This is a genomic window from Pseudomonas sp. LABIM340 (genome assembly GCF_040017195.2).
GTDB lineage: Bacteria > Pseudomonadota > Gammaproteobacteria > Pseudomonadales > Pseudomonadaceae > Pseudomonas.
Genome location: NZ_CM200227.1, coordinates 6,370,621 through 6,598,545 on the forward strand (window position 1 = coordinate 6,370,621; position 227,925 = coordinate 6,598,545).

199 protein-coding genes, 2 tRNA genes, 3 rRNA genes and 1 pseudogene are annotated in these 227,925 nt (G+C 65.6%); 84 read left to right on the forward strand and 121 right to left on the reverse strand.

The genetic code is table 11. From position 1 onward, the window contains the following. Nucleotides 1–158 precede the first annotated feature (158 nt). On the forward strand, nt 159–734 hold the full coding sequence (locus ABKS89_RS29330; RefSeq protein ID WP_081515169.1) for a xanthine phosphoribosyltransferase: 576 nt from the start codon (nt 159–161) through the stop codon (nt 732–734). Nucleotides 735–796: 62 nt separating this feature from the next. On the opposite strand, the gene ABKS89_RS29335 is transcribed toward ABKS89_RS29330, so the two are convergent. From ABKS89_RS29335 to ABKS89_RS29375, 9 genes are all read right to left on the reverse strand, one after another. Continuing rightward, a complete protein-coding gene (locus ABKS89_RS29335) occupies nt 797–2,629 on the reverse strand; it encodes an acetyl-CoA hydrolase/transferase C-terminal domain-containing protein (RefSeq protein ID WP_348588592.1) in 1,833 nt (610 codons plus the stop codon). A 198-nt stretch (nt 2,630–2,827) separates the two neighbouring features. After that, nucleotides 2,828–3,256, reverse strand: coding sequence for a c-type cytochrome (locus ABKS89_RS29340; protein ID WP_045217660.1), 429 nt, complete (start codon nt 3,254–3,256; stop codon nt 2,828–2,830). Between the two features lie 172 nt (nt 3,257–3,428). Continuing rightward, a complete protein-coding gene (relB, locus tag ABKS89_RS29345) occupies nt 3,429–3,977 on the reverse strand; it encodes a type II toxin-antitoxin system RelB family anti-toxin (RefSeq protein ID WP_138217086.1) in 549 nt (182 codons plus the stop codon). Nucleotides 3,978–4,141: 164 nt separating this feature from the next. After that, nucleotides 4,142–5,221 (reverse strand): alanine racemase, encoded by a 1,080-nt coding sequence (alr, locus tag ABKS89_RS29350; RefSeq protein ID WP_348588537.1) that lies wholly within the window; start codon nt 5,219–5,221, stop codon nt 4,142–4,144. Between the two features lie 82 nt (nt 5,222–5,303). Beyond that, nucleotides 5,304–5,657, reverse strand: coding sequence for a RidA family protein (locus tag ABKS89_RS29355; protein ID WP_081515166.1), 354 nt, complete (start codon nt 5,655–5,657; stop codon nt 5,304–5,306). Then, complete coding sequence (dadA, locus tag ABKS89_RS29360) at nt 5,632–6,927, reverse strand: D-amino acid dehydrogenase (RefSeq protein ID WP_192293566.1); 1,296 nt, start codon at nt 6,925–6,927, stop codon at nt 5,632–5,634. The genes ABKS89_RS29355 and dadA overlap by 26 nt, the downstream gene beginning before the upstream one ends. Before the next feature lie 361 nt (nt 6,928–7,288). Next, complete coding sequence (locus tag ABKS89_RS29365) at nt 7,289–7,633, reverse strand: YdbL family probable chaperone protein (RefSeq protein ID WP_138217090.1); 345 nt, start codon at nt 7,631–7,633, stop codon at nt 7,289–7,291. Nucleotides 7,634–7,647: 14 nt separating this feature from the next. Continuing rightward, entirely contained in the window at nt 7,648–7,839 is a 192-nt protein-coding gene (locus ABKS89_RS29370; protein ID WP_081515164.1) for a YnbE family lipoprotein, read from the reverse strand. Nucleotides 7,840–7,857: 18 nt separating this feature from the next. Further along, nucleotides 7,858–10,422: an intermembrane phospholipid transport YdbH family protein gene (locus ABKS89_RS29375; protein WP_348588538.1), complete on the reverse strand. Its 2,565-nt coding sequence runs from the start codon at nt 10,420–10,422 to the stop codon at nt 7,858–7,860. 172 nt (nt 10,423–10,594) lie between these two features. On the opposite strand from ABKS89_RS29375, the gene dadR reads away from it, so the two are divergent. The 3 genes from dadR (at nt 10,595) to ABKS89_RS29390 (ending at nt 14,176) form a co-directional block, all read left to right on the forward strand. Continuing rightward, a complete protein-coding gene (gene dadR, locus ABKS89_RS29380) occupies nt 10,595–11,083 on the forward strand; it encodes a transcriptional regulator DadR (protein ID WP_015479539.1) in 489 nt (162 codons plus the stop codon). Between the two features lie 150 nt (nt 11,084–11,233). After that, nucleotides 11,234–12,553 (forward strand): NAD(P)/FAD-dependent oxidoreductase, encoded by a 1,320-nt coding sequence (locus tag ABKS89_RS29385; protein WP_348588539.1) that lies wholly within the window; start codon nt 11,234–11,236, stop codon nt 12,551–12,553. 69 nt (nt 12,554–12,622) lie between these two features. Continuing rightward, nucleotides 12,623–14,176: a phospholipase D family protein gene (locus ABKS89_RS29390; RefSeq protein WP_348588540.1), complete on the forward strand. Its 1,554-nt coding sequence runs from the start codon at nt 12,623–12,625 to the stop codon at nt 14,174–14,176. Here ABKS89_RS29390 and ABKS89_RS29395 read toward each other — a convergent pair. Both ABKS89_RS29395 and ABKS89_RS29400 read right to left on the reverse strand, forming a co-directional pair. Then, on the reverse strand, nt 14,173–15,342 hold the full coding sequence (locus tag ABKS89_RS29395) for an MFS transporter (protein WP_138217095.1): 1,170 nt from the start codon (nt 15,340–15,342) through the stop codon (nt 14,173–14,175). The genes ABKS89_RS29390 and ABKS89_RS29395 overlap by 4 nt on opposite strands. A gap of 158 nt (nt 15,343–15,500) precedes the next feature. Then, on the reverse strand, nt 15,501–16,994 hold the full coding sequence (locus ABKS89_RS29400) for an aldehyde dehydrogenase (RefSeq protein WP_348588541.1): 1,494 nt from the start codon (nt 16,992–16,994) through the stop codon (nt 15,501–15,503). A gap of 300 nt (nt 16,995–17,294) precedes the next feature. On the opposite strand from ABKS89_RS29400, the gene ABKS89_RS29405 reads away from it, so the two are divergent. Next, nucleotides 17,295–17,657, forward strand: coding sequence for a cupin domain-containing protein (locus ABKS89_RS29405; RefSeq protein WP_015479544.1), 363 nt, complete (start codon nt 17,295–17,297; stop codon nt 17,655–17,657). 126 nt (nt 17,658–17,783) lie between these two features. Here the strand turns inward: ABKS89_RS29405 and rpmG are convergent, their stop codons facing one another. Both rpmG and rpmB read right to left on the reverse strand, forming a co-directional pair. Continuing rightward, nucleotides 17,784–17,939 (reverse strand): 50S ribosomal protein L33, encoded by a 156-nt coding sequence (gene rpmG, locus ABKS89_RS29410; RefSeq protein ID WP_009614117.1) that lies wholly within the window; start codon nt 17,937–17,939, stop codon nt 17,784–17,786. A 12-nt stretch (nt 17,940–17,951) separates the two neighbouring features. After that, nucleotides 17,952–18,188: a 50S ribosomal protein L28 gene (gene rpmB, locus ABKS89_RS29415; protein ID WP_015479545.1), complete on the reverse strand. Its 237-nt coding sequence runs from the start codon at nt 18,186–18,188 to the stop codon at nt 17,952–17,954. A 365-nt stretch (nt 18,189–18,553) separates the two neighbouring features. Here rpmB and ABKS89_RS29420 point away from each other — a divergent pair, with 365 nt between their 5' ends. Beyond that, nucleotides 18,554–20,125 carry an ABC transporter substrate-binding protein gene (locus tag ABKS89_RS29420; RefSeq protein WP_348588543.1) on the forward strand — a complete coding sequence of 524 codons (1,572 nt, stop codon included), beginning with the start codon at nt 18,554–18,556 and terminating at the stop codon, nt 20,123–20,125. Nucleotides 20,126–20,135: 10 nt separating this feature from the next. Here the strand turns inward: ABKS89_RS29420 and radC are convergent, their stop codons facing one another. Further along, on the reverse strand, nt 20,136–20,810 hold the full coding sequence (gene radC / locus ABKS89_RS29425; protein WP_138217098.1) for a RadC family protein: 675 nt from the start codon (nt 20,808–20,810) through the stop codon (nt 20,136–20,138). Between the two features lie 142 nt (nt 20,811–20,952). Here radC and coaBC point away from each other — a divergent pair, with 142 nt between their 5' ends. Genes coaBC through ABKS89_RS29450 form a run of 5 tightly spaced genes read left to right on the forward strand, consistent with a single transcriptional unit; the run spans nt 20,953 to nt 26,728 of the window. Beyond that, entirely contained in the window at nt 20,953–22,161 is a 1,209-nt protein-coding gene (gene coaBC, locus ABKS89_RS29430) for a bifunctional phosphopantothenoylcysteine decarboxylase/phosphopantothenate--cysteine ligase CoaBC (RefSeq protein WP_348588545.1), read from the forward strand. 7 nt (nt 22,162–22,168) lie between these two features. Next, entirely contained in the window at nt 22,169–22,624 is a 456-nt protein-coding gene (gene dut, locus ABKS89_RS29435; protein WP_348588547.1) for a dUTP diphosphatase, read from the forward strand. Nucleotides 22,625–22,664: 40 nt separating this feature from the next. Further along, a complete protein-coding gene (locus ABKS89_RS29440) occupies nt 22,665–25,289 on the forward strand; it encodes a phosphomannomutase/phosphoglucomutase (protein WP_348588548.1) in 2,625 nt (874 codons plus the stop codon). A 27-nt stretch (nt 25,290–25,316) separates the two neighbouring features. Continuing rightward, the gene (gene argB / locus ABKS89_RS29445) at nt 25,317–26,222 is read left to right on the forward strand and encodes an acetylglutamate kinase (protein ID WP_138217101.1); all 906 of its coding nucleotides are present in this window, start codon (nt 25,317–25,319) and stop codon (nt 26,220–26,222) included. A 59-nt stretch (nt 26,223–26,281) separates the two neighbouring features. Continuing rightward, nucleotides 26,282–26,728, forward strand: a complete 447-nt coding sequence (locus ABKS89_RS29450; protein WP_138217102.1) for an acyl-CoA thioesterase — start codon at nt 26,282–26,284, stop codon at nt 26,726–26,728. A gap of 18 nt (nt 26,729–26,746) precedes the next feature. Here the strand turns inward: ABKS89_RS29450 and ABKS89_RS29455 are convergent, their stop codons facing one another. Then, complete coding sequence (locus ABKS89_RS29455) at nt 26,747–27,379, reverse strand: DUF4124 domain-containing protein (RefSeq protein ID WP_138217103.1); 633 nt, start codon at nt 27,377–27,379, stop codon at nt 26,747–26,749. A 20-nt stretch (nt 27,380–27,399) separates the two neighbouring features. Next, complete coding sequence (gene pyrE / locus ABKS89_RS29460) at nt 27,400–28,041, reverse strand: orotate phosphoribosyltransferase (protein WP_045217699.1); 642 nt, start codon at nt 28,039–28,041, stop codon at nt 27,400–27,402. Between the two features lie 81 nt (nt 28,042–28,122). On the opposite strand from pyrE, the gene crc reads away from it, so the two are divergent. Beyond that, nucleotides 28,123–28,902 carry a catabolite repression control protein Crc gene (crc, locus tag ABKS89_RS29465; protein ID WP_045217700.1) on the forward strand — a complete coding sequence of 260 codons (780 nt, stop codon included), beginning with the start codon at nt 28,123–28,125 and terminating at the stop codon, nt 28,900–28,902. 73 nt (nt 28,903–28,975) lie between these two features. Here crc and ABKS89_RS29470 read toward each other — a convergent pair whose 3' ends face one another. Continuing rightward, nucleotides 28,976–29,347, reverse strand: a complete 372-nt coding sequence (locus ABKS89_RS29470) for a DUF4870 domain-containing protein (RefSeq protein WP_088419871.1) — start codon at nt 29,345–29,347, stop codon at nt 28,976–28,978. Nucleotides 29,348–29,396: 49 nt separating this feature from the next. Next, nucleotides 29,397–30,116 (reverse strand): ribonuclease PH, encoded by a 720-nt coding sequence (gene rph, locus ABKS89_RS29475; protein ID WP_015479557.1) that lies wholly within the window; start codon nt 30,114–30,116, stop codon nt 29,397–29,399. Nucleotides 30,117–30,281: 165 nt separating this feature from the next. On the opposite strand from rph, the gene ABKS89_RS29480 reads away from it, so the two are divergent. The 6 genes from ABKS89_RS29480 to ABKS89_RS29505 all read left to right on the forward strand — a co-directional run bounded on the left by ABKS89_RS29480 (nt 30,282) and on the right by ABKS89_RS29505 (nt 35,536). Continuing rightward, nucleotides 30,282–31,145 (forward strand): YicC/YloC family endoribonuclease, encoded by an 864-nt coding sequence (locus ABKS89_RS29480; protein WP_348588550.1) that lies wholly within the window; start codon nt 30,282–30,284, stop codon nt 31,143–31,145. Nucleotides 31,146–31,191: 46 nt separating this feature from the next. Beyond that, nucleotides 31,192–31,803, forward strand: coding sequence for a guanylate kinase (gmk, locus tag ABKS89_RS29485; RefSeq protein ID WP_045217706.1), 612 nt, complete (start codon nt 31,192–31,194; stop codon nt 31,801–31,803). Between the two features lie 99 nt (nt 31,804–31,902). Next, complete coding sequence (gene rpoZ, locus ABKS89_RS29490) at nt 31,903–32,169, forward strand: DNA-directed RNA polymerase subunit omega (protein WP_045217709.1); 267 nt, start codon at nt 31,903–31,905, stop codon at nt 32,167–32,169. A gap of 60 nt (nt 32,170–32,229) precedes the next feature. Continuing rightward, nucleotides 32,230–34,338 carry a bifunctional GTP diphosphokinase/guanosine-3',5'-bis pyrophosphate 3'-pyrophosphohydrolase gene (gene spoT / locus ABKS89_RS29495; RefSeq protein ID WP_348588552.1) on the forward strand — a complete coding sequence of 703 codons (2,109 nt, stop codon included), beginning with the start codon at nt 32,230–32,232 and terminating at the stop codon, nt 34,336–34,338. Between the two features lie 22 nt (nt 34,339–34,360). After that, nucleotides 34,361–34,741 (forward strand): deaminase RidA, encoded by a 381-nt coding sequence (ridA, locus tag ABKS89_RS29500; protein ID WP_138217106.1) that lies wholly within the window; start codon nt 34,361–34,363, stop codon nt 34,739–34,741. A 60-nt stretch (nt 34,742–34,801) separates the two neighbouring features. Further along, nucleotides 34,802–35,536, forward strand: a complete 735-nt coding sequence (locus ABKS89_RS29505; protein WP_348588553.1) for a putative periplasmic lipoprotein — start codon at nt 34,802–34,804, stop codon at nt 35,534–35,536. Between the two features lie 37 nt (nt 35,537–35,573). Here ABKS89_RS29505 and ABKS89_RS29510 read toward each other — a convergent pair whose 3' ends face one another. The 3 genes from ABKS89_RS29510 to ABKS89_RS29520 form a co-directional block, all read right to left on the reverse strand. Then, nucleotides 35,574–36,197, reverse strand: a complete 624-nt coding sequence (locus tag ABKS89_RS29510; RefSeq protein WP_138217108.1) for a LysE family translocator — start codon at nt 36,195–36,197, stop codon at nt 35,574–35,576. A gap of 67 nt (nt 36,198–36,264) precedes the next feature. Beyond that, nucleotides 36,265–37,065 carry a helix-turn-helix transcriptional regulator gene (locus ABKS89_RS29515; protein ID WP_138217109.1) on the reverse strand — a complete coding sequence of 267 codons (801 nt, stop codon included), beginning with the start codon at nt 37,063–37,065 and terminating at the stop codon, nt 36,265–36,267. Continuing rightward, a complete protein-coding gene (locus ABKS89_RS29520; protein WP_348588555.1) occupies nt 37,065–37,934 on the reverse strand; it encodes an NAD-dependent epimerase/dehydratase family protein in 870 nt (289 codons plus the stop codon). The genes ABKS89_RS29515 and ABKS89_RS29520 overlap by 1 nt, the downstream gene beginning before the upstream one ends. A gap of 95 nt (nt 37,935–38,029) precedes the next feature. On the opposite strand from ABKS89_RS29520, the gene ABKS89_RS29525 reads away from it, so the two are divergent. The 3 genes from ABKS89_RS29525 to ABKS89_RS29535 all read left to right on the forward strand — a co-directional run bounded on the left by ABKS89_RS29525 (nt 38,030) and on the right by ABKS89_RS29535 (nt 42,532). Beyond that, entirely contained in the window at nt 38,030–38,962 is a 933-nt protein-coding gene (locus ABKS89_RS29525) for a hydrogen peroxide-inducible genes activator (RefSeq protein ID WP_138217111.1), read from the forward strand. Continuing rightward, a complete protein-coding gene (gene recG, locus ABKS89_RS29530; RefSeq protein ID WP_348588556.1) occupies nt 38,959–41,034 on the forward strand; it encodes an ATP-dependent DNA helicase RecG in 2,076 nt (691 codons plus the stop codon). Before ABKS89_RS29525 ends, recG begins: the two co-directional genes overlap by 4 nt. A 91-nt stretch (nt 41,035–41,125) precedes the next feature. Further along, entirely contained in the window at nt 41,126–42,532 is a 1,407-nt protein-coding gene (locus ABKS89_RS29535) for an aminoacyl-tRNA deacylase and HDOD domain-containing protein (RefSeq protein ID WP_081515144.1), read from the forward strand. 81 nt (nt 42,533–42,613) lie between these two features. Here ABKS89_RS29535 and ABKS89_RS29540 read toward each other — a convergent pair whose 3' ends face one another. The 5 genes from ABKS89_RS29540 to ABKS89_RS29560 all read right to left on the reverse strand — a co-directional run bounded on the left by ABKS89_RS29540 (nt 42,614) and on the right by ABKS89_RS29560 (nt 45,529). Further along, complete coding sequence (locus ABKS89_RS29540; RefSeq protein ID WP_081515143.1) at nt 42,614–43,015, reverse strand: helicase; 402 nt, start codon at nt 43,013–43,015, stop codon at nt 42,614–42,616. Between the two features lie 135 nt (nt 43,016–43,150). Continuing rightward, a complete protein-coding gene (locus tag ABKS89_RS29545; protein ID WP_017520695.1) occupies nt 43,151–43,423 on the reverse strand; it encodes an HU family DNA-binding protein in 273 nt (90 codons plus the stop codon). A gap of 196 nt (nt 43,424–43,619) precedes the next feature. Continuing rightward, entirely contained in the window at nt 43,620–44,774 is a 1,155-nt protein-coding gene (locus tag ABKS89_RS29550; RefSeq protein ID WP_348588558.1) for an NAD(P)/FAD-dependent oxidoreductase, read from the reverse strand. Between the two features lie 220 nt (nt 44,775–44,994). Further along, on the reverse strand, nt 44,995–45,162 hold the full coding sequence (locus ABKS89_RS29555) for a rubredoxin (protein ID WP_017520693.1): 168 nt from the start codon (nt 45,160–45,162) through the stop codon (nt 44,995–44,997). Nucleotides 45,163–45,361: 199 nt separating this feature from the next. Further along, nucleotides 45,362–45,529 carry a rubredoxin gene (locus ABKS89_RS29560; protein ID WP_015479573.1) on the reverse strand — a complete coding sequence of 56 codons (168 nt, stop codon included), beginning with the start codon at nt 45,527–45,529 and terminating at the stop codon, nt 45,362–45,364. A gap of 235 nt (nt 45,530–45,764) precedes the next feature. Here ABKS89_RS29560 and ABKS89_RS29565 point away from each other — a divergent pair, with 235 nt between their 5' ends. Together ABKS89_RS29565 and ubiA are read left to right on the forward strand one after the other, a co-directional pair. Further along, a complete protein-coding gene (locus ABKS89_RS29565; protein ID WP_348588594.1) occupies nt 45,765–46,304 on the forward strand; it encodes a chorismate lyase in 540 nt (179 codons plus the stop codon). A 27-nt stretch (nt 46,305–46,331) separates the two neighbouring features. Further along, the gene (gene ubiA / locus ABKS89_RS29570; RefSeq protein ID WP_348588560.1) at nt 46,332–47,222 is read left to right on the forward strand and encodes a 4-hydroxybenzoate octaprenyltransferase; all 891 of its coding nucleotides are present in this window, start codon (nt 46,332–46,334) and stop codon (nt 47,220–47,222) included. 76 nt (nt 47,223–47,298) lie between these two features. Here ubiA and ABKS89_RS29575 read toward each other — a convergent pair whose 3' ends face one another. Beyond that, nucleotides 47,299–47,664 (reverse strand): COG4315 family predicted lipoprotein, encoded by a 366-nt coding sequence (locus tag ABKS89_RS29575; RefSeq protein ID WP_138217116.1) that lies wholly within the window; start codon nt 47,662–47,664, stop codon nt 47,299–47,301. A 314-nt stretch (nt 47,665–47,978) separates the two neighbouring features. Between ABKS89_RS29575 and phoB the strand changes: the two genes are divergently transcribed. The 3 genes from phoB to ABKS89_RS29590 all read left to right on the forward strand — a co-directional run bounded on the left by phoB (nt 47,979) and on the right by ABKS89_RS29590 (nt 51,445). Continuing rightward, nucleotides 47,979–48,668 (forward strand): phosphate regulon transcriptional regulator PhoB, encoded by a 690-nt coding sequence (gene phoB / locus ABKS89_RS29580; RefSeq protein ID WP_138217117.1) that lies wholly within the window; start codon nt 47,979–47,981, stop codon nt 48,666–48,668. 39 nt (nt 48,669–48,707) lie between these two features. Continuing rightward, nucleotides 48,708–50,012, forward strand: a complete 1,305-nt coding sequence (phoR, locus tag ABKS89_RS29585) for a phosphate regulon sensor histidine kinase PhoR (RefSeq protein WP_348588562.1) — start codon at nt 48,708–48,710, stop codon at nt 50,010–50,012. 92 nt (nt 50,013–50,104) lie between these two features. Next, on the forward strand, nt 50,105–51,445 hold the full coding sequence (locus ABKS89_RS29590) for a hemolysin family protein (protein WP_348588564.1): 1,341 nt from the start codon (nt 50,105–50,107) through the stop codon (nt 51,443–51,445). Between the two features lie 98 nt (nt 51,446–51,543). Here the strand turns inward: ABKS89_RS29590 and ABKS89_RS29595 are convergent, their stop codons facing one another. The 13 genes from ABKS89_RS29595 to ABKS89_RS29655 all read right to left on the reverse strand — a co-directional run bounded on the left by ABKS89_RS29595 (nt 51,544) and on the right by ABKS89_RS29655 (nt 67,887). Next, nucleotides 51,544–52,443, reverse strand: a complete 900-nt coding sequence (locus tag ABKS89_RS29595) for a M23 family metallopeptidase (RefSeq protein ID WP_138217120.1) — start codon at nt 52,441–52,443, stop codon at nt 51,544–51,546. A 123-nt stretch (nt 52,444–52,566) separates the two neighbouring features. Next, nucleotides 52,567–53,460, reverse strand: coding sequence for a response regulator (locus tag ABKS89_RS29600; protein WP_348588566.1), 894 nt, complete (start codon nt 53,458–53,460; stop codon nt 52,567–52,569). Nucleotides 53,461–53,593: 133 nt separating this feature from the next. Next, nucleotides 53,594–54,337: a phosphate signaling complex protein PhoU gene (gene phoU / locus ABKS89_RS29605; RefSeq protein WP_138217122.1), complete on the reverse strand. Its 744-nt coding sequence runs from the start codon at nt 54,335–54,337 to the stop codon at nt 53,594–53,596. An 85-nt stretch (nt 54,338–54,422) separates the two neighbouring features. Next, on the reverse strand, nt 54,423–55,259 hold the full coding sequence (gene pstB, locus ABKS89_RS29610) for a phosphate ABC transporter ATP-binding protein PstB (RefSeq protein WP_138217123.1): 837 nt from the start codon (nt 55,257–55,259) through the stop codon (nt 54,423–54,425). 52 nt (nt 55,260–55,311) lie between these two features. Further along, nucleotides 55,312–56,988, reverse strand: coding sequence for a phosphate ABC transporter permease PstA (gene pstA, locus ABKS89_RS29615; RefSeq protein ID WP_348588568.1), 1,677 nt, complete (start codon nt 56,986–56,988; stop codon nt 55,312–55,314). A gap of 25 nt (nt 56,989–57,013) precedes the next feature. Continuing rightward, nucleotides 57,014–59,047: an ABC transporter permease subunit gene (locus tag ABKS89_RS29620; RefSeq protein ID WP_348588596.1), complete on the reverse strand. Its 2,034-nt coding sequence runs from the start codon at nt 59,045–59,047 to the stop codon at nt 57,014–57,016. 395 nt (nt 59,048–59,442) lie between these two features. Beyond that, nucleotides 59,443–60,414, reverse strand: coding sequence for a phosphate ABC transporter substrate-binding protein PstS (locus ABKS89_RS29625; RefSeq protein WP_138217125.1), 972 nt, complete (start codon nt 60,412–60,414; stop codon nt 59,443–59,445). A 436-nt stretch (nt 60,415–60,850) separates the two neighbouring features. After that, nucleotides 60,851–60,966 (reverse strand): 5S ribosomal RNA (rrf, locus tag ABKS89_RS29630). Between the two features lie 134 nt (nt 60,967–61,100). Further along, a 23S ribosomal RNA gene (locus ABKS89_RS29635) occupies nt 61,101–63,992 on the reverse strand. A gap of 229 nt (nt 63,993–64,221) precedes the next feature. Next, nucleotides 64,222–64,297 (reverse strand) — tRNA-Ala (locus ABKS89_RS29640). 27 nt (nt 64,298–64,324) lie between these two features. After that, nucleotides 64,325–64,401 (reverse strand) — tRNA-Ile (locus ABKS89_RS29645). A gap of 64 nt (nt 64,402–64,465) precedes the next feature. Next, a 16S ribosomal RNA gene (locus tag ABKS89_RS29650) occupies nt 64,466–66,002 on the reverse strand. The 16S, 23S and 5S rRNA genes sit together here with 2 tRNA genes alongside, the layout of an rRNA operon. A 565-nt stretch (nt 66,003–66,567) precedes the next feature. Further along, nucleotides 66,568–67,887, reverse strand: a complete 1,320-nt coding sequence (locus tag ABKS89_RS29655) for an MFS transporter (RefSeq protein ID WP_348590176.1) — start codon at nt 67,885–67,887, stop codon at nt 66,568–66,570. A 259-nt stretch (nt 67,888–68,146) separates the two neighbouring features. On the opposite strand from ABKS89_RS29655, the gene ABKS89_RS29660 reads away from it, so the two are divergent. Further along, a complete protein-coding gene (locus ABKS89_RS29660) occupies nt 68,147–68,551 on the forward strand; it encodes an acyl-CoA thioesterase (protein ID WP_017521585.1) in 405 nt (134 codons plus the stop codon). Between the two features lie 52 nt (nt 68,552–68,603). Here the strand turns inward: ABKS89_RS29660 and betA are convergent, their stop codons facing one another. From betA to betI, 3 genes are all read right to left on the reverse strand, one after another. Further along, nucleotides 68,604–70,286: a choline dehydrogenase gene (gene betA / locus ABKS89_RS29665; protein ID WP_348590174.1), complete on the reverse strand. Its 1,683-nt coding sequence runs from the start codon at nt 70,284–70,286 to the stop codon at nt 68,604–68,606. Nucleotides 70,287–70,414: 128 nt separating this feature from the next. Beyond that, entirely contained in the window at nt 70,415–71,887 is a 1,473-nt protein-coding gene (gene betB, locus ABKS89_RS29670; protein WP_138213658.1) for a betaine-aldehyde dehydrogenase, read from the reverse strand. A gap of 46 nt (nt 71,888–71,933) precedes the next feature. Next, nucleotides 71,934–72,527 carry a transcriptional regulator BetI gene (gene betI, locus ABKS89_RS29675; RefSeq protein ID WP_045214133.1) on the reverse strand — a complete coding sequence of 198 codons (594 nt, stop codon included), beginning with the start codon at nt 72,525–72,527 and terminating at the stop codon, nt 71,934–71,936. Nucleotides 72,528–72,885: 358 nt separating this feature from the next. Between betI and ABKS89_RS29680 the strand changes: the two genes are divergently transcribed. Further along, complete coding sequence (locus ABKS89_RS29680) at nt 72,886–73,446, forward strand: HdeD family acid-resistance protein (protein WP_081519150.1); 561 nt, start codon at nt 72,886–72,888, stop codon at nt 73,444–73,446. After that, entirely contained in the window at nt 73,439–73,609 is a 171-nt protein-coding gene (locus ABKS89_RS29685; protein ID WP_138213656.1) for a hypothetical protein, read from the forward strand. Before ABKS89_RS29680 ends, ABKS89_RS29685 begins: the two co-directional genes overlap by 8 nt. 1 nt (nt 73,610) lies before the next feature. Here ABKS89_RS29685 and ABKS89_RS29690 read toward each other — a convergent pair whose 3' ends face one another. Next, nucleotides 73,611–74,822 (reverse strand): YeeE/YedE family protein, encoded by a 1,212-nt coding sequence (locus ABKS89_RS29690; protein ID WP_348590173.1) that lies wholly within the window; start codon nt 74,820–74,822, stop codon nt 73,611–73,613. Between the two features lie 210 nt (nt 74,823–75,032). Continuing rightward, nucleotides 75,033–76,493 (reverse strand): MocR-like pyridoxine biosynthesis transcription factor PdxR, encoded by a 1,461-nt coding sequence (pdxR, locus tag ABKS89_RS29695; RefSeq protein WP_348590172.1) that lies wholly within the window; start codon nt 76,491–76,493, stop codon nt 75,033–75,035. 117 nt (nt 76,494–76,610) lie between these two features. On the opposite strand from pdxR, the gene ABKS89_RS29700 reads away from it, so the two are divergent. The 3 genes from ABKS89_RS29700 to ABKS89_RS29710 all read left to right on the forward strand — a co-directional run bounded on the left by ABKS89_RS29700 (nt 76,611) and on the right by ABKS89_RS29710 (nt 78,746). Further along, nucleotides 76,611–77,060, forward strand: coding sequence for a GNAT family N-acetyltransferase (locus ABKS89_RS29700; protein ID WP_138213653.1), 450 nt, complete (start codon nt 76,611–76,613; stop codon nt 77,058–77,060). A 12-nt stretch (nt 77,061–77,072) separates the two neighbouring features. Next, nucleotides 77,073–77,753: a GNAT family N-acetyltransferase gene (locus ABKS89_RS29705; protein WP_138213652.1), complete on the forward strand. Its 681-nt coding sequence runs from the start codon at nt 77,073–77,075 to the stop codon at nt 77,751–77,753. Nucleotides 77,754–77,834: 81 nt separating this feature from the next. After that, entirely contained in the window at nt 77,835–78,746 is a 912-nt protein-coding gene (locus tag ABKS89_RS29710; protein WP_348590171.1) for a D-hexose-6-phosphate mutarotase, read from the forward strand. A 127-nt stretch (nt 78,747–78,873) separates the two neighbouring features. Here the strand turns inward: ABKS89_RS29710 and ABKS89_RS29715 are convergent, their stop codons facing one another. From ABKS89_RS29715 to purE, 4 genes are all read right to left on the reverse strand, one after another. After that, nucleotides 78,874–79,416: a DUF3299 domain-containing protein gene (locus tag ABKS89_RS29715; RefSeq protein WP_138213650.1), complete on the reverse strand. Its 543-nt coding sequence runs from the start codon at nt 79,414–79,416 to the stop codon at nt 78,874–78,876. A gap of 85 nt (nt 79,417–79,501) precedes the next feature. Beyond that, entirely contained in the window at nt 79,502–79,747 is a 246-nt protein-coding gene (locus tag ABKS89_RS29720) for a GlsB/YeaQ/YmgE family stress response membrane protein (protein ID WP_081519143.1), read from the reverse strand. Nucleotides 79,748–79,950: 203 nt separating this feature from the next. Further along, on the reverse strand, nt 79,951–81,036 hold the full coding sequence (locus ABKS89_RS29725; protein WP_138213649.1) for a 5-(carboxyamino)imidazole ribonucleotide synthase: 1,086 nt from the start codon (nt 81,034–81,036) through the stop codon (nt 79,951–79,953). 8 nt (nt 81,037–81,044) lie between these two features. After that, the gene (gene purE, locus ABKS89_RS29730) at nt 81,045–81,536 is read right to left on the reverse strand and encodes a 5-(carboxyamino)imidazole ribonucleotide mutase (protein ID WP_024766741.1); all 492 of its coding nucleotides are present in this window, start codon (nt 81,534–81,536) and stop codon (nt 81,045–81,047) included. A gap of 317 nt (nt 81,537–81,853) precedes the next feature. On the opposite strand from purE, the gene adhP reads away from it, so the two are divergent. Continuing rightward, complete coding sequence (gene adhP / locus ABKS89_RS29735) at nt 81,854–82,888, forward strand: alcohol dehydrogenase AdhP (protein WP_348590170.1); 1,035 nt, start codon at nt 81,854–81,856, stop codon at nt 82,886–82,888. 239 nt (nt 82,889–83,127) lie between these two features. Here adhP and ABKS89_RS29740 read toward each other — a convergent pair whose 3' ends face one another. From ABKS89_RS29740 to ABKS89_RS29755, 4 genes are all read right to left on the reverse strand, one after another. Further along, entirely contained in the window at nt 83,128–85,554 is a 2,427-nt protein-coding gene (locus ABKS89_RS29740) for a TonB-dependent siderophore receptor (protein WP_348590169.1), read from the reverse strand. A gap of 115 nt (nt 85,555–85,669) precedes the next feature. After that, on the reverse strand, nt 85,670–86,674 hold the full coding sequence (locus ABKS89_RS29745) for a FecR family protein (RefSeq protein WP_348590167.1): 1,005 nt from the start codon (nt 86,672–86,674) through the stop codon (nt 85,670–85,672). Continuing rightward, nucleotides 86,671–87,258, reverse strand: a complete 588-nt coding sequence (locus ABKS89_RS29750; protein ID WP_348590166.1) for an RNA polymerase sigma factor — start codon at nt 87,256–87,258, stop codon at nt 86,671–86,673. The genes ABKS89_RS29745 and ABKS89_RS29750 overlap by 4 nt, the downstream gene beginning before the upstream one ends. A gap of 126 nt (nt 87,259–87,384) precedes the next feature. Beyond that, nucleotides 87,385–88,299, reverse strand: coding sequence for a LysR substrate-binding domain-containing protein (locus ABKS89_RS29755; protein WP_184597678.1), 915 nt, complete (start codon nt 88,297–88,299; stop codon nt 87,385–87,387). A 211-nt stretch (nt 88,300–88,510) separates the two neighbouring features. On the opposite strand from ABKS89_RS29755, the gene ABKS89_RS29760 reads away from it, so the two are divergent. After that, nucleotides 88,511–89,935, forward strand: coding sequence for an aspartate ammonia-lyase (locus tag ABKS89_RS29760; RefSeq protein WP_348590164.1), 1,425 nt, complete (start codon nt 88,511–88,513; stop codon nt 89,933–89,935). A gap of 284 nt (nt 89,936–90,219) precedes the next feature. Here ABKS89_RS29760 and ABKS89_RS29765 read toward each other — a convergent pair whose 3' ends face one another. The 9 genes from ABKS89_RS29765 to gbca all read right to left on the reverse strand — a co-directional run bounded on the left by ABKS89_RS29765 (nt 90,220) and on the right by gbca (nt 100,950). Further along, nucleotides 90,220–90,516 carry a cell division protein ZapA gene (locus ABKS89_RS29765; protein ID WP_081519136.1) on the reverse strand — a complete coding sequence of 99 codons (297 nt, stop codon included), beginning with the start codon at nt 90,514–90,516 and terminating at the stop codon, nt 90,220–90,222. Next, nucleotides 90,513–90,743, reverse strand: coding sequence for a hypothetical protein (locus ABKS89_RS29770; protein WP_138213642.1), 231 nt, complete (start codon nt 90,741–90,743; stop codon nt 90,513–90,515). The genes ABKS89_RS29765 and ABKS89_RS29770 overlap by 4 nt, the downstream gene beginning before the upstream one ends. 272 nt (nt 90,744–91,015) lie before the next feature. Then, on the reverse strand, nt 91,016–91,792 hold the full coding sequence (etfB, locus tag ABKS89_RS29775) for an electron transfer flavoprotein subunit beta (RefSeq protein WP_138213641.1): 777 nt from the start codon (nt 91,790–91,792) through the stop codon (nt 91,016–91,018). A gap of 120 nt (nt 91,793–91,912) precedes the next feature. Further along, nucleotides 91,913–93,145 (reverse strand): electron transfer flavoprotein subunit alpha, encoded by a 1,233-nt coding sequence (gene etfA, locus ABKS89_RS29780; protein ID WP_348590163.1) that lies wholly within the window; start codon nt 93,143–93,145, stop codon nt 91,913–91,915. A gap of 169 nt (nt 93,146–93,314) precedes the next feature. Then, nucleotides 93,315–95,282: a dimethylglycine demethylation protein DgcB gene (gene dgcB, locus ABKS89_RS29785; protein WP_348590162.1), complete on the reverse strand. Its 1,968-nt coding sequence runs from the start codon at nt 95,280–95,282 to the stop codon at nt 93,315–93,317. Between the two features lie 191 nt (nt 95,283–95,473). Next, complete coding sequence (gene dgcA / locus ABKS89_RS29790) at nt 95,474–97,534, reverse strand: dimethylglycine demethylation protein DgcA (protein ID WP_348590161.1); 2,061 nt, start codon at nt 97,532–97,534, stop codon at nt 95,474–95,476. 74 nt (nt 97,535–97,608) lie between these two features. Next, nucleotides 97,609–98,139 (reverse strand): 4-vinyl reductase, encoded by a 531-nt coding sequence (locus tag ABKS89_RS29795; protein WP_138213637.1) that lies wholly within the window; start codon nt 98,137–98,139, stop codon nt 97,609–97,611. A gap of 138 nt (nt 98,140–98,277) precedes the next feature. Then, on the reverse strand, nt 98,278–99,255 hold the full coding sequence (locus ABKS89_RS29800) for a dipeptidase (RefSeq protein WP_192294638.1): 978 nt from the start codon (nt 99,253–99,255) through the stop codon (nt 98,278–98,280). A gap of 405 nt (nt 99,256–99,660) precedes the next feature. Next, nucleotides 99,661–100,950, reverse strand: coding sequence for a glycine betaine monooxygenase oxygenase subunit (gene gbca / locus ABKS89_RS29805; protein WP_348590160.1), 1,290 nt, complete (start codon nt 100,948–100,950; stop codon nt 99,661–99,663). Nucleotides 100,951–101,379: 429 nt separating this feature from the next. Here gbca and gbcB point away from each other — a divergent pair, with 429 nt between their 5' ends. Then, complete coding sequence (gene gbcB / locus ABKS89_RS29810) at nt 101,380–102,483, forward strand: glycine betaine monooxygenase reductase subunit (RefSeq protein WP_348590158.1); 1,104 nt, start codon at nt 101,380–101,382, stop codon at nt 102,481–102,483. Between the two features lie 235 nt (nt 102,484–102,718). Here gbcB and fusA read toward each other — a convergent pair whose 3' ends face one another. Then, nucleotides 102,719–104,767, reverse strand: a complete 2,049-nt coding sequence (fusA, locus tag ABKS89_RS29815) for an elongation factor G (RefSeq protein ID WP_348590157.1) — start codon at nt 104,765–104,767, stop codon at nt 102,719–102,721. Nucleotides 104,768–105,679: 912 nt separating this feature from the next. Between fusA and ABKS89_RS29820 the strand changes: the two genes are divergently transcribed. Then, nucleotides 105,680–105,997 carry a heavy metal-binding domain-containing protein gene (locus tag ABKS89_RS29820; protein WP_017521552.1) on the forward strand — a complete coding sequence of 106 codons (318 nt, stop codon included), beginning with the start codon at nt 105,680–105,682 and terminating at the stop codon, nt 105,995–105,997. Nucleotides 105,998–106,182: 185 nt separating this feature from the next. Here the strand turns inward: ABKS89_RS29820 and ABKS89_RS29825 are convergent, their stop codons facing one another. From ABKS89_RS29825 to ABKS89_RS29835, 3 genes are all read right to left on the reverse strand, one after another. Then, nucleotides 106,183–107,226, reverse strand: a complete 1,044-nt coding sequence (locus ABKS89_RS29825; RefSeq protein WP_138213633.1) for a threonine aldolase family protein — start codon at nt 107,224–107,226, stop codon at nt 106,183–106,185. Between the two features lie 106 nt (nt 107,227–107,332). Beyond that, nucleotides 107,333–108,013: a hypothetical protein gene (locus ABKS89_RS29830; protein ID WP_138213632.1), complete on the reverse strand. Its 681-nt coding sequence runs from the start codon at nt 108,011–108,013 to the stop codon at nt 107,333–107,335. 65 nt (nt 108,014–108,078) lie between these two features. Beyond that, nucleotides 108,079–108,606, reverse strand: coding sequence for a hypothetical protein (locus ABKS89_RS29835; protein ID WP_138213631.1), 528 nt, complete (start codon nt 108,604–108,606; stop codon nt 108,079–108,081). A gap of 241 nt (nt 108,607–108,847) precedes the next feature. On the opposite strand from ABKS89_RS29835, the gene glyA reads away from it, so the two are divergent. From glyA to fdhA, 7 genes are all read left to right on the forward strand, one after another. After that, nucleotides 108,848–110,101, forward strand: a complete 1,254-nt coding sequence (gene glyA, locus ABKS89_RS29840) for a serine hydroxymethyltransferase (protein WP_081519121.1) — start codon at nt 108,848–108,850, stop codon at nt 110,099–110,101. Nucleotides 110,102–110,215: 114 nt separating this feature from the next. Beyond that, nucleotides 110,216–111,466 (forward strand): sarcosine oxidase subunit beta, encoded by a 1,251-nt coding sequence (locus tag ABKS89_RS29845; RefSeq protein ID WP_138213630.1) that lies wholly within the window; start codon nt 110,216–110,218, stop codon nt 111,464–111,466. 12 nt (nt 111,467–111,478) lie between these two features. Then, nucleotides 111,479–111,805 (forward strand): sarcosine oxidase subunit delta, encoded by a 327-nt coding sequence (locus ABKS89_RS29850; RefSeq protein ID WP_138213629.1) that lies wholly within the window; start codon nt 111,479–111,481, stop codon nt 111,803–111,805. Further along, entirely contained in the window at nt 111,805–114,825 is a 3,021-nt protein-coding gene (locus ABKS89_RS29855) for a sarcosine oxidase subunit alpha (protein ID WP_348590156.1), read from the forward strand. The genes ABKS89_RS29850 and ABKS89_RS29855 overlap by 1 nt, the downstream gene beginning before the upstream one ends. A gap of 73 nt (nt 114,826–114,898) precedes the next feature. Next, the gene (locus tag ABKS89_RS29860) at nt 114,899–115,534 is read left to right on the forward strand and encodes a sarcosine oxidase subunit gamma (RefSeq protein WP_138213627.1); all 636 of its coding nucleotides are present in this window, start codon (nt 114,899–114,901) and stop codon (nt 115,532–115,534) included. Nucleotides 115,535–115,629: 95 nt separating this feature from the next. After that, nucleotides 115,630–116,487, forward strand: coding sequence for a formyltetrahydrofolate deformylase (locus tag ABKS89_RS29865; RefSeq protein ID WP_348590154.1), 858 nt, complete (start codon nt 115,630–115,632; stop codon nt 116,485–116,487). A gap of 410 nt (nt 116,488–116,897) precedes the next feature. Beyond that, nucleotides 116,898–118,097, forward strand: coding sequence for a formaldehyde dehydrogenase, glutathione-independent (gene fdhA, locus ABKS89_RS29870; protein WP_081519115.1), 1,200 nt, complete (start codon nt 116,898–116,900; stop codon nt 118,095–118,097). 202 nt (nt 118,098–118,299) lie between these two features. Here the strand turns inward: fdhA and ABKS89_RS29875 are convergent, their stop codons facing one another. The 7 genes from ABKS89_RS29875 to ABKS89_RS29905 all read right to left on the reverse strand — a co-directional run bounded on the left by ABKS89_RS29875 (nt 118,300) and on the right by ABKS89_RS29905 (nt 126,614). Then, entirely contained in the window at nt 118,300–118,692 is a 393-nt protein-coding gene (locus tag ABKS89_RS29875) for a lysozyme inhibitor LprI family protein (RefSeq protein ID WP_138213625.1), read from the reverse strand. Nucleotides 118,693–118,734: 42 nt separating this feature from the next. Beyond that, on the reverse strand, nt 118,735–119,847 hold the full coding sequence (locus ABKS89_RS29880) for a histone deacetylase-like amidohydrolase (RefSeq protein WP_138213624.1): 1,113 nt from the start codon (nt 119,845–119,847) through the stop codon (nt 118,735–118,737). After that, a complete protein-coding gene (locus ABKS89_RS29885; protein WP_054909650.1) occupies nt 119,844–121,235 on the reverse strand; it encodes a purine-cytosine permease family protein in 1,392 nt (463 codons plus the stop codon). Before ABKS89_RS29885 ends, ABKS89_RS29880 begins: the two co-directional genes overlap by 4 nt. Before the next feature lie 66 nt (nt 121,236–121,301). Continuing rightward, nucleotides 121,302–122,348: a gamma-aminobutyric acid-binding protein gene (locus ABKS89_RS29890; protein WP_138213623.1), complete on the reverse strand. Its 1,047-nt coding sequence runs from the start codon at nt 122,346–122,348 to the stop codon at nt 121,302–121,304. A 224-nt stretch (nt 122,349–122,572) separates the two neighbouring features. After that, nucleotides 122,573–123,955, reverse strand: coding sequence for an aspartate aminotransferase family protein (locus ABKS89_RS29895; protein ID WP_138213622.1), 1,383 nt, complete (start codon nt 123,953–123,955; stop codon nt 122,573–122,575). Between the two features lie 172 nt (nt 123,956–124,127). Continuing rightward, entirely contained in the window at nt 124,128–125,621 is a 1,494-nt protein-coding gene (locus tag ABKS89_RS29900) for an aldehyde dehydrogenase (protein WP_138213621.1), read from the reverse strand. Between the two features lie 195 nt (nt 125,622–125,816). Continuing rightward, a complete protein-coding gene (locus ABKS89_RS29905) occupies nt 125,817–126,614 on the reverse strand; it encodes a carbon-nitrogen hydrolase family protein (RefSeq protein WP_348590152.1) in 798 nt (265 codons plus the stop codon). Nucleotides 126,615–126,818: 204 nt separating this feature from the next. On the opposite strand from ABKS89_RS29905, the gene ABKS89_RS29910 reads away from it, so the two are divergent. The 3 genes from ABKS89_RS29910 (at nt 126,819) to ABKS89_RS29920 (ending at nt 129,990) form a co-directional block, all read left to right on the forward strand. Next, nucleotides 126,819–127,727, forward strand: coding sequence for a LysR substrate-binding domain-containing protein (locus tag ABKS89_RS29910; RefSeq protein ID WP_081519107.1), 909 nt, complete (start codon nt 126,819–126,821; stop codon nt 127,725–127,727). A 316-nt stretch (nt 127,728–128,043) separates the two neighbouring features. Then, nucleotides 128,044–129,072 carry a DUF5924 family protein gene (locus tag ABKS89_RS29915; RefSeq protein ID WP_518300977.1) on the forward strand — a complete coding sequence of 343 codons (1,029 nt, stop codon included), beginning with the start codon at nt 128,044–128,046 and terminating at the stop codon, nt 129,070–129,072. A 78-nt stretch (nt 129,073–129,150) separates the two neighbouring features. Then, the gene (locus ABKS89_RS29920) at nt 129,151–129,990 is read left to right on the forward strand and encodes an acyl-CoA thioesterase (protein ID WP_348588873.1); all 840 of its coding nucleotides are present in this window, start codon (nt 129,151–129,153) and stop codon (nt 129,988–129,990) included. A gap of 116 nt (nt 129,991–130,106) precedes the next feature. Here ABKS89_RS29920 and ABKS89_RS29925 read toward each other — a convergent pair whose 3' ends face one another. Then, nucleotides 130,107–130,448, reverse strand: coding sequence for a zinc ribbon domain-containing protein YjdM (locus tag ABKS89_RS29925; protein WP_138213617.1), 342 nt, complete (start codon nt 130,446–130,448; stop codon nt 130,107–130,109). A 164-nt stretch (nt 130,449–130,612) separates the two neighbouring features. Between ABKS89_RS29925 and ABKS89_RS29930 the strand changes: the two genes are divergently transcribed. Both ABKS89_RS29930 and ABKS89_RS29935 read left to right on the forward strand, forming a co-directional pair. Further along, nucleotides 130,613–133,585: an autotransporter family protein gene (locus tag ABKS89_RS29930; protein WP_348588872.1), complete on the forward strand. Its 2,973-nt coding sequence runs from the start codon at nt 130,613–130,615 to the stop codon at nt 133,583–133,585. Between the two features lie 189 nt (nt 133,586–133,774). Then, the gene (locus ABKS89_RS29935) at nt 133,775–134,005 is read left to right on the forward strand and encodes a hypothetical protein (RefSeq protein ID WP_348588871.1); all 231 of its coding nucleotides are present in this window, start codon (nt 133,775–133,777) and stop codon (nt 134,003–134,005) included. A 51-nt stretch (nt 134,006–134,056) separates the two neighbouring features. Here the strand turns inward: ABKS89_RS29935 and ABKS89_RS29940 are convergent, their stop codons facing one another. The 3 genes from ABKS89_RS29940 to ABKS89_RS29950 form a co-directional block, all read right to left on the reverse strand. After that, nucleotides 134,057–134,680 (reverse strand): c-type cytochrome, encoded by a 624-nt coding sequence (locus ABKS89_RS29940; protein WP_348588870.1) that lies wholly within the window; start codon nt 134,678–134,680, stop codon nt 134,057–134,059. Between the two features lie 158 nt (nt 134,681–134,838). Continuing rightward, a complete protein-coding gene (gene oadA, locus ABKS89_RS29945; protein WP_138213614.1) occupies nt 134,839–136,653 on the reverse strand; it encodes a sodium-extruding oxaloacetate decarboxylase subunit alpha in 1,815 nt (604 codons plus the stop codon). Nucleotides 136,654–136,664: 11 nt separating this feature from the next. Beyond that, nucleotides 136,665–138,080 (reverse strand): acetyl-CoA carboxylase biotin carboxylase subunit, encoded by a 1,416-nt coding sequence (locus tag ABKS89_RS29950; protein WP_024766119.1) that lies wholly within the window; start codon nt 138,078–138,080, stop codon nt 136,665–136,667. 254 nt (nt 138,081–138,334) lie between these two features. Between ABKS89_RS29950 and ABKS89_RS29955 the strand changes: the two genes are divergently transcribed. Beyond that, complete coding sequence (locus ABKS89_RS29955) at nt 138,335–139,270, forward strand: LysR family transcriptional regulator (protein WP_138213613.1); 936 nt, start codon at nt 138,335–138,337, stop codon at nt 139,268–139,270. On the opposite strand, the gene ABKS89_RS29960 is transcribed toward ABKS89_RS29955, so the two are convergent. Next, entirely contained in the window at nt 139,224–139,439 is a 216-nt protein-coding gene (locus ABKS89_RS29960) for a PA3496 family putative envelope integrity protein (protein ID WP_081519099.1), read from the reverse strand. The genes ABKS89_RS29955 and ABKS89_RS29960 overlap by 47 nt on opposite strands. Nucleotides 139,440–139,563: 124 nt before the next feature. Then, nucleotides 139,564–140,448, reverse strand: coding sequence for a transcriptional regulator HexR (gene hexR / locus ABKS89_RS29965; RefSeq protein WP_138213612.1), 885 nt, complete (start codon nt 140,446–140,448; stop codon nt 139,564–139,566). 90 nt (nt 140,449–140,538) lie between these two features. Here hexR and zwf point away from each other — a divergent pair, with 90 nt between their 5' ends. Together zwf and trhP are read left to right on the forward strand one after the other, a co-directional pair. After that, the gene (zwf, locus tag ABKS89_RS29970; protein ID WP_348588868.1) at nt 140,539–142,014 is read left to right on the forward strand and encodes a glucose-6-phosphate dehydrogenase; all 1,476 of its coding nucleotides are present in this window, start codon (nt 140,539–140,541) and stop codon (nt 142,012–142,014) included. A gap of 220 nt (nt 142,015–142,234) precedes the next feature. Further along, nucleotides 142,235–143,638, forward strand: a complete 1,404-nt coding sequence (trhP, locus tag ABKS89_RS29975; protein ID WP_348588866.1) for a prephenate-dependent tRNA uridine(34) hydroxylase TrhP — start codon at nt 142,235–142,237, stop codon at nt 143,636–143,638. Nucleotides 143,639–143,847: 209 nt separating this feature from the next. Here trhP and ABKS89_RS29980 read toward each other — a convergent pair whose 3' ends face one another. Together ABKS89_RS29980 and ABKS89_RS29985 are read right to left on the reverse strand one after the other, a co-directional pair. Then, complete coding sequence (locus ABKS89_RS29980) at nt 143,848–144,555, reverse strand: DUF3142 domain-containing protein (protein WP_348588864.1); 708 nt, start codon at nt 144,553–144,555, stop codon at nt 143,848–143,850. A 5-nt stretch (nt 144,556–144,560) separates the two neighbouring features. Then, nucleotides 144,561–146,738, reverse strand: a complete 2,178-nt coding sequence (locus ABKS89_RS29985; protein WP_348588862.1) for a PA5441 family protein — start codon at nt 146,736–146,738, stop codon at nt 144,561–144,563. A gap of 243 nt (nt 146,739–146,981) precedes the next feature. Here ABKS89_RS29985 and nirK point away from each other — a divergent pair, with 243 nt between their 5' ends. The 6 genes from nirK to ABKS89_RS30015 all read left to right on the forward strand — a co-directional run bounded on the left by nirK (nt 146,982) and on the right by ABKS89_RS30015 (nt 151,551). After that, entirely contained in the window at nt 146,982–148,133 is a 1,152-nt protein-coding gene (gene nirK / locus ABKS89_RS29990; RefSeq protein ID WP_081519094.1) for a copper-containing nitrite reductase, read from the forward strand. Nucleotides 148,134–148,198: 65 nt separating this feature from the next. Next, entirely contained in the window at nt 148,199–149,011 is an 813-nt protein-coding gene (locus ABKS89_RS29995; RefSeq protein WP_348588861.1) for an SUMF1/EgtB/PvdO family nonheme iron enzyme, read from the forward strand. 65 nt (nt 149,012–149,076) lie between these two features. Further along, nucleotides 149,077–149,805 carry a Crp/Fnr family transcriptional regulator gene (locus tag ABKS89_RS30000; protein WP_348588859.1) on the forward strand — a complete coding sequence of 243 codons (729 nt, stop codon included), beginning with the start codon at nt 149,077–149,079 and terminating at the stop codon, nt 149,803–149,805. A gap of 96 nt (nt 149,806–149,901) precedes the next feature. Then, the gene (ytfE, locus tag ABKS89_RS30005; RefSeq protein WP_081519092.1) at nt 149,902–150,573 is read left to right on the forward strand and encodes an iron-sulfur cluster repair protein YtfE; all 672 of its coding nucleotides are present in this window, start codon (nt 149,902–149,904) and stop codon (nt 150,571–150,573) included. Between the two features lie 108 nt (nt 150,574–150,681). Then, a complete protein-coding gene (locus tag ABKS89_RS30010) occupies nt 150,682–151,365 on the forward strand; it encodes a Crp/Fnr family transcriptional regulator (RefSeq protein ID WP_348588858.1) in 684 nt (227 codons plus the stop codon). A gap of 3 nt (nt 151,366–151,368) precedes the next feature. After that, the gene (locus tag ABKS89_RS30015; protein WP_348588857.1) at nt 151,369–151,551 is read left to right on the forward strand and encodes a protein DnrP; all 183 of its coding nucleotides are present in this window, start codon (nt 151,369–151,371) and stop codon (nt 151,549–151,551) included. A gap of 181 nt (nt 151,552–151,732) precedes the next feature. Here ABKS89_RS30015 and ABKS89_RS30020 read toward each other — a convergent pair whose 3' ends face one another. The 6 genes from ABKS89_RS30020 to ABKS89_RS30045 form a co-directional block, all read right to left on the reverse strand. Next, a complete protein-coding gene (locus tag ABKS89_RS30020; protein WP_348588855.1) occupies nt 151,733–153,580 on the reverse strand; it encodes a nitric oxide reductase activation protein NorD in 1,848 nt (615 codons plus the stop codon). Between the two features lie 66 nt (nt 153,581–153,646). Then, nucleotides 153,647–155,071 (reverse strand): cbb3-type cytochrome c oxidase subunit I, encoded by a 1,425-nt coding sequence (locus ABKS89_RS30025; protein ID WP_138213601.1) that lies wholly within the window; start codon nt 155,069–155,071, stop codon nt 153,647–153,649. 2 nt (nt 155,072–155,073) lie between these two features. Further along, nucleotides 155,074–155,514 carry a c-type cytochrome gene (locus tag ABKS89_RS30030; RefSeq protein WP_045213987.1) on the reverse strand — a complete coding sequence of 147 codons (441 nt, stop codon included), beginning with the start codon at nt 155,512–155,514 and terminating at the stop codon, nt 155,074–155,076. 113 nt (nt 155,515–155,627) lie between these two features. After that, entirely contained in the window at nt 155,628–155,876 is a 249-nt protein-coding gene (locus ABKS89_RS30035) for a cytochrome C oxidase subunit IV family protein (protein ID WP_348588854.1), read from the reverse strand. Next, complete coding sequence (locus ABKS89_RS30040) at nt 155,873–156,466, reverse strand: cytochrome c oxidase subunit 3 (RefSeq protein WP_348588852.1); 594 nt, start codon at nt 156,464–156,466, stop codon at nt 155,873–155,875. The genes ABKS89_RS30035 and ABKS89_RS30040 overlap by 4 nt, the downstream gene beginning before the upstream one ends. Continuing rightward, the gene (locus ABKS89_RS30045) at nt 156,450–157,247 is read right to left on the reverse strand and encodes a CbbQ/NirQ/NorQ/GpvN family protein (RefSeq protein ID WP_348588851.1); all 798 of its coding nucleotides are present in this window, start codon (nt 157,245–157,247) and stop codon (nt 156,450–156,452) included. Before ABKS89_RS30045 ends, ABKS89_RS30040 begins: the two co-directional genes overlap by 17 nt. A gap of 200 nt (nt 157,248–157,447) precedes the next feature. On the opposite strand from ABKS89_RS30045, the gene ABKS89_RS30050 reads away from it, so the two are divergent. The 7 genes from ABKS89_RS30050 to ABKS89_RS30080 all read left to right on the forward strand — a co-directional run bounded on the left by ABKS89_RS30050 (nt 157,448) and on the right by ABKS89_RS30080 (nt 165,503). Continuing rightward, nucleotides 157,448–157,759 carry a c-type cytochrome gene (locus tag ABKS89_RS30050; RefSeq protein ID WP_138213597.1) on the forward strand — a complete coding sequence of 104 codons (312 nt, stop codon included), beginning with the start codon at nt 157,448–157,450 and terminating at the stop codon, nt 157,757–157,759. Nucleotides 157,760–157,833: 74 nt separating this feature from the next. Further along, nucleotides 157,834–159,981 (forward strand): transcriptional regulator NosR, encoded by a 2,148-nt coding sequence (gene nosR, locus ABKS89_RS30055; protein WP_348588849.1) that lies wholly within the window; start codon nt 157,834–157,836, stop codon nt 159,979–159,981. A gap of 27 nt (nt 159,982–160,008) precedes the next feature. Then, nucleotides 160,009–161,916, forward strand: a complete 1,908-nt coding sequence (gene nosZ / locus ABKS89_RS30060; protein WP_348588848.1) for a TAT-dependent nitrous-oxide reductase — start codon at nt 160,009–160,011, stop codon at nt 161,914–161,916. Nucleotides 161,917–161,975: 59 nt separating this feature from the next. Further along, nucleotides 161,976–163,241, forward strand: a complete 1,266-nt coding sequence (locus ABKS89_RS30065; protein WP_138213594.1) for a nitrous oxide reductase family maturation protein NosD — start codon at nt 161,976–161,978, stop codon at nt 163,239–163,241. After that, nucleotides 163,238–164,146: an ABC transporter ATP-binding protein gene (locus ABKS89_RS30070; RefSeq protein ID WP_138213593.1), complete on the forward strand. Its 909-nt coding sequence runs from the start codon at nt 163,238–163,240 to the stop codon at nt 164,144–164,146. The genes ABKS89_RS30065 and ABKS89_RS30070 overlap by 4 nt, the downstream gene beginning before the upstream one ends. Continuing rightward, complete coding sequence (locus ABKS89_RS30075) at nt 164,143–164,967, forward strand: ABC transporter permease (protein ID WP_138213592.1); 825 nt, start codon at nt 164,143–164,145, stop codon at nt 164,965–164,967. Before ABKS89_RS30070 ends, ABKS89_RS30075 begins: the two co-directional genes overlap by 4 nt. A 14-nt stretch (nt 164,968–164,981) precedes the next feature. Beyond that, a complete protein-coding gene (locus tag ABKS89_RS30080; RefSeq protein ID WP_138213591.1) occupies nt 164,982–165,503 on the forward strand; it encodes a nitrous oxide reductase accessory protein NosL in 522 nt (173 codons plus the stop codon). Here ABKS89_RS30080 and ABKS89_RS30085 read toward each other — a convergent pair. Then, on the reverse strand, nt 165,497–168,346 hold the full coding sequence (locus ABKS89_RS30085) for an EAL domain-containing protein (RefSeq protein ID WP_348588847.1): 2,850 nt from the start codon (nt 168,344–168,346) through the stop codon (nt 165,497–165,499). The two genes, ABKS89_RS30080 and ABKS89_RS30085, sit on opposite strands and share 7 nt — an antisense overlap. 176 nt (nt 168,347–168,522) lie before the next feature. On the opposite strand from ABKS89_RS30085, the gene uvrD reads away from it, so the two are divergent. Beyond that, the gene (gene uvrD, locus ABKS89_RS30090) at nt 168,523–170,703 is read left to right on the forward strand and encodes a DNA helicase II (RefSeq protein ID WP_348588846.1); all 2,181 of its coding nucleotides are present in this window, start codon (nt 168,523–168,525) and stop codon (nt 170,701–170,703) included. Between the two features lie 75 nt (nt 170,704–170,778). On the opposite strand, the gene ABKS89_RS30095 is transcribed toward uvrD, so the two are convergent. Next, entirely contained in the window at nt 170,779–172,539 is a 1,761-nt protein-coding gene (locus ABKS89_RS30095) for a cation:proton antiporter (RefSeq protein WP_138213588.1), read from the reverse strand. Between the two features lie 259 nt (nt 172,540–172,798). On the opposite strand from ABKS89_RS30095, the gene ABKS89_RS30100 reads away from it, so the two are divergent. From ABKS89_RS30100 to ABKS89_RS30110, 3 genes are all read left to right on the forward strand, one after another. Further along, complete coding sequence (locus ABKS89_RS30100; RefSeq protein ID WP_138213587.1) at nt 172,799–173,683, forward strand: Tim44 domain-containing protein; 885 nt, start codon at nt 172,799–172,801, stop codon at nt 173,681–173,683. 194 nt (nt 173,684–173,877) lie between these two features. After that, complete coding sequence (locus ABKS89_RS30105) at nt 173,878–174,279, forward strand: SMI1/KNR4 family protein (RefSeq protein ID WP_081519074.1); 402 nt, start codon at nt 173,878–173,880, stop codon at nt 174,277–174,279. 103 nt (nt 174,280–174,382) lie between these two features. Further along, nucleotides 174,383–174,595 (forward strand): YgdI/YgdR family lipoprotein, encoded by a 213-nt coding sequence (locus tag ABKS89_RS30110; protein WP_017521498.1) that lies wholly within the window; start codon nt 174,383–174,385, stop codon nt 174,593–174,595. Nucleotides 174,596–174,603: 8 nt separating this feature from the next. Here the strand turns inward: ABKS89_RS30110 and ABKS89_RS30115 are convergent, their stop codons facing one another. Both ABKS89_RS30115 and ABKS89_RS30120 read right to left on the reverse strand, forming a co-directional pair. After that, nucleotides 174,604–175,269, reverse strand: coding sequence for a GntR family transcriptional regulator (locus ABKS89_RS30115; protein ID WP_348588845.1), 666 nt, complete (start codon nt 175,267–175,269; stop codon nt 174,604–174,606). A 74-nt stretch (nt 175,270–175,343) separates the two neighbouring features. After that, a complete protein-coding gene (locus ABKS89_RS30120; protein WP_348588844.1) occupies nt 175,344–176,132 on the reverse strand; it encodes an SDR family NAD(P)-dependent oxidoreductase in 789 nt (262 codons plus the stop codon). A 127-nt stretch (nt 176,133–176,259) separates the two neighbouring features. Here ABKS89_RS30120 and ABKS89_RS30125 point away from each other — a divergent pair, with 127 nt between their 5' ends. The 6 genes from ABKS89_RS30125 (at nt 176,260) to ABKS89_RS30150 (ending at nt 183,385) form a co-directional block, all read left to right on the forward strand. After that, nucleotides 176,260–177,654, forward strand: coding sequence for an aspartate aminotransferase family protein (locus ABKS89_RS30125; protein WP_348588843.1), 1,395 nt, complete (start codon nt 176,260–176,262; stop codon nt 177,652–177,654). A gap of 80 nt (nt 177,655–177,734) precedes the next feature. Continuing rightward, nucleotides 177,735–179,102: a glutamine synthetase family protein gene (locus tag ABKS89_RS30130; protein WP_138213583.1), complete on the forward strand. Its 1,368-nt coding sequence runs from the start codon at nt 177,735–177,737 to the stop codon at nt 179,100–179,102. A gap of 340 nt (nt 179,103–179,442) precedes the next feature. Then, nucleotides 179,443–180,201: an SDR family NAD(P)-dependent oxidoreductase gene (locus ABKS89_RS30135; protein ID WP_045213936.1), complete on the forward strand. Its 759-nt coding sequence runs from the start codon at nt 179,443–179,445 to the stop codon at nt 180,199–180,201. Nucleotides 180,202–180,403: 202 nt separating this feature from the next. After that, nucleotides 180,404–180,883, forward strand: a complete 480-nt coding sequence (locus ABKS89_RS30140) for an acyl-CoA thioesterase (protein WP_138213582.1) — start codon at nt 180,404–180,406, stop codon at nt 180,881–180,883. Nucleotides 180,884–181,092: 209 nt separating this feature from the next. Beyond that, nucleotides 181,093–182,796 carry a YbaL family putative K(+) efflux transporter gene (gene ybaL / locus ABKS89_RS30145; protein WP_138213581.1) on the forward strand — a complete coding sequence of 568 codons (1,704 nt, stop codon included), beginning with the start codon at nt 181,093–181,095 and terminating at the stop codon, nt 182,794–182,796. Nucleotides 182,797–182,800: 4 nt separating this feature from the next. Next, complete coding sequence (locus ABKS89_RS30150; protein ID WP_138213580.1) at nt 182,801–183,385, forward strand: YqaA family protein; 585 nt, start codon at nt 182,801–182,803, stop codon at nt 183,383–183,385. A gap of 261 nt (nt 183,386–183,646) precedes the next feature. On the opposite strand, the gene pdxY is transcribed toward ABKS89_RS30150, so the two are convergent. Further along, nucleotides 183,647–184,516, reverse strand: a complete 870-nt coding sequence (pdxY, locus tag ABKS89_RS30155; RefSeq protein WP_348588841.1) for a pyridoxal kinase PdxY — start codon at nt 184,514–184,516, stop codon at nt 183,647–183,649. A gap of 120 nt (nt 184,517–184,636) precedes the next feature. On the opposite strand from pdxY, the gene ABKS89_RS30160 reads away from it, so the two are divergent. Beyond that, entirely contained in the window at nt 184,637–185,128 is a 492-nt protein-coding gene (locus ABKS89_RS30160) for a DUF3301 domain-containing protein (protein WP_138213578.1), read from the forward strand. On the opposite strand, the gene ABKS89_RS30165 is transcribed toward ABKS89_RS30160, so the two are convergent. After that, nucleotides 185,125–185,478 carry a DUF7079 family protein gene (locus ABKS89_RS30165; protein WP_348588839.1) on the reverse strand — a complete coding sequence of 118 codons (354 nt, stop codon included), beginning with the start codon at nt 185,476–185,478 and terminating at the stop codon, nt 185,125–185,127. The genes ABKS89_RS30160 and ABKS89_RS30165 overlap by 4 nt on opposite strands. Further along, nucleotides 185,475–186,353, reverse strand: coding sequence for an alpha/beta fold hydrolase (locus tag ABKS89_RS30170; protein ID WP_348588838.1), 879 nt, complete (start codon nt 186,351–186,353; stop codon nt 185,475–185,477). The genes ABKS89_RS30165 and ABKS89_RS30170 overlap by 4 nt, the downstream gene beginning before the upstream one ends. 104 nt (nt 186,354–186,457) lie before the next feature. Between ABKS89_RS30170 and mifS the strand changes: the two genes are divergently transcribed. Further along, complete coding sequence (mifS, locus tag ABKS89_RS30175) at nt 186,458–188,221, forward strand: two-component system sensor histidine kinase MifS (protein ID WP_348588837.1); 1,764 nt, start codon at nt 186,458–186,460, stop codon at nt 188,219–188,221. Further along, nucleotides 188,218–189,552, forward strand: a complete 1,335-nt coding sequence (mifR, locus tag ABKS89_RS30180) for a two-component system response regulator MifR (protein WP_348588836.1) — start codon at nt 188,218–188,220, stop codon at nt 189,550–189,552. Before mifS ends, mifR begins: the two co-directional genes overlap by 4 nt. Here the strand turns inward: mifR and ABKS89_RS30185 are convergent. From ABKS89_RS30185 to ABKS89_RS30255, 15 genes are all read right to left on the reverse strand, one after another. Continuing rightward, a complete protein-coding gene (locus tag ABKS89_RS30185) occupies nt 189,534–190,544 on the reverse strand; it encodes a hypothetical protein (protein ID WP_348588834.1) in 1,011 nt (336 codons plus the stop codon). The two genes, mifR and ABKS89_RS30185, sit on opposite strands and share 19 nt — an antisense overlap. A gap of 400 nt (nt 190,545–190,944) precedes the next feature. Then, a complete protein-coding gene (locus ABKS89_RS30190; RefSeq protein ID WP_045213909.1) occupies nt 190,945–191,139 on the reverse strand; it encodes a hypothetical protein in 195 nt (64 codons plus the stop codon). Nucleotides 191,140–191,320: 181 nt separating this feature from the next. After that, nucleotides 191,321–192,256, reverse strand: coding sequence for a LysR family transcriptional regulator (locus ABKS89_RS30195; RefSeq protein WP_081519060.1), 936 nt, complete (start codon nt 192,254–192,256; stop codon nt 191,321–191,323). A 382-nt stretch (nt 192,257–192,638) separates the two neighbouring features. Continuing rightward, entirely contained in the window at nt 192,639–193,343 is a 705-nt protein-coding gene (locus ABKS89_RS30200; protein WP_138213572.1) for an NAD(P)H-dependent oxidoreductase, read from the reverse strand. Between the two features lie 72 nt (nt 193,344–193,415). Further along, nucleotides 193,416–194,834, reverse strand: a complete 1,419-nt coding sequence (locus ABKS89_RS30205; protein WP_348588833.1) for an aldehyde dehydrogenase family protein — start codon at nt 194,832–194,834, stop codon at nt 193,416–193,418. Continuing rightward, entirely contained in the window at nt 194,827–196,017 is a 1,191-nt protein-coding gene (locus ABKS89_RS30210) for a pyridoxal phosphate-dependent aminotransferase (RefSeq protein WP_348588831.1), read from the reverse strand. The genes ABKS89_RS30205 and ABKS89_RS30210 overlap by 8 nt, the downstream gene beginning before the upstream one ends. 55 nt (nt 196,018–196,072) lie before the next feature. Next, nucleotides 196,073–197,683 (reverse strand): 5-guanidino-2-oxopentanoate decarboxylase, encoded by a 1,611-nt coding sequence (locus ABKS89_RS30215; RefSeq protein WP_348588830.1) that lies wholly within the window; start codon nt 197,681–197,683, stop codon nt 196,073–196,075. 243 nt (nt 197,684–197,926) lie between these two features. Continuing rightward, on the reverse strand, nt 197,927–200,014 hold the full coding sequence (locus ABKS89_RS30220) for an acetate--CoA ligase family protein (protein WP_348588828.1): 2,088 nt from the start codon (nt 200,012–200,014) through the stop codon (nt 197,927–197,929). Between the two features lie 10 nt (nt 200,015–200,024). Beyond that, the gene (locus ABKS89_RS30225; protein WP_138213566.1) at nt 200,025–201,185 is read right to left on the reverse strand and encodes an acyl-CoA dehydrogenase family protein; all 1,161 of its coding nucleotides are present in this window, start codon (nt 201,183–201,185) and stop codon (nt 200,025–200,027) included. A gap of 17 nt (nt 201,186–201,202) precedes the next feature. Next, complete coding sequence (locus tag ABKS89_RS30230) at nt 201,203–201,991, reverse strand: enoyl-CoA hydratase/isomerase family protein (RefSeq protein WP_348588827.1); 789 nt, start codon at nt 201,989–201,991, stop codon at nt 201,203–201,205. A gap of 349 nt (nt 201,992–202,340) precedes the next feature. Beyond that, the gene (locus ABKS89_RS30235) at nt 202,341–203,768 is read right to left on the reverse strand and encodes an amino acid permease (RefSeq protein ID WP_138213561.1); all 1,428 of its coding nucleotides are present in this window, start codon (nt 203,766–203,768) and stop codon (nt 202,341–202,343) included. A 309-nt stretch (nt 203,769–204,077) separates the two neighbouring features. Beyond that, a complete protein-coding gene (locus ABKS89_RS30240; RefSeq protein ID WP_348588825.1) occupies nt 204,078–206,315 on the reverse strand; it encodes an ATP-binding protein in 2,238 nt (745 codons plus the stop codon). Beyond that, nucleotides 206,312–207,073: a transporter substrate-binding domain-containing protein gene (locus ABKS89_RS30245; protein WP_518301065.1), complete on the reverse strand. Its 762-nt coding sequence runs from the start codon at nt 207,071–207,073 to the stop codon at nt 206,312–206,314. Before ABKS89_RS30245 ends, ABKS89_RS30240 begins: the two co-directional genes overlap by 4 nt. 90 nt (nt 207,074–207,163) lie before the next feature. Continuing rightward, entirely contained in the window at nt 207,164–207,913 is a 750-nt protein-coding gene (locus ABKS89_RS30250; protein WP_348588883.1) for a response regulator, read from the reverse strand. Between the two features lie 110 nt (nt 207,914–208,023). Then, entirely contained in the window at nt 208,024–208,671 is a 648-nt protein-coding gene (locus ABKS89_RS30255; RefSeq protein WP_138213552.1) for a TetR family transcriptional regulator C-terminal domain-containing protein, read from the reverse strand. A gap of 160 nt (nt 208,672–208,831) precedes the next feature. Between ABKS89_RS30255 and ABKS89_RS30260 the strand changes: the two genes are divergently transcribed. The 4 genes from ABKS89_RS30260 (at nt 208,832) to ABKS89_RS30275 (ending at nt 213,514) form a co-directional block, all read left to right on the forward strand. Continuing rightward, nucleotides 208,832–209,935, forward strand: a complete 1,104-nt coding sequence (locus ABKS89_RS30260) for a polyamine ABC transporter substrate-binding protein (protein WP_138213550.1) — start codon at nt 208,832–208,834, stop codon at nt 209,933–209,935. Nucleotides 209,936–210,027: 92 nt separating this feature from the next. Beyond that, a complete protein-coding gene (locus tag ABKS89_RS30265; protein WP_253441532.1) occupies nt 210,028–211,446 on the forward strand; it encodes an aminotransferase in 1,419 nt (472 codons plus the stop codon). Nucleotides 211,447–211,499: 53 nt separating this feature from the next. Further along, a complete protein-coding gene (locus ABKS89_RS30270; RefSeq protein ID WP_138213548.1) occupies nt 211,500–212,369 on the forward strand; it encodes a helix-turn-helix transcriptional regulator in 870 nt (289 codons plus the stop codon). A gap of 134 nt (nt 212,370–212,503) precedes the next feature. Then, nucleotides 212,504–213,514 carry an alpha/beta fold hydrolase gene (locus tag ABKS89_RS30275; protein ID WP_348588824.1) on the forward strand — a complete coding sequence of 337 codons (1,011 nt, stop codon included), beginning with the start codon at nt 212,504–212,506 and terminating at the stop codon, nt 213,512–213,514. A gap of 187 nt (nt 213,515–213,701) precedes the next feature. Here the strand turns inward: ABKS89_RS30275 and choV are convergent, their stop codons facing one another. The 4 genes from choV to ABKS89_RS30295 form a co-directional block, all read right to left on the reverse strand. Further along, on the reverse strand, nt 213,702–214,880 hold the full coding sequence (choV, locus tag ABKS89_RS30280) for a choline ABC transporter ATP-binding protein (protein WP_045213877.1): 1,179 nt from the start codon (nt 214,878–214,880) through the stop codon (nt 213,702–213,704). A gap of 5 nt (nt 214,881–214,885) precedes the next feature. Then, the gene (choW, locus tag ABKS89_RS30285) at nt 214,886–215,725 is read right to left on the reverse strand and encodes a choline ABC transporter permease subunit (RefSeq protein WP_081519043.1); all 840 of its coding nucleotides are present in this window, start codon (nt 215,723–215,725) and stop codon (nt 214,886–214,888) included. A gap of 54 nt (nt 215,726–215,779) precedes the next feature. Beyond that, on the reverse strand, nt 215,780–216,721 hold the full coding sequence (locus tag ABKS89_RS30290; protein WP_138213546.1) for a choline ABC transporter substrate-binding protein: 942 nt from the start codon (nt 216,719–216,721) through the stop codon (nt 215,780–215,782). Nucleotides 216,722–216,962: 241 nt separating this feature from the next. After that, a complete protein-coding gene (locus tag ABKS89_RS30295) occupies nt 216,963–217,901 on the reverse strand; it encodes a choline ABC transporter substrate-binding protein (protein ID WP_348588823.1) in 939 nt (312 codons plus the stop codon). Nucleotides 217,902–218,235: 334 nt separating this feature from the next. Between ABKS89_RS30295 and ABKS89_RS30300 the strand changes: the two genes are divergently transcribed. The 3 genes from ABKS89_RS30300 (at nt 218,236) to ABKS89_RS30310 (ending at nt 222,730) form a co-directional block, all read left to right on the forward strand. Next, the gene (locus ABKS89_RS30300) at nt 218,236–219,612 is read left to right on the forward strand and encodes an L-serine ammonia-lyase (RefSeq protein WP_348588822.1); all 1,377 of its coding nucleotides are present in this window, start codon (nt 218,236–218,238) and stop codon (nt 219,610–219,612) included. A gap of 382 nt (nt 219,613–219,994) precedes the next feature. Next, nucleotides 219,995–221,101, forward strand: a complete 1,107-nt coding sequence (gene gbdR, locus ABKS89_RS30305) for a choline metabolism transcriptional regulator GbdR (protein ID WP_138213539.1) — start codon at nt 219,995–219,997, stop codon at nt 221,099–221,101. 165 nt (nt 221,102–221,266) lie between these two features. Next, nucleotides 221,267–222,730, forward strand: a complete 1,464-nt coding sequence (locus ABKS89_RS30310; RefSeq protein ID WP_348588821.1) for a cyclic-di-GMP receptor FimW-related protein — start codon at nt 221,267–221,269, stop codon at nt 222,728–222,730. A gap of 62 nt (nt 222,731–222,792) precedes the next feature. Here ABKS89_RS30310 and ABKS89_RS30315 read toward each other — a convergent pair whose 3' ends face one another. From ABKS89_RS30315 to ABKS89_RS30350, 8 genes and pseudogenes are all read right to left on the reverse strand, one after another. Then, the gene (locus tag ABKS89_RS30315) at nt 222,793–223,272 is read right to left on the reverse strand and encodes a BRO-N domain-containing protein (RefSeq protein WP_348588820.1); all 480 of its coding nucleotides are present in this window, start codon (nt 223,270–223,272) and stop codon (nt 222,793–222,795) included. Nucleotides 223,273–223,808: 536 nt separating this feature from the next. Continuing rightward, complete coding sequence (locus ABKS89_RS30320; RefSeq protein ID WP_348588819.1) at nt 223,809–224,207, reverse strand: VOC family protein; 399 nt, start codon at nt 224,205–224,207, stop codon at nt 223,809–223,811. A gap of 146 nt (nt 224,208–224,353) precedes the next feature. Next, nucleotides 224,354–225,043 carry a hypothetical protein gene (locus tag ABKS89_RS30325; protein ID WP_192383518.1) on the reverse strand — a complete coding sequence of 230 codons (690 nt, stop codon included), beginning with the start codon at nt 225,041–225,043 and terminating at the stop codon, nt 224,354–224,356. A gap of 93 nt (nt 225,044–225,136) precedes the next feature. Next, complete coding sequence (locus ABKS89_RS30330; protein ID WP_138213530.1) at nt 225,137–225,400, reverse strand: hypothetical protein; 264 nt, start codon at nt 225,398–225,400, stop codon at nt 225,137–225,139. Nucleotides 225,401–225,526: 126 nt separating this feature from the next. Continuing rightward, the gene (locus ABKS89_RS30335; RefSeq protein ID WP_348588818.1) at nt 225,527–225,772 is read right to left on the reverse strand and encodes a hypothetical protein; all 246 of its coding nucleotides are present in this window, start codon (nt 225,770–225,772) and stop codon (nt 225,527–225,529) included. A gap of 89 nt (nt 225,773–225,861) precedes the next feature. Further along, nucleotides 225,862–226,254 carry a DUF3969 family protein gene (locus ABKS89_RS30340; protein ID WP_171039383.1) on the reverse strand — a complete coding sequence of 131 codons (393 nt, stop codon included), beginning with the start codon at nt 226,252–226,254 and terminating at the stop codon, nt 225,862–225,864. 263 nt (nt 226,255–226,517) lie between these two features. Continuing rightward, entirely contained in the window at nt 226,518–226,973 is a 456-nt protein-coding gene (locus ABKS89_RS30345; RefSeq protein WP_138213523.1) for a hypothetical protein, read from the reverse strand. A gap of 142 nt (nt 226,974–227,115) precedes the next feature. Next, nucleotides 227,116–227,631 (reverse strand): annotated as a pseudogene (locus tag ABKS89_RS30350) (DUF2247 family protein). Nucleotides 227,632–227,925: the final 294 nt, after the last annotated feature.

Consider the following 227,925-nt stretch of genomic DNA (forward strand, 5'->3'; position numbering starts at 1 on the left):
CAGCACGGACTCCCCGAGAGGCGGTCCTTCAAGCTCCCGCCCATCGAAAAACTGTCCATTCGATCAGCAATTGCATTGGTCGGAACGTCGCGCAGATGGCCAATGGCGTTGTAGAATTACGCGCTTCATCAGCGACAGCCGCTCCGGAAGCACCCCCCGTGAACACTCTCAAAGACAAAATTCGCAGCGAAGGCATCGTTCTTTCCGAACAGGTCCTCAAGGTAGACGCCTTCCTCAACCACCAGATCGACCCGGCGCTGATGAAGTTGATCGGCCACGAGTTCGCCGAACGCTTCAAGAACCAGGGCATCACCAAGATCGTCACCATCGAGGCCTCGGGCATTGCCCCGGCGGTCATGGCCGGTCTCGAGCTGGGTATCCCGGTGATCTTCGCCCGCAAGTTCCAGTCGCTGACGCTGAAGAACGACCTGCTGATCTCCAAGGTCTTCTCCTTCACCAAGCAGACCGAAAGCACCATCGCCATTTCCGCCAAGCACCTGACCGCCGCCGACCACGTGCTGGTGGTGGACGACTTCCTCGCCAACGGCCATGCCGCCAAGGCGCTGATCGACCTGATCCAGCAGGCGGGCGCCAGCGTCGCCGGTCTGGGCATCGTCATCGAGAAGTCCTTCCAGGAAGGCCGCGCCCTGCTGGAAAGCGAAGGCTACCGCGTGGAATCCCTGGCTCGCGTGAAGTCCCTGGCCAATGGTCAGGTCGAGTTCCTCGAAGACTGATCCACTGCCCCACGAAAAAGGCGGGCGCCGACAGGGCCCGCCTTTTTTCATGCCTGAAGGAATTACCGGGCGCTGGCTTTCAGGCCAGCCAGCACCAGACGCTGGTACAACTCCTCGCGCAAACCCTCCGGCTGCGCCAGCCCCATGCGCTCCAGGTGCGCGGGGAAAGCCTCCGGCTCCGGCGCGTCCAGGGTCGCCTTGCCCAGTTCGAGAATCTCGCTCAGGCGCAGCTTGCTCTTCAGCCAGCCCAATGCCCGCAGCAGGTCACGCTCGTGATCGGTGAAGTCGCAGCCCAGCGGGAATTCCGGCAGCAACTGGCGCAACCCCTGAGTGGCTTCGCGCAGGCGCTCCGGGGTGTTGTTGCGGTAGCGCTCGTCCAGTTCGAAATCCTTCGGCAGCTTGCCGGCTTCCTGGGCCTGGGCGATCAGCTCGTCCTGGAAACGCGAGTCGGCGATGGTCAGCAGCGCGGCGATCACTTCGGCGTCGTTCCTGCCGCGCAGGTCGGCCACGCCGTACTCGGTCACCACCATGTCGCGCAGGTGCCGGGGGATCGTAGTGTGGCCGTAGCTCCAGACGATATTGGAACTCAGCTCGCCCTCGGATTCGCGCCAGCTGCGCAGCATGATGATCGAGCGCCCGCCTTCCAGCTCATGGGCCTGGGCGACGAAGTTGTACTGCCCGCCAACGCCGCTGAGCACGCGACCGTCCTCCAGCTGATCGGCCACACCTGCGCCCAGCAGGGTGACGGTGAACGCGCTGTTGATGAAGCGCGCATCGCGGCGCTGCTCGCGCTTGAGCTCCTCGTCGCGGTAAAGGTTGTTGACGAAGCCGATACCGGTCATGCCGATCCCGGCCAGCTCTTCGCGGGGCATTTCGCGCAGACGCCGGTAGAAAGCCTGCGGGCCGAGGAAGAAGCCGCCATGCAGCCAGACGCCCGGTTCGGTGGGCGATGAGTCAGGCCGCGCTGCGACCCGCCGGCTCAGCACGCCTGCCTCGGCCAGTGCCAGCAAGCCGGGAACGAACATCTCGCTGCAGCCGTACAGGCCCTGTTCGAATGCCGCGAGCCCCCCGTCGCGTTCGATCAGCCCGGCGTGGCGGACGGTGGAGTCAAGGCTGTCGAGCAGCGCGCGGTAGCCTTCGTTGTCGCGCTGGCGGGTGAGCAGCGCCGAGGTGAGGGCGTCGCCCATGGAGCCGATGCCGATCTGCAAAGTGCCGCCGTCGCGCACCAGGGCGCTGGCGTGCAGGCCGATGCAATGGTCCTGCAGGCCCACCGGCAGGTTGGGTGTGGAGAACAGCGTGCTGCTGTCGCCCGGCGCATCCACCAGCAGGTCGAAGAAGTCTTCGTCCACCTCGGCGTCGCCAGGCATGTAGGGCAGTTGGTCGTGGACGACGCCGATGGTGACGATGGTTTCCCCCGCCGCGCGGCGGCGCTGCAGCATTGGCAGCAGGTCGAGGGTGATGTCCGGGTTGCAGGCCAGGCTGAGCTTGCCCGGCCGCGCCGGGTCGCGGGCCACCAGCTGGGCGACGGCGTTGACGCCCTTGGCGTTGATGTCGCGTGCTACGTGGCTGTAGTTGCAGCTGATGTAGTTCTGCTGCGCAGGGGCGCTGTCCAGCAGGCTGCCGGGCTGCAGGTAGAACTCCTCGACGCGGATGTTCTCCGGCAGGCTGCCGCTGCGCAGGTCGTGCAGGTAGTCCAGCTCGGGATAGTCGCCGTAGATGCGCTCGACGAAGGGTTCGAGGAAGCGCCGCTGCAGCTCGCCGCCGGCCTGCGGGCGGCCGAGTGACAGCGCGGTATAGAGCGTCAGCTGTCGGCGCGGGTTCTCGCGGATATGCCGGTACAGCGCATTGGCCAGCTGGTTGGGCTTGCCCAGCCCTAGCGGCAGGCCGAGGCGGATGTGCCCGTCCAGGCGTTGCAGCAGGTGTTCGACGGCAGTTTCGATCGAGCAGGATTGCACCGGGCATCCCTCCTGGTTCGTTTCAACGACAGGAGTTTGGACCGGCTTTACGCAAAAGTTGCTCCCGCGACTCACTCGGTGACAAATCGCGGGCATGAAAAAGCCGCCCTTGGGCGGCTTTTTCGCACAGGTCGGCTGTTACAGGCCGGACATGTGGTGAATCGCAGCTTTCAGCTCGTCATCGGAGCAATCAGCGCAAGTGCCCTTGGGCGGCATAGCGTTGATACCCGAGATGGCCTTGGCCAGCAGGCCGTCGAGGCCGCCCTGCTCTTTCGCACGCTTGCCCCAGTCAGCCTTGTCGCCGACTTTCGGCGCGCCCAGCAGGCCGCTGCCGTGGCAGTTGGTGCAGACCTTGCCGACAATCTCTTCGCCCGAACGCGGAGCACCGCCACCACCGGCAGCTGCTACGGCGCCAACGCCTTCGCATTCCTTGCCCTGGACGCAGACTTTGCCGACAGGTTCGAGACGCTTGGCAATGGCATCATCGTTGGTCGCGGCCTGAACGCTCACTGCCCACAGGGCCAGTACGGCAGCTTGGGCTGCCAGGATTTTTCTAATCAGGTTCACCCTTTCACCCTCATCGTGGCTTATCACGCCCGGTCGCGGTGCAGTCACAGTCTCGGGCCGCGCGAGCGGGCGCAAGTATAACGGCAAAGCCGGGAAGCTCGAAACAATTGCGCCACCTAGCCGGCGTTTGCGGCATTAGGTCGCAGCTGATCTGGCCGGTCCTACCGGCTGTTCAAAAATTTGCCGGTGTGGTCGCGCTGATCAGCCGCGCCGGGGCTTCGAACGGGTTGCGGAAGCGGTGCGGCTTGGTGCTGTCGAAATAGTAGCTGTCGCCGCATTCGAGGACGAAGGTCTCGTCGCCAACGGTCAGTTCCAGACGGCCTTCGACCAGTACGCCGGTCTCTTCGCCTTCGTGGGCGTACATGTCGTCGCCGGTGTCGGAGCCCGGCGGGTAGGTCTCGTCGAGCAGGGTGATGGCGCGACTGGGGTAATCCTTGCCGATCAGCTTCATGATGATCGAGCCACTGGACAGGTCGCTGAGTTCGTCTGCCTTGTAGACCACCGGGGTGTTGCTGCTCTGTTCCAGGTCCAGGGAGAAGAACTCCACGAGGGACATCGGAATACCACCCAGCACTTTCTTCAGCGAGCTGATGGAGGGGCTGACGCTGTTTTTCTCGATCATCGAGATTGTGCTGTTGGTCACACCCGCCCTTTTGGCGAGTTCGCGCTGGGACAAACCTTTGACTTTACGGATGGCTTGCAGACGAGCACCGACGTCCAAGGGTGGGGTCCTCCTTATTCTTGTGATCAGGCAGGCTCTGAAAGGCAGAACCCGCCAACGGCTTGAGCCGAGCGGGTTCCAAGTGCCACGTATCATGGCAACACCGTTCAGTATTTACAACAGATCGCCTGTCGATCCTGCGCAAACTTTACGGGCGGTATCCGTCACTCGCCGGAGTAGACCCGCGGTACGCGCTTGAGGTTGCAGAACAGCTGGTAGGGGATGCTGCCGCACAGGGAAGCCAGCTGGCTGGCAGGGACGTTCGGGCCCCAGAGCTCGACGCGGCTGCCCAGACCGGCCTGCGGCAGATCAGTGAGGTCCACGGTGAGCATGTCCATGGACACGCGACCGATGATGCGGCTGGGCTTGCCATCGATGAACACCGGCGTGCCGTCCGGCGCGTGGCGCGGATAGCCGTCGGCGTAACCCATGGCGACCACGCCGACGCGCACCGGGCGGTCCGCGATGAAGCGCGCGCCATAACCCACCGGCTCGCCGGCCGGCAGTTCACGGATGCTGATGACCTGGGACTCCAGGGTCATCACCGGGCGCAGCTGGTCAGCCAGCGGATGTGCCTGTTCGAAGGGGGTGGCGCCGTAGAGCATGATGCCGGGGCGCACCCAGTCGCTGGGCACCTCGGACCAGCCGAGGATGCCGGGGGAGTTGCGCAGGCTGATCTCGTGACCCTGGCCCGCGGCTTCGCGCACGGCCTGGAAGGCGGCGACCTGCTCCTCGGTGCGCGCGCAGTCCAGCTCGTCGGCACGGGAGAAGTGGCTCATCAGCACGACCTTGGCCACGTGGGGCAGCGCCTTCAGGCGCGCCAGCGCGGCGGCGTAGTCCTGCGGGAAGAAGCCGACGCGGTGCATGCCCGAGTCCATCTTCAGCCAGACGGTCAGCGGCTTGCTCGGGCGCGCTCGCTCGATGGCTTCCAGCTGCCAGGCCGAGTGCACCACGCACCAGAAGTCATGGGCGTCGATCAGTTCCAGTTCGCTGGCTTCGAAAAAGCCTTCGAGCAGCAGGATCGGCGCGCGGATGCCGGCCTCGCGCAGCTCCAGCGCTTCCTCGATGCAGGCCACGGCGAAGCCGTCGGCTTCGCCGGCCAATGCCTTGGCACAAACGACAGCGCCATGCCCGTAGGCATCGGCCTTGACCACTGCCAGCGCTCGGGCGCCGGTAACTTCACGGGCCAGGCGGTAGTTGTGGCGCAGGGCGGCGAGGTCGATCAGGGCACGGGCGGGACGCATGGCGAGGCTCTCTTATGGTGACTGGAACAAAAACGACGGACGAAAAAAAAACCCGGCGTTCCGGCCGGGCCACGCAAAACGATCAGGGCAGTGCGGCGACGATGGAGACCTCGACGAGGATCTCCGGGTAGCACAGCGCCGCCTGGACGGTGGCGCGCGCCGGGGCGCAGCCCTGCGGGACCCACTGGTCCCAGACGCCGTTCATGCCGGCGAAGTCGGCGGCGACGTCTTTCAGGTAGATGGTTGCCGAGAGTACCCGCGACTTGTCGGTGCCGGCTTCTTCGAGCAGGCGCTCGACGCTGGCGAGGACTTCGCGGGTCTGTTGCTCGACTCCGGCGGAGAGGTCGTCTGCCACCTGGCCGGCGAGGTACACCGTGCCGTTGTGGACGACGACCTGACTCATCCGCTGGTTAGTGTGCAGGCGCAGGATGGCCATTGTGGGCCTCCGAGGCAGAGCCGTAGCGGGAGATATCCAGACCTTCGGTACTGATCTGCGGGCGCTTCTTGGCCATCAGGTCGGCGAGGTAGCGACCCGAGCCGCAAGCCATGGTCCAGCCGAGGGTGCCGTGGCCGGTGTTGAGGAACAGGTTGCGGTAGCGGGTGGCACCGACGATCGGGGTGCCGTCCGGGGTGGCCGGGCGCAGGCCGGTCCAGAACTCCGCCTGGCTGACGTCGCCGCCTTCCGGGTAGAGGTCGGTGGTGATCATTTCCAGGGTGGCGCGGCGACGGGGGTTCAGCGACAGGTCGAAGCCGGCGATTTCCGCCATGCCGCCGACGCGGATGCGCTGGTCGAAGCGGGTGATCGCGACCTTGTAGGTCTCGTCGAGGATGGTCGAGGTCGGTGCCATGTCCGGGTTGGTGATCGGCACGGTCAGCGAGTAGCCCTTGAGCGGGTAGACCGGGGCGTCGATGCCCAGCGGCTTGAGCATCTGCGGCGAGTAACTGCCCAGCGCCAGCACGTAGCGGTCGGCGGTGACCAGCTGGCCATCGACCCAGACGCCGTTGATGCGGTCGCCGGCGAAGTCCAGGCGCTGGATGTCCTGGCCGAAGCGGAACTCCACGCCCAGGGCCTTGGCCATCTCGGCGAGCTTGGTGGTGAACATCTGGCAGTCGCCGGTCTGGTCGTTGGGCAGGCGCAGGGCGCCGACCAGCTTGTCGGCCACCTTGGCCAGGGCCGGCTCGACGCGGGCGATGCCGGCGCGGTCGAGCACTTCATAGGGAACGCCGGTGCTTTCCAGGACTGCGATGTCCTTGGCGGCGGAGTCCAGCTGAGCCTGGGTACGGAACAGCTGGGTGGTGCCCAGGGAACGGCCTTCGTAGGTGATGCCGGTCTCGGCACGCAGCTCGTCGAGGCAGTCGCGGCTGTACTCGGACAGGCGGACCATGCGCTCCTTGTTCACCGCGTAGCTCTTGGCGTTGCAGTTGCGCAGCATCTGCCACATCCAGGTGTACTGGCTGGGATCGCCGGTCAGCTTGATGGCCAGGGGAGCGTGGGTCTGCATCAGCCATTTCATGGCCTTGAGCGGGATGCCCGGGGCAGCCCAGGGCGAGGCGTAGCCAGGGGAAACCTGGCCGGCGTTGGCGAAGCTGGTTTCAAGGGCCGGGCCGGGCTGGCGGTCGACGACGACCACTTCGAAGCCGGCACGGGCGAGATAGTAAGCACTGGCGGTACCGATCACACCGCTGCCAAGCACCAGAACGCGCATCTTTGCCTCCTACGTCGCGCCAGGGGCGCGGACGTTTCTTATTCTGAACGTAGATGCGCGCAGTATAGGAAGTCAGGCTCAGCGATATTCACTGAATGCGATGCGTGTTTTGACGAAAATTCCTGGCGAAAGTCGCTTTCACGGAGGGACATCCACCAGGATTAGCGCATTTTCACCCGAGACCGGATGGTCGAGGATCTGGCGAAAATTTCACCAGATCCAGAGGAAATAGCGAACAGAATGGGATTAACCAGAACTTCTCGCGCCGGAGCATTTCCCGACGGGAATTACCTGCTTCCGCCGCAGCACCCCGGACTCGCCGCCGGCAGCGGCGGCGAGCAGGGAAATCCCCTTGGCGCGCTTACTTGCGCACCCACTGGCCGTTGACCTGCACGTACTGCCCCGAAGGCGTGCGCTCGATGGCCTTCTTGCCGGCCAGGGATTCCACGTCCTTGAGGGTGGCTCCACTCTGGCTGGCGACCTTCTGGTACTCGGCGCGGCGCGCGGCGTTGATCTGCGCGGCGACTTCGGCGGCATCACCGCCGCTCTTCACGACCCCCAGATAACCGTCGGCCTGCTCGCCGACCAACCCCTGGGACTTGGCGCCGCCCAGCGCGGACATCGCCTGCTCCAGGCTCATCGCCATGACCGGCAGACTCAGGCAGAGGGCGACCAGCGCGACGCCCAGTTTGCGGTGCAATCTCATGCAAAGGCTCCTTCTCAGAACAGGCCACTGTTCTCGTTGATGATGCCGTCGAGCGCCTTGTCGACCTTGATATAGATCTCGTGCTCGATCTTCACGTTGAGGTTGATGTTGATCGGCTCCTTGGGCGCTGCCAGCTGCACGGTGGGCGTGCAGCCCTGGGCAAGGCCGGCCAGGAGCAGTAGGGCGAATAGGGCGCGGAGGCGCATTTCAGGTTCTCCTTGCGGTCATGGCGCGGCGGCCGGGTCGTTGCGCAGGCGGTCCTGCACGCGCTTGCGGATGGTGTCGCTGACCCGGTCGCTCAGTTGCAGGCTGGTGAGCAGCTTGGGCACGTTCTCCTCCAGGTTGATGTTGAGGTTGATCGGCCGGCCCTGCTCCAGCTCGGGATTGCGCCCGCTCAGGCTAAGGGCGAGGAGCAGCTTGCCGGATTCATCATAATCCACACGACTGCTCAGCTTGTCGTAACGGAAATCGTCGATCGCGGTGGCCACCAGCTGCATGGCCGGGTTGCTCTGGCCCAGCGACTGGATCTTCGGCGAACGGAACTGCAGCACGCCCGGTTGCCGCGCGGCGACTTCGCCGTTACGGATCACCAGCTTGCCCTCGTGCAGGCCCAGCGGCAGGTTGCCGTCGATGATCCCGCTGCCGGACAGCCCTTCCGCCGGATACGCCGCCAGGATCGCCTCCAGCGCCAGCCCCTCCAGCTTCAGGGTAAGACCCTGGCCCAGGGCGGAAAGATCCACGGCCCCCGCCGGCAGCCAGGCACGGCCCTTGAACAAATCCAGCTGCGCCTGCTGCCAGTCGACCCGGCCCGCCAGTGGCGCCGCCAGCGAAGCCTTGTAGTTTCCCTGCAGGGACAGCGGCCCCAAGGTGACGCCGGGGTTGAGCGAGGCGACTTTCACCTGCGGCAACTGCAGCTCCATCTGCGAGCCTTTCAGGGCGAACTTCGCCTGCAGGTCGAGGCCATGCACCTCGCTGCGGTCATAGACGCCCTCCAGCCCGCTGCCGCTCAGGTTCAGGTCGAGGCTCTGCGGCGCGGTGCCCGGCGGCAGGCGCCAGTTCAGGTCGAAGCTGGCCTTGCCGTTGTTCAGGCTGAGCAGGCCCGGCCAGTCGCCGAGGGATTTCTCCAGCGGGTTGCCGGTGCGCAGGAAGAACTCCGGCTGCCGCGCGACCAGGGCAACGCCCTGCTTCGCCGAGTTGTTCAGCTCGACTTCGGCATTCAGCCCGCCGCTGTTCAGCAGACGGCCCTTGAACTGCTGGGCGTCGAGACTCGCCGCGAGTGTTCCCATGGCATTCCAGGACAGCGGTTTGACGTGGGGCTGGCGCAACTCGCCCACGGCCAGTTTCAGCGGGGCATCGAGTTGCAGGGTGGCCGGCATGTCACTGGCGTACCCCAGATTCAGCGAGCCTTTACCCAGCGTGGCGGCAAGCTTGCTGGCCTTCAGCGACTGCGGTCCGGTCAGCGTGCCGACCTGCAGTTGTGCGCCATCGGCCAGATTGAAACTCGCCGACTGTTGATCGATCCGACCGTCGAAGCTCAGGTCGAGTCGGCTGTTGTCGCCGCGCAGGCCGGCCATTTCCAGGTGCGGGACCTTCCCTTCCAGCCGCGAATCGCTCAGTTGCAGCGCCAGCGGGGTCGCCTCCAGCAGGGCCACGCGGGAGCGCAGGCGCAGGTCGGCGGCACCCACGGTGCGCAGGTCGGCGCGCACGCTGCCCACCTCTTCTTCCACGCCGGGCTCCAGATGCAACGTCAGGCGTGCCGGGCGCAGGCCGACCGGCAGCGCCTGCAGCCAGTCGCCGTAGAGATCGGACAGGCGCAGATCACCGCTGACCACCGAAGGGCGCCAGCCGCTATCGGTCGCGCTGGCGATCAGCCGCAGGTCGCCCTGCAGGTTGCCCGCGCCCGGCAGCGGCCAGGGTTGCGGCAATTGCAGCGACAGATCGATGCTGCCGCGCCCGTCTCGCAGGCCCGTCCAGTCAGGCCAGGCAGCACTACCAGCCAGATGAGTGTCCCAGCTCAGGCGCAGGCGTCCGGCCTCGGGGATCGGCAACGGCAGGTTCGGCGTCGGCAGCCACATGCCCAGCCAGTTGCGCACCGCCTGCACCGGCGGCACCGCGGGGCTGGCGATGCTGCCGCTGAGTTGGCGGCTGGCCGGCGCCCAGCTGGAATCCAGGGAAAGCAGCTGCTCGTTGTCCAGGTAGCTGTCCAGGTGCAGGCGCCATTGGCCATCGCCGGGTTGCAGCAGGCCGTTGAACGCCAGTTGCTGTCCGCCCTGGCGCAGCTCGCCGCCCAGCGCCGCGGCGCCGCCCTGGATCTGCTGCCAGTGCGCGCTGCCGTTAAGGGTGCAACGTTGCTCGCGGGCGCAGGGCAACTCGACGGTGACGTGCTCCAGCCCCAGCCGTCCCGGCAGCAGCGCCAGCCAGCGGTTGAGCTGGGCGATGTCCGGCAGCCCGGCGTCTTCTTCCGGCGTGCCCTGCCCCGGCCACTGGCGGACGTCGATGCTGCCGGCGGCCAGCTCCTTGAGCCGCCAGCGTCCGTCTTCATGCTCGGGCCAGCCGACGCGCAGGTCCTGCAACTGGATCGCCAGGCGCGAGCCGTCCGGTGTCTGCCGCTGCAGGGCCAGGCGCTGCAGCGTCAGGCCCTCGCGGGAAATGCCCAGCCCCTGCCACTGCTCGACGCTGACCCCGGCATTCGCCAGCAGGCGCGGAACCGCCAGCCACGCCGCGCCGACCACTATTACCAGGAGCAGCAACAGCAGCAGAAAAACGGTGCGCAGGCGGGGCAGCGACATGCGAAAACCTCGGCGGAAAACGACCGGCGCCGCCCGACAGGGACGAAACCTTGGCCTACAGGCTGGCCGTCCGGCGCGGGAAGTTCAAGGGATGCCAGTGATATTCCCTGCACAACCGACTATATTGCCGACATTCCCCCAAAGCTCATCGCTCGACTTCAGAGTCATACCCATGAGAACCCAGCATCAAAGCCGCCGCGAACTGGACAAGATCGACCGCAACATCCTGCGCATCCTGCAGGAGGAAGGTCGCATCTCCTTCACCGAACTGGGCGAGCGCGTCGGGCTCTCCACCACGCCGTGCACCGAGCGCGTACGCCGGCTGGAGCGCGAGGGGATCATCATGGGCTACAACGCCCGGCTGAACCCGCAGTACCTCAAGGCCAGCCTGCTGGTGTTCGTCGAGATCAGCCTGGACTACAAGTCCGGCGACACCTTCGAGGACTTCCGCCGTTCGGTGCTCAAGCTGCCCCACGTGCTGGAGTGCCACCTGGTGTCGGGCCACTTCGACTACCTGGTGAAGGCGCGCATCTCGGAGATGGCCTCCTACCGCAAGCTGCTGGGCGACATCCTGCTCAAGCTGCCCCACGTTCGCGAATCCAAGAGCTACATCGTGATGGAAGAGGTGAAGGAAAGCCTCACCCTGCCCATCCCGGACTGAAAAGCGGGTTGATTCCCCGCCGTTCGCGGCAATCTCAAAAGATTTATTTGCGACTTCCCGGCGTTTTTTCCCGTGCGGCTATTGGCTGGGCGGGAAGTCGGCGTTTATCCTGCGTAAAATTTTAACAACACAAAAATCAGGATATCGCACATGAACGCCCGCGTTCACCAGCCGGTGCACACCGACCGCCACGCCCCGTCCTACTACGCCGCGAGCGTCAATCGCCGCCTCGAAGTACCGCCCCTGGCCGGCGAGGAAAAGGCCGACGTGTGCGTCATCGGGGGTGGCTTCTCCGGGTTGAACACGGCCATCGAACTGGCTGAGCGCGGGCTCTCGGTGATACTGCTGGAAGCGCATCAGATCGGCTGGGGCGCCAGCGGTCGCAACGGCGGCCAGCTGATCCGCGGCGTCGGCCACGGCCTGGAACAGTTCGAGTCGGTGGTGGGCGCCGATGGCGTGCACGCCCTGAAGCTGATGGGCCTGGAGGCGGTGGAGATCGTCCGCCGCCGCGTCGAGCAATATTCCATCGACTGCGACCTGACCTGGGGCTACTGCGACCTGGCCAACAAGCCCTCGGACGTCGAAGGCTTCCAGGAAGATTTCGACGAACTGAAAAGCCTCGGCTACCGGCACGAACTGCGCATGGTGCCCAAAGAGGCCATGCGCTCCATCGTCGGCTCCGACCAGTACGTCGGCGGCATGGTGGACATGGGCTCCGGCCACCTGCACCCGCTCAACCTCGCCCTCGGCGAAGCCGCCGCGGCGCAGAGCCTGGGCGTGAAGCTGTTCGAGAACTCCGCCGTCACCGGCATCGACTATGGCAGCGAAGTGCGCGTGCGCACCGCCAAGGGCAGCGTGCGCGCCAGGACCCTGGTGATCGCCTGCAACGCCTACCAGAACGGCCTGAACCCCTATCTCGACGGCAAGGTGCTGCCCGCCGGCAGCTATGTGATTGCCACCGAACCGCTGTCCGCCGAGCAGGCCCATGCCCTGTTGCCGCAGAACATGGCGGTGTGCGATCAGCGCGTGGCGCTGGACTACTACCGCCTCTCCGCCGACAACCGCCTGCTGTTCGGCGGCGCCTGCCACTACTCCGGGCGCGACCCGGCGGACATCGCCGCCTACATGCGGCCGAAGATGCTCAAGGTATTCCCGCACCTGGAAAACGTGCGCATCGACTACCAGTGGGGCGGCATGATCGGCATCGGCGCCAACCGCCTGCCGCAGATCGGCCGCCTGCCCGACCAGCCCAACGTGTACTTCGCCCAGGCCTACGCCGGCCACGGGGTGAACGCCACGCACCTGGCCGGCAGGCTGCTCGCCGAAGCCATCACCGCCCAGCAGGGCAGCGGCTTCGAGCTGTTCGCCAAGGTGCCGCACATCACCTTCCCCGGCGGCAAGCTGCTGCGCTCGCCACTACTGGCCTTGGGGATGGCCTGGTACCGCTTCAAGGAAACCCTCGGCGGCTGACCGCCTGCGCGATCCAGCGGCTAGAATCTTCCGCAGCCCGTCACCGGCGGGCTTGTCGGAGACTCCTCTTTGCTTCCACGCCTGCTCCTGCTGATCCTGCTGGCCCTGGGTGGCTGCACCAGCGCGCCGCCGCCCGAGCCTTCACACGTGCTGCCGGTGCAGGGCACGCGGCTGGACAACCAGATCAGCGAACAGGCCGCCGCCCATCCCGGGCAATCCGGCTTCCACCTGCTGGCCTCCAGCGTCGATGCCTTCCTCGCCCGCGCCGAGCTTATCCGCAAGGCCCAGCGCAGCCTCGACGTGCAGTACTACATCGTCCACGACGGCCTCACCACCCGCGCTCTGATCCGCGAGTTGCTGCATGCAGCTGACCGCGGCGTGCGCGTGCGCATCCTGATCGACGACACCAGCAGCGACGGCTGGGACTACGAACTGGGCACCCTCGCCGCCCACCCGAACATCCAGGTACGCCTGTTCAATCCGCTGCACCTGGGCCGCAGCACCGGCGTCACGCGCAACCTCGGGCGGCTATTCAACCTCTCCGAACAGCACCGGCGGATGCACAACAAGCTGCTGCTGGCGGACAACAGCGTGGCCATCGTCGGCGGCCGCAACCTGGGTGACGAATACTTCGACGCCAAGGCCGAGATGAACTTCAGCGACCTAGACCTGATGGGCGTCGGCCCGGTGGCGCAGTCGCTGGGGCAGAGCTTCGACCAGTACTGGAACAGCCGCATCAGCCGGCCCATCGAGGACTACCTGTGGGGCGACCCGGACCTCGACGAACTCAGTCGCATGCGCCGCAAGCTGGACCACTACCTGGCGAAGGAGCGGGTGAAGAGCTCCAGTTACATCGCCCGGCTCAACCGCAACAGCGACCGCCCGCACCTGCAGAACTGGCTGGACGATCTGGTCTGGGCGCCGGGCAAGGCAGTCTGGGACACCCCGCTGAAAGTCCTCGATCAGGGCGACCCGAAGGGCGAGTACCTGCTCAGCACCCAGCTGCAGCCACTGTTCGACGGGGTGTCGAAGGAACTGATCCTGGTCTCGGCCTACTTCGTGCCGACCAGCGCCGGGGTCGACTACCTGACCCAGCGCGCCGACAGCGGCGTCAGCGTGCGCCTGCTGACCAACTCACTGGAGGCGACCGACGTACCCGCCGTGCACGCCGGCTACGCGCCCTATCGGCTGGAACTGCTGGAGCACGGGGTGAAGCTCTACGAGCTGCGCGCCGACCCGGACCAGCGCCTGAGCGGCGCGCCGTGGATGGTGCGCGGATCGAGCAGCGCCAGCCTGCACAGCAAGGCAGCCGTGTTCGACCAGCGGAAGGTGTTCGTCGGCTCGCTGAATTTCGACCCGCGCTCGGTGCTGTGGAACACCGAGGTCGGCATCATCGTCGACAGCCCGGAGCTGGCCGACCAGGTACGTCGCCTGGCGCTGGCGAGCATGTCGCCGAGCGTCAGCTACCAGGTGAAAGTCGCACCGAACAGCGACCCGCCGAAGCTGGTCTGGATCGAGGAGCGCGGCGGCAAGCTGGTGGCGCTGGACCGTGAGCCGGGCAACGCCTGGCGCCGGCTCAACGTGTGGATCGCCGGCGCCATCGGGCTGGAGAAGATGCTCTAGGAGCGTTCCTGCTGCAGCTCGGCATCGGTCGAACGCATCACCGGCGGCAATCCGCGCAGGCTCACCAGGATCACAAAGCCGACCGCCCCCAGCGCCATCACCAGCGGCAGCGCATGGCCGCTGATCCACTGGCTGGCAGCTCCCGTGGCCAACGGACCGATCAGGCAACCGATGCCCCAGAGCTGGGCGATGTGCGCGTTGGCACGGACCAGCGCGTCGTCGCGATAGCGCTCGCCGATAAGGATCAACGACAGGGTGAACAGCCCGCCCGCACTGGCGCCGAACAGCACCAGCACCGGCCAGATGGCGATGTGGTGCAGCAATGGCGGCATGGCCAGGCTGCTGAGGAACAGCACGATGCCGCAGCCCTTGAACAGCGTCTGCCGCGAGATGCGGTCGGCCAGCCAGCCGATAGGCAGTTGCAGCAGTGCATCGCCGACCACCACGGTGCTGACCATCGCCAGCGCCACCGCCTGGGTGAAGCCTTGCTGGATGCCGTAGACCGGCAGCAGGGTGAGGATCATCGCCTCGAAGCCGGCGAACAACACCACCGCCCAGGCAATCGCCGGCAGCTGGCCGCAGAAGGCGAACAGCCCGCGCCCATTGGCGCTGTTCGGATCGACCCTGGGCGCACCGGTACGGCCGAGCAGCAGCAGGGAGCCGCCCACCAGCAGGCAGACGCTGAACCAGAAGCCACGGTTGTCGGCGGTGCCGATGAAGGTCAGCAGCACCGGGCCGGACAGCTGGCTCAGTGCGTAGCCGGTGCCATACAGGGCGACCAGGCGGCCGCGCCATTTTTCGATGGCCAGCTGGTTGATCCAGCTTTCTCCGAGGATGAACACGACGGTCAGCTGCACGCCGATCAGCAGGCGCAGGAACAGCCAGATCGGGTAGCTCTGCAGCAGCGCCAGCAGGCCGACCGAGAACGCCCCGGATAGCAGGCACAGGCGCATCAGCCGCGGCGTGCCGACCCGCGCCGCGAGACGCCCGGCAATCATCGCGCCCAGCAGCACGCCCACGGCCGGCGTGGACGCCATGACGCCGATGGCGAAGTTGCCATAGCCCCAGCCTTCCAGGCGCAACGAGACCAGCGGCATGGTCAGGCCCAGGGCCAGACCGATGCTGATGACGGCAGCACACACAGCAAAATACGGTCCCCAACGCATTGTCTTTCTCCCGTTCCATCCGGAGCGCACGCCAGGCGCGAGGGGTGCCCGATGCGCAATGCACAGCGGCCGGGCTTCCCTGAGGGAAACCCGGCCGCGGGTGTGGCTCTTTGTCAGAGCCGGCCCCAGACTCGGGGCCGACCTGCCTCAGCCGAGGATCAGAGTTTGATCCAGGTAGCTTTCAGCTCGGTGTACTTGTCGAACGCGTGCAGCGACTTGTCGCGGCCGTTGCCGGACTGCTTGAAGCCACCGAACGGAGCGGTCATGTCACCGCCGTCGTACTGGTTCACCCACACGCTGCCGGCACGCAGTGCCTTGGCGGTCAGGTGGGCCTTGGACAGATCGCTGGTCCACACCGCGGCGGCCAGGCCGTACGGGGTGTCGTTGGCGATGCGCACGGCTTCTTCGGCATCGGTGAACTCGATGACCGACAGCACCGGGCCGAAGATCTCTTCACGGGCGATGCGCATGGCGTTGGTCACGCCATCGAAGATGGTCGGCTCGACATAGGTGCCGCCAGTCTCTTCCAGAGTGCGCTTGCCGCCGGCAACCAGCTTGGCGCCGTCGTCGTGGCCAGCCTGGATGTAGCTCAGCACGTTGTTCATCTGGGTGGTGTCGACCAGCGCACCGACGTTGGTTTCCGGGTCCAGCGGGTTGCCCGGTTTCCAGGCCTTGATGGCTTCGACGACCATCGGCACGAACTCGGCCTTGATCGACTTCTCCACCAGCAGGCGCGAGCCGGCGGTGCAGACTTCGCCCTGGTTGAAGGCGATGGCGCTGGCAGCAGCTTCGGCAGCGGCTTTCAGGTCCGGGGCGTCGGCGAAGACGATGTTCGGGCTCTTGCCGCCGGCTTCCAGCCAGACGCGCTTCATGTTCGATTCGCCCGCGTAGATCATCAGCTGCTTGGCGATCTTGGTCGAACCGGTGAACACCAGGGTATCGACATCCATGTGCAGGGCCAGGGCCTTGCCCACGGTGTGACCGAAGCCCGGCAGGACGTTGAACACGCCTTTCGGGATGCCAGCCTCGATGGCCAGCTGGGCGACGCGAATACCGGTCAGCGGGGACTTCTCGGAAGGCTTGAGGATCACCGAGTTACCGGTGGTCAGGGCCGGGCCGAGTTTCCAGCAGGACATCAGCAGGGGGAAGTTCCACGGCACGATGGCGGCAACCACGCCGACCGCCTCGCGGGTCACCAGACCCAGCTCGTTGTGCGGGGTGGCGGCCACTTCGTCGTAGATCTTGTCGATGGCCTCGGCGCTCCAGCGCAGGCTGTTGGCCGCACCGGAAACGTCCACGTTCAGCGAGTCGCTGATCGGCTTGCCCATGTCGAGGGTTTCCAGCAGGGCCAGTTCCTCGGCGTTCTCCAGCAGCAGCTCGGAGAAGCGGATCATGACCTTCTTGCGCTTGGCCGGAGCCATGCGCGACCACACGCCGGAATCGAAGGTGGCACGGGCAACCTGCACGGCACGTTCGGCATCGGCCAGGTCGCAGCTGGCGACCTTGGCCAGGAAGCGACCATCGACAGGGCTGAGGCAATCGAAGGTGGCGCCGGATGCGGCGTCGACGTATTCACCGTTGACGAAGGCGCGGCCTTCGATCTTCAGGTCCTTGGCGCGAGCTTCCCAATCGGCGCGAGTGAGGGTACCCATGACAACGTGTCCTCTTATTAATGTACTTATCAGGTGCAGGCGCCCGGCGGGCGCGCTGTCAAAAATTTCGCAAGGCGGAGCAAACGCATGCTGTTGGCCACCCTAAACCGGAGGCTGCCAATTTTCAATATTTTTTACACTAAGCGGCCAAATGGCCTTGTCACGTTCGTTTTATTAAACATAGACTGCCCCGATTCGTCGGCTGATGGTTTTCCGACAGCCGCTTCGGAGTAAATATCCAACAGCGCTGCGCGTGCCCGCACGCACTCTCGCCAACAACTCTAAAGAACCGAGACCGCCATGAACGTCGAGCAGATCGTCGATTTCGCCCAGGCCACCACCGCCCCCGAACACTACCGCCCCGCCCCGGACCGCATCATCAAGGGTGACCCGGCGCAGAGCGTGCGCAACCACTACGCCAGCGACTGCGGCCAGTTCAACGTGGGCATCTGGGAAGGCGAGCCGGGCCACTGGAACGTCAGCTACACCGAGCACGAGTACTGCGAGATTCTCCAGGGCGTGTCGGTGATCCGTGACGCCAACGGCGGCGCCAAGACCGTGCGCGTCGGCGACCGCTTCGTCATCCCGGCCGGTTTCAGCGGCACCTGGGAAGTGCTGGAGCCCTGCCGCAAGGTCTACGTGATCTTCGAACAGAAAGCCTGATCGCCCGAACACGAAAAAGCCCGCCGATCGGCGGGCTTTTTTTCGTCCGCGATCTTCGCCAGGGATAATCGCGGGCAAGAAAAAACCCGCCACGAGGGCGGGTTTCTTCACAAGGGCGAAGATCAATTACTTGATCTTGGCTTCCTTGTAGATCACGTGCTTGCGAACAACCGGATCGAATTTCTTGATCTCGATTTTCTCAGGCTTGGTGCGCTTGTTCTTGTCGGTGGTGTAGAAGTGGCCGGTACCGGCGCTGGACACCAAACGGATCAGTTCACGCATGACTGCAGCTCCTTAGAATTTTTCGCCGCGGGTGCGCAGGTCGTTCAGAACGGCCTCGATACCACGCTTGTCGATGATACGCATGCCTTTAGCGGAAACGCGCAGACGCACGAAACGCTTCTCGGATTCTACCCAGAAACGGTGGTGCTGCAGGTTCGGCAGGAAACGGCGACGGGTTTTGTTGTGTGCGTGGGAAATGTTGTTCCCGGTAACCGGACCCTTACCGGTCACTTGGCAAACTCTCGACATGGCTCAGCCCTCTGTAAACCACATGCCAAACCCGGCATGGGTTGGCTGCTTAACTCAATAGGATTCTCAGTTTCACCGGGGTCTTATCTGCCGCTTCGCCGCGATCGAGTCGCAGGATCAGAGCAGGGCCCCAGAAAAGAGCGCAGCTTTATATCAGAAAGTCATTCGACGCTGCAAGGGAAAGCATGACTCGAAAACCCCGACGCCAGCCCCCGTGGGCCGCGGCACTGGTGCCGTTCGTCGCCTGTCATCGTTGTGACCGGCGACGGCTTGGTCTAGGGTAGCTCCTTCGAGGCTGCCAACAGCCTTGCATGACCCGCCCAGCCTCGCGGATGGGCATCTTGCCAGCTCACACGGAGTTCGTCATGCGTCTTGCCCTTCTCGCCCTCCTTCTTTCCCCGGCCCTCGCCAGCGCCGCCTCGCTGAGCGTGTGCACCGAAGCCAGCCCCGAAGGCTTCGACGTGGTCCAGTACAACTCGCTGACCACCACCAACGCCTCGGCCGACGTGCTGATGAACCGCCTGGTGGACTTCGACGCCGCTCGCGGCGAGGTGGTGCCGAGCCTGGCCGAGAGCTGGAAGGTCTCCGGCGATGGCCTGACCTACGACTTCCAGCTGCGCGACGGCGTGGCTTTCCACCACACCGACTACTTCAAGCCGAGCCGCGCACTGAGCGCCGACGACGTGGTGTTCAGCTTCCAGCGCATGCTCGACCCGGCCCAGCCCTGGCACAAGGTCGCGCAGAGCGGCTTCCCCCACGCCCAGTCGATGCAGTTGCCGAGCCTGGTCAAGGCCGTGGAGAAGGTCGATGAGCAGCACGTGCGCTTCAGTCTCAACCACCCGGACGCCACCTTCCTGGCGATGCTCAGCATGGGCTTCGCCTCCATCTATTCCGCCGAGTACGCCGACCAGCTGATGAAGGCCGGCACCCCGGAGAAGCTCAACGCCCAGCCGATCGGCACCGGTCCCTTCGTCTTCAAGCGCTTCCAGAAGGACGCCGTGGTGCGCTATGCCGCCAACGCCGAGTACTTCGGCGGCAAGCCGGCTGTGGATAACCTGGTGTTCGCCATCACCCCGGACGCCAGCGTGCGCCTGCAGAAGCTCAAGCGCGGCGAATGCCAGATCGCCCTGTCGCCCAAGCCGCTGGACGTCGAGGCCGCGCAGAAGAGCGCCGAGCTCAAGGTCGAACAGACCCCGGCCTTCATGACCGCTTTCGTCGGCATCAACAGCCAGCACCCGCCATTGGACAATCCCAAGGTGCGCCAGGCGATCAACCTCGCTTTCGACAAGGACAGCTACCTGAAAAGCGTGTTCGCCGGCAGCGCCACCGCCGCCGACGGCGTCTACCCGCCCAACACCTGGAGCTACGCCAAAGACATTCCCGGCTACCCGCGCGACCTGGACAAGGCCCGCGCACTGCTGGCCGAAGCCGGACACAAGGACGGCTTCAAGACCACCATCTGGACCCGCCCTTCCGGCAGCCTGCTCAACCCCAACCCCAGCGTCGGCGCGCAGTTGCTGCAGGCGGACCTGGCGCAGATCGGCATCCAGGCCGAAATCCGCGTGATCGAATGGGGTGAACTGATCCGCCGCGCCAAGGCCGGCGAGCATGACCTGCTGTTCATGGGCTGGGCCGGCGACAACGGCGACCCGGACAACTTCCTCACCCCGCAATTCTCCTGCGCCAGCGTCAAATCCGGGCTGAACTTCGCACGTTACTGCGACGACAAGCTCGACAGCCTGATCAGCCAGGGCAAGGCGGTGGCCGACCAGGCCAAGCGCAGCGAGCTGTATCACCAGGCGCAGCAGATCATCCATGACCAGGCGCTGTGGCTGCCGCTGGCGCACCCGACCGCCTCGGCGCTGATCCGACAGAATGTGAAGGGCTACGCGGTGAACCCCTTCGGCCGTCAGGACTACTCGAAGGTACAGCTGTAACGCGCCGGAGCTAGAGCATCCCCAGCTCCGCCATGGATTGCGGTTCGCCGTCACCGACGATGAAGTGATCCAGTACGCGCACATCGATCAGCGCCAGCGCCTGGACGATGCGCCGGGTCAGCAGGTCGTCGGACTGGCTCGGTTCGGCGATCCCGGAGGGGTGGTTGTGCGCCAGGATCAGCGCCGCGGCGTTGTGCGCCAGGGCGCGCTTGACGATCTGCCGGGGGTAGACGCTGGCGCTGTCGATGGAGCCATGGAACAGCACCTCGAACTCCAGCATGCGGTGGCGGTTATCCATGAACAGGCAGGCGAAGACCTCGTGGGGCTCGTGGCGCAGCCGTGCCTTGAGAAAGTCGCGCACCGCCTGCGGGCTTTCCAGCGCGGGGCCACGGTCCATGTCCTCGGCCAGGTGCCGGCGACTCATCTCCAGCACCGCCTGGAGCTGGGTGAACTTGGCCGGTCCCAGCCCTCGATGGCTGCAGAACGCATCCAGATCGGCCTCCAGCAGCGCGCGCAGGCTGCCGAACTCGACCAGCAGCCGGCGCGCGAGGTCGACGGCACTGCAACCGGTGACACCGGTACGCAGGAAGATGGCCAGCAACTCGGCATCACTGAGGCTCGCCGCCCCCTGCTCGAGCAGGCGCTCACGGGGCCGCTCCGATGCAGGCCAATCGAGAATTCTCACGCAACCTCCCAGGTCCGGTCCGCCCGCTGTTCCGGCGCAGGCGCTGTGCTATCTTAGCCCCCTCGCTGCGCGCGGCCGGAGGCCTGGGGAGGCGTCATCGGCTTCAGCGCGCGTCATCCATTTCCGTATTTAAGGCTGGCCTATGCAGCGGCTCTATCGTAAACGCATCGTTCTGGGCGTCGGCGGCGGTATCGCCGCCTACAAGAGCGCCGAACTGGTCCGCCGGTTGCGCGACCAGGGCGCCGAGGTGCGTGTCGTGATGACCCAGGGCGGCCGCGAGTTCATCACCCCGCTCACCCTTCAGGCCCTTTCCGGGCACCCGGTGCACCTGGACCTGCTCGACTCTGCCGCCGAAGCGGCCATGGGACATATCGAGCTGGCCCGCTGGGCTGACCTGGTGCTGATCGCCCCCGCCACCGCCGACCTCATGGCGCGCCTGGCCCAGGGCGTGGCCAACGACCTGCTGACCACCCTGGTGCTCGCCACCGACGCCCAGGTCGCCCTGGCGCCGGCAATGAACCAGGCCATGTGGCGCGACCCGGCCACTCAGGTGAATGCCGAGCTGCTGCGTAGCCGCGGCCTGCATTTCTTCGGCCCCGCCGCCGGCAGCCAGGCGTGCGGCGACGTCGGCCCGGGGCGCATGCTCGAGGCCGAAGAGCTGGCGCAACTGGCCGCCGACTGCTTCGAGTTCAAGGCCCTGACCGGCCAGCACATCCTGATCACCGCCGGGCCGACCCAGGAAAACATCGATCCGGTGCGTTACATCACCAACCACAGCTCCGGGAAGATGGGCTTCGCCCTGGCCGAAGCAGCCGCCGAAGCCGGCGCCCGCGTGACCCTGGTGACCGGCCCGGTACACCTGCCGACGCCGGACCGCGTGAGCCGCGTCGATGTGGTCAGCGCCCGCGACATGCTCGCCGCCTGCGAAGCAGCGATGCCGGCGGACATCCTGATCGCCTCCGCCGCAGTGGCCGACTACCGCCCGGAACTGGTCGCCACGCAGAAACTCAAGAAAGACCCCACCACGGGTGACGGCCTGCTCTTGCAGCTGGTGCGCAATCCCGACATTCTCGCCACCCTCTCGCTGCGCGAGAACCGGCCCTTCAGCGTCGGCTTCGCCGCGGAGACCGAGAACCTGCTCGAGTACGCCTCGCGCAAGCTCAAGGACAAGAATCTCGATCTGATCGTCGCCAATGACGTCGCAAATCCGTCCATCGGCTTCAATAGTGAAGAGAACGCCATCACGGTCATCGACCGCGAATTGCACAAGACTGCGTTCGCTCAGACCAGCAAGGGCAAGATCGCCCGCCAGCTGATCGCCTTTATCGCCGAACGCATCAATCAACACTGAGAACTCAATGCATTCCCTGCAAGCCAAGATCCTCGATCCCCGCCTGGGCAACGACTTCCCGCTGCCGCAGTACGCAACTCCCGGTTCCGCCGGCCTCGACCTGCGCGCCATGCTCCAGGAGGACTGCGTCCTCGAGCCGGGCCAGACCATACTGATCCCCACCGGCCTGTCCATCTACGTCGCCGATCCGGGCCTGGCCGCGCTGATCCTTCCGCGCTCGGGCCTGGGCCACAAGCACGGCATCGTGCTGGGCAACCTGGTCGGCCTGATCGACTCGGACTACCAGGGCGAGCTGATGGTTTCCTGCTGGAACCGCGGCCAGACAGCTTTCAAGATCGCCATTGGCGAACGCATAGCCCAGCTGGTGCTGGTGCCGGTGGTGCAGGCGCACTTCGAGCTGGTCGAGTCCTTCGACGAGAGCCAGCGCGGCGCCGGCGGCTTCGGTCACTCCGGCAGCCATTGACCCTTTTCCCTTTCAGGATGAATCGCCGAGGAGACGTTGCATGAGACTTTTCCAACGCACTGCCAAGGACAGCGCCGAACTGCCGGAACTCGTACCGGCGGAGAAGCCCGTCAAAGGGCCGTCGGCCAAGGTCGACCTCAAACCGCTGCTGCCCGCCCTGGTCCTTACTGTCGGCGGCGTAGCGGCGGCCGGCGCGTTGCTGTGGTTCAGCCTGTTCGGTCAGGCGGACAAGGCCCACGTCGCACAACTGAGCAGCGCCTGGTCGGAAAGCCAGGCCGGCGCGCTGCGCCAGTCACTCAGCCTGCTGGCCGCGGACAGCCGTGCCATGGCCAGCGACTCGCAGTTGCTGCCGACCCTGCAGAGCAATGATCCGGCGCGCATCGCTGCGCTGGAGAAGGCGCTGACCCAGGGGCATCTGGACGCTCTGGTGGATGTCCACCTGAACGCCAACGGCCAGGCCGTGCAGGACACCTCCCGCCCCGGCCCGCTCAACTATGCCGCGCTGGACATGCTGCACCGCGTCGAGAGCGGCCAGGCCGTGGCGCCGGAAGCCTACAAGGTCGGCACCCGCTGGCTGGTCTACAGCCCCACCGCCCTGCGCGGTGCGGACAATACGATCCAGGGTTCGCTGCTGCTGGTCGTCGACCTGCAGCGCCTGCTCGGCAGCCTGCCGCCGATGTCCAGCGATATCGGCCAGCTGCAGCTTTCCCAGCAGTTCGGCAACTCGCCGGCGCAGGTGCTGCTGCAGCGCGGCCAGGCCAGTGACACTGCGCCGCTCAGCGTCTCCAGCGGCAACCCGAACTGGAAGCTGAGCTTCACCCCCGGCCCGACCATCACCAACCCGCTGTACTCGCCAACCCTGCTGGGCATCGCCGCGCTGCTCGCACTGGTGGGCGGCCTGCTTGGCCTCTATCTTGCGCAAAGCGCGATGCAGCGCCGGGTCAGCAAAGATGCCCAGGCTCTGGGGCAGTTCATTCAGGAACTCGCCGGCCAACGCACTGCCAAAGCTCCTGAGCTGAGCCTGCCGAGCCTGCAGGCGCTGGCTCAGGCGCTGGCCCGTCAGCCGCGCCGCAAGACCGAAACACCGGGTGCCAGCGCTCCCGCCGCGCCTGCAGCCGCCGCCCAGCCGGTCCCGGCTGTCGCCGCTGCCAGCGCCCCGGCCGCTGCCACCGAAACGCCATTGGTCGATCCGCTATTCCAGAACACCGACATTCTGGACATCGACATTCTTGATGAAGACCAGGATCTCCTGGGATTGGAGCAAACAACCGCTATGAGCACGCCTAAAGCCCCGCAGCTGCCCGCCAGCATCTTCCGCGCCTACGACATCCGTGGCGTGGTCGGCGACACCCTGACCACCGAGACCGCCTACTGGGTCGGCCGTGCGATCGGCTCCGAAAGCCTGGCGCGCGGCGAGCCGTGTGTCTCCGTGGGCCGTGACGGCCGCCTGTCCGGCCCCGAGCTGGTCCAGCACCTCATCCAGGGCCTGCTCGACTGCGGCTGCCAGGTCACCGACGTCGGCATGGTGCCGACTCCGGTCCTGTACTACGCGGCCAACGTCCTGGAAGGCAAGTCGGGCGTGATGCTCACCGGCAGCCACAACCCGCCGGACTACAACGGCTTCAAGATCGTCGTCGCCGGCGAGACCCTGGCCAATGAACAGATCCAGGCCCTGCGCGAGCGAATCCAGACGGGTGACCTCGCCTCCGGCGTGGGCAGCGTGCAGCAGGTCGATATCCTGCCGCGCTACTTCCAGCAGATCCGCGACGACATCGCCCTGGCCAAGCCGCTGAAAGTGGTGGTGGACTGCGGCAACGGCGTGGCCGGCGTGATCGCCCCGCAACTGATCGAAGCCCTGGGCTGCACCGTGATCCCGCTGTACTGCGACGTCGACGGCACCTTCCCCAACCATCACCCGGATCCGGGCAAGCCCGAGAACCTGGAAGACCTGATCGCCAAGGTCAAGGAAACCGGCGCCGACCTCGGCCTGGCCTTCGACGGCGACGGCGACCGCGTGGGCGTGGTGACCAACGAAGGCACCATCATCTACCCCGACCGTCTGCTGATGCTGTTCGCCAAGGACGTGGTATCGCGCAACCCGGGCGCCGACATCATCTTCGACGTCAAATGCACCCGCCGCCTGATCTCGCTGATCAGCGGCTACGGCGGCCGCCCGGTGATGTGGAAGACCGGCCACTCGCTGATCAAGAAGAAGATGAAGGAAACCGGCGCCCTGCTCGCCGGCGAGATGAGCGGCCACATCTTCTTCAAGGAACGCTGGTACGGCTTCGACGACGGCATCTACAGCGCCGCACGCCTGCTGGAGATCATCAGCCTGGACAAGCGCGATGCCGAGCGCGTGTTCTCCGCGTTCCCGATGGACATCTCCACCCCGGAAATCAACATCACCGTCACCGACGAGGGCAAGTTCGCCCTGATCGAGGCGCTGCAGGCCCGTGGCCAGTGGGGTGAAGCCAACCTCACCACCCTCGACGGCGTGCGTGTGGATTACCCCAAAGGCTGGGGCCTGGTTCGCGCGTCCAACACCACTCCGGTGCTGGTCCTGCGTTTCGAGGCGGATTCCCAGGAAGAACTGGAACGCATCAAGGAAGTGTTCCGCACCCAGCTGAAAGCGGTCGACCCCGCCCTCAGCCTGCCCTTCTGACCCTGTAGCACTATGCCGGAGCCCACCATGACCCAGAGCCGCGATGACGCCGCCCAGGTTGCCCGCGTCCTTGCCGAAGCCCTGCCCTACATCCGCCGTTTCGTCGGCAAGACGCTGGTGATCAAGTACGGCGGCAACGCCATGGAGACGGATGAGCTGAAGAACAGCTTCGCCCGCGACGTGGTGCTGATGAAAGCCGTCGGCATCAACCCGGTGGTGGTCCATGGTGGTGGTCCACAGATCGGCGACCTGCTCAGCCGCCTGTCGATCGAGAGCCACTTCATCGATGGCATGCGCGTCACCGACGCGCAGACCATGGATGTGGTGGAGATGGTCCTCGGCGGCCAGGTGAACAAGGACATCGTCAACCTGATCAACCGTCATGGCGGCAGCGCCATCGGCTTGACCGGGAAAGATGCTGAGCTGATCCGCGCGAAGAAGCTCACCGTCACTCGCCAGACGCCGGAGATGACCAAGCCGGAAATCATCGACATCGGCCATGTGGGCGAAGTCACCGGGGTCAACGTCGACCTGCTGAACATGCTGGTACAGGGTGACTTCATCCCGGTCATCGCGCCGATCGGCGTGGGCGCCAACGGCGAGTCCTACAACATCAACGCCGACCTCGTGGCCGGCAAGGTGGCCGAGGCGCTGAAGGCCGAGAAGCTGATGCTGCTCACCAACATCGCCGGCCTGATGGACAAGCAGGGCCAGGTCCTCACCGGCCTGACCACGGAACAGGTCAACGAGCTGATCGCCGACGGCACCATCTACGGCGGCATGCTGCCGAAGATCCGCTGCGCCCTGGAAGCGGTGCAAGGCGGTGTGACCAGCGCGCACATCATCGATGGCCGCGTGCCCAACGCCGTGCTGCTGGAGATCTTCACCGACAGCGGTGTCGGCACCCTGATCACCAATCGCAAGCCGCGCTGATCGAAAATGACACCCGCCTGGAGCGATCCACGCGGGTGTCTTTCCGTCTGGAGTCTGGAATGACCGCCTCCCCTGTATCACGCAACGACTTCAGCTTCTTCCACGGCCTGCGCGTGCGCTGGTCGGAGGTCGACCCGCAAGGCATCGTCTTCAATGGCAACTACCTGACCTACGCCGATGTCGCCACCACCGAGTACTACCGCCACCTGGGCGTGAGCTACCCGGCCGACCTGCTGCGCGGCGGCGGCGATCTGTTCGCAGTGAAGACCACCCTGGAATACCTGGCACCCGCGCGCTTCGACGACTGGCTGGAAATGGGCGTGCGCGTCAGCCGGCTGGGCCGCAGCAGCCTGACCTTCCAGGTATCGATCTGGTGTGAGGAAACCCTGCTGACGCTGGGCGAGCTGATCTACGCCTATGCCGGCGAAGACCGGACAAGCCAGCCCCTGCCGGACTGGCTGCGCGGGAAGATCAACGAATTCGAGCGCGTCTCGCCGCAACAGTAAACACGGCGAGCATCTGCCTCAGTTGCCGCCGGATAGCTGGGCGAAACGCGCCCGGTCGGCGGCGAAACTTTTCTGCGCCTGAGTGCGCAGCTGCTGATAGCGGGCGATGTCCTGCTGCAGACGCTGTTCGTCGCTGCGCAGGTTGCTCAGTTGCGCGACCAGGTCATCCGGCACCTGGCGCCCGGCGCGTTCCTGATCGGCAGCGCGTGCCTGCAGGTTGGCCTGCTGCGTTTTCAGCGACTGCAGGTTGCCCTTGGCCACGCTGGCCAGCCCATCGAGCTCGGCCAGCTTGCGGTCACGGGCACGGTCGACGTCATCCACGCTGGTGTACATGCGCATCAGTTGCTGGTCGGAACTGGCTCGGGCGGCATCCGCCTTGCGCTGCTCGATCTCGGCGGCGGTCGGCGCTGGCGGCACCTCACGGATCACCCGGCCCTGGTCGTTGAGCACCTGGTAGCCCTTGCCGATGTATTGCGGCGGTACGCCAAGGCGGTCGATGACGGTGATGCCCCGGTCATCGACATAACGGTACAACTCCACTGCGCCGCCGGCACTGGCTGCCGGTTTGCCGGCAGCCAACACCTGGCCTGCGAGCATGGCCCCCAGAAGCCCCATCAACACCCTGTAGCGGTAAGCACCCTGCTTGGCCATGCCCGACACCCTTGTTCCGGTTAGATACCGTACTGCGCCCGATAGGCCTCGACGGCCGCGAGATGCTGCTTGAGCTGACCGTCGCCGGCCAGATACTCCAGCACCTGCTCCAGCGAGACAATGCTTACGACCGGGATCGAGAAGTCCCGTTCAACTTCCTGGATCGCCGACAGTTCGCCCTTGCCCCGCTCCTGGCGGTTCAGCGCGATGAGCACGCCGGCAGCCTGCGCCCCCTGGGCATCGATGATCTGCATGACTTCGCGGATCGCGGTGCCGGCGGTGATCACGTCGTCGATGATCAGCGCGCGGCCGGTCAGCGGTGCGCCGACCAGCGTGCCGCCTTCGCCATGGTCCTTGGCTTCCTTGCGGTTGAAGCACCAGGGCAGGTCGCGGCCGTGCTGTTCCGCCAGCGCAATGGCTGTAGCGGCCGCCAGCGGGATTCCTTTATAGGCAGGCCCGAACAACACGTCGAAAGGTATGCCACTGTCGACCACTGCGCTGGCGTAGAAACGACCCAGCTGGGACAGCGCAACCCCGGTGTTGAACAGACCGGCATTGAAGAAGTACGGACTGGTGCGCCCGGACTTGAGGGTGAATTCGCCGAAGCGAAGAACGCCGCGCTCGATGGCGAAGCGGATGAAATCGCGTTGATATGGCTGCATGGGAGAGAACCGGCCGGTATGAATTTAGCTAAACCGTTTGAGCTCGGGTATCATACACACACGTGATTTTGGGGGCCATTTATGCGGATCATCAGTGTGAACGTGAATGGTATTCAGGCTGCAGCCGAGCGTGGATTGCTCAGTTGGCTGCAAGCCCAGAATGCCGACGTGATCTGCTTGCAGGATACCCGCGCCTCCGCTTTCGATCTGGATGACCCATCCTACCAACTGGATGGCTACTTCCTGTACGCCTGCGATGCCGAAGTGCCCAGTCAGGGCGGCGTCGCAATCTATAGTCGTCTGCAACCCAAGGCTGTCATAAGCGGCCTGGGTTTCGAGATGGCCGATCGTTACGGGCGCTACCTGCAAGCCGATTTCGATAAGGTGAGTATCGCCACTCTCCTGCTGCCTACCGGGCAGGAAGGGGACGAGAACCTGAACCACAAGTTCAAGTTCATGGACGATTTCGCCCAGTACATGAACAAGCAGCGCCGCAAGCGCCGCGAATACATCTATTGCGGCTCGCTGTACGTCGCGCACCAGAAGCTGGACGTGAAGAACTGGCGCGAGTGCCAGCAATCGCCAGGCTTCATGGCGCCGGAGCGTGGCTGGATGGATGAGATCTTCGGCACCATGGGCTATGTCGACGCCCTGCGCGAGGTCAACCGCGAAGGCGACCAGTACAGCTGGTGGCCGGACAGCGAACAGGCCGACCTGCTCAACCTGGGCTGGCGCTTCGACTATCAGATCCTCACGCCGGGTCTGCGCCGCTTCGTGCGCAGCGCCAAGCTACCGCGCCAGCCGCGCTTCTCCCAGCACGCGCCGCTGATCGTCGATTACGACTGGACCCTGAGCATCTGAGTCCTGTCGCGCCGCCGCAAGGCGGACAGAAAAAAGCCGGCTTCGAGCCGGCTTTTTCGTGCCTGGAGCGCGCTTACTTGATCGGCCGCCAGGTGAAGGGATAGCGGTAATCCAGCCCTTCGTTGGCCTTGATCCCGGCGATGATGGTCAGCACCAGCGCGCCGATGCTCACCAGCCCCAGCAGGAAGAAGCCGATCACCACCAGCATCAGCAGGCAGCTGACCACCACCGCGAGGCTCACAGTGATCTGGAAGTTCAGCGCTTCCTTGCCCTGACGGTCCACGAACGGGTCCGATTCACGCTTGATCTGCCAGACGATCAGCGGCCCGAGCAGGTTGCCGAAGGGGAAGATGAAGCCGAGGAAGGCGGCGAAGTGGCAGAACATCGCCCACTGGCGGGCTTCCTGGCTCGGCTGAACCTGCTGTACCGGTACTTCGTCGCTCATCCTTTCGCTCCTTGCACTTGAAGATCGGGCGGGCTGGCCGCCCGTCGGGTCAGTCTGCCAGCGCGGCGCGCTGCAGTTCGAACAGCTCGCGCAGGCCCTGCTGCGCCAGTTCCAGCATGGCATTGAGCTCGGCCGGCTGGAAGGGTGCGCCCTCGGCGGTGCCCTGGACTTCGATGAAGCCGCCGGCATCGGTCATGACCACGTTCAGGTCGGTCTCGGCGGCGGAATCTTCCAGGTAGTCCAGGTCCAGCACTGGCTCGCCCTGGTACATGCCCACGGATACCGCGGCGACCATCTGCTTGAGCGGGTTGCCCTTGAGCGCGCCGCGCTTCTTCAGCACGGCCAGGGCATCGATCAGCGCCACGGTGGCGCCGGTGATCGAAGCGGTGCGGGTGCCACCGTCGGCCTGGATCACATCGCAGTCGATGTACAGGGTGTTCTCGCCCAGCTTGGACAGGTCCAGCGCGGCACGCAGGGAGCGGCCGATCAGGCGCTGGATTTCCAGGGTGCGGCCACCCTGCTTGCCGCGTGCGGCTTCGCGCTGGTTACGCTCGCCGGTGGAGCGCGGCAGCATGCCGTATTCGGCGGTCAGCCAGCCCTGGCCCTGGCCCTTGAGGAAGCGCGGCACACCGGATTCGGCGCTGACGGTGCAGATCACCTTGGTGTCGCCGAACTCGACCAGCACGGAGCCCTCGGCGTGCTTGGTGTAATGGCGGGTGATACGGATCGGGCGCAGTTGGTCGGCGGCGCGGCCACTGGGACGGTTCATGGAGGCATCCTGTACAGATTACTGGCGGGGAATGTCCGCCATTATAGAGGCCAGCGGACGGGCGCAACCACCGCCAGCGTGCTGCGGCGCGCTACGCTGGGGTACAATTACCGGTTTCCGACGACCTGTCGGCCGTTTTCCCAGCCCATTCAGAGAGGTGACTCCATGGTCCACAGCATGACCGCCTTCGCCCGCGTCGAGCGCGCCAGCACCCATGGAACCCTGAGCTGGGAGCTGCGCTCGGTCAACCACCGCTACCTCGAGCCCAACCTGCGCCTGCCCGAAGCCTTCCGCGACCTCGAAGGCGCGGTGCGCGAAGCGCTGCGCCAGGGCCTGTCGCGCGGCAAGGTGGAATGCACCCTGCGCTTCAACGAGGAAAATGCCGGCAAGGCGCTGCAGGTCGACCGCGAGCGCGCCGCGCAACTGGTCGTCGCCGCCGAGACCGTCGCCGACCTGATCAAGAATCCCGCCCCGCTCGACCCGCTGGCCGTGCTGGCCTGGCCCGGCGTGCTGGTGGGCGATGCCGCCGATCCGCAGGCGCTCAACGCCAGCGCGCTGGCCGCCTTCACCCAGGCCCTGGACGAGCTCAAGGCCGGCCGCGCCCGTGAAGGCGCAGAGCTTTCGAAGATTATCGACGAGCGCCTGACGGCCATGCAGGAAGACGTGGCCAACCTGCGCCAGCTGGTGCCGGAAATGCTCGCCAACCAGCGCCAGAAGGTGCTCGACCGATTCACCGAGATGAAAGCCGAGCTCGACCCGCAGCGCCTGGAACAGGAAATGGTCCTGCTGGCGCAGAAGAGCGACGTCGCCGAGGAACTGGACCGCCTGACCACCCACGTCACCGAAGTGCGCCGCGTGCTCAAGGCTGGCGGCGCCGCCGGCCGGCGCCTGGACTTCCTGATGCAGGAACTCAACCGCGAGGCCAACACGCTGGGTTCGAAGGCTTTCGACCCGCGCTCCACCCAGGCGGCGGTCAATCTCAAGGTCCTGATCGAGCAGATGCGCGAACAGGTCCAGAATATCGAGTAAGCCGGACGCCTCCGGCCCCAATCCACCGCAACTCCAGGAAAGCGCCATGTCCGGCACCCTGTATATCGTTTCCGCGCCGTCGGGCGCCGGCAAGACCAGCCTGGTCAAGGCCCTGCTCGACGCCATGCCCAGCGTGCGCGTCTCCGTCTCCCACACCACCCGCGGCATGCGCCCGGGCGAAGTGGACGGGGTGAACTACCACTTCGTCGGCCACGACACCTTCCGCGCCATGCTCGAGCGCAACGAATTCCTCGAGCACGCGCAGGTCTTCGACAACCTCTACGGCACCTCCCAGCGCTGGGTCGAGAAGACCCTCGCCGAAGGCAACGACCTGATCCTGGAGATCGACTGGCAGGGCGCGCAGCAGGTACGCCGGCTGATGCCCCAGGCGCAGTCGATCTTCATCCTGCCGCCGACCCAGGAAGCCCTGCGCCAGCGCCTGACCAACCGTGGCCAGGACAGTGACGAGGTGATCGAGCGGCGCATGCAGGAAGCCGTCAGCGAAATGAGCCACTATGTGGAATACGATCACCTGGTGATCAACGACGATTTCGCCCACGCGCTGGAAGACCTCAAGGCGATCTTCCGCGCCCGCCAGCTCCGCCAGGATGCCCAGCAGCAACGTCACACCGAGCTGCTGCAACGCCTGTTGGCCTGAAGTCGCCGAGAGAAGGCACTTCCATAAAGATTGGCGATTTTTTAGACTATCCAGTCCGCCCGGCATTTTCCGGGCCTACATTTCAGTACGAGGAACACCATGGCCCGCGTCACCGTTGAAGACTGCCTGGACAACGTCGATAACCGTTTCGAGCTGGTCATGCTCGCCACCAAGCGTTCGCGTCAGCTGGCCACCGGCGGCAAAGAGCCGAAGGTACCGTGGGAAAACGACAAGCCCACCGTCGTCGCCCTGCGTGAAATCGCTTCCGGCCTGATCGACAACGAAATCGTGCTTCTGGAGGACGTGGTTGAAGAAGAACCGCTGTTCGCTGCCTTCGAAGACGAGGCCAACAACGAGGCCCTGTAAGTCGATGTCCGGCCGACGAATCGGTGCACTGCGACGTACCGCTCGGCAGGGGGTGAACCCATGCCGAGCATAGATGCCTTCGCCGATCGTCTGTCGAGCTATCTGGGCCCGGACCAGGTCAACCTGGTTCGCCGCGCCTACTACTACGCCGAGCAGGCCCACGACGGGCAGCGTCGCCGCAGCGGCGAGGCTTACGTCACCCATCCGCTCGCCGTCGCCAATATCCTCGCCGACATGCACATGGACCATCAGAGCCTGATGGCCGCCATGCTGCACGACGTGATCGAGGACACCGGCATCGCCAAGGAAGCGCTCACCGCGCAGTTCGGCGAAACCGTCTCGGAACTCGTGGACGGGGTCAGCAAGCTGACCCAGATGAACTTCGAGTCCAAGGCCGAGGCGCAGGCCGAGAACTTCCAGAAGATGGCCATGGCCATGGCGCGCGACATCCGCGTGATCCTGGTGAAGCTGGCTGACCGCCTGCACAACATGCGCACCCTGGAAGTGCTGTCCGGCGAGAAGCGCCGGCGCATCGCCAAGGAAACCCTGGAAATCTACGCCCCCATCGCCAACCGGCTGGGCATGCACAGCATGCGCGTGGAATTCGAGGACCTGGGCTTCAAGGCCATGCACCCGATGCGCTCCGAGCGCATCCGCCAGGCGGTGAAGAAGGCCCGTGGCAACCGCCGCGAGATCGTCGGCAAGATCCAGGAATCGCTGGTCAACTGCCTCGCCCGCGAAAGCATGGAAGGCCAGGTCCTGGGCCGCGAGAAGCACCTGTTCAGCATCTACAAGAAGATGCGCGGCAAGCGCAAGGCGTTCAACGAGATCATGGACGTCTACGCCTTCCGCATCGTGGTCGACAAGGTCGACACCTGCTACCGCGTGCTCGGCGCCGTGCACAACCTGTACAAGCCGTTCCCCGGTCGTTTCAAGGACTACATCGCGATTCCCAAGGCCAACGGCTACCAGTCGTTGCACACCACGTTGTTCGGCATGCACGGCGTGCCCATCGAGATCCAGATCCGCACCCGCGAGATGGAAGAGATGGCCAACCACGGCATCGCCGCGCACTGGCTGTACAAGTCCAGTGAAGAGGAATCGCAGAAGGGCACCCATGCCCGCGCCCGCCAGTGGGTGAAGGGCATCCTCGAGCTGCAGCAGCGCGCCGGCAACTCGCTGGAATTCATCGAGAACGTGAAGATCGACCTGTTCCCGGACGAGGTCTACGTCTTCACGCCCAAGGGCCGCATCATGGAGCTGCCCAAGGGCTCCACGGCGGTGGACTTCGCCTACGCGGTGCACACCGACGTCGGCAACAGCTGCATCGCCTGCCGCATCAACCGCCGCCTGGCGCCGCTGTCCGAACCGCTGCAGAGCGGCGCGACAGTGGAAATCGTCACCGCACCGGGCACCCGGCCGAACCCGGCCTGGCTCAACTTCGTGGTCACCGGCAAGGCGCGCACGCACATCCGCCACGCGCTCAAGCTGCAGCGCCGCTCCGAGTCGATCAACCTCGGCGAGCGTCTGCTGAACAAGACCCTGGCCGGCTTCGACAGCCACCTGGAGAAGATCCCGCAGGAGCGCATCCAGGGCGTGCTCAACGAGTACCGCATGGAAGTCTTCGAGGACCTGCTCGAAGAGATCGGCCTGGGCAACCGCATGGCCTACGTGGTCGCGCGCCGCCTGCTGTCCAGCGAAGGCGAGCAGGCCCCCAGCGCCGAAGGGCCGCTGGCGATCCGCGGTACCGAAGGCCTGGTGCTCAGCTACGCCAAGTGCTGCACACCGATCCCGGGCGATCCGATCGTCGGCCACCTGTCGGCCGGCAAGGGTATGGTCGTGCACCTGGAGAACTGCCGGAACATCAGCGAAATCCGCCACAATCCGGAAAAGTGCATCCAGCTCAGCTGGGCCAAGGATGTCACCGGCGAATTCAACGTCGAACTGCGTGTCGAGCTGGAGCACCAGCGCGGCCTGATCGCCCTGCTGGCGACCAGCGTCAACGCCGCCGACGGCAACATCGAGAAGATCAGCATGGACGAGCGCGACGGTCGCATCAGCGTGGTCCAGCTCGTCGTCAGCGTGCATGACCGTGTGCACCTGGCCCGCGTCATCAAGAAGCTGCGCGCGCTCAAGGGCGTGATTCGCATCACCCGCATGCGCAGCTGATCCCACCCCGTTAGGAGTCGACATGACCAAGACCGTTATCCACACCGACAAAGCCCCGGCCGCCATCGGCACCTACTCCCAGGCGATCAAGGCTGGCAACACCGTCTATGTCTCCGGCCAGATCCCGCTGGACCCGAACACCATGGAGCTGGTCGAAGGCTTCGAAGAGCAGACCGTCCAGGTCTTCGAGAACCTGAAAGCCGTCATCGAGGCTTCCGGTGGCTACCTGCACGACGTCGCCAAGCTGAACATCTTCCTCACCGACCTGTCGCACTTCGCCAAGGTCAACGAGATCATGGGCAAGTACTTCGTCCAGCCCTACCCGGCCCGTGCCGCCATCGGCGTTGCCGCCCTGCCCAAGGGCGCCCAGGTCGAGATGGACGCCATCGTCGTCCTGGAATAAGCACTGCGAAACACCTACGGGGCCCCAGCGGCCCCGTTCCTTTGTCTGCAAGGAGCAAACATGCGTCGCGCCCTGATCCTGAGCGCCCTGATCGGCCTGCTCACCGGCTGCGCCGGCACCCCGTCCGACCCTTCCGGCATCTGGGTCAACCAGGCCGCCATCGATGCCGCCGGCAAGGGTGGCAAGCTGCGCGAGGCGCTGCTGGCCTACGGCCCGAACCTGGAATGGAAGCTGGACACCAAGGCCAGCCAGGCCACGTTCAGCAACGGTTTCGAGCTCGGCGAAGGCCAGCTGACCGCCGAAGATCCCAAGCACTACCGCGTCGACTTCTACGGCAGCAACCAGGAATCCCTGGAGCTGGACGGCAAGGAGCTGGTGCAGGTGGGCAGCGACAACTGGCCCGAGCAGCGCTTCCTGCGTCCCAAGGAACAACCCGCCGCGCAGAGCCCGGCCGGCAGCACCTTCGAGAACGCCCTCTACGCCGCCTACCTGAACGGCACCTGGATCATCGAGGAAGGCGAAGGCAAGGGCAGCAAGGTCAAGTTCGCCGCCAACGGCAGCCTCGAAGGCATGCCCGGCTTCGATCGCTACGCGCTGTGCCTGGCCGGCGACTGCGCAGCCATGAGCGGCGACAATGACAGCATCTGGCTGCAACAGGGCCAGCAAGGCCGCGAATTTATCTTCGAGCGCGATGGCGACAAGCTGGAGCTGTTCGAAGCGGTGAACCGCGCCCAGTCCGACGAAATGCCGCAGTACGCGCCCGGCAACAAGGTCTGGACCCTGGAACGCGACTGATCCGTGTGAGCGGGCCGGCGGGCTCGATTGACCGCAGTCAGCGCAGCCCGCTCCACAGCAGCCAGCCACCCAGCGCCAGCAACAGGCCGCCGCAAAGGCGGTCCAGCGCCGTGACCCGGCGCTTCAGCCAGCCGCGCCAGCGTGGGCGATCCAGCAGGCGCACCAGCGCCATGTCCCACAGCAGCACCACCGCGCCCATCCACAACACGCAGACGCCCAGCGCCCAGCCCGGCAGGTGGAACTGCCCGAGCACACCGAACAGCCCGGTGTAGAAGATCGGCAGCTTGGGGTTCAGGCTGCTGGCCAGCAGGCCTTCGCGCATGCCCCGCAGAAATCCCCCGATGCGCTGCTCGCCCAGCTCCGTGGGAATCTCCAGCTCCCGCCGCGCCAGCAATGCCTGCGCGCCGAGCCAGACGAAGTAGGCACCACCCAGCAGTTGCACCACCCGCAGCCCGTGGCTGGCCACGTCGGGCAACAGCCCGAGGACGAACAGCACCAGCAGCATGCTCGCCAGGTTGGCCAGGGCGATGCCCGCCGCGCAGCCGTCGGCATGGCGTCGACCGCGCAGCAGCGCAGCGCGGATCAGCAGGAAGAAGTCCGGGCCCGGCGACAGCAGGGCGGCGAAGTGGGTGCTGGCGACCAGCGCGAAGGCGGCGAACATGGCGATCTCCCGGATAGCGGCGTCGCGCAGTCTGGAAGCGCCGGGGTTCGCCGGTCTTGGAAGAAAGTCAGGTGCGCGTGGCGCGCAGGAAGCGACCGGGCGTGACGCCGGTGAAGCGGCGGAAGGTGCCGGAGAAGTGCGCCTGGTCGTAGAACCCCAGGCTCAGCGCGACCTCCAGCGGCTTCTCGCCGGCCACCAGCAGGCGCTTGGCCTCGCGGATGCGCCGCTGCAGCAGGTAGGTGTGCGGCGGCACGCCGTAGGCGTTGCGGAAGGCTTCGATCAAGTGGCGCGGATGGCGCTGCAGCAGCTCGGCCAGCGCTTCGAGGCTGACCGGCTCGCGGTAATGCGCTTCCAGGTAGTCGCGCAATCTGGCGGTGACACTGCCGTCGCGCGATGCCGACGCGTTCGGGCGCATGCCGCCGTGGCGGACGAACACCAGCTCCAGCAGCGCCAGCAGTTCGCTCTCCAGCGCCAGCGCATCGTTGCGTTCGAACTCCGTGGCGACGCGCCGCAGCGCCTCCGCCACCTGCCCGTCATCGTGCGGATTGAGCGCCTGGAAGCCGCGCGGCAACTGCTTGCGGCCCAGCAGCGGGAGCAGGCGCGATTCCTCGATATAGAGCATGCGATAGACCAGCCGCTCGGACTCGGCGTTGCCGGTGTGGGGCTCCTCCGGGTTCATCAGCGACAGGGTGCCGGCCGGCAGCACGTGGTGCGCGCCGCGGCACTGGTAGCCACCCGCGCCGTGCAGGATGGCGCCGATGGCAAAGGCATCGTGGCTGTGGCGCCCGAATGGCTGGCCGGAGAAGTCCGCATGGAACAACTCCACCCCCGGTAACCAGGGGCGCACCAGCAGCCGGTTGGCGTCCATCAGTCTTGCTTACCCGCGAGGATGGCCGCGTAGCCTTCGCGGAAGCTGGGGTAACGCGGCTCCCAGCCCAGCGCGCGAGCGCGGGCGTTGCTGCAGCGCTTGCTGCCGGCGCGGCGTACGGTCTGCTCGTCGGCCCAGTGGGTGACGCCCAGATGCTCGCGCAGCCAGCCGACCACGTCGTGCAGCGCCGCCGGGTCGTTGTCGACACCGATGTAGCAGTCGTCCAGCGCCACGCCGCTACGGTCGGCCTCCAACAGCGCGGCGAGCAGGCCGGCGGCGTCCTCGGCATGGATGCGGTTGGCGTACAGCGGCGGCTCGCTGGCGACGCGATAGCCCTCGCGCACCTGCTTGAGTAGCCACTCACGACCGGGGCCGTAGATGCCGGTGAGACGCACGACACTGGCGGGAGTGCCGCTCTGCAGCGCCAGCTGCTCGGCTTCGAGCATCACGCTGCCGGAATAGCTCTGGGCTTCGGCGGGCGAGGTCTCGTCGATCCACTCGCCATCGCGCTGGGCGTACACGCCGCTGCTGGAGACGAACAGCAGGCGCTTGGGCAGCTGCCCGCGCTGCTGCAGCCAGCCGAGGGTATTGCGCAGGCCTTCGACGTAGGCGGCGCGATAGCCGGCTTCATCGTGCTGGGTCGCGGCGGCGCAGAACACCAGGTAGTCCAGTTTGCCCACCGGCCAGGTGTCCGGGCATTCGAGCTGGCCCAGGTCGCCGGCCACCGGCAGCACTTCCAGCGGCAGCGCGGCAACGTTGCGACGCAGGCCGTGGACGCGCCAGTCGCGGGCGGCCAGTTGGCGTCCCAGGCGGCTGCCGACATCGCCGCAACCGACGATCATCAGGCTGGGGAAGGTGCTCTTGCTCATGCTTGGCTCCGCGAATCAAAGCTCGGCAGTTTAGCGCGGTTGGTTCGCGGCGGTGCAGCCGCTATGCTTGGGCCACCTCAACGGACTTAGTCGCCATGACCCTTACCGAACTGCGCTACATCGTCACGCTTGCCCAGGAGCAACACTTCGGCCGCGCCGCGGAGCGCTGCCACGTCAGCCAGCCGACCCTGTCGGTGGGCGTGAAGAAGCTGGAAGACGAGCTCGGCGTACTGATTTTCGAGCGCAGCAAGAGTGCGGTGCGTCTGACCCCGGTCGGCGAAGGCATCGTGGCGCAGGCGCAGAAGGTGCTGGAGCAGGCCCAGGGCATCCGCGAACTGGCCCAGGCCGGCAAGAACCAGCTGACTTCGCCGCTCAAGGTCGGTGCGATCTACACCATCGGCCCGTACCTGTTCCCGCACCTGATCCCGCAGCTGCACCGGGTCGCCCCGCAGATGCCGCTGTACATCGAGGAAAACTTCACCCACATCCTGCGCGACAAGCTGCGCACCGGCGAGCTGGACGCGATCATCATCGCCCTGCCGTTCCAGGAAGCCGACGTGCTGACTCTGCAGCTGTTCGACGAGCCCTTCTACGTGCTGATGCCGGCGGACCACCAATGGACCGCGAAGAAGACCATCGACCCGGAGCTGCTCAACGACAAGAGCCTGCTGCTGCTCGGCGAGGGCCACTGCTTCCGCGACCAGGTGCTCGAAGCCTGCCCGACCACCCACAAGGGCGGCGAAAACAAGCACACCACGGTGGAATCCAGCTCGCTGGAAACCATCCGCCACATGGTTGCCTCCGGCCTTGGCGTGTCGGTGCTGCCGTTCTCCGCCGTGGACAGCCACCACTACGCGCCGGGCGTGCTGGAAGTGCGCCCGTTCAGCGCGCCGGTGCCCATGCGCACCGTCGCCATCGCCTGGCGCGCCAGCTTCCCGCGCCCGCGCGCCATCGAGGTACTGGCCGACTCGATCCGCCTGTGCTCGGTCGCCAAGCCGACCGTCAAGGGTGAAGCCGAGCCGGCATGACCGATCTGTCGAACGTCCCGGTCACCGCGCTCAAGGGCGTGGGCGCCGCGCTGGAAGAAAAGCTGGCGAAGGTCGGCCTGGAAAACCTCCAGGACATCCTCTTCCACTTGCCGCTGCGCTACCAGGACCGCACCCGCATCACCCCCATCGGCGCACTGCGTCCGGGGCAGGATGCGGTGGTCGAAGGCGTGGTCTCCGGCGCTGACGTGGTGATGGGCAAGCGCCGTAGTTTATTGGTGCGCCTGCAGGACGGCACCGGCACCCTGAGCCTGCGCTTCTACCACTTCAGCCAGGCGCAGAAGGAAAACCTCAAGCGCGGCACGCACCTGCGTTGCTACGGTGAGGCGCGCCCCGGTGCTTCGGGCCTGGAGATCTACCATCCCGAATACCGCTCGCTCACCGACGCCGCCGCGGCGCCGGTGGAGCAGACGCTGACGCCGATCTACCCGACCACCGAAGGCCTCACCCAGCAGCGCCTGCGCCAGCTCAGCGAGCAGACCCTGGCGCGCCTGGGCCCGTCGAGCCTGCCGGACTGGCTGCCTGAGGAACTGGCCCGCGACTACCGCCTCGGCCCGCTGGACGAAGCCATCCGCTACCTGCACCGGCCACCGCCGGACGCCGACCTGGAAGAACTCGCCGAAGGCCGCCACTGGGCGCAGCACCGCCTCGCCTTCGAGGAACTGCTGACCCACCAGCTGTCGCTGCAACGCCTGCGCGAGAGCGTGCGTTCCCAGGCCGCACCGCAGCTGCCGCCGGCCAAGCGCCTGCCGGCGCTGTACCTGAAGAACCTCGGCTTCAAGCCCACCGGCGCGCAGCAGCGCGTCGGCGCGGAGATCGCCTACGACCTCGCCCAGCCCGAACCCATGCTGCGCCTGGTGCAGGGCGACGTCGGCGCGGGCAAGACCGTGGTCGCCGCCCTCGCCGCCCTGCAAGCGCTGGAAGCCGGCTACCAGGTGGCGCTGATGGCGCCCACCGAGATCCTCGCCGAGCAGCACTTCCTCAACTTCACCAAGTGGCTGCAGCCGCTGGGCATCGAAGTCGCCTGGCTGGCCGGCAAGCTCAAGGGCAAAGCCCGCGCCAGCGCGCTGGAACAGATCGCCGGCGGCGCGCCGATGATCGTCGGCACCCATGCGCTGTTCCAGGAAGAGGTGAAGTTCAAGCGTCTGGCCCTGGTGATCATCGACGAACAGCACCGCTTCGGCGTGCAGCAGCGCCTCGCCCTGCGCCAGAAAGGCATCGACGGCCGGCTCTCCCCGCACCAGCTGATCATGACCGCCACGCCCATCCCGCGGACCCTGGCGATGAGCGCCTACGCCGACCTCGACACCTCGATCCTCGACGAGCTGCCGCCCGGCCGTACTCCGGTGAACACCGTGCTGGTGGCCGACAGCCGTCGCATCGAAGTGATCGAGCGGGTACGCGCCGCCTGCGCCGAGGGCCGGCAGGCGTACTGGGTGTGCACGCTGATCGAAGAATCCGAAGAGCTTACCTGCCAGGCCGCGGAGACCACCTACGAGGAACTCTCCTCGGCGCTGGGTGAACTGCGCGTCGGCCTGATCCACGGGCGCATGAAGCCGGCGGACAAGGCCGTGGTCATGGAGGCCTTCAAGGAAGGCATGCTGCAGTTGCTGGTCGCCACCACGGTGATCGAAGTCGGCGTGGACGTGCCCAACTCCAGCCTGATGATCATCGAGAACCCCGAGCGTCTCGGCCTGGCCCAGCTGCACCAGCTGCGCGGCCGTGTCGGTCGCGGCAGCGCGGCGAGCCACTGCGTGCTGCTCTACCACCCGCCGCTGTCGCAGATCGGCCGCGAGCGCCTGGGGATCATGCGCGAGACCTGCGACGGCTTCGTCATCGCCGAAAAGGACCTGGAGCTGCGCGGCCCCGGCGAAATGCTCGGCACCCGCCAGACCGGCCTGCTGCAATTCAAGGTGGCCGACCTGATGCGCGACGCTGACCTGCTGCCGGCAGTGCGCGATGCCGCCCAGGCCCTGCTGGCACACTGGCCGCAATCGGTCAGCCCTTTGCTGGCACGCTGGCTGAGACACGGGCAGCAATACGGACAAGTGTGATCTATTTCACTTTCATCGGTCAGGTGACTGCTCGGTCACGCTGACTGCGTGGTTATACTCCGACCCAGCCGTTGATAACCGGATCACATTCATGAGCGACGCCGCACGCGCCCCATCCGACTCCTCGCAGGCCCCAGAGGTCATCCTGCAGCTGCTCGCCAAGCTGGGCATACCGTCTCGCGAAGTCTGCGATGTCACCACGCTTGCGGCCTCGCGCCGGGTGCAGGCCAGCCTGCTGGAAGATGCCGTTGGCACCCTGCTGGTGCTGTTCCCGCAAAGCCAGCTGCTGGACCTGAACCGCCTGGCCGAACTCACCGGGCGCAAGCTGGTGGCGGTCAAGCCCGATCGCCTGGAGCGCATGCTCGGCAAGCACCAGCTTGGCCGCCTACCGGCGCTGCCGCCGCTGACCAGCTCGCCGTGCCTGTATGACGAGCGCTTGCTGCAGGAACCCCAGCTGCTGATCGAATCCGGCGCAGCGGGCACGCTGCTGGAGATTCCCACCGCGTCCTTCCGCAGCCTGCTGGAAAAAGCCAGCGCGGCGCGCTTCGGCGTGGCGCTGGAGTCGATCCGGCCGAACCTCGACCGTCCGGACGACGACCGCAAGGAAATCACCCAGGCCGTGCAGGCGTTCACTGCCCGCCGCATCCAGCAGCGCCTCGAGGAGACCATCGAGATTCCGCCGCTGCCGGAAACCGCACAGAAGATCATCAAGTTGCGCGTCGACCCCAACGCCACCGTGGACGACATCACCGGCGTGGTGGAGACCGACCCGGCGCTGGCCGCGCAGGTCGTCAGCTGGGCGGCCTCGCCCTACTACGCCGCGCCCGGCAAGATCCGCTCGGTAGAGGACGCCATCGTCCGCGTACTGGGCTTCGACCTGGTGATCAACCTCGCCCTGGGCCTGGCCCTGGGCAAGACCCTGAGCCTGCCCAAGGACCAGCCGCAGCACGCCACGCCCTACTGGCACCAGGCGATCTACACCGCCGCGGTGATCGAGGGCCTGACCCGCGCCGTGCCGCGTGCCGAGCGCCCGGAGGCCGGCCTGACCTACCTCGGCGGCCTGCTGCACAGCATCGGCTACCTGGTCCTGGCGCACATCTTCCCGCCGCATTTCTCGCTGATCTGCCGGCACCTGGAGGTGAACCCGCACGTCGAGCACAACCTCGTCGAGCAGCACCTGCTGGGAATCACCCGCGAGCAGATCGGCGCCTGGCTGATGCGCACCTGGGACATGCCGGAAGAGATCTATACCGCGCTGCGCTTCCAGCACGACCCGACCTACGCCGGTGACTGCTCGGCCTATGCCAATCTGGTCTGCCTGGCGACCCGCCTGCTGCGCAACCACGGCATCGGCAGCGGCCCGGAGACCGACATTCCGCAGGACCTGCTGGATCGCCTGGACATCCCGCGCGAGAAGGCCGAAGACGCCGTGCGCAAGGTACTCGACGCCGAAGCGGTGCTGCGCGAGCTGGCCAGCCAGTTCAATCCCGCGCACTGAATGTACCAACGCTGAAGCCGTCGCGATGCAGACATGAAAAAGGCCCCGTCCGGGGCCTTTTTTCTGTGCGTCGAAAGCGCCTCAGGCGGCTTTCTTGTCGCTGCCCGGCGCGGCTTTCTTCTTCGGCTTGAGGTACTTCACCAGGCCCTGGAACCAGATCACCAGGCCGGGGTTGCCCTGGATCTGGATGTCCTTGTTCTGGATGCCCTGCATGAACGCCAGCTGCGGGTTCTTCGAGGTCATGGTGGCGAAGCCGTAGGCGCCGTCCTTGAAGCCCAGCGCGAAGGCCGGCTGCGGATGGGTGCCACGACGGGCGCTGACCTTGAGGTCCTTGACGATGTAGTGGCGGGCGACCTTGCCGTCGAGCGTGTGGAGCTGGAACACCAGGTCCTTGCCTTCGAGCTGCTTCTGGAACGCCGGGTTTTCGCGGCTGGCCTTGGCCATCAGGCGACCGAGCATCCACAGGAGTAGACGGAATTTCATGCACAAACCTCGACGTTCGAGACAATAGTCTGCGCATTGTAGCCAGTTTGAAAACGGACTACATCCGGTCTTTTGGAGGGATTATGTAACTGGAGGAGGCAACCCGGAGCCGCTCTGGCTCCGGGTCAGACGCGATCAGTTGACGGCGTCTTTCAGCGCCTTGCCCGGTTTGAAGGCAACGGTATTGCTGGCTTTGATCTTGACCGGCTGGCCGGTTTGCGGGTTCTTGCCGGTACGGGCGCCACGGTGGCGCTGAACGAAGGTACCGAAACCGACAAGGGTGACGCTGTCCTTGCGGTTGAGCGCGCCAGTGATTTCATCCAGCAGCGCGTTCAGCACCTTGTTGGCTTGTTCTTTGGTGAGGTCGGCCTTCTCGGCGATCGCGGCGGCGAGTTCTGGTTTACGCATAAATGCCTCTTTGACGGTTTGTTGTTGTTGTGTCCGTGCTGTCTTCCCAACAGCGCCCAAGGCACCGCAGGCTTGCCGTACAGGCTCTAGGCTGCGGCAGACGGGGGGAGAATGGCACGCCGAAAGCTGGTACGCCAGTATCGTCTGACAATTTGCGGGCACTTTCCCAAGGCAAAAACGCCATTGGCGACGCCTGTCACGCCAGTAGTGCCGGCAACTCCTTGTTCAGGGAGAGTTTTTCGCTCACGGCGGCCCCAGTCAGGGCATATCCGAGCAATCGACCGGCGGTATCCCGGCACAGCACCTTGAGGTCCGGGCCAGAGCCTTCCACCCGCCATTCGCCCTCGCTGCCACGCGGTGGCGGCGATACCACCAGCGGGCACACCGGCGTCTTCACGGTCACCGGCATGGCGCCGTAGGCCACCGGCGTCGGCTTTCCGGCCAGGGTCTGCGCCAGCGCGCGGGCACAGGACATCAGCGGCATCACGTAGAGCAGGTTGAGGCCGTCGACCTCGGCGCAGTCGCCCAGGGCGTAGATGTTGGCGTGGGAGGTGCGCAGTTCGCGGTTCACCATCACGCCGCGATTGATATCCAGGCCGGCGGCGGCGGCCAGGTCGATGCGCGGGCGCAGACCGACGGCGGAGACGACCAGGTCGCAGGGGATCACCTGGCCATCGGAAAGATGCGCTTCCAGGGCGTCGCCGGCGCGCACCAGGCTGCTCAGCACCGGGCCGAGGTGGAAACGCACGCCAAGGCCTTCCAGCCCCTGCTGCACCGCCTGGGCGGCGGCCGGATGGAGCAGGCCAGGCATGACCTGCTCGCAGGGCGCCACCACGTCGAGCTGGTAGCCGCCGCTGGAGAGGTCGTTGGCGAATTCGCAGCCGATCAGGCCGGCGCCCAGCAGCAGCACGCGGCGCTTGCCGGCGGCGGCGCTGCGGAAGCGCGCGTAGTCTTCCAGGTCGTTGATCGGGAAGATCAGGTCCTGGGCGTCACCCTCGACCGGCACTCGAATGGTTTCGGCGCCCCAGGCCAGCACGAGGTCGCGGTAGTGGATCTCTTCCTCGCCGATCCAGATGCGCCGGTGGCCCGGATCGATGCCGGTGACACGGGTATGGGTGAGGATGCGCGCCTTGAGCTGGTCAGCCATGGCGCCCGCCTCGGCCATGGCCAGGCCGTCGGCGTCCTTGTCCTTGGAGAAGCCGGTGGAGAGCATCGGCTTGGAATAGGAGCGACCGTCGTCGGCGGTGATCAGCAGCAGCGGCGTCTCGCTGTCCAGCTTGCGCCACTCGCGGGCCAGGTTGTAGCCGGCGAGGCCAGTTCCGATGATCACCAGCGGTGCGTTGTCGCTCATTACTCTCTCACCTCAAAATCGCCACAGCGTAAAGACGGAACGGCGGCCCGGAAGCCGCCGCATGTTAGTTCTGCCACCCAGAATCCATTCAGGACCTGGCGAGCTAGAGCAGAACAAGGCGGAAACGAGCGAGGGAGCGGAGTGTACTTCAGTACATGAGCATCCCGAGTTCGCTTCCAACGCAGTTATGCCGACGCGCAGCCCGGTCATGGATGGATTCTCAGGAGATTTCGATCATCTCGAAATCGATCTTGCCCACGCCGCAGTCCGGGCAGACCCAGTCCGCCGGGATGTCCTCCCAGCGCGTGCCGGGGGCGATGCCCTCGTCCGGCAGGCCCAGTGCCTCGTCGTAGATGAAGCCACAGACCACGCATTGCCATTTGCGCATCAGCCAAGCCCTCCTGCGATTGCCCGGTGAAGCTAACGTATCGGCGCGCTCCGGCCAACGGCGGGCGCGACGCCGGGCTCCGTCAGCAGGGTCAACCCGGCGCGCCTCCAGTCTACCGCGTCAGGCGTGGGCTTGCGGGGTGCGCAAACGCAGACGGCGGCCCGAAGGCCGCCGTCGCGGGAATCGATCCGGGCAAGGATCAGCCGATCTCGATCATCTCGAAATCCAGCTTGCCGACGCCGCAATCGGGGCACAGCCAGTCTTCCGGCACGTCTTCCCAGCGGGTACCGGCGGCGATGCCCTCTTCCGGCCATCCCTTGGTCTCGTCATAGATCAGGCCACAAACCACGCACTGCCACTTCTTCATCAGCTATCACCCTCATGTTCTTGTCGCTTGGACGTCAGTGCATCCAATGTCCGGCTTTGTACTGGCGATGGGCTTGCGGCGCAAGCCCCATGGAAAACGCCGGGCGGCCGGCCAAACCTTTGGTGGGGTCTGGCGTAATGCACTCTTGCGGACAACGCAATCGGCCGCGCAAAGGCGCCATGTTAAGCTGCCGCGTCCCTGGCCAACCGCAGTCCAAGCCGTGCCCGAAGCCGCCCTGATCCATCCGCCCCGCTGGCTCACTTCCGCCCAGTTGCACCCCGCCCCCGCCGCCCAGGTCGTGGACTGGCTGTTCGACGAAGGCTCGCTGACGCGCCGGCTGACGGCGCTGTCCGATAACGCATTTGCCGTGCAGCCGCTGGCCGAAGGCTGGCACCGCCTGCGTACCGACGAGTGCGCCGCGCTGGGTGTGCCCGACGGCAGCCAGGGCTGGGTGCGCGAGGTGTACCTGAAAGGCCACGGCACGCCCTGGGTATTCGCCCGCAGCGTCGCCGCGCGTTCGGCGCTGGAAGGCTCCGGCTTCGACCTGCGCCTGCTCGGCACGCGCTCCCTGGGTGAGTTGCTGTTCAGCGACCGCGCCTTTCAGCGCGGCCCCATCGAGGTCTGCCGCTACCCGGCCGCCAGCCTGCCGGCGGAAGTACGTACCGAGCGTCTGTGGGGTCGCCGTTCCTGCTTCAGCCGCGACGGCCTGGGCGTGCTGGTTGCCGAGGTTTTCCTGCCATCGCTGTGGCACCGCGTGGAACAACAGCCCGTATAATTCCCGGATCGTTTTCCGGAGGCCGCCATGTTCGTCGCCCTGATCAAACCCCTCGCCCGCCTGCATCCCCGCGCCTGGGACTTCATCCAGCTGACGCGCATGGACAAGCCGATCGGCATCTACCTGCTGCTCTGGCCGACATTGTGGGCACTGTGGATGGCCAGCGGCGGCGTGCCGGGCGTGAAGAACCTGGTGATCTTCGTCGTCGGCACCGTGCTGATGCGCATGGCCGGCTGCGTGATCAACGACTTCGCCGACCGCAAGCTCGACGGCCACGTCGAACGCACCAAGGCGCGCCCGCTGGCGACTGGCAAGATCACCGTGCGCGAGGCCTGGATTGCCTTCTTTACGTTGCTGGGGCTGAGTTTCCTGTTGGTGCTGTGCACCAATGAGCAGACCATCTGGCTGTCCTTCGGCGGCGCCGCGGTGGCGGCGCTCTACCCCTTCATGAAGCGCTACACCTACTACCCGCAGGTGGTGCTGGGCGCGGCGTTCTCCTGGGGCATCCCGATGGCCTTCACCGCGGCCAGCGGCACGCTGCCGGCGGTGGCCTGGCTGCTGTTCTTCGCCAACGTGCTGTGGACGGTCGCGTACGACACCTACTACGCGATGACCGACCGCGAGGACGACCTGAAGATGGGCATGAAGTCCACGGCGATTCTCTTCGGCGACGCTGACCGGGTAATCAACCTGAGCCTGCAGGGCCTGATGCTCCTGCTGCTGATCCTGGCCGGCAACAAGCTGGCGATGCACCTGTATTACTACCTGGGCCTGGCCGTAGCGGCCGGCTGCTTCGCCTGGCAGTTCCACTCGACCCGCGACCGCGAGCCGATGAAGTGCTTCAAGGCCTTCCTGCACAACCACTGGGCGGGGCTGGCGATCTTCCTCGGCACTGTGGCGGACTTCGCCCTGCGCTGATCAAGCCCCCCTGCAGGAGCGCGCCATCGGCGCGATCGCGGACATGACGCGCTCCTGCAGGGTAATGCGGATCACATCAGGGTTTGGCCATGTGCCAGACGCCCATCTTGCCCTCGCCGGCCATGTCGCCGGCCTTCTGGTCCTGCACGAAGGTGTACAGCGGCTTGCCCTTGTAGGCCCACTGCACGGTGCCGTCATCGCGCTTGATCATGGTCCAGTCGCCCATCGCCTTGGCGTCGGCCGAGGCCATCAGGGGCGGCCAGTTCTGCGCGCAGCCGCCATTGCACATCGACTTGCCGCCACTGTCCTTGTCGAAGGTGTAGAGCGTCATGCCCTTGGCATCGACCAGCATGCCGTTCTTCTCCATGCCGGGCGCCGCGGCCAGGGCGGACATCGCCGGCAGCATCAGACCCAGTGCCAGGGCCGGGAATAGCAGTTTCATAATCGCTTCTCCTCTGGTGAGGTGGAAACGGCGCGAGCACCGACGCAAAGGCGGGCGGAATTGCAGGCAGGGCCGGCCAGGGCGACGTCGACAACGCACTCACTACCGTCATCGCAAGACTCCGGCAGGCTCTCTGCCGGGCACACCGCCGACCGGGCCGGTGGGTTCCGCTTGTGCCGCGTGGTAAGCGCGCGGCGACCCCATCAGCATAGACGAGCGCTCTGGCACGAGGCTCGGCTACCATCGCGGTGTCACATTCATGAAATATTTCCGTTATCTAATGCGGCGCATTACAGAAATTCTGAGGCCTCAGCATGGTTGGCAAGACAATCCTCATCGTCGATGACGAAGCTCCGATCCGGGAAATGATCGCCGTGGCCCTGGAGATGGCCGGCTACGAGTGTCTGGAGGCCGACAGCGCCCAGCAGGCACACGCGGTGATCGTCGATCGCAAGCCGGACCTGATCCTGCTCGACTGGATGCTCCCGGGCACCTCCGGCATCGAGCTGGCCCGCCGCCTCAAGCGCGACGAGCTGACTTCGGCCATCCCGATCATCATGCTCACCGCCAAGGGCGAAGAGGACAACAAGATCCAGGGTCTGGAAGTCGGCGCGGATGACTACATCACCAAACCCTTCTCCCCGCGCGAGCTGGTTGCCCGCCTGAAGGCCGTGCTGCGCCGCACCGGTGCCGGCGACAGCGAGACGCCGATCGAAGTCGGCGGCCTGATGCTCGACCCGATCAGCCACCGCGTGACCATCGACGGCAAGCCCGCCGAGATGGGCCCGACCGAATACCGCCTGCTGCAGTTCTTCATGACGCACCAGGAGCGCGCCTACACCCGTGGCCAGCTGCTGGACCAGGTCTGGGGCGGCAACGTCTACGTCGAGGAGCGCACCGTCGACGTGCACATCCGCCGTCTGCGCAAGGCCCTGGGCGAGGTATACGAAAATCTGGTTCAGACCGTGCGCGGCACCGGGTATCGTTTCTCGACCAAAAGCTGATCGGGTCTCTGGCTCGACGGGTACAAGGAACGGAATTTCGTGACCCAGAACTGGAGTGGCGTGCTGATACGCCACCTGCTGCTAGTCGTAGCCGCCGGCGCATTGCTCGGCCTGATCACCGGCCAGTACGGCTGGGCCATCGCCGTGGCGCTGGCCGCTTATCTCGGCTGGTCGATCTGGCAGTTGCTGCGCCTGCACAAGTGGCTGAAGAACCACCAGCCCGATGAAGCCCCGCCCGATGGCTACGGTCTGTGGGGCGAGGTGTTCGACAGCATCTACCACCTGCAGCGGCGCAACCAGCGCGCCCGCGGGCGTCTGCAGGCGGTGATCGACCGCATGCAGGAATCCACTGCGGCGCTGCGCGACGGCATGATCCTGCTCGACCGCGACGGCAACCTGGAATGGTGGAACCAGTCCGCCGAGCGCCTGCTGGGCCTGAAGAGCCCGCAGGACGGTGGTCAGCCAGTGACCAACCTGGTGCGCCATCCGCGCTTCAAGGAATACTTCGAGGGCGAGGACTACCGCGAGCCGCTGGAGCTCTCCTCGCCGATCAACGACAACCTGCGCCTGCAGTTCCACATCACCCTCTACGGCGCCGGCGAGCACCTGATGCTGGTGCGCGACGTAACCCGCGTCCATCAGCTGGAACAGATGCGCAAGGACTTCGTCGCCAACGTCTCCCACGAGCTGCGCACGCCGCTGACGGTGATCGCCGGCTACCTGGAGACGCTGCTGGACAACGTCGAGGACGTGAACCCGCGCTGGACCCGAGCGCTGCAGCAGATGCAGCAGCAGGCCGGGCGCATGCAGAACCTGCTCAACGACCTGCTCCTGCTGGCCAAGCTGGAGGCCACCGATTACCCGGCGGACAACAAGCCGGTGGCGCTGGACCTGATGCTGCTGTCGATCCGCAACGACGCCCAGGCGCTGTCCGGCGCGCGCGGCCATCGCATCAGCCTGGAGGCGGATTCGAAGGTGAAGCTCAAGGGCAGCGAGGCCGAACTTCGCAGCGCCTTCTCCAACCTGGTGTTCAACGCCGTGAAGTACACCCCCGACGAAGGCGAGATCCGCATTCGCTGGTGGGCCGACGAGCAAGGCGCGCACCTGGCCGTGCAGGACAGCGGCATCGGCATCGATCCCAAGCACCTGCCGCGCCTGACCGAGCGCTTCTACCGCGTCGATTCCAGCCGCAATGCCAGCACCGGCGGCACCGGCCTGGGACTGGCCATCGTCAAGCACGTGCTGCTGCGCCACCGCGGCACCCTGGACATCAGCAGCGTGCCAGGCAAGGGCAGTAGCTTCACCTGCCATTTCCCGCCGCAGCAGGTCGAGGGCCGCGTATAACGGTGCCCGACTTCGACTCTGGTATAGACGGGCTTGCCAGCCGGGCCCCACGAACCGCATTCTTGTCCGTCCATTCTTGAACCAACAGAACCATGGACCCTTCCCCTAGTAGCCACTTCCTCACCTATTTCGCCGATTTCGGCCTGATCCTGTTCGCCCTGTTCCTCGTCGTGCTCAACGGTTTCTTCGTCGCCGCCGAGTTCGCCATGGTCAAGCTGCGCTCGACCCGCGTGGAGACCATCGCCAACCAGCACGGCTGGCGCGGCACCATCCTGCGCAAGGTGCACAACCAGCTCGACGCCTACCTCTCCGCCTGCCAGCTGGGCATCACCCTGGCCTCCCTGGGCCTGGGCTGGGTCGGCGAACCGGCCTTCGCCGAACTGCTGGAGCCGCTGCTGGCCGCGGTCGGCGTGCACTCCGAGGAAGTCATCCGCGGCGTGTCGTTCTTCAGCGCATTCTTCATCATCTCCTACCTGCACATCGTGGTCGGCGAACTGGCGCCCAAGTCCTGGGCGATCCGCAAGCCGGAGCTGCTGTCGCTGTGGACGGCGGTGCCGCTGTACCTGTTCTACTGGGCAATGTACCCGGCGATCTGGCTGCTCAACGCCAGCGCCAACACCATCCTCAAGATCGCCGGGCAAGGCGAGCCGGGGCCGCACCACGAGCACCACTACAGCCGTGACGAGCTCAAGCTGATCCTGCACTCCAGCCGCGCCCACGACCCCAGCGACCAGGGCATGCGCGTGCTGGCCTCGGCGGTGGAACTGGGCGAGCTGGAAGTGGTGGACTGGGCCAACTCCCGCGAGGACCTGGTCTTCCTTGAGCGCACCGCGCCGCTGGATGACATCCTCGCCACCATCCGCCGCCACAAGTACAGCCGCTACCCGGTGTACGACAGCGAGAAGGGCGAGTTCATCGGCCTGCTGCACATCAAGGACCTGCTGCTGGCCCTGGCCACGCTGGACAGCCTGCCGGAATCCTTCGACCTCGACGAGCTGACCCATCCGCTGGAGATGGTCACCAAGCATCTGCCGCTGGCCTGCCTGCTGGAGCAGTTCCGCCAGGGCGGCTCGCACTTCGCATTGGTGGAGGAAGCCGACCACAAGGTCGTCGGCTACCTGACCATGGAAGACGTGCTGGAAGTGCTGGTCGGCGACATTCAGGACGAACACCGCAAGGCCGAGCGCGGCATCGTCGCCTACCAGCCCGGCAAGCTGCTGGTGCGCGGCGACACCCCGCTGTTCAAGCTGGAACGCCTGTTGGGCCTGGACCTGGACCACGTCGAGGCGGACACCCTCGCCGGCCTGGTCTACGACACCCTCAAGCGCGTGCCGGAAGAAGAGGAAGTACTGGATACCGAAGGCCTGCGCATCATCGTGAAGAAGATGAAGGGCCCGAAGATCGTCCTCGCCAAGGTGGTGAAGCTCGACTGAGCCGCCCGCCCCTGAATGAAAAAGGCTGCCCGAGGGCAGCCTTTTTTGTCGTGCATAGCTGGGGATCAACGCCACTCCTGCAGGGAGTCCCGCCGGAGTCAGTGCTCCCTGACCACCGCGAAATTCGGCAGCGTATCCACCGGCTGGGAGAAGTCGTAGGGAATCGACTCCAGCGCCAGGCCGACGTTGCGCTGCACCACGAAGTGCAGGTGCGGGCCGCTGCTGTTGCCGGTGTTCCCCGACTGCGCCAGCGGCGTGCCGGTACCGACGCGCTGGCCCTCACGCACCAGCACCGAGCCGCGCATCAGGTGCAGGTACACGCCCATGGTGCCGTCATCATGCAGCACGCGGACGAAGTTGCCGGAAGGGTTCTTGCCACGCCCGTCCTGGCCGTTCTCGATCTTCACCACCGTACCGCCGCGCGCCGCGATGATCGGCGTGCCCACCGGCATGGCGATATCCATGGCGTAGCGGCCCTTGGGCGTGAAGTGGCTGTAGCGGCCATTGGCACCCTGGGTCAGGCGGAACGGCCCGCCGGTCCATGGCAGCGCGTACTGGTAGGACAGCGGCGTCGGTCGCGGATCGCCCAGCGCATAGCGCAGCTTGGGCTTGTAGCGCAGCGGCCTGGCGGGGTCGAGCGGCGTCAGGGTGGCGAGACGAATCGAGCTGCGCGGCGGCAACACCCAGCGGATCGGCCGCTCCGGCGCACCCACGGCATTCTGCGCGCCGGTCACGCTCAGCTCGACTTCCACCGGTGCGTACAGGTCGTTGCGCACCTGCAGGGTCTCGCCGCCGGCGTGCTTCTTGGTCTCCAGCTTCACCTGTTCTTCCAGATGCTCGACCATGCGATCGCGGAAAACGAAGACAGCCGCACCCGCCACGGCCTTGTCCGTGTAGGTGACCACGCCGTTGGCGTCGGTGTACTTGTAGATGGTCACGGCCGAAGCCGTCCCGGATGCGGCCAGAAGACCACACAGAAGGATACTGCGCCCTAGCATGTCGACTCTGGTTATAGGTATGGCGACGCTGGCAAGACTAGCAGCGTCGCCCGCGCGTCGCGACCTGCCGCCGGTCGGCCTGTGAAACAGTCCCAGTTACCGGCGGGAGGATTTGTAACCGGATCAGGCGCCGGGCACGTAATGCTTCTGCGAGCTGCCGCGGGCGATCAGGCGGGACAGGTAGTCAAGCTTCTGCGGGTCGCGGTCGACGAAGCGGAAGGTCAGCTGCAGCCACTCGCTGTCCGGCTTGGGCTCCAGCGCGGCCACGGCATGCAGGTAGCCGTTGAGGCGGGCGACGTCGCTGTCTTCTTCCAGATCGAGTACGGCGCTTTCCAGCACCTGCGGCAACGGCGTACCACGCTTCACCACCAGCAGCGCTTCCTTGAGGCTGAGCGCCTTGATCACGCAGGGCAGGCTCGCCGAGGGCAGGCGCAGCTGGCCTTGCTGGCCCTTGGCGCCACTGCGGGCGGCCGGTGCGGCAGCAGCCGGTGCCGGAGCCGCCGGGCGCGGCGCAGCGGGCGCGGCTGCCGGGCGAACCGTCTCGGCCTTACCGCCGGTGAGGGCAGCCAGGGAGTCATTGGGCATGGAGCCGACCAGGCTGCGCTGCGGCGCCTGGGCCGCGAGGGCTTCCAGCTTGCCGGCGCGCGACAGCGCCTTCTTCACCTTGCTCACCAACTGGTCGTTGGAGAACGGCTTGCCGATGAAGTCGGAGACGCCGGCCTGGATGGCCTGCACCACGTTGTCCTTGTCGCCGCGGCTGGTCACCATGATGAAGGGCGTGGTCTTCAGGTTGTCCTGCTCGCGGCACCAGGTGAGTAGCTCGATGCCCGACAGCTCGGGCATTTCCCAGTCGCAGAGGATCAGATCCACGGCCTGGCGCGCGAGGAACTGCTGAGCCTTGCGGCCGTTGACCGCTTCTTCGATCTGCAGACCGGGGAAATGGTCCCGCAGTCCCTTCTTCACCAGGTCACGGATGAACGGAGCGTCATCCACGACCAGCACACTGACCTTGCCCATCGGCATCTCCCGAAAACGATAGGGCGAAGGATAGCCTTGCCGAGTGGCTACATGCCATTGGTGAGGGACCGCTCGGCCATAAAATGACGAACCCGGCGCGATGGCCGGGTTCGTTCTGGTACGGGCGTCTGGCTTATTCGGCCTTGTCGGCCTTGCCAGCGGTGCCCTGCACCTCTTCCTTCATGCGGGTCAGGCCGATGTGGCGGACATCGGTGCCGCGCACCAGGTAGATCACCAGTTCGGCGATGTTGCGCGCATGGTCGCCGATGCGCTCCAGCGAACGCAGGGCCCAGATGACGTTGAGCACGCGGGAAATGGCCCGCGGGTCTTCCATCATGTAGGTGACCAACTCGCGCAGGGCAGTCTTGTATTCGCGGTCGACGGTCTTGTCGTACTGCGCGACCGACAGCGCGAGGTCGGCGTCGAAGCGGGCAAAGGCGTCCAGCGCCTCCTGCACCATCCTGCGCACCTGGTTGCCGATGTGGCGCACCTCGACGTAGCCGCGCGGCGACTCGCCCTCCTCGCACAGCTGGATGGCGCGGCGCGCGATCTTCGAGGCTTCGTCGCCGATGCGCTCGAGGTCGATCACCGACTTGGAGATGCTGATGATCAGACGCAGGTCGGAGGCGGCCGGCTGGCGGCGGGCGAGGATGCGCAGGCATTCCTCGTCGATGTTGCGCTCCATCTGGTTGATCTGGTCGTCGATCTCGCGCACCTGCTGGGCCAGGCCCGAGTCGGCGTCGATCAGCGCGTTGACCGCATCGTTGACCTGCTTCTCCACCAGGCCACCCATGGCCAGCAGGTGGCTGCGCACATCTTCCAGCTCAGCGTTGAACTGCTGCGAGATGTGGTGGGTGAGGCTTTCTTTGTTGATCATGTTCGCTCCGCGAAAGCCGCAGGCTCCGGGCCGCTGGCTTGTGATGTTCTCCGGGAAGTTCTACCGCGCACGCAATACCGCGAGACTAGCCGTAGCGACCAGTGATGTAGTCTTCGGTCTGCTTCTTGGCCGGGTTGGTGAACAGGGTATCGGTATCGCCGAACTCGATCAGCTTGCCCATGTACATGAACGCCGTGTAGTCGGAGACCCGCGCGGCCTGCTGCATGTTGTGGGTCACGATGACGATGGTGAACTTGGATTTCAGCTCGTAGATCAGCTCTTCGATCTTCAGGGTGGAGATCGGGTCCAGTGCCGAGCAGGGTTCGTCGAGCAGCAGGACTTCCGGCTCCACGGCGATGGTGCGGGCAATGACCAGACGCTGCTGCTGGCCACCGGAGAGGCCGAGGGCGGATTCGTGCAGGCGATCCTTCACTTCGTCCCACAGCGCGGCGCCCTTGAGGGCCCACTCGACGGCTTCGTCGAGCACGCGCTTCTTGTTGATGCCCTGGATGCGCAGGCCGTACACCACGTTCTCGTAGATGCTCTTGGGGAACGGGTTGGGCTTCTGGAACACCATGCCGACGCGGCGGCGCAGTTCGGCCACGTCGACGTTCTTGGCGAAGATGTTGTGGCTGTCGAGCAGGATCTCGCCCTTCACGTTGCAGCCATCGACCAGGTCGTTCATACGGTTGAAGCAGCGCAGCAGGGTGGACTTGCCGCAGCCGGACGGGCCGATGAAGGCGGTCACGCGCTGCTTGGGGATGTTCATGCTGACGTCGAACAGCGCCTGCTTCTCGCCATAGAACAGGCTCAGGCCCGGCACTTCGAGGGCGACAGTCTCGTTTTCCAGGTTCATGCCCTGGCGGTCGCCGCGGCCAAGCGCGCCGATGTCGATGCCGTGGGATGCGGTTTCATGTTGCATGTTCAGTCTCCTTGGGAGGCTTGGCGGCGAGCACGGCCCGCCGCCTGCAGAATCAGTTTTCCAGCGCCTTGTACTTTTCGCGCAGGCGGTTACGAATGGCGATGGCCGAGAAGTTCAGCAGGGCGATCACCATCACCAGCAGCAGCGCGGTGGCGTACACCAGTGGGCGCGCGGCCTCGACGTTCGGGCTCTGGAAGCCGACGTCATAGATGTGGAAGCCCAGGTGCATGATCTTCTGGTCCAGGTGCACGTACGGGTAGTTGCCGTCCACTGGCAGCGCCGGAGCCAGCTTCACCACGCCCACCAGCATCAGCGGCGCCACTTCACCGGCGGCACGGGCCACGGCGAGGATCAGGCCGGTCATCATCGCCGGGCTGGCCATCGGCAGGACCACTTTCCACAGGGTCTCGGCCTTGGTCGCGCCCAGGGCGAGGGAGCCTTCACGGGTGGCCCGCGGGATGCGCGCCAGGCCTTCCTCGGTCGCCACGATCACCACCGGCACCGCGAGGATGGCCAGGGTCAGCGAGGCCCAGAACAGCCCCGGCGTGCCGAAGGTCGGCGCCGGCAGGGCTTCGGGGAAGAACATCCGGTCGAGCGAGCCGCCCAGCACATAGACGAAGAAGCCCAGGCCGAACACGCCGTAGACGATCGCCGGAACACCCGCGAGGTTGTTCACCGCGATGCGGATGATGCGGGTCAGCAGGCCCTGGCGGGCGTACTCGCGCAGGTAGACGGCAGCGATCACACCGAACGGGGTGACGATCACGGCCATCACCAGGGTCATCATCACGGTGCCGAAGATGGCCGGGAAGATACCGCCCTCGGTGTTGGCTTCACGCGGGTCATCGCTGAGGAATTCCCACAGTTTCTTGAAGTAGAAGCTCAGTTTGGTGGCCACGCCCATCTGGTTAGGCTGGTAGGCATGCACCAGCTTGCCGACGCTGATTTCGGTCTGCTGGCCGGTGGCATCGCGCATGACGATGCTGTCGCGGTTGAACTCCTGGTGCAGGCCGTTGAGCTGCTCTTCCAGCACCTTGTACTGGGCGTTCAGCTCGGCGCGGCCGGCGGCGATGTCGGCCTCGGCGGTGGCATCCAGCTTGTTGTTCAGCTGCAGGCCACGTTCCTTGAGGCGCAGGCGCTCCAGACCATGGTTGATGCCGCCGATGTCCTTCTTCTCCAGCTGGTACAGCTTGGAGTAGAGCTCATCGACGCGCTTGAGACGGGTCTGCAGCTCGGCCATGGCGCCCGGACCTTCGGCAACCACCTTGCCGTTTTCCTTCACACTCAGCAGGTAGCCATAGAAGTTGCCCCACTCGCGGCGCTCCAGGGTGACCAGTTCGGCCGGGTGACGACGATCGGTCAGCCACTCGCCGATCACCCAGGAGAAGTCGCTGCCGTAGAGGTCGCGGTTGCCCAGCTTGAGCAGTTCGCGGGTCATGAATTCCGGACCATTGTCTGGCACCGGCAGACCGGCGCCGCGCAGACGTTCGCGCGGCACCTGCTCGACCTGTACTTCTTCGCCGATCAGGGTCTTGGGCGCTTCACCGGGGACGGTGTAGGTCGCTTCGATCACATCCGCCGGCCAGAAGTGGCCGAGACCGCGCACGGCGATCACGGCGAGCAGGCCGATGGTCATGATTACGGCGATGGACACCGCACCCGCGTTCATCCACACCCAGGGAGAACCGCTGGCAAACCACGCTTTGACGGATTCCTGTTTCTGTTTCACGGAACGTAGCCTCGTCGGGCGTCGCTTAGAGCGACGCGTATTTCTTGCGCAGGCGCTGACGGATCAGCTCTGCCAGGGTGTTCATCACGAAGGTGAAGGACAGCAGTACCAGTGCCGAGAGGAACAGCACGCGGTAGTGGGTCCCACCCACCTCCGACTCGGGCATTTCCACCGCGACGTTCGCCGCGAGGGTGCGCATGCCCTGGAAGATGTTCACGTCCATGACCGGGGTGTTGCCGGTGGCCATCAGCACGATCATGGTCTCGCCCACGGCTCGGCCCATGCCGATCATCAGCGCGGAGAAGATGCCCGGGCTGGCGGTCAGGATCACCACGCGGGTCAGCGTCTGCCAGGGCGTGGCGCCCAGGGCCAGGGAGCCGTAGGTCAGGCTGCGCGGCACGCTGAAGATGGCGTCTTCGGCGATCGAGAAGATGTTCGGGATCACCGCGAAGCCCATGGCCAGGCCCACTACCAGTGCGTTGCGCTGGTCGTAGGTGATGCCCAGGTCGTGGCTGATCCACAGGCGCATGTCGCCGCCGAAGAACATGGTCTCCAGGTGCGGGCTCATCCACAGGGCGAAGGCACCGGTGGCGAGGACCACGGGGATCAGGATCGCCGCTTCCCAGCCGGCTGGCAGGCTCAGGCGGATGCGCTCGGGCAGACGGCTCCAGATCAGGCCGGCAGCGAGGATACCCAGCGGGGTGAGCAGCAGCAGGCTGAAGATGCCCGGCAGGTGGCCTTCGACGTAGGGCGCGAGGAACAGGCCGGCAAAGAAGCCGAGGATCACGGTGGGCAGCGCTTCCATCAGCTCGATCACCGGCTTCACCTTGCGGCGCATGCCCGGAGCCATGAAGTAGGCGGTGTAGACGGCGGCGGCGATGGCCAGGGGCGCAGCGAGGATCATCGCGTAGAACGCGGCCTTCAGGGTACCGAAGGTCAGCGGCGACAGGCTCAGCTTGGGCTCGAAGTCGGTGGTCGCGGCGGTGGATTGCCAGACGTAGGACGGCTTGTCGTAGCTCTCGTACCAGACCTTGCCCCACAGTGCGCTGAAGGACACTTCCGGGTGCGGGTTGCTCAGGCTGAAGCGGCGCAGTTCACCGCCCTGCTCGAGGATCAGTCGGTTGGCGCGCGGCGACAAGGCCATCGGGCCGGCGGATGGCGCGACATTCTCCACCAGCAGCGTGCGGTGCGCGGTGCTGTGGAAAATACCCAGGTCGCCCTGCTTGTCGATGGCCAGGAAGCCCTTGCGGCGCTGCTCCGGCGCGATGCTGGAGATCGGCAGGTCGCCCAGCTTGAAGTCACGCACGTGGGACAGGCGCGGTTCACCGTCTTCGCCACGGGCCATGAACCACTGGCTGATGCCGCCTTTGGAGTCGCCGACCATCAGCGAGATGCCACCCAGCAGCTGGCTGCTGGCGGTCACTTCGGCGGAGGCGTCATCCAGCAGCTTGTAGCGGCCGTTGAGCTGGTGGGAGTTCAGGTCGAACACGTCGGCCTGGGCGCGGCCATTGAGCACATAGAGCCACTGCTTGCGCGGGTCCATGTAGATGGCCTTCACCGGATCGGCGATCTGCGGCAGGTTGATGCGTTCTTCCTGCAGGGTGCTCTCGCCGGTCAGCATGTTTTCCTGCTGAGTCAGGCCGAGCAGGAGCATTTCGCTGCCGGTGGACGCGGCCAGCAACAGGCTGTCGTCACCCGAGACGATCGCCACGTGCTCCAGCGCACGCCCCTGGGGATCCAGGTTCATCGGCGCTTCGCCGTAGGGATAGTCGATGTGCGGGGTGATGGTCTTCTTGTTGTCCGGGTAGGTGACCTTGTAGTTGTGCTTGAACACCAGTACCTGGCCGTTGGACAGGCCCAGCGCAACGGTCGGATGACCCGGCTGGTCCTCGGCGATGGAGGTGACGCTGGTGCCGGCGGGCAGCTTCAGCGCAACGCGGTCCATCTCGTCGCCTTTCTTGGCGTCGAAGAACACCACTTCGCCGTTGGCGGCAACGCGCATGCCCACCATGTTCTGCTCTTCGATGCTCAGCAGCAGGGGCGCCTGGGCCGTCTTCAGCCAGGCCGGAGTCAGGGGATCACGCGTCTCCAGTTCGGCGCCACGGAACAGCGGCAGCACGACGTAGGCGAGGTAGAAGAAGATCAGGGTAATGGCGGCCAGCACGGCGAGGCCGCCGACCAGGACGTACCAACGGGTCAGTCGATCCTTGAGCGCTCGGATACGGCGCTTGCGCTGCAGGGCAGGCGTATTGAAATCGATCCGCTCGGGGAGAGAAGAAGTCATCGGGGAGTTGGCCATGTCGTTCATGGAGTGACACCCTAGCGGCCCTATATGACAGAAAGATGACATGGAGGTGACGCGACAAAGCCCGCCAGCAGAGCCATGCTGGCGGGCTCGGTCGAGTAAGCGTCAGCCCATGCCGGACGGGGATCTCCGCCCGGATGGAGGACTGATTACAGACCCAGGTCCTTGATCGCTTTTTCGGCGACTTTGGACGGCAGCGGGATGTAGCCGTCTTTCACGACAACCTGCTGGCCAGTCTTGGAGAGCACCATCTTCAGGAACTGGGCTTCCAGCGGGTTCAGTGGCTTGTTCGGCGCCTTGTTGACGTAGACGTAGAGGAAGCGCGACAGCGGGTAGGAGCCGTTCAGGGCATTCGCCTCGTTGTCTTCGATGAACTCGCCGCCTTCTTTCTTGGCCAGGGCAACGGTCTTCACGCTAGCGGTCTTGTAACCGATACCGGAGTAGCCAACGCCGTTCAGGGACTGGCTGACCGACTGAACCACGGAAGCCGAACCCGGCTGCTCGTTCACATTCGGCTTGTAGTCGCCTTTGCACAGGGCTTCTTCCTTGAAGTAGCCGTAGGTGCCGGATACGGAGTTACGACCGAACAGTTGCACAGGCTTGTTGGCCCAGTCGCCGGTCAGGCCCAGATCACCCCAGGTCTTCACTTCCGCCTTGCCGCCGCACAGGCGGGTGGAGGAGAAGATGGCGTCGACCTGTTGCATGGTCAGACCCTTGATGGGGTTGTCCTTGTGCACGAAGATCGCCAGGGCGTCCACGGCAACCGGAACAGCGGTCGGCTTGTAGCCGTACTTCTGCTCGAAGGCCTGCAGCTCGACATCCTTCATCTTGCGGCTCATCGGGCCCAGGTTGGCGGTGCCTTCGGTCAGAGCCGGCGGCGCGGTGGAGGAACCGGCGGCCTGGATCTGCACGTTCACGTTCGGGTACAGGCGCTTGTACTCTTCCGCCCACATGGTCATCAGGTTGGCCAGAGTGTCGGAACCGACGCTCGACAGGTTACCCGACACACCGCTGGCTTTCTGGTAGTCCGGCAGAGCCGGATCGATCGCGGCCACCGCACTGGCGGTGCCTACGCCTGCGGCGACAAAAGTCAGGGCCGCCATCAAACGCTTGAGTTTCATGCCTTGCTCCTTAAGGAGAATGGGGTTGGATGGAACGGGGGCCAGTATTGTCAGACCGCATGAAGACTCTATGACGTGAATGTGACAGTTAGATGAAATGCCATCAGTCTGCTGGCAGGCGGCTGTAACGAGTCAAATCGGATGGATTGTGAAGGCGGGATATGGCGTTCCAGAGCCTCCGCTGGGCCACTCACGCCCTTTGTAGGACCGAGGGGGACGCCCAGTCCTTACTCGCGAACATCTCTTGCCTTGGCGCTGCAAATTCGAGCTCGCAGGCTCCATAACCGTCCGCGGCTTTACGCCTTCTATGACACTCCCCACGGCGAAGATTTACGCCTCCTGGAGCGAGTGCCCAGCCTCATTGCGAGGCCAATGTTTCCGCGCGCAAAAGCAAAACCCCCGGCCAGCGATGCTGACCAGGGGTCTTGGGATAGGAGCTTGACGATGACCTACTCTCACATGGAGAAACTCCACACTACCATCGGCGATGCGTCGTTTCACTACTGAGTTCGGGATGGGATCAGGTGGTTCCAACGCTCTATGGTCGTCAAGCAATTCTTTATGGACGCTCGTGGCAAGTGCACACGCTCATCCAGATTCGGGTATGTGACAGGTATTTGCGGTTCACACGAACTTTCGGTTCGTTACGTCTTCACCGTACAACACGCAAATTGTTTGGGTGTTATATGGTCAAGCCTCACGGGCAATTAGTATCGGTTAGCTCAACGCCTCACAGCGCTTACACACCCGACCTATCAACGTCGTAGTCTTCGACGGCCCTTCAGGGGAATCAAGTTCCCAGTGAGATCTCATCTTGAGGCTAGTTTCCCGCTTAGATGCTTTCAGCGGTTATCTATTCCGAACATAGCTACCCGGCAATGCCACTGGCGTGACAACCGGAACACCAGAGGTTCGTCCACTCCGGTCCTCTCGTACTAGGAGCAGCCCCTCTCAAATCTCAAACGTCCACGGCAGATAGGGACCGAACTGTCTCACGACGTTCTAAACCCAGCTCGCGTACCACTTTAAATGGCGAACAGCCATACCCTTGGGACCGGCTTCAGCCCCAGGATGTGATGAGCCGACATCGAGGTGCCAAACACCGCCGTCGATATGAACTCTTGGGCGGTATCAGCCTGTTATCCCCGGAGTACCTTTTATCCGTTGAGCGATGGCCCTTCCATACAGAACCACCGGATCACTAAGACCTACTTTCGTACCTGCTCGACGTGTCTGTCTCGCAGTCAAGCGCGCTTTTGCCTTTATACTCTACGACCGATTTCCGACCGGTCTGAGCGCACCTTCGTACTCCTCCGTTACTCTTTAGGAGGAGACCGCCCCAGTCAAACTGCCCACCATACACTGTCCTCGATCCGGATAACGGACCAGAGTTAGAACCTCAAGCATGCCAGGGTGGTATTTCAAGGATGGCTCCACGCAGACTGGCGTCCACGCTTCAAAGCCTCCCACCTATCCTACACAAGCAGGCTCAAAGTCCAGTGCAAAGCTACAGTAAAGGTTCACGGGGTCTTTCCGTCTAGCCGCGGATACACTGCATCTTCACAGCGATTTCAATTTCACTGAGTCTCGGGTGGAGACAGCGCCGCCATCGTTACGCCATTCGTGCAGGTCGGAACTTACCCGACAAGGAATTTCGCTACCTTAGGACCGTTATAGTTACGGCCGCCGTTTACCGGGGCTTCGATCAAGAGCTTCGCTTTCGCTAACCCCATCAATTAACCTTCCGGCACCGGGCAGGCGTCACACCCTATACGTCCACTTTCGTGTTTGCAGAGTGCTGTGTTTTTAATAAACAGTCGCAGCGGCCTGGTATCTTCGACCGGCATGGGCTTACGGAGTAAATCCTTAACCCTCGCCGGCGCACCTTCTCCCGAAGTTACGGTGCCATTTTGCCTAGTTCCTTCACCCGAGTTCTCTCAAGCGCCTTGGTATTCTCTACCCAACCACCTGTGTCGGTTTGGGGTACGGTTCCTAGTTACCTGAAGCTTAGAAGCTTTTCCTGGAAGCATGGCATCAACCACTTCACCATCTAAAAGATGACTCGTCATCAGCTCTCGGCATTAAGACCCCGGATTTACCTAAGATCTCTGCCTACCACCTTAAACTTGGACAACCAACGCCAAGCTGGCCTAGCCTTCTCCGTCCCTCCATCGCAGTAACTAGAAGTACAGGAATATTAACCTGTTTCCCATCGACTACGCTCTTCAGCCTCGCCTTAGGGACCGACTAACCCTGCGTCGATTAACGTTGCGCAGGAACCCTTGGTCTTTCGGCGTGGGAGTTTTTCACTCCCATTGTCGTTACTCATGTCAGCATTCGCACTTCTGATACCTCCAGCAAGCTTCTCAACTCACCTTCACAGGCTTACAGAACGCTCCTCTACCGCGCATCTTGCGATGCACCCGTAGCTTCGGTGTATGGTTTGAGCCCCGTTACATCTTCCGCGCAGGCCGACTCGACTAGTGAGCTATTACGCTTTCTTTAAAGGGTGGCTGCTTCTAAGCCAACCTCCTAGCTGTCTAAGCCTTCCCACATCGTTTACCACTTAACCATAACTTTGGGACCTTAGCTGACGGTCTGGGTTGTTTCCCTTTTCACGACGGACGTTAGCACCCGCCGTGTGTCTCCCACGCTGACACTTCCAGGTATTCGGAGTTTGCATCGGTTTGGTAAGTCGGGATGACCCCCTAGCCGAAACAGTGCTCTACCCCCTGGAGTGATACGTGAGGCGCTACCTAAATAGCTTTCGAGGAGAACCAGCTATCTCCGAGCTTGATTAGCCTTTCACTCCGATCCACAAGTCATCCCCTACCTTTTCAACGGGAGTGGGTTCGGTCCTCCAGTCAGTGTTACCTAACCTTCAACCTGCTCATGGATAGATCGCCCGGTTTCGGGTCTATACCCAGCGACTAAAACGCCCTATTAAGACTCGCTTTCGCTACGCCTTCCCTATACGGTTAAGCTCGCCACTGAATATAAGTCGCTGACCCATTATACAAAAGGTACGCAGTCACCTAACAAAGTAGGCTCCCACTGCTTGTACGCATACGGTTTCAGGTTCTATTTCACTCCCCTCTCCGGGGTTCTTTTCGCCTTTCCCTCACGGTACTGGTTCACTATCGGTCAGTCAGTAGTATTTAGCCTTGGAGGATGGTCCCCCCATATTCAGACAAAGTTTCTCGTGCTCCGTCCTACTCGATTTCACTTCAAAGAACCTTTCACATACGGGGCTATCACCCACTATGGCCGCACTTTCCAGAGCGTTCTGTTAGATTCAAAGAAGCTTAAGGGCTAATCCCCGTTCGCTCGCCACTACTAAGGGAATCTCGGTTGATTTCTTTTCCTCAGGGTACTTAGATGTTTCAGTTCCCCTGGTTCGCCTCTTACACCTATGTATTCAGTGCAAGATACCTAACTTATGCTAGGTGGGTTTCCCCATTCAGAGATCTCCGGATCAAAGTCTGTTTGCCGACTCCCCGAAGCTTATCGCAGGCTACCACGTCTTTCATCGCCTCTGACTGCCAAGGCATCCACCGTATGCGCTTCTTCACTTGACCATATAACCCCAAGCAATCTGGTTATTGTCTCGAACGTGAAGACGACATTCGCCGAAAATTCGCGCTTGAACTCGCAAATTTTACCTTGACTTGAATAATCACCAGTGAAAGAGATTATTCAGTCTACTTCTATCACATACCCAAATTTTTAAAGAACAGTTCTGGCACAAAGACCAGACATCAATGTTCGTTCATCCTGAACATTCATGTCTGAGCTTTCGACGATTAATGGTGGAGCCAAGGAGGATCGAACTCCTGACCTCCTGCGTGCAAAGCAGGCGCTCTCCCAGCTGAGCTATGGCCCCATCGGATCAGCAGCACACCACAACAATTGGTGGGTCTGGGCAGATTCGAACTGCCGACCTCACCCTTATCAGGGGTGCGCTCTAACCAACTGAGCTACAGACCCAATCGTCTAACCAGTGAATCAAGCAATTCGTGTGGGAGCTTATGAAGAAGCTGAGATCTTCGATTAAGGAGGTGATCCAGCCGCAGGTTCCCCTACGGCTACCTTGTTACGACTTCACCCCAGTCATGAATCACTCCGTGGTAACCGTCCCCCTTGCGGTTAGACTAGCTACTTCTGGAGCAACCCACTCCCATGGTGTGACGGGCGGTGTGTACAAGGCCCGGGAACGTATTCACCGTGACATTCTGATTCACGATTACTAGCGATTCCGACTTCACGCAGTCGAGTTGCAGACTGCGATCCGGACTACGATCGGTTTTATGGGATTAGCTCCACCTCGCGGCTTGGCAACCCTCTGTACCGACCATTGTAGCACGTGTGTAGCCCTGGCCGTAAGGGCCATGATGACTTGACGTCATCCCCACCTTCCTCCGGTTTGTCACCGGCAGTCTCCTTAGAGTGCCCACCATAACGTGCTGGTAACTAAGGACAAGGGTTGCGCTCGTTACGGGACTTAACCCAACATCTCACGACACGAGCTGACGACAGCCATGCAGCACCTGTGTTCCGATTCCCGAAGGCACTCCCGCATCTCTGCAGGATTCCGGACATGTCAAGGCCAGGTAAGGTTCTTCGCGTTGCTTCGAATTAAACCACATGCTCCACCGCTTGTGCGGGCCCCCGTCAATTCATTTGAGTTTTAACCTTGCGGCCGTACTCCCCAGGCGGTCGACTTATCGCGTTAGCTGCGCCACTAAGATCTCAAGGATCCCAACGGCTAGTCGACATCGTTTACGGCGTGGACTACCAGGGTATCTAATCCTGTTTGCTCCCCACGCTTTCGCACCTCAGTGTCAGTATCAGTCCAGGTGGTCGCCTTCGCCACTGGTGTTCCTTCCTATATCTACGCATTTCACCGCTACACAGGAAATTCCACCACCCTCTACCGTACTCTAGTCAGGCAGTTATGGATGCAGTTCCCAGGTTGAGCCCGGGGATTTCACATCCATCTTACCAAACCACCTACGCGCGCTTTACGCCCAGTAATTCCGATTAACGCTTGCACCCTTCGTATTACCGCGGCTGCTGGCACGAAGTTAGCCGGTGCTTATTCTGTTGGTAACGTCAAAACAGCAAGGTATTAACTTACTGCCCTTCCTCCCAACTTAAAGTGCTTTACAATCCTAAGACCTTCTTCACACACGCGGCATGGCTGGATCAGGCTTTCGCCCATTGTCCAATATTCCCCACTGCTGCCTCCCGTAGGAGTCTGGACCGTGTCTCAGTTCCAGTGTGACTGATCATCCTCTCAGACCAGTTACGGATCGTCGCCTTGGTAGGCCTTTACCCCACCAACTAGCTAATCCGACCTAGGCTCATCTGATAGCGCAAGGCCCGAAGGTCCCCTGCTTTCTCCCGTAGGACGTATGCGGTATTAGCGCTCCTTTCGAAACGTTGTCCCCCACTACCAGGCAGATTCCTAGGCATTACTCACCCGTCCGCCGCTGAATCCAGGAGCAAGCTCCCATCATCCGCTCGACTTGCATGTGTTAGGCCTGCCGCCAGCGTTCAATCTGAGCCATGATCAAACTCTTCAGTTCAATACTGCTTGGGTTTTGAGAAAACCCTAAACTTGGCTCAGCAATCGCATGCTCTATTTAAAGAGCTAAAACTCTCGAATTCACGAGTGTTACTTGCGCTGCTGATAATCAGTCGATCATCAGTCTTACATCACAAGCACCCACACGAATTGCTTGATTCAACTTGTTAAAGAGCAGTTGGTTAAGGCTTTCGTCTCAACCGAGGCGCGCATTCTACGCTAACCTCTCTTTCCGTCAAGCTTTATTTTTCGAAAATTTCTTTTCTACTCAATCGCTTGTGCTTCAGCGAAGGAAACCTTCTCATCAGCGGGAGGCGCATTCTACAGCGATCAAACTCGCTGTCAACCACCTCGGCGATCTTCTTTTCAGCTCGCTGCCGGAGCAGCTAATGAAGAGCGACAAGTGAACTACCTGCCTGATCACCACTTCCAACTCCGAACCTCTGTAAGTACTTGATTTTCAAGTTCTTTCAGCGCTTCGTCGCCGGGAGTGGTGCGCATTATAGGGAGTTTAAATTGGCCGTCAACGACTAATTTAATCTTTCTGCAAAAAACTGTCCGATCGATCAGTTTACCGCCATCCCCTGCCCTACCAGCCGGCGTTCCTGGCGCAGCAGGTAGGCACCAACCAGCAGGCCAACCACGCACAGCGCCACTACATAGTAGGCAGGGCCCAGCGGGTCTTCCTTCATAAGGAGGGCAACGACCATGGGCGTCAGGCCACCGAAGATGGCGTAGGCCAGGTTGTAGGAGAAGGACAGGCCGGTGAAGCGCACCACTGCCGGGAAGGCATTGACCATCACATAAGGCACCGCGCCGATGACACCGACGCACAGGCCGGTGACTGCATACAGCGGGAACAGCCAGTCCGGATGCGTCTTGAGGCTGGTGTAGAAGGTCCAGGAGACGACGCCCAGCAGGATGCTTCCCACTATAAAGGTGCGACCCGCGCCGAAACGGTCGGCGAGGCGCCCGGCCAGGATGCAGCCGACGCTCAGGCAGACGATGGCCACGCTGTTGGCCTTCAGCGACGTAGCAGCATCGAAGCCATAGACAGTCTGCAGCACCGACGGGGTCATCAGGATCACCACCACGATGCCGGCGGACAGCACCCAGGTCAGCAGCATGGACAGCACGATGGCCGGGCGATGTTCACGCACCACCACGCCCAGCGGCACCTCGTCGGCCAGCTGCTTGCGTAGCTGCAGTTCGGCGAATACCGGAGTCTCGTGCAGCCAGCGGCGCAGGTAGACGGAGAACAGGCCGAAGATGCCGCCCAGCAGGAACGGGATACGCCAGGCGTAGCCCTGCACTTCCTCGGCGCTGTAGACGCTGTTGATCAGGGTCGCCACCAGCGAACCGATGAGGATGCCCGCGGTCAGACCCGACGTGAGCGTGCCGCAGGCATAGCCCACGTGACGATGGGGGACGTGCTCGGCAACGAACACCCAGGCGCCCGGCACTTCACCACCAATGGCCGCGCCCTGGATGACGCGCAGCAGCAGGAGAGCCAGCGGCGCCCAGATACCGATCTGCGCATAGGTGGGCAGCAGGCCCATGATCAGGGTGGGAACGGCCATCAGGAAGATGCTCAGGGTGAACATCTTCTTGCGGCCCAGCAGGTCGCCGAAGTGGGCCATCACCACCCCGCCCAGCGGACGGGCCAGGTAGCCGGCGGCGAACAGGCCGAAAGTCTGCAACTGGCGCAGCCAGTCGGGCATGTCGGCGGGGAAGAACAGCTTGCCGACCACGGTGGCGAAGAACACGAAGATGATGAAGTCGTAGAACTCGAGGGCGCCGCCCAGGGCGGACAACGAAAGAGTCTTGTAGTCGCTGCGGGTCAACGGACGTGACGCGGGCGCGGCAGGAGCGTTCACAGAAGGCATGGTGCTTGTTATCTCTGCAGGCAAGGAGGCTGCGGCCGGCAGCCGCAGGTGCCGCACCATAGCAAATTGCGCGGAGGCGACACAGCGGCCGCGCCCGCGGGAATTTCACCCTATCCTGCGGTCGTCGCGCCGGCCCTCCCTCTATATAATGCGGGCAGGCCGATCAAAAGCTGTCCCAAGGCCTTGCGCCGGCAGGTGTCTTGGGAGAGTTTTTCCATACCCTCACCATGAGTACGCCGGGGGCAAGAGGCCCTTACCTATGATCGAGCTCGAACAAGAAGATCCTATCCCGCAAGGCGACCTGGCCTTGCAGATCACCGCCCTGCCGCGCGAGACCAACGGCTTTGGCGACATCTTCGGTGGCTGGCTGGTGGCGCAGATGGATCTCGCCGGAACCGCCATGTCCAGCCGCATCGCCGGAGGCCGCGTGGCCACGGTAGCCATCGACCGCATGGCCTTCCTGGTTCCGGTCGCTGTCGGCGCGCAGCTCTCCTTCTATACCCAGACCCTGGAAGTGGGCCGCAGCTCGATCCGCATGCTGGTCGAGGTATGGAGCGATGACCCGCTGTCCAGCGAATGGCGCAAGGTCACCGAGGCGGTGTTCGTCTTCGTTGCCATCGACGGTAGCGGGCGCACCCGACCGGTTCCGCCGCGTCGCGGCTGAAAACTGAAAACGCCGGCAATCTCGCCGGCGTTTTCGTTTCTATCTTTCAGAATCAGCGCTGCGGCTTTCCACGCACCGGCGCACCTTCGGCCTTGAAGTAGTCGGCGGTGCTGCAAGGCAGCGACGGGCGACCGCGCACCTTATCGGCGAGCTTCTCGGCCATCATGATGGTGGTGGCATTGAGGTTGCCGGTGATGATCAGTGGCATGATCGACGCATCGATCACCCGCAGCCCTTCCATGCCGTGCACACGGCCTTCGCCATCAACCACCGCCATGTCGTCGTCGCCCATCTTGCAGGAGCAGGACGGGTGGAAGGCCGTTTCCGCGTGTTCACGGACGAAGGCGTCGAGGTCGGCGTCGCTCTGCTTGTCCAGGCCCGGGCTGATCTCGCGGCCGCGATAGGGGTCGAGCGCCGGCTGGTTCATGATCTCGCGGGTGATCCGGATGGCATCGCGGAACTCCTGCCAGTCCTGCTCGCAGGACATGTAGTTGAACAGGATGCTCGGGTGCTTGCGCGGATCGCGGGAGGTCACGTTGATCCGCCCGCGGCTGGGCGAGCGCATGGAGCCGACGTGAGCCTGGAAGCCGTGCTCGCTCACCGCGTTGCTGCCGTTGTAGTTAATCGCCACCGGCAGGAAGTGGTACTGGATGTTCGGCCACTCGAATTCCGGGCGACTGCGGATGAAACCGCCAGCCTCGAACTGGTTGCTCGCGCCCAGGCCGGTGCCGAGGAACATCCACTCCGCGCCGATCTGCGGCTGGTTCCACCATTGCAGCGCCGGGTACAGCGACACCGGCTGCTTGCAGGCGTACTGCAGGTACATCTCCAGGTGGTCCTGGAGGTTCTGGCCAACGCCAGGCAGGTCATGCACGACCTCGATGCCCAGGTCACGCAGCAGCGCGGATGGGCCGACGCCGGAGCGCTGCAGCAGTTGCGGAGAAGCGATGGCACCCGAGCACACCAGCACTTCGCGGCGTGCGCGGACTTCCTTCAGCGCGTTGTCATCGCCATGCAGATAGGTCGCGCCAATGGCACGTTTGCCACTGAATAGGATGCGGTCGGTCAGCGCGTGGGTGACGATGGTCAGGTTCGGGCGCTCACGTGCCTGGTCCAGGTAGCCACGGGCGGTACTGGCGCGACGGCCCTGCGGGGTGACGGTGCGGTCCATCGGACCGAAGCCTTCCTGCTGGTAGCCGTTGAGGTCCTCGGTACGCGGGTAACCGGCCTGCACGCCGGCCTCGACCATGGCGTGGAACAGCGGGTTGTTGCCGGCCTTGGGCGTGGTGACGCTCACCGGGCCGTTGCCGCCGTGGTAGTCGTTGGGGCCGATGTCGCGGGTCTCGGCCTTGCGGAAGTACGGCAGGCAGTCCAGGTAGGTCCAGTCTTCCAGGCCCTTCTCCTGCGCCCAGCCATCGAAGTCCATGGCGTTGCCGCGGATGTAGCACATGCCGTTGATCAGCGAGGAGCCGCCCAGGCCCTTGCCGCGTCCGCACTCCATGCGGCGGTTGTTCATGTACGGTTCGGGGTCGGTCAGGTACGCCCAGTTGTAGCGGCGGCCCTGCAGCGGATAGGCCAGCGCCGCCGGCATCTGCGTGCGGAAGTCGGCGCGGTAGTCCGGGCCGCCGGCTTCGAGCAGCAGCACGCTGACGTCGGCGTCCTCGGTCAGGCGGGTAGCCAGTACGTTACCGGCGGAACCGGCGCCGATGATGATGTAGTCGTATTCCTGGGACATGCAGGCCTTCCTCTTTTTCAGGCACGACACCGCCCGCGACGCGTGCGCGCCGGTGTCTGCGTGTTGGGAATGGCCGGTGGTCAGGGAGTCATGCCTGCGACCGGCCTTTCATGGCTCGATCGCGGCGATCAGAACACCGAGGTGTAGTCGCCCAGCTCTACCTGTACGGATTTGATGCGAGTGTAGTGAGCCAGGGTGGTCAGGCCGTTCTCACGACCGACACCCGATTGCTTGTATCCGCCAACCGGCATCTCGGCCGGCGACTCGCCCCAGGTGTTGATCCAGCAGATGCCCGCTTCCAGGCGGTGGATCGCCCGGTGCGCACGAGCCAGGTCCTGGGTCACGACGCCGGCGGCGAGGCCGTACTCGGTGTCGTTGGCGCGGCGGATAGCCTCGTCCTCGGCGTCGTAAACGAGGATGCTCATGACCGGCCCGAAGATTTCCTCGCGGACGATGGTCATGTCGTCACGGCAGTCGGTGAACACGGTCGGCGCGACGTATGCGCCCTTGCCGAACTCGCCCTGAGTGACGCGCTCACCACCGCACAGCAGGCGGGCCTTCTGTTCCTTGCCGGACTCGATGTAGGAGAGAACGCTCTCCATGTGCGGGAAGCTCACCAGCGGGCCGAAGTTGGTGGTTTCGTCCTGCGGGTTGCCCAGACGGATGCGCTTCACGCGCTCCAGCACCTTGGCCTCGAAGCGCGCCTGCAGGTTGCGCGGGATGAACACGCGGGTGCCGTTGGTGCACACCTGGCCGGAGCTGAAGAAGTTGGCCATGACGGCGATGTCGGCGGCGCGGTCGAGGTTGGCGTCCTCGAAGATGATCAGCGGCGACTTGCCGCCCAACTCCATGGTCACTTCCTTGAGCGAGGAACTGGAAGCGCTGGCCATGACCTTCTTGCCGGTGGAGGTGCCGCCAGTGAAGGAGATCTTCTCGATCAGCGGGTGTTCGGTCAGCCACTGGCCGACTTCGCGGCCGCTGCCGGTGAGCACGTTGAACACGCCATCGGGCAGGCCGGCCTCGGTATAGACCTCGGCGAGCTTCAGCGCGGTCAACGGGGTGACTTCGCTGGGCTTGAAGATCATCGCGTTGCCGGCGGCCAGGGCCGGAGCGGATTTCCACAGGGCGATCTGGATCGGGTAGTTCCAGGCGCCGATGCCGGCGACCACACCCAGCGGCTCGCGGCGGGTATAGACGAAGCTGGTGTCGCGCAGCGGGATCTGCTCGCCTTCGATGGCAGGCACCAGGCCGGCGTAGTACTCGAGCACGTCGGCGCCGGTGACGATGTCGACGAAGCGAGTCTCGGCCAGCGGCTTGCCGGTGTCGAGAGTTTCCAGTTCGGCGAGTTCGTCGTTGCGCTCACGGAGGATGTCGACGGCGCGGCGCAGGATGCGCGAGCGCTGCATGGCGGTCATCGCTGCCCAGACTTTCTGCCCTTCCACCGCTGCCTGCACGGCGCGCTCGACATCTTCCTTCGAGGCGCGTTGTACCTGGGCGAGGACTTCACCGTTGGCCGGATTGATGGTCTCGAAGGTGGCGCCGCTGGTGGCTTCCACGTAGCGACCGCCAATGTAGAGCTTCTGTACTTCGAATCGAGCCATGGTGCGGTGGTCCTCTCTTGTCGGTGTCAGCGCAAGGCTGCGCCCGCTATCCGGGGCGCTTGGCCAGTTGTTGGTCGAGGTAGTCGTAGGCAATCGCCAACGCCTGCTCGGTGTCGAAGGCATCGCCCGAGAGCGCGCCCCGCAGCCAGAGGCCATCGATCAGCGCGGCCAGCCCGCGAGCGGCGCTGCGGGCCTGGGCCAGCGGCAGTTCGCGGCGGAACTGGCTGCACAGGTTCGAATACAGCCGGTGGTCGTTGATCCGCTGCAGCCGGCGCAGCGCCGGCTGGTGCATGCTGGTCGCCCAGAACGCGAGCCAGGTCTTCATGGCCGGGCCGTTGACCTGCGAGCTGTCGAAGTTGCCGGCGATGATGGCCCGCAGGTGCGAGCGCGGTTCGTCGTTGCGCAAGGTAGCGCGGCGCTCGGCGACGGCCTTGCTCAATGCCGACATCAAATGTCGCATCGTCGCTTCCAGCAGCCCGTTCTTGTCCTGGAAGTAGTGGCTGATGATGCCGTTGGAGACCCCCGCGAGGCGGGCGATCAGGGCGATGCTGGCGTCGCTCATGCCCACCTGGTCCACCGCCTCGAGGGTCGCGTGGATCAGCTGGGAGCGGCGAATCGGCTGCATACCGACCTTGGGCATTTCGAATCTCCTCTTCGCCGGGCGTGCCTGTGCCGTCCGGCGATAATGTGGGCCAGTCTATTCGTTTTTTATTGAACGCTCAATCAACTAAGAATATGCTGCGTTGCATCAACACCTCCGAGGCGCCCGCATGGCGGGGCCCGTACCGTTCATCGCTACGCCACCGGCAAGGATCGCAGAATCCGCGCCGGATGTGTCGCAGCCGCTCTCCCCGGTGACGTCGCCTGACGGCACCTGCCCGTTTCGACGGGCCTTTCACAGCCCGGCTCATGCCGGGCTTTCTTTTGCCCCATGTCAGGGCCTGCGCCGCGCGCCAGCGACTATGGTTTCAGCCATACCCCTCGCGAGGATCGCCGCCATGTCGCAACACCCGCTCTGGCAAGCCCTGGGCCGTCACTGGAAATGGATCGCTCTGCGCGGTGTCGCCGCCCTGCTGTTCGGCATCCTGGCCATGGTCTGGCCGGGCATCGTGCTGACCGTGATGGTGCTGTTCTTCGGTGCCTACGCCTTCGTCGACGGCCTGTTCACCCTGATCGCCGCCGCACAGATGCGCGAATCCGGCCGGCCCCTGTGGCCGCTGGTGCTGGTGGGATTGCTGGGGATTGCCGCCGGGCTGATCGCCTTCCTCTGGCCGCAGCTGACCGCGCTGGGCCTGCTGATGCTGATCGCCGGCTGGGCGCTGGTGATGGGCGTGCTGCAGATCATCGCCGCGATCCGCCTGCGCAAGGCGCTGCAGAACGAGTGGTGGCTGGGGCTTTCCGGCGCGGTGTCGGTACTGTTCGGGGTGCTGATGATCGGCAATCCGGGGGCCGGGGCGATCGCCGTGGCCTGGGTGATCGGCGCCTACTCGGTATTCTTCGGCGCCCTGCTGATCATGCTCGCGCTGCGCCTGCGCAAGACCTCGACCTTCAATGCCTGAAGAGCGGGACTGGTGCCTGCTGCGCCTGGACGACAACGGCAACCGCTTCGTCATGCGCCGCCAGCTGACCCGCGCCGAGGCCGAAGCCCTGGCGCGGGACTACCAGGCCCGCGGCCACCGGCAGACCTACTGGGCGGAGCGCGAGACGCCCCGCCCGGCCTGACTCAGCAGCCGGTCAGGCGCGCTTCTACGCGCTCGGCGGGGAAGAAGATCGGGCGCAGACGCACGCCCACCGCGTTGCCGAAGAACGCCGCCACCAGCCACAGCCAGCCGTGCAGGCTGCCCGAGGCGATGCCGCTGAAATACGCGCCGATATTGCAGCCGTAGGCCAGGCGCGCACCGTAGCCCAGCAGCAGGCCGCCGATCACCGCTGCTACCAGCGAGCGGGCGGGAATCTTCAGGCTCGGCGCGAAGCGCCCGGCGAGGCCGGCAGCCAGCAGCGCGCCGATCATGATGCCGAAGTCCATCACGCTGGTGACGTCCTGCCAGACCGGCGCGGCCAGCGCCTTGGCATTGGCTTCGACCTGCCAGAAGGCCCACTGGTCGACGGCAATACCGAGGCTCTCGAATGCCTTCGCGCCCCACAGGGCAAAGGCCGAGGTGACGCCCCACGGACGCCCTGCCAGCGCCAGCGTGGCGAAGTTCAGCAGCGCCAGCGCCACCGCGCCCCACACCAGCGGCCAGGGACCGCGGAAGAACCGACCGATGCCCTTCTCGCCGTTGCTGGCGATCAGCTCCAGCACGCCATGGCGGCGTCGTTCCAGCACCACGCTGACGGCGGCGATGGCGGCGAACAGCACGAGGCTCAGCGCCAGCGCCGGGAAAAGGCCCAGCGACTGCACGATGGAGGTCGGCGGCAGCGATGGCAGGGCAAACCACCAGCCGATGTGGTGGGTGGCGACCACCGAGCCGACGATGAAGAACAGCAGCGTCACCAGCATCCGCGCGTTGCCACCGCCGACGGTGAACAGCGTGCCGGAGGCGCAACCGCCGCCCAGTTGCATGCCGATGCCGAAGATGAAGGCGCCGACGATGACCGACGTGCCGGCCGGCGACACCAGCCCCTTCACCGGTTCGCCGAACAGCGTGCCGGCGGCCAGGGCCGGGAAGAACAGCAGCACAGCCAACGCGAGCATCACCATCTGCGCACGCAGGCCGGCGCCACGGCGCTCACGGATGAACACGCGCCAGGCGGACGTGAAGCCGAAGGCCGCGTGGTAGAGCGTCAGCCCCAGTGCGCCTCCGACCAGGAACAGCAATGCCTGCCGGCCACTCACCACCTGGGCGAGGAACAGCGCGCCCGCCAGCAGCAGGAGGAAGGCGACCCAGAGCGCCGTGGACTTGCGCTCGGGGACGGTGGACAGGGCTAGGCTCATGGCGGCTCCGGGGTATTTTCGAGAGGGGCGATATTCTAGGGAGCCTAGTGCCTCTCGCCAACTTCGTAAGGCAGCTAAGGAAATAGCCGGAAGTTACAAGCCTCCAGTAAAACCACAGCCGCCCGTAGGGCGCATAACGCCCCAAGCGTTATCCGCCGCCCGCATTGCCCCGAAGCCCAGATGGCGGATAACCGTGCACGGTTACTTGCCCTACGATCGAGCCCACGCCTTGCGCAGGGCCTTGAGCGCCTCAGCGATCCGCGCCTCCGGCACCGCCGCGAAGCCCAGCACCAGCCCGGCCCGCTGATCCGCCGGCTCGACGGACTCCGGCAGCCAGTAGTCGCTCAGGGCATTTACCTCGACACCAACCGCCGCCGCGCGCTGCACCAGTTCCAGCTCGCGTTCACGGCTGTTGACCCGCACGCACAGGTGCAAGCCCGCCTCCACCGCCGGCATCGGCGCGCAGCCGGCAACCTCCGGCCAGCCGCGCAGCAGCGCATCGCGGCGGCTGCGAGCGGCCCGGCGCATGCGGCGCACATGGCGCTGGAAATGCCCTTCGGCGATGAAGTCCGCCATGACACGCTGGGTGCCGACTTCGGAATGACGTACATCCAGCGCACGGCGGCGGGCGAAGGCCTGCGCCAGTGCCGGAGGGACGACCAGGTAGCCCAGGCGTAGCGCCGGGAAGGCGATCTTGCAGAAGGTGCCGACGTAGAGCACGCGGTCATGGCGATCCAGCGCCGCCAGCGGCATCAATGGTGTCCCGCTGTAGCGGTACTCGCCGTCGTAGTCGTCCTCGACAATCCAGCCGCCGCTGCGCTCGGCCCACTCCAGCAGCTCCAGTCGCCGCGCCAGCGACAGGGTTACGCCGGTGGGGTACTGGTGCGAGGGCGTGACGTAGACCAGCCGGCAGTCCGGCAGCTGTTCCAGCTGCGCTGTGCACAGGCCATCGGCATCCACCGGCACACCATGCAGGCGCGCACCCGCCGTGGCGAAAGCATGGCCGGCGGCGCGGTAGCCGGGATTCTCAATGGCCGCGCCGTCACCCGCGGCGAGCAGTACCTGGGCACACAGCGCGATGCCCTGCTGGGCGCCGCTGGTGATGATGATCTGCCCGGCGTCGCAGTGCAGGCCACGGGTGGTACGCAGATAGGCGGCGACCAGCTCGCGCAGGCGCTGCTCGCCAGCCGGGTCGCCATAACCCAGGCAATCCAGCGGCGGATCGCGCCAGAAGCGCGCCTGCAGCCGCGCCCAGGTATCGAAGGGGAAGAGGTCGAAGGCCGGCACACCGACCCGGAACGCCCGTGGCGCGCCGGTGGGCGGCGGCGGCAGATGGTGCCGCGCGAGGCGCTCCAGCGAAGGCGCATCCGGGCTGCGGGCTTCGCTACGAACCGCGTCGACCGAGGGCTGAACCCGCTCCGCCACGTAGGTGCCGTCGCCCGTGCGGCCTTCGATGTAACCCTCGGCGTAGAGCTGCTCGTAGGCGCGTACCACGGTATTGCGGGACACCCCCAGCGAGGAGGCCAGATCACGGCTGGCCGGCAGCCGCGAGCGCGCCGCGAGACGACCATCGAGGATGCGCTCGCGCAACGCCTGAAACAGTTGCACGCCCAGCGGGCGGGCAGGATCGAGGCGGATGCCGGAAGGATTGAAGGGCAACGGGACGCTCATGGAGAAGGCTACCAGGACGACGGCAATGGTTCCCTTGATTTCACCATGAATGGCTCTTTAGCAGAACCAATTCCCGACCTAGTCTGGAAGCACTCCAACGCACACAAGGTTGTCAGCATGTCTTCCGCCGTCGAGATCCGCCCGATCAGCGCCGCTGATCACACCGCCTGGCTGCCGCTCTGGCAGGGCTACCAGCGCTTCTACAAGACCACCATCGACGAGGCCACCACGGCCGTCACCTGGCAGCGCTTCCTCGATGCGGCCGAGCCGATGCACGCAGCCCTCGCCTGGCGCGATGGCGTGGCCATCGGCATGGTGCACTTCATCTACCACCGTTCCTGCTGGACCCAGGGCGATTACGTCTACCTGCAGGACCTGTATGTCGCCGAAGGCCAGCGCGGCGGCGGCATCGGCGCACAGCTGATCGAGCACGTCTACGCCGACGCCCGCGCCAATGGCGCCTCGCGGGTGCACTGGCTGACCCACGAGAGCAACACCGACGCCATGTTCCTTTATGACCGGATTGCCGACCGCTCCGGGTTCGTCCAGTACCGCAAGATCCTCTGAGCCGGAGCGCCCATGAACGAACAACCCCTGCTGAACTGGCGCCCCGCCGCCAGCCCTGAACGCCGTACCCTGACCGGCCGCTACATCAACCTCGTAGCGCTGGACGTCGCCCTCCACGGCGACGACCTGTGGCAGGCACTGCAAGGTCCGGATTCCGATCCGCTGCTGTGGGACTACCTGCCCTACGGCCCCTTCCCCGAGCGCGCGCCCTTCGATGCCTGGCTGGCGGGCAACGCGGCGAGCAACGACCCGCTGTTCTTCGCCGTGATCGACCGCACCAGCGGCCGTGCCGTTGGCCTGCTCAGCTACCTGCGGATCTTCCCGAAAGACGGCAGCATCGAGATCGGCCACATCGCCTACGGCCGCGTGATGCAGCGCTCGCCCGCCTCCACCGAAGCGGTCTACCTGCTGGCCCGCTGGGCCTTCGAAATGGGCTACCGCCGCCTGGAATGGAAGTGCAACGCGCTCAATGCCCGCTCCATGCGCGCTGCCGTGCGCCTGGGCTTCGTCTTCGAGGGCACCTTCCGTCAGGCCACGGTGGTCAAGGACCGCAACCGCGATACCGCGTGGTTTTCCATCATCGACAGCGAGTGGCCGCGTTGCCAGCGGGCCTTCGAACGCTGGCTGGACGCCGCCAACCTCGATGCCGACGGTCAGCAGCGCGAACGGCTCGAAGACCTGCGCCAGAGCTGATCTTTTCATTCTCCGGGAACTGCCCGCTGCGCGAAGGATCGGTGATACTGAAACTTTCGCAGCGCAGTCCCGGAGACCCCCATGAGCAGCGACATCCAGACTCCCCGCGTCGAGCAGGTACAGATCGATCAACTGTCCTGCTGGCGCATCCACACCGCCCATGGTGAAGCCCTGATCGCCCAGCAGGGTGCGCAACTGCTCAGTTACCAGCCCCACGAACAGCCGCCGCTGGTGTGGCTGAGCGAGACCGCCGAGTACCGCCACGGCCAATCCGTGCGCGGCGGCGTGCCGGTGTGCTGGCCATGGTTCGGCAACCTGGACCGCAACCCGGTGGACATCCGCACCGCCTTCCAGGGCGACAAGCCGCCGGCCCACGGCCTGGTGCGCGCCCTCGACTGGCAGCTGGACGACATTGCCGACGAGCTCGGCCAGCTGTCGGTGCACTTCAGCTACGACGCAAGCCAGGGCCTGCCCGGCTGGGCTCACTCGGCGCGGCTGGAGCTGGTGATGCGCTTCGGCGAACGCCTGACTCTGGAAATGACCACCCACAACCTCGGCGACAAGCCGCTGCCGCTGACCCAGGCACTGCACACCTACTTCGCCGTCAGCGACTGCCGCCAGGTAAGCATCGAAGGCCTGCAGGGCAACCGCTACCTGGACGCCATGGAGAACTGGGAGGAGCGCCAGCAGCACGGGCTGATCCGCTTCACCGGCGAAACCGACCGCGTCTACCTGGACGTGGAGAAAACCCTGGTGATCCAGGACCCGCTGTGGGAGCGCGGCATCCACGTCAAGGCCGGCGGCTCGCGCTCGGCGGTGGTGTGGAACCCGTGGATCGACAAGGCCGCGCGCCTGTCGCAGATGCTCGACGATGCCTGGACCGGCATGCTCTGCATCGAGACTGCGCGGGTGATGGACGACGCCCTGAGCGTGGCGCCGGGGCGCAGCGAGACCATGAGCGTGGAAATCTGGGGTGAGCCGCTGAAGGCCTGATGGCCCCGTAGGGCGCATAACGCGCCAGCGTTATCCGCCGCAGGCGGGCCGGCGGATAACCTGTTCCAGGTTATTCGCCCTACGTTTGCCCGCGGAAAATCGGCATACGGTTGTACGCTGATAGACCTTACAGATCGCTCTCTTCCACCGGCCGCACCTTGGCGTCGTCGATGGCGTAGGCCGCGTCGGCCAGGTCATTGCTGACCTTCTCCACCTTCAGCGTGCCGCTGACCCAGATGGGGTTGTAGATATCGTCGATCTGGATGCCCTTGGGGTAGCGCACCAGCACGATCTGGTTCGGCGGCGGCGGCGGCACGTGGATGCATGCACCTGGGTAAGGCACCAGGAAGAATTCGGTGACGCGGCCCTTGGCGTCGTTCTCAAGCGGCACCGGGTAGCCGCCCAGGCGCAACGCCTTGCCGTTCAGCGCGGCCACGGTTTTCGTGGAGTACATCACCTGCGGCAGCTTCTTGTCGGACTGCTTCAGCCCGCCCTTGTTGGTGAAGGTGCCGTTGGCCTCGGGGCCGTTGTGGGTGATCTCCGGCATGTCTTCCAACGCCTTGCGGTCGCTCGGCGGCATCAGGGACAGCCAGTCGGTTTCGGGGAGTTCGGCGGCGGACGCCAGGGAAGTCAGCAGTATCAGGCAGCAGGCGAGCAGTGGTCGGCGCATCGTGGACTCGAAGGGCCCGGTCGGGCACAGGCGGCAGGGGCTTCCTGCGCCCTCCCCCTTGGCGGGAGAGGGGCGGAAATCACCGTCAATTCTTCTTGATCAGGCCGTAAATGACCAGCAGCACGATGGCGCCGATCACCGCGCCGATGAAGCCCGCAGCCTGACCGGCCGCGTAGATGCCGAGCGCCTGGCCGCCGTAGGTCGCCAGCAGCGAGCCGCCGATGCCGATCAGGATGGTCATGATCCAGCCCATGCTGTCGTCGCCCGGCTTCAGAAAGCGTGCGATGAGTCCGACGATCAGGCCGATGACGATGGTTCCGATGAAGCCCATGACAGTCCCTCCTTGTGGGATGTGCGCGGCATATTCGCGCGTGTCATGGGACAGTGTAGGAAAGCCTCGCGTTCCGTGTATTCCCGCGAGCCAGAGCGACCCGTAGTGTTTCGTGGGCCTTACAGCAGTCTGCCGATCGCCCATGAAAAAAACCGCGTCAGCGATTGACGCGGCTTTCTCCTGTCACGCGGATCGGCGGGCCGTCAGGCCTTGGCGATCAGCGCCTCGACTTCGGCGATGCGCGCCTTCAGGGTCGGTAGGTCAGCGCTGCGCAGGGTGGCGTGGCCAACCTTGCGCCCGGCCTTGAAGGCCTTGCCGTAGTGGTGCAGGTGGCAGTCGGCGATGTTCAGCACTTCAGCCACCGGCGGCACTTCGCCGATGAAGTTGAGCATGGCGCTCTCGCCCACTTTCGCGGTCGAGCCCAGCGGCAGGCCGGCGATGGCGCGCACGTGGTTCTCGAATTGGCTGCACTCGGAACCTTCGATGGTCCAGTGGCCGGAGTTGTGCACGCGCGGGGCGATTTCGTTGGCCTTCAGGCCGCCGTCGACTTCGAAGAACTCGAAAGCCATCACGCCAACGTACTGCAGCTTGTCCAGCACGCGGCCGACGTAGTCTTCGGCCAGCGCCTGCAGCGGGTGCTCGGTGCTCGCCACGGAAAGGCGCAGGATTCCGTTCTCGTGGGTGTTGTGCACCAGCGGGTAGAAGCGCGTTTCGCCGTCGCGGGCGCGTACCGCCACCAGCGAGACTTCGCCGGTGAAGGGCACGAAACCTTCGAGGATGCACGGCACGCTGCCCAGTTCGGCGAAGGCGCCGGTGACGTCCTCGGCCTTGCGCAGGACCTTCTGGCCCTTGCCGTCGTAGCCCAGGGTGCGGGTCTTCATCACCGCCGGCAGGCCGATGCTGGCCACCGCGGCGTCGAGGTCGGCCTGGGACTGCACGTCGGCGAAGGCCGGGGTCGGGATGCCCAGGTCCTTGAACATGGACTTCTCGAACCAGCGGTCGCGGGCGATGCGCAGCGACTCGGCGTTCGGATAGACCGGCACGAACTGCGAGAGGAAGGCCACGGTCTCGGCCGGCACGCTCTCGAACTCGAAGGTCACCAGGTCGACTTCATCGGCCAGCTGGCGCAGGTGATCCTGGTCGCTGTAGTCAGCGCGAATATGCTCGCCCAGGGCTTGCGCGCAGGCGTCCGGCGCCGGGTCGAGGAAGGCGAAGTTCATGCCCAGCGGGGTGCCCGCCAGGGACAGCATGCGGCCCAGCTGGCCGCCACCGATGACACCGATCTTCATGGTCGTACTCAGGCCTCGCGCGGATCGGGATTGTCCAGCACCGTCTCGGTCTGGGTGGCGCGGAACTGCTTCAGCGCCTCGTGGTATTTGGGGTACTTGGCGCCCAGGATGCTGGCGGAGAGCAGGGCTGCGTTGGTCGCGCCGGCCTTGCCGATGGCCAGGGTGGCGACCGGGACGCCGGCGGGCATCTGCACGATGGACAGCAGCGAATCGACGCCCGAGAGCATGGAGGACTGTACCGGCACGCCGAGGACCGGCAGATGGGTCTTGGCGGCGCACATGCCCGGCAGGTGGGCGGCACCGCCGGCACCGGCGATGATCACTTCGATGCCACGGCCATCGGCCTCTTCGGCGTACTGGAAGAGCAGGTCCGGAGTACGGTGGGCGGAAACCACCTTCACTTCATACGGAATGCCGAGCTTGTCCAGCATGTCTGCGGTGTGGCTCAGGGTGCTCCAGTCGGATTTGGAACCCATGATCACGCCAACCAGTGCGCTCATCGTCGTGCCTCTCTCAAGTGCGCTCTTGGGCGCGTCAGAAACCAACAAGCCACGCTCGTCGGAGGCGTGGCTTGTACGTGGCCAAACCGGCGGGCAGTGCCGGCTTGAAGGCGGCGCAGTATACCGCAAAGGATGTGGCGCAGTGCACTGGGCATGACCGTTGGTCCCGATTTCGTCATTCCGGCACCGGCAAGGCCTGCGACGACCTCGGTAAAGCTTGCCGCAGCTCAAGATGGCCTAGGCTCAGAGGCTCAGACTCGTCTGACACGAACCTGCCCGGATGGGGCAGGTCCCTCACCCTTCAAGGAGCGAGCGCAATGTCCACGACCCTGCCCACGACCATGAAAGCCGCTGTCGTCCACGCCTTTGGCGAGCCACTGCGGATCGAGGAAGTCAAAGTCCCGCTGCCCGGCCCCGGGCAGATCCTGGTGAAGATCGAGGCGTCCGGCGTCTGCCACACCGACCTTCACGCCGCCGAAGGCGACTGGCCGGTGAAGCCGAGCCTGCCCTTTATCCCCGGCCATGAGGGCGTCGGCTTTGTCGCCGCAGTCGGCGCCGGCGTCACCCGCGTGAAGGAAGGCGACCGCGTCGGTGTGCCCTGGCTGTACACCGCCTGCGGCTGCTGCGAGCACTGCCTGACCGGCTGGGAAACCCTCTGCGAGAGCCAGCAGAACACCGGCTATTCGGTGAACGGCGGCTACGCCGAATATGTGCTGGCGGACCCGAACTACGTCGGCATCCTGCCCAAGGAAGTCAGCTTCCTGGAAATCGCGCCGATCCTCTGCGCGGGCGTCACCGTCTACAAGGGCCTGAAGGAAACCGGCGCGCGCCCCGGCCAGTGGGTGGCGATCTCCGGCATCGGCGGCCTGGGCCACGTGGCCGTGCAGTACGCTAAGGCCATGGGCCTGCATGTGGTGGCGGTGGACGTGGATGACGCCAAGCTGGAGCTCGCCAGGCGCCTGGGCGCCAGCCTGACCGTCAACGCGAAGAAGGAAGACCCGGTCGAGGTGGTGCAGCGCGATATCGGCGGCGCCCACGGCGTGCTGGTCACGGCGGTGTCCAACAGCGCCTTCGGCCAGGGCATCGGCATGGCCCGTCGCGGCGGCACCGTGTCGCTGGTCGGCCTGCCGCCGGGCGATTTCCCCACGCCGATCTTCGACGTGGTGCTCAAGGGCCTGCACATCACCGGCTCCATCGTCGGCACCCGCGCCGACCTGCAGGAAGCCCTGGACTTCGCTGGCGAAGGCCTTGTGAAGGCCACCGTCGCCTCCGGCAAGCTGGATGACATCAACGCCATCCTCGACCGCATGCGCGCCGGGCAGATCGAAGGGCGGATCGTCGTCGAGATGTAAGCCCCCCACTCCCTCGTAGGATGGCGTGGAGCGCAGCGATACCCATCAACCGCGACGCCGACAGCATGGGTATCGCGGATGAAGTCCGCTCCTGCATGAAATCCTGCACGAGGGCCTTCCCTCTCCCTAACCCTCTCCCTGAAGGGAGAGGGGACCGTTCGGTGCAGAGTGAAACCACGGCGCCAGGCGGATAACGCCGGGGCCGTTATGCGCCCTGCAAAGCGAGCGCGTCTTCCGGGTCAGAACTCCACCGTGGTCGAGAACTCGAACTGCCGCGGCTCGCCGATGGCCACGTAGAGGTTGTTCGCGGCCGACGGGTAATAGGTGCGGTCGAACAGGTTCTTCACGTTGAACTGGAAGCCGACGTTATGCCCGCCCAGCTTGGTGTCGTAGCTGGCGAAAGCATCGGCCACGGTGTAGGACGGCAGCTCGAAGGAGTTGGACGGGTCGCCCGCGCGCTTGCCCACATAGCGCGCGCCGCCCCCAAGACGCAGATCGTCGCCGCCGAGCAGCGAGCCGGCGTCGTACACCGCCGTCAGCGAGGCGGTTTCCTTCGCCACGTTCTGCAGGCGGTTGCCTTCCAGCTCCGGGTCATCGGTCACTTCCGCGTCCAGCCAGGCGTAGCTGCCGAGCAGGCTCCAGCTTTCGCTCAGTTGGCCGGTCACATCCAGCTCGGCGCCATAGGAGCGCACCTTGCCGGCGGTGCTGACGCGACTGTCGCCGTTGGCGTCGAGCTGGGTGACCATCACGTTGCGCTTGCGGATGTCGAAGAACGCCAGGTTGGCGGTGACGCGGCCGGGGATGTCGAGCTTGCCGCCGATTTCCCAGGACGAAGCCTCCTCAGGCTGGATCGCCGAGTCGATCACCTCGCCGGTGGAGAGCGGCGCAATGGTGGAGTTGGGCTTGAACGATTGGGTGTAGCTGCCATACAGCGAAACCTCGTCGTTGACCTTGTAGAGCACACCCGCGCGCGGCACCCACTTCTGCCCGCTGATGTCGGTGTTGGCCTTGAACGGCCGGCCGCGCCCGGCGTACTGGTCGTACATCTGGTAGCGCCCGCCGGCGACCAGAATCCAGTGGTCGTCCAGGTGCCAGGAATCCTGCAGGAACAGCGAGTCGCTGCGCAGCTTGTCGGTCTGGTCGCTGTCGCTGGCGCTGACACTGGTGGCCGGGGAAATCTGCCCATAGACCGGGTCGAGGTAGTTCAGCGTGGTGTTCTTGGTGTCGCGGATCAGGTCGGCGCGGTAGATCTTGCGCTTCTCGCTGTCGATGCCGACCACCAGCTCGTGGCGAAAGCCGCCCAGTTGCAGGTCGCCGTTCAGGCTGGCGGTGGCGAAGCTGTCGCTGCTCACCGCGCCGTGGGTGCCGTCGACACGGCGGGTCACGGTGCCGTTGCTGTTCACCTTGGTCACCCGCGCCTGGTTGTCGTCGTAGGTCTCGCGGGTCCAGCCGTAGGCGAAGTGCGCCTTCCACGCGTCGTCGAGACGGTGCTCGATATCCAGGCGGCTCAGGTCGGAGCGGCCTTCGGTGATGTTGAACGGCTCGTCCAGCCGGCGGGTACGCGGGATGTCCAGCGGCCGGTTGGTGCGTGGATCGATGGCGGTGCCACGGTCGAACGGCGTCTTGAACTCGCGGTGCTCGTAGCTGAGGTTGACCGTGGTGTCCTCGCCGAACCAGGCCAGCGACGGCGCGACGAGGGTCTCGCGCTGCTGGCCGAAATTGCGCCAGTAGTTCTCGTCCTGGTGATCGACGATCAGCCGATAGGCCAGATTGCTTTCACCCAGCGCGCCGGTGCTGTCGATCTGCGCGCCGCTGCCCTGCTTGCCGTGGGCGAAGGTCGAGCCACGCAGGGTGACGGCGTTGTACTGCTGCAGCTGCGGCTTCTTGCTCACCACGTTGACCACACCGCCCGGGTCCTGGATGCCGTAAAGCACGGAGGCCGGGCCCTTGAGCACCTCGACGTGATCGGCGGTGGCGGTGAGGTTGCGGCCCAGCACCGAGGGCAGCCCGTCACGCATGATCGAGCCGTCGCGGTTGTCGCCGAAGCCGCGCTTCATCACCGCATCCTGGGTGCCGCCGAGGGTGTTGGCCTGGGTCACGCCGCTGATGTTGCCCAGCGCGTCGTCGAGGTTGCGCGGCTTCTGGTCGCGCAGCGCCTGCGCCGGGACGGTGACGATGGTCTGCGGGGTTTCCAGCACCGGCGTGTCGGTGCGGCCGATGGAAGCCACCGGCGCCGGCTGGTAGCTGGTGGCAGCGGCCTGGCCGGTGACGGTGGTGTCGGTCAGGCTCAGGGGATCGGCGGGCAGGCGCTCCAGCGTCAGGGTACGGCCGTCGAGAGGACGAAAGCGGTAGCCGGAACCGCTGAGCAGACGGTTCAGCGCGGCATTGGCGCTGAGCTGGCCGGAGACCGCCGGGGCCTTGAGGTCGTATGGCGCCTCATCGGTGTAGACCACGCTCAGGCCGGTCACCCGGCTGAACTCGCTGAGTGCCTGGGGCAGCGGCTGCGTGGCGATGGCGAACCCATATTTCGCCTGCAGCGCGGAACTGGCGGCGGCTTGTTCCGCCAATGCGGCCGGCGCCTGCGCGGCGACCAGGGCGGTGCCGAGCACGAAGGCGGCGAGCGGTTTCAGGGACAGTTCGGGGACAGCGCGGCGCAGCGGGGTCATCGGGGGCTCACTTGCTCGAAAGGTCGACTTCACATGCGAATAAATCGCATTCATGACCACTACACGGAGCAGCCGCCTCGGTACCTCATCCCTTTTTCGAAAATATTTTCCGCGCTCAGCGAATCAGCAAGAAGCGCCCGAGCAGCGGCTGCTGGCGGAAGCCCACCACCGCCTGCAGCGAATCCAGCGCGGCCTGTGGGTCGGCGCTGCGGAAACTGCCGCTGACCCGACGCTGCGCCAGTTCGTTATCGAGCAACACGATGCGCCCCGGATAGTAGGTGCCCAGGCGCTCCAGCACCTCGCCCAGCGGCGCGCGGTAGAAGGTCAGCCAACCCTGGCGCCAGGCCAGCGCGGCCTGGGCGTCGGCGGGCTGGGCATCGCCCAGTCTGGTGCCGTCGATGCCGACGCGTTCGCCTGCGCCAAGTACTACTTCCGGCACGCCCACCGCGTGGCTGCCGCGTACCGAGACGCGGCCCTCAGCGACGGTGACGCGGGTCTGCTCGCCCAGGCGACGGACTTCGAATTCGGTGCCCAGCACCCGCGCTTCGCCTTCGCCCGCACGCACCACGAAGGGCTTCGGCAGGTGTTTCACGGCAAAGGAGGCGGCGCCGCGCAACAGGTCGACGCGGCGCTGCTCGCCATCCAGGGAGACGGCGACGGCGCTGTCGGCATCCAGGGTCAGATGCGAGCCGTCGTCCAGGGTGATCTCGCGCACTTCACCCGGCGCGCTGACGTAGTCGGCGGACAGATCGGTGAGCCAGTTGCCCGGCGACCACCAGCCACCGGCCCAGAGCATCAGCAACAGGCAGGCGGCGCTGGCCAGCGGATAACCCCAGCGTCGGTGATTGGGTTGCGCACGGCGAGTAGCAGGGCGCTCCATCTGCGCGAGATAGGCGTTCAAGGCATCGCCCTCCTCCGCCGCCAGCCGTTGCGCCGGCGCGGCACTGGCCTGCCACAGCGCATCGACTTCGGCATAGGCGCTGGCGTGCCGGGGATCAGCCGCCAGCCAGGCCTGGAAAGCACCCAGCCAGGCTTCGCCGCCGCGATCCTGCAGACGCAGCAGCCACTGGCGCGCCTGACGCTGGGCGTCCTCGGGCGAGGTGGCGATTTCGGGCTTCATCGGTCGGCGGCTCCACGGCGATTGGCCGGCGCGGCGGGCATCAGGCTCGCCTTGCAGGCATCGAGGGCGCGCATCATATGTTTTTCCACCGCGCTCTGGGAAAGCCCCATGGCCGTGGCGATCTCGCCGTAGGTGCGGCCGTGCACGCGGCTGAGCAGGAAGATGTGGCGGGTGCGCTCGGGCAACTGGCGCAGGGCGTCTTCTATGAGATCCAGGTCGGCGCCGGCCTGCACCGCTTGTTCGGGCGAAGGCTGGGCATCGTCGTCATCGGGCAGCAGCGCGCTCAGGGTGCGGCCGCGCGAGTCCTCGCCACGCAGATGGTCGATGGCGAGGTTGCGCGCACTGCGCAGCAGGTAGCTGCCGAGTTCTTCCACGGGCGCCTGAGGGCGCTTCCAGAAGCGCAGGAACAGGTCCTGCACCAGGTCCGCCGCGGTGGCTCGGCAGCCGACGCGACGCTGCACCAGCGCCTCCATGCGCGAGCGCTGGGACAGGAACACCTGCAGGAAGTCCTCGCGCGGCAGCGCCTCGGCGGGCGCCGGGGCGTCCGCGGCACGGGAATCGGCCGAGCGGTCGGAATGGGACATCGGGGACGGTGGCTCGCCAGCGGTCCGCACCGAAGCCGGCGCGAGGGGAAGACCCTGGAAAGCCGCAAATGATAATGCTTATCAAATAAACGGAACAGTCCCGGTCGTCCGCCTCCAACCGGCGGATCAGGGCGTCTCGTCCAGCCCCAGGCCGCCTTCCAGCTTGCGCCAGAGCAGACGGATCTGCGCCTTGCGCACCAGGGCGCAGCGGTACAGGCGGATTTCCTGCGGGACGATCCAGTGCGGGCCACCGCACAGCGCCAGCTCGCCGCGCGCCAGCTCCGACTCCATGCTCAGGCGCGGCACCCAGGCCACGCCCATGCCCTGCAGGGCCATGCTCTTCAGGCTGTCGGCCATCGCCGTTTCATAGACAGTGGTGTAGCGCAGGTTGCGCTGGCGCAGCAGCAGGTTCACCCCGCGCCCGAGGAAGGCGCCGGCGCTGTACGCCAGCAGCGGCACGCTCTGGCCGCTGTCCAGGTCGTAGAGCGGCACGCCGGCGGAGTTCACCGCGCACACCGGCAGCATCTCGGTGCGTCCCAGGTGCAGCGAGGGGAAGACTTCCGGGTCCATCTGCAGTGCGGCGTCCGGGTCATAGAAGGCCATCATCAGGTCGCAGCCGCCTTCGCGCAGCAGGTGCACCGCCTCGCCGACGTTGGTCGCCACCAGGCGGCTGGCGATGTTCAGGCCCTCGGAGCGCAGGCGCGCGATCCACGCCGGGAAGAAGCCCAGCGCCAGGGAGTGCGCGGCGGCGAACTGCAGCACCTCGCCCTGCCCGCCTTCCAGGTGGTGCAGGTGGCGCACCACCTGGCCGAGCTGCTCGACCACCGCGCGGGCGGTGACCAGGAACAGCTGGCCGGCCTCGGTCAGCTCGATGGGCGTGCGCTGGCGGTTCACCAGGGTCAGGCCGAGGGCGTCCTCCAGGCTGCGGATACGCCGGCTGAACGCCGGCTGGGTGACAAAGCGCTTTTCAGCGGCCTGGGAAAAACTGCGGGTGGTGGCCAGGGTGCTGAAATCTTCCAGCCATTTGGTCTCGAGGTTCACGTCAACTCCAACGCTTTCACACGCTGATCGATTGGTCAGGAGCCGGGCGCGCGTAGCACAGTCATACGCTCGCCGTCATCAATTCGTCACAGGGTACATTATGCCGTTCGTGCATGAGGCAGCCTTTAACAGCATTGGCCGACGAAAGGCGAAATCCCTAGTCTACCGGGCATCGCGGCACTGGCCGTGTTCCTTTGAGACAATCTCTGTCATGTCCCCTGTTGCATCGTTCCGCATCGAGAAAGACCTCCTCGGCACCCTCGAAGTACCTTCTGACGCCTACTTCGGCATTCAGACCCTGCGCGCTGTGAACAACTTCCGCCTCTCGGGCGTGCCGCTGTCGCACTACCCGAAACTGGTCGTCGCCCTGGCGATGGTCAAGCAGGCGGCAGCCGATGCCAACCACAAACTCGGCCACCTGCCGGCAGACAAGCACGCCGCCATCAGCGAAGCCTGTGCCCGTCTGATCCGCGGTGACTTCCACGACCAGTTCGTGGTGGACATGATCCAGGGTGGCGCCGGCACCTCGACCAACATGAACGCGAACGAAGTCATCGCGAACATCGCGCTCGAAGCCATGGGCCACACCAAGGGTGAGTACAAGCACCTGCACCCGAACAACGACGTGAACATGGCGCAGTCGACCAACGACGCCTACCCGACCGCCATCCGCCTGGGCCTGCTGCTCGGCCACGACACCCTGCTGGCCAGCCTCGACAGCCTGATCCAGGCCTTCGCCGCCAAGGGCGTCGAGTTCGCCGGCGTACTGAAGATGGGCCGTACCCAGCTGCAGGACGCGGTGCCGATGACCCTCGGCCAGGAATTCCACGCCTTCGCCACCACCCTGAGCGAAGACCTCGACCGCCTGCGTCGCCTGGCGCCGGAGCTGCTGACCGAAGTGAACCTCGGCGGCACCGCGATCGGCACCGGCATCAACGCCGACCCCGGCTACCAGAAGCTGGCCGTCGAGCGCCTGGCTGAAATCAGCGGCCACCCGGTCGTCCCGGCCGCCGACCTGATCGAAGCCACCTCCGACATGGGCGCCTTCGTGCTGTTCTCCGGCATGCTCAAGCGCACCGCGGTCAAGCTGTCGAAGATCTGCAACGACCTGCGCCTGCTGTCCAGCGGCCCGCGTACCGGAATCAACGAGATCAACCTGCCGCCGCGCCAGCCGGGCAGCTCGATCATGCCGGGCAAGGTCAACCCGGTGATCCCGGAGGCCGTGAACATGTGCGCCTTCGAAATCATGGGCAACGACCTGGCGCTGACCATCGCTGCCGAAGGCGGCCAGCTGCAGCTGAACGTGATGGAGCCGCTGATCGCCTACAAGATCTTCGACTCGATCCGCCTGCTCCAGCGCGCCATGGACATGCTGCGCGAGCATTGCATCACCGGCATCACCGCCAACGTCGAGCGCTGCCACCAGCTGGTGGAGCACAGCATCGGCCTGGTCACCGCGCTGAACCCGTACATCGGCTACGAGAACTCCACCCGCATCGCCAAGATCGCGCTGGAAACCGGCCGCGGCGTACTGGAACTGGTTCGCGAGGAACAGCTGCTGGACGAAGCCACGCTGGCCGACATCCTGTTGCCGGAAAACATGATCGCCCCGCGCCTGATTCCGCTGCGCGCCTGATCACCCGCCCGGCGCGAGCCGGGCACGTCTCACCGGTTGAGGGGGAGTACTCCTTCCTCACCTTTCAGGGATTGGTTACCCCCACTCCCTTCTTTTATGCCCGGCGCGGCGGACTTGTCCGAAGCGCCACGTCTCACCGGTTGAGGGGCCTTTTGGCCCACTCTCCTTTAGAAGGGACACCGCTTACCCCGGTGTCCCCTTTTTTTGCCTGCGATTCGGGTACGACAAAGTGCACCGCGAACGTTGTCCGCGATGCCCTGCATGTACAAAAGAGACGCGCGGGATCAGTCCTGCCGTTGCAGGTGATCGAGAATCCGGCGGTTGAGGGCGGCGATACGCTCCACGGCGTCCGCCTCGTCGCACTCCCCGTCCTGCGCACCGAGCTGGCGGGCACAGAGGTTGAGCGCGGAAAGCACCATCAGCTCATTGCTGGTGACGTAGGGGAATTTCTTCTTGCTGGCGGTGATTTCCGCCTGCAACAGCGCGGCCGCGTCCTGCAGCCGGCGCTCTTCACCGGCCGGCGCCCGGACGCTGTATTCGCGTCCGAGGATGCGCAGGACGCGGACGCCGTCGCCACTCATGCGTGGGCGCGGCTGTCGCTGACGCGGCGGATCAGCGCCTGCAGGCGGGTGGCCGTGGCGTTGTGCTTCTCTTCCTGCTCCATCAGGGACAGCTGCAGGCTGTCGTTTTCCTCACGGGCCTTGAGCAGCTCTTCACGCACAGCGGCGTTGTCCTGCACCAGCACTTCGTTCTGCTGCAGCAGTTCGGCGACCAGCTGTTCAAGTTGTTCGAGGGTGGAATCGAGCATGGGAGCCTCCGCAAAGCCTTTCAAAGGGTGCGGAGGATAAAGAAAGGGGCGCGGCGGGGCCAGCAGAAACGGGAATCTTCTGACAAGCCGTATACTGTCAATTCAATAGCTTACGAGATAATTCTCGTGTCATTTCAATGATTTCCGGCCGCCAGCGTGATTTCGACCGGGAAATCGATGTCAGGGTTCGCCGCCGGACATCGGAATCAATCTGTAGGAGCGCCCCATGGGCGCGATCGCGGGCATGGCCCGCTCCTACAGGGAGCGCGGTGTCAGACGCGGATCACACCCTCTTCGCGCAGCAGCTTGAAGATCGCCTCGGCGCCCGCTTCGGCCGTGACGTCCTTGAGCACCTGCCCGGTGCCGCCGGAAGCCTTGGCGGTGGCGGCCTTCATGCGCTCGGCGCCGGTCTTCGCCTTGATCACCTTCAGGCGCTTGGGACGCGGGCGCGCCGGTTGCAGGTTGCCTTCGGCGAGCAGCGGGTCGTCCAGCACTTCCACCTCGTGGGCTTCCAGGTAGCCGCGGCGGGCCGGGCCGAAGGCACTCTGGCGAGCCACCGGGGCGGCATTGTCGACGCTGGCGACGAAGGGCAGGCGCACCTTCAGCCGGCGGCGCTGGCCACGGGGCAAGGCCTGTAGCACCTGGGCGCTGCCGCCTTCGACCTTCTCCACTTCCGCCAGGCCGACCACCAGCGGCCAGCCCAGCCGCTCGGCCAGCAGGAACGGCAGCATGCCGGAGCCTTCACCGGTTTCCGCCTGGGTACCGGTGAGTACCAGTTGCGCATCGCTGTCGCCGAGGTAAGCCGCCAGCGCCGGCAGGGCGTCGGCGCCTGCGGGCTGCTCCAGCACCGCCAGCTCGTCCAGGCCCATGCCGAGGTAGCCGCGCAGCGCTTCTTCCCCGGCGTCGCCGGCATGCACCACGCGCAGGCGCTTGCCGGCGAGGCTCATGCCCAGCTCCACCGCGCGGGCATCCTGGTCGGCGCGGCGCGCGCGGCCGGAGGCCGGGTGGGCGCCGATGGACACCAGGGCGACGATGTTCAGGTCGTTCATAAGCCACCTCGGGCTTGCAAGCTGGCGTAGGGCGAATAACGCGCAGCGTTATCCGCCGATGTGGCTACGGCGGCGGATAAAGCCTTCGGCTTTATGCGCCCTACAGTCGGAGAGAACGCCTCAGGCCGCATCGCGCGCCGCTCCATTGCGATGGGCCTCAGCCAGGGCCATCAGCGCCTTGAGGATCGCCGTGGAATCGCCGATCACCGAGAGGTCGGCGCGCTTGATCATGTCGCAGCCCGGGTCCATGTTGATCGCCACCACCTTGTCGCAGGAGCCGATGCCCTGCAGGTGCTGGATCGCCCCGGAAATGCCGACGGCAAGATAGACCCGCGCAGTCACCCAGGTGCCGGTGGCGCCGACCTGGCGGGCGCGCGGCATGTGGCCGTCGTCCACCGCCACGCGGGATGCCCCCTCGGTGGCGCCGAGAGCGATAGCGGCGCGGTGGAACAGGTCCCAGTCCTTCACGCCGTTGCCGCCGGAGAGGATGAACTCCGCCTCGGCCATGGGGATCTGCGCCGGGTCCACGGCCACCGGACCGAGGTCTTCGATACGCGGGATGTTGCGCGCGACGCTGGAGTCCAGTTCCACCGCTCGGGCTTCGTGGCGGGTCTCGCTGACCGGCTCGGCACACTCGGCAGCGGCCAGGATCAGACGTGGCAGCTCGCGGTGCAGGTCCTGCTGACCGGCGCCGGCGCGGCCGACACAACGTTCGCCTTCGGCCTGCCAGACGCGGGTCGCCGGGCGTTCGCCCAGGCTCGCGGCCAAGCGGCGGCCCAATTCGCCGCCACCGCTGCGGCTGTCGGGCAGCAACCAGTGGCGCGGGGCGAACTGGCTGTTCGCGGAGCGCAGAGCCAGCACCCGTTGTTCCGGGGCGTAGCCGTCGTACTCGTTGCCTTCGATCTGCAGCAGGCGGTCGACGCCGGCGGTATCGAAGGCGTTTTCCTTGTGCTCACCGAACACCACGGCGAGCACCGCGCCGTCGCTGCCGGCGAGCTTGCGAGCCAGGCCCAGCAGATCGCGGTCGTGGCTGGATAGACGACCGCCGACCATGTCCGGCACCACGGCAATCAGGAACGCCGGTTGTTCGATAATCACCAGCGGCAGCTGCACCACTTCCGGCGCGCTGCTGCGCTTGCCGCCGGTGCCCTGCTGACCACCGGAGCGGTCGATGCGTTTGACGCCATTGGGGCCGATGAAACCGACCGCATGGGGATTCTTGCGCACCACGCCGCCGGGGCCCATCCAGCGGCTCTCGCCGCCCTGGGCCGATTGCATGGCCGCGTGCAGCGGGTGCAGGCGGTTGCGGGCGATCCACTCGGCGCGCGGGTCGCGGCGGATGATGTCGCTCATGATTGTGACTCCGTGCGGGCGGTTGTCCCCTCACCCCAGCCCTCTCCCCAAGGAGAGGGAGTCGTCCGGGCGAGCAGGGAGAGTCGCGTTTCCAGGTTGGCACGGCCTGCCCCCTCTCCCTTTGGGAGAGGGTTGGGGTGAGGGGCTGTGGGCTGAAGGAGGATTGTCATCAGTGCACCTCCGCCGTTTCTTCACGGCGCGCCAGCGAGGGCTTTTTTGCCGGCACCTCGGTGGCCTCGATGAGGACCTCGGCAACCAGTTCGGCGATGTCCTTGATCTCCGGGCGCGGCGCGACCACGCCTTCTAGCATCGCGGTGCATTGCGGGCAGCCCACGGCCACCAACTCGGCGCCGGTCTCCTTGATGTCGGCCATGCGCATGTCGGGAATCCGCTGCTTGCCGGGGATGTCGGTGATCGGCGCGCCGCCGCCGCCGCCGCAGCAACGCGAGCGGAAGCCGGAGCGTTCCATCTCCCTGACCTCGATGCCGATGGCCTTGAGCACAGCGCGCGGGGCTTCGTACTCGCCGTTGTAGCGGCCGAGGTAGCACGGGTCGTGGTAGGTCACGCTGGCGGCCTTGCTCTGGCCGAGGTTCAGCGCGCCCTTGCGTACCAGCTCGTCGATGAAGGTGGTGTGGTGCAGCACCTGGTAGTCGCCGCCCAGCGCGCCGTACTCGTTCTTCAGCACGTGGAAACTGTGCGGGTCGCAGCTGACGATGCGCTTGAAACGGTACTTGGCCAGGGTGGCGATGTTGCGCCTGGCCAGGGTCTGGAAGGTGGCCTCGTCACCCAGGCGGCGGGCCACGTCGCCGCTGTCGCGTTCTTCCAGGCCGAGCACGGCGAAGTCCACGTTGGCGGCCTTGAGGATCTTCACGAAGGACCGCAGGGTGCGCTGGCTGCGCATGTCGAAGGCGCCATCACCGACCCAGAACAGCACGTCGGCCTCTTGCTTGTCGGCCAGCAACGGCAGGTTCAGGTCCGCCGCCCAGTTCAGCCGGCCACCGGGGGCGAAGCCGCCGGGGTTGTCGGTGGCGATGAGATTTTCCAGCACCTCGGCGCCCTTGTTCGGGGTCGCGCCCTTTTCCAGGGTGAGGTGGCGGCGCATGTCGACGATGGCGTCGACGTGCTCGATCATCATCGGGCACTCCTCGACGCAGGCGCGGCAGGTGGTGCAGGACCAGAGGGTCTCGGCATCCACCAGCGCCTTGCCGTCCAGCGCGACGATCGGCTGGTGCGGGCCGCCGCTGTGTTCGCCCAGCGGCTTGCCGGGATAAGGGCTGCCGGCGAAGTTGGCATCACTGCCGCCCGCCAGGCCGATGACCATGTCCTGGATGAGCTTCTTCGGGTTCAGCGGCTGGCCGGCGGCAAAGGCCGGGCACATGGCCTCGCACTTGCCGCACTGCACGCAGGCGTCGAAGCCGAGCAGCTGGTTCCAGGTGAAATCGGTGGGCTTCTCGACGCCCAGCGGCGCCATGGGGTCTTGCAGGTCCAGCGGCCTCAGGCCGGTGGAGCGGCCGCCACCGAAGCGCTCGGCGCGGCGGTGCCAGGCCAGGTGCAGGGCGCCAGCGAAGGCGTGCTTCATCGGGCCGCCCCAGGTCATGCCGAAGAACAGCTCGGACACGCCCCAGGCCACGCCGACGGCGAGGATGGCCGCGAGGAACCAGCCGCCGAAACCCTCCGGAAGAATGCCCGCCACCGGCAGGGTGGCGATGAAGAAGCTCGCCGAGAACATCAGCAGGCTTTTCGGCAGGCGCATCCAAGGGCCTTTCGACAGCCGCGACGGCGGGTCGAGGCGGCGCTTGGCGACGAACAGCGCGCCGCAGAACATCAGCGCGGTGGCAGCCAGCAGGGCGAAGCCGAGGATACGGCTGTGCAGGCCGAAACCGTGCACGAGGATGGCCAGCAGCGCGGCGGCGACGAAGCCGCCGGCAGTGGCCACGTGGGTCTTCGACATGTACTTGTCGCGCTCGACCACGTGGTGCAGGTCCACCAGGTAGCGGCGTGGCATCTTCAGCAGGCCGCCGATCCAGTCGACCTGGGCGGGCCGGCCGCGGCGCCACATCGAAAAGCGCTTCACAGCGCCCAGCACCGCGAGGCCGAGGGCGCTGAAGAGCAGGATGGGGAGGATGATGTTGAGCATTGTTATGGGTCTCCTCGCAGGGACCGAAATGGGGACTCCGGACCAGTCCCCTCTCCCTTCAGGGAGAGGGTTAGGGAGAGGGTGTTCGAGCCGGCACTGGGCATGGCCTGAAACACCCTCTCCCCCCGCCCTCTCCCGCAAGCGGGAGAGGGAGCTATCCGAGCCAGCCGGAGATCCTTAGCGGGCCTGAATCAGAAGTCCTTGCACAGACGCAGCGCGTCATAGATCGCGGCGTGGGTATTGCGCTGGGCCACGCAGTCGCCGATGCGGAACAGCAGGTAGCCATCACCCGGCTCGGAAAGGCACGGCTGCGGCTTGATCGCGAACAGCGCCTCGACGTCGATCTGGCCCTTGTTGCGCGAGCCCTGCTTGAGCACGTAGTACAGGCTCTCGTCCGGGCGCACGCCGTTCTCCACGACGACCTGGTCGACCACCCGCTCCTCTTTCGCGCCGGTGTATTCGTTCTCCAGCACCGCCACCAGCTTGTCGCCCTCGCGGTAGACCTTCTCCAGCATCAGGTCGCCGGTCATGATCACTTCCTTGGGGTACATGCTGCGGTAGTAGGTCGGGAAGGTGGTGCCGCCGATGGCCACGCCCGGCTTGATGTCGTCGGTGACGATCTCGACCTGGGCGCCCTTGTCGGCGAGGAAGTCCGCCACCGACATGCCGCTGAATTCGCAGATGGTGTCGTAGACCAGCACGTTCTTGCCCGGCGCTACCTTGCCGTCGAGCACGTCCCAGCTGCTGACCACCAGCCCGTCGGCGGCGCCCCAGTGTTCGTTCTGCTCGAGGAACGGGTGGCCGCCGTTGGCCAGCACCACCACGTCGGGGCGCAGGTCCAGGATGGTGTCGGCGTCCGCGCCGGTGCCCAGGCGCAGGTCGACGTTCAGCCGCGCCAGCTCCAGCTGGTACCAGCGGGTGATGCCGGCGATCTGGTCGCGCTGCGGGGCTTTCGAGGCCGTGGTGATCTGCCCGCCCAGTTGCTCCTTCTTTTCGAACAGGGTGACGTCGTGACCACGCTCGGCAGCGACGCGCGCCGCTTCCATGCCGGCCGGGCCGCCACCGACGACCACTACCTTGCGTTTTACGCCGGTGGTCTTCTCGATGATGTGCGGCACACCCATGTATTCACGGGAGGTGGCGGCGTTCTGGATGCACAGCACGTCCAGGCCCTGGTACTGGCGGTCGATGCAGTAGTTGGCGCCAACGCACTGCTTGATCTGGTCGATCTGGCCCATCTTGATCTTGGCGATCAGGTGCGGGTCGGCGATGTGCGCGCGGGTCATGCCGACCATGTCCACGTAGCCGCCTTCGAGGATGCGCGTGGCCTGGTTCGGGTCCTTGATGTTCTGCGCGTGCAGCACCGGCACGTTGACCACCTCCTTGATCCCGGCGGCCAGGTGCAGGAAGGGCTCCGGCGGGTAGGTCATGTTCGGGATGACGTTGGCCAGGGTGTTGTGGGTGTCGCAGCCCGAGCCGACCACGCCGATGAAGTCGATCATGCCGGTGTCGCTGTAGTACTTGGCGATCTGCTTCATGTCGTCGTGGGTGAGGCCGTCCGGGTGGAACTCGTCGCCGCAGATGCGCATGCCGACGCAGAAGTCGTCGCCGACTTCCTGGCGCACCGCCTTGAGCACTTCCAGGCCGAACTTCATGCGGCCTTCGAAGGTGCCGCCCCACTCGTCGGTCCGCTTGTTGACGCGCGGGCTCCAGAACTGGTCGATCATGTGCTGGTGCACGGCGGACAGCTCGACGCCATCCAGGCCGCCTTCCTTCGCCCGGCGTGCCGCCTGGGCGTAGTTGCCGATCACCCGCCAGATCTCTTCCGGCTCAATGGTCTTGCAGGTGGCGCGGTGCACCGGTTCGCGGATGCCCGAGGGCGACATCAGGGTCGGCCAGTTGAAGCCGTCCCAGCGCGAGCGGCGGCCCATGTGGGTAATCTGGATCATGATCTTGGCCCCATGCTTGTGCATGGCGTCGGCCAGGTTCTGGAAGTGCGGGATGATGCGGTCGGTGGAGAGGTTCACCGAGCTCCACCATTCCTGCGGGCTGTCGATGGCGACCACGGAGGAACCGCCGCAGATGGCCAAGCCGATGCCGCCCTTGGCCTTCTCCTCGTAATACTTCACGTAGCGCTCGGTGGTCATGCCGCCATCGGTGGCGTAGACCTCGGCGTGGGCGGTGGAGAGCACGCGGTTGCGGATGGTCAGCTTGCCGATCTGGATCGGCTGGAACATTGCCTCGAAAGCCATTGCGGCATCCTCACGGGATCAGAGGTTTCTTGTTGTGGTGGCGGCCCGCGGGCCGCCGGTACCGAAGTCGTGGATCAGAGAGGTTTGACGACGAACAGGCCGTCGTCGTGGCCTTCCTCGGCGCCGCTGTAGACCTGCTCGGCCACGGTGCGCAGGTCGCTGCCGCGTGCCTGGAGAATCTGGTCCATGGCGCCGGCGAACCAACCGGTGAACATGTAGTCGACCTTGCGGTTGACCTTGCCGTAGACGTACACGAAGGCTGAATGCTTCAGGCGTACCTGGGCGGTGCCCTTGTCGAGATCGATCTGCTCGATCTGGAACAGGCCCCAGCCGCGCTGGGACAGGCGCTTCATGTAGTGCTCGAAGACTTCCACGCCGACCAGGCCGTGGCACTCGGCTTCCTTCTCGCACCAGTGCCAGGCGGACTTGTAGCCGGCCTTGTAGAGGATTTCGGCATAGCGCTCGGCGCCCAGCTCTTCCTCGATGCCCATATGGTTGTTGACGAAGAAGTGCCGCGGTACGTAGAGCATCGGCAGGGCGTCGGAGGTCCAGACGCCGGTTTCGCTGTCGACTTCGATGGGCAGTTCGGGGGCGTGTTTGGCCATGAGGTTTCGCTCCAATTCTTTTGGCTCCCTCTCCCTTGGGGAGAGGGTTGGGGTGAGGGGTTCTACGGGTGAGCGCGACAGCCCTCACCCCGGCCCTAGCTGCGCGCCCCGCTCCTGAGGGAGAGGGGGAAAAGCGGATTACTCGCCCCAGACTTCGCCGAGGATGCGCACCCAGTTCTCGCCCATGACCTTGCGCACCACGCGCTCGGGCATGCCGCGCTTGAGCAGGGTTTCGGTGAGGTTGGGGAATTCGCCCACAGTGCGGATGCCCAGCGGGTTGACGATCTTCCCGAAGTTGGTGAGGCGGCGGGCGTAACCCTTGTCGTGGGTCAGCCACTCGAAGAAGTCCTGGCCGTGGCCCTGGGTGAAGTCGGTGCCGATGCCGATGGCGTCCTCGCCGACGATGTTCATCACGTACTCGATGGCTTCGGCGTAGTCGTCGATGGTCGAGTCGATGCCCTTGGCGAGGAAGGGCGCGAACATGGTCACGCCGACGAAGCCGCCGTGGTCGGCGATGAACTTCAGCTCGGCGTCGGATTTGTTGCGCGGGTGTTCTTTGAGGCCGGACGGCAGGCAGTGGGAGTAGGTGACGGGCTTCTTCGACTCGAGGATGACTTCCTCGGAGGTCTTGGAGCCGACGTGGGACAGGTCGCACATGATGCCGACGCGGTTCATCTCCGCGACGATCTCGCGGCCGAAGCCGGAGAGGCCGCCGTCGCGCTCGTAGCAGCCGGTGCCGACCAGGTTCTGGGTGTTGTAGCACATCTGCACGATGCCCACGCCCAGCTGCTTGAACACCTCGACGTAGCCCAGCTGGTCCTCGAACGCATGGGCATTCTGGAAACCGAAGAGGATGCCGGTCTTGCCCTGCTCCTTGGCCTTGCGGATGTCGGCGGTGGAGCGCACCTGCAGCACCAGGTCGCTGTTGTCGCGGATCAGCTTGCTGCTGGAGACGATGTTGTTCACCGTCGCCTGGAATCCTTCCCACACCGACACGGTGCAGTTGGCGGCGGTCAGGCCGCCCTTGCGCATGTCCTCGAACAGCTCGCGGTTCCATTTGGCGATGATCAGGCCATCGATGACGATGCTGTCGGCGTGAAGTTCGGCTGGGCTCATCTTGGCGTCTCTCTTATCAGGGCCGGCTGGTCAGGCAAGGCTTGTCAGGCTTGGCGCGGCGGGTTTTTCCCCGACGCTTTGCAGGCAGGATATCCCTGCACCCCGAGGCGACCCGGTTCGAAAACGACCAGGGTCATACCGAAAGCGTCAAGCCGGCGACATGGGCGACAGCGTTTGCGTCGTGCTGGGGAATGTGGGGGCTGGAAGCGAGGATTGGCGCGGCTGGACGGTATCTGTAGGAGCGAGCCACGCGGCAAGCGTCAGCGCTTGCGCCAGCAGGCAAAGAGGTTCCACGCCACCAGGCCGGTGACGAAAGCGGAGCTGCTGTAGAAGAGCATGGCATCCACGTGGCTTCCTCCTTAACGACAACGCCCCCGGAAGACGGGGGCGCTGGGTGGCTGGGGCTTACTTCTCGGCGACCAGGCGGGCGTGGGCGGATTCCTCGCCCAGGTTGTTCAGCAGGCGCTCGCTGTACCAGTCGAGGAAGTTGATCACGCCGAACTCGTAGGTCTTGGAGTACGGCCCCGGCTGGTAGGCAGTGGAGTTGATGCCGCGCTGGTTCTCTTCGGCCAGGCGACGGTCCTGGTCGTTGGTGGCGTCCCAGACTTCGCGCAGGCGCGCCACGTCGTAGTCGACGCCTTCCACCGCATCCTTGTGCACCAGCCACTTGGTGGTGACCATGGTCTGCTGCGCGCTGATCGGCCACACAGTGAAGACGATCAGGTGGTCGCCCATGCAGTGGTTCCACGAGTGCGGCAGGTGCAGGATGCGCATCGAACCCAGGTCCGGGTTCTGGATGCGGCCCATGAGCTTCTTGCTGCCCTGCTTGCCGTCCATGGTCATGGACACGGTGCCCTGCAGCAGCGGCATGCGCACGATGCGGTTGCGCAGGCCGAAGCTTTCGTGGGCATAGGGAATCTTCTCAGCTTCCCAGGCGGTGGTGCAGGCGGCCACCTGGTCCTTGAACGCCTGGCTGGCGCGCGGGTCAGTGACGTCGTCCCACTCCAGCAGGGTGTTCAGCAGCTCCGGGTGCGAGCCGTTGCAGTGGTAGCACTCGCGGTTGTTTTCCAGCACCAGCTTCCAGTTGGCCTTTTCCATCAGCGTGGTCTGCACCGCAACCTTGGTGTTCTCCATGTCGTACGGCTCCATGTAGTGCTCGAGCGTACGCAGGAAGTCATCAATGGCCGGCGGGTTCTCCGACAGCGAGATGAAGATGTAGCCGCCGGCAGTCTTCACGTTCACCGGCTTGAGGCTGTAGTCCTTCATGTCGAAGTCGGCGCCCATCTCGGTGCCGGCGAACAGCAGGCGGCCGTCCAGCTCGTAGGTCCACTGGTGGTAGGGGCAGACCAGCTTGGCGACCTTGCCCTTGTCGCTGACGCACAGGCGCGAGCCACGGTGGCGGCAGACGTTGTGGAAGGCGTGGATCCTGCCCTCGGCACCGCGCAGGACGATCACCGGGTTGTCGCCGATCTGCAGGGTGAGGAAGTTGCCCTTGGCGGGGATCTCGCAGGTCATGCCAGCAATCAGCCACTCCTTGTGGAAGATCTCCTGCATGTCCAACTGGAACAGGCGCTCGTCGTTGTAGAAGGGCTGCGGCAGCGAGAAGCTGTGGTCGCGGCTGCGCAGCATCTCGGCGGTGGCCTTGCGGGCCGGTTCCAGCGGGTCGCCCAGACTCAGGGTAGTGGTGACGTCCATTGCTCGGTCCTCATGCCGCAGCCCGGTCGGGCTGCCGGCGGAAATAAGTGGCTGATACGGTTTGCCACGCAGGGCTTGTTTGCGGCAGGTGCCAGGCGCGCCGAGTGCGCCGTTTCCCGCCGTCTCGCTCAACCTTGGGAGTTGCTCGGCATGGAGCTGAGTGTGGGGCCGCACCCCGGGATTACCCTTATCCATGGGCGACACGGCCAGATCATTTCCCGACGCGCAACGGCACGTCCCAGGCGGCAGGTCGCGATAAGCATGCAAATGTCGCTGGCAGGTAAATGCAGCGGCCATCCTCGTGCACACAATCCGCCCCATCAGGCATGCCGAAAGGCCCCGTGCTTTCTACGCTCGAACGACGTAGGCAAACGGGCCCCGGCGCTGCCCCATCAGGCCCAGCACGGCCCGCGTGCGCGGAGAGACAGCATGTCGACGAACAACTTCCTCAATCCGGTGAACACCCAGACCTGGGCCAACGGGCGCCACCTGGTGCGCTGCGTGAAAGCCATCCAGGAAACCTGGGATGTGCGCACCTTCTGCTTCATGGCCGACGCGCCGATCATGTTCTTCTTCAAGCCGGGGCAGTTCGTCACCCTGGAGCTGGAGATCGACGGCCAGCCGATCATGCGTTCCTACACCATCTCCAGCTCGCCCTCGGTGCCCTACAGCTTCTCCATCACCATCAAGCGCGTGCCCGGCGGCAAGGTGTCGAACTGGCTGCACGACAACCTCAAGGAAGGCGACCAGATCCCGGTGCACGGGCCGGTGGGCAACTTCAACGCCATCGACTTCCCCGCCGAGAAGGTGCTGTTCCTCTCCGGCGGCGTCGGCATCACCCCGGTGATGTCGATGTCGCGCTGGTTCTTCGACACCAACGGCAACGTCGACATGGTCTTCGTGCACAGCGCGCGTACGCCCAAGGACATCATCTACCACCGCGAGCTGGAGCACATGAACTCGCGGATCAACAACTTCAAGCTGTACCTGGTCTGCGAGAAGTACGAGATGGGCGAGTCCTGGGCCGGCTACCGGGGCTACCTGAACAAGGCGATGCTGCAGTTGATGGCGCCGGACTTCCTCGAACGCGAGGTCTTCTGCTGCGGCCCGACGCCCTACATGCACGCGGTCAAGCGGCTGCTCGAAGCCGAGGGCTACGACATGTCGCGCTACCACGAGGAGGCCTTCGGCCCGACCCCGCCGGAAGTCCGCGCCGACGTGAAGGAGCTGGCCGCCGAAGCCGCCGAGGCGCCGGCCGTGCCCCTGGCCGAGCAGAACCTGGTGGAATTCTGCGAGACCGGCAGGAGCATCCGCGTGGCGCCGGGCGAGACCGTCCACGCCGCCGCCGCCCAGCTCGGCCTGCACATCCCCAAGGCGTGCGGCATGGGTATCTGCGGCACCTGCAAGGTGATGAAGCGCTCGGGCGAGGTGGAGATGGAGCACAACGGCGGGATCACCGACGAAGACGTCGCCGAAGGCTACATCCTGTCCTGCTGCAGCGTGCCCAAGGGCGACGTGGTGATCGAGTACTGATCACAGCCTGCCCCCACCTGCCCCACACGTTACCCACTGAGTTATCCACAGGCTGAAGGTGTCCCGAGGCAAGCTCGGAGACACCTCTGGCCGAACCGCCTGGCCGCCTCGATCCCGTCTGCAACCCGCATGCCACGTGGCTTTCGCCTTTCCCGCAGACACGCCGGACAGGCACGCGCAAAGGCCCAGCCACGGGCCTTTGCGGGCAGCGGCTGCGACGAATATCCACATTCGCTCAGTCTTCTTCCGGGACCGCCTTGTAGCCACTGGACAGACGTTGCTGCACGTCCTGCGGGACGGCGCTGTAATGACTGGCAGAAAGGCTATAGAGGCCCTGGCCGGCGGTGATGGATTTCAACCGGTTGGCGTAGCCGTCCAGCTCCGCCAGCGGCACCTGCCCGCGCACCAGCGCGACGCAGGCCGACAGCGACTCGGTGCCCAGCACCTGGCCACGGCGGCCGGTGAGGTCGGCGGTGATGTCGCCCAGGTGGGTATCCGGCGTTGTCACCTCGATCTGCATCACCGGCTCCAGCACGATGCCGCCGGCATTGCGCAGCGCATCGAGCATGGCCTTGCGCCCGGCGGCCTGGAAGGCGATGTCCTTGGAATCCACCGAGTGGCTCTTGCCGTCGAACACCGTGACCTTCACGTCCTCCACCGGGAAACCGGCCAGCGGCCCGGCCGCCAGCGCCGAGCGCACGCCCTTCTCCACCGAGGGGATGAAGTTGCCGGGAATTACCCCGCCCTTGATCGCGTCGACGAAGGCGAAGCCCTCGCCACGCGGCAGCGGTTCTATGCGCAGGAACACTTCGCCGAACTGCCCCGCCCCGCCGGTCTGCTTCTTGTGCCGGCTGTGGCCTTCGGCGCTGCGGGTCGCCGTTTCGCGGTAAGGCACGCTGGGCGCGCGGGTCTGCACTTCTACCTTGTACTGCCCGGCCATGCGCTCCAGCAGGTAGCGCAGATGCATTTCACCCATGCCGCGCAGTACGGTTTCCTGGGTGGAGGCGTTGTAGTCCAGGCGCACGCAGGGGTCTTCGGCCTGCAGGCGCTGGAGGATTTCCGCCAGGCGCTGCTCGTCGCCGCGGCGGCTCGCCTCGATGGCCAGGCCCTGCATGGGCGTGGGGAAATCCAGCGGCTTGAGGTGGATGTGGTCTTCGTCGTGGGAGTCGTGCAGCACCACGCCGTACTCCAGTTCGTCGACCTTGCTCAGCGCGCCGAAGTCACCGGGAATCAGCCACGGCGCCTCTTCGTGCTTCTTTCCCTGCAGGCGCAACAGATGGCCGACCTTGAACGGCTTGCGCCCGTCGCCGGCGAACAGCTGCATCTCCCGGCGGATCGTGCCCTGATGCACGCGGAACACCGCGAGGCGGCCGACGAAGGGGTCGATCACCACCTTGAACACATGGGCCAGCACATGGGCGGCCGGATCGGGGCTGGCCTTCACCGAGTGCTCGGCGCCCTTGTCGTCGGTGCGCAGGAACAGCGGCGGGTTGCCCTCGGTGGGGTTCGGCGCGAGGCGCGCGAGGATGTTCGCCAGCTCCGGCACTCCGGCGCCGGTGCGGGCGGAGACAAAGCACAGCGGAATCAGGTGGCCTTCGCGCAGGGCACGCTCGAAGGGTTCGTGCAGCGCCTCGGGCGCCACCTCGCCCTCCTCCAGGTAATGCGCCATCAGCGCCTCGTCGACCTCCACCACCTGGTCCACCAGCGCCTGGTGCGCCTCGGCCACCGAGGAGAAATCCGCCTCACCGTCGGGATTGAAGAAACAATCCACAACCCGTGCTCCGCCCCCGGCAGGCAGGTTGATGGGCAATACCTCCTTGCCGAACAATTCGCGCAAACCCGCCAGCAGGCCCGGCAGGTCGATGCGCTCGGCGTCGATCTTGTTCACCACCAGCATCCGACACAGCCCGCGCTCACCGGCCCAGTCCATCATGCGGCGGGTGCTCAGCTCGATGCCGTTCTGCGCATTGACTACCACCAGCGCGGTTTCCACGGCTGCCAGTGCCGGCAATGCATGGCCGATGAAATCGGGATAGCCGGGGGTGTCGATCAGCCGGACTTGCGCGCCCTCATGCTCGAAGTGCACCAGGGCAGCGGCCAGCGAGTGGTGGTATTCGCGTTCCAGCGGGTCGGAGTCGCACAGCGTGTCGCCGCGCTCCAGCGAGCCCATGCTGGGAATTGCGCCGCTGTGCTGCAGCAACGCTTCGGCAAGCAGCGTCTTGCCGCTGTCACCGTGGCCGACCAGGGCCACGGTGCGGATCTGTTCCACCGAGTAACTGGACATGCTGAATCTCCCGCCCCCAGGGTGAGTGAAGTATAGGCAGCAGGCCCTGCGCCCCTGGACAAATATTGATCAGCCCGGCGCAAGCCTTCCACAACGGGCCTTCCAACGATTCATCCACAACCCGCCCACAAGTTCCCGGCAGAACGCTGCACAGCCAATGTGGAAAACCCGCCGGAAAATCCGCTGAAAGCCAGTAACGGCGCGACTTTCGCCGATTGATCAAAAAACGCACTAAGCAGACAGGACCGCGCCGCGCGTGGCCTGCAGCGATCTGGGTACAGGTTGTCCACACCTTCTGCGAGATTCGCCCCACAGGCACTGTGGAAAGTTTCACGCAGCCCGCATCACTGGGGAAAAGGCGCCTTGGATCAATCGCTTGCATCCTTCGCTGATCAATCTTTGAGCAACCCTCTGGAAGCCCCGCAGGGAGTGGCGCTGGCGGTGTTTTCCACAGGAGGCGCACAGGTGGGTCAACACAAACCGGGGATAGCGGTGGAAGGATCGTGCACAGGAAACTCGCTGCAATCGATACACAGGCTCGCAAGTGATTGAAAAAGCGCGACTGATCAGAAAGTAGCCAGCTTCAGGGAAGCCCCGCGCCATCGGCTCCGCAGCCACCTCCCAACAGTTTTTCCACAGGTTGGACAAGCATGCCTCCACAGCGACTGTGGAGATCTCCACATCTCCCTCATCCACCCCTGAAAGCCAGGAGTGACGGGGCCCCGGTGAAATCCTGCGGTGATTTCCAGCTGTTCATGAAAGTGCCACGCCGCTGTCATTTTCCACCAATTTATCCACAGCTTTATCACAAGGTTGCCCCCGGATTTTCGCCAAATGCTGAAACACAGCCGGCGCGGCCTTCAGTGGGGTGCGGAGCTATGCTGGATTTCCCCCAGCAGAGGAGTCAGCCCCATGATCCTGACCACCACGCCCACCATCGAGGGCAAGACCATCCAGGAATACCGCGGCATCGTGGTTGGCGAGGCGATCCTCGGCGCGAACGTGTTCCGCGACCTGTTCGCCGGCCTGCGCGACATCATCGGCGGCCGCTCCGGTGCTTACGAGAAGGAACTGGGCAGGGCGCGGGAGATCGCCTTCGAGGAGCTGCAGGAGCGCGCGCAGGAGCTGGGCGCCAATGCCGTGGTCGGCATCGACCTGGATTACGAGGTCGTGGGGCAGAATGGCAGCATGCTGATGGTCAGCGTGAGCGGGACGGCGGTGCGTATCTGACCTCGGGGGTAACTGTAGGAGCGCGCCATGCGCGCGATCGCGGGCATGGCCCGCTCCTACAGGTAGCGATCAAAGTTTGAGCAAATGGCTGCAGGCCTTGTCATACGTGGCCCGCAGTCATTCATCCACAGGTTGGAGACAGGTTGCGCGAGCAACCGTCCCCAGCGCCTGGGGACAACTCAGGCTCAGGCGCCCATGACCTTGCGGATGTCCGCTGCCAGCTCCTCGACGCGGGCGATCTCGGTATCCCACGAGCACATGAAGCGCGCGCCGCCGGCGCCGATGAAGGTGTAGAAGCGCCAGCCCAGCTGACGCAGGGCTTCCAGAGCGGGTTCGGACATCTGCAGGAACACGCCGTTGGCTTCCACCGGGAACATCAGCTGCACGCCCGGCACATCGGCGACGCGCTCGGCCAGCAGTTGTGCACAGCGGTTGGCGTGGCTGGCGTAATGCATCCAGGCGTCATCCTGCAGCACGCCGACCCAGGGCGCGGCGAGGAAGCGCATCTTCGAGGCCAGCTGGCCGGCCTGCTTGCAGCGGTAGTCGAAGCCTTCGGCCAGTTCGCGGTTGAAGAACAGGATGGCCTCGCCCACCGCCATGCCGTTCTTGGTGCCGCCGAAGCAGAGCACTTCGACGCCGGCCTTCCAGGTCAGCTCGGCCGGCGTGGCGCCGAGGAAGGCGCAGGCGTTGGAGAAACGCGCGCCGTCCATGTGCAGGTGCAGGCCCAGTTCGCGGCAGGTGGCGCTGAGCGCCTGCAGCTCGTCCGGGCGGTAGACGGTGCCGACCTCGGTGGCCTGGGTGATGGTGACCACGCGCGCCTTCGGGTAGTGGATGTCCTGGCGCTTCAGGGCGATCTCGCGGATCGCCTCCGGAGTCAGCTTGCCCTGGGCGTCGGTGCGCGCCAGCAGCAGCTTGGAGCCGTTGGAGAAGAACTCCGGCGCACCGCACTCGTCGGTCTCGACGTGGGCGGTCTCGGCGCAGATCACGCTGTGGTAGCTCTGGCACAGGGATGCCAGGGCCAGCGAATTCGCTGCGGTGCCGTTGAAGGCGAAGAACACTTCGCAGTCGGTCTCGAACAGTTCGCGGAAATAGTCGGAGGCGCGGGCGGTCCACTGGTCGTCGCCGTAGGCGCGTTCGTGGCCGCGGTTGGCTTCGGCCATGGCCGCCCAGGCTTCGGGGCAGATGCCGGAGTAGTTGTCGCTGGCGAACTGTTGGGTGTTGTCGGTCATGGTGCGGCCTCGGAAAACGTTGTACGTCAGACAGCAGCGTAGCAACGGATAGTCGCTCGCCGCCGGAGGGCGCAGGCCTCCCGCTGACGGGAGGCCGCGGGAGGGGTCAGGGCAGCTTGGTCAGCGCCATCTGCTCGGAGATCGGCACGAACAGCTCGCGCAGGGACTGGGCAGTGCCGCCGTTGGGCTTGTCCGGCGAGATCATGTTGAGCACGTAGCGGCCCTTGATCAGGCCGGTCAGGCTGGATTCGCCGGCCTTGTCGTCCGGGCCCGGCACGCTGATGGCCAGCGGATCGCCCATGCGGGTGCTGTCGATCAGCGGCAGGTACTGCTCGCCGCCGAACTGTGCGGCGGTGCCGTTCTGCAGCGCGGCCTGGCGGGCCTGGTTGAGCAGCGAGACGTTCTTGGCGGTGGTGTCGCGCAGCTTGGCCTGGGCGGCCAGGTACTGCCTGGCGGCCTCGCCCTGCTGGTCGGCGCCCGGCGCCGGCAGGCCGGTGTCGGTGAGGGTCACGACCAGGCGCTGGCTGCCGTCGGCCTTGCCGTAGACGATGGTGGCGTCGTCGTAGCCGCACTCGCGGGACAGGTAGGGATAGCCGTAGACGGCCTTGGTCGGCGGCAGCGCCTTCTCCAGCACATGGCCGGTGCAGCTGTCGCCGGCCGGAGTGGCCGCGGCGGCCGTGCTGGCGGCTTCGGGCGCTTCGGCCTTGGCAGGTTTGCTGTCGTCACCACAGCCCTGCAGCGTCGCGGTGAGCAGCAGGGCGGAAAGCAGAGTCAGGGAACGGTTCATGGCGTCCTCGCATTTCGTGAGGGGCGCAGTTTAGTCCCTTGGCCCAGCGGTTCCTATCGGCAGCTTCATTGCGGGCGTTTGCAGACCCAGCGCCCCTGCTTTTCGTCATAGCCGGCATCGATCACCGCCACCCCGCCGCCGCGTGCTTCCAGGCAGAAGGTCTTCATGAAGGTCGCCCGCTGGCCGTCCCCGGCGCTGTCGCGCCCGCCGAGGGTGACGTTGTAGAGGCCGGGCTCCAGGGCCCGTGCCGGGACTTTCTCGCGAAAGCCGGGAATCGTCTGGCCATAGGCAAAGCAGGTCTCGCTGCGCAGCGGCACGCCCTGGGTCGGCTCGATGCTGGCCGACGACCAGAACGGCTCGTAAGGCTCGCGGGCGACGTCGATGGAATGCACCGCCACCTGCCGTTCATCCACCTGCAGCGTGCGGTTGAAGAACAGGCCGGGCGACTTGAATGCCGCGCCGCCGAAGCACAGCGTCCGGCCCTGTACCCAGACCCGCGCGTCGCCGTCGAACAGGCGCGACATGCCCCAGGCCGACAAGGCCGGCGCCAGCAGCGCAAGGCACAGCGAACCACATAAGAAGAAGCGCTTCATCGGGCAGGGCTCCGCGGGCCGCGCCGTCCTGGCGCGGGCATGTCGCATTCTGACCAGCCGCCGCGTGCAATTCCACGCACGCGGTCGCTTTTGCGCCGGTCACGGCATGTCGCAAACGCACCTACCCGCGACGTGCGCAGGCATCTGGGCTGACGGGGCCAGTCATACCATCGCTTCCAAGGGGGCCAGCTCGCGCCCCGCACCAGCCATGGCGCCCCACCGCGCCGCAGGGAGACCAGCGATGTTCAGCAAGCAAGACCAGATCCAGGGTTATGACGACGAACTGCTCGCGGCGATGGATGCCGAGGAAGCGCGCCAGGAGGACCACCTCGAGCTGATCGCTTCGGAGAACTACACCAGCAAGCGCGTCATGCAGGCTCAGGGCAGCGGGCTGACCAACAAGTACGCCGAAGGTTATCCGGGCAAGCGTTACTACGGTGGCTGCGAGCATGTGGATAAAGTCGAGCAGCTGGCCATCGACCGCGCCAAGCAACTGTTCGGCGCCGACTACGCCAACGTCCAGCCGCACTCGGGCTCCTCGGCCAACTCCGCCGTGTACCTGGCGCTGATCAATGCTGGCGACACCATCCTGGGCATGAGCCTGGCCCACGGCGGCCACCTGACCCACGGCGCCAAGGTGTCGTCCTCGGGCAAGCTCTACAACGCCGTGCAGTATGGCCTGAACACCGACACCGGGCTGATCGACTACGACGAGGTCGAGCGCCTGGCCGTGGAGCACAAGCCGAAGATGATCGTCGCCGGCTTCTCCGCCTACTCCAAGACCCTCGACTTCCCGCGCTTCCGCGCCATCGCCGACAAGGTCGGGGCGCTGCTGTTCGTCGACATGGCCCACGTCGCCGGCCTGGTTGCCGCCGGCCTGTACCCGAACCCGCTGCCCTACGCCGACGTGGTCACCACCACCACCCACAAGACCCTGCGCGGCCCGCGCGGCGGCCTGATCCTGGCGAAATCCAACGAAGAGATCGAGAAGAAGCTCAACTCGGCCGTCTTCCCCGGCGCCCAGGGCGGCCCGCTGATGCACGTGATCGCCGCCAAGGCGGTGTGCTTCAAGGAGGCGCTGGAGCCCGGCTTCAAGGATTACCAGGCCCAGGTGATCAGGAACGCCCAGGCCATGGCTTCGGTGTTCATCGAGCGCGGCTACGACGTGGTTTCCGGCGGCACTGACAACCACCTGATGCTGATCAGCCTGGTGAAGCAGGGCCTGACCGGCAAGGAAGCGGACGCCGCCCTGGGCCGCGTCGGCATCACGGTGAACAAGAACGCCGTGCCGAACGACCCGCAGAGCCCGTTCGTCACCTCCGGCATTCGCATCGGCACCCCGGCCGTCACCACCCGTGGCCTGAAGGAAGAACAGTGCCGTGAGCTGGCCGGCTGGATCAGCGACGTGCTGGATCACCTGGGCGACGCCGACGTGGAGGCCAAGGTGGCCACCCAGGTCGCCGGCCTGTGTGCGGACTTCCCGGTCTACCGTTGAGAAATTTCAGCCGTCTGTAGGAGCGAGCTTGCTCGCGATCCCGACAACTCATTCGCGAGCAAGCTCGCTCCTATAAAGAGCAGCCACGGCGACAAGAACAATCAGGAGCACCCCATGCAACGCTACTCCGGCTTCGGCCTGTTCAAGCACTCCCTGAGCCACCACGAGAACTGGCAGCGCATGTGGCGCACGCCCACGCCCAAGCAGGTGTACGACGTGGTCATCGTCGGCGGCGGCGGGCACGGCCTGGCCACGGCCTACTACCTGGCCAAGGAGCACGGCATCACCAATGTAGCGGTAGTCGAGAAGGGCTGGCTGGGCGGCGGCAACACCGCGCGCAACACCACCATCGTGCGCTCCAACTACCTGTGGGACGAGTCGGCGCTGCTCTACGAACACGCCATGAAGCTGTGGGAAGGCCTGTCCCAGGACCTGAACTACAACGTCATGTTCTCCCAGCGTGGCGTCTACAACCTCTGCCACACCCTGCAGGACATGCGTGACGGCGAACGCCGCGTCAGCGCCAACCGCCTCAACGGCGTGGACGGCGAGCTGCTCAATGCCCAGCAGGTGGCCGAAGAGATTCCCTACCTGAACTGCACCAGAAGCGCCCGCTACCCAGTCATGGGTTCCACCGTGCAGCGTCGCGGCGGCGTGGCCCGTCACGATGCCGTGGCCTGGGGCTTCGCCCGCGCCGCCGACGCCCTCGGTGTGGACCTGATCCAGCAGACCGAAGTGATCGGTTTCCGCAAGCAGGACGGCGTGGTCATCGGCGTCGAGACCAACCGCGGCTTCATCGGCGCCAAGCGCGTCGGCGTGGTCACCGCCGGCAATTCCGGGCACATGGCCAAGCTTGCCGGCTTCCGCCTGCCGATCGAATCACACCCGCTGCAGGCACTGGTTTCCGAGCCGCTGAAACCCATCATCGACAGCGTGATCATGTCCAACGCCGTGCACGGCTACATCAGCCAGTCGGACAAGGGCGACCTGGTCATCGGCGCCGGCATCGACGGCTACAACGGCTACGGCCAGCGCGGCTCCTACCCAGTGATCGAGCACACCCTGCAGGCCATCGTCGAGATGTTCCCGGTGCTCTCGCGCGTGCGCATGAACCGTCAGTGGGGCGGCATCGTCGACACCACCCCGGACGCCTGCCCGATCATCGGCAAGACCCCGGTGAAGAACCTGTTCTTCAACTGCGGCTGGGGCACCGGCGGCTTCAAGGCCACTCCCGGCTCGGGCAACGTCTTCGCCGCCACCCTCGCCAAGGGCGAGCCGCATCCGCTGGCCGCGCCCTTCTCCATCGAACGCTTCCACACCGGCGCGCTGATCGACGAACACGGCGCTGCCGCCGTCGCGCACTAAGAGGGCCCGACCATGCTGAATATCTTCTGCCCCCATTGCGGCGAGCTGCGTTCCGAAGAGGAATTCCACGCCAAGGGCCAGGCCCACATCCCGCGCCCGCTCGATCCGTCCGCCTGCACCGACGCCGAATGGGGCGAGTACATGTTCTTCCGCGATAACCCGCGCGGCATCCACCACGAGTTGTGGGTGCATGCCGCCGGCTGCCGCCAGTACTTCAACGTCACCCGCCACACCGTGACCTACGAAATCCTGGAAACCTACAAGATCGGCGAAAAACCGAGCATCACCGCCGAATCCGAGAAGAAATCCGCCGTCCAGCCCGCCGTGGAGAAGGCCTAATGAGCCAGATCAATCGCCTGTCCCGTGGCGGTCGCATCGACCGCAACAAGCCGCTGACCTTCAGCTTCAACGGCCAGAGCTACCAGGGCTTCGCCGGTGACACCCTGGCCGCCGCCCTGCTGGCCAACGGCGTCGACATCCTCGGCCGCAGCTTCAAGTACTCGCGCCCGCGCGGCATCGTCGCCGCCGGCGCCGAAGAGCCCAACGCCATCCTGCAGATCGGCTCGCGCGAATCCACCCAGGTGCCCAACGTGCGCGCCACCCAGCAGGCCCTGTACAGCGGTCTGGTGGCGACCGCCACCAACGGCTGGCCGAACGTGCAGAACGACCTCATGGGGATCTTCGGCAAGGTCGGCGGCAAGATGATGCCGCCCGGCTTCTACTACAAGACCTTCATGTACCCGCAGTCCATGTGGCTGACCTACGAGAAATACATCCGCAAGGCCGCAGGCCTTGGCCGCGCGCCCACCGAAGTGGACCCGGACAGCTACGACTGGATGAACCACCACGCCGACGTGCTGATCGTCGGCGCCGGCCCCGCTGGCCTCGCGGCCGCCCTGGCCGCCTCGCGCAGCGGTGCGCGGGTAATCCTCGCCGATGAACAGGAAGAGTTCGGCGGCAGCCTGCTCGACACCCGCGAGACCCTCGACGGCAAGCCGGCAGAGGAGTGGGTGGCCAAGACCATCGCCGAGCTGCAAGGCAACCCGGACGTGATCCTGCTGCCACGCTCCACGGTCAACGGCTACCACGACCACAACTTCCTCACCATCCACGAGCGCCGCACCGACCATATCGGCGAGACCGCTCCGCTGGGCCAGGTGCGCATGCGCGTGCACCGGGTCCGCGCCAACCGCGTGGTGCTCGCCGCCGGCGCCCACGAGCGTCCGCTGGTCTACGGCAACAACGACGTGCCGGGAAATATGCTCGCCGGCGCCGTCTCCACCTATGTCCGCCGCTATGGCGTGGCACCGGGCAAGAAACTGGTGCTGTCCACCAACAACGACTACGCCTACCGCGTCGCCCTGGACTGGCAGGAAGCCGGTCTGCAGGTGGTCGCCATCGCCGACGCCCGCCCCAATCCGCGCGGCGAATGGGTCGAGGAAGCGCGCAAGCGCGGCATGCGGGTCATCACCGGCAGCGCAGTGATCGAGGCACGCGGCAGCAAACGCGTGACCGGTGCGAAGGTCGCCTCCATCGACACCTTCCGCCACAAGGTCAATGCGCCCGGTGAGTGGCTGGACTGCGACCTGGTCGCCAGCTCCGGCGGCTACAGCCCGGTGGTACACCTGGCTTCGCACCTGGGCGGCAAGCCGGAATGGCGCGAGGACATCCTCGCCTTCGTTCCCGGCCTGGCCTTCCAGAAGCGCATTTGCGCCGGTGCGGTGAACGGCGTGTTCCGCCTCGCCGACGCCCTGGCCGACGGCTACCAGGCCGGCAGCCAGGCCGCTGTCGACGGCGGCTTCAAGGCCGTCAAAGGTGAGCTGCCGGTGGTTGCCGAACGCGCCGAGGACGCCACCCTCGCGCTGTTCCAGGTGCCCCACGAGAAAACCACGGCGCGGGCGCCCAAGCAGTTCGTCGACACCCAGAACGACGTCACCGCCGCCGCCATCGAACTGGCCTGCCGCGAGGGCTTCGAGTCCATCGAGCACGTCAAGCGCTACACCGCACTGGGCTTCGGCACCGACCAGGGCAAGCTGGGCAACATCAACGGTCTGGCCATCGCAGCCCGCGCCCAGGGCAAGAGCATCGCCGATACCGGCACCACCATGTTCCGCCCGAACTACACCCCGGTGACCTTCGGCGCTGTCGCCGGCCGTCACTGCGGCCACCTGTTCGAACCGGTGCGCTTCACCGCCCTGCACGCCTGGCACGTGAAGAACGGCGCCGAGTTCGAGGACGTCGGCCAGTGGAAGCGCCCGTGGTACTTCCCCAAGCGTGGCGAAGACATGCACGCCGCCGTGGCCCGCGAGTGCCGCGCCGTGCGCGAGTCGGTCGGCCTGCTGGACGCCTCGACCCTGGGCAAGATCGACATCCAGGGCCCCGACGCCCGCGAGTTCCTCAACCGCGTCTACACCAACGCCTGGACCAAGCTGGACGTGGGCAAGGCCCGCTACGGCCTGATGTGCAAGGAAGACGGCATGGTCTTCGACGATGGCGTCACCGCGTGCCTGGCGGACAACCACTTCGTCATGACCACCACCACCGGCGGCGCCGCGCGCGTCATGGAGTGGCTGGAGCTGTACCACCAGACCGAATGGCCGGAGCTGAAGGTGTACTTCACCTCGGTCACCGACCACTGGGCCACCCTCACCCTGTCCGGCCCCAACAGCCGCAAGCTGCTGGCCGAAGTCACCGACATCGACCTGGACAAGGACGCCTTCCCCTTCATGACCTGGAAGGAAGGCAAGGTCGCCGGCGTGCCGGCGCGGGTGTTCCGCATCTCCTTCACCGGCGAGCTGTCGTACGAGGTGAACATCCAGGCCAACTACGCCATGGGTGTGCTGGAGGCCATCGTCGCCGCGGGCGCCAAGTACAACCTGACGCCCTACGGCACCGAGACCATGCACGTCCTGCGCGCCGAGAAGGGCTTCATCATCGTCGGCCAGGACACCGATGCCTCGGTCACACCGGACGACCTGAACATGGGTTGGGCGGTGGGTCGCACCAAGCCGTTCTCCTGGATCGGCTGGCGCGGCATGAACCGCGCCGACTGCCAGCGCGAAGACCGCAAGCAGCTGGTTGGCCTCAAGCCCACCAACCCGATGGACCTGCTGCCCGAGGGCGCGCAACTGCTGTTCACCCCGCAGCACAGCATCCCCGCGACCATGGTCGGCCACGTCACCTCCAGCTACATGAGCAGCAGCCTGGGCTACAGCTTTGCCCTGGCGGTGGTGAAGGGCGGCATCAAGCGCCTGGGCGAGAAGGTCTACGCCCCACTGCCGGACGGCCGCGTGATCGAGGCGGAAATCTGCAGCTCGGTGTTCTACGACCCGAAAGGCGAACGGCAGAACGTGGATTGATCCCTCGCGCCCGCTCCCACCGGGAGCGGGCTGACCGATTTCCAGGCGCAGCGCGCCCCAAGGTGAACAGAACATGAGCAAAGCCAACCTCTACCAACAGCGTCCCGAAGACGGCATCCAGGCCGAGTCGCCCCTGCACCACGCCGAGCTGGACAAGCTCGCCGCGCGCAAGGTGGCCAACGCCGGCGTGACCCTGCGCGAGAAGAAATTCCTCGGCCACCTGACCCTGCGTGGCGACGCCCACGACCCGGCCTTCGCCGGCGGTGTGCACAAGGCCCTGGGCCTGGAGCTGCCGGTGGCCCTGGGCCTGGTGGCCAAGGGCGACACCTCGCTGCAGTGGCTCGGCCCGGACGAGTGGCTGCTGATCGTCCCCGGCGGCGAGGAGTTCGCCGTCGAGCAGCGCCTGCGCGAAGCGCTGGGCGAAGAGCTGCACTACTCGGTGATCAACGTCAGCGGCGGGCAGACCCTGCTGGAACTCGAAGGCGCCAAGGTCCGCGAAGTGCTGATGAAGTCCACCGGCTACGACGTGCACCCGAGCAACTTCCCGGTGGGCAAGGCTATCGGCACGAACTTCGCCAAGTCCCAGCTGGTGATCCGCCATACCGGCGAGCACACCTGGGAGCTGGTGGTGCGCCGCAGCTTCTCCGACTACTTCTGGCTGTGGCTGCAGGACTCCTGCGCCGAGTACGGCCTGCAGGTAGCGGCGTAAGAAATGCTCTTCCCCCTCTCCCTCCGGGAGAGGGCCGGGGTGAGGGAAGCCCCACTCCAACCTCTCCAGCGAGAGGAAAACTTCGGAGCCTGACCATGAGCCGCACCCCCGAAACCTGGATCCTCACCGCCGACAGCCCGAGCCTGCTGGGCACGGTGGACGTGGTCACGCGCTACCTGTTCGAACAGAGCTGCTACGTCACCGAGCACCACTCCTTCGACGACCGCCTGGCGCAGCGCTTCTTCATCCGCATCGAATTCCGCGCCGGCGACGGCTTCGACGAAGCGGCCTTCCGCGCCGGCCTCGCCGACCGCGTCTCGCCCTTCCAGATGAACGTCGAACTGACCCCGCCGGGCTACCGCAGCAAGGTGGTGATCATGGTCTCCAAGGCCGACCACTGCCTGAACGACCTGCTCTACCGCCAGCGCATCGGTCAACTGCCGATGGACGTGGTGGCGGTGGTCTCCAACCACCCGGACCTGGAACCATTGGCGCGCTGGCATGGCATCCCCTACCACCACTTCGCCCTCGACCCCAACGACAAGGGCGCGCAGGAGGCGAAGGTCTGGCGGGTGATCGAGGAGTCCGGCGCCGAGCTGGTGATCCTCGCCCGCTACATGCAGGTGCTGTCCCCCGAACTGTGCCGCCGCCTGGACGGTTGGGCGATCAACATCCACCACTCGCTGCTACCCGGTTTCAAGGGCGCCAAGCCCTATCACCAGGCCTACCAGAAGGGTGTGAAGCTGGTCGGCGCCACCGCCCACTACATCAACAACGACCTCGACGAGGGCCCGATCATCGCCCAGGGCGTCGAGCCCGTGGACCACTCCCACTACCCCGAGGACCTGATCGCCAAGGGCCGCGACGTGGAGTGCCTGACCCTGGCGAAAGCCGTGGGCTACCACATCGAGAAACGCGTCTTCCTGAACGCCAACCGGACGGTGGTGCTGTAAGAGCCGCCTTCGTAGGGCGCATAACGCCGCAGGCGTTATCCGCCATGACACCCGGACGGCGGATGGATGGAGCTCATCCGCCCTACGCTTCCACCGGGACTGTGGTGCTCGCGGTAAAGCGCCCTCTCCCCAGCCCTGGCTACGCGCCCCGCTCCGAAGGGAGAGGGGGCAAGAGCAGTGCGGAGTCGCCGGATGACACGGCGCTCCCGCCACACACGGATATCCCCTCTCCCGCTTGCGGGAGAGGGTTAGGGAGAGGGGCTCTTGAAGCCCGCTCCCAAGCACGAGCAACACCGACAGACCGCCGGCTGCCAATTCCCCGGCCCTGTCGCGCAACACACGACATCCCAGTGCAGAACCGCGAGCCGCAAGGCCCGCCTTTGTACCCACAAACACAATGAGGAATGCGTATGTCTGGCAATCGTGGTGTGGTTTATCTCGGCCCGGGCAAGGTCGAAGTTCAGAACATCCCCTATCCGAAGATGCAGGACCCGCAGGGCAAGCAGATCGACCACGGGGTGATTCTCCGCGTCGTTTCCACCAACATCTGCGGCTCCGACCAGCACATGGTCCGTGGCCGTACCACAGCGCCCGAAGGCCTGGTGCTGGGCCACGAGATCACCGGCGAGGTGGTGGAGATCGGTCGTGGCGTGGAAACCATGAAGATCGGCGACCTGGTCTCGGTGCCGTTCAACGTCGCCTGCGGCCACTGCCGCACCTGCAAGGAGCAGCACACCGGCGTCTGCCTGACGGTCAACCCGTCCCGCGCCGGCGGCGCCTACGGCTACGTCGACATGGGCGGCTGGGTCGGTGGCCAGGCCGAGTACGTGATGGTTCCCTACGCCGACTTCAACCTGCTGCGCCTGCCTAACCGCGACGCGGCGATGGAGAAGATCCGCGACCTGACCTGCCTCTCCGACATCCTCCCCACCGGCTACCACGGTGCGGTGACGGCCGGCGTCGGTCCGGGCAGCACCGTCTACATCGCCGGTGCCGGTCCGGTGGGCCTTGCCGCCGCTGCTTCGGCCCGCCTGCTGGGCGCCGCCGTGGTGATCGTCGGTGACGTCAACCCGACCCGTCTGGCCCACGCCAAGGCACAGGGCTTCGAGATCGCCGACCTGTCCAAGGACACTCCGCTGCACGAGCAGATCGCCGATCTGCTGGGCGAGCCGGAAGTGGACTGTGCGGTCGACGCGGTGGGCTTCGAGGCCCGTGGCCATGGGCATTCGGGCTCGCAGCACGAGGCTCCGGCCACCGTGCTGAACTCGCTGATGGGTGTGGTGCGGGTGGCCGGCAAAATCGGCATTCCGGGCCTCTACGTCACCGAAGACCCGGGCGCGGTGGACGCGGCCGCCAAGCAGGGCTCGCTGAGCATCCGCTTCGGTCTGGGCTGGGCCAAGTCGCACAGCTTCCACACCGGCCAGACCCCGGTGATGAAGTACAACCGCCAGCTGATGCAGGCGATCATGTGGGACCGCATCAAGATCGCCGACGTCGTCGGGGTGGAAGTCATCACCCTGGACCAGGCGCCGAAAGGCTACGGCGAGTTCGATGCCGGCGTGCCGAAGAAATTCGTCATCGACCCGCACAGCCTGTTCAGCGCTGCCTGACAGCGCAGCTTAACCCCCGGCCGCGACTCCACTTCCGCGGCCGTCTCTCCAGGGGAGCCGCAAGGCTCCCTTTTTTTCTGCCCGATTTCTGTCCCTGGCACACCCTGTAGGAGCGCGCCATGCCCGCGATCGCGCGCATGGCGCGCTCCTACACCGATGTTCCAGGTAACGCTGTTCGCTCCACGCCATCCTACAAATACGCTCAGGGCCTGGGCGCGGGACAGTTGAAGTCGCCTTCCTGGCAGTCGGACAGCACCTGCAGTTCCTTGATGCGGTTGTCGGTCATGGCTTTCAGGCAATTGTTGTAGGCCATCGGGTAGCCCGAGCCGCCCTTGGCGCCGGCCGTCTCGAACTGGCAGCTGAGGTCCCGGTAATTCAGCCAGGCCCTCTGCGCGGCGGTCAGGGCCTTCTTCTGCCCGGCATCCAGGCGCTGGCGATACTGCCCGTAGAGGTCGTTGAGACGCTTGTCGCTGGCCTTGTAGGCAGCGCCGGTGCAGGCATTGATCTCGCCCTGGGTCTGGGCGTCGGCACAGTCGTCAGCGAGGGCCGCAGCGCTGAGGACCAGCAGCGGCAAGGAGAGCAGCAGAGCTTTCATGGGCGGATCGTCCTGATGTTCGATCCGCCCACTCTAGCAGTGTCAGCCGAGCAGCTTCGCCGCCATCCGCTCCAGCGCCTGGCGCTGGAAGGCGCGGAAGTCCGCGTCGGGCTGCTGGCCTTCCAGCATCGGCAGGAAGGGATCGACCACCTCGGTGCGCACGCCGGCCATTTCCTCGATCACCGCGTGGCCGCAGAACGGCACGTAGGCTTCCGCGTAGCCGCCTTCGTGCACCACCACCAGGCGACCGTTGCACAGGCGTTCGGCTGCGTCGCGCACGGCGGCGGTCATGAAGCGGAAGGTCTCGCTGTGGGCGAGCATGCGCGCCAGCGGGTCCACGCCGTTGGCGTCGAAGCCGCTGGCAACCACGATCAGCTCCGGCTGGAAGCGTTCCAGCGCCGGCACGATGATGGTTTCCATGGCCACACGGTAGGCGTCGTCACCGCTGCCCGGATAGAGCGGCACGTTGAGGTTGTAGCCCTTGCCCGCACCCTCGCCGATGTCGCCCACCGCACCGGTGCCGGTGGGGTAGCAGTCGGCCTGGTGGATCGACAGGGTCAGCACGTCATCGCGGCCGTAGAAGATCGCCTCGGTGCCGTTGCCGTGGTGCACGTCCCAGTCGAGCACCGCCACGCGCTTGATGCCGTGGCGTGCCTTGGCCGTCTCCACCGCCACGGCGATGTTCGCCAGGTAGCAGAAGCCCATGCCGCGATCCGGCAGGCAGTGGTGGCCCGGCGGACGGGACAGCGCGTAGGCGTTGTCCAGCTCGCCGCGCAGCACCGCATCCACAGCGGCGATGGTCAGGCCGGCGGACTGCCGGGCGATGTCGTAGGTGCCATGGCTGACCATGGTCTCTTCGCCCATGTCGCCGTGGCCGACTTCGCTGTAGGCCTTGAAGCGCTCCAGATAACTGGCCGGGTGCACCCGCAGCAGGTCTTCCTCGCTGGCCAGCGGCGCACTGGACAGGTGCAGCTGGCTGCTCAGGCCGGAGACATCCATCAGGCTTTTCAGCCGGCGCTTGCTCTCCGGCGACTCGGCGTGGCCGCCGCCCACCGGCGGCTGCAACCAGCCACCGACGGGAAGGATCAGCGCATGCAGCCCGGTCGCGTGCCAGAAGCAGCGCTCGTCGAAGAAGAACCCGGTGCGGCGGCTCATGCGCGAGCCGCCTTCAGGGCACGCTGGCGCTTGCGGCTGAACAGCCAGTAGACCGGCGAGACCACACCCAGGCCGACCACCCAGGAGATGTCCGCGCCGTTCATGGCCTGCGCGGCGGCGCCGGTGTAGAGCGCGGTGGACATGAACGGAACCTGCACCAGGATGCCGAGGATGTAGCAGTTCACCGCGGTCCAGTTGAAGGTGCCATAGATGCCGCCGTCACGACGGAAGAACGACAGCACGTCGTACTCGCCATGGGCGATCAGGTAGTAGTCGACCAGGTTAATCGCACTCCAGGGCACCAGCACGTAGAGCAGCAGCAGGATGAAGTTGGTGTAGTTGGCCATGAAGTTGTCCTGGCCGAGCAGGGCGATGGTCAGCGAACCGCCGAACAGCGCCAGGGCGATCACCGCGCGCCAGCCGGCCTTGGCCGACCAGGCGGGAATCAGCGTCTGGCCGACGGTGATGGCCGAGAGCGTGCCGCAGTACAGGTTCATCGAGTTGGTGGCGGCGATGCCGATGGAGAACACCGCGACCATGATGGCGCTGAAGCCGCCGGTCATCTCGATCAGGCCGGCGATGACGTCGCCTTCGCCCACCGACAGGCCGACCAGCACGCCCAGCAGCATCGGCAGGATCGAGCCCAGGCAGCAGCCCCAGTAGCTCGACCAGAACGCGGTGCGCGAACCGGTACCCTGCGGCATGTAGCGCGAGTAGTCGGATACGTAGGGCGCATACGCCAATTGCCACAGCGCGGCGATGGACAGCGCGCCGAGGAAGCCGGGGATGTTGTTCTCGTTGCGCTGCAGCAGGTCCGCCGGCAGGCCGTGGACGAACACCAGCCAGACGAAGCTGACCAGCAGCACCGCGCCGGACAGCCAGGACATCACGCGGGTGTAGCCGTGGATCAGGCGGTAGCCGAACACCGTGGCGATCACGCTGATCGCGCCCACCAGCAGGATGCCGGTGTTGGTGCCGATCACCTCGAAGCGCGCGTGCAGCGCCTGGCCCCCGAGGACCAGGTTGGACGCGAAGAAGCCCAGGTACATGATCACCACCAGGGCGACCACCAGCAGCGAGCCGAAGGAGCCGAACTGGCCGCGGGTCTGCACCATCTGCGGTACGCCCAGCTGCGGGCCCTGGGCCGAGTGCAGGGCCATGAACACGCCACCCACCAGGTTGCCGAGTACCAGCGCCAGCACGGCGGCAAAGAACGGCAGCTTGAACACGGTGACCGCCAGGGCGCCGGTGACCACGGTCAGCAGCATGATGTTGCTGCCGAACCAGATGGTGAAGAGGTCGCGGGCGCGGCCGTGTCGTTCGTGTGCGGCGATGGGCTGGATGGTGCTCAGCTCCAGAGTCGTCGCCTGGTTTTGCGTCGTTGTCATTGTGTTTCTCACGCGTCGTTGGCAAGGCAGGCCCGGCGCGAACGCCGGGCTTGGATCAGGAAAGGATCAGCGGGCGGCCCAGGCGTTGAAGCGCTGCTCGAGCTCTTCGCCGTGGTCGACCCAGAAGGCCGCGTCGACCGAGCGGGCGCCTTCGAGGTTGGCCGGCGCGGTGGGCAGCGCGTCGCGCACGTCCGCCGGCAACAGGTCCAGCGTGCCCTTGTGTACCGGGCCATAGGGGATGTTCTCGGAGAAGGTCTTCTGGGTTTGCGGCTGGCTGGCGAAGGCGATGAACTTCTCGGCCAGCGCCTTGTTCGGCGTGCCTTTCACCACGGCCCAGTATTCCGGGTCATAGAGGCTGCCCGGCCAGACGATGCCCAGCTTCACGCCTTCCTTCTGCGCGGCGGCGATGCGGCCGTTGTAGGCGGCACTCATCACCACGTCACCGGCGGCCAGCCACTGCGGCGGTTGTGCGCCGGCTTCCCACCACTGGATGTTGCCCTTGAGCTGGTCGAGCTTGGCGAAGGCGCGATCGACGCCTTCCTTGGTGCCGAGCACCTTGTAGAGATCTTCCTGTTTCACGCCGTCGGCCAGCAGGGCGATCTCCAGGGTGTACTTGGCCCCCTTGCGCAAGCCGCGCTTGCCCGGGTACTCGGCGGTGTTCCAGAAGTCGGCCCAGGATTGCGGGGCCTTGGCGACCTTGGCGCCGTTGTAGGCCATGACCATGGACCAGACGTAGGTGGCCACGCCGCACTCGCTGAGGGTACCGGGGACGAAGCTCTTCTCGTCGCCGATGGCCGCCGGGTCGATGCGCTCGAACAGGCCTTCCTCGCAGCCGCGCAGCAGCTCGGGGCTCTCCACCTCGACCACGTCCCAGGTGACCTTGCCGACATCGACCATGGCCTTCACCTTGGCCATCTCGCCGTTGTACTCGCCGGCGACGATCTTGCCGGCGCCGCTGGCCTCGAAGGGCTTGAAGTAGGCCTGCTCCTGGGCCGCCTTGGTGGCGCCGCCGAAGGAGATGACGGTGATGCTTTGGGGCTGTGCATTAACGCTGCCGACAGCGGCAGCAAGGGCACAGGTGATGGAGATGCGCGTGAGCAAGGACACTTTCATGGAACGACTCCCACAGCCGGATTGGCGTTGTTGTGTTGCTGGGCAGTACTCCCGGCCAGAAGCCGGACAAAAGGGTTCCATCGCGCGGGCGTCTTTGCGCTCGCGGCGTTGTTATCAGGTATTCGTCGAGCCGTAGGGCGCATAACCCGGAACGGGTTATCCGCCGCTCAATCCACGGCGGATAACGCTGGCGCGTTATGCGCCCTACCGATGGCTCCGGCGCCTTACAGCACGCCGATTTCCTGGGCTGTGCGATCCACCGCGCGGCGGGTCTTGTCGACCAGCTCGTCGATCTCGGCACGGCCGGCGACCAGCGCCGGGGCCATGATCATGCGGCCGAGGGTGGAACGGATGATCACGCCCTCCTCGAAGCCGATGGTGCGGCAGCGCCAGGCGATGTCGTTTTCATTGTCGAAGCGCTTGCGGGTGGCCTTGTCTTGGACGAACTGCAGCGCAGCGACGAAGCCGGTGCCCTGGATGTCGCCCACCAGCGGGTGGTTGCCGAAGACTTCACGCAGGCACTGCTGCAGGTACGGGCCAGTGTCGTTCTTCACCGCATTCACCCAGCCCTCGTCGCGCAGCGCGCGCAGGTTGGCCACCGCCACCGCTGCCGCCACCGGGTGGCCGGAGTAGGTCAGGCCGTGGGCGAACACGCCGCCCTCTTCCACCAGTGCCTGTGCAATGCGCTTGCTCAGCACCAGGCCGCCCATGGGGATGTAGCCGCTGGTCAGGCCCTTGGCGATGGACAGGGTGTCGGGCTGGAAGCCGAAGTGCTGGTGGGCGAACCACTCGCCGGTACGACCGAAGCCGCCGATCACTTCGTCCGCGCACAGCAGCACGTCGTACTGACGGCAGATGCGCTGGATTTCCGGCCAGTAGCTTTCCGGCGGGAAGATCATGCCGCCGGCGCCCTGGAACGGCTCGGCGATGAAGCCGGCGACGTTGTCGGCGCCCAGTTCGAGGATCTTCTCTTCCAGCTGCAGCGCGCAGCGACGGCCGAATTCGGCCGGGGTCAGGTCACCGCCGGCGGCGAAGAAGTAGGGTTCGTCGATGTGCGCGATGTCCGGGATCAGGCCGCCCATCTCGTGCATGAACTTCATGCCGCCCAGCGCGGTGGCCGCCAGGGTGGAGCCGTGGTAGCCGTTCCAGCGGCCGATCATGATCTTCTTCTGCGGCTTGCCTTCGATCTGCCAGAAGCGGCGCACGGTGCGGATCAGCACCTCGTTGGCCTCGGAGCCGGAGTTGGTGTAGATCGCGTGGCTGTAGTGGTCGGGCAGCAGGCTGAAGAGGGTCTCGGAAAGCTCGATCACCGCCGGGTGGGTGGTGTGGAAGAACATGTTGTAGTACGGCAGCTCGTCCAGCTGGGCGGTGGCGGCGGCGGTCAGGTCCTTGCGGCCGTAGCCCAGGTTGGTGCACCACAGGCCGGACATGCCGTCGATGTACTTGTTGCCATCGTTGTCCCAGAGGTGCAGGCCTTCGCCACGCACCATCACGCGCGGGCCCTCGGCGTTCAGCGCCTTCTGGTCGAGGAAGGCATGGATGTGGTGGGCCGCGTCCGCTTTCTGGTATTCGCGGGTATCACGTGGCGCTCTCTTCGGGTCGGTCATCGACTTTCTCCTCTATCCCTCGGCGGTGCTCCGGCAGCCGGCCTGAGGGGTCTTCAGGGGATCGAGGGCGACGGACTTACCTAGGCAGTCTCACCGGCCGTCTCGAACGGTTCGGTTAGGAATTCGGGTGTTGCTCAGGTGCCGGGCGCGAACCCGACGGCCTGTCTTTCATTCAGTCGCGCAGCTGGAACCAGGTGGTCTTGAGCTGCGTGTACTTGTCGAAGGAATGCAGCGACAGGTCGCGGCCGAAGCCCGACTGCTTGCCGCCACCGAACGGAATCGCCGGGTCCAGCGCGTCCACGGTGTTCACCGACACGGTGCCGGCGTTCAGCTTGCGCGCCACGCGGTGGGCGCGGTGCAGGTCGTCGCTCCACAGGGAGGCGGCGAGGCCGTAGATGCTGTCGTTGGCCAGACGCACGGCTTCTTCTTCGCTGTCGAAGGGGATGACTGCAAGCACCGGGCCGAACACTTCGTCGCGGGCCAGGGACTGCTCCGGGCGCACGCCGGTGAAGATGGTCGGCTCGATGAAATTGTCCGAGCCATTGAAGCTCAGCTGGCGGCCACCGCAGGCGAGCTGCGCGCCGTCGCTCTGGGCGCGGTCGATGCACGCCATGATGCCAGCGGTCTGCTTGTTGTCGACGATGGAGCCGGCGCGGCTGGCCGGGTCCAGCGGGTCGCCCGGGGTCCAGTCGCGGGCCTTGGCGATCAGGCGCTCGACGAACTCGTCGTGGATCGAGCGCTCCACCAGCAGGCGCGAGTTGGCCGAGCAGACTTCGCCCTGGTTGAAGAAGATGCCGAAGGCGGCCTTCTCCGCGGCGAGGTCGAGGTCGCGGCAGTCGGCGAACACCAGGTTCGGGCTCTTGCCGCCGCATTCCAGCCAGACCTGCTTGAGGTTGGACTGCGCGGAATACTGCATGAAGTATTTGCCGACCTGGGTCGAGCCGGTGAACACCAGGGCGTCCACGTCCGGGTGCAGGCCCAGCGCCTTGCCGGCAGCTTCACCCAGGCCCGGCACGACGTTCAGCACACCTTCGGGGATGCCGGCTTCCAGCGCCAGCTCGGCCAGGCGCAGGGCGGAGAACGGCGACTGCTCGGCGGGCTTGAGCACCACGGAGTTGCCGGCGGCCAGCGCGGGCGCCAGCTTCCAGGCGGCCATGTCGAGGGGGAAGTTCCACGGCACCACGGCGCCGATCACGCCCAGCGGCGTGCGGGTGATGGTGGCCAGGGCGTTCTGCGCGGTCGGGGCGACCTGGTCGTAGAGCTTGTCGAGGCTTTCGGCGTACCAGGAGAACACGCCAGCGGCGCCGGGGACGTCGATGTTCCAGGCGTCCATCACCGGCTTGCCCATGTTCAGGGTGTCGAGCAGGGCCAGCTCGTCGCGGTGGGCCATCATCAGCTCGGCGAGCTTCTGCAGCACGGCCTTGCGCTCACGCGGCGCCATGCGCGCCCACGGGCCGGTCTCGAAGGCCTGGCGGGCAACGCGCACGGCGGCGTCGACTTCGGCTGCGCCACAGGCGGCGACATTGGCCAGCAGGCGATTGGTCGCCGGGTCGATGGCAGCGAAGGTCGCGCCATCCTGTGCAGTCACGCGGCGGCCGCCGATCAGCGCGCTGTCGATGAAAGTCTGCCGGGCAGCACGCTGCCGCCAATCGTTGAGCTCGTACACCAGGGCACTCCTGCTTCGCTCGCCCTCGAGGGACGTTGTTGTTCGAATGTGGATTGGATGGTCGCCCAAGGCCTTGCCAAGGAAAATTATTAAATTTGTCTTCGGGGTATATGAAAAAGCTGGGCAGCCACGCACCGGCCCGGAGCATTGTGCGCCATCACGGTGCGCGCCTGCGCACCGCTGCAGGGCCCGTAGTCAGCGGGTCAGTGCCTGGTAAAGCTCGGGGCGACGACACGGCAGGTAGGGGAAAGTCCCGGCCTGGCGGGCGAGCTGCTGCGGGTCCAGATCGACGATCAGCAGACTCTCCGCGGGCCCGGCGGCAGCCAGGCGTTCGCCATCCGGCGCGACGATGCAGGAGCCGCCGAGGAAGGCCAGCCCGTCTTCCACGCCGCAGTGGTTGCAGTAGGCGACGAACAGCTGGTTCTCCACCGCCCGTGCCGGGACTATCACCCCCGGCACCGCGCCGTATTCGGGCGTCAGTGCGGTGGGGATGAGGATCAGCCCGGCGCCGTTCAGCGCGTGGGTGCGCACCGCCTCGGGGTATTCCACGTCGAAGCAGATCAGCAGGCCGACGCGCCAGCCGGCGTAGTCGAACGGCGCTTCCAGCACATCGCCGGCGCTGAACACCTCACGCTCCATGGCACCGAACAGGTGCGCCTTGCGGTAATGGCCCAGCGCGCTGCCGGACGGGCCGATCACCTGCACCGAGTTGTACGGCTTGCCGCCCTGTGGATGGCGCTCGGCGTAACCGTAGGCGATGGCCAGCCCGAAGCGCTGCGCCAGCTCGCCGATGCGCTGGGCAGACGGGCCGTCCGCCGCCTCGGCCAGCTCGTTCATCCGCTGCGGTACGTTGTAGCCGCCCAGCCACAGCTCGGGGCAGAGCAGCAGTTGCGCGCCGGCAGCAGCTGCGGCACCGGCCTGGCGCTCCAGCTGGTCGAGGTTGCCGGCGACATCGCCGGGGAGGCCGCAGGTCTGCCAAAGGGACATGCGCATGAGCTTTACTCCAGGCTGCGTGTACGGGATTTGCAGGGCGCTTTCACGCACTGCGCTGGAGTATGCCCGCGCCCGGAGGGTCGCAGCAGGCGGCCAAGGCCATGAAAAATGTGGTCCCCGGCGAGGAAAATCTTCGCCATGGGCCGCCCCCGCCGGCCGGCCCAACGCGGTATCTTGTATAAAAAAGCATCAACGAGGCGTGCAGTGGCTTCCTATACCTTGCGGCAATTGAAGTATTTCGTGACCACCGTGGAATGCGGCAGCGTGGCCGAGGCGTCGCGCAAGCTGTACATCGCGCAACCGTCCATTTCCACGGCGATCAAGGGGCTGGAAGAGAGCTTCGGCGTGCAGCTGTTCATCCGCCACCACGCCCAGGGCGTGTCGCTCACCCCCAGCGGCGCGCGCTTCTACCGCAAGGCGCAGGAACTGCTGCGCATGGCCCACGAATTCGAGCAGAACGCCCTCGCCGACAACGACGTGGTGGCCGGGCAGATCGACATCGGCTGCTTCGAGACCGTCGCCCCGCTCTACCTGCCGCGCCTGATCTCGGGCTTCCGCGAGCGCTACCCCGGCGTGGAAATCCGCATCAGCGACGGCGAGCAGCAGGAGCTGGTGCAGGGCCTCACCGCCGGCCGCTTCGACCTGGCGCTGCTGTATGAGCACGACCTCGACGCCACCATTTCCACCGACCCGCTGATGCCCGCCCAGCGCCCCTACGCGCTGCTGCCGGAGAACCACCGCTTCGCCAAGCAGGACAAGGTGTCCCTGCGCGACCTGGTGCTGGAACCGATGATCCTGCTGGACGTGCAGCCCAGCCGCACCTACTTCGTACGCATCTTCGAGGAGCTGGGGCTGAACCCGCACATCGCCTTCAGCTCGCCGTCGATCGAGATGGTGCGCGGCATGGTCGGCCAGGGCTTCGGCTTCTCCCTGCTGGTCACCCGCCCGCATTCCGAGTGCACCTACGACGGCAAGAAGGTGGTGACGGTGGACGTCGCCGAAGAGGTCAGCACCTCCGGCCTGGTCGCCGCCTGGCTCAAGCGCGCCCAGCTGACCAAGCCGGCGCAGCTGTTCGTCGACTATGCGCGGGAGGAGTTGAGCGGGAAGCACTGAGGCTGTTTGCTCTTGGTAGGAGCGAGGGGGACGCCCAGTTCTTGCTCGCGAACCACCCAACCTCCTGTGCGATGGCCTGCCCTCACCCTGACCCTCTCCCGGAGGGAGAGGGGACAATTGGGCAGGCTCTTAAAGCTCGGCGCTCGCCGGCTGACTCCATAAACGATCCAGCACTGCGGACGGCTCCCTCTCCCCCTGGGAGAGGGCTGGGGTGAGGGAAAAGCCCAAACACCGAGCCCTCCCGTCACTCCCCACACCCCCAACCAGACATCCGGGGTTACAATCCCGCCCCCAATTCGCAATGCCTTCCCGCCCCATGCTCATCTGGAAAGAGCGCGTGCAGCGCCTCATCACTCTCGTCCTCGGCCTGCTGCAGAAGTATCCGCGCGTCATCGCCCTGTTCGGTTTCTGCTCCGGCGTCTTCAGCTTCATCATGGTGGACCGCCACCGCGCCGGCTTCGCCCGCGCCATGGCCATCGTCATGCTGGTCAGCTGGATCTGGCTGATGCTGGAGAACCTGCTCACCAACCGCTTCAAACGCCGTTTCGGCTGGGAAGTCCCGCCGGGCCTGCTGCGCTACGCGACCCAGCTGATCCACCAGGAAAGCCTGTTCTTCTGCCTGCCGTTCTTCTTCGTCACCACCACCTGGAACAGCGGCCAGGCCCTGTTTACCGGCGTGCTGACGCTGGCCGGGCTGATGGCGATCACCGACCCGATCTACTACAAGTGGCTGTCGGTGCGGCGCTGGACCTTCCTCGGCTATCACACCCTGACGCTGTTCGCGGTGCTGCTCACCGCGCTGCCGATCATCCTCCACCTGAGCACCCCGCAGAGCTACCAGGCGGCACTCGGCATCGCCGTGCTGCTGTCCTTCCCGAGCCTCGCGGTCACGGTGAAGATCCACAAATGGTGGCGCTGGTTCGCCCTCGTCGGCCTGACCCTGTCCATCGGCGCGGTGGGCTGGTTCGCCCGCGCCTGGGTGCCGCCGTCGACCCTGTGGATGACCGAGATGGCGGTGACCGAGAGCTTCGACAACGCCCAGCGCACCCCCGGCGACAGCCTGGAGACGGTCAGCGTCGCGCAGATCAAGAGTCAGGGCCTCTACGCCTACACCGCGATCAACGCCCCGCGTGGCCTGAACGAGCGCATCTACCACGCCTGGCGGCTGAACGGCCAGGAAGTCGACCGCATTGCCCTCGACATCAAGGGCGGCCGCGAGGCCGGCTACCGCGCCTGGACGCACAAGCAGAACTTCCCCACCGACCCCAGCGGCAACTGGCAGGTGCAGGTGCTCACGGAAGCCGGGCAGGTGATCGGTACGCTCAGGTTCGAGGTCACGCCCTGACCACTCGGTATCCTTGACCCGACTCGGCGCTTTCCCCTACAAGACCCTCTCCCCAGAACAAAAAGCGCCGAGAGAGTCATGACCGATACCGCCCTGCACCCGTTCGACCGCGCCGTGGCCCTGCAACCCGTGGCCGGCCAGCCCAACCTCTACGAAGGCCACACCAGCCAGGACTACTGGAACATGGTCGGCCCCTTCGGCGGCGTCACCGCCGCGGTCCTGCTGCAGGGCGCGCTGCGCCACCCGCAGCTGCTCGGCAGCCCGGTGTCGCTGACGGTGAACTACGCCGCGGCGGTGGTGGCCGGCGCTTTCCAGGTCGAAGCCGTGCCGGTGCGCACCAACCGCAGCACCCAGCACTGGTTGCTGCAACTGACCCAGGCCGATGAGTCCGGCGAGCAGCAGGTCACCACCACCGCCACCCTGGTTACCGCGCTGCGTCGCGAGACCTGGAGCCTGACCGACCTGCCCACGCCGGACCTCGCCCCGCCCAGCGATTTCGAACCAATGAGTCCCGCCGCCAAGGGCGTGGCCTGGCCCAGGCAGTACGAGATGCGTCCGGTTTCCGGCGCCTTCCCGACCAAGTGGGATGGCACTGGCGAAACCAGCCGCAGCCAGCTCTGGCTGCGCGACGCCCAGGACCGCCCGCTGGACTTCCTGTCCCTGGCGGCGATGAGCGACATCTTCTACCCGCGCATCTGGCTGCGCCGCGCCACCCCGGTACCGGCCGGCACCGTGTCGATCACCACCTACTTCCACACCGACGCCGCGCAGATGGCCGAAGTCGGCGCGGGCTACCTGCTCGGCGACGCCCGCGCCCAGGAATTCCGCAACGGCTTCTTCGACCAGAGCGCCCAGCTGTGGAGCCAGTCCGGCGCACTGCTGGCGACCAGCAACCAGGTGGTTTACTACAAGGAATGACTTCGACCTGTAGGAGCGCGCCATGCGCGCGATCGCGGGCATGGCCCGCTCCTACAGGGGAGCACCCAATGAAAAGCCCGGCACATGGCCGGGCTTTTTGTTAGCGCTGAGAAGGCTCAGACCTTCTTCACGAACTCCGACTTCAGCTTCATCGCGCCGATGCCGTCGATCTTGCAGTCGATGTCGTGGTCGCCGTCCACCAGGCGGATGTTCTTCACCTTGGTGCCGACCTTTACCACCAGGGACGAGCCCTTGACCTTGAGGTCCTTGATCACGGTAACGGTGTCGCCGTCCTGCAGCAGGTTGCCGACCGAGTCCTTGATTACGCGGGCGTCGCCGTCGGCCTCGCCCGAGCCGTCAGCGGACCACTCGTGGGCGCACTCGGGGCAGACCAGCTGGGCGCCGTCTTCGTAGGTGTATTCGGAGTTGCATTTGGGGCAGGGCGGCAGCTGGCTCACGGCGGTTCTCACACTGGAAACGGTAAAAAGACCGCAGAGTATATAAGGTTTCTCCCGTTCCTGCCCGGCGCTCAAGTTGGCAAGAGGCCAGCACCGTTACAAAAGCGTAAGAATCCATCGCTATAAAAGGCGGCCACTTCGATAAGAAAAAGGACGCCCGTACCATGCTGCACAAGCCCTCCCCGCTCGCGCTGAGCATCGCCCTGGTGCTGGCGAGCCTGGCCGCCGAAACCGCCCACGCCGTGCCGGTATCGCCCATCATCAGCGACGCGCAGACCAGCAGCCGGCCCCTGGCCAACCAGGACACTCTGACCGTCACCAGCACCGGCAGCCTGGTTACCAACGGCAAGAGCATCGACCTCAAGGGCGCAGCCACCGGCAGCGGCGTGGTGATCGACAATAGCGGCCTGATGCAGTCCACCACCGGCCGAGTGTTCGACACTTCCGGCAGCGACAGCACCACACGTTTCTACCAGATCATCAACCGCGAAGGCGGGCGCATCCTCGGCTACGACGACGCCATCCGCATGAACAACCCGTTCAGCGCCGGCAACGTGCTGATCGACAACGCCGGCACCATCTATTCGGCCACCGGCCAGGCGCTGGACTTCGACAAGCTGCAGAGTGCCGCGACCGTCACCCTCATCAACCGCGCCAGCGGCGTCATCCACAGCGATGGCAACGACGCCATCCGCCCCGGCGGCAACGCGACGATCACCAACTATGGCGAGATCAGCAGCTCGGACATGATCACCGCCGACACCAAGAACGACGGCATCGACTTCCAGGGCGCCGCGGGCGGCTACGTGGAAAACCACGGCCTCATCAGCGGCGGCCGCCACGGCATCACCACCGATGTCGGCGCCACCCTGATCAACTACGCCGACGGCGTGATCATCGGCCGCAATGGCTCGGGCTTCGGCTCCGACGGCGATGGCACCGTGATCAACTACGGGCGCATCACAGGCTCCTACAACGGGCTGGTTCCGGATGGCGACGGCGACGGTGTGGATATCGACTACACCGGCCACATCGAGAACCACGGCATCATCGAAGGCACCGGCGCCGCCGGCTCGAAGGACGGCTCGCCGAACGGCAGCGAAGGCATAGCCATGGGCGGCGGCACCATCATCAACTACGCCGGCGCGATCATCCGCAGCGTCGACCGCGGCATCCTGGTCGACGACGGCAACGGTAATAGTGGCTTCAGCTCCACCTACCTGGAAAACCACGGCACCATCACTGGCGAGAAGCTCTCCGGCGTGACCCTGTCCGGCGACCTCGACGACACCGTGATCAACGATGGTCTGATCCACGGCGGCAATGGCGTGGCCCTGGAAATGGGTGGCGGCAACGACAGCCTGGTGCTGCTCTCCGGCAGCCGCTTCGAAGGCCTGGTGGACGGCGGCAGCGGTCGCGACACCGTGACCCTCGACGATGCTGCCGGCGGCAGCTTCGGCAACAGCGCCAACTTCGAATGGCTGGACGTGAAACAGGGCAGCTGGACGCTCTCCAGCACCGACGATTTCAGCGAAGGCGGCGAAGTCTTCAGCGGCGCCAGCCTGAGCAACACCGGCAGCCTCCTCGGCACCCTGCAGATCGACCAGAGCGCGACCTACTCGGGCAGCGGCAGCGTCGGCGGACTGAACGTCGCCGGCACCCTGGTCGCCTCGCCAGCAACCGGCGCCGCCCATGTGACCGGCAACCTGAGCCTGCAGAGCGGCTCGACCCTGTCCTTCGGCGTGGAGCCCAGCGGCGCCCACGCCACCGTGCAAGTAGACGGCAGCACCCGCATCGACGGCTCGCATCTCGCCGTGCAGGCCGGCAGCGGCAACTGGCCGTGGCAGAGCAGCGTGCAGGTAATCAACTCCACCGGCGGCGTCAGCGGCCAGTTCGCCGACGTGAAGAGCAACTTCGCCTTCCTCACCCCGACCCTGAGCTACAGCGCCAACAGCGTCGACCTGCAATTGACCCGCAACGATGTGCAGTTCGGCGACCTGGCCAGCAGCAGCAACGGCCGCAACGCCGCCTCCGCCCTGCAGAGCCAGAACGGCGGCGCGTTGTACAACTCGCTGATCACCAGCGACGCGAGCAACGCCACATCCGCCCTGGAACAACTGGCCGGCGCCAGCAACGCCAGCCTGGCCGCCGCGACCATCGCCGGCAGCCAGCAGGTCGGCAGCGCCATGCTCAACGCCGTGCGCCAGCTGGGCAGCAGCAGCCTGCTGGCGGCCACCGAGCGCAGCGACACACCGATGCTCGCCGCCACCGGCGTGCCCAGCGCAGCGCGCAACCTGAACGACCCGAACGCCGCCGGCCGCCTGTGGGTCCAGGGCATCGGCAGCCACGGCAAGCTCGACGAGCACGACGGTAGTGGCGACCTGCAACAGAACACCGGCGGCACCCTGCTCGGCGCCGACTGGGCGGTGACTCCGGACTGGCGCCTGGGCGTGCTCGGCGGCTACTCGCACACCGACCTGGACGGCAGCGGCGGGGTCTCCGGCGACATCGACAGCTGGCACCTGGGCGCCTATGCGCTGCACCAGAGCGGCCCGCTGGCGGTGCGCCTGGGCGCGGCCTACAGCAGCCACGACGGCGAGAGCAAACGCCGGGTCGAGTTCGACGGCTTCAGCGACCGGCCCAAGGGCGACTACGACGCCGACAGCTGGCAGGCCTTCGCCGAGACCGGCTACGCCATGGGCAGCGGCCGCCTGAGCGCCGAACCCTACGCGCGCCTGGACTACCAGCGCTACGAGCGCGATTCGTACGACGAGAAGGGCGGCGCCGCCGCGCTGCACGTCGACTCCCAGGACCAGGACAACCTGAGCAGCACCCTCGGCCTGCGCATCGCCCGCCTCGACACCCTGAGCAACGGCATGAGCTTCACCCCGCGCCTGGGCCTGGGCTGGCGCCATACCTTCGGCGACATCGACAGTGAAACCCGCCAGTCCTTCCTCGCCGGCGGCGACGCTTTCAGCGTCCAGGGCACCGCGCTGGACCGCAACAGCCTGCTGCTGGACGTCGGCTTCGATGTCGGCGTGTCGGCGCGCAATACCGTCGGCATCGGCTACAGCGGCCAGATGGGCAGCAACGCACAGAACCACGCGCTGATCGCGCAGTGGCAGATGGCGTTCTGATCGCGATCCACCGACGAAAGAGCCCGGCGGAAGCCGGGCTTTTTTATGGGCGCTGTTACGACGAGAGATTCGGAAATTTCGCAGCCTGTCTCGGAGCCCGACACATAGCCTCAGCGAGCGCCGACGGCAAAGCTTGCCGCCCCGGTCAGCCGACCGGCATCCGCCCAACCTCGATGAGTGAGCACTCCCATGAAAAAGCTTTGCATCCTGATCGCTGTCTGCGCCGTTCTCGCCGCCTGTGGCAAGCAAGAAGAACAAGCCTCGAAGACCGCCGTCCCCGCCGCCACCCAGCAGGAAGCCACGCCTGCGGTCCAGCCGGAAGCCAAGCCGGTAGAGCAGGCTGCCCCGGCCGAACAAGTTGCCGCTCCGGACCAGCCGGCAGCTGAAGCAGCCAAGCCGGCCGACGACAAGCAGCAGTAAGCGTCCGCCGCTCACCACAACAGCCAGCCGCCTCCGGGCGGCTGGCTGCTTTCAGGGCTGCAGCTGGCTGAGGTAGGCGGTCAGCGCAGGGATATCGTCGTCATTGAGCAACGCCGCCACCGCCAGCATCGGCGAGTCCGCGCGGCTCGGGTCCTTGTCGCGGTAACGTTGCAGGGCATGGGTCAGGTAGACCTGCGGCTGCCCGGCGATGCGCGGGAAGCCGTCGTGTCCCATGGCCTTATCGCCGTGGCAGGTGACGCAGACCGTGGCGAAGCGCCGGGCGCCCTGCTCCACCAGCGCCTTGTCCGGCGCGGCCTCCGAGCGGGGCAGGACCTTCTGCTGGCTGAAGTAGTAGGCGATGTTGACCCGCTCGTTGATGCTCAGCAGCTTGGCCGCCTGGTTCATCACGAAGTCGGTGCGCTGGCCGTCGACGTACTTCTCGAAGGCATCGAAGAGGTACTGCGGGTTCTGCCCGGCCAGGTTGGGGATGTAGTCGCGCTTGCTGTTGCCATCCTTGCCGTGGCACTTGCTGCACAGCAGGATGCGCTCCTGCGCGGCGGCATAGGCCTGCTCGCGCTTGGCCGGGTCCTGCTCCAGCGCGGCGAGCCGCTCCATCATCTCCGATGCCTGCGCACTGGCGCACAACAGCATCCACAACAGAACGACTCTTCCCATCGCCATACCCTGGTCAGTTTTCCCAGCGTCGACGCTAATGAGTTTCTGAAGGAAGTTTCCGACGCAGATCAAGCAAAGCGGCAAAACCAACGGACAAAAAAAGGGGGAGCATCGTGCTCCCCCGTGGGACTGAACCTTAAAGACCCGTCTGTCCTTGGTCAGCCTTCAATTTCAACCAGGATCTCACCGGGGTTGACCCGGTCGCCCTTGGCTACGTGGATGGCCTTCACGGTGCCGGCGATGCCCGCCTGCACTTCGGTCTCCATCTTCATTGCTTCGGTGATCAGCACGGCCTGGCCGGCCTTCACGCTGTCGCCTTCCTTGACCAGCACATCGACGATGTTGCCCGGCATGGTGGTGGTGACATGGCCCGGCTCGCTGGCCTGCTTGCGCTTGTTGCCGCCGCCGCCGATGAACTCGTTGAGCGGCTCGAACACCACTTCTTCGGGCATGCCATCCACCGACAGGTAGAAGTGGCGCTTGCCGTCGGTCTTCACGCCGACGCCGGTGATGTCCACGCGGTAGCTTTCGCCGTGCACGTCGACCACGAACTCGGTCGGTACGCCTTCACCGCCAGCAGCGGCGACGCCCTTGCCGTTGGGGATCGGCAGCAGCTCTTCGGGTTTCAGGGTGCCGGCGGCACGCTCTTCGAGGAACTTGCGGCCGATGTCCGGGAACATGGCGAAGGTCAGCACGTCCTCTTCGGACTTGGCCAGGCTGCCGATCTCTTCGCGCAGCTTGTTCAGCTCCGGCTTGAGCAGGTCGGCCGGGCGCACGTCGATCACTTCCTCGTTGCCGATAGCCTGGCGACGCAGGGTTTCGTCGATCTTGCCCGGCGCCTTGCCGTAGCGGCCCTGCAGGTACAGCTTCACCTCGTTGGTGATGGTCTTGTAGCGCTCGCCGGCCAGCACGTTGAAGAACGCCTGGGTGCCAACGATCTGCGAGGTCGGGGTGACCAGGGGCGGGAAGCCGAGGTCAGCGCGCACCTTCGGGATCTCCGCAAGCACCTCGGCCATGCGGTTCAGCGCGCCCTGTTCCTTGAGCTGGTTGGCCAGGTTGGAAATCATCCCGCCCGGTACCTGGTTGACCTGCACGCGGGTATCCACGCCGGTGAACTCGCTCTCGAACTGGTGGTACTTCTTGCGCACGGCGTGGAAGTACATGCCGATTTCCTGGATCAGTTCCAGGTCCAGGCCGGTGTCGAACGGCGTGTCGCGCAGGGCGGCAACCATGGACTCGGTGCCCGGATGGCTGGTGCCCCAGGCCATGCTGGAGATAGCGGTGTCGATGCGGTCGGCGCCGTTCTCCACAGCTTTCAGCTGGCACATGCTGGCGACGCCGGCGGTGTCATGGGAGTGCACGACCACGTCCAGCGGCAGCGCGTCCTTCAGCGCCTTGACCAGCTCGCCGGTGGCGTAGGGGGTCAGCAGGCCGGCCATGTCCTTGATGGCGATGGAATCCACGCCCATGTCGGCCATGGCTTTGCCCTGGGCAACGAAGGCATCGATGGTATGCACCGGGCTGGTGGTGTAGGCGATGGTGCCCTGGGCGTGCTTGCCGGCGGCCTTCACGGCCTCGATGGAAACACGCAGGTTACGCACGTCGTTCATCGCGTCGAAGATGCGGAACACGTCGATGCCGTTGACCGCCGCCTTGGCGACGAAGGCACGCACCACATCATCGCTGTAGTGGCGGTAGCCCAGCAGGTTCTGTCCGCGCAGGAGCATCTGCAGGCGGGTGTTGGGCAGCGCGGCCTTGAGCTTGCGCAGGCGCTCCCACGGGTCTTCCTTGAGGAAGCGCACGCAGGCGTCGAAGGTGGCGCCGCCCCAGACTTCCAACGACCAGTAGCCGACCTGATCGAGCTTGTCGCAGATCGGCAGCATGTCTTCGGTGCGCATCCGGGTCGCCAGCAGCGACTGGTGAGCGTCGCGCAGGATGGTATCGGTGACGGTGACTTTCTTGGAAACGGTCATGTACGAATTCCTCACAGGCCAGCGTGGGCGGCAATGGCGGTAGCGATGGCGATGGCCAGGTGCGACGGGGTGCGCTTGATGGAGTACTGGGTCAGTTCCGGGTGGCTTTCGACGAAGCTGGTGTTGAACTGGCCGTTACGGAATTCCGGGTTCTTGAGGATTTCCTGGTAGTAGGCCGCGGTGGTCTTCACGCCCTGCACACGCATGTCGTCCAGCGCACGCAGGCCACGGTCCAGCGCCTCTTCCCAGGTCAGCGCCCAGACCACCAGCTTCAGGCACATCGAGTCGTAGTACGGCGGGATGGTGTAGCCGGTATAGATCGCCGTGTCGGTGCGCACGCCGGGGCCGCCGGGCGCGTAGTAGCGGGTGATCTTGCCGAAGGACGGCAGGAAGTTGTTCTTCGGGTCTTCGGCGTTGATCCGGAACTGCAGCGCGAAGCCGCGGTGGATGATGTCTTCCTGCTTGACCGAGAGCGGCAGGCCGGAAGCCACGCGGATCTGCTCGCGGACGATGTCGATGCCGGTGATTTCCTCGGTGATGGTGTGTTCCACCTGCACGCGGGTGTTCATCTCCATGAAGTACACCTCGCCATCGGCGAGCAGGAACTCCACGGTGCCGGCGTTCTCGTAGCCCACCGCCTTGGCCGCGCGCACCGACAGGTCACCGATGTAGGCGCGCTGCTCGGGGGTGAGCTGCGGGCTGGGGGCAATCTCGATCAGTTTCTGGTTGCGGCGCTGGATCGAGCAGTCGCGCTCGAACAGGTGCACGGTGTTGCCGAAGGAGTCGGCGAGAATCTGCGCCTCGATGTGCTTCGGGTTGACGATGCACTTCTCGAGGAAGACTTCCGCGCTGCCAAAGGCCTTGGTGGCTTCGGAGATCACGCGGGGGAAGTTCTGCTCCAGCTCTTCGCGGCTGTTGCAGCGGCGGATGCCGCGGCCGCCGCCGCCGGAGGTGGCCTTGAGCATCACCGGGTAGCCGATGCGCTCGGCTTCGGAGAGGGCTTCGGCCAGGTCGGCGACGTTGCCTTCGGTGCCGGGGGTGCAGGGCACGCCGGCGGCGATCATGCTGCGGCGCGCTTCGGTCTTGTCGCCCATGCGGCGGATGACTTCCGCCGACGGGCCGATGAACTTGATCCCGCGCTCGGCGCAGATATCGGCCAGTTCGGCGTTCTCGGAGAGGAAGCCGTAGCCCGGGTGCAGGGCGTCGCAACCGGTCTCCACCGCCAGGTTCACCAGGGCACGCGGGTTGAGGTAACCGGCCAGCGGATCAGCGCCCAGGCTGTGGGCTTCGTCGGCGCGCTTGACGTGCAGGGCGTGACGGTCGGCATCGGAATAGACGGCCACCGAACGGATGCCCATCTCGGCGCAGGCGCGCACGATCCGGACAGCGATCTCCCCACGGTTGGCGATCAGGATTTTCTTGATCACTGCGGCTTTCCCTCGGCCCGGGCCTTTTGGGCCCCGGCGTAAAAACCCATCGGCAGCTCCGGACACGGCAGCTGGATTCTCTTGTGGACACTTCTTGTAGGTATGGCTCGGCCGGAGCGGGTTCCGGCGTGTTTTTACCCTAGCGCGGGAGGGAGGATTAACCAAAATCAATAATTATTGGGGTAGCCATAAAGAATGCTTTATAGTTGAGCGGAAATGTCGCGATCAGGCCGTGTTCTATGCGTAAGTCATTGATGCGTATGACCCTTCGCCAGCTGCAGGTTTTTCGTGCGGTGTGCGAAAGCCGTTCCTACAGCCGCGCGGCGGAGGAAATGGCCCTGACCCAGCCGGCGGTCAGTCTGCAGATCCGCCAGCTGGAAGAACTGGTCGGCCAGCCGCTGTTCGAGTACATCGGCAAGAAGCTCTACCAGACCGATGCCGCCGACGCCCTGCTGCGCGCCACCACCGACATCTTCCAGCGCCTGGAAGTGCTGGACATGAACCTCTCCGACCTCAAGGGCTCGCTGCAGGGCCAGCTGCGCCTGGCGGTGGAATCCAGCGCCAAGTACATCACCCCGCACCTGTTCGCCGCCTTCCACGCGCAGCACCCGGACGTCAGCCTGAACCTCACGGTGGTCAACCGCGCCCAGGTGATCAAGCGCCTGTCGGACAACCGCGACGACCTGGTGATCATGTCCCTGGTGCCGCAGGACATGGCGCTGGAATTCCTGCCCTTCCTGAACAACCCCATTGTGGCCGTGGCGCCGCCGGACCATCCGCTGTGCAACGCCGCGAAGCTGTCGCTGAAGGACCTGGAACCCTACCCGCTGCTGATCCGCGAGCCCGGCTCGGGCACGCGCAAGGCCTGCGAGGAACATTTCCAGCAGAAGCGCGCGCACTTCCCGCAGACGCTGGAGTTCGCCTCGCTGGAAGGTTCACGCGAAGGGGTGCTGGCGGGTCTGGGACTGGCGCTGCTGCCGCGCCACGCGGTGAGCCGCGAACTGCAATCCGGGCTGCTGCACGAGCTGCCGGTGGAAGAGCTGCCGCTCTACCGCAGCTGGTGTCTGGTGCACGCCCGCGGCAAGCGCCTGAGCCCGGTAGCCCAGGCGTTCGTCGCCTTCATCCGTGAAGAGCGGGCGCTGATCAGCCAGCTGGCCGAACGCTTCGCCGGCCCGCCTTCGCCGAAGTGAGGTAGGCGGCAGCGATCAGGTCGGGGTAATCGGAGGTTTCCAGGGCGAGGCGCTGGGCCTCCATACGGTCCTCGATGGCGCGACGGAACTGCATGCGGCGCTGGTCTTCGAGCTTGCGGCGGGTCTTGCTATCCACTTGGAGCTGGGTGTCGTCGATATGGCGGGGCATCTCGCATCTCCCAAGGCCTAAGGGCTGGAGACGCCAGCATGCTGACGACGGATGACCGTTTGACGACGCGGGGGTGAAGCGCCGGTGACGCCGACGGGCGGTCGGCGACACCGTCAGGGATGGATCAGGACGCCTCTTCCGGGCGCTCCTCGTGGTTCTTCACCACCTTCGGCGACAGGCGCAGGCTGCGCAGACTGCGCTTCACGCTCTTGAGGTGATTCACCAGGTCCGGGCCACGGGCCATGGCCACGCCCATCGCCAGCACGTCGATCACCACCAGGTGGGCGATACGCGAGGTCAGCGGGGTGTAGATATCGGTGTCTTCGTGCACGTCCACCGCCAGGTTCACCGTGGCCAGGTCCGCCAGCGGGGTCTGGCTGGGGCACAGGGTGATCAGCGTGGCGCCGGCTTCACGCACCAGGTTGGCGGTCACCAGCAGGTCCTTGGAGCGGCCGGACTGGGAGATGCAGATCGCCACGTCCGAGGGCTTCAGGGTCACCGCCGACATGGCCTGCATGTGCGGATCGGAGTAAGCCGCCGCCGACAGCAGCAGGCGGAAGAACTTGTGCTGGGCGTCTGCCGCCACCGCGCCGGAGGCGCCGAAGCCGTAGAACTCGACGCGCTGGGCATGGGCGATGGCCGCGATGGCTCGCTCCAGGGCGTGGGTGTCGAGGTTCTCGCGCACTTCCATCAGCGAGTGCAGGGTGGTGTCGAAGATCTTCAGGCTGAAGTCCGCCACCGAGTCGCTCTCGTTGATCGAGAACTGGCCGAAACTGGCGCCGGCGGCCAGGCTCTGCGCCAGCTTCAGTTTGAGGTCCTGGAAGCCGCTGCAGCCGATGGCGCGACAGAAGCGCACGATGGTCGGCTCGCTGACGCCGACGCTATGGGCGAGGTCCGCCATGGAGCTGTGCATGACCGATGCAGGGTCCTGCATCACGTGATCGGCAACCTTGAGCTCCGACTTGCGGAGCAGATGACGCGACTGGGCAATGTGCTGCAAAAGGTTCACAGGGATAGGCTCGGTGATAGTTGTCTGAAATTTATGTAGTCTTGTTGTAGTTATACTACAAAACTAACCGCCACGCCCAGGGAATAAGTCTTGAATACGCCCGCCAGCCTTAGTCTTCCCAGCTCCTGCGACATTCTGGTGTTCGGCGGTAGCGGTGACCTGGCGCTGCACAAGCTGCTGCCGGCGCTCTACCACCTGCACCGGGAGAATCGTCTGCCGGCCGACACGCGGATCTTCGCCCTCGCCCGCAGCCAGCGCGACAACGCCGCCTACCTCGCCCTGGCAGAACGCAACTGCCGCGCCCAGGTGGCGCGCAGCGACTTTTCCGCCGAGGCCTGGCGCAGTTTCGCCCAGCGCCTGGAATACGTGGCGATGGACGCCTCCCAGAGCGCCGACTTCGGTCGCGTGGCCAAGGCCCTCAAACGCACGGACGGCCGGGTGCTGGTGCACTATCTGGCCACCGCACCGAGCCTGTTCGCGCCGATTGCGCAGAACCTGAAGATCGCCGGTCTCGCCGGGCCGCTGGCGCGCATCGTGCTGGAGAAGCCACTGGGGCATTCGCTGGAATCGGCGGTGGCGATCAACCAGGCCATCGGCGAAGTGTTCGACGAATCGCGGGTGTTCCGCATCGATCACTACCTGGGCAAGGAAACCGTGCAGAACCTGATGGCCCTGCGCTTCGCCAACACCCTGTTCGAGCCGGTATGGCGCAACGGGCACATCGACCACGTGCAGATCACCGTCAGCGAAACCCTGGGCGTGGAGAACCGCGGCAGCTACTACGACCATGCCGGGGCCATGCGTGACATGGTGCAGAACCACCTGCTGCAACTGCTCTGCCTGGTGACCATGGAGGCGCCGGTGCGCTTCGACGCCGAAGCGGTGCGCAACGAGAAGGTGAAGATTATCCAGGCGCTCCGGCCGATTTCCGGGCAGGACGTGCAGGACAAGACCGTGCGCGGCCAGTACACCGCCGGGCACATCGGCGGGCAGGAAGTACCGGCCTACTGGTTCGAGAAAAATGTCGACAACGACAGCGATACGGAGACCTTCGTCGCCGTTCAGGCCGAGATCGACAACTGGCGCTGGTCCGGCGTGCCGTTCTACCTGCGCACCGGCAAGCGCATGGCGAAGAAATGCTCGGAGATCGTCATCCAGTTCAAGCCGGTGCCCAACAGCCTGATCGGCAGCGGCGCCGGCGCGGCCAACCGCCTGTGGATAAGACTGCAGCCGGAGGAGCGCATCAGCGTGCAGCTGATGGCCAAGACCCCCGGCAAGGGCATGCAGCTGGAGCCGGTGGAGCTGGACCTCAACCTCGCCCAGGCCTTCAGCACCAACAAGCGCCGCTGGGACGCCTACGAACGCCTGCTGCTGGACGTGATCGAGGGCGACTCGACGCTGTTCATGCGCCGCGACGAGGTGGAAGCGGCCTGGAGCTGGGTCGACCCGATCATCAAGGGCTGGCACGAGCACTACCTGAGCCCGCGCCCCTACCCGGCCGGCAGCAACGGCCCGGAACAGGCACAGACGCTGCTGGAGCTGCAGGGGCGGCGCTGGCTGGAGTGATGCGCCGCGCCGATCTCACCGGATGAACACGACGTAGGATGGGTGGAACGCAGCGATACCCATGCTGCCGGCGCGAGGTATTGATGGGTATCGCTGCGCACCACACCATCCTACGAAGAGCATGGCGGCGCGGATAGCGCATCCGTTGACCTCGCTCAGCACGCGCAACCCGCGGATTTCCTAGAGTGGCGGCCTTTTTCCCACTACCCGCTGCGCCGCCATGTCCCCCACGCCGTTTTCCCCCGAACTGCTCTGCCCCGCCGGCTCGCTGAAGAGCCTGCGCCACGCCTTCGCCTATGGCGCCGATGCCGTCTACGCCGGCCAGCCGCGCTACAGCCTGCGGGTGCGCAACAACGAGTTCGACCACGCCAACCTCGCCACCGGCATCAACGAAGCCCACGCCCAGGGCAAGCGCCTGTACGTGGTGGTCAACATCGCCCCGCACAACGCCAAGCTAAAGACCTTCCTGCAGGACGTGGAGTCGGTGATCGCCCTCGGGCCGAATGCGCTGATCATGTCCGATCCCGGCCTGATCATGCTGGTTCGCCAGCATTTCCCCGAGGTTGATATCCATCTCTCGGTGCAGGCCAACGCGGTGAACTGGGCCAGCGTGGAGTTCTGGCGCCAGCAGGGGCTCAAGCGGGTGATCCTGTCCCGCGAGCTGTCGCTGGAGGAAATCGGCGAGATCCGCGAGCGCGTGCCGGGCATGGAACTGGAAGTCTTCGTCCACGGCGCGCTGTGCATGGCTTATTCCGGGCGTTGCCTGCTGTCGGGCTACATCAACCGCCGCGACCCCAACCAGGGTACCTGCACCAACGCCTGCCGCTGGGAATACCAGACCCACGCCGCCCATGAGGACGAGCTGGGCCACGCGGTGCGCAACGTCCAACCGACCCTGGGCATCGGCGCGCCGACGAAGGAAATCGTCCTGCTCGAAGAAGCCAACCGCCCGGGCGAGCTGATGGAGGCCTACGAGGACGAGCACGGCACCTACATCATGAACTCCAAGGACCTGCGCGCCATCCAGCACGTGCAACGTTTGACGCAGATGGGCGTGCATTCGCTGAAGATCGAGGGTCGGACCAAGTCCCACTACTACGTCGCACGCACTGCCCAGGCCTACCGCAAGGCCATCGACGATGCCGTCGCCGGGCGCGCCTTCGACCTCGGCCTGATGGACACCCTGGAGTCCCTCGCCCACCGCGGCTACACGGAGGGCTTCCTGCGCCGCCACGTGCACGACGAGTACCAGAACTACCAGCACGGCCACTCCTTCTCCGAGCGCCAGCAGTTCGTCGGCGAGTTCACCGGCGAGCGCCGAAATGGGCTGGCCGAGGTGCGGGTGAAGAACCGCTTCGAGGTGGGCGACAGCGTCGAGCTGATGACCCCGGCGGGCAACCGTACCTTCCGCCTGCACGCGCTGGAGAACAACCGCGGCGACTCCATCGGCGTCGCGCCCGGCGACGGCCATGTGGTCCATATCCCGGTGCCCGAGGAGCTGGACCTGCAATACGCCCTGCTGATGCGAAACCTGAACAGCGGCACCACCCGCGATGCGCGGGAGTCGGCGGCGGCCAGTGGTTGCGGGAGCGATTGCGGCAAGTGCGGGTGTGGCGGGAGCTGACTGACCGCCGGAGTTTCCCTGTAGGAGCGGGCCATGCCCGCAATCACGGATAACGCCCGAGGCGTTATGCGCCCTACGTTGCTACCGGAACAACCGTCGAAGCGCCCGTAGGATGGCGTGGAGCGCAGCGATACCCATCAATCCCGTGTACCGGCAGCATGGGGATCGCTGCGCTCCACCCATCCTACAGAGAGCAGATCCCAACGGGCTCAAGGGTTTTGCAGGAACACCACATACCCCCGGAACCACCGGCTCTTCGCCAGGTAATCCGGCGCCTGCCACTGCCCGTACTGCGCCAGCCCGATGCGGAAAGGCAGCTGCAGCCGCGCCACGCGCGGCAGGTAGGCCTGGTAGTTAGGGATGGTCTGGCGCCCCTGGTAGGTCTGCACCACCACTTCGTCCACCACGCCGGCCAGGCGGTTGATGGTTTCCGGCGCGGCGTTGCTGCCCCAGTCCATCAGCCCGGTGATGCTCAGCTTGCAGCCCGCGGGCAGGCGCGTGCGCAGGTCCTGGAGGAAGTCGACGTACTCGTTCAGGTAGCGCGTGCGCGCATCGAAGTCGATCTGCACGCCCACGACCGGATTGCCGGCGGCACGCCAGCGGCGCAGTTGCGAGAGCAGGGTGCGGTAGATGTCCTCGTTCCAGCGCAGGGTGTGGGCGCGGTAGACCACCCACACCTCGCCCTGCTTCAGGCGCGGGATGGCAATGCCCTGGGCGATCAGCCGGGCGCGACCATCGCTATGGCGCGGCGCGCTGACCTGCCCCTGCAGGACGTAGAGAGTGCGTGCCTGGGCCAGCACGGGCTGGGGCGCGACGCCGCTCCAGAGCCAAAAGGCATCGTGGTCCGCAGCGTCCACGCCGGCCGCCGGGGCGTTGCCCGCGAGCAACGCCAGCGCCAGGGCCAGCACGCGCCGCACGGGGCTTACCAGTAGTACTTCAGGGACTTCGCCCAGGGCGTGGCGGAGTACTGGCCCTTGAGGGTACGGAACCACTGCTTGCGCTGCGACGGGGCGATGTCCTGACTGCCGCAGCCGTTGTAGCCGCTGGGCGCGAAGCAGTTGATGGCGCGGAACAGCGCGTAGGCGCGGTCTTCTTCCACGGCCTGCTTGTCGGCGATGACCTTGAGGTAGCCGTCCATGCGCGAGTAGGGCGTGCCGGGGAACAGCGACTCACCGCCACCCAGCTCGCGCTCGCTGGGCTGGGTATCCAGCGGGAAGCCGTCCAGGCCGTTGCGCAGGATGAACTCGCCGAGGCAGTTCAGCGCCTTGGGCGGCTGCGGGTTCTGCAGCAGGTCGCGGGCAACGTCGACGATGGCCGGGCATTCGTAGCCGCTGTCGTTCTTGCCGCCCGGCCACTGGAACAGCGACAGCGGCATGCTGCCGTAGAGGTAGCCGATGCTGGCGCCCAGCGGCTTGCCGCTGCCGTCGGTGGGCAACAGCGCGAGGTCGTCGATATAGGCCTGGTACTGGCCGTGCAGCAGGTCCTTGTAGAGCAGCGCGAACAGCGCGGTGTCGCGCTCCTCCACCGAGATGCTGGTGGATTTGGCCTGCTGGCGCAGCAGGTCGGGGCCGGCGACGTGGCGCAGGAGAATCTCGCGGATGATCGGCGTATGCACCGGCGAGCCTTCGGCGAAGACCTTCACCAGGCGGTCGCTGCGCTCGTAGTTGAAAGCCAGCGCCAGCTCCAGCTGCTCGCGCTGCAGCGGTTGCTCGGCGAGCGGCAGCAGGCGCAGCCAGAGCTTCTCGGCGGCGATCCAGTCGTTGCCGGCTTCCAGGGCGAAACCACGCAGGGTCTGCTGGCTGAAGGCAAGGTAATCGAGCTTCGCCGGCAGTTCCGCCGGCAGGGATTTCAGCGCCTCGGCAGGCTTTTCCTCGACGTACAGCAGGAAGGCCGCCGTCAGGTAGTCGTGCAGGCCGGGGTACTTGGCGAACAGGTCCTTCTGCGCGGCCAGGCCGGCGGCGTCGAGGGCGCGGGGTTCGCTGGGTTCGTGGTGGCGCATCTGCATCAGGTCGAGCACCGCCAGCAGGCGCGCGTCGCGCACGTCGGCCGGGTGGGCGGTGACCAGCAGCTTGTTGTCGACTTCCTGCACCAGCTGGGCGAGATCGTCGGCATCTTCGCGAGCGAACAGTTCGGCGTACTCGCCGGCCAGCCGGCTTTCATCGCTCATCAGCCAGTAGACGCGACGCGTCAGGCCCTTGGCCGAAGCGCTGTACCGGCCCTGTGGATAAGCCTTGAGGTAATCGCCCAGCGTGGTTTCGGCCTGGGCGAGGATCTTCTTGTCGACCTTGCGCAGGTCCGGGTAGCCCATCTCGTCGAAGGCGTTCTGCTGCGCCTGGTTGAGCAGGGCGCGGGCGACCATGTAGCGCGAGGTTTCCTTCAGCCAGGGCTGGTCGCTGTCCTGCAGGGCGCGGAAGGATTTCAGCGCGTCGCCGAAGCGCCCGCTGTAGAAGTCCGCGGCGCCCTTGAGGTAGCTGCGATAGGCCTTGGCCGGTGCGCTCTGCAGGTCACCCGGCAGCAGCACGCTGAGCTGGGTTTCGTCCCACTGGCAGGCGCCCAGCAGGGTCAGGCGCGCGCGGGCGAGGCCCTGGCGTTCGCCGGCGGAAAGGCTGTCGACCAGCAGCAGCTGGCTGAGGAAGTCCTGGGCGGTGCCCGCGTTGTTGCTGCGGCAGCGGCTGCCTTCACCGCTGGCGAAGCTGTCGGCGGAGGACTGCACGGCATCCGCCGGCAGGCCGATGCGCGCGGCGAGGTCGGCCAGCGGCGCGGTGCTGGCAGCGCTGGAGCTGTCGGTCGAATCCCCTGGCGCGGCGCCTTCCAGCCAGCGCGCCAGCGGGAACGGCACCTGGCCGTAGCCCAGCTGCTGCTCGTCGTCGGTCAGCGCGTGGTTGGGAATGCTGGCCTGGCCGGCGTCGGCCAGCAGCAGTTGCAGGTTGACCCGGCTGTCGTTGCCCGGACTCAGGAATGGCAGGCTGTTGCACACGTCCAGCGAGTCGCGCTTGAGGTTCCAGCTCGGGTAGCAGGAGTCGTCGCTGCTCGCGCGCGCTTCCTGCACGCCAAGGCAGCCGGTGATCAGGGCCAGCAGGGTCAGTCCGTACAGACGCATGAATGATCCTTGTCCGTTGCAGCCCGCACGCCGGGCCGGAATTCAGAGCAGGGAGAATCTTACCTCGCCGCGCCCACTCTTGCCCGCCCGCATGGGTACAAGACTGTAAACGCGATCTACCGCACAGCAGAGCCTGCGACACGTTGTCCAGCTGATTCCTTCTTTGTTCCGGCTCAAAGAAGGAATCTGCCGACCGGGTATTTCTGTAGCCAACGACAGTTCGTCGATTACGGAGAGTTACCCATGTTTGATCAGGAAGAGATTTCGCTTTCCCGCCGCACCCTGCTGGCCGGCGCCGTGGTGCTGGGCGTTACCGGCAGCATGCTCGGCAGCGGCAAGGCCATGGCCGACGGGGAGGCAGCGCCGAAGAACATGGGTCCGGCCCTGGACCTCTCGAAGCTGGAGCACGTCCAGGTCGAGCTGGTCGCCCCGCCGTTCGTCCATGCCCACGAGCAACGCGCCAAGGGCAAGCCCAAGGTCGTGCAGTTCCGCATGGTGATCGAGGAGAAGAAGCTGGTCATCGACGACGATGGCACCGAGATCCACGCCATGACCTTCAACGGCTCGGTGCCCGGGCCAATGATGGTGGTGCACCAGGACGACTACCTGGAGCTCACCCTGGTCAACCCGGCGACCAACACCCTGACCCACAACATCGACTTCCATGCCTCCACCGGCGCCCTGGGCGGCGGCGCGCTGACCATCATCCAGCCCGGCGAGGAAGTGAAGCTGCGCTTCAAGGCCACCCGCCCCGGCGTGTTCGTCTACCACTGCGCGCCGGGTGGCGCGATGATCCCGTGGCACGTGGTCTCGGGCATGAACGGCGCGATCATGGTGCTGCCGCGCGACGGTCTGAAGGACCGCGAAGGCAAGTCCCTGAAGTACGACAAGGTGGTCTACATCGGCGAGCAGGACTATTACGTCCCGCGCGACAAGGACGGCAAGTTCAAGCGCTACGGCACGCCGATGGAAAGCTACAACGACATGCAGGAAGTCATGAAGGGGCTGATCCCCAGCCACATCGTGTTCAACGGCAAGGTCGGCGCCCTCACCGGCAAGAACGCGCTCAAGGCCAACGTCGGCGAGACCGTGCTGATCGTCCACTCCCAGGCCAACCGCGATACTCGCCCGCACCTCATCGGCGGCCATGGCGACCATGTCTGGGCCACCGGCAAGTTCCACAACCCGCCGGAGGAAGACCTGGAAACCTGGTTCATCCCGGGCGGTGCGGCCGGCGCTGCGCTGTATACCTTCCTGCAGCCGGGCCTGTACACCTATCTCAACCACAACCTCATCGAGGCTGTGCTGCTGGGAGCCGCGGCGCACATCCAGGTCGAAGGCCAATGGAACAACGACCTGATGAGCCAGATCCAGCCGCCGACTGCGATCAAGTAAGCCCCGAGGCCGGCCCAACCGGGCCGGCCCTTTCCCAGTAAACGATACGGGCGACCGGGCCAACCATGCGCAAGACCCTCCTGATCGGCGTACCCGTTGCACTGCTGCTGGGCGGGGCCTTCCTCCTGCTGCGGCCGCAGTACGCACCGGAACTCGCGCCGCAAACCGTGAGACTCGAACCCCGCGACTTCGACTTCCGCCCGGCGGGCGACTACTGGCTGGAGAAGCAGGCAGTGGATGCGCCGTCGCAGCGTGAGCACCTCGCCCCGCGCTTCGAAGTCATGAAATTCCAGGTCAGCCAGGGCGAATACGCCCGTTGCGTGGCCGAGGGCGATTGCCTGGCACTGGACAACAGTGCTCCCCGCGACGACCTGCCGCTGACCGGCGCCAGCCTGCTGGACGCGCAGCTCTACGCCGACTGGCTGTCCAAACGCACCGGCCAGCAATGGCGGCTGCCGACCGACCGCGAGTGGGCCTTCTTCGCCGGCACCCGTTGGGCCGACGACGCCCTGCGTATCGAAGATGACGACGGCAGCAACCCTGCCCGGCGCTGGCTGGCGCGCTACCGTCTGGAAGCGGAAACCCGCACCAGCGCCTCGGCGCTGCCCCAGGCGCGCGGCAACCACGGGCTGAACGAGTACGGCGTGGCCGACCTCGGCGGCAACGTCTGGGAATGGACCCAGAGCTGCCACCAGCGGGTCAACCTCGACGCCCAGGGCGCCCAGACCCATCGCGCCGAGTACTGCTCGATCCGCATCGCCGAAGGGCGTCACCGCGCGGCGATCAACGATTTCGTCCGCGATGCCCGCGGCGGCGGCTGCAGCGCCGGCCAGCCACCGGACAACCTCGGCTTCCGCCTGGTCAGAGACATCCCTTGATTCCCCTCAAGTTTCGCCGCAGCGCTTAACCGTTATGCTGCGGCGAACCGACGGGAATCATTGCCGTGACCGCTGATATCTCGCTGAACCGCGCCTGGCTGGGCAGCTTGCCGCCATTTGCCAACAGCAGCCGCGAGGAACAGGACGACATCCTCCGCCAGGCCAGCATCCTGCGCCTGAACAGCGGCGTGGCCGTGTTCGAGCAAGGCTCGCCGGCGACCAGCTTCTACCTGCTGGTGCACGGCCGGCTCAAAGCCACCCAGCTCACCGGCGACGGCCAGCGCGTGCTGGTGCGCGTGGTCAATCCCGGCGATCTGTTCGGCTTCGTCCGCGCCCTCGGCCGGCGCGACTACCCCGCGACCGCCACGGCCAGCCAGGACAGCCTGGTCCTCGCCTGGCCCACCAGCCAGTGGGAACCCCTGCTCGCCCGCCACCCCGGCTTCGCCCTGAACACCGTGCAGGCCATCGGCGAGCGCCTGCAGGAAGCCCACGTGCGCTTCTGCGAGCTGGCCACGGAAGAGGTCGAACGACGCGTCGCCCACACCGTGCTGCGCCTGGTGCAGCAGTCCGGTCGACCAGAGGCCGACGGTATCCGCATCGATTTCCCGGTCACCCGCCAGGACATCGCCGAGATGACCGGCACCACCCTGCACACCGTCTCGCGCATCCTCAGCGCCTGGGAAGACCGCGGCTTGGTGGTCGGCGGCCGGCAGAAGCTGCTGGTGTGCAACCCGCAGCAATTGATGCGGGTCGCCGGCGGCGACGAGCGGGAAGTGGTGAACGAGGGCGCTTGACTGCAATCAAGGAGACCGGCGCGCCGCTTTCCCTAGACTCACCACCACCGCCACGACGACTGCGGCCGCCGTGCCCCACTCCACCCGAGGCCCGCCATGACCGACAACCTCACCGAGCGCACCCTGAGCGACCTGGCCTTCAGCCTGCCGGGCAGCTCCGCGCTGTTCCACGACTACAAGCTCGACTTCTGCTGCGCCGGCCAGCGCAGCCTGGGCGAAGCCGCCAGCGAACAGGGCCTCGACGCCCAGCGCATCGCCGCCGAACTGCAGTCGCTGCCACCGGCCAACGACCAGACCGACTGGCGCCTGACCAGCAACGACCAGCTGATCGACCACATCCTCGAGCGCTACCACAAGGTCCACCGCGAGCAATTGCCGGCGCTGATCCCGCTGGCCGAGCGCGTCGAGAAGACCCACGCCGCGCATCCACAATGCCCCGCCGGGCTGACCGCGCACCTGAAGAAGATGCAGGAAGAGCTGGAATGGCACATGTGCAAGGAGGAGAGCGTGCTGTTCCCCTGGCTGCGCCAGGGCATCCCGCTGACCCACGTGCAGGGCCCGATCGGCGTGATGCGCCATGAGCACGACGAGCACTCGCAGTCTCTCGCCGCGCTGGCCGACCTGACCGACGACCTCACCGTGCCGGCGGACGGCTGCAACAGCTGGCGCCGCCTCTACAGCGGCCTGGAAGAACTGCGCCGCGACCTGATGCAGCACATCCACCTGGAGAACAACCTGCTGTTCCTGGGCGCCAACCACCCGGCCTGAGTGCCGGACCGGGAGCCAGGAGGGCGACCAGTGACAGCTTGTCTCACCACGCTGCCCAGCGGCATCGCGCATACTGGCGGGATTGTCCCCGCCCAGGAGCGCTCCGCCATGCTCGCGCATCGCGTCCACCACCAGATTCTGTGCGGCCACCATCTGTTCAACGTACTCAACGAAGAACAGCTGGAGCAGCTGCTCTCCACCAGCACGCTGCTCAACCTGGAGAAAGGCGACAAGCTGTTCCTCCAGGGCGAGCCGGCCCACTCGTTCTACTTCGTGATTTCCGGTGCGGTGAAGATCTACCGCCTGACGCCGGAGGGGCAGGAAAAGGTGCTCGAGGTCGTCGGCAGCCGGCAGACCTTCGCCGAAGCCATGATGCTGATGGACACCTCCGACTACGTGGCCTCGGCCCAGGCGCTGGAGCCCACGCAGGTCTACCGCTTCGCCAACCGCACCTACATGGAGTTGCTGCACAGCAACCCGCAGCTGCCCTTCTCCCTGCTCGCCACCCTCTGCGTGCGCCTGCACCGGCGGATCAACGAGATCGAGACGCTGTCGCTGAAGAACTCCACCCACCGCGTGGTGCGCTACCTGATCACCCAGCTCAACCGCCATGGCAACCAGGACAGCCGCTTCGAACTGCCGATGGCCAAGCAACTGGTGGCCGGGCACCTCTCGATCCAGCCGGAAACCTTCTCCCGCGTGCTGCGGCGACTGATCGACGAGCACATCATCGACCTCAACGGTCGCACCGTGCAGGTACTCGACGTGGCGCGGCTGGAACAGTTCGAGTAAGCCATGCGCCAGTGCCTGTACTGCCAGCACGAGAGCCCCGAGGACGCTGCGGATTGCCCGCAGTGTGGGATGCCCCTGCCGGTGGACCAGGAACGGGCGAAGCAGCGCCGGCTGCGGCGCTTCGCCTGGTATTGCGCCCTCCTCGCGGTGTTCTGCGGGGTGATGATGGTCTGGTTGCCGCGCTGAACTCCCCCATCTGACGCCGTGATTTCAATCCTGTAGGGCGCATAACGCCCACGGCGTTATCCGCCATGGCGGATGAAGCGTCTCGCTTCATTCGCCCTACGTCCCCAATCTGACCCCGTGGTTTCACCCTGCAGGAGCGGGCCATGCCCGCGATCGCGCGCAGGGCGTGCCCTCACAATGGTTAGCCCTGCCGGCGGGTGAGCTGCCGGTAGAGCTGCGGCAACTGCACCGGCAGCTGCGCCGGGTCGTTGATCAACAGATAGCCCTGGCTGCCGAACAGGTGCGGCAGGTAGTCGGCCGCCTCGCGGTCGATGGTGATGCAGAACGGAACCAGTCCCGCGCGACGGGCTTCCAGCACGGCCTGACGGGTGTCCTCGACACCATAGCGCCCCTCATACAGGTCCAGGTCATTGGGCTTGCCGTCGGTGAGGATCAGCAGCACGCGCTGGCGCTCCTTGCGCTCCAGAAGGAGCTGCGTGGCCCGGCGGATCGCCGCGCCCATGCGCGTGTAGTAGCCGGGGCGCAGCGCGCGGATGCGCCCGCGCACCACATCGTTGTGGCGCTCATCGAAGGTCTTCAGCTGGGTCAGGCGCACCTGCTGGCGACGCAGCGAGGAGAAGCCGTACAGCGCGAAACGATCGCCCACCGCCTGCAGCGCCTCGCCGAACAGCAGCAGGCTGTCGCTGATCAGGTCGATCACCCGGTGGTCGTTGTCGATGTGCGCGTCGGTGGACATCGACAGGTCCGCCAGCAGCAGGCACGCAAGGTCGCGGCGGGTCTGCCGGCGCTCGAGGAACAGCCCTGGCTCGCTGCACGCGCCCAGGCGCCGCTCGACGCTGAAGTCCAGCCAGGCTTCCAGGTCCAGCTCCGCGCCCTGGGGTTGTCGGCGCAGCCACTGGGACTGCTGGCGCAGGCTCTCGAACTGCCGACGCAGGCGCCGCGCAATGGGCGCCAGGGCGTCAGGCAGCGGCGCCGGTACCGCGTCGCGCGGCAGCATCGGCTGCAGGCAGACGTGGTCTTCGATCAGTTGCTGGCGACGGTAATCCCATTCCGGCAGGCGAATGCCCTCGCCCAGCGGCATGTCGTCGAAGTCGGCGGCCGGCAGGTCGAGGTCGAGCTTCAGCCCGCCGCCCTTCTTCTGCCGTTGCCGGGACATGCTCAGGTGATCGAGGTCGTCGGCGACCTTCGCCGCGTCCAGGTCCTCGCTGTCGTCGCCGGCGCGATCCAGTTCGATGTGCTCGGACCAGCTGAACAGGTTTTCCAGGCGGAACAGCAGCAGGCCGCCGCGACCGGGGTCCTGCTCGACCCGCTCGGCGCGCTTGCGTGCCAGGCCCTTGGCTTCGCTGTGGGCGGAGCGGCCGTGCTCGTCGCCGTCGATCAGGTCGGTGTGCTGCGGCGCGGCCAGGCGTTGCGGCGGGTAGAGCCACAGCGGCACTGGCCAGGGTGCTTTTTCACTGCGCGGCAGGCGCTCGACGCTGCCCGGATCGCGCAGCGCCCGTTGCAGCGCCCGCTCCAGCTGCGCTTCGGCGGGCGGCAGGTCGTCGGGGGCGGGACGCAGGCTGAGCAGCGCTTCCACCAGCCGACGGTAGCGCGGGCGCAGCAGCGGGTAGTGCTCCAGCACCGCGCAGGTCCAGGCCTGGTTGTCGCGCGCCCAGTGGTGCATCGGCTGGCTGTGCGCGGCCAGCAGCGCCAGCCAGCGGTAGAGTTCGCGGTTCAGCTCGGCGTCGGGGTACACCGCCAGCTGCGCGGGCAGGCGCAGGGAATCGGCGTCGAACCAGGCCACCGGCAATTGCTGGCAGGTGCCGGCCACCTGCTGCAGCAGGCTGCGGCGCACCAGCAGTTCGCGGGCGCTGGCCGCTTCCACGCCGACCCCGGCCTCGCCGCCGGTGCCGCGGAACAGCAGCAGCAGGCTGCGCCGCACTTCATCCAGGCTGACAGCTGCCTCTTCGAACTCCGGGCTGGCGCGGCGCGTGATGAAGCGGTGCCAGACGCGACCGAAGCCTTCTTCGATTTCGAGGTGGATGGTCATGGCGCCCTCTGCAGAACGAAAAAAGGGCCCGCCGCAAAGCGGACGGGCCCGGGTGGACGGTATCGATCAGCTCACCTGAGCCGCGCCAGAAGCAACGGCCACACGGCCGCGCTGGCGGAAGCTCAGCAGGTAGCAGATCAGCCCGATGAAGAAACCGATACCGGCATACAGGCGCAGCCAGAAGAAGATCTTCAGCTGGTCGACCGTGGCCATGAACGGCATGGCGGCGCCATCGGCGGGCATGCGTTGCAGCCAGACCTGGACGATGCCGGCGGCGGTGAGCATCAGGGTGATCAGCAGCATGGAGATGGTCATCAGCCAGAAGCCCCAGATCTCCAGGCTCTGCGCACGGGCGTCAGGCGCTTCGCCGATGCCCCGCAGGCGCGGCATGGCGTAGCTGATCATGGTCATGACGATCATCGCGTAGGCGCCGTAGAAGGCCAGGTGGCCGTGGGCGGCGGTGAGCTGCGAGCCGTGGGTGTAGTAGTTCACCGGAGCCAGGGTGTGCAGGAAGCCCCACACGCCGGCGCCGAGGAAGGCGGTCACGGTGGTGCCCAGGGCCCACAGCGCGGCGGCCTTGTTCGGGTGCTCGCGGCGACGACGGTTCACCATGTTGAAGGCGAACAGCACCATGGCGAAGAACGGCAGCGGTTCCAGCGCGGAGAAGATCGAACCCAGCCACAGCCAGACCTGCGGCGCGCCGATCCAGAAGAAGTGGTGGCCGGTGCCGATGATGCCGGTGATCAGGGCCATGGCGATGATCACGTAGAGCCATTTCTCCACGACCTCGCGGTCGACGCCGGTGATCTTGATCAGCACGAAGGCCAGCATCGCGCCCATGATCAGTTCCCACACGCCTTCCACCCACAGGTGCACGACCCACCACCAGTAGTACTTGTCGCGCGCCAGGTTTTCCGGGTTGTAGAAGGAGAACAGGAAGAACACCGCCAGACCGACCAGGCCGGTCATCATCACCACGCTGACGGCGGTCTTGCGGCCCTTGAGCATGGTCATGCCGATGTTGAAGAGGAAGCCCAGCGCCACCACCACGATGCCCATCTTGGTGATCGTCGGCTGCTCGAGGAACTCCCGGCCCATGGTCGGCAGCAGCTCGTTGTGGGTCAGCTTCGCCAGGCCCGCGTAGGGCACCAGCAGGTAGCCCAGGATGGTCAGCACGCCGGCGATGGCGAACACCCAGAACAGCACGATGGCCAGTTTCGGGCTGTACAGCTCGCGGTCGGCCTCTTCGGGGATCAGGTAGTAGGCCGCGCCCATGAAGGCGAACAGCAGCCAGACGATCAGCAAGTTGGTGTGCACCATCCGTGCAACGTTGAAGGGGATCGCCGGAAACAGGAAGTCACCGACCACGTACTGCATGCCCATGATCAGCCCGAAGACGATCTGCCCGACGAAGAGCATCAGGGCGAACACGAAGTACGGCTTGGCCACCGACTGCGAGGCGAATTTCAGATAGGGATTGCCCGGGTTCATGCTCAACCCTCCTTGTTCGGCGGCCATTTGTTGGTGTCGATCTTCGATGTCCACAGCAGGAACGCCGCGAGGTCAGTGACCTCCTGGTCGCTCAGGTGGAACTGCGGCATCTGCCGGCGACCGGGCACGCCCAGCGGCTGCATCTTCATCCAGGCGGCGAGGAAGCTGCCGAAGGCCGCGTCACCGCCACGGCGAACCGCTACGTTGCCCAGCTCCGGCGCGAAGTAGGCGCCTTCACCGAGGATCGAGTGGCAACCCACGCAGTTGTTCTGCTCCCACACCAGCTTGCCGCGCACCACCGATTCGGTGAGCTCACTCTGGTTGGTGCGCTTGGGGAAGGTGGTTTCGGTGTGATAGGTCAGCGCGAGGAACACCAGGAAGAAGAAAACGCCTCCTCCCAGGTAGATGTTCCTCGCCATCCCTTTGGTAAATGTCTCTGACATGGGGCCCTCCTAGGTCACGGTCGGGGCCATTGTAGGAAGCGTCCTAGGACGTCTCGCTTGATGGCAATCAAGAAAGACCAATGCTTCCAGTCAGGTATTTTTCCGAAGGGAAATCAGGGGGTTGCGTGCAGTGCCAGGATCACGCCGGTGACCACCAGCGGCCAGCCGAGCAGCAGCGCTTGCCACAGGCGCGGGCCGTGGCTGAGCTCCATGAAACGCAGCGCGATGATCCAGGCCTTGCCCAGGCCCAGCAGCAGGATCGCCGCCACCGGCAGCAGCAGGTCGGGCGCGTGGTGACCGAGCCAGACGGAGGCGACGGACATCGGCAGCATCAGCAGCCAGGCGAGCAGCAACGTCTTCATGAGCCAGGCGCCAGCACGTAGACCAGCGGGAACAGCACCACCCAGACCAGGTCGACCATGTGCCAATACAACGCGCCAGACTCCAGCCCGCCCAGGGCGTCGCTGCGGTAGGCGCCGCGCAGACAGCGCAGGGTCATCCAGCCGAGGATCACCAACCCCAGCAGCACGTGCAGGAAGTGGAAGCCGGTGATCAGCCAGAACAGGGTGAAGAAGGTGCTGTATTCCAGGTCCAGCCCACGCGCGGCAAGGTGATGGTATTCACCGGACTTCAGCACCACGTGGGCCAGCCCCAGCAGCACGGCGAAACTCAACAGGGCGGCCGCACGGCGCTGCCGGCCGTGGCGCACCTGCTCCACCGCCAGCGCCCCGCAGAAGCCGGCGGTGAGCAGGGTCAGGGTCAGCGCCAGGGCGGTGGACAGGTCCAGCTGCGCGCGCCCGGCACGGAAGCCTTCGACGTCCAGGTGCTGGGTCACGGCGAAGACGATGATGAGGATGGCGAAGACGGTCAGCTCGGCGAGTATGAAGAACCACATCGCCAGGTCGCCCGGCAGGCGCCGGGCACTGAGCGTTGCCTCAGGCGAAATGGACATCGACCAGGTCCATCAGCGCGGCGACCGTGGCCTCGTCGTCCGACAACGGCTCGGCGAGCCCGGCGCGGCAGGCATCGCGCGGCGCCACGCCGGCCTGCAGCAGGCGCGCGGTGAGTACCAGCAAACGCGTCGAGCAGACCTCTTCCAGCTCCTGCCGGCCCAGGCGGCGCAGGGCTACACCCAGTTGCGCCAGGCGCTGCGCCAGTTCGGAAGAAGCCCCGGCTTCGCGGGCGATGATGCCGGCTTCGACTTCCGGCGTCGGGTAATCGAAGCGCAGGGCGATGAAGCGCTGCCGCGTACTGGGCTTCATGCCCTTCAGCAGGTTCTGATAGCCGGGGTTGTAGGACACCACCAGCATGAAGCCCGGCGGCGCCACCAGGGATTCACCGGTGCGCTCGATGAACAGCTCGCGGCGATCGTCCGCCAGCGGGTGCAGCACCACCACCGTGTCCTGCCGCGCTTCCACCACCTCGTCCAGGTAGCAGATGCCGCCCTCGCGCACCGCGCGGGTCAGCGGGCCGTCCTGCCACCAGGTGCCGTCGCTGCCGATCAGGTGGCGGCCGACCAGATCCGCCGCCGACAGGTCGTCGTGGCAGGCCACGGTGTACAGCGGCAGGTTCAGGCGCTGCGCCATGTGCTGGACGAAGCGCGTCTTGCCGCAGCCAGTCGGGCCCTTGATCAGCACCGGCATGCCCTGGGCGGAAGCATGTGTGAACAGCGCCACCTCATTGCCGGATGGCTGGTAGAAGAGTGGCGGATTGTTCTGCTCAGGGGCGTTCATGGCGGACGAATCTCGGTAGGAAGTTTCGGTTAGCAAGCTATCCAGCGCGACGGATTGCCTCAAGCACGGCGCCGGAAGTTCTTGATTGGCATCAAGCGGAAGCCGCATGGGCCGCTCCTAGAATCGCCACAGACGCCGGGCGGGAAGCCGGCGAAAACGATCGGCGCCTTGAAGCGCCAAGCCTGTGAGGAGAGACGTTCATGAACAAAGCCCTGGTAGCCCTGCTGTTCGGCGGCATGCTGGTCCAGACAACCGCGATGGCCAGCACCGGCGAGGAGCTGTTCAAGGCGAAGGCCTGCGTGGCCTGCCATTCGGTCGACAAGAAGCTCGTCGGCCCGGCCTTCCATGACGTTGCCGCCAAGTACGGTCCACAGGCCGATGGTGTCGCCCACATCACCAACAGCATCAAGACCGGCAGCAAGGGCAACTGGGGCCCGATCCCGATGCCGGCCAACGCCGTGAGCCCGGAAGAAGCCAAGACCCTGGCCGAGTGGATCGTCACCCTGAAGTGACCTGCAGCGTGAGATGGGCGCCCACCGCCTTCTGACGCAGTTCTGCCCGTTCGGGCATGGAGGAAGGAGGCCTCATGGTGGGCGTTCGCGAGTGGTTCAGGCTCCTGGTCGGCTGTCTGTTGCTGATGGCCGGCTTGGCGGTCCAGGGTGCGGAGCTCAGTGATCTGGAGCGGACGCGCATCCAGCAAGTGTTTCCCCAGGCCGATCATATCGGCGAACCCGAAGGCGAGTACGGCGTGCGGCGCCTGTCCCACGGCGACAAGTTGCTGGGCTATGCCTTCCAGAGTATCCGCGTCACCCGCATGCCCGCGTATTCGGGCAAGCCGATCAACCTCCAGGTGATCCTCGATCCGCAGGCGGTGATCCGCGACAGCTACGTCCTCGAACACCACGAGCCGATCCTGCTGATCGGCATTCCCGAAGAGAAACTCCACGCCTTCACCGCCGGCTATTCCGGGCTGCGCGCCGACCAGCGGGTCGCCGTGGGCCGCTCCGGCGACCCGCAGACGGTCACCGTGGATGCCGTCGCCGGCGCTACCGTGACGGTCATGGTGGTCAACGAGATCGTCATGCGCGCCGCCCGCACCGTGGCGGTGTCGCTCAAGCTGATCAAGGACGACGGCCAGGTGCGGCCCAAGCCCGCCATCGTCCGCGCCGACGCCTACCAGCCGGCAAGCTGGAGCGAGCTGCTGGGCAATGGCGCGATCCGCCAGCTGAAACTGACCCGCGGGCAGATCGATGATGCCTTCAAGGGCACCGCCGCCGAGAAGGTCGACCAGGCCCGCGATGCGCAGCAGCGCGAAGCTACGTTCATAGACCTCTATACCGCCCTGCTGAACCCGCCCAATGTCGGCCGAAACCTGCTCGGCGACAGGCAGTACCGCGAGCTGATGGACTCCCTGAAGCCGAACGAATACGCCGTGGTGGTAATGGGCAGCGGCGAGTACTCGTTCAAGGGCTCAGGTTATGTGCGCGGCGGCATCTTCGACCGGGTGCAGATCCGCCAGTTCGGCGACATCCTCAGCTTCCGCGACCTCGACTACCAGCGCCTGTCGGACACCTATGCCGAGGGCATGCCGCACTTCGTCGAGATGGCGATCTTCATCGTCCGCGCCGCGCAGCGTTTCGACCCCGGCACCCCGTGGGACCTGGAACTGCTGGTGCGGCGCCAGACAGGCCCGGTGGACAGCCTGTTCACCACCTTCGACCTGGGCTACCAGACGCCCGAAGGCTACCTCGACCGGCCGCAGCCCAGCGCCGCCGAACTGGAGGCGCTGGCCGATGCCAAGCGGCCGATGTGGTTGCGCGTCTGGTACCAGAAGAGCTTCCAGATCGGCGTGCTGCTCAGTGCCCTGGGGCTGCTGGCGGTGATCCTGTTCCTGCAGGACACCCTGACCCGCCGTCCGCAGCTGCTGCATTGGCTGCGCCGGGGTTACCTGTTGTTCACCCTGACCTACATCGGCTGGTACTGCCTGGGGCAGCTGTCGGTGGTCAACGTGCTGACCTTCGTCCACGCGTTGTTCGAAGGCTTCCGCTGGGAACTGTTCCTCATCGACCCGGTGCTGTTCATCCTCTGGACCTTCACCGCCGCCAGCATCCTGCTCTGGGGCCGCGGCGTGTTCTGCGGCTGGCTGTGCCCCTTCGGCGCCCTGCAGGAGCTGCTCAACGAGGCGGCGCGCAAGCTCAAGGTGCCGCAGTACGAGTTGCCCTTCGCCGTCCATGAGCGGCTCTGGGCGATCAAGTACATCGTCCTGCTGGTGCTGTTCGGCCTCTCCCTGGAGTCGCTCTCCACCGCCGAGCGCTTCGCCGAGGTCGAGCCCTTCAAGACCGCCATCACCCTGCACTTCGACCGCCAGTGGTGGTTCGTCGCCTACGTGGCGCTGCTGCTGGTCCTCAACCTGTTCACCCGCAAGGTCTATTGCCGCTACGTCTGCCCGCTCGGCGCGGCGCTGGCGATCCCCGGCAAGGCCCGCCTGTTCGACTGGCTCAAGCGGCGCAAGGAGTGTGGCCAGCCGTGCCAGCTGTGCGCCAAGGAGTGCGAGATCCAGGCCATCCACCCCGATGGAAGGATCAACGCCAACGAGTGCCACTACTGCCTCGACTGCCAGATGACCTACCACAACGAGAACAAGTGCCCGCCGCTGGTGAACAAGCGCAAGAAGCGCGGCAAGCGGGCAACTGCCAGCGACGACGACCAGCTGATTGCGGTGCAACAGATCTGACCATTTGCCTTCAGGAAGGAGCAGGAAATGACTGACAAGAAACAGCAGCACGACGAGATCGCCGGGCTCAGCCGGCGGGGCTTCCTCGGTGCCTCCGCGGTCACCGGCGCAGCGGCGCTGGTGACCGCAGGCTCGATGGGCGCGTTCACCTCTCGCGAGGCCTGGGCCGACGCGGTCAAGTCGGCCCAGGACAAGATCCACATCGCCCCCGGCGAGCTGGACGAGTACTACGGCTTCTGGAGCGGCGGCCACCAGGGCGAAGTCCGCGTGATGGGCATCCCATCGATGCGCGAGCTGATGCGCATCCCGGTGTTCAACGTCGACTCGGCCACCGGCTGGGGCCTGACCAACGAGAGCAAACGCGTACTCGGCGACAGCGCGCATTTCCAGAACGGCGACTGCCACCACCCGCATATCTCGATGACCGACGGCAAGTACGACGGCAAGTACCTGTTCATCAACGACAAGGCCAACAGCCGGGTCGCGCGCATCCGCCTGGACATCATGAAGTGCGACCGCATCACCACCATTCCCAACGTCCAGGCCATCCACGGCCTGCGTCTGCAGAAGGTACCGCACACCCAGTACGTGTTCTGCAACGCCGAGTTCATCATCCCCCACCCCAATGACGGAACGAGCTTCGACATCACCGGCGACAACGCCTTCACGATGTACAACGCGCTGGACGCCGAGACCATGGAAGTCGCCTGGCAGGTCATCGTCGATGGCAACCTCGACAACAGCGACATGGACTACACCGGCCGCTTCACGGCCGCCACCTGCTACAACTCGGAGAAGGCCACCGATCTCGCCGGCATGATGCGCAACGAGCGCGACTGGGTGGTGGTGTTCGACGTCCCGGCGATCGAGAAGGAGATCAAGGCCAAGCGCTTCATCACCCTGGGCGACAGCAAGGTGCCGGTGGTCGACGGGCGCAAGAAGGACGGCAAGGACAGCGTCGTCACCCGCTACATCCCGGTGCCGAAGAACCCCCACGGCCTCAACACCTCGCCGGACGGCAAGTACTTCATCGCCAACGGCAAGCTCTCCCCTACCTGCAGCATCATCGCCATCGACAAACTGCCCGACCTGTTCGCCGGCAAGCTCAAGGACCCGCGCGACGTCATCGTCGGCGAACCGGAACTGGGCCTGGGCCCGCTGCACACCACCTTCGACGGCCGCGGCAACGCCTATACCACGCTGTTCATCGACAGCCAGCTGGTGAAGTGGAGCATCGCCGACGCGATTCGCGCCTATAAGGGCGAGAAGGTCGACTACATCAAGCAGAAGCTCGACGTGCACTACCAGCCGGGCCACAACCACGCGACGCTGACCGAGACCAAGGAGGCCGACGGCAAGTGGATCATCGTGCTCAGCAAGTTCTCCAAGGACCGCTTCCTGCCCACCGGCCCGCTGCACCCGGAGAACGACCAGCTGATCGACATCTCCGGCGACGAGATGAAGCTGGTGCACGACGGCCCCACCTTCGCCGAGCCGCATGACTGCATCCTCGCCCGCCGCGACCAGATCAAGACCCGCAAGATCTGGGACCGCAAGGACCCGTTCTTCGCCGAGACCGTGGCCATCGCCAAGCGCGACGGCATCGACCTGATGCAGGACAACAAGGTCATCCGCGACGGCAACAAGGTCCGCGTCTACATGACCTCTTCCGCGCCTGCCTACGGCCTCACCGAGTTCACCGTGAAGCAGGGCGATGAAGTCACCGTCACCATCACCAACCTGGACGAGATCGAGGACGTCACCCACGGCTTCGTCGTGGTCAACCACGGCGTGAGCATGGAGATCAGCCCGCAGCAGACCTCCTCCATCACCTTCACCGCCGACAAGCCCGGCCTGCACTGGTACTACTGCAGCTGGTTCTGCCATGCGCTGCACATGGAGATGGTCGGCCGCATGCTGGTGGAAAAAGCCTGACGAGCAGGCCCCTGGCCCCGCCGGCAACCGCCGGCGGGGTATCGACGAGAAGGTGTTGCATGGGACTCACCCGGCCTGGCCTTGCCCTGTCGCTGCTGCTCGCGGCAAGCGTCCAGGCACAACCGCAAGCCATCGACCAGCTGCCACTGCAGGGCGACGGCGACATCCGCACGCTGCCGGCTGGTACGTACAGCGGCAACTTCACCATCGACCATCCACTGCACCTGCGCTGCGCACCAGGCGCCCTGATCGACGGCCAGGGCACCGGCAGCACGCTGCACGTGCGCGTGCCCGGCGTCGTCATAGAAGGCTGCAGCCTGCGCAACTGGGGACGCGACCTGACCGCCATGGACGCGGCGATCTTCATCGACAAGGCCGCCCACGGCACCGTGGTGCGCGGCAATGATCTGCAAGGCGCCGGCTTTGGCATCTGGCTCGACGCGACGGCCGACGTGCAGGTACTCGACAACCGCATCCAGGGCGACCCCAGCGTGCGCTCCCAGGATCGCGGCAACGGCATCCACCTCTATGCGGTGAAGAACGCCCTGGTGCGCGGCAACCAGGTGCGCCAGACCCGCGACGGCGTCTACATCGACACCTCCAACGACAGCAGCATCGAAGACAACCTCTTCGAGGACCTGCGCTACGGCGTGCACTACATGTTCACCCACAACAGCCGCGTCATCGGCAACACCACCCGGCACACCCGCACCGGCTACGCGCTGATGCAGAGCCGCAAGCTCACCGTGGTCGGCAACCGCTCGGTGGACGACCAGAACTACGGCATCCTGATGAACTACATCACCTACTCCACCCTCACCGGCAACCGCGTCGAAGCCGTGCGCAGCGGCGATGGCGGCGGCGACGCGATGATCGCCGGCGCCGAGGGCAAGGCCCTGTTCATCTACAACTCGCTGTTCAACCGCATCGAGGACAACCGCTTCGAAAGCAGCGCCCTGGGCATCCACCTGACCGCCGGCTCCGAGGACAACCGCATCAGCGGCAACGCCTTCATCGGCAACCGCCAGCAGGTCAAGTACGTCGCCAGCCGGACCCAGGAATGGTCCGCCGACGGGCGCGGCAACTACTGGAGCGACTACCTGGGCTGGGACCGCGACGCCGACGGCATCGGCGACGTCGCCTACGAACCCAACGACAAGGTCGATCAGTTGCTCTGGCTGTACCCGCAAGTGCAACTGCTGATGACCAGCCCCGCCATCGAACTGCTGCGCTGGGTCCAGCGCGCCTTTCCCGTCACCCGTCCGCCCGGCGTGCGCGACAGCTTCCCGCTGATGCGCGCCGCCGACCTGGAGGCGCAACCATGAACCCCGTGGAAATCCGTGACGCAACCCTGGACTACGGCGGCTTCACCGCCCTGCAGGGGCTCGATCTGCAACTGGGGGCCGGCGAAGTCCTCGGCCTGCTCGGGCATAACGGCGCCGGCAAGACCACCACGATCAAGCTGATCCTCGGCCTGCTGCGCCCGACACAAGGCTCGGTGCGAGTCTTCGGCCAGTCGCCCGGCGATGCGGCAGTGCGCCGGCGCATCGGCTTCCTGCCGGAGAACGTGACCTTCTATCCACAGCTGACCGGCCGCGAAACGCTGCAGCACTTCGCCCGACTCAAGGGCGCGCGACCCGCCGAGGTGGACGAGTTGCTCGAGCAGGTCGGCCTCAGCCACGCCGCGCAGCGCCGGGTGAAAACCTATTCCAAGGGCATGCGCCAGCGCCTCGGCCTGGCCCAGGCGCTACTCGGCGAGCCACAACTGCTGTTGCTCGACGAGCCCACCGTCGGTCTCGACCCATTGGCCACCATCGAGCTCTACCAATGGCTGGACCGCCTGCGGGCAAAGGGAACCGGGATCATCCTCTGCTCCCACGTACTGCCCGGCGTGGAATCGCATATCGACCGCGCCGCGATCCTGGCCAAGGGCCGCCTGCTCACCGCCGGCAGTCTTGCCGACCTACGCCGGGACGCCGGCCTGCCGGTACGTATCCGCTACGCAGGCAAACCCGACAGCGACTGGCCGCAACACTGGCGCAGCGTCGGCCATGAAGTCGCCGCCCTGGATGGCCGACGCCTGGAGCTGCGGGTCAGTGAAGGGCGCCAGCACGAAGTGCTCAGCGTGCTGCTCGCCGAGCAGGCGCAGGAGCTCGAAGTGCTGCCTCCGTCGCTGGAGGACCTCTATCGCCACCATATGCAGAGCGCGCACGCGGGAGCCCCGGCATGAACCCGATCTGGAACATCGCCCGCAAGGAACTGGCCGACGGCCTGCGCAATCGCTGGTTGCTCGCCATCAGCCTGCTGTTCGCCCTGCTGGCGGTCGGCATTGCCTGGCTCGGTGCCGCCGCCAGCGGCCAGGTGGGCTTCACCTCGCTGCCGGCAACCCTGGCCAGCCTGACCAGCCTCGCTACCTTCCTGATGCCGCTGATCGCCCTGCTGCTGGCCTACGACGCTATCGTCGGCGAGGAGGAAGGCGGCACCCTGCTGCTCCTGCTGACCTACCCGCTGGGGCGCGGGCAGCTGCTGATCGGCAAGTTTCTTGGCCACGGCCTGATCCTCGGCCTCGCCACGCTGCTGGGCTTCTCCGCCGCCGCCCTGGCCATCGCCGTGCTGGTGCCGGGTATTCCGCTGGGGCAGCTGCTGGGCTCCTTCGCCCGCTTCATCCTGTCGTCCTGCCTGCTGGGCTGGACCTTCCTGGCGATGGCCTACGCGCTGAGTGCGCGGGTCAGCGAAAAATCCACCGCCGCCGGCCTGGCGCTGGGCGTGTGGTTCTTCTTCGTACTGCTGTTCGACCTGGCCCTGCTCGCCCTGCTGGTGATCGGCAAGGGCCAGCTCAGCGCCAACCTGCTGCCCTGGCTGCTGTTGCTCAACCCCACCGACCTGTACCGGCTGATCAACCTGCCTGACTTCGGTTCCGAGCTGGGCGGCGTACTGACCCTCGGCCGCGACCTCGCCGTTCCCGTCGCCGGCCTCTGGCTGGCGCTGTGCGCCTGGACCCTGGCCGCGCTGGCGCTGGCCTATGCGCTGTTCCGCCGGCGCCCGATCTGACTCAAGGAGCCCCCATGCTGCTGTCCCGTCCCCTTCGCCTCGGCCTCGCCGCCGGGTTCTTCAGCTTGCTGCTCGGCGGCTGCGACGATGCTGCCCAACAAAGTGCCAACCTGGGCCCAGTGCCCTTCCAGAACGGCGAGGAATGCCACGTCTGCGGCATGATCATCAGCGACTTTGCCGGTCCCAAGGGTGAAGCCGTGGCCCCCGGCGCCGTACACAAGTTCTGTTCCACCGCCGAGTTGCTGGGCTGGTGGCTGCAGCCGGAAAACCAGCACAGCGGCGCACGCCTGTATGTGCATGACATGGCCCGCAGCGACTGGAACCACCCCGACGACCGCCACCTGATCGACGCCACCAGCGCCTTCTACGTGGTCGGGGTGAAACGCCCCGGCGCCATGGGCGCTACCCTGGCCTCATTCTCCGAACGGGCGGATGCGGATCGCATGGCCAACTCCGAGGGCGGTCGCGTGCTGCGCTTCAGCGAGATCGACCAGAGCGTGCTGCAGGGAGTATCAGGCGACCACCAGCATCACTGAGCCAGCCGGTCGCTTCTCTCCAGCAGCGCCAGGCAGGCATCCGCCGGCACCGGCTGGCTGATCAGGTAGCCCTGAATCTCGTCGCAACCGTGGGCGCGCAGGAAGCGCAGCTGCTCGGCCTGCTCGACGCCTTCGGCCACCACCTTCAACTCCAGGCTGTGCGCCATGGCGATGATCGCGCGGGTGATGGCCGCATCTTCGCCGCGCTCGGACAGGTCGCGGATGAAGGTCTGGTCGATCTTCACGTAGTCCACCGGGAAGCGCTTGAGATAGCTGAGTGAGGAATAGCCGGTGCCGAAGTCGTCGATGGCCAGCTTCACGCCCATTTCGCGCAGTTGGTGGAAGGTCGTGGTGACGCTCTCGACGTTGTCCAGCAACTGGCTTTCGGTGAGTTCCAGCTCCAGCAGGTGCGACGGCAGGCCGGTGTCTTCCAGCACCGTGCGCACCAGGTCGACCAGGTTACCGGTGCGCAGCTGGTGTACCGAGAGATTCACTGATACCCGCAGCTCGCGGCCCTGGAGCTGCCAGGCGCGTGCCTGCCTGCAGGCGCGGCGCAGGACGAACTCGCCGATGGCGCCGATCAGCCCGGTTTCCTCGGCGAGGCCGATGAAATCGCCGGGCGGGACCATGCCCATCTCCGGGTGGCGCCAGCGCACCAGTGCTTCGGCACTGTCCAGGCGCTCGTTGGCGAGGTTCAGCTTGGGCTGGTAGTGAACGTCCAGTTGGCCTTCGTCGATGGCCTTGCGCAGGCGGGTTTCCAGCTGCAGGCGCTCCAGGGTGCAGGCCTGCAGGTTGTCGGTGAAGAACTGGAAGGTGTTCCCGCCCAGGTGCTTGGCGTGCTGCATGGCCATGTTCGCCTGGCTCATCAGCGCGGAGATTTCCCAGGCGTTTTCCGGCAGCAGGCTGATGCCCACCGAGGCGCTGACCACCAGTTCGTGGCCGCCCACGGTCATCGGCGTGCGCAACTTGGCCAGCAGGCGGCTGGACAACCGCGCCAGCGCGGCGAGGCTGGCGTAGGAGTCGATCAGCACGGCGAACTCGTCGCCGGACAGCCGGGCGATGGTGTCGGCCTCGGGCACGGTCTGGGTCATGCGCCGCGACATTTGCCGCAGCAGCTGGTCGGCGACTTCGTGGCCGAGGCTGTCGTTGAGCAGCTTGAAGCGGTCCAGGTCGATCAGCAGCAGCGCCGCCGTGCGGCCTTCCTGGCGCGCGCGCTGGCTGGCCTCGTGCAGGCGCTCCTTGAACAGCGTGCGGTTGGCCAGCCCGGTGAGTTCGTCGTAGTGCGACAGGTAGCGCAGGCGCTCCTCGGCGTCGCGGCGGGCGGTGAGGTCGGCGAAGAAGCCGACCACATGGGCGACCTGCCCACGGCCGTCGCGCACCACGTTCAGTTGCAGCCACTGCGGGTACAGCTCGCCGTTCTTGCGCGTCTCGATCAGCTCGCCCTGCCAGGTGCCCTGGCGCTCCAGCTCGGTGCGGATCGACTGGTAGCGGCGCAACGCTTCGGAGGAACCCATCAGGCGCGCGACGTTGTGCCCCAGTACTTCCTCGCGGCGGTAGCCGGTGAGGCGGGTGAAGGCTTCGTTGAGGGCGATCAACCGGTAATCCGGGTCGAGGATGATGATGCCTTCGCTGGCAGCCTCGAACACCGTGGCGGCCAGGCGCTGCTCCTCCTCGCGCAGCTTGCGCGTGGAGATGTCGGCGCGGGTGCCGACCATCCGCGTGACCTGGCCGTGGCCGTCGCGCTCCATCACACGGCCACGGTCTTCCACCCAGACCCAGTGGCCGGCAGCGTGGCGCACGCGGTATTCGATGCGGTAGCCGTCGGTGCGGCCCTTGAGGTGCTCGACCAGCGCGCGGCGCAGCAGCGGCAGGTCGTCGGGGTGCAGACGCGGGCGCAGGTCGTTGCGCACGCTCTTCACCGCCGCCTGGGTCAGCCCGAAGATTTCCTCCAGGTGCGAGTGGTGCACTTCGTCGGTCAGCAGGTTCCAGTCCCACAGGCCCAGTTCGCTGGCCTCCAGCGCCAGGGCCAGGCGCGCCTCGGTATGGCTGAGCTGGGCGCTGCCCGCCTCGACCCGCTCCTGCAGGGCGTCGCGGGCGCGGCAGAGTTCGCGTTCGGCGCGACGGCGCTGCTCGACTTCGCGCTCCAGGTCCTGGTTCAGCGCTTCGGTCTGCGCCTTGGCGCGCTCCAGGTGCGCCACCAGCGCCTGGGCCTGGAAGCGTCGCAGCAGGCCGACGTGGACTACCCGGTGGATCTGCCAGGCCACCACCAGCAGCGCGGCCAGCAGGATCACTCCGAGCACGCCCCAACCTTGCTGTAGCGGGTTATCGCTGATCAATAAGTAGGCAATGGACGGAAACAGGCAGGGCAAGGCGAAGGTCAGGAAGGCCGGCAGGCTGACCGCGTAGGCGACGCTGGCGGACAGGATGGCCGCGGCGATCAGGCCGAAGACCAGGGATTGCTGGAGGAAGGCGTCCGGCGGCACCAGGGCGATGGCGGCAAAGGCCAGGGTCAGCCCCGAAGCGCCGGCGCCGAACAGGAAGGTGCGCTGCCAATGCGGGCTGGCCTGACGCTCGGCGGAAGCGGCGTTGAAGGCGGATACCTGGATCAGCCGCAGCACGGCCAGCAGCACCAGCCACACCAGCCAGCCGGCGAGCAGGCCCGGCTTCACGTAATCCCACAGCAAGCCAGCGCAGGCCAGGCCGTTGAGCAGCATGAGCAGGGTCGGCACCCGCGAGCCCTGATAGAGCAGGCGCGTGCGTTCGACGGCAATTTCGTGAGCGTACTGCTGGCGGATCTCGGCATGGCTCACCGGGATCGCCGAAGGCTCTACATAAGCGGTCATAGGCGTTTTTCTTGTAGGTGTCAGGCCTAGGCGTCGGCGGAGCATACCCGAGGAGGTAGCCCCACCCAAGCAGGATGATGGCAATTGGCTGCGTGCCCGCCCAACTTTCGTCGGGAAGACGCCGGACAGCGGGCGGGTTTGCCGGGGAAAACCGCCCGTCGGTAGAATGCCGCCCCATGAACGATGACATCTCCTACCTGCTCAACTCCCTCAATGACCCGCAGCGCCAGGCCGTGGCCGCGCCGCTGGGGCGCCAGCGCGTGCTCGCTGGCGCCGGGTCCGGCAAGACCCGCGTGCTGGTGCACCGTATCGCCTGGCTGATCCAGGTCGAGAACGCCTCTCCGCACAGCATCCTGGCCGTGACCTTCACCAACAAGGCCGCCGCCGAGATGCGCGCGCGGATCGAGCAGTTGCTGGGGATCAACCCGGCCGGCATGTGGGTCGGCACCTTCCACGGCCTGGCGCACCGCCTGCTGCGCGCGCACTGGCAGGAAGCCGGGTTGCCGGAGAACTTCCAGATTCTCGACAGCGACGACCAGCTGCGCCTGGTCAAGCGCGTGGTGCGCGAGCTGGGCCTCGACGAGCAGCGCTGGCCGCCGCGCCAGGCGCAGTGGTTCATCAACGGCCAGAAGGACGAGGGCAATCGCCCGCAGAACATCCAGGCCGGCGGCGACCTGTACCTGGCGACCATGGTCAGCGTCTACCAGGCCTACGAAGAGGCCTGCGCCCGCGCCGGCGTCGTCGACTTCGCCGAGCTGCTGCTGCGCTCGCTGGACCTCTGGCGCGACCGCCCGAGCCTGCTGGAGCACTACCAGCGGCGCTTCCGCCACATCCTGGTGGACGAGTTCCAGGACACCAACGCCGTGCAGTACGCCTGGCTGCGCTTCCTCGGCAAGGGCGGCGAGAGCCTGATGGTGGTGGGCGACGACGACCAGTCGATCTACGGCTGGCGCGGCGCGAAGATCGAGAACATCCAGCAGTTCGGCGATGACTTCGCCGGCACCGAGGACATCCGCCTGGAGCAGAACTACCGCTCCACCGGCACCATCCTCAAGGCCGCCAACGCGCTGATCGCCAACAACAGCGGGCGCCTGGGCAAGGAATTGTGGACCGACGGCGTCGACGGCGACCCGATCACCCTGTATTCCGGCTTCAACGAGCATGACGAGGCGCGCTACATCGTCGAGACCATCGCGGACGCCCTGCGCAAGGACGGCCTCAAGCGCAGCGACATCGCCATCCTCTACCGCTCCAACGCCCAGTCCCGCGTGCTGGAAGAGGCGCTGCTGCGCGAGAAGATTCCCTACCGCATCTACGGCGGCCAGCGCTTCTTCGAGCGCGCCGAGATCAAGAACGCCCTGGCCTACCTGCGCCTGATCCGCCTGCGCGACGACGACGCCGCGCTGGAGCGGGTGATCAACGTGCCGCCGCGCGGTATCGGCGAGAAGACCGTCGAGGCGATCCGCAACGCCGCACGCCACAACGGCACCTCGATGTGGCGCGCGATCAACGACGTGATCGCCGCCAAGGCCGTGGCCGGCCGAGCCGCCAGTGCGCTCAACGTGTTCCTGGAAACCGTCGACCTGCTGGCGGTGAAGGTCGAGGGCCTGCCGCTGCACCAGATGACCCAGATCGTCATCGAGCAGTCCGGCCTGATCACCTACCACAAGGAAGAGAAGGGCGAGAAAGGTCAGGCCCGGGTGGAAAACCTGGAAGAACTGGTCAGCGCCGCCCGCGCCTTCGAGACCCCGGACGACGAGGACACCCCGCCGCTGGTGGCCTTCCTCGACCACACCGCGCTGGAGTCCGGCGACACCCAGGCCGACGCCTTCGAGGACAGCGTGCAGCTGATGACGCTGCACAGCGCCAAAGGCCTGGAGTTCCCGCTGGTGTTCCTCGCCGGCGTGGAAGAAGGCCTGTTCCCGCACAAGATGAGCCTGGAAGAACCCGGTCGCCTGGAAGAAGAACGCCGCCTGGCCTACGTCGGCATCACCCGCGCCATGCACCGTCTGGTCATGACCTACGCGGAAACCCGCCGCCTGTACGGCAGCGAGACCTACAACAAGGTCTCGCGCTTCGTCCGCGAAATCCCGCCGAGCCTGATCCAGGAAGTGCGCCTGTCCAACTCGGTGAGTCGCCCGCTGTCGGGCAACCAGCGCAGCGGCAACCTGTTCAGCGGCGCCAGCGTGCCGGACACCCCGTTCAGTCTCGGCCAGTCCGTACGCCACCCGCTGTTCGGCGACGGCGTGATCCTCAACTTCGAAGGCTCCGGCGCCCAGGCACGGGTGCAGGTGAACTTCGACAGCGAGGGCAGCAAGTGGCTGATGATGGGTTACGCGAAGCTGGAAGCGATCTGATCACGGCCAATTTGTAGGAGCGGGCCATGCCCGCGATCGCGCCCATGGGGCGCTCCTACAGGGAATGGCGAGGCCTCAGTGATGCCCGCCGCCGTTCTGCTCGAAGGTCTCGATCAGCGCCACCTGCATCCGCGAATGCACGCGGATGAACCAGCGCCAGAACACCGCGATCACCAATCCTGCGATCAGCGCCACCACCACCAGCAGCTCGCCCGGCGGCAGGATGCTCGAACTGAGCGCCGCCAGCAGCAGCATCATGCCGCCCAGCGACAGCAGCGGGATCAGCTCGGAAATCACCCGACGCACGCGGGCCGTGTGGCGCCCGGCGCTCTCCGCCTTCACGCCCATCTCCGCCAGCAGCATCGCCAGCGCCTTGAGCTTGCGGTAGGCGGCGATCAGGAACGGCAGTGACAGCAGCAACGCGGCGCCCCAGATCAGCGCCTTGTGCAGCGCCTCGTGCTCGACGAACTGCGCCAGCCACTGCGACAGGCGATCGGCGAAGAACGCCAGGCCGAAGAAGATCGCGATCACCAGGGTCAGGTTGACTCCGACCTGCAGCAGGATGCGGCGGATCATCCCGGCGAGGATCGCCTTGTCCCCGCGCGGCTTGATGCTGCGCAGCCACTCACCGTACAGGCTGAACACGCGCACCATGGGCGATGGCAGGCTGCGGCCCAGGTACAGCGCCAGCGGGTCAGCCGAGCGGATCAGGTAGGGCGTCAGCAGCGTGGTGATGGCCGACACGCCGACCACCACCGGATAGAGGAAGTCACTGGTCACGCCCAGGCTCATGCCCAGCGCAGCGATGATGAAGGAGAACTCGCCGATCTGCGAAAGGCCCATGCCCACGCGCATCGAGGTGCGCCCGTCGTTACCGGCGATGAAGGCGCCAGCGCCGCAGGAGACCAGCTTGCCGGCGACCACCACCAGGGTGATCACCAGGATCGGCGCGGCGTAGTCCACCAGTACCTTGGGGTCGATGGTCAGGCCGATGGCGACGAAGAAGATCGCGCTGAACATGTCGCGCACCGGCTCCATCAGCCGTTCGATCTGGATCAGCTGGCGCGACTCGGCCATGATCGCGCCGATCAGGAAGGCGCCCAGGATCATGCTGTACTCCAGCTTCACCACCAGCAGGCAGAAGCCGAAGCACAGGCCCAGCACCGTCACCAGCAGCATCTCGTTGCTTTCGAACTTCGCCACGTAGGCCAGCAGGCGCGGCACCAGCAGGATGCCGACGACCAGCGCGACGACCATGAACAGGCTGAGCTTGCCGACCGTGGAGAACACCTGGTCCGCCTCCACCGTGCCGCTCACGGCGATGCCGGAGAACAGCGCGATGATGCCGATGCCGAGGATATCCTCGATGATCAGCACGCCAAAGATCAGCTGGGCGAAGCGCTCGTTCTTCATCTTCAGGTCGCCCAGGACCTTGATGATGATGGTGGTGGAGGACATCGCCAGGATCGCGCCGAGGAACAGCGAATCCATGGTGCTCCAGTCGAACAGGCGGCCGATCTCGAAGCCGGCCCAGATCATCAGGGTGATTTCCAGGAACGCGGCGATGAACGCCGTGGCGCCGACCTGGAACAGCTTGCGCAGGGAAAACTCGAGCCCCAGGCAGAACATCAGGAAGATCACCCCCAGCTCGGCGAGGGTCTTGATGGTTTCCTCGTCGTGCACCAGGGCGAACGGCGGGGTGTGCGGGCCGATGATCACCCCGGCGATGATGTAGCCCAGCACCACCGGCTGCTTGAAGCGGTGGCAGAGGATGGTGACGAAACCGGCGATCAGCATGATCACCGCGAGGTCCTGGATGAAGTCGATGGCATGCATGGTCGGCGGTCCTCGCGGCGGGCTGGTCAGGGGGATCGCGCGGCTGACGGCCTCGCTCAGCGAAGCCTACCATCCGAGTCCTCCGACAGGCGGCTCTGAAAGAATCAGTAACAGACTGATTTGGAAAGGGATTCATCAGGCCCCATATCAGGGGGCGAGCCCACGCAGGGCAACAGCACGAAACAAAATCCGGCTGGCCCTCACGGGCACCCACCGGCAACATGACGTGCGTCGTATACCAACCAAGAGAATGACAACCATGAAGCGCTTTCTCAGCCTTGCCATGGCCTTCTGTGTCGCCGTGACGCTCAGCCTCGACGTCAACGCCGCCAAGCGTTTCGGTGGTGGCAAGAGCATGGGCTCGGCGCCAAGCCACCAGACTCGCCAGGCGCAACCCAATGCCGCCCCGAATTCCCCGACTGCCGCAGGTCCTGCCGCGACCGGTGCCGCCGCTGGCGCTGCCGGCGCCGCTGCCAAGAGCGGCGCTTCGCGCTGGCTCGGCCCGCTGGCCGGCCTCGCCGCCGGTGGCCTGCTCGCCTCCATGTTCATGGGCGACGGCTTCCAGGGCATGCAGTTCCTCGACATCCTGATCATCGCGTTGATCGCGTTCATCGCCTTCCGCTTCATCGCCTCCCGTCGCCGCCAGCAGCAGGGCAATCAGCCCGCCATGGCCGGTGGACATGCGCCGATGCAGCGTGAAATGCCGGCCGCCCCACCGTCGATCTTCGGTGGTGCGTCCCGTCCGGTGATGGACAGCCGCCCGGTGATCAACGCGCCGAGCTGGTTCGACGAGACCCGTTTCGTCGCCGCCGCCCGCGAGCACTTCATGTCCCTGCAACAGCACTGGGACGCCAACGAGATGGACAAGATCGCCGAGTTCGTCACCCCGCAGATGCTGCAGTTCCTCAAGCAGGAGCGCGCTGACCTGGGCGAGGGCTACCAGTCCACCTACATCGACAACCTCGACGTGCAGCTCGAAGGCGTGGACGACCAGGCCGAGAAGACCATCGCCACCCTGACCTTCAGCGGCGTGTCGAAGTCCTCGCGCTTCGACCAGGGCGAGCCCTTCAGCGAAAGCTGGCGCATGGAGCGCCCGCAGGGCGAGAACCAGCCCTGGCTGGTGGCGGGCATCCGTCAGAACTGATCCTGCGCGCAACACTGAAAAAGCCCGGCAATCGCCGGGCTTTTTCGTTTCCGTCGTTCGCTCCGTCGATGCGCCACCCCGGTCCCCGCGGGCCCGCCGCTCGTCCGGACGACGCCGACACAGTGGTCTTGCGCGGATGGCCGGCTACTACTGTATAAAGCGCGCCATTCGTCGAATTCAAAGAGGCCCCACCTGTGGAAGATGTGATCGAGAAACTGCGTGAAGCGAACGAGCCGGTTCCGGTACCGCTGGAACTGCCCGACGAAGAACTGCTGGTGGAAATCGAAGAAGCCCTGCTGATCGGCATTCCGTCGGAATTCCGTGAGTTCCTCCTGCTGGTCAGCGACGTGATCTACGGGCGCCTGGAGCCGGTCACCGTGGCCGATCCGCAGTCCCACACCTACCTGCCGGAAGTGGCCGCCGTGGCCTGGGCCAGTGGCCTGCCGCGCGAGCTGATTCCGCTCTGCGCCGATGGTGACGACTACTACGCGGTCGCCGAGGACGGCGAGGTGATTCTCTGGGCCGACGGCGAGCTCACCGAGGAAACCTGGGACTCCGTCTGGACCTGGGCACGCGACGTATGGCTGGATACTTGAAGCCCGGTGTCGGAATTTCCTGAAACTTCCATGGTCACACAGGCAACCCAGCGTACCTCCAGCCCTTGCTGCCCGGGCGGGTACGATGCCCCGTGGAGAAACTATGAAGTTGAAAGCCTTGTTCACCTGCCTGTTGCTGCTCGGCCTCGCCGGATGCGCCGACAAGGCCGTGGTGACGCTGCAGGACGGCAGCGAAATCCTGGTGAAGGATCACTCCGACTACGACAAATACAATGACTACTACGAATTCGAACAGCTCAACGGCGAGACGATCCTGATCAAGAAGGACAACGTCCGCTTCATCAAGACCCCGTGAAGGGCGCCCTAGCGCGCCCCGAGCCTTCCCCCGCTTTCCAGCTCAAGCAGGTTGAGCAGGTACTGGCCGCAGTAGCCCAGGTCCTGTTCGATGGCTTTGCGCGCGCCTGCGCCATCGCCACGCTCCAGCGCCTGCAGGGCATCTTCGTGGAAGTCGTTCAGGCGCAGCGACAGGTCGGCCTCGGTGAACAGCCGGTTGAAGAAGGGCCCGACCTGCAGCCACAGCGCCTCGATCATGCGCAGCAGCGTGGGATTGCCGCAGGCACGGTAGAGCGTCAGGTGGAACCGGCTGTTGGCCTCCAGGTAGCCGTGGACGTCGCGGGCATTCAGCGCAATTTCCATGCGCTCGGTGCAATCGCGCAGTACAGCCATGTCGGCGGGCTTCAGGTGCCTGGCCGCGTCTTCCACCGCCAGTCCCTCCAGGGATTGCCGTACCTGCAGGATCTGCAGGTAGCGCTCGCGGGTCATCACCGGCACCCGTAGCGAGCGCTGCGGCTCGCCCTCCAGCGCACCCTCGGCCACCAGCCGTTGCAGGGCGGCGCGCACCGGCATCGGGCTGGTGCCCCACTCATCGGCCAGGTCGCGGATCTTGAGCCGCTCGCCGGGCTGGAAGCGCCCGCTCAGCAAGGCCTGGCGCAGGTTCTGGTACAGCTGTTCCTGAAGGTTGTCGGCCATCGTGATTCACTCCCGGCCGGCCGGCGGCGCCGGCAGTTGGGCGAAGGTCAGGCTGCAATCGTGCTTCATCTTGCTTATCCCTTGTTCTCGATCAGACAGTTGCCGCCATCCACCACCAGCACTTCGCCGGTGATGTAGCTGGCTTCGGGCGAGGCCAGGAAGGCGATGGCGGCCGCCACCTCCTCCGGTCGCCCGGAACGGCCGAGCGGCGTGCGCCGTCCGGCCTGGATTTCTTCCTCGCTGCTGGAGCCGGTGGCGATCCAGCCCGGCGCCACGCTGTTCACCGTCACCCCGCGACGCGCCACTTCCAGCGCCAGCCCCATGCTCATGCCGAGCATCCCGGCCTTGGCTGCGCTGTAGGCGGACTCGCCTGGGTTGCTGGCGCGCACGCCGGTAGTGGAGCTGACATTGACGATGCGCCCGTAGCCGCGCTCCAGCATCCCCGGCAGCAGCGCGCGAGTGAGCAGGAAGGCGCTGGTCAGGTTGCGCGCCAGCGACAGGTTCCACGTCGCCAGGTCCATCGCCGCCAGTTCGGCGAAGGGCTCCGGGCTGCCCTGCATGGCCATGCCGGCGTTGTTCACCAGCACGTCTACGCTTCCCCATTGCCCCTGCGCCCATTCAGCCAGGGCGCGGACGTCGCTCTCGCAGGTCAGGTCGGCGGGCAGCGCGCGGGCTTCGAAGCCTTCGGCGCACAGCTCCTGCGCTCGCAACAGAACGCGCTCGCTGCTGGCGGTGAGCAGCAGCTTCACGCCGTTGCGGGCCAGCCGGCGGGCACTGGCGAAGCCGATGCCGGACTCGCTGCCAGCGCCGCTGACCAGGGCGACCTGGCCGGCCCAGGCGGACTCATTCGTGACATCTTTCATGGGTATCTTCTTGTTCTGTGATCACAGAATTCGTTACAGGGCAGATTATCAGGCAGTCGACGCGCTGTATTGACATTTTTGTGATCACAAATGGAAGATGTGCGAAATAACAAACGAGGTGTGCAACATGACCGCCAGCGGAATCGCCCAACAGGCCGTGGATCTCTTCACCGCCCGCGAGCGCCAGCGCTTCCTGGAACAGAATCCCAAGTCCGTCGCCCTTGCCGAGCGTGCGCACAAGTCGCTGTACGCTGGTGTGCCGATGCACTGGATGGCTGACTGGTCCACGCCCTGCCCGCTGTTCGTCGAACGCGCCCAGGGCGCCCGCTTCTACGACGTGGACGGCCATGACTACGTGGACTTCTGCCTGGGCGACACCGGCAGCATGTTCGGCCATTCGCCGGCACCGATCGCCCGCGCGCTCGCCGAGCAAGGCGCACGCGGCCTGACCACCATGCTCCCCGGCGAAGACGCTGTGGTCTGCGGTGAACTGCTCGCCGCGCGCTTCGGCCTGCCCTACTGGCAGGTGACCGCCACCGCCACCGACTCCAACCGCTATGTGCTGCGCTGGGCCCGCGCGGTGACCAGGCGCAAGACCCTGCTGGTGTTCGACGGCTGCTACCACGGCACCGTCGACGACGTGATGGTGCGCTACCGCGACGGCGAGACCGTGCACCGCTCCGGCCTGGTCGGCCAGGCCTACGACCTGACCCAGCACAGCCGCTCCATCCCCTTCAACGACGTCGAGGCGCTGGAAGCCGCGCTGGCCCAGGGCGACGTCTGCGCCCTGCTGTGCGAGCCCGCGATGACCAACATCGGCATGGTCCTGCCTGATCCGGGCTTCATGCAGAAGTGCCGCGAGCTGACCCGCCAGTACGGTTCGCTGCTGATCATCGACGAAACCCACACCATCTCCACCAATATCGGTGGCTGCACGAAGTTGTGGAACCTCGACCCGGACTTCTTCGTTGTCGGCAAGCCGATCGCCGGCGGCGTGCCCTGCGGCATCTTCGGTTGCAGCGCGGAGATGGCCGAACGCATGGCCGCCTCGCGCAAGAGTGCCCAGGAAGACAGCCATGGCCACGGCCACAGCGGCATGGGCACCACGCTCTCGGCCAACGCCCTGGCCATGCACTGCATGCGCGCCAACCTGGAACAGGTGATGACGCAGGCGGCCTATGACCACATGCTGCCGCTGGCCAAGCGCCTGGCCGACGGTTTCCGCCGCCTGATCGCCCAGCACGAGCTGAAGTGGTCGGTGACCGAACTGGGCGCACGCAGCGAGTTCCAGTTCTGCCCCGTCTCCCCGCGCACCGGCGCCGAGGCCGAAGCCGCCTTCCACGACGAGCTGCAGATGGCCTTGCACCTGTACCTGATCAACCGCGGCATCCTGATCACGCCGTTCCACAACATGACCCTGTGCTGCCCGGACACCACCGCCGAAGACGTGGATCGCCTGATCGAGACCCTCGATTCCGGCATCACCGAGCTGCTGGCGATTCCCGGCGCGCGCGAGGCCTGATCGCCTGCCACCTGCAGGAGCGAACGTGGTTCGCTCCTGCCAAAAGAACAATCCGGCGCCGAGCGCCACCGAGGACCACCATGCAATTCGCCGATCGACAGGAAGCCGAAGCCTTCCTCGCCGCCCACCCGGACGTGCGCAGCATCGAACTGTTCATCATCGATTCCAACGGCATCCCGCGCGGCAAGCTGCTGCACCGTGACGAGCTGCTGGCGATCTACGACAACGGCCGCCCGCTGCCCAGCTCGATCCTCGCGCTGACCGTGCAGGGCGAGGACGTCGAAGGTACCGGGCTGGTCTGGGAAGTGGCCGACGCCGACTGCTGGACCTACCCGCTGCCCGGCAGCCTGACCCTGCAACCCTGGCGCGCCAGCCCCACCGGCCAGCTGCAGGTGAGCATGCACCCGACCCAGGGCCTGCCCGCCACCCCGGCCGACCCGCGCCAGGCGCTGTCCCGCGTGGTCGACCGGCTGAAGGCCGACGGCTTGCACCCGGTGATGGCGGTGGAGCTGGAGTTCTACCTGCTGGACAAGCAGCGCGACGCCAACGGCCGTCCGCAGCCGGCGGTGCAGATGAACGGCATCCGCCCGGAAGCGCCGCAGGTCTATGGCGTCTACGAACTGGAACAGCTGCAGCCGTTCCTCGACGACCTCTACGCCGCGTGCGAAGTCCAGGGCCTGCCGGTGCGCACGGCAATCTCCGAGTACGCGCCGGGCCAGGTCGAGCTGACCCTGGAACACCGCTTCGACGTCATGCAGGCCATCGATGAAGGCGTGCGCTACAAGCGCCTGGTGAAGGGTGTGGCGAACAAGCACGGGCTGCAGGCCTGCTTCATGGCCAAGCCGTTCGGCGACCGCGCCGGCTCCGGCATGCACCTGCACGTCAGCCTCGCCGACGAACAGGGCAACAACCTCTATGCCAGCGAAGACATTCACGGCACCGAACTGCTGCGCCACTCCATCGGCGGCATGATGGCGCGCCTGCTGGATTCCCTGGCGATCTTCTGCCCCAACGCCAACTCCTTCCGCCGCTTCCAGGCCAACAGCTATGCGCCGCTGGCCAAGAGCTGGGGCGTGAACAACCGCACCGTATCGTTCCGCGTGCCCGGCGGCCCGGCCAAGAGCCGGCACATCGAGCACCGTATCTGCGGCGCCGACGCCAACCCGTACCTGGCGGCGGCGGCGATCCTCGCGGCCATCCACGAAGGCATCCGCGAGCAGATCGATCCGGGCGCACCCATCGTCGGCAATGGCTACGAGCAGGCCACCGAGTTCCTCCCCACCGACTGGCTCACCGCGCTGCGCGCACTGGAAGCCTCCACCTGGGCCCGCGAGGCGCTGGGAGAGGAATTCCTCAAGGTGTTCCTGGCGATCAAGTGGGAGGAGTACCGCCAGTTCATGGGCGAAGTCGGCGAGCAGGACTGGCGCTGGTATCTGCATCACGCGTGATCGCAGGCGTATGGGCAGACAACCCTGCACGACCGAGCTGCTTTTGTAGGAGCGAGCTTGCTCGCGAAGGCGCGCGCGTCAGAGCTTGTTCGCGAGCAAGCTCGCTCCTACAGGTCAGCCGGCGCGCGGGGGAGTTGCCCACCTCCGCCAACCGCACAGTTCGCCACGCCCCACTGACACACGACAGCCTTACGAAAAATTTACCCTGTCAGACTGAAGAATCTGGTCTTTTCTTGGTCTGTAATTGCACGGGGCGCAGACGCGCCCCGTGGTCAAAGCGGCGCCGCCGGTACTGCCTGCCGGCCGCCGTCCTCTCTCAGGCAGGGAGAACCCGTAGACAATGAGCACTCCTGTCGTACTGATCACCGGCGCTGCCGGTGGCCTCGGAAAAGCCATCGCCAAACGTTTCGCCCAAAGCCACTGGCGCATCGCCGCAACCGACGTGGACAAGGCCGGCCTGCATGCGCTCAACGCCCAGGTCCCGCTGGACGCCACCGCCGTCGGCGACCTGCGACGCGCCGACAACTGCCACAGCCTGGTGTCCGACATCCTCGCCCGCACCGGCCGCCTCGACGCCCTGGTGAACGCCGCCGGCGTCTGGCGCGAAGGCCCGGTGGAAGACTTCAACGAAGACGACTTCGACCTGGTGATGGGCGTGAACCTCAAGGCCGCCTTCTACATGTGCCAGGCGGCGACGCCGTACCTCAAGGAAAACCACGGCTGCATCGTCAACATCTCCAGCGACTCCGGCCGCCAGGCCTATCGCGGCTCCGCGGCGTACTGCGCGAGCAAGGCGGCGCTGACCATGCTCACCCGTACCCTGGCGCTGGAACTGGCCGAGTCCGGCGTGCGGGTCAACGCCATCTCCCCGGCCGACATCGCCACACCGATGCTCGACTACCAGGCCGAACGCTATGGCCAGGGCAACCCCGACAGCTACAAGCGCGCCCTGCTGAAGGATTATCCACAGGGCAAGGCGTCGCGCTTCATCCGCCCCGAGGAAGTCGCCGAGCTGGTCTGGTACCTGTGCAAGCCGGAATCCGAAGCCATCACCGGCGCCGACCTGGCCATCGACTTCGGCCTCTCCGCCGGGCGCTGAGCCGGCAGGTAAACGAACGGGCGGCCTTGGGTCGCCCGTTTTCGTTTCGGGCGTTGATCGAACGACAGAAAGGCCATTGGTAAATGGCCCACTGGTGCCGGGCGCCAATCGGCGGTATAGAAAAAACTGTGTCGCCTGCCGCGCTTTGGTTGTCCAGAGTTAGGCCCTTTCCTTTTCCCAAGACAATTCCGAAGAGAATTCCATGGAACCTGGCAACCACCAGCTCAGCATGACCGTCCTGATGACCCCCGACATGGCCAACTTCTCCGGCAATGTCCACGGAGGCACCCTGCTCAAGTACCTCGACGAAGTCGCCTACGCCTGCGCCAGCCGCTACGCCGGCTATTACGTGGTGACCCTGTCGGTGGACCAGGTGATCTTCCGTCAGCCGATCCACGTCGGCGAACTGGTCACCTTCCTCGCCTCGGTGAACTACACCGGCCGTACCTCCATGGAGATCGGCGTGAAAGTGGTCACCGAGAACATCCGCGAGAAATCCGTGCGCCACACCAACAGCTGCTTCTTCACCATGGTGGCGCTGGACGACGACCGCAAGACCATCGAGGTGCCGCAACTGGTGCCGCAGACCAAGGACGAGAAACGTCGTTTCGCCCAGGCCCAGCAGCGTCGGCAGATTCGCCAGGAGCTGGAACAGCGCTACAAAGAGCTTCGCGACGAATGACGGACGTTCGCGACATTTCCTGAAAAGAAATGTCGCGTGCCGTGGAAATTCCTCAATGCGTCAACAGGTTACCCTTGCGTGAAAGCAAGGTAGGAATCGATTACTACGCCTAGACTTTTCATACGCGGGTTTGCCCCCGTGACCCACCGTCGAGCGACCCGGTGCTGATGCGCAGTCCGGTCGCTCCCTGAGTGCCCGGAGCCCAGACCATGCATCACACCCCACTACTGACCACCCTCGCCGTCGGCTTCGTGCTGGCCTTCGTCCTCGGCGCCCTGGCCAACCGCCTGCGCATTTCGCCGCTGGTGGGCTACCTGCTCGCCGGCGTGCTGGCCGGCCCCTTCACCCCCGGTTATGTCGCCGACCAGGCGCTGTCCACGGAGATCGCCGAACTGGGCGTGATCCTGCTGATGTTCGGCGTCGGCCTGCATTTCTCGCTGAAAGACCTGCTGTCGGTCAAAGCCATCGCCATCCCCGGCGCAGTGGTGCAGATCGGCGTCGCCACCCTGCTCGGCCTGGGCCTGGCCTGGATGATGGGCTGGAACTTCGGCGGCGGGCTGGTCTTCGGCCTCGCCCTGTCGGTGGCCAGTACCGTCGTGCTGCTGCGGGCGCTGGAGCAGCGCCAGCTGATCGACACCAAGCGCGGGCGCATCGCCATCGGCTGGCTGATCGTCGAAGACCTCGCCATGGTCCTCACCCTGGTCCTGCTGCCGGCGCTGGCCGGCTCGCTGGGCGGTACCTCCGACGGTGGTGACGGCGGCCTGCTGATGCCGATCCTGCTGACCCTGGGCAAGGTCGCCGCTTTCGTCGCGGTGATGATCCTTGGCGGCCGCCGCTTCGTACCCTGGGTACTGGAGCGCGTGGCCAAGACCGGCTCGCGGGAACTCTTCACCCTGGCCGTGCTGGCCATCGCCCTGGGCATCGCCTATGGCTCGGCGGTGATCTTCGGCGTGTCCTTCGCCCTGGGCGCCTTCTTCGCCGGGATGATCCTCAACGAGTCCGAGCTGAGCCACGAGGCCGCCGAGAACTCGCTGCCGCTGCGCGACGCCTTCGCCGTGCTGTTCTTCGTCTCCGTCGGCATGCTGTTCAACCCGGCGATCCTGATCCACGAGCCGCTGCCGGTGCTGGCGACCTTCCTGGTCATCGTCTTCGGCAAGTCGGTGGCGGCCTACGTCATCGTGCGGATGTTCGGCCACCCCAACAGCACCGCACTGACCATCGCCGCGAGCCTGGCGCAGATCGGCGAGTTCTCCTTCATCCTGGTCGGCCTCGGCGTGACCCTTAACCTGCTGCCCGAAGCCGGCCGCGACCTGGTGCTGGCCGGCGCGATCCTGTCGATCCTGGTCAACCCGCTGCTGTTCATCGCCATCGACCGCCTGCAGGCACGCCAGGAGCAGAAGGCCGAAGCCGAGCCGGGTGTAGTCCAGGTGGAGGCGCCGGACCTGCCGCCACCGGTGCTGGAGCAGAACCACGCGATCCTCATCGGCCACGGCCGGGTTGGCGCGCTGGTCAGCGAGCGACTGCGCAAGGACAGAATTCCGGTGGTGGTCATCGAGGACAAGCGCGAGAAAGCCGCCGAGCTGCGCGAGCACGGCCTCTGCGTGGTGGTCGGCAACGCCGCCAATCCCGATGTCCTGACCCAGGCCAACATCACCTCGGCGCGCTGGCTGCTGATCGCCATCCCCAACGGCTTCGAGGCCGGGACGATTTCCAGCCACGCGCGGGCGATCAACCCGAACCTGGACATCATCGCCCGCGCCCACTTCGACGCCGAGGTGGACTACCTGGAGCAGAACGGTGCCAGCCTGGTGATCATGGGCGAGCGGGAAATCGCCCGTGGCATGGTCGAGCGGGTCGAACGCGAGGGCGCCACGCCGGCGGCCAGCGACGACCACCTGCCGCAGTCGGCCTGACGCCATGTTGCGCCGGCTCTACGACTGGACCATGCGCCTGGCGGGGCATCCGCGGGCGGAGCTGGCACTGGGCGGAGTGACCTTCGCCGAGAGTTCGTTCTTTCCCATCCCGCCGGACGCGCTGCTGGTGCCCATGGTCCTGGCCAACCGGGCCAAGGCCTGGCGCTACGCGGCAATCTGCATCGTCAGCTCGGTGCTGGGCGGCATCGCCGGCTACTTCATCGGCCTGCTGCTGTTCGAGACGGTGGGGCAGGCAATCCTCGGCTTCTACGGCCTGCAGGAGAACTTCGCCGAGGTCGCCGAGCGCTACAACGAACTCGGCTGGCTGATGGTGCTGCTGGGCGGCGGCTTCACCCCGCTGCCCTACAAGCTGATCACCCTGACCAGTGGGGTCACCCAGCTGGACCTGGTGCTGTTCATCGCCCTCAGCGTGGTGGCGCGCACCCTGCGCTTCGCCGCCACCTGCGCCCTGCTGTTCTGGGCCGGCCCGGCGCTACGCGAGGCCATCGAAAAACGCCTCGGGCTGGCGTTCGGCCTGCTCACGGCGATGGTGGTGGGTGGGTTGCTGCTGGGCAAGTACATGCTCTGACACCGAGCCCCCTGTAGGAGCGGGCCATGCCCGCGATCGCGCGCATGGCGCGCTCCTACAAGTTCCGGCGCGCGAGCTGGCCCTCACCCCAGCCCTCTCCCACGGGGAGAGGGGGCCGTTCGGTGTGCTATGGATATTTCAGAGTCAGCCGGCTGAGCTTCGACGTGCCCACCCGCTCAGGACAGTCCCTTCTCCCTCCGGGAGAGGGTTAGGGTGAGGGGAACGCCCAATGCCGGACTCCCCCAAAGCACCCCGCCCGAATCACCCCAGCTTCACCGCCTCGAACTTCACCCGCGGATGGGCAATGCGGTCCTGGGCACGCACCAGTTCCAGTTCGTAGCTGCCGCAGGCCTGGGTTTCCAGCAGCACTTCATGGACAGCGGCGGCGCAGAACTCGAAGGCAGTGCGCAGGTCATCGCCCAGCAGCAGGCGGGCGAGGAACAGCCCGGAGGTCAGGTCGCCCACGCCCACCGGTTGGCGCGGGAAGGCCAGCAGCGGGCGGCGCAGGTGCCAGATCTCGTCCAGGGTCACCAGCAGCATCTCGAAAGCGTCCGCCGGCTTGCCCGGGTAATTCAGGTGCTTCACCAGGACCGCCTTCGGGCCGCGCACCAGCAGGCCGCGGGCCATCGCCGCGCAGTCTTCCAGGGAGGTCGGCTGGCGGTCGCAGAAGCTGTCCAGTTCCAGCTGGTTCGGGCACAGGTAGTCGGCCACGGCGGCGGCCTCGTTGAGCAGGAACTCGCCGACTTCCGGGGCAACGATGCAGCCCTTCTCCGGATGGCCCATCACCGGGTCGCACAGGTACACCGCACGCGGGTTCACCTCGCGGATGCGGCGCACCACTTCGAGGATCGAACGGCCCTGCGCCGCACTGCCCAGGTAGCCCGAGAGCACCGCGTCGCAGTTGCCCAGCTCGCCGATGGCGGCGATGCCATCCACCAGCGCGGGAATCTGCTCCGGCGGCAGCACCTGCCCCGTCCAGTGGCCATACTGGGTATGGTTGGAGAACTGCACGGTGTTCAGCGGCCAGACGTTCACCCCGACGCGGCGCATGGGGAACTCGGCAGCACTGTTGCCGGCGTGGCCGAAGACGACGTGGGACTGGATGGCGAGAACGTGGGGAGTGCGCGGCATAACGGTGTCCTGCTACAGAATGGGGCAGTATGGGGCGCAATTCACACGCTGTGAACATCCGCCCCTCGCCGCCCGACGGCGGAGTGAGTAAGCTGGTGCGCCGATTCCGAGGAAGCTGAAGTGGACCTGGGCAATCTTTTCATCTTCATGCTGGTTGTCGCGGGCGCCGCCTGGTGGTGGCGCGCCCATGGCATCCGCGAGCGTGCGCTGGCGCTGGCCAAGCAGCACTGCGCGCGCGAGGGCGTGGAGCTGCTCGATGAGGCCATGGCCCTGCAGCGTTTCCGCTTCCAGCGCGACGGCCGGGGTAACCTGCGCCTGGCCCGCGAATACGCCTTCGAGTTCACCGCCACCGGGCAGGAGCGCTACGCCGGCCGCATCGCCATGTTCGGCCAGCACTTGGGCCGCATCGAGCTGGCGCCCTTCCGCATGGAACCCGAACCGCGCATGCCGGTATCGCCGGTCGCCACCTTCCACCCGGCCGCCGCGCCGGTCGATGAGGAAATCGTCGACGCCGTGTTCGACGACACCCCGCCGCCGCCACGCCCCAAGGCCGAAGTCGTGCGCCTGGACGAATGGCGCCGCGCGCACCACGACAAGAAGGTCGGCGACTAGAGCTGAGCGCGGATCTTCCGCCAGTCCTCGTCCACCGCCGCCGTCATCGCCTTGCGCAACAACCGGCAGCGCCCGCGATGCCAGAGTGAAGTTCGCCGCCGCTGGTTGCGCCGGCAGTGCTCGAACAGCCAGTCCGGATCGAAACCGTCCCAGACGCCCGCCGTCACCCAGGTGTTGGCCCAGACCACCGGCGCCACTTCCAGGCGGTAAATGGCCTCCAGCTCGTCCATGCTGAACCCGCTGATCGACAGAGTGCCCGCAATGGCGGCACGCCCGTCATCATCCAGCTCGGTGTCCAGCCACAGCTCGGACAGCGCCAGCCAGACGGACTCGCGGGCCGGGTCGTTCATTCGTGGCCCAGCAGGAAGCGCGATACGCGCTCGGCGCTGTCTTCGGGGAATTCCTGCATGAAGCAGTGGCCGCCGTCGACGCACTGGCCACTCACCACCGTGTTCGCCGCACACCAGCGCGCCACCGACTTGGGCACGAAAGGATAGGTGCGCTCGCCGAACAGCACCTGGGTCGGCGTCACCACCTTGGTCAGCGATGGCCAAAGGCGCTTGGGGAAGGAGCTGAAGATTTCCGCCTCGCGGCTGGGCCGGCATTTCAGCTCGACGCCTGCCTCGGTGCGCTTCATCGCGTTCTCCACGTAGGCCCAGAGCGCTTCGTCGGTCCAGCCCTTGAAGATGCCGCGGCCGTGCAGGCCGGCGTAGGCCGCCTCGAGGTCCGGCCACTGGCTGCGCCGCGAGCGCGCCTTCTGCACCATGGTGCGGCGCTTGTGCAGGCCGAGCACTTCGGAGAGCGCCATCACGCCGATCATCGCCGGGGTGAACAGCACCGGGTCGAGCAACACGGCGCGGCGGAACAATTCGGGATGACGGCCGAGGATCAGGCTGGTGAGCACGCCGCCAAAGCTGTGCCCGGCGGCGTAATGCGGCACCTCGCCGAACACTTTGCTGCCGGCCTGGAAGGCTTCCACCGCCATCTCGGCGTTGCGGTTCCAGCCGTGGAAGCGTCCGCCGTGGTCACTGTCGCCATGGCCCTGCACGTCGCACAGCCAGAGGTCGAAATCCTCCGCCAGGACTTTCAGCATCGGCTCGTAGGCGCGGCCGCAGAAGCCGTTGCCATGCAGGAAGTGCAGCAGCGGCTTGCCTCTGGGCTCGCTGCGCCAGCCGCGCAGGGTGAAACCGGCGGACCCTTCGTGGGTCCAGGACGACAACTGCATCGAAGCTCTCCATCGGGATGCCGGCAGTGTAGCGAGGCGGCGGGGCGCCGGACCAGCTCGCGGCCGTGCTATTGTCGCCAACCGTTGGTCGAACCCCGTCGAACATGTCGCCTACCCGCCCCCTTCGCCTGCTGCTGATCTGCCTGCTCCTGCTGGCCGGGCTGGTGCTGTCGGTGTTCTGGGCCGGCGAGAAGGCGCGGCACCGCGCGCTGCTCGCCGAGGCGGAAGCGGCCCATGAACAGCTCGGTCTCTATGCCAACTCCCTGCACACCCTGATCGAGCGCTTCCGCAGCATCCCCGCCGTGCTCGCGCTGGACCCGGAGCTGCGCGCGGCCATGCGCGGCCCGGTGACCGGCGAGCTGCAGCACCGGCTCAACCTCAAGCTGCAGGAAATCAACGGCGCGGCGCGCTCCTCCACTTTGGAGCTGCTGGACCACACCGGCCTTGCCGTGGCTGCCAGCAACTGGAACCTGCCGGTCAGCTACGTCGGCCACAACTACGGCTTCCGCCCCTACTTCCGCCAGACCATCGCCCAGGGCGCGGGGCGCTTCTATGCGGTCGGCGTGACCAGCGGAATTCCCGGCTACTTCCTGTCCAACGCCCTGCGCGACGACGACGGCACCTTCCTCGGCGCCATCGTGGTCAAGCTGGAGTTTCCCGACCTCGAGCGGCAATGGAGCCAGACCCCGGACGTGGTGCTGGTGAGCGACAGCAAGGGCGTGGTGTTCCTCGCCAACCACCCGCGCTGGCGCTACCGCGAACTGCAACCGCTGGACGCCGTGGCCCGCGCCGAGATGGCCGACACCCGCCAGTACCACAAGCAGCCGCTCAGCGCGCTGCCGCACCGGACGCTGGAAACCCTCGGCGAGCACGCGCGCATGGTCCGCGTCGACGGCCAGGACATCAGCGGCGACTACCTCTGGCAATCGGTCAGGCTGCCGGAAGACGAGTGGACCCTGCACCTGCTGCGCAACCCGCATGGCGTACAGTCCGACGTCACCAGTGCGCGGCTGGCCGCTGCCGGCGTCTGGCTGGCGCTGGTGTTCCTCGTGCTCTGGCTACAGCAGCGCCGCCGCCTGGCACGGCTGCGCCAACGCAACCAGGAAGAGCTGGAGCGCCTGGTCGAGCAACGCACCGCCGCCCTGCGCACCGCCCAGGACGGCCTGGTGCAGGCCGCCAAGCTGGCCGCACTGGGACAGATGTCCGCCGCGCTGGCCCACGAGATCAACCAGCCGCTCACCGCCCAGCGCATGCAGCTGGCCAGCGTGCGCCTGCTGCTCGACGCCGGCCGCCAGGACGACGCCCGCGCCGCGCTGGTGCGGGTCGATGAGCTGCTCGAGCGCATGGCCGCACTTACCGGTCACCTGAAGACCTTCGCCCGCAAGACCCCCGGCGGCCTGCGCGAGCGCATCGAACTGGGCCACGTGATCGAACAGGCGCTGCAGCTACTGGCCGTGCGCATCCGCACCGAAGGCGTGGAGATCAGCCAGGACCTCGACCTGCCGGCCTGGGTGCTGGGCGATGCGATCCGCCTGGAGCAGGTGCTGGTCAACCTGATCCGCAACGCCCTCGATGCGGTGGCCAGCACCGCCCCGCCGCAGATCCGCCTGACCCTGCGCCGCGACGGCGAGCACTGGTGTCTGGACGTCGCCGACAACGGCCCCGGCATTGACGAAGCCCATCTGGCCAGCGTCTTCGACCCCTTCTTCACCACCAAGCCGGTGGGCGAAGGACTGGGCCTGGGGCTGGCGGTATCCTATGGCATCGTCCACGAACTCGGCGGGCGCCTCGACGCCGCCAACCAGCCCACCGGCGGCGCAGTGTTCCACCTCAGCCTGCCGGCCGCCAGCGAAGAAAGAAGACCATGAGCGAGACCATCCTCTTCGTCGACGACGAAGCCGCCATCCGTGACGCCGTGCAGCAGTGGCTGCAACTCTCCGGCTTCGAAGTGCGCCTGTGCAGCAGCGCCGACGAGTGCCTGAAAAGCGTCTCCCGCGAGCTGCCCGGCGTGGTCATCAGCGATGTGCGCATGCCCGGTACCGACGGCCTGGCCCTGCTCGAACGCCTGCAGCAGATCGACCGCGACCTGCCGGTGATCATGGTCACCGGCCACGGCGACGTGCCCATGGCGGTGCAGGCGATGCGCCAGGGCGCCTACGACTTCATCGAAAAACCCTTCACCCCCGAGCGCCTGCTCGACAGCCTGCGCCGCGCCCTGGAGAAACGCCGGCTGGTGCAGGAGAACCGCCAGCTGCGTGAACAGGCGGCGCTCAAGGACCAGATCGAATCGCGCCTGCTCGGCGTCTCGCGGCCCATGGAAACCCTGCGCCGGCAGATCATGGCGCTGGCCGGCACGCCGGTGAACGTGCTGATCCGCGGCGACACCGGCAGCGGCAAGGAGCTGGTCGCGCGCTGCCTGCACGACTTCGGCCCGCGCGCCGGCAAGCCCTTCGTCGCGCTGAACTGCGCGGCGATCCCCGAACAGCTGTTCGAGACCGAACTGTTCGGCCACGAAAGCGGTGCCTTCACTGGCGCCCAGGGGAAACGCATCGGCAAGCTGGAGCATTCCAACGGCGGCAGCCTGTTCCTCGACGAGATCGAGAGCATGCCGCTGGCCCAGCAGGTGAAGCTGCTGCGCGTGCTGCAGGAACAGCAGCTGGAGCGCCTGGGCTCGAACCAGAGCATCAAGGTGGACCTGCGGGTGATCGCCGCGACCAAGCCGGACCTGCTCGAGGAAGCCCGCGCCGGGCGCTTCCGCGAGGACCTGGTGTACCGCCTGAACGTCGCCGAGCTGCGCCTGCCGCCACTGCGCGAACGCCGCGAGGACATCCCGCTGCTATTCGAGCACTACGCGCTGCTGGCCAGCGAGAAATTCGGCCGCGAAGCCGCGCCGCTCTCCGCCAGCGAACTGGCGCGCCTGCTCGCCCACGACTGGCCGGGCAACGTGCGCGAACTGGCCAACGCCGCCGAGCGCCACGTGCTCGGCCTGGACCGCGCCGAGCTGCCGATCGAGCCCGCCGGCAACGGCCTGTTCGAACGCATGGAGGCCTACGAGGCAGAGTGCATCCGCCAGGCGCTGGGCCAGTGCAAGGGCGACATCAAGGCAGTGATGGAGCTGCTCGGCCTGCCGCGCCGCACCCTCAATGAGAAGATGCAGCGCCACGGGCTGAGCCGCGGGGATTACCTGGGCGAGGATTGAGCCGCCGGGCGGGCGAAGAACCAGCCAGTGCTCAGGCGGGTCAGCGGCCAGAGCAGAATCAGGCAGACAACCGCCGGCAACAGGGCATAGCGCTGCAACTCGGCAGGGTCGTTGTAGTTCAACGCCGTGAAGGTGAGCAGCAGCGAGCAGAGCACCACGCAGACGCTCCAGATCAGCCAGAGCACCAGCGCCGCCGCCAGAACCCGGCCGGCGGCGAAGCGTTCGCGCCGCGCGCCCAGCTTGCCCCTGGCCGCCATCAAGACCACCACGAAGGGCACCGCGCTGCTGAGGAACTGGAACAGCGGCTGCCAGTAGTCCCCTTCGCGGTAGAGCATCATCAGGGACGACGCGAGGGTCGATGCCACCTTGTACAGGACAGCGCTGAAGCACAGCGCGATGCCCAGTGCCACCTGCCAGCCCGCCACGCTCAGTTGCACCTTTCCCAGCACCGGCTCCGAGCGCGAGCGCGCCAGCGTGAGCAACAGCCACAGCGGCAGCAGGCAGGTCAGCAGCAGATTCAGCACGCCGCTGGTTTGGGTGTAGAGGAACATCCAGAGCTGGCGACCCGGCTGCAGCCTTATCCAATCGAACAGGGACGAACTGAAGTGGGTCAGGGCAAGGTTGAGCACCACGCTGATGACCAGGTACAGCACCCCATAGCCCACCAGCAGCGCCCACAACGGGCGGAAGCGCAGTACCCCATGGCGCTCGCGCTGGTCGTACACCAGCAGCAGCACCGCGCTGCAGTAGAACAGCAGGCTGCCCACCGTGGTGGAGATCACCATCGGCAGGAATCGCAGCTGCCGCTGGAACGACGGCGTATCGATGAACCACAGCGATACCATGCTGGCGGCGAACATCAGCAGGGTCGCGAAAATCTGCGTGGCGAGGAAGGGATAGGGCTGGCGGAAGGCCGGAACCGGCATGGCCTGTGATGACAGCGGCGCGGTGAGCGTGGCCAGGGGGGGCGCAAAGGGATTTTCAGCAGTCATGGGTCGGCATCCTTGTCGAGTCCGGGGCTGTGTTGACGCAGCCTACAGCCTATCAGCCCACGCCTGGCCCGCCAGCGGTTTATCCACAGGCATAAAAAAAGGCCGCTGAAAGCAGCGGCCTTGAGACGGACATCGATCTGGAGCAATCAAGAATCGACGTCGGGAAGCTTGCCGGCGGTGAGGCCGGTAACGGCGAGGCTGGAAAGCCGCGCTGTTGGGTCAAGTATATTGACCAAATAGGCAGGAATACAGGTCACTGGCCGCGAAAGACTGTTTCAGAATCTGTAACAGTCAGCTGGCCGCTGTGAAAACGCAGGCAAAAAAACGCCGCATGTCTTATGCGGCGCAAGGTGTTGAGAAGCCCGGCTCACGCTCCGGACTTCCCGGGGGAAGCGGCCGATCAGGAATCGGCGTTGCTGCCAGCGGCGGCCTTGGCGGTCTGCTCGGCGGACTGGGCCTGCTGCTGGGCAATCACTGCTTCGTTGGCCTTGACCATCTTGTCGGTCATCAGGCGCGACTCTTCGGCGAAGCTCAGCTGAGTGAAGGACAGCGAGCAGACGGACAGCAGGGCAGCAACATAAAGCGAACGGGACATGACGGTGATCCTTTCTGAACACCCGATTGGTCGGGGTTGATGAAAGGTTACGGCGCAACAGTCCCTCGAAAAATAGCTAGCTAACCAACAAAGCATTGCCTAAAAAGCAACAATCCGCGCCGATCGTCCGAGAATACCGGTATAGAGCGGCTGCGGCGATCCGCCACGCTAGCCCTTTGCCTTATGCCCAGTTGACGGGATCGTTGAGCGCTGCTTCGTCTTCTTCGAAAACCCTCGGCAGCTCCGCCTTGAGGAACTCGACCCAGGTGCGAATCTTCGCGTCGAGGAAGCGCCGCGACGGGTACAACGCATAGATCTGCCGCACATGCAGGCTGTGCCGGGGCAGCACGCGCACCAGCGAACGACGGCGCAGCGCGGGTGCGGCGACGTAGCTGGGCAGCAGGCAGATGCCCATGCCGGCGGCGGCGGCGCCGGTCAGCGCCTCGGCGACGTTGACCATGAAGGTGTCGCGCGGGCGGATCACGCTTTCCTCGTTGCCCTCCTCGAAGGCCCAGCCTTCGGGAAAGGTCGGGTCCTGCAGGCGCAGGCACTGGTGCTGGTGCAGGTCGGCGACGCTGGTCGGGGTACCGCGCCGCTTGAGGTACTCGGGGCTGGCGCAGAGCACACTGTAGATGGTGCCCAGGGTCTGGGCGACGAACTCGGAGTCGGGCAGTTCGCGGTCGCGGGTGATCACCACGTCCTGGCCTTCTTCGAGAATGTCCGGCTGGCGCTGAGCCAGGGTCAGTTCGATGTAGACCTCGGGGAAGGACTCGCAGTAGCGCGAGATCAGCGGGATCAGGTGCTGCTGGCCCAGCCCGGTGAGCGAATGCACGCGCAGGCGACCGCGCGGATTGAGGTGCGCGCCACTGGCTTCGGCCTGGGCTTCGTCGACATCGGCGAGGATTTCCCGGCAGCGCAGCAGGTAGCGCTCGCCGGTTTCGGTCAGCGCCAGGCGCCTTGTCGTGCGGTGCAGCAGGCGCGCTTCAAGCTGGGCTTCGAGGTCGGAGACCACTCGCGAGACCTGGGCTGTGGATAACCCCAGGGCATTGGCGGCGGCGGTGAAACTGCCGGCATCCACCACCCGGACGAATGCCCGCATCGCGTGAAGTACGTCCATGCTTCCCCCTGCCTGTTGATCTTGTCGTAGGCGCCCGTAGGAGGCGACAACCATTGTTGTCCGCGCCGCAAAACTGAATCGCAGTATAGGGTCGTTTTTTGCCGATTGTTACCACGTATAGTGCCGGACAAGTCGCTGCAGCAACGTTGGGCATACCAGGCTCATCGTACGGCCGCCGATACACCAATCGACGGCCCTCTCCCCCGCGCATACCTGGCTGCAGCGACTGACTCTTTCTCCAGGGGCGGTCATCTTCGGATGACCGCCCTTTTTCATGTTCGCAGTTTGAGCGCCGAGTTATTCCTGCAGGAGCGGGCCATGCCCGCGATCGCGCGCATGGCGCGCTCCTACAAGGTGAATCCGCAGCCCAACCGAGAAAATCTCAGCGCGGCAGCGGGTACAGACGCTCGTCGAACTGCTCCAGGCGCACGAACTCCAGCGGCTGGTCGTTCTCCAGGTTCTGCAGGCGATCCTGGTACTGACGCAGGAAGTCCTGGCGGGCCTCGTTGCTGATGTAAGGCACGTGCCAGGCCACGAAGGGCGGCAGCACGCTCATGCCGGTGTAGGCCAGGGTGCCGCGCAGGATTGGCCGCAGCATGTCTTCCAGCGGGCCGTGGATGGCGTCGTCGCCGAACATGTGGTCACGCCCGCCGAGGGTCACGCTCACCAGCGCCTTCTTGCCGGCCAGGCCGCCCTGGTCGTAGAAGCGCTTGCCGCCGTAGCAGATGCCCGAGACCAGCACGCGGTCGAACCAGCCCTTGAGGATGGCCGGCGCGGAGAACCAGTAGATCGGGAAGTTGAAGATCACCAGATCGGCCCAGAGCAGCTTGTCCAGCTCGGCCTGGATGTCGGCGGCGATGGTTTTCGCCTTGGCGCCTTCGCGCTGTTCCAGCGCATAGACCAGATATTCGGGGTTGGCGCGGGCGCCGAAGTCGGCGGCGCTGGCCACCGGGTTCCAGTTCATCGCGTAGAGGTCGGAGACCTGCACTTCATGGCCCTGGCCACGCAGGGTTTCCTCGGCGAGCTGGTACAGCGCGGTGCTGAAGGATTGCGGTTCGTTGTGGGCGTGGACGATCAGTACGTTCATGTGGATTCCTGACAAGTCGGTGAGTGGCACAGCCCTCACCCCAGCCCTCTCCCGGAGGGAGAGGGGGTCTGTTTAAAGCTGGATGGCCTTGAGCTCGATGAACTCGTGCAGTCCCTGCTCACCCCATTCGCGGCCGTTGCCGGACTGCTTGTAGCCACCGAACGGCGCCCGGTAGTTGAAGGCACCGCCGTTGACGAAGCATTGGCCGGCGCGCATCTGCCGGGCGAGTCGCAGGCCATCTTCGCGGTCACCCGCCCACACGCCGCTGGACAGGCCGAAGGGCGAATCGTTGGCGATGGCGATGGCCTCGGCCTCATCGGCGTAGGGAATCAGGCACAGCACCGGGCCGAAGATTTCTTCGCGGGCGATACGCATCTGGTTGTTCACCCCTGCGAAGATCGTCGGCTGCACGTAGTGCCCGCGCTCCAGATGGGCCGGGCGCTCGGCGCCGCCGCAGACCAGCTGCGCGCCCTCTTCCTGGCCGACACGAACGTAATCGAGCACGGTGCGACGCTGGCCGCCGGAGCACATCGGGCCGAGGAAGCTGTCGGCGTCCAGCGGGTCGCCCATCTTCAGCGCGAGGGCCTCAGTGCGTGCGATTTCCACCGCCTCGGCGTAGCGATGGGCCGGCAGCAGCATGCGCGTCAACGCGGTGCAGGTCTGCCCGGAGTTGATCATCACGTCCTGCACGCCGTGGCGCACGGCGGTGGCCAGGTCCGCATCGGCGGTGATAAGGAAGGGCGACTTGCCGCCCAGCTCCAGGCACACGCGTTTGACCGTCGGCGCGGCGGCTTCGGAGACCTTCACACCCGCACCGGTGGAGCCGGTGAAGGACACCATGTCCACGTCCGGGTGCCGCGCCAGGGCTTCGCCGACCTTGGAACCGGGGCCGCTGACCAGGTTGAACACGCCGGCCGGCAGGCCGATGGCGTGGATCATGTCGGCCAGCAGGAAGGCGTGCAGCGAAGTGTCCTGACTCGGCTTGACCACCACGGTGCAGCCGGCGGCGAGCGCCGGGGCGAGCTTGCCGATCAGCTGGTGCAGCGGGTAGTTCCAGGGGTTGATGAAGGCGCAGACACCTACCGCCTCTTTCACGATCAGCGAGTTGCCGACCTCGCGCACTTCGTCCATGTGCGCGGCCATGGCGGCATAGCTTTCCAGGCCCTCGATCGGCCCGTCGACCTGCACCATGCGGCACCACTGGATGGGCATGCCCAGTTCGGCGGTGATCAGCGCGGCCATCTCGTCGGCGCGGTTCTTCAGTTGCTCGGCGAGGGCGCGGATGTAGCCGGCGCGTACATGGGACGGGGTCTGCGACCACGCTGGGAAGGCACGACGCGCCGCGTCCACCGCGCGGTTCACGTCGCCTTCGCCACCCAGCGGCACGCGACCGACGCGTTCCTCGGTGGCCGGGTTCTGCACCTCGGCCATGCCCTGCCCCTGCGGCGCCACCCAGGCGCCGTCGATGTAGAGCTGTGTACGCTCACGCATAGCGTTTTTCCTTGAGCAGTTCGGCGGCGCACAGGGCGATGCGGCGGCAGGCTTCGCGCAGCGGTTCGGCGCCGAGCACCAGGCCGAGGCGGATGTGCCCGGCGGCGCTGGGGCCGAAGGCTTCGCCGGCCAGCACGGAGACGCCGTGGCGGTCCAGCAGCAGGTCGGAGAAGTCCTGGGCGGAGAGCCCGGTGGCGCGGATATCGACCATCACGAACATGCCGCCGTCCGGGCGCAGGGCGCGCACGCCAGGGCAATCGGCGAGGCAGTCGAGCACCAGGTCGCGACGCTGGCGGTAGGCCTCACGCATGGCTTCCAGTTCCGGCAGTTTGGCTTCCAGCGCAGTGCAGGCGGCGTCCTGGATGAAGTCCGGCGAGCCGTAGAGCATGCACAGGGCGAGGTTTTCCAGGTGCGCGCAGAGCTGCTGCGGGCCGACCACCCAGCCCACGCGCCAGCCAGTCATGGCGTGGGATTTCGACAGACTGTTGAGGGTCGCGGTGCGCTCGGCCATGCCCGGCAGGCTGGCGGGGCTGATGTGCTCGCCGTCGAACAGCAGCTCGCTGTAGACCTCGTCGGAAATCATCCACAGGTCATTGCTGATGCACAGTTCGGCCAGCTTTTCCCAGGTGGCGCGCGGCAGGCTGGCACCGGACGGGTTGTGCGGGCTGTTGATGGCCAGCGCACGGGTGCGCGGGGTGATCAGCGCGGCGACGTCCTCGGCCTGCACGCGGAAGCCGTGCTCGGAGCGCACCGACACCGGGATGACCTTGGCGCCGCAGGCGCCGAACACCGCTTCGTAGGTGACGTACATCGGCTCGGCAACGATCACCTCGTCACCCGGATTGAGCACGCACTGCGCCACGGCATACAGCGCGCACTGGGCGCCGGCCAGCACGACCACGTCATCACTGGTGACGGCCTGGCCGCTGCGCTGGGTGTGACGACGGGCGATGGCTTCGCGCAGCGAGCGCTTGCCGCGCACGTCGGCGTAGTGGGTGTTGCCGGCCAGCAGGCTGTCGATGGCCGACTGCACGATAGGCACCGGGGTATCGAAGTCCGGGTCGCCCACCGACAGCAGCAGGATGTCGTCGCCCTGCTCCATGCGCGCCAGGGCGCGGTAGTGGATGTCCCAGGCGGCGGCGCCGTCGCCGGCGATGCGTTGGGTGAAGTTCGAGTAGCGCATGCTGTGCTTCCTTCAAGGTGCCGGAGCCCGTGGGCTCCGGCGGGTGCAACGGGTCCTACTGGGCGCAGGCGTGTTTCAGCTCGATCAGGGTGACGCCCGGATGGGCGAAGCCGGCGCGCAGGTCGCGCTCCAGTTCGTCCAGGCTCTGCGGCTGGCGCATCTCGCAACCGTAGGCGCGGCCGAGCAGGGCGAAGTCCGGGTTGCGCGGCAGGACGCCGATGGGCTCGATGTCCAGGCCGATCATGTCGTCGCGGATCTGCCCCAGCGCATCGTTGTTCCACAGCAGCACCACCAGCGGGCTGTCCAGCTCCTCGCTGGCGGTGGCCAGTTCCTGCGCGGTGTAGAGGAAACCGCCATCACCGACCAGCACCAGGCCGGGGCGTTCCGGCGCGCCGAACTTGGCGCCGATGCCGGCGGGCACGCCGTAGCCGAGGGTGCCGTAACCGGTGGGGTGCAGCCAGCCGCGCGGCGCCTTGCTCGGGTACAGGTAGTTGGCGGTGTAGGCCAGCTGGGTCATGTCGCTGGCGATGAAGGCGTTGTCCGGCAGGACCTTGGCAATGCGTTCGAGGATTGCCTTGTGGATAAGCTGCAGCGGCGCGTGGCCGCCATCGATCTGCGCACGCAATTCGGCGATACGCGACTGCGCTTTCGCCGCATCGCGGCTCGCACTCGGCAGCGCGGCGAGCAGCGCCTCGGCAGTGGCCTTCGAGTCACCCAGCAGCGCCACCGCGCTCGGATAGAAGTCGTTGAACTTGCGCGAATCGACGTCGACGCGGATCACCTCGCCACTGACCGGCAGGCGGTCGCGCCAGAAGTCGGTGTCGGCCATTTCGGTGCCGATGGCCAGGACCACGTCGGCCTCGGCGATCATGTCCCAACCGGCCTGGGTGCACAGGGTGGCGCCCGCGGCGAGCGGCGCTTCCGGTGCCAGCAGGCCCTTGCCGGCGACGCTGGTGAACAGCGGCGCGGCCAGGCGCTCGCTCAGCGCGGCCAGGGCATCGGCGGCATGCAGCGCGCCGCCGCCGGCGATGATCATCGGCCGCTTTGCAGCCTGGAGCTTATCCACAGCCTGCTTGAGCGCTTCGCTGCTGGGCTGGCCACGGCCGGCGCGGCGCACCACTTCGTGGGTCCAGTCGCGGGCGACCGGGTTGGCCAGCACGTCCAGCGGCACGGAGATATGCACCGGGCGCGGGCGCTCGCTGTCGAACACGGCGTAGGCGCGGGCGATCAGCTCGGGCAGGTCTTCGGCGCTCAGGGCGACGGCGGAAAACGCGGTGATCGGCGCGGTCATGGCGCGCTGGTCCTGGGTCTCGTGCAGGCAGCCCCAGCCCTTGCCCAGGCTGGCGGTGTGGTTGACGCTGGAGATCACCAGCATCGGGATCGAGTCGGCGTAGGCCTGGCCGATGGCGGTGGCGGCGTTGGTCACCCCCGGCCCGGTGATGATGAAGGCCACGCCCGGCTTGCCGCTGACGCGCGCGTAGCCGTCGGCCATGAAACCGGCGCCCTGTTCGTGGCGGGTCAGCACGTGGCGGATGCCGCTGCCGGGCAGGCCGCGGTACAGCTCCAGGGTGTGCACACCGGGAATGCCGAACACGGTGTCGACGCCGTAGTTGGCCAGTAGGCGTACCAGGGCCTGGCCGCCGGTGAGGGTCTTGTCGTTTTGCATGAACGATCTCCCGAACTGATCTTCGGCGGATAACCGCAAGCGGTTATTCGCCCTACTCGTTGGGGCCAACGCCGAGTGTCCGGCGTGCGCCGCTTTTGCTCCCTCTCCCTTCAGGGAGAGGGCTGGGGAGAGGGGCTCTTGTCGGTGGCACCGAGTTCCGGGCCCACCACCCTCTCCCCCAGCCCCTCTCCCGCAAGCGGGAGAGGGGAGCGTTCGTGTTCTTCCTTCAGGTCCTGCTGCCGATCACTCAGCGGTGCGGATCAGCGCATCCACCGCCACGGCGCCATCGGCGTCCGCCAGCAGCGGGTTCACGTCCAGTTCCAGCAGGGTGTCCACGTGCTCGCAGGCGTAGTCGGCGACGGCGCGGATGGCCTCCACCAGCGCCTCCAGGTTCACCGCCGGGCGACCGCGGAAGCCGGTGAGCAGCGGCGCGCTGCGCAGGCCCAGCAGGGCGTCGCGGATCGCCGCGTCGGTGGTCGGCAGCAGCAGGCTGCGGCTGTCCTTGAGCAGCTCGACGAGGATGCCGCCGGCACCCAGCACCAGCGCCAGGCCGAAGCCGTTCTCGCGCTTGATGCCGACGATCAGCTCGGCCAGTGGCGGATTGGCCATGCGCTCCAGCAGCACCTGGTCGAAGGGCACGCCGGGGGCGTGGCGGGCGATGTTCTCGCGCATGTCGAACAGCGCGGCTTCCAGCGCCGCCTCGTTGCGCAGGTTGAGCGCCACGCCGCCGGCTTCGGTCTTGTGCGGCAGCTGCGCGCTGACCACTTTGAGCGCCAGCGGGAAGCCGACATCGGCGGCGGCTTCGCGAGCCTGGGTCGGCGTACTCAGGGCAGCGCGCGGCAGCGGCAGGCCGAAAGGTTTCAGCGCCTGCTTGGATTGCCACTCGTCCAGCAACCGCCCTTCGCTTTCCAGCGCCTGCGGGCAGAGCGGCACCAGCGCGGCTTCGCCACGGGCCAGCAGCGCTTCGCGGCGCTGGCGGTAGTGGGCGATGCGACCCCAGGCGGCGAGGCCGTCTTCCACGCCTTGCAGCGCGGCGACGCCATGGGAGTGCAGCAGTTCGCGGGCGTGCTTGGGCAGCAGTTCCGGCAGCGCGGAGGCGATGAAGCCGACCTTGTCGTGGCGCTTCAATGCCGCGCAGTACAGCTCCAGCAACAGGTCGCACTGGGGGCGCTCGCCGGTTTCCTCGCCGGGGTAGTCCAGCACCAGCAGGGCGGCATCGGCCGGGGTCTGCAGGGCGCTGTCGAGCATGCGGTCGAGCGCCGGGCCGTCGCCCCAGATGGCGGTGGTGAAGTCCAGCGGGTTGGCGATGTTGGCGTAGTCCGGCAGCACCTGGGCCAGTTCGGCGCGCTGCGCGTCGACCAGCTTGGGCAGGTTCAGGCCGTTGCGTTCGGCGTAGTCGGCGATCAGCCCGGCGTCGCCGCCGGAGCAGGCCAGCGCGGCGAGGCTGGGGCCGGCCGGCAGGTTGCCGCAGGCGGCGGCCTTGAGGGTTTCGATGAAGCTCACCGGGCCGCTGACGCGGATCACCCCGAGACGGTCGAACAGCGCGTCGTACAGCGCGTCGGAGCCGGCCAGGGAGCTGGTGTGGCTGAGGGCGAGTTCGGCGCCGATCTGCGACACGCCGGTCTTCAGGGCGATCACCGGGATGCCTTTCTGCAGCGCCTTGAAGGCCGCGCGGGCGAAGCCGGGGACGTTCTTCAAACCTTCCAGGTGCAGGCCGATGGCGGTGACGCGCGGCTCGTCGAGCAGGACGTCCATCAGTTCGGCCACGCCCAGTTGCGCCTGATTGCCCACCGAGGCCATGTAGGCGATGGGCAGCGAGCGGTCGCTCATGGACAGGTTGTAGGCGAAGTTGCCGCTCTGGGTCAGCACCGCCACGCCCTTCTCCACCAGGTGCCCGCCGTGGGCCACCGGCCACAGCGCGGAGCCGTGCAGGTAGTCGAGCAGGCCGTAGCAGTTGGGGCCGAGCAGGGCCATGTCACCGGCGCTGGCGAGCAGGCGGCGCTGCAGGGCTTCGCCCTCGGCGCCGGTCTCGGCGAAGCCGGAGGCGTAGCAGATGGCGCCGCCGGCGTCCCTGGCAGCCAGTTCGGCGACGGCCTGCAGGGTCAGGTCGCGGTTGGTGGCGACAAACACCGCGTCGGGCCCTTCTGGCAGCTCGGCGATGCTGCGCACGCAGGGCACGCCTTCGAGTTCGTCGTATTGTGGGTTGACCAGCCACATCGGGCCGGCGAAGCCGCCGTCGGCGCAGCGCTTGAGCGCGCGCGCCATGCTGCGGCCGCCGATGAAGGCCAGGTGCCGGGGCGCCAGCAGGCGCTGGAGGTTTTCGCGTTTCATCACACGGGCCTCAACGCAGCAGCGGACGCAGCAGTTCGCGGGAAATGATATGGCGCTGGATTTCCGAGGTGCCTTCCCAGATGCGCTCGATGCGCGCATTGCGCCAGATGCGTTCCACCGGACCTTCGTCCATCAGGCCCATGCCGCCGAAGATCTGCACGGTCTCGTCGGCGACCTTGCCCAGCACTTCGCTGGCGAACAGCTTGGCCATGCCGGCCTCGCCGTCGGTCATGCTGCCGCGGTCCATCTTCCAGGCTGTGTGCAGGGTCATCAGCTCGGCGGCGCGAATCTGCGTGGCCATGTCGGCGAGCTTGAAGGAGATGCCCTGGTAGCTGCCGATGGCGGCGCCGAACTGCTTGCGGTCGGCCGACCACTGCAGCGCCAGGTCCAGCGCGCGCTGGGCCTGGCCGACGCAGTTGGCGGCGACCATCACGCGGCCGGCGGTGAGCCAGGCGTTGGCCACTTCCCAGCCCTTGTCGACTTCGCCGAGGACCTTGGAAGCCGGCACGCGGCAGTCGTCGAAGAAGATTTCGTAGGTGTGGTAACCCTTGTTGCTCACGCATTTCGGGCCACGGCGCACGGTCATGCCGGCGGTGCCCTTGTCCACCAGGAAGGCGGTCACGGCGTTGCGCTTCTTGCCGTTGCGCTCGAAGGTGTCGGTGACCGCGAAGACGATGGCGAAGTCGGCGTGGCCGGCGTGGCTGATGAAGTGCTTGGAGCCGTTGATCACGAAGTCCTCGCCATCACGCACGGCGCGGGTCTTGATCGAGTTGGCGTCGGAGCCGGCGCCCGGTTCGGTGAGGGCGAAGCAATCGATCTTCTCGCCTTGTACCACCGGCAGCAGGTAGTCCTGGATCTGCTCGCCCTTGCACGCCATGAGGATCTTCGAGGGCCGCGCGACGAACACGTGCAGCGCCCAGGACACCTTGGACAGCTCGCGCTCGACCAGCGCCTGGGACAGGTAGTCCAGGCCGCCGCCGCCGACTTCCTCGGGCATGTTGAAGGCGTAGAAGCCGGCTGCCAGGGCCTTGCCGCGAATCTTCGCGGCCAGCTCCGGGGACACCGCGTCAGCGCGGTCCACTTCTTCCTCGTAGGGCAGCAGCTCTTTCTCGACGAAAGCCTTGACCGCCTCGACGAGCATTTCCTGTTCCTGGGTCAGTTGGAAATCCATCACATCACCTGCAGCCGTCAGCGGCCTTTGAATTGGGGGGAGCGTTTTTCGGCCACGGCGCGCAGCGCCTCGGCGGCATCTTCACTGCGGCCGCAGAGCAGCCCGGCAGCCTGTTCGGCCTCCAGTTGCTGGGCCAGGGTGCGGGCGGCGCCGTCGCGCATCAGGCGCTTGGTCTGGGCGAAGGCGAAGGTCGGGCCGGCAGCCAGGCGTGCGGCGAACTCGCCGACCTGGGCCTGCAGCTGATCGTCGGCGACCACTTCGCCGACCAGCCCGGCCTGCAGCGCGCGCTCGGCATTCCACAGTTCGTCGAGGAACAGCAGGCGCTTGGCCGCTTCGCTGCCGATCAGGCGTGGCAGGTGCCAGCTGGCGCCGGCGTCCGGGCAGTAAGCCATGCCGGTGTAGCCGGCCTTGAAGCGCGCGGAGGCGCCGGCGATGCGGAAGTCGCAGCACAGGGTCAGGTCCATCCCGGCGCCGACGGCGGTGCCGTTGACGGCGGCGATGGTCGGCTTGTCCAGGCCGTGCAGGCGGCGCATCAGGGCGTGGGCGGTTTCGGTCCAGCCGTAGGTTTCCAGTTCGCCACGGGCTTCGGCCTCGGCCCATTCGGCGAGATCGGCGCCGGCGCAGAAGCTGCGGCCTTCGCCACTGAGCACGATGACGCGCACGGCCTCGTCGACTTCATAGGCGTCGAGCAGGGCCAGCAGGTTCCTGAGCGTGGGGACGTCGAGCGCGTTGCGCTGCTCGGGGCGGTTCAGGGTGATCCAGGCGATACCGTCCTGGACCCGGCTGAGTGGGGATGGCTGAGTCATGCTGCCCTCGTTCTTGTAGTCGTTTGCTGAGGCGGATGAAGCGTTGGAGCCAATACTAAACACTTGTTCAGCAAGCCGGCAATCCACCCGAATGGGTGGCTTGTAACGCCCTGCCCATCGACGGGAAGGCCGCGCGGCGCGGGGGCTGAGGGGTTTTGCGGGGAAGTCGCGGCGGGTTTGTTACAACTTCGAACAATCGTTCAACAAGAGACGGGGCCTCGCTCCTACAAAAAAGCGCCGCAATGCAAGGCTTCCAGGCTTGTAGGGCGCATAACCTGGAACAGGTTATCCGCCGGCCTACAAAAAGCATGAAGCCCCGCGATGCAGGGCTTTGCCGGAGCGTAAAGCCTCAGCCGAGGCTCGGTACCGCCTCGTCGGTCAGCACCTGCCCACGCTTGCGCTTGAGCAGGAAGTAGGCGAGGTAGCAGGCCGCCATGAAGCCGAAGCCCCAGTACAGCGACGGTCGCTGGGTCGGGTCCATGGCGAGGAACACGAACAGCGAGCAGCAGATCGCGATGCACGCCAGCGGGATCAGCGGGAACAGCGGAGCGGCGTACTTCAGGTCGGCCACGGTGCCGCCCTTGGCCATGTGCTCGCGGCGGAAGCGGTACTGGGCGTAGGCGATGACGATCCAGGTGACGGTGCCGGCCATCCCGCTCACCGCCATCAGCACCATGAACAGGGTATCGGCGGCGACCACGCTGGTGAGCAGCGAGAGCAGTGCGAACGCCAGGCTGATCAGCAGCGCATAGAGCGGCACGCCACGGGCGCTGAGTTTGGACAGCTTGCGTGGCGCCATGCCGGTCTTGGACATGGCCCAGAGGATGCGCGTGGAGGCGTATAGGCCGGAGTTACCCACCGACAGGATCGCGGTGAGGATCACGAAGTTCATGATGTCGGCGGCGTAGGGGATGCCGACCATGTCGAACACCTGCACGAAGGGGCTTTCCATCAGCCCGGCCTGCTTCCAGGGCACGATGCAAGAGAGCACGGCAATCGCCAGCACATAGAAAATCAGCACGCGGAACACCACGTTGCGCACGGCGCGCGGGATGCTCTTCTCCGGCTGGTCGGTCTCGCCGGCGGCGACGCCCATGATCTCGCAGCCCTGGAAGGCGTAGACCACCGTCATCATCACCGCGAACACCGCGGACAGGCCGTTGGGGAACAGGCCGTCGCTCATCAGGTTGGACAGCCCCGGCGCAGCCGCGCCGTCATTCAGCGGGATGGCGCCGAAGATCACCAGCAGCCCGACCACGATGAAGCCGAGGATGGCCGCGACCTTGATCCCGGAGAACCAGTATTCGGCCTCGCCGAAGGCGCGGGTGGCCAGGGCGTTGAGGGAGAACAGCACGACCACGAAGAAGCCCGACCAGAGCCAGATCGGTACCTCGGGGAACCAGCGGGTCATCAGCATGCCGGCGGCGGTGAATTCCAGGCCGACGGTGGAGGCCCAGCTCATCCAGTAGACCCAGCCGATCATGAACCCGGTGGCCGGGCCGATGAAGCGCGTGGCGTGGGCCTGGAAGGAGCCGGAGACGGGCATCTGCACCGACAGCTCGCCCAGGCAGACCATCACCAGGTACATCAGCAGGCCCGCGACCAGGTACGCGAGGATGGCGCCCATCGGGCCGCCGGAGCTGATGGTGACGCCCGAGCCCATGAACAGGCCGGTGCCGATGACGCCGCCCAGGGACAGCATGAAGATGTGGCGGCTCTTCAGCGCGCGGGTGAGCTGGATCTTCTCGCCGCTACCGGCGTGATGGGTCTCAGACATGGCGCACCTCCAGGGAACGGCGGGCGCGGCTGAGCGGAACTCGACGTTGGATCATTATTGTTATCTCCAATCAATCAGAGGCCGTGGCTCGGGCACGGATGCCACCGGATTATTGGAAGGCGATGTAAGACGGGGTTGTTCGCCAGGATCGAAGTTGTAGAAAGATGTAAGGATTTTGTGCAGGGCTCATGGGCCGGGCCTTTCAGGCCGTTGCTCTTCGTAGGAGCGAGCTTGCTCGCGAACAACCCCAGGCAGAGGAGTCGACTTGTAGGAGCGCGCCATGCGCGCGATCGCGGGCATGGCCCGCTCCTACAGGGTGCACATCAGCTCGCCGGCCAGAGCCCGTTCCCGCCCCAATCGCTCAACCCAATCGCCGGATAACGAGCCCGCCAGCGCTGCCGCTTCCAGCTCACCCAGGCAATCCCCCAACCCGCGCAAGCCCATGGAGCGGCAACTGCCCGCCAGCCGGTGCGCAAGGCTGGCTGCTTCCACCGCATCGTCCTGGCGCAAGGCATCCAGCAGCAGCGGCCATTGTTCATCGAGCAGCTTCCACAGGCTGGCGAGCAGTTCGTTCAGCTTGTGCTCGCCCAGCAGGCGACGGTGGGTATCCAGAACCTGCCGGTCCAGCGGGCCGTTATCCACAGCCTCGGGCAGCAGCTCCCAGGCCACGCCGGACAGCGCGCGGCGCAGGTCGTCCAGGCGCAGCGGCTTGCCCAGCACGCCCTGCATGCCGGCCTCGAAATAGCGACGGACCATGCCCGGCTGCACGCTGGCGGTGAAGGCATGGATCGGCGTAGTCGCGTTGAGCCCACCGGACTGCGCGCGGATCGCCCGGCACAGGTCGAGGCCGGTCATCCCCGGCAGGTGCATGTCCAGCAGGATCAGGTCGAAGCGCCGCGCGGCGGTGAGCGCCAGCGCGGGCTGCGCATCTTCGGCGAGCTGCACGCGGTGGCCATCACGCTCCAGCAAAGCCTGGGCGACTTCGCGGTTGAGGGCGACGTCTTCCACCACCAGCACGTCCAGCGCCGGCGCCTGCTCGATGGTCACGTCGGAGCGCGGCACCACGCCCGGCGCCAGCATGATCTCGAACCAGAAGGTGCTGCCCTCGCCTTCCAGGCTCTCCACGCCGATCTCGCCGCCCATGGCTTCCACCAGCCGCTTGCTGATCGCCAGCCCCAGCCCGGTGCCGCCGTAGCGCCGTGCCACCTCGTCGCTGGCCTGGGTGAAGCGCTGGAAAATCTTCTCCTGCTGCTCGGCGGAGATGCCGATGCCGTCGTCGGTCACGCTGAAGCGCAGGCGCTGCCCAGCCTCGCTGCTCTGCAACACGGCGACCTCCAGCAGCACCTCGCCCTCCTCGGTGAATTTCACCGCATTGGCCAGCAGGTTGCTCAACACCTGACGGAGGAACTGCTCGGCGCCGCGACAACCGTCCTGCACCTGGGGCTCGACGCGCAGGCGCAGGCAGGTGCCGTTGTCCTCGGCGCGCGGCTCCAGCAGGGTCACCACGTCATCGAGCAGGCGGCGCAGGGAGAAATCCACCGGCTCGGGCTGGCTGGCGCCATCTTCCAGCTTGGCGAAGTGCAGCACCTCGTTGAGGATCGCCAGCAGCCCTTCGCCAGCGGTGGACAGCGCCTGCAAGCGGCGGCGGTCCTGCTCCCCCAAAGGCGCGGCGCGCAGCAGCTCGGCCATGCCGAGGATGCCGTTGAGCGGCGTGCGGATCTCGTGGCTCATGGTGGCGAGGAAGCGGCTCTTGGCGCGGTTGGCGGCCTCGGCTTCCTCCTTGGCGCGGCGCAGGCTGGCGGTGCGTCGTTCGACCCGTCGTTGCAGCTCATCGCGCTTGCTCTGCAGGGCTTCACGGTCGGCCTCGCGCCGGCGCAGTTCGGCGCGCAGGGCACGACGCAAACCGTCGAGGGCGTCGGCGACGGTGTCGATCTCGTCTTCTTCGCCTGAGCGTTTTTTAGCCAGCGCCAACTCGGTGCCCAGATCGCCGCCGGTGAGTCCACGGACGAAGTCGGCCATGGCGCGCAGGTGGCGAGTGACCAGGCTGTGGAACAGCCAGCTCAGCGCCACCGCCAGGCCGCAGAGGAACACGCCCATCCACAGCAGGCTGGTCAGCCCGCCGTGGAGCAGGCGCAGGTAGACGGCGCCGAGGTCGATGCTGATTTCCAGCTCGCCCAGGTCGCGGCGCTCGCCATCCGGTGGCTGGAAGGCCAGCGCATAGTGCTCGACGCGGAATGGCCCGCGCTTGTCGTCGGCGTCCTGCACCAGGTTGAAGTCGGCGCTGCGCAGGCGCACCTGGGCGATGTCGGGGAAGTCGGCCAGGCCGTGCAGTTGCACGTTGAGCTGCTCCTGGTTGAGGTCCCACAGGCTGCGCTCGAAGCTGGCCAGATAGCCGACGCGGATCAGTTCCAGCCGCGTGTCGATGTCGCGCATCTCGCGGCGGTATTCGAAGTACAGCTGCACCGCGCTGGCCAGCACGGTGAAGCACAGGCTGAACAGCAGCACCCGCAGCAGCAGGCGCCGCGCCAGACCGCCGGGCAGCCTCAACGCGGCACCCCGTCGCCGGCGAGCATGGCACGGTAGTCGCGCTCGCTCTGCTGCAGCCAGCGGGCGACGCTGCCGTCGTCCACGCGCTTCTTCAGCAGCGCGTCGATCTCGTCCATCCGCGCGGCCAGCGGCGAATGGCGGGAGACGGCGATGCGCAGGTAATCCACGGTCAGCGGCCGGGGCAGCGCGGCGATGTCCTGGCCGCCGGCCAGTTGCTCGACGAACAGGGTGCCGGTGCGCCGCTCGTGGGCGATGAAGTCGATGCGCTGGCGGATCAGCTTGCCGAAGTTCTGGCGGCTGTCGGAGACCCATTCGACGTTGCCATGTTCGGCGACGAAGCGGTCGAACTCCGGCCCGTAGCTTTCGCCGAACAGCAGCCCGCCACGGTAATTGACGAGGTCGCCGAGCTGGTCGAAACGCACCGGCTTGCGGCGGTTGTAGAAGATCGCGACTTCCTCGCGCAGCACCGGCACGCGGGAGAACAGCAGGCCATCGTCGCGCTGCGGGGTCTGGTAGGCGAGCACCACGTCGACGCGGCCTTCGGCGGCGTCCAGCAGGCAGCGCTTCCAGTTGCCCAGTACCACGGTCTGCACCTCGTAGCCCAGTTCGCCGAGCAGGCTGCGCACTGTCTGCGGCGCCAGCCCGCGTACTTCGTGGCCATCGCTCCAGGAGATGGGTGGGTAGACGGGGTAGTCGCAGTAGCGGATGGGTTGGGCGGCCTGGGTTGCCGTGCAGAAGAGCAAAACCAGGAAATACAGGAGGAATTGGAGCGGGGATTTCCCTCTCCCTAACCCTCTCCCTGAAGGGAGAGGGGACTGTCCTGCGCCCCTCCAGATCATTGTGCTGGCTCAGGCATCGGCAGGCGTGGCAGTGAACAGGTAGCCGGCGCCATGGATGGTGATGATCAGCTCGGGCTCGGCCGGGTCGTCGCGCAGCTTGCGGCGCAGGCGGCCGACCAGCACGTCGATGGAGCGGTCGTTGGGCAGCCATTCGCGGTTGCGGATCTGGTCCATCAGCTGATCGCGGCTCAGGGTGTGGCCGGTGTTACGCAGGAACACGCCCAGCAGCTGGAACTCGCCGTGGGTCAGCGGGGTTTCGCTGCCACCGGCGTCGATCAGGCGGCGGCGGTCCGGGTCCAGCGTCCAGTGGGAAAAGCGCTTGTGGTTCTGCCGGCTGCCACCGTGGACGGGCGCGGCGGCGGGTTGCCGGGCATGGCGCACGCGGCGGATCAGGTTCTTCGCGCGGGACACCAGCTCGCGGGGGTTCAGCGGCTTTATCACATAGTCATCGGCGCCGCATTCCAGGCCGACGATGCGGTCGATGTCGTCGTTGCGACCGGTGATCAGGATGATGCCGACCTCCGACCGCACACGCAGCTCGCGGGTCAGCGTCAGGCCGTCCTTGCCGGGCAGGCGGATGTCGAGCATCACCAGGTCGATGGGCTGGCCGGCCTGCTCGGCTTCGGCCAGACACGCCTCGGCCTGTTCGGCGGCGCCGGCGCAAAGCACGTCATAGCCTTCCTCGCCGAGATAGGCCTGGAGGAGCTCGCGAATCACCGGATCGTCGTCGACGATCAGTACACGGGAAGTCATCGCAATACCCTGCTGAGGCCGCCGCTCGTGACGGGGCCGTTCTTGTTATGCGTGGAGGTAGAGCTGTAGGAACTGTCCTGCAGATGGCGGCAGGTTACCGCCCGCTGAACAATCGATCAACAGACTCCCGACGCCCGACAGAAGCGCTGCCGGCCGCCGTACTGGAGGCCATCCACCCAGGCTTCGCAGATCTGCACGCCCTGCTCCGGGGTGAAGGTATTGGGGTTCAGGCCGGACTCCAGCCACAACCCGTCGAGCAAGGCGCTGAGGGCAATCGCGGCCAGTTCCGCATCGAAATCGGCCCAGTCCTGCTCCTTCGCCAGCTCATTGAGTGCCTGGGTCAGTAGCGAACGGTACTCGCCGTAGGAATGATCGTGGGCCTTGTTGATTGCCTCGGCCGTCTTCACCGCGCCCCAGAACGCCAGCCAGGCATCCAGCAGCTGCGGGTCGAGCAGTTCGGCGCAGAACGACGCGCGGAAGAACGCCGACAGCCGCGCGCGGGCATCCGGCGCCGCCTCGGCGATGGCCTCGCGCAGCAGCTGCATGACCCGCCCGGTGACGGTCAGGTAGGCCTCGGCCACCAGCTCGTCCTTGCCCGAATAGTGGTGGTTGATCAGCCCCACCGAAACCCCGGCCTCGGCGCAGATCTTGCGTATGGATGCTCCCTGGAAGCCATGGCGTTTCAGGCACGCGAGGGTGGCCTCGATCAGCAGCGCCTTGCGCTGCTCCGGCTCCAGTCGGGTAAAGCGGACTTCCTCGTTCATGCCTGGCTCCTAAGGTTTCAGGTGGCCAATCTGAACGATTGTTCGACAGGACGCCAGCCTTACCTACCCGTTCGGGGAATGGCCGGGAAACCGGCCCTGGTCGAGAGTGGCTTCATCCGCGATATCTCCAATCCATAACAAAATCAAAGGTGGGACTGACATGCAGAAAACGCTCGCAGCAGTACTCAGCGCGGCGCTGGCGACCTTGCCGGCACTGGGTCACGGGGAGGATGCCGAAGGCGCGAAGACGCTGCGGCTGTACAACTGGACCGACTACATCGGCGAACACACCATCGCCGACTTCGAGAAGGAAACCGGGATCAAGGTGGTCTACGACACCTTCGATTCCTACGAGACAGTGCAGGGCAAACTGCTGCCCGGCCGCTCGGGCTACGACCTGGTGGTGCTCAACGCCGCCCTGGTGCCGCCGCTGCTGAAAGCGGGCGTCTTCCAGCCGCTGGACAAGTCCAAGCTGCCCAGCTGGAACAACCTCGACGCGGACGTGCTCAAGCACCTGGACCACTACGATCCGGGCGTGAAGTACTCGGCGCCCTACACCTGGGGCAGCAACGGCATCACCTACAACATCGACAAGATCAAGCAGCGCATGCCGGACGCGCCGATCGGCTCGCTGGCGATGCTGTTCGATCCGAAGATCGTGTCGAAATTCGCCGATTGCGGGGTGACCATCATCGACTCCCCCACCGACGTGATCCCACTGGCCCTGGCCTACCTCAAGCGCGACCCCAACAGCGCGCTGCCCGAGGACCTCAAGGCCGCCCAGGACCTGCTGCAATCGATCCGCCCGTACATCCGCAAGTTCGACTCCACCAGCTACCTGAACGGCCTGGCCAACGGCGACCAGTGCATGGCGATGACCTGGTCCGGCGACTACGCCACCGCCCAGGCCCGCGCCGACGAGGCCGGCGCCAAGGTCAAGCTGGGCTACTTCGTGCCCAAGGAAGGCTCGCTGATCTGGTTCGACGACTTCTACATCCCGGCCGACGCGCCACACGTGGCAAACGCCCACAAGTTCATTGAATACATGCTGCAGCCCAAGGTGGCCGCTGGCGTCGCCGACTACATCCGCTACGCCTCCAGCAACGCCGCCGCCACCCCGCTGCTGGCCGCCGAAGTGCGCAATGACCCGGCGATCTACCCCGACGCCGAGACCCGCGCCCGCCTGTTCACCCAGAAAGTGCAGAACCCCAAGGCGACCCGCCTGATCACCCGTACCTGGAACGCGGTGAAGACCGGGACCTGATGGATCGCCAACCACACGCCCCGGCCTGAGCGCCGGGGCACGGGGAGAAGGCTCTCCCCAGGACGAATAACCGGAATACCGAGGTAAAGCAGATGACCACCCCAACTCCAGCCTTCTTCGCCCAGTTCAACGACGAGCAGCTGGTCGCCGCCGACAAAGCCCACTACATGCACGGCTACCACGTGTTCGACGATCACCGGGTCAACGGTGCGCTGAACATCGCCGCCGGCGAGGGCGCCTACATCTACGACACCAAGGGCAATCGCTACCTGGACGCCGTGGGCGGCATGTGGTGCACGAACATCGGCCTGGGCCGCGCGGAAATGGCCGATGCCATCGCCGAGCAGGTACGCAAGCTGGCCTACTCCAACCCCTTCTGCGACATGGCCAACGTCACCGCCATCCAGCTCTGCGAGAAACTCGCCGAACTGGCGCCGGGCGACCTGGACCACGTGTTCCTCACCACTGGCGGCTCCACCGCCGTGGACACCGCCTACCGCCTGATCCAGTACTACCAGAACTGCCGCGGCAAGCATGAGAAGAAGCACATCATCAGCCGCGTCAACGCCTACCACGGCTCGACCTTCCTCACCATGTCCCTCGGCGGCAAGGTCGCCGACCACCCGGCCGAGTTCGACTTCCTCAAGGACGTCATCCATCACATCTCCTGCCCCAACCCCTACCGCGCGCCGGAAGGGATGACCGAGGGCGACTTCCTCGAATTCCTGGTCAAGGAATTCGAAGACAAGATCCTCGAGCTGGGCCAGGACAAGGTCGCCGCCTTCTTCGCCGAGCCGATCATGGGCTCGGGCGGCGTGATCATCCCGCCCAAGGGCTACCACCAGCGCATGTGGCAGGTCTGCCAGAAGTACGACGTGCTCTACGTCGCCGACGAGGTGGTGACCTCCTTCGGCCGCCTCGGCGCCTTCTTCGCCTCCGAGGACGTGTTCGGCATGCAGCCGGACATCATCACCACCGCCAAGGGCCTGACCTCCGGCTACCTGCCGCTGGGCGCGTGCATCTTCTCCGACCGTATCTGGAAGGTGATCGGCGAGGCCGACAAGGGCCGCTGCTTCGCCCACGGCTTCACCTACAGCGGGCACCCGGTGAGCTGCGTCTCGGCACTGAAGAATATCGAGATCATCGAGCGCGAGAATCTGCTGGAGCACGTGAAGGACGTCGGTGGCTACCTGGAGCAGCGTCTGCAGGAACTGGCCGACCTGCCGCTGGTGGGCAGCGTGCGTTGCCAGAAGCTGATGGCCTGCGTCGAGTTCGTTGCCGACAAGCGCAGCAAGGTGCTCTTCCCCGAGGAGCTGAACATCGGCGAGAAGATCCACCTGCGCGCCCAGGCCAAGGGCCTGCTGGTGCGGCCGATCGTGCACCTGAACGTGATGTCGCCGCCGCTGACCATCACCCGCGAGCAGGTCGACGAGATCGTCGACACCCTGCGCGAGTCGATCCTCGAGGCCGCCGAAGACCTCAAGCGCAGCGGTGATTACGCGGGGCACTGATGATCGATCCGAGGATTTTGCCTACACCCCGGCAGCCCTTTAGACTGCCGGATATGAGCGAATCCCAGGCGCTGAGCGAAACCTCCGACGCACCGGCCCTGCATGCCTGGCATGCGGGGCTGGCGCGCGCCCTGGCCAGCGTCGGCGAAGTCGTCTTCGTCGAACGCCTGGCCGACGCCCTGGGCTGCCTGGTGCCGGTGGAGTCGGTGATGCTCGGCCTGGAACAGCGCGGCCAGCCGCCGCAACCGCTGTACCACCGCGGCGTCCACCCGGAGCATCACGAAGCCCTGGTCGACCGCTACTACGCCCGCGGCTACCTGCTCGACCCCTTCTGCCTGGCCATGGAAGACGGCCTCACCGAAGGCTTCTACCCGCTGGCCGACATCGCCCCGGATGATTTCTTCGCCAGCGAGTACTACAAGACCTACTACCTCAAGTTCGGCTGCACCGAGGACTGCCACTTCATCATCGACCTGGGCGAGACGCGCAAGGTCTCGCTGTGTCTGTACCAGGGCGAGAGCGGCGCGCGCTTCAGCGAAACCCAGCTGGACCTGCTGGCCACCGCCCTGCCGCTGGTGCGCGAGCTGTTCCGCCAGTTCGAGCGCAATGGCGGGCTGGACCTGCTGCTGGCCGGGCGCGGCGTGAAAGTCAGCGCGCCGGATGACCAGGCGCCGCTGAACCGGCACATCCGCACGGCCTTCATGAACTTCGGCGCCGACCTTCTCACCGAGCGCGAACGGGAAATCGCCCACCTGCTGCTGCGCGGCCACTCGGTGAAATCCAGCGCGCGGGTGCTGGATATCTCGCCGGAAACCGTGCGCATGCACCGCAAGCACCTCTACACCAAGCTGGCGATCAACTCCCAGGCCGAGCTGTTCTCGCTGTTCATCGACTGGCTCACCGGCGGCGTGAGCGCGGCCTGACACCCACTGCTACCGCCAAGCTCACGACCGTACGGATTTCGATACCAACCGATGCGGCGGCGCGCCCGGAAATCTGCCAACCTATGGCCTTTCCCGCTGTCTGACCCGTGCCCCACCACCAGGAGAGCTTCCCGATGCCCCGCCGCTGGCTACCCGCCTTGCTGTTGGCCGCCGCCCTGCCGCTGCACGCCGCCGAATCCAAACCCACCTACGGTCCGGAACTGGAGCGCTTCAACTACTCCTACCCGGTCGGTCACTACAGCTTCGCGTCCCAGGGTCACCACATGCACATGGCCTACATCGACGTGAAGCCCAAGAAGCAGCCCAACGGCCGCACCGTGGTGCTGCTGCACGGCAAGAACTTCTGCGCCGGCACCTGGGAAACCACCATCGCCGCCCTGAGCGATGCCGGCTACCGCGTGGTGGCGCCGGACCAGATCGGCTTCTGCAAATCCACCAAGCCCGAGCGCTACCAGTACAGCTTCCAGCAACTGGCGACCAACACCCACGCCCTGCTCGAGCACCTGAAGGTCGGCAAGATCACCCTGCTGGGCCACTCCACCGGCGGCATGCTTGCCACGCGCTACGCGCTGATGTACCCGCAGCAGGTCGAGCAGCTGGCCATGGTCAACCCCATCGGCCTGGAAGACTGGAAAGCCCTGGGCGTGCCCTACCGCACCCCGGACCAGTGGTACGAGCGCGAGCTGAAGACCAGCGCCGAAGGCATCCGCCAGTATGAGCAGGCGACCTACTACGCCGGCCAGTGGAAGCCCGAGTACGACAAGTGGGTGAACATGCTCGCCGGCCTGTTCAACGGCGCCGGCCACGAGCGCGTGGCGTGGAACTCGGCACTGCTCTACGACATGATCTTCACCCAGCCGGTGGTTTACGAGTTCGGCCAGCTGAAGATGCCGACCCTGCTGCTGATCGGCACCAGGGACAACACCGCCATCGGCAAGGACCTGGCCCCCGCCGAGCTGAAAGCCAAGCTGGGCAACTACGCCGAACTGGGCAAGGCCACCGCCAAGGCCATCCCCAACGCGACCCTCGTGGAGTTCGACGACATGGGCCACGCGCCGCAGATCCAGGACCCGAAGCGCTTCCACGAGGCGCTGCTCAAGGGGCTGGCGGACCTGAAGCACTGATCGATGTGCCGGGTTAGTTGAACGTAGGATGGCGTGGAGCGAAGCGATACCCATCGATTCGCCCCACCATCAGCATGGGTATCGCTGCGCTCCACCCATCCTACAAGTGCGCTCCAGCGCGGACGCAGCCCCAACAAAAACGCCGGCTCCCTTCCCAGGGAGCCGGCGTTTTTGTTCAGGCGGGCAATCAGCCCAGGTTCTTGCCCAGCAGCGCGTGGTACAGCTCGCTGTCGCCGAGCACGCCGACCACGCGGCTCTGCTCCTGCAGCACCAGCTTGTGGCCGGTCTGGTAGCGGATCTGCAGCGCGTCGCGCATGCGGATGTTGACGTCCACCAGGGTCGGCTCGTGCTTGAGCTTCTCCACCGGGTCGCCCGGGCGCCATTGCTGCAGGTCGATGATGTTGCTGCCCTGGCGAGCGGTCTTGATCTGGTTCGACTCGGTCAGGCCCAGCCAGCAGTCGCGGCCCTGGTCGAAGCACACCTCGTCGGCCTGGCGGCGGCACTGGTCCAGGCCACGCATCAGGCTGGAACCGCACAGCACGTTGAGCGGGTTGGTGTGGGCGACGAAGGTGCGCACATAGTCGTCCGCCGGGCTGAGCACGATTTCCTCGGGCTTGCCGTGCTGGATGATGCGGCCGTCCTTCATGATCGCAATGCGCGTACCGATCTTCAGCGCCTCGTCCAGGTCGTGGCTGACGAAGACGATGGTCTTGTGCAGCTGACGCTGCAGCACCAGCAGTTCATCCTGCAGCTGCTGGCGGATCAGCGGGTCCAGTGCGGAGAAGGGTTCGTCCATCAGCAGGATGTCGCCGTCCATGGCCAGCGCGCGGGCCAGGCCGACGCGCTGCTGCATGCCGCCGGACAGCGAATCCGGGCGCTTGTCACGCCATTGCGACAGGCCGACCAGCTCGAGCTTCTCGTCGATCACCTTCTTCCGCTCGTTGGCCGGGCGGCCCTGCATCTCCAGGCCGAAGCCGATGTTCTCGGCCACGGTCAGCCAGGGCATCAGCGCGAACTTCTGGAACACCATGGCGATGCGCTTGGTACGCATGGTCTTGAGCGCCGCCGGCGAGCAGTTGGCGATATCCACCTGCTGGCCTTCGTGCTCGATCAGCAGCTTGCCGCGGCTGACCCGGTTGAGGCCGTTGATGCAGCGCAGCAGGCTGGACTTGCCCGAGCCCGACAGGCCCATCATCACGCAGATTTCGCCGCGTTCGACATCCAGGCAGGCATCCTCGACACCCAGCACCTGGCCGGTGCGCTTGAGGATTTCCTCGCGGCCCAGGCCCTGATCCAGCAGCTTGAGCGCTTCCTTGGTGTGGGTGCCGAAAATCACATCCACATGTTCGAATCGAATCGCCGACATAGTACTTACCTCCCCCGCAGCGAACGTTGCTTGCACACCCGGTCGAGCAGGATGGCGAGCAGGACGATGGCCAGACCGGCCTCGAAGCCGAGGGAAATGTCCGCCGTGTTGAGCGCGTTGACCACCGGCTTGCCGAGGCCATCAGCACCCACCAGCGCGGCGATAACCACCATCGACAGCGACAACATGATGCATTGGGTGATCCCCGCACCGATGCTCGGCATGGCGTGCGGCAACTCGATGCGCGTCAGCAGTTGCCAGCGCGAACAGCCGAAGGCCTTGCCGGCGTCCAACAGCTCCGCCGGCACGTCCTGGATACCCAGGCAGGTGAGGCGGATGGGCGCGGCGATGGCGAAGATCACCGTGGAGATCAGACCCGGAACCACACCCAGGCCGAACAGGGTCAGGGTGGGGATCAGGTAGACGAAGGTGGGCACCGTCTGCATCAAATCCAGCAGCGGCCTCAGCCCGGTGTAGAACCAGGGCTTGTGCGCCGCCAGGATGCCCAGCGGCACCCCGACGGCAATGCACACCACCGTGGCGAAGATCACCTGCGCCAGGGTCTCCATGGTTTCCTGCCAGTACCCCAGGTTGAGGATCAGCAGCAGCGAGGCCAGGGCGAATACGGCAAGGCCCCAGCTGCGCTGGATGTAGAACACCAGGAAGACCAGCAGCGCGATCAGCGCCAGCGGGTTGAACCAGAGCAGGCTGTTGGTGACGCCGTGGATGAGGAACTCGAGGGTGTCGGAAATCTTGTCGAACACCGACGCGCCATGTTGCGTGAGCCAGTCGACGAAGGCGGCGATATGCTCGCCCAGCGGTAACTTGTGGTCAGTCAGAAACATAATGCGGGCCCATCAGAAGCTTGAGGAATCGGCCAACGGCAATGCTTTCGGCACTTACTTAGCGAATGCCACCTTGGCTGCCGCCAAGGCCGGTTTGCCGTCACGGGTGGTCACGCCGGCGAGCCAGGCGTCGAGCAGTTCCGGATGGTCCTTCAACCAGGCTTTTGCCGCCTCTTCGGGCTTCTTGCCCCCGTTGAGCACGGCGTCCATGAGTTTGTTTTCCATGTCCAGGGTGAAGGTCAGGTTGGTCAGCAGCTTGCCGACGTTGGAGCATTCCTGGACGTAACCCTTGCGCACGTTGGTGTAGATGGTCGCGCCGCCGTAGTTGGGGCCGAACACGTCATCGCCGCCTTCGAGGTACTTCATCTTGAAGCGGGTGTTCATCGGGTGCGGTTCCCAGCCCAGGAACACGATCCACTGGTTGCGGCGGTCGGCGCGCCCGACCTGCGAGAGCATGCCCGCCTCGCTGGACTCCACCAGCTTGAACTTGCCCAGGTCGAACTGGTTCTTGTCCAGCATGCCCTGGACCAGGCGGTTGCCGTCGTTGCCCGGCTCGATGCCGTAGATCTTGTTGCCCAGCTTGTCGGCGTACTTGCTGATATCCGCGAAGGACTTCAGCCCGCCGTCGTAAGCGGCCTGGGTCACGGCCAGGGTGTACTTGGCGCCCTCGAGGTTGGCTTTCACCGTCTCCACCGAGCCATTGTCGGCGTAGGGCTTGATGTCGTTGGCCATGCTCGGCATCCAGTTGCCGAGGAAGACGTCGAGATCCTTGTTCGCCAGCGACTTGTAGGTCACCGGCACGGACAACATGGTCACCTTGGTGGTGTAGCCAAGCGACTCGAGCACCTGACGGGTAGTAGCGGTGGTCACGGTGATGTCGGTCCAGCCGACGTCGGAGAAGCGAACCGTGCCGCACGACTCAGGTTCAGCGGCCTGAACCGCCAGCGGTGCACAAACGGACACAGCAGCCAGCAGCAAAGACTTGCAACCTTTCATGAGCGTACTCCTCTGCGGGGTGGGGCGACGGCGCTACGCGCATGGGGCGCGGCGGTCTGAAAATTATGGGTGGGACCTCAGGCACAGGTCCTTTTGTTGTCATTTCGTAAACGATCATGGAACAGGAAAATTTCGTCGCCTACCGGGTGGGTCGCATCCAGTGCAGGCGAAGTCGTATTCAGCACCAGGCATGTCGCATCCAGTGGAAAGGCCCGGTTCGAGCGACTTCCAGAGGCCCGGATCATTCCATGGCGGCGGTTTTCTGGCCCCCTGGCACCGCGCCGGATGTGCTCGGAGCGACACCCTGCAACCAGCCGTCGAGCACCTGCGGGTTGGCCTTCAGCCAACTCTTGGCGGCCTGGCGGGGATTGCGTCGCTCGTTGAGCACCGCATCCATCAGCTGGTTCTCCATCGCCAGGTCGAATTTCAGGTTCTTCAGCAGCCGCGCGACATTGGGGCACTCCTGAAGATAGCCTGCTCTGACGTTGGTGAAGACCGTCGCACCGCCATAGTTGGGACCGAAGTAGGAATCCCCTCCCTCCAGATAGTTCATTTGGATTCGGGTATTCATCGGGTGCGGCTCCCAGCCCAGGAACACGATGGGCTGCTTCAAGGCCCCGGCTCGCTTGACGTAGGCCAGCATGTCGGCCTCGCTGGATTCCACCAGCTTGAAGTCGCCCAGGCCGAAGGCTTTCTCCTTGATCATCTTCTGGATCAGCTGGTTGCCGTCGTTGCCCGGCTCGATGCCGTAGAGTCGCCCGCCCAGCTGCTCCTTGAATTTTGCGATATCGGCAAAAGTCTTCAGGCCCGCCTCATAGGCATAGCGCGGCACCGCCAGGGTGTACTTGGCGCCTTCGAGGTTGGCGCCCACGGTTTCCACCTGGCCCTTGTCGGCGAAAGGCTTGATGTCGTTCGCCATGCTCGGCATCCAGTTGCCGAGGAACACGTCGATCTTCTTCTCCGTCATCGCCTTGTAGGTGTCCGGCACCGACAGCCGCACCACCTGCGTGCGGTAGCCCTGGTGGCTGAGCACCAGGCGGGTCACCGCAGTGGTTACGGTGATGTCGGTCCAGCCGACATCGGCGAAGCGCACCACGGCGCAGGATTCGGGTTCGGCGGCGCGCGCAGCGCCCGGTAGTACCACGGATAACGCCAACAGCGACGACACAAGACTCTTCATGAGACCAGCCTCTGACTGCGGAGAATGGGGGTGGATACGGGCGAACGCGGCCGTTCGTCGGTGGCGGATCATGGAACAGCGAAGCCGCCCACGCCTATCGACCGGTCGTGGTTCGCGGCGCTCGCGTCGTAAAGAGGCAAGCTTTCGTCGGCCCCGGAACAGGTGGCTTCGCGCCCCGCACCGACGGGGTGCACAGGCGGCGTTATTGGATACGGCCGCGTCGCCGATGGACGCAGCCGGCGCCGGACTTGGGTCGATGATGGCCGGGCATCGCGGGCACAGGGACGTGCCTATCCCCCACTCTCATGGACGTGCAGCTCGCCCGGAGTCCGGCATGGCAATCAGTGTGTTCGACCTGTTCAAGATCGGTATCGGCCCTTCCAGTTCGCACACGGTCGGCCCCATGCGCGCCGCCGCACTGTTCGTCGGCGCCGTGCGCGAACGGCAGATGCTCGAACGCACCAGCCGCGTGGAAGTGCGCCTGTACGGCTCGCTGTCCGCCACCGGCGTCGGCCACGGCACCGACCGCGCCGTCATCATGGGCCTGATGGGCGAATGGCCGGACCGCATCGACCCCAGCCAGATCGAACCGCGCATGGCGCAGCTGCGCAGCAGCGGCGAACTGCTGCTGGCCGGCAGCCGGGCGGTCCCCTTCGACTGGGTCCGCGACATGCGCCTGCTCGAAGAGAACCTGCCCTATCACCCCAACGCCATGCGTCTGACCGCCATCGAAGGCGACCACGTGCTGCACAGCGACACCTACTACTCCATCGGCGGCGGCTTCGTGGTCGACGAGGAACAGGCCGCCTCCGGCAGTCTCGACACCGACAACACCGTGCTGCCCTACGACTTCGCCAGCGCCGCCGAACTGCTCATGCTCTGCCGCCGCCACAACCTGCGCGTGTCCGAGCTGATGATGGCCAACGAGCGCATGTGGCGCAGCGAAACCGACATCCGCGAAGGCCTCAGGAGCATCTGGCAGGCCATGCGCGACTGCGTGGAAAACGGCCTGCGCCACGAAGGCATTCTTCCCGGCGGCCTCAACGTGCAGCGCCGCGCCGCGCGCCTGCACCGCAACCTGCAGGAAATCGGCAAGCCCAACGTCATCGGCTCGACCCTCTCGGCCATGGAATGGGTCAACCTCTTCGCCCTCGCGGTGAACGAGGAAAACGCCGCCGGCGGGCGCATGGTCACCGCGCCTACCAACGGCGCGGCCGGCATCATCCCGGCGGTGCTGCACTACTACATGCGCTTCAACCCCGACGCCAGCGACGACGACGTCACCAACTACCTCCTGGCCGCCGCCGCCGTCGGCATCCTGTGCAAGAAGAACGCCTCCATCTCCGGCGCCGAAGTCGGCTGCCAGGGCGAAGTCGGCTCCGCCTGCGCCATGGCCGCGGCGGGCCTCGCCGAAGTGCTCGGCGCCTCCCCCGAACAGGTGGAGAACGCCGCCGAGATCGGCCTGGAACACAACCTGGGCCTGACCTGCGACCCGGTCGGTGGCCTCGTCCAGGTGCCCTGCATCGAACGCAACGCCATCGCCGCGGTGAAGGCCATCAACGCCGCGCAGATGGCCCTGCGCGGCGACGGCCAGCACTTCATCAGCCTCGACCAGGTGATCCGCACCATGCGCAACACCGGCGCCGACATGCACGACAAGTACAAGGAAACCTCGCGCGGCGGATTGGCCGTCAGCATCATCGAGTGCTGACCCTCAATCGACCACGCCAGCCCCGGCGCGCCCCCCGATGGCGCAAGCGGTACGCCCGTCCCGACCAGACAACGGGCGTTACCGTTCCGGGCACAGCACCACCGGCGCCGTGACCGGTGAGTGCTACCAAAAACCCCAGGCCACGATCCATGCGTATTTGCGACCATCGAGGCGTCGCATTCCGGACCTGCAAAAACGGCATTCCCATGCCGTTTTCTTTTTTAGTTGAACGCCCATTCAACCTAGGCACGGCATTTGCCTTGTCATAGGCAGCGAGAAAAGAGGAACCGCCCGGGCCAACCCCGAGGCCGACTCCCGAACAGAACAACAAGCATAAGAAACGCCTCCCGTGAGGCGACTGTGACTAGCGTGAGGTGACTGAATGAACGCGTTCAACCCCGGAGTTCCCCCGCAAAACCGAGCTCCGCAGTCCATCGGCTTCCTGCTGCTGGACAACTTCACCCTGATCTCCCTGGCCTCGGCGGTGGAACCGCTGCGCATGGCCAACCAGCTCTCCGGACGCGAACTCTACCGCTGGCACACCCTGAGCCTCGACGGCCGCCAGGTCTGGGCCAGCGACGGCCTGCAGATCACCCCCGACGCGGCCTGCGACGGCGCCCCGCAGATGGACGTGCTGATCGTGGTCGGCGGCGTCGGCATCCAGCGCAGCGTCACACGCGAACACACCACCTTCCTCCAGGCCCAGGCGCGCCTGGGTCGCAAGCTCGGCGCCGTGTGCACCGGCAGCTGGGCCCTGGCCCGCGCCGGCCTGCTCGACGGCTACGACTGCTCGGTGCACTGGGAATGCCTGGCCGCCATGCAGGAAGCCTTCCCCCGCGTGGCCATGAGCACCCGGCTGTTCTCCATCGACCGCAACCGCTTCACCTCCTCCGGCGGCACCGCGCCGATGGACATGATGCTGCACCTGATCGGCCGCGAGCACGGCCGCGAACTCTCGGCGGCGATCTCCGAAATGTTCATCTACGAGCGCATCCGCAACGAACAGGACCACCAGCGCGTGCCGCTCAAGCACATGCTCGGCACCAACCAGCCCAAGCTGCAGGAAATCGTCGCGCTGATGGAAGCCAACCTCGAGGAGCCCATCGACCTCGACGAACTGGCCGTCTACGTCAACGTCTCACGCCGCCAGCTCGAGCGCCTGTTCCAGAAGTACCTGCACTGCTCGCCGTCGCGCTACTACCTCAAGCTGCGCCTGATCCGCGCGCGCCAGCTGCTCAAGCAGACCTCGATGTCGATCATCGAAGTCGCCTCGGTCTGCGGCTTCGTCTCCACCCCGCACTTCTCCAAGTGTTACCGCGAATACTTCGGCATCCCGCCGCGCGACGAGCGCCAGGGCCAGCCGATCGGCCAGCCGGTCATGGTCATGCCCATCCCGCAGGACCTCGCCCTCATGCCCAACTCCTCGGCCATCTCCGCGCTCAGCCAGGCTCAGGGCGAATCCACCTTCGCCAGCGTGCGCGTGCTCTGACGACACCCTGGAGCAACACGAAGGGGAGGCCACCGGCCTCCCCTTTTTCATTCCTGTGACGCATTGCTCCCCATCATTCAGATTCGTCTGAATCGCAAAGCGCCGAGAATCTCGCAGTCTCCGAACGGTCGGCCCCAGCCGGCAAGCTTTGGAGCCACGAGACACATGGATACCGCCCTCGAATACCTGGCGCGGCGCACGCGGGAGCTGTATCGCACGGCCATCGAACTGAACCGCTCGACGCTGACCGGCATCCAGCTGCTGCGCCAACTCGAACGCCTGCGCCCGGAAATCTTCGACGTCAGCCGCCAGCTCGCCGACCTCCTCGGCGAACAGGCCAACGCGCTCGCCCAGGCCCGGGCCGACAAGGCGCAAATGCTCATCCTCGCCCTCCACCGCCGGCTGCTCAGCGGCTACTGGCACCTGCTGCGGACCCGCCGCGCCGAGCGCAAGACCGCCGCCCTGCTGATGCAACGCATGGTGCGCAGCCTCCAGGAAGTCCACTGCAACTGCCTGCAGAACCAGCACCCGGCACCGCCCGGCCTGTGGCACCTGCTGCACCAGCTGTACGGGCGCGCCCTGCGGCTGGAAGTCCAGCACCTGCCCATCAGCGACGGCGAAGCCTTCGAACCGCGCAGCCAGACCATCGCGGGGGGCTACCTGCATTGCCTGCTCATCGCCGGCTCCCGGCCGCTGGAGATACCCGCAGAGAGCCTGCCGGCGCTGATCGAATCCACCCAGGTCTTCGCCTCCATCGTCCACATCCAGCCGGAACAGCCGGGCAACGCCTGGCGGCTCGACCGCGAGAGCGACCGTCCCTTCCGCGATCCGGGCGCCGCGAGCAGCAGCGGCGGTCTCGCCCTGAAGCTCGACGAACTGCTGGACATGCTCAGGCGCTTCGTTGCGGCCAGCAACGGCGACGCGGGTTTCGATCTCAACGCCCATCTGCTCGCCTGCTGGAGCACGACAGAGGCAGCCCCTGGTCCCTGGCAGGTGTGCCGAGGCATCGCGGCCCTGCTCGCCCAGCTCGGCGTCGCCGAGGACACCGGCCTCGATGCCCGCCACTTCCAGCGCCAGCAGCACGAGAGCGACGTCTGGTCCCACCACGCCAGCGGCCGCGGCGGACTGGACGAGACGGTCGCGCACCAGGACGACATCGAGTTCAGCCCACCCACGCCCGTCCCCAGCCTTCCGCCCACCCTACCGCTGGACCAGCCCCACACGAGCGGGCAACACTTCAGTGGGCACTGGGAAGACTCGCCGCCACCGGCCGTTGGCGAACTGCTGGGCCTCCTCCTGACTCCCGGCGGCGCCTGGCAACTGGCCCAGGTGGAAAGCCTCCGCCTGCTCGGCGGCGACCGCTATGAACTGCGCGGCGCGTGGCTGTCCGCACAACCACGCCCGTGCCGCCTCAGCCTGCGCAGCAAATTCCAGGAAAGCGCTCCCCACCACGCCCTGCTGCTCCCCGATGCGACCCCACTCCGCGTGCTCTGCCCGACACTCCCGCTGGAGGCGGGCCGAAAGGTCACGGTGGAAGATCAGGGCCGACACTTTATGGCCTTGCTGGGAGAACCGGCCGGCAACACCTTCGCGCTTACACCACTGGAAGTGGCCGCCGACCCGCCCTGATACCTGAGCCCGAGACACACCCTCGCCCGCCGGAGAGGGTGTTGCTACTGGAGCGACCAGCCCTATTCCCGCCCGTCCAGCTCCATCAACCGCGCCGCATCGGTAAACCGCACCCACAACCGCCCCTGCCAATCCAGCAAGGCAATGTGCTGCCCCTGCACCTCCCGGAACTTGTGGCGCGGCAACAGCGCGTTGTCCTGCTGCGCCGCGCGCAGCGCCGGCACCACCTCGTTGCTCAACCACTGCCGCAGGCTGCGGTTCTCCGGGTGGTACAGGTGCAACAACAGCAGCGCATACACCCCGCTCTCGCTCACCAGCCACTCATCCTCCGCCGCGCCGGCCAGGCGCTCCCGGCGCGACTGGTCCGGCTCCAGCCTGCGCACCAACTCCGCTCCGCGCGTGCTCGCGGTCAGCTTCGTCAGATCGCGCAGCACGAACCACGGCTGCTGATCCAGCAGCACGCCGCGCAACTGGCGGTTGTAGCGCACGAAAGATTGGGTATTCAGGCCGTGTTCGGCCGGGAAGGACATCGACGTCATCATGCAGAAGCTCCTTGCTCAAGACAGGAAGCCGCCGCCCGAAACATCCGAAATAAGGGAGGCGGACCGTGCAAGGGTGGAAAACCAGCTCAACACACAAAACCGGCCGGACCGAAGTCCGCCTCACACGGTCCGCCATAGACAACCAGCGTCAATCCGGCCCGGTTGGGCCAGATTTCCTCTGCTATGGCGATGTGTGTTGAGTACAGGTTTCCACACCTGACCACGCCGAAACGTGGTGCCAGGAACGCTACGCAGAGGGCTTGTAGGACCGCAACGCCGGCGCAGTGTAGGGAAACTCCCGCGTTGACCGGAGCAGAAACCCGCCCCCGCCAGGGATTTGCCTCACCCGGTGAAAGCCGTCTCAGGAACCCACCGACAGACGCGTAGGGCGCATAACCCGGAACGGGTTATCCGCCAGGACGGCGGATAACGCCTCAGGCGTTATTCGCCCTACCCAGGCTATCGAGCCACGGAGCCTTTGTAGGAGCGGGCCATGCCCGCGACCGCGCCCATGGGGCGCTCCTGCAGGTTGCCTCTCAGCGCACCAGACTGAGCTGCCACGACACCCCGAACCTGTCGCTCACCCAGCCAAAGCGCGGGCTGAAGCCGTAGTCGCCCAACGGCATATACACGCGCCCACCCTCCGCCAGCACCGCGAAAATCCGCTCCAGCACATCCCCCGACTCGACCTCCACGAAGATCGAACTGGACGGCGTGAAATCGAAGTCATGCTTCACCGGGCTGTCCGAACACAGGAATGCCTGCCCGCACACCTCGAACCGCGCCACCTTGATCGTCCCCTCCGGCCCCGGCTCACCGGCGCCGTAGCGCTCCACGTGCACCACGCGGGAGTTGGGAAAAGTAGCGCGGTACAAATCCAGCGCCGCCTGCGCGACGCCTCCCTGGAACATGAGGAAGGGAGTGGCTGTGGTCATGACGGCTCTCCTGTGGAGAAAAGGGCCAGTCTAGGTCACGAGGCACTAGACCAGGCGCAGAGCGATGAAGCACTCACCGCGCTGGAGCTAACCTCAGCAGACCAGCAGACGCGGCTTGAACTGCACGAGCTCCGCTTTCTCCCGGATTACTTGCGCACCGTTTCGTAGTCGTAATGTTCATTTTTTACACAAAGGTCAGTTTTGACTTCCCGAACATCTTGCGGCGAACCAACACCACTTAACTCACTGACGGTCAATTTGCAGGTCGTCACCAGAAACTGTGGTTTCTCGAACACAAATTTCACCTCATAGTCCTTCCCGGCCTCGGGGTTGAGGGATACCGGCGATGGATAGCATGACGCACTACCTTCCTGGCTATGCATCGAATAGTTGATCGACAAGACCGAGGGCTTTCCCACCGGGATCACGACTTCGTCGTACCCCAGTCGATCGCTTTTGAGTGCTTCTGTGGTCTTGGAAGTCGGCATTCCAATGACCTTATTTCTATAGTCTTCCGCCTTCATGCCACGCAGATCGGTGTCCCGCCACAATATGTAGGACTCCTTGTTTTCATACACTCGCAGGTAGGTTTTCTTGTCGGTGGCCTTGCCGGGATGGAAATCCTCACAAGCCGCTCCAGGCTGATAGGATGAGTAGTATTCTGGCGAAGAGAAGAAGCGGACGCGTGCTGTGGAGGCAGGGTCATATTTTGCAGCCTCCGCGTCATTTCTTACATTCATCTTTTCATAGCTGCAGCCCTGAACCAGTGTTACCAGCAGAGCAACAGCAAGGATTGCCAATGCTTTCCCGTTCAAGACCTTGATCGACAACAACATGAATAAATTTCCTTCTTCCTGGTTATCAGGTTGTTCCAACACCGCCGCTGTGCGTCACATATCATGGGAATAAAAACTGTCACCGCTTGCCCTTCAACGGCACCGATAAGGACTTTCGCCTTTCAATTCATCGCCCGTTTTGTTATCTCGAATAACAACGGTCGCCACAGAAGGAATTCCACACAAGGCATTTCGGACAGTATATATCCCTGAACCTTCAGCAATATTCTTCCTATCTCCCATCACTACTTCGCCATTTGTATCGTAGGCCGTCAACTGATAATAACCGGACAGCGTCATACAGCCTGTCAGTAGCGCTGAACCAATAGCTAGCAAGCACAGATTCTTTGTAAGCATCACTCAGTAAACCTCCAATCAAAATGAGAAGAGAAAAATAGGAAAGGCTCTCCCTTTTCTCTAGCGCTGACTTAGGTTTCGTTTTTATTAGAAAAAACCTTTCGCCTCTTAACCCTCAATCAGCACTTAATCATATCCGCCGCGCTGTATCTCTTTTGCCTTTTTCTTGCTACGGCGTTTAAATAGACTCAGAAGCCCTTCAAGAGCAAAATAAACAGGAAATAATATCAAAATAAATGCAATGGGATTCTTGAAATCAAAGAATCTTTCCAGCTTACCGGCAATCAGGCCGGAAACGATCATAAGAAGAACAAATCGAATACCAGAAACCAACGACGACATGTATTCATTAAGCAATCCATCAGGCTTCATTTGAAACTCCTGCCACGCGAAATTTAACCAGCGAACACCCCACTCCGCCCCCTTTTGTTACTTTTCTTTTTTCTCAACCCCTTCCAGACTTAAAGTAATTTACTGCAAAAACAACTCCTAGAAAGAAGGTCATTAAGTACTTCACCACCATTTCCAATCTCTCGAAGAGAACCGTTAAAAATTCTCTCCAAAACACCTACCAACTGCTCAGGGATTAAGCTTTCTAAATCTTCAATCTCACACCCCCTCTCAACAAGATCAATTAAGCCTCCTGCGCACCCTGACTGTTCTAGCAAAGAAACCATGTATGGTGAAAATAGTATCCTCTCTGCCTCAGGCACAGTTAGAACCTTTTCCTTGAGCGCTAACGCAACACCAGCCGCAACTATAGAGAAAAACTTATTTAAGTCACTGACATCCGCTGTATCCAAAAGAAATTTTTCATCTGCCTGCATTGCTCCACCCAGATTTGACTTTGACATCGAACACCTTCCCGCTTTGGCTTTGGAAATAATGCACCGAAACTCTATTTCCAATCGCATCAAACCAATCTTTGTAAATCTTCTTCCAGTCGCCCGGCTCCACCTTTCTTAACTCTGAGAGGAGACCCGTTTCTTTAGAAAAGTGTTAGAAAAAGGGGACAGATTTATTTTCTGCACTCTAATCCTGACTCGCCAGCCACTTTTAGATTATAAAAATAAATCTGTCCCCTTTTCAGTCCGCTCCTCTTTTTGCTTGCTCTCGCTTATTCCTTTGGAAAACAAAAAATAGAAGCTAAATCATTGCAGAATTTCTTCATGTCAAGGAGATCAATTTCCGCCTCAAAGCCAAAATATACATTTGATGATTCATCATCTTTTCCTCCAAGATTAAACATAAAGCTTATAAAGAAGTATCCGTCATCGGTGCTCTGAGCCTCCCCCGCCAAAAAGCCAATTTGAAAATCACTCTCCAAGGGCATATAGAAATATGGGACAAAAGACTCCCCCTCAACTATTGCGGCCACGCGAGAGTCATAGCAATCCAGCAATCTTGAAACATCAGCTTTATATAGTCGACAGTTGAATTCTCTATTCAGTAGTCCAGAATACTTGCCGTCAAACTCACATTTTATTGAAAAATCAACTAACCCTTCCGAGGGATAAGAAGCCTCTTCGCAAAAGGATAAGGCTCCTGCACTGCTTTTAAGCTCTATGTTCATTTTCTCCACTTCTAGCGAAAAAGGGACAGATCTACTTTCCGTACTCTAACCCTGGCTCACAATTCGGATTTAGAGCGCAGGGATAAATCTGCCCCCTTTTTAGGCCCCCAAGATATCATCGGTAGGCAAGTCAGCTTTACTTCTATCCTTCGCCTAACGACACCTCAGTTTTTTTAATATACGCAGCCCAGTTTTCATACAACCTATTTTGATTTTCCTTTAACGTATGTTGCTGTGGCTGATAACTTTCAGAAGTCGGCATATAGCGGACAAAACTCTCTATTTCCACAGGAAAATCGAAATCTTCGTAAATCAACTCCACCTAACCTAGCGGGTCCTCAATTTCGCATTTTTTTTCAAACAACCACTTCAGCGCGATAAAAAGCCATTTACTTTTACTATCAAAAACTGGAGAGCCACGATCTGTGACATTGACAAGATTATTTAAGCAGACCCTAATGTCAAAAGAATCATTCATCAGAGCTAGATCAAGCTCTAAATCATGATAAACACCAAGCTCCAAGTGATGATTTGCGAGACCAACTACAAACTCATCACTGATCAAATTAAACTCAAGCGCCCAAAGCACGTCCCTCCAAAGGATGAACTTCAAACTATACAAATACGAAAACGGAACTTCTGGAAAATACATAGTCATTTAACCTTCAGTGGACGCTGATTAGGGCGGCCATTTATAGTGCCATTTTCGATAAATCTCTGATACGTCACATTCTCGGCGGGGTCGATAATATCCTCATAGACGCCAAGTTTTCCATTCAGATCTCCCACTGTTTGTAGCAGAACTCGCTCAACTCCATCACCTCCAACCAGTGTGAACACTTTTCCCGCTGCTAATTGATCTTTGGATAGATGGCTTGCTGCTATATGATGGGCTGATCTCTCCCGTCAGCGGGTCTGCCCACTGGCAAAGAATCTCCGGAGGCGGGGATTA

What these genes read in the sequence shown, in the direction of transcription:
- alr (WP_348588537.1), bottom strand. Translation starts at nt 5,221, where the DNA reads ATGCGTCCCGCCCGTGCCCTGATCGACCTCGCCGCCCTGCGCCACAAC.
- ABKS89_RS29355 (WP_081515166.1), bottom strand. Translation starts at nt 5,657, where the DNA reads ATGGCCATCCTGCGCCTGCACACTAACCAGCGGATGAGTCAGGTCGTC.
- dadA (WP_192293566.1), bottom strand. Translation starts at nt 6,927, where the DNA reads ATGCGCGTTCTGGTGCTTGGCAGCGGTGTGATCGGTACCGCCAGTGCT.
- ABKS89_RS29365 (WP_138217090.1), bottom strand. Translation starts at nt 7,633, where the DNA reads ATGAGATTGCACCGCAAACTGGGCGTCGCGCTGGTCGCCCTCTGCCTG.
- ABKS89_RS29370 (WP_081515164.1), bottom strand. Translation starts at nt 7,839, where the DNA reads ATGCGCCTCCGCGCCCTATTCGCCCTACTGCTCCTGGCCGGCCTTGCC.
- ABKS89_RS29375 (WP_348588538.1), bottom strand. Translation starts at nt 10,422, where the DNA reads ATGTCGCTGCCCCGCCTGCGCACCGTTTTTCTGCTGCTGTTGCTGCTC.
- dadR (WP_015479539.1), top strand. Translation starts at nt 10,595, where the DNA reads ATGAGAACCCAGCATCAAAGCCGCCGCGAACTGGACAAGATCGACCGC.
- ABKS89_RS29385 (WP_348588539.1), top strand. Translation starts at nt 11,234, where the DNA reads ATGAACGCCCGCGTTCACCAGCCGGTGCACACCGACCGCCACGCCCCG.
- ABKS89_RS29395 (WP_138217095.1), bottom strand. Translation starts at nt 15,342, where the DNA reads ATGCGTTGGGGACCGTATTTTGCTGTGTGTGCTGCCGTCATCAGCATC.
- ABKS89_RS29400 (WP_348588541.1), bottom strand. Translation starts at nt 16,994, where the DNA reads ATGGGTACCCTCACTCGCGCCGATTGGGAAGCTCGCGCCAAGGACCTG.
- ABKS89_RS29405 (WP_015479544.1), top strand. Translation starts at nt 17,295, where the DNA reads ATGAACGTCGAGCAGATCGTCGATTTCGCCCAGGCCACCACCGCCCCC.
- rpmG (WP_009614117.1), bottom strand. Translation starts at nt 17,939, where the DNA reads ATGCGTGAACTGATCCGTTTGGTGTCCAGCGCCGGTACCGGCCACTTC.
- rpmB (WP_015479545.1), bottom strand. Translation starts at nt 18,188, where the DNA reads ATGTCGAGAGTTTGCCAAGTGACCGGTAAGGGTCCGGTTACCGGGAAC.
- ABKS89_RS29420 (WP_348588543.1), top strand. Translation starts at nt 18,554, where the DNA reads ATGCGTCTTGCCCTTCTCGCCCTCCTTCTTTCCCCGGCCCTCGCCAGC.
- coaBC (WP_348588545.1), top strand. Translation starts at nt 20,953, where the DNA reads ATGCAGCGGCTCTATCGTAAACGCATCGTTCTGGGCGTCGGCGGCGGT.
- dut (WP_348588547.1), top strand. Translation starts at nt 22,169, where the DNA reads ATGCATTCCCTGCAAGCCAAGATCCTCGATCCCCGCCTGGGCAACGAC.
- ABKS89_RS29440 (WP_348588548.1), top strand. Translation starts at nt 22,665, where the DNA reads ATGAGACTTTTCCAACGCACTGCCAAGGACAGCGCCGAACTGCCGGAA.
- argB (WP_138217101.1), top strand. Translation starts at nt 25,317, where the DNA reads ATGACCCAGAGCCGCGATGACGCCGCCCAGGTTGCCCGCGTCCTTGCC.
- ABKS89_RS29450 (WP_138217102.1), top strand. Translation starts at nt 26,282, where the DNA reads ATGACCGCCTCCCCTGTATCACGCAACGACTTCAGCTTCTTCCACGGC.
- ABKS89_RS29455 (WP_138217103.1), bottom strand. Translation starts at nt 27,379, where the DNA reads ATGGCCAAGCAGGGTGCTTACCGCTACAGGGTGTTGATGGGGCTTCTG.
- pyrE (WP_045217699.1), bottom strand. Translation starts at nt 28,041, where the DNA reads ATGCAGCCATATCAACGCGATTTCATCCGCTTCGCCATCGAGCGCGGC.
- crc (WP_045217700.1), top strand. Translation starts at nt 28,123, where the DNA reads ATGCGGATCATCAGTGTGAACGTGAATGGTATTCAGGCTGCAGCCGAG.
- ABKS89_RS29470 (WP_088419871.1), bottom strand. Translation starts at nt 29,347, where the DNA reads ATGAGCGACGAAGTACCGGTACAGCAGGTTCAGCCGAGCCAGGAAGCC.
- rph (WP_015479557.1), bottom strand. Translation starts at nt 30,116, where the DNA reads ATGAACCGTCCCAGTGGCCGCGCCGCCGACCAACTGCGCCCGATCCGT.
- ABKS89_RS29480 (WP_348588550.1), top strand. Translation starts at nt 30,282, where the DNA reads ATGGTCCACAGCATGACCGCCTTCGCCCGCGTCGAGCGCGCCAGCACC.
- gmk (WP_045217706.1), top strand. Translation starts at nt 31,192, where the DNA reads ATGTCCGGCACCCTGTATATCGTTTCCGCGCCGTCGGGCGCCGGCAAG.
- rpoZ (WP_045217709.1), top strand. Translation starts at nt 31,903, where the DNA reads ATGGCCCGCGTCACCGTTGAAGACTGCCTGGACAACGTCGATAACCGT.
- spoT (WP_348588552.1), top strand. Translation starts at nt 32,230, where the DNA reads ATGCCGAGCATAGATGCCTTCGCCGATCGTCTGTCGAGCTATCTGGGC.
- ridA (WP_138217106.1), top strand. Translation starts at nt 34,361, where the DNA reads ATGACCAAGACCGTTATCCACACCGACAAAGCCCCGGCCGCCATCGGC.
- ABKS89_RS29505 (WP_348588553.1), top strand. Translation starts at nt 34,802, where the DNA reads ATGCGTCGCGCCCTGATCCTGAGCGCCCTGATCGGCCTGCTCACCGGC.
- ABKS89_RS29510 (WP_138217108.1), bottom strand. Translation starts at nt 36,197, where the DNA reads ATGTTCGCCGCCTTCGCGCTGGTCGCCAGCACCCACTTCGCCGCCCTG.
- ABKS89_RS29515 (WP_138217109.1), bottom strand. Translation starts at nt 37,065, where the DNA reads ATGGACGCCAACCGGCTGCTGGTGCGCCCCTGGTTACCGGGGGTGGAG.
- ABKS89_RS29520 (WP_348588555.1), bottom strand. Translation starts at nt 37,934, where the DNA reads ATGAGCAAGAGCACCTTCCCCAGCCTGATGATCGTCGGTTGCGGCGAT.
- ABKS89_RS29525 (WP_138217111.1), top strand. Translation starts at nt 38,030, where the DNA reads ATGACCCTTACCGAACTGCGCTACATCGTCACGCTTGCCCAGGAGCAA.
- recG (WP_348588556.1), top strand. Translation starts at nt 38,959, where the DNA reads ATGACCGATCTGTCGAACGTCCCGGTCACCGCGCTCAAGGGCGTGGGC.
- ABKS89_RS29535 (WP_081515144.1), top strand. Translation starts at nt 41,126, where the DNA reads ATGAGCGACGCCGCACGCGCCCCATCCGACTCCTCGCAGGCCCCAGAG.
- ABKS89_RS29540 (WP_081515143.1), bottom strand. Translation starts at nt 43,015, where the DNA reads ATGAAATTCCGTCTACTCCTGTGGATGCTCGGTCGCCTGATGGCCAAG.
- ABKS89_RS29545 (WP_017520695.1), bottom strand. Translation starts at nt 43,423, where the DNA reads ATGCGTAAACCAGAACTCGCCGCCGCGATCGCCGAGAAGGCCGACCTC.
- ABKS89_RS29550 (WP_348588558.1), bottom strand. Translation starts at nt 44,774, where the DNA reads ATGAGCGACAACGCACCGCTGGTGATCATCGGAACTGGCCTCGCCGGC.
- ABKS89_RS29555 (WP_017520693.1), bottom strand. Translation starts at nt 45,162, where the DNA reads ATGCGCAAATGGCAATGCGTGGTCTGTGGCTTCATCTACGACGAGGCA.
- ABKS89_RS29560 (WP_015479573.1), bottom strand. Translation starts at nt 45,529, where the DNA reads ATGAAGAAGTGGCAGTGCGTGGTTTGTGGCCTGATCTATGACGAGACC.
- ubiA (WP_348588560.1), top strand. Translation starts at nt 46,332, where the DNA reads ATGTTCGTCGCCCTGATCAAACCCCTCGCCCGCCTGCATCCCCGCGCC.
- ABKS89_RS29575 (WP_138217116.1), bottom strand. Translation starts at nt 47,664, where the DNA reads ATGAAACTGCTATTCCCGGCCCTGGCACTGGGTCTGATGCTGCCGGCG.
- phoB (WP_138217117.1), top strand. Translation starts at nt 47,979, where the DNA reads ATGGTTGGCAAGACAATCCTCATCGTCGATGACGAAGCTCCGATCCGG.
- ABKS89_RS29590 (WP_348588564.1), top strand. Translation starts at nt 50,105, where the DNA reads ATGGACCCTTCCCCTAGTAGCCACTTCCTCACCTATTTCGCCGATTTC.
- ABKS89_RS29595 (WP_138217120.1), bottom strand. Translation starts at nt 52,443, where the DNA reads ATGCTAGGGCGCAGTATCCTTCTGTGTGGTCTTCTGGCCGCATCCGGG.
- ABKS89_RS29600 (WP_348588566.1), bottom strand. Translation starts at nt 53,460, where the DNA reads ATGGGCAAGGTCAGTGTGCTGGTCGTGGATGACGCTCCGTTCATCCGT.
- phoU (WP_138217122.1), bottom strand. Translation starts at nt 54,337, where the DNA reads ATGATCAACAAAGAAAGCCTCACCCACCACATCTCGCAGCAGTTCAAC.
- pstB (WP_138217123.1), bottom strand. Translation starts at nt 55,259, where the DNA reads ATGCAACATGAAACCGCATCCCACGGCATCGACATCGGCGCGCTTGGC.
- ABKS89_RS29625 (WP_138217125.1), bottom strand. Translation starts at nt 60,414, where the DNA reads ATGAAACTCAAGCGTTTGATGGCGGCCCTGACTTTTGTCGCCGCAGGC.
- ABKS89_RS29655 (WP_348590176.1), bottom strand. Translation starts at nt 67,887, where the DNA reads ATGCCTTCTGTGAACGCTCCTGCCGCGCCCGCGTCACGTCCGTTGACC.
- ABKS89_RS29660 (WP_017521585.1), top strand. Translation starts at nt 68,147, where the DNA reads ATGATCGAGCTCGAACAAGAAGATCCTATCCCGCAAGGCGACCTGGCC.
- betA (WP_348590174.1), bottom strand. Translation starts at nt 70,286, where the DNA reads ATGTCCCAGGAATACGACTACATCATCATCGGCGCCGGTTCCGCCGGT.
- betB (WP_138213658.1), bottom strand. Translation starts at nt 71,887, where the DNA reads ATGGCTCGATTCGAAGTACAGAAGCTCTACATTGGCGGTCGCTACGTG.
- betI (WP_045214133.1), bottom strand. Translation starts at nt 72,527, where the DNA reads ATGCCCAAGGTCGGTATGCAGCCGATTCGCCGCTCCCAGCTGATCCAC.
- ABKS89_RS29680 (WP_081519150.1), top strand. Translation starts at nt 72,886, where the DNA reads ATGTCGCAACACCCGCTCTGGCAAGCCCTGGGCCGTCACTGGAAATGG.
- ABKS89_RS29685 (WP_138213656.1), top strand. Translation starts at nt 73,439, where the DNA reads ATGCCTGAAGAGCGGGACTGGTGCCTGCTGCGCCTGGACGACAACGGC.
- ABKS89_RS29690 (WP_348590173.1), bottom strand. Translation starts at nt 74,822, where the DNA reads ATGAGCCTAGCCCTGTCCACCGTCCCCGAGCGCAAGTCCACGGCGCTC.
- pdxR (WP_348590172.1), bottom strand. Translation starts at nt 76,493, where the DNA reads ATGAGCGTCCCGTTGCCCTTCAATCCTTCCGGCATCCGCCTCGATCCT.
- ABKS89_RS29700 (WP_138213653.1), top strand. Translation starts at nt 76,611, where the DNA reads ATGTCTTCCGCCGTCGAGATCCGCCCGATCAGCGCCGCTGATCACACC.
- ABKS89_RS29705 (WP_138213652.1), top strand. Translation starts at nt 77,073, where the DNA reads ATGAACGAACAACCCCTGCTGAACTGGCGCCCCGCCGCCAGCCCTGAA.
- ABKS89_RS29710 (WP_348590171.1), top strand. Translation starts at nt 77,835, where the DNA reads ATGAGCAGCGACATCCAGACTCCCCGCGTCGAGCAGGTACAGATCGAT.
- ABKS89_RS29715 (WP_138213650.1), bottom strand. Translation starts at nt 79,416, where the DNA reads ATGCGCCGACCACTGCTCGCCTGCTGCCTGATACTGCTGACTTCCCTG.
- ABKS89_RS29720 (WP_081519143.1), bottom strand. Translation starts at nt 79,747, where the DNA reads ATGGGCTTCATCGGAACCATCGTCATCGGCCTGATCGTCGGACTCATC.
- ABKS89_RS29725 (WP_138213649.1), bottom strand. Translation starts at nt 81,036, where the DNA reads ATGAAGATCGGTGTCATCGGTGGCGGCCAGCTGGGCCGCATGCTGTCC.
- purE (WP_024766741.1), bottom strand. Translation starts at nt 81,536, where the DNA reads ATGAGCGCACTGGTTGGCGTGATCATGGGTTCCAAATCCGACTGGAGC.
- adhP (WP_348590170.1), top strand. Translation starts at nt 81,854, where the DNA reads ATGTCCACGACCCTGCCCACGACCATGAAAGCCGCTGTCGTCCACGCC.
- ABKS89_RS29740 (WP_348590169.1), bottom strand. Translation starts at nt 85,554, where the DNA reads ATGACCCCGCTGCGCCGCGCTGTCCCCGAACTGTCCCTGAAACCGCTC.
- ABKS89_RS29745 (WP_348590167.1), bottom strand. Translation starts at nt 86,674, where the DNA reads ATGAAGCCCGAAATCGCCACCTCGCCCGAGGACGCCCAGCGTCAGGCG.
- ABKS89_RS29750 (WP_348590166.1), bottom strand. Translation starts at nt 87,258, where the DNA reads ATGTCCCATTCCGACCGCTCGGCCGATTCCCGTGCCGCGGACGCCCCG.
- ABKS89_RS29760 (WP_348590164.1), top strand. Translation starts at nt 88,511, where the DNA reads ATGTCCCCTGTTGCATCGTTCCGCATCGAGAAAGACCTCCTCGGCACC.
- ABKS89_RS29765 (WP_081519136.1), bottom strand. Translation starts at nt 90,516, where the DNA reads ATGAGTGGCGACGGCGTCCGCGTCCTGCGCATCCTCGGACGCGAATAC.
- ABKS89_RS29770 (WP_138213642.1), bottom strand. Translation starts at nt 90,743, where the DNA reads ATGCTCGATTCCACCCTCGAACAACTTGAACAGCTGGTCGCCGAACTG.
- etfB (WP_138213641.1), bottom strand. Translation starts at nt 91,792, where the DNA reads ATGAACGACCTGAACATCGTCGCCCTGGTGTCCATCGGCGCCCACCCG.
- etfA (WP_348590163.1), bottom strand. Translation starts at nt 93,145, where the DNA reads ATGAGCGACATCATCCGCCGCGACCCGCGCGCCGAGTGGATCGCCCGC.
- dgcB (WP_348590162.1), bottom strand. Translation starts at nt 95,282, where the DNA reads ATGCTCAACATCATCCTCCCCATCCTGCTCTTCAGCGCCCTCGGCCTC.
- dgcA (WP_348590161.1), bottom strand. Translation starts at nt 97,534, where the DNA reads ATGGCTTTCGAGGCAATGTTCCAGCCGATCCAGATCGGCAAGCTGACC.
- ABKS89_RS29795 (WP_138213637.1), bottom strand. Translation starts at nt 98,139, where the DNA reads ATGGCCAAACACGCCCCCGAACTGCCCATCGAAGTCGACAGCGAAACC.
- ABKS89_RS29800 (WP_192294638.1), bottom strand. Translation starts at nt 99,255, where the DNA reads ATGAGCCCAGCCGAACTTCACGCCGACAGCATCGTCATCGATGGCCTG.
- gbca (WP_348590160.1), bottom strand. Translation starts at nt 100,950, where the DNA reads ATGGACGTCACCACTACCCTGAGTCTGGGCGACCCGCTGGAACCGGCC.
- gbcB (WP_348590158.1), top strand. Translation starts at nt 101,380, where the DNA reads ATGTCGACGAACAACTTCCTCAATCCGGTGAACACCCAGACCTGGGCC.
- fusA (WP_348590157.1), bottom strand. Translation starts at nt 104,767, where the DNA reads ATGTCCAGTTACTCGGTGGAACAGATCCGCACCGTGGCCCTGGTCGGC.
- ABKS89_RS29820 (WP_017521552.1), top strand. Translation starts at nt 105,680, where the DNA reads ATGATCCTGACCACCACGCCCACCATCGAGGGCAAGACCATCCAGGAA.
- ABKS89_RS29825 (WP_138213633.1), bottom strand. Translation starts at nt 107,226, where the DNA reads ATGACCGACAACACCCAACAGTTCGCCAGCGACAACTACTCCGGCATC.
- ABKS89_RS29830 (WP_138213632.1), bottom strand. Translation starts at nt 108,013, where the DNA reads ATGAACCGTTCCCTGACTCTGCTTTCCGCCCTGCTGCTCACCGCGACG.
- ABKS89_RS29835 (WP_138213631.1), bottom strand. Translation starts at nt 108,606, where the DNA reads ATGAAGCGCTTCTTCTTATGTGGTTCGCTGTGCCTTGCGCTGCTGGCG.
- glyA (WP_081519121.1), top strand. Translation starts at nt 108,848, where the DNA reads ATGTTCAGCAAGCAAGACCAGATCCAGGGTTATGACGACGAACTGCTC.
- ABKS89_RS29845 (WP_138213630.1), top strand. Translation starts at nt 110,216, where the DNA reads ATGCAACGCTACTCCGGCTTCGGCCTGTTCAAGCACTCCCTGAGCCAC.
- ABKS89_RS29850 (WP_138213629.1), top strand. Translation starts at nt 111,479, where the DNA reads ATGCTGAATATCTTCTGCCCCCATTGCGGCGAGCTGCGTTCCGAAGAG.
- ABKS89_RS29855 (WP_348590156.1), top strand. Translation starts at nt 111,805, where the DNA reads ATGAGCCAGATCAATCGCCTGTCCCGTGGCGGTCGCATCGACCGCAAC.
- ABKS89_RS29860 (WP_138213627.1), top strand. Translation starts at nt 114,899, where the DNA reads ATGAGCAAAGCCAACCTCTACCAACAGCGTCCCGAAGACGGCATCCAG.
- ABKS89_RS29865 (WP_348590154.1), top strand. Translation starts at nt 115,630, where the DNA reads ATGAGCCGCACCCCCGAAACCTGGATCCTCACCGCCGACAGCCCGAGC.
- fdhA (WP_081519115.1), top strand. Translation starts at nt 116,898, where the DNA reads ATGTCTGGCAATCGTGGTGTGGTTTATCTCGGCCCGGGCAAGGTCGAA.
- ABKS89_RS29875 (WP_138213625.1), bottom strand. Translation starts at nt 118,692, where the DNA reads ATGAAAGCTCTGCTGCTCTCCTTGCCGCTGCTGGTCCTCAGCGCTGCG.
- ABKS89_RS29880 (WP_138213624.1), bottom strand. Translation starts at nt 119,847, where the DNA reads ATGAGCCGCCGCACCGGGTTCTTCTTCGACGAGCGCTGCTTCTGGCAC.
- ABKS89_RS29885 (WP_054909650.1), bottom strand. Translation starts at nt 121,235, where the DNA reads ATGACAACGACGCAAAACCAGGCGACGACTCTGGAGCTGAGCACCATC.
- ABKS89_RS29890 (WP_138213623.1), bottom strand. Translation starts at nt 122,348, where the DNA reads ATGAAAGTGTCCTTGCTCACGCGCATCTCCATCACCTGTGCCCTTGCT.
- ABKS89_RS29895 (WP_138213622.1), bottom strand. Translation starts at nt 123,955, where the DNA reads ATGACCGACCCGAAGAGAGCGCCACGTGATACCCGCGAATACCAGAAA.
- ABKS89_RS29905 (WP_348590152.1), bottom strand. Translation starts at nt 126,614, where the DNA reads ATGCGCATGTCCCTTTGGCAGACCTGCGGCCTCCCCGGCGATGTCGCC.
- ABKS89_RS29915 (WP_518300977.1), top strand. Translation starts at nt 128,044, where the DNA reads ATGCTCATCTGGAAAGAGCGCGTGCAGCGCCTCATCACTCTCGTCCTC.
- ABKS89_RS29920 (WP_348588873.1), top strand. Translation starts at nt 129,151, where the DNA reads ATGACCGATACCGCCCTGCACCCGTTCGACCGCGCCGTGGCCCTGCAA.
- ABKS89_RS29930 (WP_348588872.1), top strand. Translation starts at nt 130,613, where the DNA reads ATGCTGCACAAGCCCTCCCCGCTCGCGCTGAGCATCGCCCTGGTGCTG.
- ABKS89_RS29935 (WP_348588871.1), top strand. Translation starts at nt 133,775, where the DNA reads ATGAAAAAGCTTTGCATCCTGATCGCTGTCTGCGCCGTTCTCGCCGCC.
- ABKS89_RS29940 (WP_348588870.1), bottom strand. Translation starts at nt 134,680, where the DNA reads ATGGGAAGAGTCGTTCTGTTGTGGATGCTGTTGTGCGCCAGTGCGCAG.
- oadA (WP_138213614.1), bottom strand. Translation starts at nt 136,653, where the DNA reads ATGACCGTTTCCAAGAAAGTCACCGTCACCGATACCATCCTGCGCGAC.
- ABKS89_RS29955 (WP_138213613.1), top strand. Translation starts at nt 138,335, where the DNA reads ATGCGTATGACCCTTCGCCAGCTGCAGGTTTTTCGTGCGGTGTGCGAA.
- ABKS89_RS29960 (WP_081519099.1), bottom strand. Translation starts at nt 139,439, where the DNA reads ATGCCCCGCCATATCGACGACACCCAGCTCCAAGTGGATAGCAAGACC.
- trhP (WP_348588866.1), top strand. Translation starts at nt 142,235, where the DNA reads ATGTCCCCCACGCCGTTTTCCCCCGAACTGCTCTGCCCCGCCGGCTCG.
- ABKS89_RS29985 (WP_348588862.1), bottom strand. Translation starts at nt 146,738, where the DNA reads ATGCGTCTGTACGGACTGACCCTGCTGGCCCTGATCACCGGCTGCCTT.
- nirK (WP_081519094.1), top strand. Translation starts at nt 146,982, where the DNA reads ATGTTTGATCAGGAAGAGATTTCGCTTTCCCGCCGCACCCTGCTGGCC.
- ABKS89_RS29995 (WP_348588861.1), top strand. Translation starts at nt 148,199, where the DNA reads ATGCGCAAGACCCTCCTGATCGGCGTACCCGTTGCACTGCTGCTGGGC.
- ytfE (WP_081519092.1), top strand. Translation starts at nt 149,902, where the DNA reads ATGACCGACAACCTCACCGAGCGCACCCTGAGCGACCTGGCCTTCAGC.
- ABKS89_RS30010 (WP_348588858.1), top strand. Translation starts at nt 150,682, where the DNA reads ATGCTCGCGCATCGCGTCCACCACCAGATTCTGTGCGGCCACCATCTG.
- ABKS89_RS30015 (WP_348588857.1), top strand. Translation starts at nt 151,369, where the DNA reads ATGCGCCAGTGCCTGTACTGCCAGCACGAGAGCCCCGAGGACGCTGCG.
- ABKS89_RS30020 (WP_348588855.1), bottom strand. Translation starts at nt 153,580, where the DNA reads ATGACCATCCACCTCGAAATCGAAGAAGGCTTCGGTCGCGTCTGGCAC.
- ABKS89_RS30025 (WP_138213601.1), bottom strand. Translation starts at nt 155,071, where the DNA reads ATGAACCCGGGCAATCCCTATCTGAAATTCGCCTCGCAGTCGGTGGCC.
- ABKS89_RS30030 (WP_045213987.1), bottom strand. Translation starts at nt 155,514, where the DNA reads ATGTCAGAGACATTTACCAAAGGGATGGCGAGGAACATCTACCTGGGA.
- ABKS89_RS30035 (WP_348588854.1), bottom strand. Translation starts at nt 155,876, where the DNA reads ATGAAGACGTTGCTGCTCGCCTGGCTGCTGATGCTGCCGATGTCCGTC.
- ABKS89_RS30040 (WP_348588852.1), bottom strand. Translation starts at nt 156,466, where the DNA reads ATGTCCATTTCGCCTGAGGCAACGCTCAGTGCCCGGCGCCTGCCGGGC.
- ABKS89_RS30045 (WP_348588851.1), bottom strand. Translation starts at nt 157,247, where the DNA reads ATGAACGCCCCTGAGCAGAACAATCCGCCACTCTTCTACCAGCCATCC.
- ABKS89_RS30050 (WP_138213597.1), top strand. Translation starts at nt 157,448, where the DNA reads ATGAACAAAGCCCTGGTAGCCCTGCTGTTCGGCGGCATGCTGGTCCAG.
- nosR (WP_348588849.1), top strand. Translation starts at nt 157,834, where the DNA reads ATGGTGGGCGTTCGCGAGTGGTTCAGGCTCCTGGTCGGCTGTCTGTTG.
- nosZ (WP_348588848.1), top strand. Translation starts at nt 160,009, where the DNA reads ATGACTGACAAGAAACAGCAGCACGACGAGATCGCCGGGCTCAGCCGG.
- ABKS89_RS30065 (WP_138213594.1), top strand. Translation starts at nt 161,976, where the DNA reads ATGGGACTCACCCGGCCTGGCCTTGCCCTGTCGCTGCTGCTCGCGGCA.
- ABKS89_RS30070 (WP_138213593.1), top strand. Translation starts at nt 163,238, where the DNA reads ATGAACCCCGTGGAAATCCGTGACGCAACCCTGGACTACGGCGGCTTC.
- ABKS89_RS30075 (WP_138213592.1), top strand. Translation starts at nt 164,143, where the DNA reads ATGAACCCGATCTGGAACATCGCCCGCAAGGAACTGGCCGACGGCCTG.
- ABKS89_RS30080 (WP_138213591.1), top strand. Translation starts at nt 164,982, where the DNA reads ATGCTGCTGTCCCGTCCCCTTCGCCTCGGCCTCGCCGCCGGGTTCTTC.
- ABKS89_RS30085 (WP_348588847.1), bottom strand. Translation starts at nt 168,346, where the DNA reads ATGACCGCTTATGTAGAGCCTTCGGCGATCCCGGTGAGCCATGCCGAG.
- uvrD (WP_348588846.1), top strand. Translation starts at nt 168,523, where the DNA reads ATGAACGATGACATCTCCTACCTGCTCAACTCCCTCAATGACCCGCAG.
- ABKS89_RS30095 (WP_138213588.1), bottom strand. Translation starts at nt 172,539, where the DNA reads ATGCATGCCATCGACTTCATCCAGGACCTCGCGGTGATCATGCTGATC.
- ABKS89_RS30100 (WP_138213587.1), top strand. Translation starts at nt 172,799, where the DNA reads ATGAAGCGCTTTCTCAGCCTTGCCATGGCCTTCTGTGTCGCCGTGACG.
- ABKS89_RS30110 (WP_017521498.1), top strand. Translation starts at nt 174,383, where the DNA reads ATGAAGTTGAAAGCCTTGTTCACCTGCCTGTTGCTGCTCGGCCTCGCC.
- ABKS89_RS30115 (WP_348588845.1), bottom strand. Translation starts at nt 175,269, where the DNA reads ATGGCCGACAACCTTCAGGAACAGCTGTACCAGAACCTGCGCCAGGCC.
- ABKS89_RS30120 (WP_348588844.1), bottom strand. Translation starts at nt 176,132, where the DNA reads ATGAAAGATGTCACGAATGAGTCCGCCTGGGCCGGCCAGGTCGCCCTG.
- ABKS89_RS30125 (WP_348588843.1), top strand. Translation starts at nt 176,260, where the DNA reads ATGACCGCCAGCGGAATCGCCCAACAGGCCGTGGATCTCTTCACCGCC.
- ABKS89_RS30130 (WP_138213583.1), top strand. Translation starts at nt 177,735, where the DNA reads ATGCAATTCGCCGATCGACAGGAAGCCGAAGCCTTCCTCGCCGCCCAC.
- ABKS89_RS30135 (WP_045213936.1), top strand. Translation starts at nt 179,443, where the DNA reads ATGAGCACTCCTGTCGTACTGATCACCGGCGCTGCCGGTGGCCTCGGA.
- ABKS89_RS30140 (WP_138213582.1), top strand. Translation starts at nt 180,404, where the DNA reads ATGGAACCTGGCAACCACCAGCTCAGCATGACCGTCCTGATGACCCCC.
- ybaL (WP_138213581.1), top strand. Translation starts at nt 181,093, where the DNA reads ATGCATCACACCCCACTACTGACCACCCTCGCCGTCGGCTTCGTGCTG.
- ABKS89_RS30150 (WP_138213580.1), top strand. Translation starts at nt 182,801, where the DNA reads ATGTTGCGCCGGCTCTACGACTGGACCATGCGCCTGGCGGGGCATCCG.
- pdxY (WP_348588841.1), bottom strand. Translation starts at nt 184,516, where the DNA reads ATGCCGCGCACTCCCCACGTTCTCGCCATCCAGTCCCACGTCGTCTTC.
- ABKS89_RS30165 (WP_348588839.1), bottom strand. Translation starts at nt 185,478, where the DNA reads ATGAACGACCCGGCCCGCGAGTCCGTCTGGCTGGCGCTGTCCGAGCTG.
- ABKS89_RS30170 (WP_348588838.1), bottom strand. Translation starts at nt 186,353, where the DNA reads ATGCAGTTGTCGTCCTGGACCCACGAAGGGTCCGCCGGTTTCACCCTG.
- mifS (WP_348588837.1), top strand. Translation starts at nt 186,458, where the DNA reads ATGTCGCCTACCCGCCCCCTTCGCCTGCTGCTGATCTGCCTGCTCCTG.
- mifR (WP_348588836.1), top strand. Translation starts at nt 188,218, where the DNA reads ATGAGCGAGACCATCCTCTTCGTCGACGACGAAGCCGCCATCCGTGAC.
- ABKS89_RS30185 (WP_348588834.1), bottom strand. Translation starts at nt 190,544, where the DNA reads ATGACTGCTGAAAATCCCTTTGCGCCCCCCCTGGCCACGCTCACCGCG.
- ABKS89_RS30190 (WP_045213909.1), bottom strand. Translation starts at nt 191,139, where the DNA reads ATGTCCCGTTCGCTTTATGTTGCTGCCCTGCTGTCCGTCTGCTCGCTG.
- ABKS89_RS30195 (WP_081519060.1), bottom strand. Translation starts at nt 192,256, where the DNA reads ATGGACGTACTTCACGCGATGCGGGCATTCGTCCGGGTGGTGGATGCC.
- ABKS89_RS30200 (WP_138213572.1), bottom strand. Translation starts at nt 193,343, where the DNA reads ATGAACGTACTGATCGTCCACGCCCACAACGAACCGCAATCCTTCAGC.
- ABKS89_RS30205 (WP_348588833.1), bottom strand. Translation starts at nt 194,834, where the DNA reads ATGCGTGAGCGTACACAGCTCTACATCGACGGCGCCTGGGTGGCGCCG.
- ABKS89_RS30210 (WP_348588831.1), bottom strand. Translation starts at nt 196,017, where the DNA reads ATGCGCTACTCGAACTTCACCCAACGCATCGCCGGCGACGGCGCCGCC.
- ABKS89_RS30215 (WP_348588830.1), bottom strand. Translation starts at nt 197,683, where the DNA reads ATGCAAAACGACAAGACCCTCACCGGCGGCCAGGCCCTGGTACGCCTA.
- ABKS89_RS30220 (WP_348588828.1), bottom strand. Translation starts at nt 200,014, where the DNA reads ATGAAACGCGAAAACCTCCAGCGCCTGCTGGCGCCCCGGCACCTGGCC.
- ABKS89_RS30225 (WP_138213566.1), bottom strand. Translation starts at nt 201,185, where the DNA reads ATGGATTTCCAACTGACCCAGGAACAGGAAATGCTCGTCGAGGCGGTC.
- ABKS89_RS30230 (WP_348588827.1), bottom strand. Translation starts at nt 201,991, where the DNA reads ATGACTCAGCCATCCCCACTCAGCCGGGTCCAGGACGGTATCGCCTGG.
- ABKS89_RS30235 (WP_138213561.1), bottom strand. Translation starts at nt 203,768, where the DNA reads ATGTCTGAGACCCATCACGCCGGTAGCGGCGAGAAGATCCAGCTCACC.
- ABKS89_RS30255 (WP_138213552.1), bottom strand. Translation starts at nt 208,671, where the DNA reads ATGAACGAGGAAGTCCGCTTTACCCGACTGGAGCCGGAGCAGCGCAAG.
- ABKS89_RS30260 (WP_138213550.1), top strand. Translation starts at nt 208,832, where the DNA reads ATGCAGAAAACGCTCGCAGCAGTACTCAGCGCGGCGCTGGCGACCTTG.
- ABKS89_RS30265 (WP_253441532.1), top strand. Translation starts at nt 210,028, where the DNA reads ATGACCACCCCAACTCCAGCCTTCTTCGCCCAGTTCAACGACGAGCAG.
- ABKS89_RS30270 (WP_138213548.1), top strand. Translation starts at nt 211,500, where the DNA reads ATGAGCGAATCCCAGGCGCTGAGCGAAACCTCCGACGCACCGGCCCTG.
- ABKS89_RS30275 (WP_348588824.1), top strand. Translation starts at nt 212,504, where the DNA reads ATGCCCCGCCGCTGGCTACCCGCCTTGCTGTTGGCCGCCGCCCTGCCG.
- choV (WP_045213877.1), bottom strand. Translation starts at nt 214,880, where the DNA reads ATGTCGGCGATTCGATTCGAACATGTGGATGTGATTTTCGGCACCCAC.
- choW (WP_081519043.1), bottom strand. Translation starts at nt 215,725, where the DNA reads ATGTTTCTGACTGACCACAAGTTACCGCTGGGCGAGCATATCGCCGCC.
- ABKS89_RS30290 (WP_138213546.1), bottom strand. Translation starts at nt 216,721, where the DNA reads ATGAAAGGTTGCAAGTCTTTGCTGCTGGCTGCTGTGTCCGTTTGTGCA.
- ABKS89_RS30295 (WP_348588823.1), bottom strand. Translation starts at nt 217,901, where the DNA reads ATGAAGAGTCTTGTGTCGTCGCTGTTGGCGTTATCCGTGGTACTACCG.
- ABKS89_RS30300 (WP_348588822.1), top strand. Translation starts at nt 218,236, where the DNA reads ATGGCAATCAGTGTGTTCGACCTGTTCAAGATCGGTATCGGCCCTTCC.
- gbdR (WP_138213539.1), top strand. Translation starts at nt 219,995, where the DNA reads ATGAACGCGTTCAACCCCGGAGTTCCCCCGCAAAACCGAGCTCCGCAG.
- ABKS89_RS30310 (WP_348588821.1), top strand. Translation starts at nt 221,267, where the DNA reads ATGGATACCGCCCTCGAATACCTGGCGCGGCGCACGCGGGAGCTGTAT.
- ABKS89_RS30315 (WP_348588820.1), bottom strand. Translation starts at nt 223,272, where the DNA reads ATGATGACGTCGATGTCCTTCCCGGCCGAACACGGCCTGAATACCCAA.
- ABKS89_RS30320 (WP_348588819.1), bottom strand. Translation starts at nt 224,207, where the DNA reads ATGACCACAGCCACTCCCTTCCTCATGTTCCAGGGAGGCGTCGCGCAG.
- ABKS89_RS30325 (WP_192383518.1), bottom strand. Translation starts at nt 225,043, where the DNA reads ATGTTGTTGTCGATCAAGGTCTTGAACGGGAAAGCATTGGCAATCCTT.
- ABKS89_RS30330 (WP_138213530.1), bottom strand. Translation starts at nt 225,400, where the DNA reads ATGCTTACAAAGAATCTGTGCTTGCTAGCTATTGGTTCAGCGCTACTG.
- ABKS89_RS30335 (WP_348588818.1), bottom strand. Translation starts at nt 225,772, where the DNA reads ATGAAGCCTGATGGATTGCTTAATGAATACATGTCGTCGTTGGTTTCT.
- ABKS89_RS30340 (WP_171039383.1), bottom strand. Translation starts at nt 226,254, where the DNA reads ATGTCAAAGTCAAATCTGGGTGGAGCAATGCAGGCAGATGAAAAATTT.
- ABKS89_RS30345 (WP_138213523.1), bottom strand. Translation starts at nt 226,973, where the DNA reads ATGAACATAGAGCTTAAAAGCAGTGCAGGAGCCTTATCCTTTTGCGAA.